Origin of the sequence: Paenarthrobacter sp. CAP02, from assembly GCF_040137855.1 — a bacterium.
Taxonomy (GTDB): Bacteria; Actinomycetota; Actinomycetes; order Actinomycetales; family Micrococcaceae; genus Arthrobacter.
This window is the reverse complement of record NZ_JBEEII010000001.1, coordinates 55,315-280,270: the sequence shown is the minus strand read 5'-3', so window position 1 is coordinate 280,270 and position 224,956 is coordinate 55,315. Positions and strand designations below refer to the sequence as shown.

222 protein-coding genes, 2 pseudogenes and 2 riboswitches (2 of these 226 running past the window's edge) are annotated in these 224,956 nt (G+C 63.2%); of the genes and pseudogenes, 104 read left to right on the top strand and 120 right to left on the bottom strand.

What is annotated here, in order from left to right; genetic code table 11:
- From ABHM97_RS01425 to ABHM97_RS01410, 4 genes are all read right to left on the bottom strand, one after another.
- Positions 1-858, bottom strand: the beginning of a protein-coding gene (locus tag ABHM97_RS01425) for an alpha/beta fold hydrolase (protein WP_349469310.1). It extends 963 nt beyond the left edge of the window; only the first 858 of its 1,821 coding nucleotides appear in the window; the start codon lies at positions 856-858; the stop codon falls past the left edge of the window.
- Positions 855-1,454, bottom strand: coding sequence for a TetR/AcrR family transcriptional regulator (locus tag ABHM97_RS01420; RefSeq protein WP_349469309.1), 600 nt, complete (start codon positions 1,452-1,454; stop codon positions 855-857). Before ABHM97_RS01420 ends, ABHM97_RS01425 begins: the two co-directional genes overlap by 4 nt.
- A gap of 122 nt (positions 1,455-1,576) precedes the next feature.
- Positions 1,577-2,041 carry a large conductance mechanosensitive channel protein MscL gene (mscL, locus tag ABHM97_RS01415; RefSeq protein ID WP_235518457.1) on the bottom strand — a complete coding sequence of 155 codons (465 nt, stop codon included), beginning with the start codon at positions 2,039-2,041 and terminating at the stop codon, positions 1,577-1,579.
- Between the two features lie 125 nt (positions 2,042-2,166).
- A complete protein-coding gene (locus ABHM97_RS01410; protein ID WP_235518459.1) occupies positions 2,167-2,286 on the bottom strand; it encodes a D-arabinono-1,4-lactone oxidase in 120 nt (39 codons plus the stop codon).
- Positions 2,287-2,289: 3 nt separating this feature from the next.
- On the opposite strand from ABHM97_RS01410, the gene ABHM97_RS01405 reads away from it, so the two are divergent.
- From ABHM97_RS01405 to ABHM97_RS01325, 17 genes are all read left to right on the top strand, one after another.
- Positions 2,290-2,595: a PucR family transcriptional regulator gene (locus tag ABHM97_RS01405; RefSeq protein WP_502921243.1), complete on the top strand. Its 306-nt coding sequence runs from the start codon at positions 2,290-2,292 to the stop codon at positions 2,593-2,595.
- A gap of 74 nt (positions 2,596-2,669) precedes the next feature.
- Positions 2,670-2,768: riboswitch (glycine riboswitch) on the top strand.
- A 148-nt stretch (positions 2,769-2,916) separates the two neighbouring features.
- Complete coding sequence (gcvP, locus tag ABHM97_RS01400) at positions 2,917-5,763, top strand: aminomethyl-transferring glycine dehydrogenase (RefSeq protein ID WP_349469308.1); 2,847 nt, start codon at positions 2,917-2,919, stop codon at positions 5,761-5,763.
- 12 nt (positions 5,764-5,775) lie between these two features.
- The gene (gene gcvT, locus ABHM97_RS01395) at positions 5,776-6,912 is read left to right on the top strand and encodes a glycine cleavage system aminomethyltransferase GcvT (RefSeq protein ID WP_349469307.1); all 1,137 of its coding nucleotides are present in this window, start codon (positions 5,776-5,778) and stop codon (positions 6,910-6,912) included.
- A 207-nt stretch (positions 6,913-7,119) separates the two neighbouring features.
- A complete protein-coding gene (gene gcvH / locus ABHM97_RS01390) occupies positions 7,120-7,503 on the top strand; it encodes a glycine cleavage system protein GcvH (protein ID WP_211711111.1) in 384 nt (127 codons plus the stop codon).
- The gene (gene glyA, locus ABHM97_RS01385; protein WP_349469306.1) at positions 7,500-8,819 is read left to right on the top strand and encodes a serine hydroxymethyltransferase; all 1,320 of its coding nucleotides are present in this window, start codon (positions 7,500-7,502) and stop codon (positions 8,817-8,819) included. The genes gcvH and glyA (ABHM97_RS01385) overlap by 4 nt, the downstream gene beginning before the upstream one ends.
- Positions 8,820-9,162: 343 nt before the next feature.
- On the top strand, positions 9,163-10,563 hold the full coding sequence (locus ABHM97_RS01380; RefSeq protein WP_349469305.1) for an L-serine ammonia-lyase: 1,401 nt from the start codon (positions 9,163-9,165) through the stop codon (positions 10,561-10,563).
- Between the two features lie 113 nt (positions 10,564-10,676).
- Positions 10,677-11,684 (top strand): lipoyl synthase, encoded by a 1,008-nt coding sequence (gene lipA / locus ABHM97_RS01375; protein ID WP_178995563.1) that lies wholly within the window; start codon positions 10,677-10,679, stop codon positions 11,682-11,684.
- A gap of 475 nt (positions 11,685-12,159) precedes the next feature.
- Positions 12,160-12,612: a hypothetical protein gene (locus tag ABHM97_RS01370; RefSeq protein WP_349469304.1), complete on the top strand. Its 453-nt coding sequence runs from the start codon at positions 12,160-12,162 to the stop codon at positions 12,610-12,612.
- Between the two features lie 102 nt (positions 12,613-12,714).
- Positions 12,715-13,578: a hypothetical protein gene (locus tag ABHM97_RS01365; RefSeq protein ID WP_349469303.1), complete on the top strand. Its 864-nt coding sequence runs from the start codon at positions 12,715-12,717 to the stop codon at positions 13,576-13,578.
- Position 13,579: 1 nt separating this feature from the next.
- Complete coding sequence (locus ABHM97_RS01360) at positions 13,580-14,095, top strand: hypothetical protein (RefSeq protein ID WP_349469302.1); 516 nt, start codon at positions 13,580-13,582, stop codon at positions 14,093-14,095.
- On the top strand, positions 14,092-15,345 hold the full coding sequence (locus ABHM97_RS01355; protein ID WP_349469301.1) for a hypothetical protein: 1,254 nt from the start codon (positions 14,092-14,094) through the stop codon (positions 15,343-15,345). Before ABHM97_RS01360 ends, ABHM97_RS01355 begins: the two co-directional genes overlap by 4 nt.
- A gap of 168 nt (positions 15,346-15,513) precedes the next feature.
- Positions 15,514-16,587: an FUSC family protein gene (locus ABHM97_RS01350; RefSeq protein ID WP_349469532.1), complete on the top strand. Its 1,074-nt coding sequence runs from the start codon at positions 15,514-15,516 to the stop codon at positions 16,585-16,587.
- 73 nt (positions 16,588-16,660) lie between these two features.
- The gene (locus ABHM97_RS01345) at positions 16,661-17,158 is read left to right on the top strand and encodes a MarR family winged helix-turn-helix transcriptional regulator (RefSeq protein WP_349469300.1); all 498 of its coding nucleotides are present in this window, start codon (positions 16,661-16,663) and stop codon (positions 17,156-17,158) included.
- Between the two features lie 78 nt (positions 17,159-17,236).
- Entirely contained in the window at positions 17,237-17,638 is a 402-nt protein-coding gene (locus tag ABHM97_RS01340) for a hypothetical protein (protein WP_349469299.1), read from the top strand.
- Positions 17,635-18,489 carry a serine/threonine-protein kinase gene (locus ABHM97_RS01335; RefSeq protein WP_349469298.1) on the top strand — a complete coding sequence of 285 codons (855 nt, stop codon included), beginning with the start codon at positions 17,635-17,637 and terminating at the stop codon, positions 18,487-18,489. The genes ABHM97_RS01340 and ABHM97_RS01335 overlap by 4 nt, the downstream gene beginning before the upstream one ends.
- Positions 18,490-18,561: 72 nt before the next feature.
- Positions 18,562-18,822, top strand: coding sequence for a GlsB/YeaQ/YmgE family stress response membrane protein (locus ABHM97_RS01330; protein WP_235518535.1), 261 nt, complete (start codon positions 18,562-18,564; stop codon positions 18,820-18,822).
- A 254-nt stretch (positions 18,823-19,076) separates the two neighbouring features.
- Entirely contained in the window at positions 19,077-20,288 is a 1,212-nt protein-coding gene (locus tag ABHM97_RS01325) for a hypothetical protein (protein WP_349469297.1), read from the top strand.
- A 31-nt stretch (positions 20,289-20,319) separates the two neighbouring features.
- Here the strand turns inward: ABHM97_RS01325 and ABHM97_RS01320 are convergent, their stop codons facing one another.
- Positions 20,320-21,075, bottom strand: coding sequence for a ZIP family metal transporter (locus ABHM97_RS01320; protein ID WP_235518540.1), 756 nt, complete (start codon positions 21,073-21,075; stop codon positions 20,320-20,322).
- Positions 21,076-21,296: 221 nt separating this feature from the next.
- Between ABHM97_RS01320 and ABHM97_RS01315 the strand changes: the two genes are divergently transcribed.
- Positions 21,297-21,902, top strand: coding sequence for a TasA family protein (locus ABHM97_RS01315; RefSeq protein WP_235518541.1), 606 nt, complete (start codon positions 21,297-21,299; stop codon positions 21,900-21,902).
- A 216-nt stretch (positions 21,903-22,118) separates the two neighbouring features.
- Positions 22,119-22,823: a signal peptidase I gene (locus ABHM97_RS01310; RefSeq protein ID WP_349469296.1), complete on the top strand. Its 705-nt coding sequence runs from the start codon at positions 22,119-22,121 to the stop codon at positions 22,821-22,823.
- A gap of 161 nt (positions 22,824-22,984) precedes the next feature.
- On the opposite strand, the gene ABHM97_RS01305 is transcribed toward ABHM97_RS01310, so the two are convergent.
- Complete coding sequence (locus tag ABHM97_RS01305; protein ID WP_349469295.1) at positions 22,985-24,262, bottom strand: MFS transporter; 1,278 nt, start codon at positions 24,260-24,262, stop codon at positions 22,985-22,987.
- Positions 24,263-24,435: 173 nt separating this feature from the next.
- Here ABHM97_RS01305 and ABHM97_RS01300 point away from each other — a divergent pair, with 173 nt between their 5' ends.
- Positions 24,436-25,173, top strand: coding sequence for an IclR family transcriptional regulator (locus tag ABHM97_RS01300; protein ID WP_349469294.1), 738 nt, complete (start codon positions 24,436-24,438; stop codon positions 25,171-25,173).
- 121 nt (positions 25,174-25,294) lie between these two features.
- Positions 25,295-26,482: a 4-hydroxybenzoate 3-monooxygenase gene (locus ABHM97_RS01295; protein WP_349469293.1), complete on the top strand. Its 1,188-nt coding sequence runs from the start codon at positions 25,295-25,297 to the stop codon at positions 26,480-26,482.
- 147 nt (positions 26,483-26,629) lie between these two features.
- Here the strand turns inward: ABHM97_RS01295 and ABHM97_RS01290 are convergent, their stop codons facing one another.
- The 4 genes from ABHM97_RS01290 to ABHM97_RS01275 all read right to left on the bottom strand — a co-directional run bounded on the left by ABHM97_RS01290 (position 26,630) and on the right by ABHM97_RS01275 (position 31,448).
- Positions 26,630-28,447: an HNH endonuclease signature motif containing protein gene (locus ABHM97_RS01290; RefSeq protein ID WP_349469292.1), complete on the bottom strand. Its 1,818-nt coding sequence runs from the start codon at positions 28,445-28,447 to the stop codon at positions 26,630-26,632.
- A 175-nt stretch (positions 28,448-28,622) separates the two neighbouring features.
- Positions 28,623-29,492: a class II glutamine amidotransferase gene (locus ABHM97_RS01285; RefSeq protein ID WP_235521222.1), complete on the bottom strand. Its 870-nt coding sequence runs from the start codon at positions 29,490-29,492 to the stop codon at positions 28,623-28,625.
- A gap of 21 nt (positions 29,493-29,513) precedes the next feature.
- On the bottom strand, positions 29,514-30,914 hold the full coding sequence (gene gad, locus ABHM97_RS01280) for a glutamate decarboxylase (RefSeq protein ID WP_235521219.1): 1,401 nt from the start codon (positions 30,912-30,914) through the stop codon (positions 29,514-29,516).
- Between the two features lie 204 nt (positions 30,915-31,118).
- Positions 31,119-31,448 (bottom strand): hypothetical protein, encoded by a 330-nt coding sequence (locus tag ABHM97_RS01275; RefSeq protein ID WP_235521218.1) that lies wholly within the window; start codon positions 31,446-31,448, stop codon positions 31,119-31,121.
- A 332-nt stretch (positions 31,449-31,780) separates the two neighbouring features.
- Here ABHM97_RS01275 and ABHM97_RS01270 point away from each other — a divergent pair, with 332 nt between their 5' ends.
- Positions 31,781-31,981 carry a hypothetical protein gene (locus ABHM97_RS01270; protein ID WP_349469291.1) on the top strand — a complete coding sequence of 67 codons (201 nt, stop codon included), beginning with the start codon at positions 31,781-31,783 and terminating at the stop codon, positions 31,979-31,981.
- Here ABHM97_RS01270 and ABHM97_RS01265 read toward each other — a convergent pair.
- Positions 31,950-33,809, bottom strand: a complete 1,860-nt coding sequence (locus ABHM97_RS01265) for a glycoside hydrolase family 15 protein (protein WP_349469290.1) — start codon at positions 33,807-33,809, stop codon at positions 31,950-31,952. The genes ABHM97_RS01270 and ABHM97_RS01265 overlap by 32 nt on opposite strands.
- Before the next feature lie 119 nt (positions 33,810-33,928).
- Here ABHM97_RS01265 and ABHM97_RS01260 point away from each other — a divergent pair, with 119 nt between their 5' ends.
- From ABHM97_RS01260 to ABHM97_RS01250, 3 genes are all read left to right on the top strand, one after another.
- Positions 33,929-34,828 (top strand): SDR family oxidoreductase, encoded by a 900-nt coding sequence (locus ABHM97_RS01260; protein WP_349469289.1) that lies wholly within the window; start codon positions 33,929-33,931, stop codon positions 34,826-34,828.
- A gap of 108 nt (positions 34,829-34,936) precedes the next feature.
- Complete coding sequence (locus tag ABHM97_RS01255; protein ID WP_349469288.1) at positions 34,937-35,167, top strand: DUF6458 family protein; 231 nt, start codon at positions 34,937-34,939, stop codon at positions 35,165-35,167.
- Positions 35,168-35,291: 124 nt separating this feature from the next.
- A complete protein-coding gene (locus ABHM97_RS01250; protein ID WP_235521209.1) occupies positions 35,292-35,576 on the top strand; it encodes a hypothetical protein in 285 nt (94 codons plus the stop codon).
- 23 nt (positions 35,577-35,599) lie between these two features.
- Here the strand turns inward: ABHM97_RS01250 and ABHM97_RS01245 are convergent, their stop codons facing one another.
- Together ABHM97_RS01245 and ABHM97_RS01240 are read right to left on the bottom strand one after the other, a co-directional pair.
- Positions 35,600-36,193, bottom strand: coding sequence for a histidine phosphatase family protein (locus ABHM97_RS01245; RefSeq protein ID WP_349469287.1), 594 nt, complete (start codon positions 36,191-36,193; stop codon positions 35,600-35,602).
- Positions 36,194-36,223: 30 nt separating this feature from the next.
- Complete coding sequence (locus ABHM97_RS01240) at positions 36,224-37,102, bottom strand: helix-turn-helix transcriptional regulator (protein WP_349469286.1); 879 nt, start codon at positions 37,100-37,102, stop codon at positions 36,224-36,226.
- A gap of 158 nt (positions 37,103-37,260) precedes the next feature.
- On the opposite strand from ABHM97_RS01240, the gene ABHM97_RS01235 reads away from it, so the two are divergent.
- Positions 37,261-38,145: an aldo/keto reductase gene (locus ABHM97_RS01235; RefSeq protein ID WP_349469530.1), complete on the top strand. Its 885-nt coding sequence runs from the start codon at positions 37,261-37,263 to the stop codon at positions 38,143-38,145.
- A gap of 251 nt (positions 38,146-38,396) precedes the next feature.
- Entirely contained in the window at positions 38,397-39,764 is a 1,368-nt protein-coding gene (locus tag ABHM97_RS01230; protein WP_349469284.1) for a serine/threonine-protein kinase, read from the top strand.
- A 54-nt stretch (positions 39,765-39,818) separates the two neighbouring features.
- On the opposite strand, the gene ABHM97_RS01225 is transcribed toward ABHM97_RS01230, so the two are convergent.
- A complete protein-coding gene (locus ABHM97_RS01225) occupies positions 39,819-41,048 on the bottom strand; it encodes a GAF domain-containing sensor histidine kinase (RefSeq protein ID WP_349469283.1) in 1,230 nt (409 codons plus the stop codon).
- A 79-nt stretch (positions 41,049-41,127) separates the two neighbouring features.
- Between ABHM97_RS01225 and ABHM97_RS01220 the strand changes: the two genes are divergently transcribed.
- Positions 41,128-42,534 (top strand): MFS transporter, encoded by a 1,407-nt coding sequence (locus tag ABHM97_RS01220; protein ID WP_349469282.1) that lies wholly within the window; start codon positions 41,128-41,130, stop codon positions 42,532-42,534.
- Between the two features lie 108 nt (positions 42,535-42,642).
- Here ABHM97_RS01220 and ABHM97_RS01215 read toward each other — a convergent pair whose 3' ends face one another.
- The 13 genes from ABHM97_RS01215 to ABHM97_RS01155 all read right to left on the bottom strand — a co-directional run bounded on the left by ABHM97_RS01215 (position 42,643) and on the right by ABHM97_RS01155 (position 51,953).
- Positions 42,643-43,647 carry a hydroxyacid dehydrogenase gene (locus ABHM97_RS01215; RefSeq protein ID WP_349469281.1) on the bottom strand — a complete coding sequence of 335 codons (1,005 nt, stop codon included), beginning with the start codon at positions 43,645-43,647 and terminating at the stop codon, positions 42,643-42,645.
- Complete coding sequence (locus ABHM97_RS01210) at positions 43,644-44,555, bottom strand: carbohydrate ABC transporter permease (RefSeq protein WP_349469280.1); 912 nt, start codon at positions 44,553-44,555, stop codon at positions 43,644-43,646. The genes ABHM97_RS01215 and ABHM97_RS01210 overlap by 4 nt, the downstream gene beginning before the upstream one ends.
- Positions 44,552-45,499: a carbohydrate ABC transporter permease gene (locus tag ABHM97_RS01205; protein ID WP_349469279.1), complete on the bottom strand. Its 948-nt coding sequence runs from the start codon at positions 45,497-45,499 to the stop codon at positions 44,552-44,554. Before ABHM97_RS01205 ends, ABHM97_RS01210 begins: the two co-directional genes overlap by 4 nt.
- A 59-nt stretch (positions 45,500-45,558) precedes the next feature.
- Positions 45,559-46,872 carry an extracellular solute-binding protein gene (locus tag ABHM97_RS01200; RefSeq protein WP_349469278.1) on the bottom strand — a complete coding sequence of 438 codons (1,314 nt, stop codon included), beginning with the start codon at positions 46,870-46,872 and terminating at the stop codon, positions 45,559-45,561.
- 134 nt (positions 46,873-47,006) lie between these two features.
- On the bottom strand, positions 47,007-48,104 hold the full coding sequence (locus ABHM97_RS01195; protein ID WP_257370716.1) for a substrate-binding domain-containing protein: 1,098 nt from the start codon (positions 48,102-48,104) through the stop codon (positions 47,007-47,009).
- Positions 48,105-48,187: 83 nt separating this feature from the next.
- Entirely contained in the window at positions 48,188-48,538 is a 351-nt protein-coding gene (locus ABHM97_RS01190; RefSeq protein ID WP_349469276.1) for a hypothetical protein, read from the bottom strand.
- Positions 48,535-49,107: an Asp23/Gls24 family envelope stress response protein gene (locus tag ABHM97_RS01185; RefSeq protein WP_349469275.1), complete on the bottom strand. Its 573-nt coding sequence runs from the start codon at positions 49,105-49,107 to the stop codon at positions 48,535-48,537. The genes ABHM97_RS01190 and ABHM97_RS01185 overlap by 4 nt, the downstream gene beginning before the upstream one ends.
- Positions 49,104-49,688 carry an RNA polymerase sigma factor gene (locus tag ABHM97_RS01180; protein WP_349469274.1) on the bottom strand — a complete coding sequence of 195 codons (585 nt, stop codon included), beginning with the start codon at positions 49,686-49,688 and terminating at the stop codon, positions 49,104-49,106. The genes ABHM97_RS01185 and ABHM97_RS01180 overlap by 4 nt, the downstream gene beginning before the upstream one ends.
- A gap of 46 nt (positions 49,689-49,734) precedes the next feature.
- Positions 49,735-50,340, bottom strand: a complete 606-nt coding sequence (locus ABHM97_RS01175) for a hypothetical protein (protein WP_349469273.1) — start codon at positions 50,338-50,340, stop codon at positions 49,735-49,737.
- Positions 50,337-50,918: a hypothetical protein gene (locus tag ABHM97_RS01170; RefSeq protein ID WP_349469272.1), complete on the bottom strand. Its 582-nt coding sequence runs from the start codon at positions 50,916-50,918 to the stop codon at positions 50,337-50,339. Before ABHM97_RS01170 ends, ABHM97_RS01175 begins: the two co-directional genes overlap by 4 nt.
- Entirely contained in the window at positions 50,915-51,271 is a 357-nt protein-coding gene (locus ABHM97_RS01165; protein WP_235521178.1) for a hypothetical protein, read from the bottom strand. The genes ABHM97_RS01170 and ABHM97_RS01165 overlap by 4 nt, the downstream gene beginning before the upstream one ends.
- A gap of 17 nt (positions 51,272-51,288) precedes the next feature.
- Positions 51,289-51,480: a DUF2273 domain-containing protein gene (locus ABHM97_RS01160; RefSeq protein WP_257370723.1), complete on the bottom strand. Its 192-nt coding sequence runs from the start codon at positions 51,478-51,480 to the stop codon at positions 51,289-51,291.
- Entirely contained in the window at positions 51,477-51,953 is a 477-nt protein-coding gene (locus ABHM97_RS01155; protein WP_349469271.1) for an Asp23/Gls24 family envelope stress response protein, read from the bottom strand. The genes ABHM97_RS01160 and ABHM97_RS01155 overlap by 4 nt, the downstream gene beginning before the upstream one ends.
- Positions 51,954-52,163: 210 nt before the next feature.
- On the opposite strand from ABHM97_RS01155, the gene ABHM97_RS01150 reads away from it, so the two are divergent.
- From ABHM97_RS01150 to ABHM97_RS01140, 3 genes are all read left to right on the top strand, one after another.
- On the top strand, positions 52,164-52,484 hold the full coding sequence (locus ABHM97_RS01150) for a hypothetical protein (RefSeq protein WP_349469270.1): 321 nt from the start codon (positions 52,164-52,166) through the stop codon (positions 52,482-52,484).
- Between the two features lie 100 nt (positions 52,485-52,584).
- Positions 52,585-52,788 (top strand): hypothetical protein, encoded by a 204-nt coding sequence (locus tag ABHM97_RS01145; protein ID WP_349469269.1) that lies wholly within the window; start codon positions 52,585-52,587, stop codon positions 52,786-52,788.
- Between the two features lie 134 nt (positions 52,789-52,922).
- Entirely contained in the window at positions 52,923-53,726 is an 804-nt protein-coding gene (locus tag ABHM97_RS01140; RefSeq protein ID WP_349469268.1) for a DUF1206 domain-containing protein, read from the top strand.
- A 110-nt stretch (positions 53,727-53,836) separates the two neighbouring features.
- Here the strand turns inward: ABHM97_RS01140 and ABHM97_RS01135 are convergent, their stop codons facing one another.
- Both ABHM97_RS01135 and ABHM97_RS01130 read right to left on the bottom strand, forming a co-directional pair.
- Positions 53,837-54,097 carry a hypothetical protein gene (locus tag ABHM97_RS01135; protein ID WP_349469267.1) on the bottom strand — a complete coding sequence of 87 codons (261 nt, stop codon included), beginning with the start codon at positions 54,095-54,097 and terminating at the stop codon, positions 53,837-53,839.
- On the bottom strand, positions 54,090-54,359 hold the full coding sequence (locus ABHM97_RS01130) for a GlsB/YeaQ/YmgE family stress response membrane protein (RefSeq protein WP_235521163.1): 270 nt from the start codon (positions 54,357-54,359) through the stop codon (positions 54,090-54,092). The genes ABHM97_RS01135 and ABHM97_RS01130 overlap by 8 nt, the downstream gene beginning before the upstream one ends.
- Positions 54,360-54,664: 305 nt before the next feature.
- On the opposite strand from ABHM97_RS01130, the gene ABHM97_RS01125 reads away from it, so the two are divergent.
- Together ABHM97_RS01125 and ABHM97_RS01120 are read left to right on the top strand one after the other, a co-directional pair.
- Positions 54,665-54,790, top strand: coding sequence for a hypothetical protein (locus ABHM97_RS01125; protein ID WP_349469266.1), 126 nt, complete (start codon positions 54,665-54,667; stop codon positions 54,788-54,790).
- Between the two features lie 162 nt (positions 54,791-54,952).
- On the top strand, positions 54,953-55,375 hold the full coding sequence (locus ABHM97_RS01120; protein ID WP_349469265.1) for a hypothetical protein: 423 nt from the start codon (positions 54,953-54,955) through the stop codon (positions 55,373-55,375).
- Here the strand turns inward: ABHM97_RS01120 and ABHM97_RS01115 are convergent.
- Complete coding sequence (locus ABHM97_RS01115; RefSeq protein ID WP_235521159.1) at positions 55,372-56,076, bottom strand: alpha/beta fold hydrolase; 705 nt, start codon at positions 56,074-56,076, stop codon at positions 55,372-55,374. The genes ABHM97_RS01120 and ABHM97_RS01115 overlap by 4 nt on opposite strands.
- Before the next feature lie 221 nt (positions 56,077-56,297).
- Between ABHM97_RS01115 and ABHM97_RS01110 the strand changes: the two genes are divergently transcribed.
- Genes ABHM97_RS01110 through ABHM97_RS01085 form a run of 6 tightly spaced genes read left to right on the top strand, consistent with a single transcriptional unit; the run spans position 56,298 to position 62,670 of the window.
- Positions 56,298-57,794, top strand: coding sequence for a fumarylacetoacetate hydrolase family protein (locus ABHM97_RS01110; RefSeq protein WP_502921246.1), 1,497 nt, complete (start codon positions 56,298-56,300; stop codon positions 57,792-57,794).
- Positions 57,787-58,446, top strand: a complete 660-nt coding sequence (locus ABHM97_RS01105; RefSeq protein ID WP_349469263.1) for a GntR family transcriptional regulator — start codon at positions 57,787-57,789, stop codon at positions 58,444-58,446. Before ABHM97_RS01110 ends, ABHM97_RS01105 begins: the two co-directional genes overlap by 8 nt.
- A 12-nt stretch (positions 58,447-58,458) precedes the next feature.
- A complete protein-coding gene (gene hpaE / locus ABHM97_RS01100) occupies positions 58,459-59,970 on the top strand; it encodes a 5-carboxymethyl-2-hydroxymuconate semialdehyde dehydrogenase (protein ID WP_235521155.1) in 1,512 nt (503 codons plus the stop codon).
- A gap of 25 nt (positions 59,971-59,995) precedes the next feature.
- Positions 59,996-61,093 (top strand): 3,4-dihydroxyphenylacetate 2,3-dioxygenase, encoded by a 1,098-nt coding sequence (gene hpaD / locus ABHM97_RS01095; protein WP_349469262.1) that lies wholly within the window; start codon positions 59,996-59,998, stop codon positions 61,091-61,093.
- Positions 61,094-61,096: 3 nt separating this feature from the next.
- On the top strand, positions 61,097-61,882 hold the full coding sequence (gene hpaH, locus ABHM97_RS01090; RefSeq protein WP_235521150.1) for a 2-oxo-hept-4-ene-1,7-dioate hydratase: 786 nt from the start codon (positions 61,097-61,099) through the stop codon (positions 61,880-61,882).
- Positions 61,867-62,670 (top strand): HpcH/HpaI aldolase family protein, encoded by an 804-nt coding sequence (locus tag ABHM97_RS01085; protein WP_235521148.1) that lies wholly within the window; start codon positions 61,867-61,869, stop codon positions 62,668-62,670. Before hpaH ends, ABHM97_RS01085 begins: the two co-directional genes overlap by 16 nt.
- Positions 62,671-62,675: 5 nt before the next feature.
- Here the strand turns inward: ABHM97_RS01085 and ABHM97_RS01080 are convergent, their stop codons facing one another.
- The 5 genes from ABHM97_RS01080 to purB form a co-directional block, all read right to left on the bottom strand.
- Positions 62,676-63,032, bottom strand: a complete 357-nt coding sequence (locus ABHM97_RS01080) for a nuclear transport factor 2 family protein (protein WP_235521146.1) — start codon at positions 63,030-63,032, stop codon at positions 62,676-62,678.
- Between the two features lie 70 nt (positions 63,033-63,102).
- Complete coding sequence (locus ABHM97_RS01075) at positions 63,103-63,537, bottom strand: acyl-CoA thioesterase (protein WP_159706417.1); 435 nt, start codon at positions 63,535-63,537, stop codon at positions 63,103-63,105.
- Between the two features lie 61 nt (positions 63,538-63,598).
- Complete coding sequence (locus ABHM97_RS01070) at positions 63,599-64,102, bottom strand: GNAT family N-acetyltransferase (protein WP_211710764.1); 504 nt, start codon at positions 64,100-64,102, stop codon at positions 63,599-63,601.
- 182 nt (positions 64,103-64,284) lie between these two features.
- A complete protein-coding gene (locus ABHM97_RS01065) occupies positions 64,285-64,947 on the bottom strand; it encodes a histidine phosphatase family protein (protein ID WP_257370737.1) in 663 nt (220 codons plus the stop codon).
- A gap of 274 nt (positions 64,948-65,221) precedes the next feature.
- Entirely contained in the window at positions 65,222-66,628 is a 1,407-nt protein-coding gene (gene purB / locus ABHM97_RS01060; protein ID WP_235521143.1) for an adenylosuccinate lyase, read from the bottom strand.
- Positions 66,629-66,796: 168 nt separating this feature from the next.
- On the opposite strand from purB, the gene ABHM97_RS01055 reads away from it, so the two are divergent.
- Both ABHM97_RS01055 and ABHM97_RS01050 read left to right on the top strand, forming a co-directional pair.
- Positions 66,797-67,108, top strand: a complete 312-nt coding sequence (locus ABHM97_RS01055; protein WP_349469260.1) for a hypothetical protein — start codon at positions 66,797-66,799, stop codon at positions 67,106-67,108.
- Complete coding sequence (locus ABHM97_RS01050; protein ID WP_349469259.1) at positions 67,108-68,457, top strand: hypothetical protein; 1,350 nt, start codon at positions 67,108-67,110, stop codon at positions 68,455-68,457. The genes ABHM97_RS01055 and ABHM97_RS01050 overlap by 1 nt, the downstream gene beginning before the upstream one ends.
- A gap of 12 nt (positions 68,458-68,469) precedes the next feature.
- On the opposite strand, the gene ABHM97_RS01045 is transcribed toward ABHM97_RS01050, so the two are convergent.
- Positions 68,470-68,898 carry a phage holin family protein gene (locus ABHM97_RS01045; protein ID WP_257370741.1) on the bottom strand — a complete coding sequence of 143 codons (429 nt, stop codon included), beginning with the start codon at positions 68,896-68,898 and terminating at the stop codon, positions 68,470-68,472.
- Positions 68,899-68,970: 72 nt separating this feature from the next.
- Here ABHM97_RS01045 and ABHM97_RS01040 point away from each other — a divergent pair, with 72 nt between their 5' ends.
- The 5 genes from ABHM97_RS01040 to ABHM97_RS01020 all read left to right on the top strand — a co-directional run bounded on the left by ABHM97_RS01040 (position 68,971) and on the right by ABHM97_RS01020 (position 74,758).
- The gene (locus ABHM97_RS01040; RefSeq protein ID WP_349469257.1) at positions 68,971-70,089 is read left to right on the top strand and encodes a histidinol-phosphate transaminase; all 1,119 of its coding nucleotides are present in this window, start codon (positions 68,971-68,973) and stop codon (positions 70,087-70,089) included.
- 151 nt (positions 70,090-70,240) lie between these two features.
- Positions 70,241-71,434: a pyruvate dehydrogenase (acetyl-transferring) E1 component subunit alpha gene (gene pdhA / locus ABHM97_RS01035; RefSeq protein ID WP_349469256.1), complete on the top strand. Its 1,194-nt coding sequence runs from the start codon at positions 70,241-70,243 to the stop codon at positions 71,432-71,434.
- Complete coding sequence (locus tag ABHM97_RS01030) at positions 71,434-72,414, top strand: alpha-ketoacid dehydrogenase subunit beta (protein ID WP_349469255.1); 981 nt, start codon at positions 71,434-71,436, stop codon at positions 72,412-72,414. Before pdhA ends, ABHM97_RS01030 begins: the two co-directional genes overlap by 1 nt.
- A 54-nt stretch (positions 72,415-72,468) precedes the next feature.
- Positions 72,469-74,082 (top strand): dihydrolipoamide acetyltransferase family protein, encoded by a 1,614-nt coding sequence (locus tag ABHM97_RS01025; protein ID WP_349469254.1) that lies wholly within the window; start codon positions 72,469-72,471, stop codon positions 74,080-74,082.
- A gap of 79 nt (positions 74,083-74,161) precedes the next feature.
- Positions 74,162-74,758 (top strand): phosphatase PAP2 family protein, encoded by a 597-nt coding sequence (locus ABHM97_RS01020; RefSeq protein ID WP_284986769.1) that lies wholly within the window; start codon positions 74,162-74,164, stop codon positions 74,756-74,758.
- Here ABHM97_RS01020 and ABHM97_RS01015 read toward each other — a convergent pair.
- Positions 74,755-75,855: an amidohydrolase gene (locus ABHM97_RS01015; RefSeq protein ID WP_349469252.1), complete on the bottom strand. Its 1,101-nt coding sequence runs from the start codon at positions 75,853-75,855 to the stop codon at positions 74,755-74,757. The two genes, ABHM97_RS01020 and ABHM97_RS01015, sit on opposite strands and share 4 nt — an antisense overlap.
- 223 nt (positions 75,856-76,078) lie before the next feature.
- Between ABHM97_RS01015 and ABHM97_RS01010 the strand changes: the two genes are divergently transcribed.
- The gene (locus ABHM97_RS01010) at positions 76,079-77,548 is read left to right on the top strand and encodes an APC family permease (RefSeq protein WP_349469251.1); all 1,470 of its coding nucleotides are present in this window, start codon (positions 76,079-76,081) and stop codon (positions 77,546-77,548) included.
- Here ABHM97_RS01010 and ABHM97_RS01005 read toward each other — a convergent pair.
- From ABHM97_RS01005 to ABHM97_RS00995, 3 genes are all read right to left on the bottom strand, one after another.
- On the bottom strand, positions 77,545-77,856 hold the full coding sequence (locus tag ABHM97_RS01005; RefSeq protein ID WP_235521227.1) for a hypothetical protein: 312 nt from the start codon (positions 77,854-77,856) through the stop codon (positions 77,545-77,547). The two genes, ABHM97_RS01010 and ABHM97_RS01005, sit on opposite strands and share 4 nt — an antisense overlap.
- A 171-nt stretch (positions 77,857-78,027) precedes the next feature.
- A complete protein-coding gene (locus ABHM97_RS01000; RefSeq protein WP_235521129.1) occupies positions 78,028-78,456 on the bottom strand; it encodes a universal stress protein in 429 nt (142 codons plus the stop codon).
- On the bottom strand, positions 78,453-79,760 hold the full coding sequence (locus ABHM97_RS00995; RefSeq protein WP_349469250.1) for an aminotransferase-like domain-containing protein: 1,308 nt from the start codon (positions 79,758-79,760) through the stop codon (positions 78,453-78,455). Before ABHM97_RS00995 ends, ABHM97_RS01000 begins: the two co-directional genes overlap by 4 nt.
- A gap of 109 nt (positions 79,761-79,869) precedes the next feature.
- On the opposite strand from ABHM97_RS00995, the gene ABHM97_RS00990 reads away from it, so the two are divergent.
- The 3 genes from ABHM97_RS00990 to ABHM97_RS00980 all read left to right on the top strand — a co-directional run bounded on the left by ABHM97_RS00990 (position 79,870) and on the right by ABHM97_RS00980 (position 82,368).
- Entirely contained in the window at positions 79,870-80,718 is an 849-nt protein-coding gene (locus ABHM97_RS00990) for an isocitrate lyase/PEP mutase family protein (RefSeq protein WP_235521125.1), read from the top strand.
- 95 nt (positions 80,719-80,813) lie between these two features.
- Complete coding sequence (locus ABHM97_RS00985; protein ID WP_349469249.1) at positions 80,814-81,848, top strand: hypothetical protein; 1,035 nt, start codon at positions 80,814-80,816, stop codon at positions 81,846-81,848.
- A 55-nt stretch (positions 81,849-81,903) separates the two neighbouring features.
- Positions 81,904-82,368: a hypothetical protein gene (locus tag ABHM97_RS00980; RefSeq protein ID WP_235521122.1), complete on the top strand. Its 465-nt coding sequence runs from the start codon at positions 81,904-81,906 to the stop codon at positions 82,366-82,368.
- 101 nt (positions 82,369-82,469) lie between these two features.
- Here the strand turns inward: ABHM97_RS00980 and ABHM97_RS00975 are convergent, their stop codons facing one another.
- On the bottom strand, positions 82,470-83,318 hold the full coding sequence (locus tag ABHM97_RS00975; RefSeq protein ID WP_349469248.1) for a GerMN domain-containing protein: 849 nt from the start codon (positions 83,316-83,318) through the stop codon (positions 82,470-82,472).
- Positions 83,319-83,480: 162 nt separating this feature from the next.
- Complete coding sequence (locus tag ABHM97_RS00970) at positions 83,481-84,047, bottom strand: NAD(P)H-dependent oxidoreductase (RefSeq protein WP_235521117.1); 567 nt, start codon at positions 84,045-84,047, stop codon at positions 83,481-83,483.
- A 96-nt stretch (positions 84,048-84,143) separates the two neighbouring features.
- Here ABHM97_RS00970 and ABHM97_RS00965 point away from each other — a divergent pair, with 96 nt between their 5' ends.
- The 6 genes from ABHM97_RS00965 to ABHM97_RS00940 all read left to right on the top strand — a co-directional run bounded on the left by ABHM97_RS00965 (position 84,144) and on the right by ABHM97_RS00940 (position 92,252).
- Positions 84,144-84,749, top strand: a complete 606-nt coding sequence (locus tag ABHM97_RS00965) for a TetR/AcrR family transcriptional regulator (protein WP_235521115.1) — start codon at positions 84,144-84,146, stop codon at positions 84,747-84,749.
- A 332-nt stretch (positions 84,750-85,081) separates the two neighbouring features.
- Entirely contained in the window at positions 85,082-86,065 is a 984-nt protein-coding gene (locus tag ABHM97_RS00960; RefSeq protein WP_349469246.1) for an ABC transporter permease, read from the top strand.
- Positions 86,065-87,036: an ABC transporter permease gene (locus tag ABHM97_RS00955; protein WP_235521112.1), complete on the top strand. Its 972-nt coding sequence runs from the start codon at positions 86,065-86,067 to the stop codon at positions 87,034-87,036. The genes ABHM97_RS00960 and ABHM97_RS00955 overlap by 1 nt, the downstream gene beginning before the upstream one ends.
- Entirely contained in the window at positions 87,033-89,186 is a 2,154-nt protein-coding gene (locus ABHM97_RS00950; protein ID WP_349469245.1) for a dipeptide ABC transporter ATP-binding protein, read from the top strand. Before ABHM97_RS00955 ends, ABHM97_RS00950 begins: the two co-directional genes overlap by 4 nt.
- 78 nt (positions 89,187-89,264) lie before the next feature.
- Positions 89,265-90,992, top strand: a complete 1,728-nt coding sequence (locus tag ABHM97_RS00945) for an ABC transporter family substrate-binding protein (protein WP_349469244.1) — start codon at positions 89,265-89,267, stop codon at positions 90,990-90,992.
- A 213-nt stretch (positions 90,993-91,205) separates the two neighbouring features.
- On the top strand, positions 91,206-92,252 hold the full coding sequence (locus ABHM97_RS00940) for a Gfo/Idh/MocA family protein (protein ID WP_349469243.1): 1,047 nt from the start codon (positions 91,206-91,208) through the stop codon (positions 92,250-92,252).
- On the opposite strand, the gene ABHM97_RS00935 is transcribed toward ABHM97_RS00940, so the two are convergent.
- Together ABHM97_RS00935 and ABHM97_RS00930 are read right to left on the bottom strand one after the other, a co-directional pair.
- Positions 92,218-92,718 (bottom strand): hypothetical protein, encoded by a 501-nt coding sequence (locus ABHM97_RS00935; RefSeq protein WP_349469242.1) that lies wholly within the window; start codon positions 92,716-92,718, stop codon positions 92,218-92,220. The two genes, ABHM97_RS00940 and ABHM97_RS00935, sit on opposite strands and share 35 nt — an antisense overlap.
- 18 nt (positions 92,719-92,736) lie before the next feature.
- Positions 92,737-93,930 (bottom strand): WXG100 family type VII secretion target, encoded by a 1,194-nt coding sequence (locus tag ABHM97_RS00930; RefSeq protein WP_349469241.1) that lies wholly within the window; start codon positions 93,928-93,930, stop codon positions 92,737-92,739.
- Between the two features lie 282 nt (positions 93,931-94,212).
- On the opposite strand from ABHM97_RS00930, the gene ABHM97_RS00925 reads away from it, so the two are divergent.
- The 3 genes from ABHM97_RS00925 (at position 94,213) to ABHM97_RS00915 (ending at position 96,368) form a co-directional block, all read left to right on the top strand.
- Positions 94,213-94,935 (top strand): hypothetical protein, encoded by a 723-nt coding sequence (locus ABHM97_RS00925; protein WP_349469240.1) that lies wholly within the window; start codon positions 94,213-94,215, stop codon positions 94,933-94,935.
- A gap of 87 nt (positions 94,936-95,022) precedes the next feature.
- Entirely contained in the window at positions 95,023-95,574 is a 552-nt protein-coding gene (locus ABHM97_RS00920; RefSeq protein WP_349469239.1) for an RNA polymerase sigma factor, read from the top strand.
- On the top strand, positions 95,571-96,368 hold the full coding sequence (locus ABHM97_RS00915) for a hypothetical protein (protein ID WP_349469237.1): 798 nt from the start codon (positions 95,571-95,573) through the stop codon (positions 96,366-96,368). Before ABHM97_RS00920 ends, ABHM97_RS00915 begins: the two co-directional genes overlap by 4 nt.
- Before the next feature lie 148 nt (positions 96,369-96,516).
- Here the strand turns inward: ABHM97_RS00915 and ald are convergent, their stop codons facing one another.
- Complete coding sequence (gene ald / locus ABHM97_RS00910; protein ID WP_235521093.1) at positions 96,517-97,635, bottom strand: alanine dehydrogenase; 1,119 nt, start codon at positions 97,633-97,635, stop codon at positions 96,517-96,519.
- Between the two features lie 208 nt (positions 97,636-97,843).
- Here ald and ABHM97_RS00905 point away from each other — a divergent pair, with 208 nt between their 5' ends.
- Positions 97,844-99,058 carry a PucR family transcriptional regulator gene (locus ABHM97_RS00905; RefSeq protein WP_235521091.1) on the top strand — a complete coding sequence of 405 codons (1,215 nt, stop codon included), beginning with the start codon at positions 97,844-97,846 and terminating at the stop codon, positions 99,056-99,058.
- A 287-nt stretch (positions 99,059-99,345) separates the two neighbouring features.
- Positions 99,346-100,740 (top strand): S-layer homology domain-containing protein, encoded by a 1,395-nt coding sequence (locus ABHM97_RS00900; RefSeq protein ID WP_308194951.1) that lies wholly within the window; start codon positions 99,346-99,348, stop codon positions 100,738-100,740.
- Positions 100,741-101,000: 260 nt separating this feature from the next.
- Here the strand turns inward: ABHM97_RS00900 and ABHM97_RS00895 are convergent, their stop codons facing one another.
- Complete coding sequence (locus ABHM97_RS00895) at positions 101,001-102,146, bottom strand: hypothetical protein (RefSeq protein WP_349469236.1); 1,146 nt, start codon at positions 102,144-102,146, stop codon at positions 101,001-101,003.
- Between the two features lie 2 nt (positions 102,147-102,148).
- A riboswitch (cyclic di-AMP (ydaO/yuaA leader) is annotated at positions 102,149-102,292 on the bottom strand.
- A 263-nt stretch (positions 102,293-102,555) separates the two neighbouring features.
- Here ABHM97_RS00895 and ABHM97_RS00890 point away from each other — a divergent pair.
- Positions 102,556-103,620 (top strand): ATP-dependent DNA ligase, encoded by a 1,065-nt coding sequence (locus tag ABHM97_RS00890; protein ID WP_235521089.1) that lies wholly within the window; start codon positions 102,556-102,558, stop codon positions 103,618-103,620.
- A 61-nt stretch (positions 103,621-103,681) separates the two neighbouring features.
- Here ABHM97_RS00890 and ABHM97_RS00885 read toward each other — a convergent pair whose 3' ends face one another.
- The 5 genes from ABHM97_RS00885 to ptsP form a co-directional block, all read right to left on the bottom strand.
- Positions 103,682-103,945 carry a DUF6480 family protein gene (locus tag ABHM97_RS00885; protein WP_349469235.1) on the bottom strand — a complete coding sequence of 88 codons (264 nt, stop codon included), beginning with the start codon at positions 103,943-103,945 and terminating at the stop codon, positions 103,682-103,684.
- Between the two features lie 133 nt (positions 103,946-104,078).
- Complete coding sequence (locus tag ABHM97_RS00880; protein ID WP_349469233.1) at positions 104,079-104,882, bottom strand: alpha/beta fold hydrolase; 804 nt, start codon at positions 104,880-104,882, stop codon at positions 104,079-104,081.
- Positions 104,863-105,261, bottom strand: coding sequence for a helix-turn-helix domain-containing protein (locus ABHM97_RS00875; protein WP_235521083.1), 399 nt, complete (start codon positions 105,259-105,261; stop codon positions 104,863-104,865). Before ABHM97_RS00875 ends, ABHM97_RS00880 begins: the two co-directional genes overlap by 20 nt.
- A 24-nt stretch (positions 105,262-105,285) precedes the next feature.
- Positions 105,286-105,564 (bottom strand): HPr family phosphocarrier protein, encoded by a 279-nt coding sequence (locus ABHM97_RS00870; protein WP_235521081.1) that lies wholly within the window; start codon positions 105,562-105,564, stop codon positions 105,286-105,288.
- 32 nt (positions 105,565-105,596) lie between these two features.
- Positions 105,597-107,282: a phosphoenolpyruvate--protein phosphotransferase gene (gene ptsP, locus ABHM97_RS00865; protein WP_235521080.1), complete on the bottom strand. Its 1,686-nt coding sequence runs from the start codon at positions 107,280-107,282 to the stop codon at positions 105,597-105,599.
- A gap of 117 nt (positions 107,283-107,399) precedes the next feature.
- Between ptsP and ABHM97_RS00860 the strand changes: the two genes are divergently transcribed.
- The 3 genes from ABHM97_RS00860 to ABHM97_RS00850 all read left to right on the top strand — a co-directional run bounded on the left by ABHM97_RS00860 (position 107,400) and on the right by ABHM97_RS00850 (position 111,367).
- Positions 107,400-108,122, top strand: coding sequence for a TetR/AcrR family transcriptional regulator (locus tag ABHM97_RS00860; protein WP_235521078.1), 723 nt, complete (start codon positions 107,400-107,402; stop codon positions 108,120-108,122).
- Between the two features lie 66 nt (positions 108,123-108,188).
- A complete protein-coding gene (locus tag ABHM97_RS00855) occupies positions 108,189-110,219 on the top strand; it encodes a PTS mannitol transporter subunit IICBA (RefSeq protein WP_349469232.1) in 2,031 nt (676 codons plus the stop codon).
- Complete coding sequence (locus ABHM97_RS00850; RefSeq protein WP_349469231.1) at positions 110,219-111,367, top strand: mannitol-1-phosphate 5-dehydrogenase; 1,149 nt, start codon at positions 110,219-110,221, stop codon at positions 111,365-111,367. The genes ABHM97_RS00855 and ABHM97_RS00850 overlap by 1 nt, the downstream gene beginning before the upstream one ends.
- Positions 111,368-111,651: 284 nt before the next feature.
- On the opposite strand, the gene cycA is transcribed toward ABHM97_RS00850, so the two are convergent.
- The 5 genes from cycA to ABHM97_RS00825 form a co-directional block, all read right to left on the bottom strand.
- Entirely contained in the window at positions 111,652-113,112 is a 1,461-nt protein-coding gene (gene cycA / locus ABHM97_RS00845; protein ID WP_349469230.1) for a D-serine/D-alanine/glycine transporter, read from the bottom strand.
- A 161-nt stretch (positions 113,113-113,273) separates the two neighbouring features.
- Positions 113,274-114,035, bottom strand: a complete 762-nt coding sequence (locus tag ABHM97_RS00840; protein WP_349469229.1) for an ABC transporter permease — start codon at positions 114,033-114,035, stop codon at positions 113,274-113,276.
- On the bottom strand, positions 114,032-114,805 hold the full coding sequence (locus ABHM97_RS00835) for an ABC transporter ATP-binding protein (RefSeq protein WP_349469228.1): 774 nt from the start codon (positions 114,803-114,805) through the stop codon (positions 114,032-114,034). Before ABHM97_RS00835 ends, ABHM97_RS00840 begins: the two co-directional genes overlap by 4 nt.
- Entirely contained in the window at positions 114,802-115,167 is a 366-nt protein-coding gene (locus ABHM97_RS00830) for a DUF1048 domain-containing protein (protein ID WP_235521065.1), read from the bottom strand. The genes ABHM97_RS00835 and ABHM97_RS00830 overlap by 4 nt, the downstream gene beginning before the upstream one ends.
- 1 nt (position 115,168) lies before the next feature.
- On the bottom strand, positions 115,169-115,498 hold the full coding sequence (locus ABHM97_RS00825; RefSeq protein ID WP_349469227.1) for a PadR family transcriptional regulator: 330 nt from the start codon (positions 115,496-115,498) through the stop codon (positions 115,169-115,171).
- A gap of 140 nt (positions 115,499-115,638) precedes the next feature.
- Here ABHM97_RS00825 and ABHM97_RS00820 point away from each other — a divergent pair, with 140 nt between their 5' ends.
- Genes ABHM97_RS00820 through ABHM97_RS00810 form a run of 3 tightly spaced genes read left to right on the top strand, consistent with a single transcriptional unit; the run spans position 115,639 to position 117,866 of the window.
- Entirely contained in the window at positions 115,639-116,109 is a 471-nt protein-coding gene (locus tag ABHM97_RS00820) for a GNAT family N-acetyltransferase (RefSeq protein WP_235521225.1), read from the top strand.
- Positions 116,110-116,151: 42 nt separating this feature from the next.
- Positions 116,152-116,595: a MarR family winged helix-turn-helix transcriptional regulator gene (locus ABHM97_RS00815; protein ID WP_349469226.1), complete on the top strand. Its 444-nt coding sequence runs from the start codon at positions 116,152-116,154 to the stop codon at positions 116,593-116,595.
- Positions 116,596-116,627: 32 nt separating this feature from the next.
- The gene (locus tag ABHM97_RS00810) at positions 116,628-117,866 is read left to right on the top strand and encodes an MFS transporter (protein ID WP_349469225.1); all 1,239 of its coding nucleotides are present in this window, start codon (positions 116,628-116,630) and stop codon (positions 117,864-117,866) included.
- Positions 117,867-117,918: 52 nt separating this feature from the next.
- Here ABHM97_RS00810 and ABHM97_RS00805 read toward each other — a convergent pair whose 3' ends face one another.
- The 3 genes from ABHM97_RS00805 to rraA all read right to left on the bottom strand — a co-directional run bounded on the left by ABHM97_RS00805 (position 117,919) and on the right by rraA (position 121,971).
- Entirely contained in the window at positions 117,919-119,388 is a 1,470-nt protein-coding gene (locus ABHM97_RS00805) for a sugar porter family MFS transporter (RefSeq protein ID WP_349469223.1), read from the bottom strand.
- A gap of 326 nt (positions 119,389-119,714) precedes the next feature.
- Positions 119,715-121,367 (bottom strand): MDR family MFS transporter, encoded by a 1,653-nt coding sequence (locus tag ABHM97_RS00800; protein ID WP_349469222.1) that lies wholly within the window; start codon positions 121,365-121,367, stop codon positions 119,715-119,717.
- 130 nt (positions 121,368-121,497) lie between these two features.
- A complete protein-coding gene (gene rraA / locus ABHM97_RS00795; RefSeq protein WP_235521053.1) occupies positions 121,498-121,971 on the bottom strand; it encodes a ribonuclease E activity regulator RraA in 474 nt (157 codons plus the stop codon).
- A gap of 157 nt (positions 121,972-122,128) precedes the next feature.
- Here rraA and ABHM97_RS00790 point away from each other — a divergent pair, with 157 nt between their 5' ends.
- Complete coding sequence (locus ABHM97_RS00790) at positions 122,129-123,433, top strand: MFS transporter (protein WP_349469221.1); 1,305 nt, start codon at positions 122,129-122,131, stop codon at positions 123,431-123,433.
- A gap of 57 nt (positions 123,434-123,490) precedes the next feature.
- Here the strand turns inward: ABHM97_RS00790 and ABHM97_RS00785 are convergent, their stop codons facing one another.
- Both ABHM97_RS00785 and ABHM97_RS00780 read right to left on the bottom strand, forming a co-directional pair.
- Positions 123,491-124,636 carry an FG-GAP-like repeat-containing protein gene (locus tag ABHM97_RS00785; RefSeq protein WP_349469220.1) on the bottom strand — a complete coding sequence of 382 codons (1,146 nt, stop codon included), beginning with the start codon at positions 124,634-124,636 and terminating at the stop codon, positions 123,491-123,493.
- A gap of 52 nt (positions 124,637-124,688) precedes the next feature.
- The gene (locus ABHM97_RS00780) at positions 124,689-125,813 is read right to left on the bottom strand and encodes an FG-GAP repeat domain-containing protein (RefSeq protein WP_349469219.1); all 1,125 of its coding nucleotides are present in this window, start codon (positions 125,811-125,813) and stop codon (positions 124,689-124,691) included.
- 201 nt (positions 125,814-126,014) lie between these two features.
- On the opposite strand from ABHM97_RS00780, the gene ABHM97_RS00775 reads away from it, so the two are divergent.
- From ABHM97_RS00775 to ABHM97_RS00765, 3 genes are all read left to right on the top strand, one after another.
- Complete coding sequence (locus ABHM97_RS00775; protein ID WP_257370788.1) at positions 126,015-126,623, top strand: TetR/AcrR family transcriptional regulator; 609 nt, start codon at positions 126,015-126,017, stop codon at positions 126,621-126,623.
- A gap of 282 nt (positions 126,624-126,905) precedes the next feature.
- Positions 126,906-128,096, top strand: a complete 1,191-nt coding sequence (locus tag ABHM97_RS00770) for an NAD(P)-dependent malic enzyme (RefSeq protein ID WP_235521044.1) — start codon at positions 126,906-126,908, stop codon at positions 128,094-128,096.
- 108 nt (positions 128,097-128,204) lie between these two features.
- Positions 128,205-128,714 (top strand): DUF456 domain-containing protein, encoded by a 510-nt coding sequence (locus ABHM97_RS00765; protein WP_349469218.1) that lies wholly within the window; start codon positions 128,205-128,207, stop codon positions 128,712-128,714.
- A 76-nt stretch (positions 128,715-128,790) separates the two neighbouring features.
- Here ABHM97_RS00765 and ABHM97_RS00760 read toward each other — a convergent pair whose 3' ends face one another.
- Positions 128,791-129,750, bottom strand: coding sequence for a polysaccharide deacetylase family protein (locus ABHM97_RS00760; protein WP_349469217.1), 960 nt, complete (start codon positions 129,748-129,750; stop codon positions 128,791-128,793).
- Complete coding sequence (locus tag ABHM97_RS00755) at positions 129,747-131,318, bottom strand: purine-cytosine permease family protein (RefSeq protein ID WP_349469216.1); 1,572 nt, start codon at positions 131,316-131,318, stop codon at positions 129,747-129,749. The genes ABHM97_RS00760 and ABHM97_RS00755 overlap by 4 nt, the downstream gene beginning before the upstream one ends.
- A 108-nt stretch (positions 131,319-131,426) precedes the next feature.
- Between ABHM97_RS00755 and ABHM97_RS00750 the strand changes: the two genes are divergently transcribed.
- Positions 131,427-132,902: a PucR family transcriptional regulator gene (locus ABHM97_RS00750; RefSeq protein ID WP_349469215.1), complete on the top strand. Its 1,476-nt coding sequence runs from the start codon at positions 131,427-131,429 to the stop codon at positions 132,900-132,902.
- 18 nt (positions 132,903-132,920) lie between these two features.
- Here ABHM97_RS00750 and purU read toward each other — a convergent pair whose 3' ends face one another.
- Genes purU through glyA (ABHM97_RS00715) form a run of 7 tightly spaced genes read right to left on the bottom strand, consistent with a single transcriptional unit; the run spans position 132,921 to position 141,798 of the window.
- Positions 132,921-133,820, bottom strand: a complete 900-nt coding sequence (purU, locus tag ABHM97_RS00745) for a formyltetrahydrofolate deformylase (RefSeq protein ID WP_349469214.1) — start codon at positions 133,818-133,820, stop codon at positions 132,921-132,923.
- Positions 133,821-133,822: 2 nt separating this feature from the next.
- Positions 133,823-135,214: an L-serine ammonia-lyase gene (locus ABHM97_RS00740; protein ID WP_349469213.1), complete on the bottom strand. Its 1,392-nt coding sequence runs from the start codon at positions 135,212-135,214 to the stop codon at positions 133,823-133,825.
- Entirely contained in the window at positions 135,214-135,843 is a 630-nt protein-coding gene (locus ABHM97_RS00735; protein ID WP_235521035.1) for a sarcosine oxidase subunit gamma, read from the bottom strand. The genes ABHM97_RS00740 and ABHM97_RS00735 overlap by 1 nt, the downstream gene beginning before the upstream one ends.
- Positions 135,836-138,781: a sarcosine oxidase subunit alpha family protein gene (locus tag ABHM97_RS00730; protein ID WP_349469211.1), complete on the bottom strand. Its 2,946-nt coding sequence runs from the start codon at positions 138,779-138,781 to the stop codon at positions 135,836-135,838. Before ABHM97_RS00730 ends, ABHM97_RS00735 begins: the two co-directional genes overlap by 8 nt.
- A 2-nt stretch (positions 138,782-138,783) precedes the next feature.
- Positions 138,784-139,185 (bottom strand): sarcosine oxidase subunit delta, encoded by a 402-nt coding sequence (locus ABHM97_RS00725; RefSeq protein WP_349469210.1) that lies wholly within the window; start codon positions 139,183-139,185, stop codon positions 138,784-138,786.
- A gap of 16 nt (positions 139,186-139,201) precedes the next feature.
- Complete coding sequence (locus tag ABHM97_RS00720) at positions 139,202-140,422, bottom strand: sarcosine oxidase subunit beta family protein (protein ID WP_235521032.1); 1,221 nt, start codon at positions 140,420-140,422, stop codon at positions 139,202-139,204.
- A complete protein-coding gene (glyA, locus tag ABHM97_RS00715) occupies positions 140,419-141,798 on the bottom strand; it encodes a serine hydroxymethyltransferase (RefSeq protein ID WP_349469209.1) in 1,380 nt (459 codons plus the stop codon). The genes ABHM97_RS00720 and glyA (ABHM97_RS00715) overlap by 4 nt, the downstream gene beginning before the upstream one ends.
- A gap of 151 nt (positions 141,799-141,949) precedes the next feature.
- Here glyA (ABHM97_RS00715) and ABHM97_RS00710 point away from each other — a divergent pair, with 151 nt between their 5' ends.
- From ABHM97_RS00710 to ABHM97_RS00695, 4 genes are all read left to right on the top strand, one after another.
- Positions 141,950-142,621 (top strand): GntR family transcriptional regulator, encoded by a 672-nt coding sequence (locus tag ABHM97_RS00710; protein WP_235521027.1) that lies wholly within the window; start codon positions 141,950-141,952, stop codon positions 142,619-142,621.
- Between the two features lie 571 nt (positions 142,622-143,192).
- Positions 143,193-144,548, top strand: a complete 1,356-nt coding sequence (locus tag ABHM97_RS00705; protein ID WP_235521025.1) for an MFS transporter — start codon at positions 143,193-143,195, stop codon at positions 144,546-144,548.
- A 28-nt stretch (positions 144,549-144,576) separates the two neighbouring features.
- A complete protein-coding gene (locus ABHM97_RS00700) occupies positions 144,577-145,833 on the top strand; it encodes an aminopeptidase P family protein (RefSeq protein ID WP_349469208.1) in 1,257 nt (418 codons plus the stop codon).
- Positions 145,834-145,915: 82 nt separating this feature from the next.
- Positions 145,916-146,731 carry an IclR family transcriptional regulator gene (locus tag ABHM97_RS00695; protein WP_349469207.1) on the top strand — a complete coding sequence of 272 codons (816 nt, stop codon included), beginning with the start codon at positions 145,916-145,918 and terminating at the stop codon, positions 146,729-146,731.
- Between the two features lie 131 nt (positions 146,732-146,862).
- Here the strand turns inward: ABHM97_RS00695 and ABHM97_RS00690 are convergent, their stop codons facing one another.
- On the bottom strand, positions 146,863-147,342 hold the full coding sequence (locus ABHM97_RS00690; protein WP_235521020.1) for a DUF4383 domain-containing protein: 480 nt from the start codon (positions 147,340-147,342) through the stop codon (positions 146,863-146,865).
- Positions 147,343-147,496: 154 nt separating this feature from the next.
- On the opposite strand from ABHM97_RS00690, the gene ABHM97_RS00685 reads away from it, so the two are divergent.
- The 3 genes from ABHM97_RS00685 (at position 147,497) to ABHM97_RS00675 (ending at position 149,400) form a co-directional block, all read left to right on the top strand.
- A complete protein-coding gene (locus ABHM97_RS00685) occupies positions 147,497-148,468 on the top strand; it encodes a hypothetical protein (RefSeq protein ID WP_349469206.1) in 972 nt (323 codons plus the stop codon).
- A gap of 92 nt (positions 148,469-148,560) precedes the next feature.
- Positions 148,561-148,917, top strand: coding sequence for an ArsR/SmtB family transcription factor (locus ABHM97_RS00680; protein ID WP_284986663.1), 357 nt, complete (start codon positions 148,561-148,563; stop codon positions 148,915-148,917).
- A gap of 15 nt (positions 148,918-148,932) precedes the next feature.
- Complete coding sequence (locus tag ABHM97_RS00675; protein WP_284986662.1) at positions 148,933-149,400, top strand: SRPBCC family protein; 468 nt, start codon at positions 148,933-148,935, stop codon at positions 149,398-149,400.
- On the opposite strand, the gene ABHM97_RS00670 is transcribed toward ABHM97_RS00675, so the two are convergent.
- Positions 149,397-150,056: a LysE family translocator gene (locus ABHM97_RS00670; protein WP_349469205.1), complete on the bottom strand. Its 660-nt coding sequence runs from the start codon at positions 150,054-150,056 to the stop codon at positions 149,397-149,399. The genes ABHM97_RS00675 and ABHM97_RS00670 overlap by 4 nt on opposite strands.
- Before the next feature lie 104 nt (positions 150,057-150,160).
- Between ABHM97_RS00670 and ABHM97_RS00665 the strand changes: the two genes are divergently transcribed.
- On the top strand, positions 150,161-150,616 hold the full coding sequence (locus ABHM97_RS00665; protein WP_284986659.1) for an Lrp/AsnC family transcriptional regulator: 456 nt from the start codon (positions 150,161-150,163) through the stop codon (positions 150,614-150,616).
- Between the two features lie 2 nt (positions 150,617-150,618).
- Here the strand turns inward: ABHM97_RS00665 and ABHM97_RS00660 are convergent, their stop codons facing one another.
- Complete coding sequence (locus tag ABHM97_RS00660) at positions 150,619-151,077, bottom strand: Lrp/AsnC family transcriptional regulator (protein ID WP_284986767.1); 459 nt, start codon at positions 151,075-151,077, stop codon at positions 150,619-150,621.
- Positions 151,078-151,416: 339 nt separating this feature from the next.
- On the opposite strand from ABHM97_RS00660, the gene gluQRS reads away from it, so the two are divergent.
- A complete protein-coding gene (gene gluQRS, locus ABHM97_RS00655; RefSeq protein WP_235521011.1) occupies positions 151,417-152,304 on the top strand; it encodes a tRNA glutamyl-Q(34) synthetase GluQRS in 888 nt (295 codons plus the stop codon).
- 25 nt (positions 152,305-152,329) lie between these two features.
- Positions 152,330-153,475 (top strand): serine hydrolase domain-containing protein, encoded by a 1,146-nt coding sequence (locus ABHM97_RS00650; protein ID WP_349469204.1) that lies wholly within the window; start codon positions 152,330-152,332, stop codon positions 153,473-153,475.
- A 2-nt stretch (positions 153,476-153,477) separates the two neighbouring features.
- On the opposite strand, the gene ABHM97_RS00645 is transcribed toward ABHM97_RS00650, so the two are convergent.
- Positions 153,478-154,092, bottom strand: a complete 615-nt coding sequence (locus tag ABHM97_RS00645; protein WP_235521007.1) for a TetR/AcrR family transcriptional regulator — start codon at positions 154,090-154,092, stop codon at positions 153,478-153,480.
- Between the two features lie 13 nt (positions 154,093-154,105).
- Between ABHM97_RS00645 and ABHM97_RS00640 the strand changes: the two genes are divergently transcribed.
- Both ABHM97_RS00640 and ABHM97_RS00635 read left to right on the top strand, forming a co-directional pair.
- Positions 154,106-154,984, top strand: coding sequence for an SDR family NAD(P)-dependent oxidoreductase (locus ABHM97_RS00640; RefSeq protein WP_349469203.1), 879 nt, complete (start codon positions 154,106-154,108; stop codon positions 154,982-154,984).
- A 91-nt stretch (positions 154,985-155,075) separates the two neighbouring features.
- Entirely contained in the window at positions 155,076-155,612 is a 537-nt protein-coding gene (locus tag ABHM97_RS00635; RefSeq protein WP_349469202.1) for a phosphohydrolase, read from the top strand.
- Positions 155,613-155,689: 77 nt separating this feature from the next.
- Here ABHM97_RS00635 and ABHM97_RS00630 read toward each other — a convergent pair whose 3' ends face one another.
- From ABHM97_RS00630 to ABHM97_RS00620, 3 genes are all read right to left on the bottom strand, one after another.
- The gene (locus ABHM97_RS00630; RefSeq protein ID WP_349469201.1) at positions 155,690-156,934 is read right to left on the bottom strand and encodes a low temperature requirement protein A; all 1,245 of its coding nucleotides are present in this window, start codon (positions 156,932-156,934) and stop codon (positions 155,690-155,692) included.
- 44 nt (positions 156,935-156,978) lie between these two features.
- On the bottom strand, positions 156,979-158,277 hold the full coding sequence (locus ABHM97_RS00625; protein ID WP_349469200.1) for an ATP-binding protein: 1,299 nt from the start codon (positions 158,275-158,277) through the stop codon (positions 156,979-156,981).
- Positions 158,278-158,364: 87 nt separating this feature from the next.
- Positions 158,365-159,273, bottom strand: a complete 909-nt coding sequence (locus ABHM97_RS00620) for a fumarylacetoacetate hydrolase family protein (RefSeq protein ID WP_349469199.1) — start codon at positions 159,271-159,273, stop codon at positions 158,365-158,367.
- Positions 159,274-159,465: 192 nt separating this feature from the next.
- On the opposite strand from ABHM97_RS00620, the gene ABHM97_RS00615 reads away from it, so the two are divergent.
- Together ABHM97_RS00615 and ABHM97_RS00610 are read left to right on the top strand one after the other, a co-directional pair.
- Positions 159,466-160,764: an alpha-L-fucosidase gene (locus ABHM97_RS00615; RefSeq protein WP_349469198.1), complete on the top strand. Its 1,299-nt coding sequence runs from the start codon at positions 159,466-159,468 to the stop codon at positions 160,762-160,764.
- A gap of 36 nt (positions 160,765-160,800) precedes the next feature.
- Positions 160,801-161,766: an aldo/keto reductase gene (locus tag ABHM97_RS00610; RefSeq protein ID WP_502921241.1), complete on the top strand. Its 966-nt coding sequence runs from the start codon at positions 160,801-160,803 to the stop codon at positions 161,764-161,766.
- On the opposite strand, the gene ABHM97_RS00605 is transcribed toward ABHM97_RS00610, so the two are convergent.
- From ABHM97_RS00605 to ABHM97_RS00545, 14 genes are all read right to left on the bottom strand, one after another.
- Positions 161,763-162,434 (bottom strand): FadR/GntR family transcriptional regulator, encoded by a 672-nt coding sequence (locus ABHM97_RS00605; protein ID WP_235520993.1) that lies wholly within the window; start codon positions 162,432-162,434, stop codon positions 161,763-161,765. The two genes, ABHM97_RS00610 and ABHM97_RS00605, sit on opposite strands and share 4 nt — an antisense overlap.
- A gap of 123 nt (positions 162,435-162,557) precedes the next feature.
- Positions 162,558-164,066: an amino acid permease gene (locus ABHM97_RS00600; protein ID WP_349469195.1), complete on the bottom strand. Its 1,509-nt coding sequence runs from the start codon at positions 164,064-164,066 to the stop codon at positions 162,558-162,560.
- A 143-nt stretch (positions 164,067-164,209) separates the two neighbouring features.
- Positions 164,210-165,625, bottom strand: coding sequence for an aspartate ammonia-lyase (locus tag ABHM97_RS00595; RefSeq protein ID WP_235520989.1), 1,416 nt, complete (start codon positions 165,623-165,625; stop codon positions 164,210-164,212).
- A 13-nt stretch (positions 165,626-165,638) separates the two neighbouring features.
- Positions 165,639-166,661: an asparaginase gene (locus ABHM97_RS00590; RefSeq protein WP_349469193.1), complete on the bottom strand. Its 1,023-nt coding sequence runs from the start codon at positions 166,659-166,661 to the stop codon at positions 165,639-165,641.
- Complete coding sequence (locus tag ABHM97_RS00585; protein WP_257370818.1) at positions 166,658-167,386, bottom strand: FadR/GntR family transcriptional regulator; 729 nt, start codon at positions 167,384-167,386, stop codon at positions 166,658-166,660. The genes ABHM97_RS00590 and ABHM97_RS00585 overlap by 4 nt, the downstream gene beginning before the upstream one ends.
- 92 nt (positions 167,387-167,478) lie before the next feature.
- Complete coding sequence (locus ABHM97_RS00580; RefSeq protein ID WP_349469192.1) at positions 167,479-170,877, bottom strand: DEAD/DEAH box helicase family protein; 3,399 nt, start codon at positions 170,875-170,877, stop codon at positions 167,479-167,481.
- A gap of 103 nt (positions 170,878-170,980) precedes the next feature.
- Positions 170,981-171,205 (bottom strand): helix-turn-helix domain-containing protein, encoded by a 225-nt coding sequence (locus ABHM97_RS00575; protein ID WP_349469191.1) that lies wholly within the window; start codon positions 171,203-171,205, stop codon positions 170,981-170,983.
- Between the two features lie 104 nt (positions 171,206-171,309).
- A complete protein-coding gene (locus ABHM97_RS00570; protein WP_349469190.1) occupies positions 171,310-171,450 on the bottom strand; it encodes a hypothetical protein in 141 nt (46 codons plus the stop codon).
- A complete protein-coding gene (locus ABHM97_RS21460) occupies positions 171,398-171,868 on the bottom strand; it encodes an HIRAN domain-containing protein (RefSeq protein ID WP_502921240.1) in 471 nt (156 codons plus the stop codon). Before ABHM97_RS21460 ends, ABHM97_RS00570 begins: the two co-directional genes overlap by 53 nt.
- A gap of 239 nt (positions 171,869-172,107) precedes the next feature.
- On the bottom strand, positions 172,108-172,995 hold the full coding sequence (locus ABHM97_RS00565; RefSeq protein ID WP_349469189.1) for a HipA domain-containing protein: 888 nt from the start codon (positions 172,993-172,995) through the stop codon (positions 172,108-172,110).
- Between the two features lie 2 nt (positions 172,996-172,997).
- Positions 172,998-173,939, bottom strand: coding sequence for a restriction endonuclease (locus ABHM97_RS00560; RefSeq protein ID WP_349469188.1), 942 nt, complete (start codon positions 173,937-173,939; stop codon positions 172,998-173,000).
- Entirely contained in the window at positions 173,939-175,117 is a 1,179-nt protein-coding gene (locus ABHM97_RS00555) for a restriction endonuclease subunit S (protein WP_349469187.1), read from the bottom strand. The genes ABHM97_RS00560 and ABHM97_RS00555 overlap by 1 nt, the downstream gene beginning before the upstream one ends.
- Positions 175,114-176,610, bottom strand: a complete 1,497-nt coding sequence (locus tag ABHM97_RS00550; RefSeq protein ID WP_349469185.1) for a type I restriction-modification system subunit M — start codon at positions 176,608-176,610, stop codon at positions 175,114-175,116. The genes ABHM97_RS00555 and ABHM97_RS00550 overlap by 4 nt, the downstream gene beginning before the upstream one ends.
- 99 nt (positions 176,611-176,709) lie before the next feature.
- Positions 176,710-177,819, bottom strand: a complete 1,110-nt coding sequence (locus tag ABHM97_RS00545; RefSeq protein WP_349469184.1) for a thermonuclease family protein — start codon at positions 177,817-177,819, stop codon at positions 176,710-176,712.
- 203 nt (positions 177,820-178,022) lie between these two features.
- On the opposite strand from ABHM97_RS00545, the gene ABHM97_RS00540 reads away from it, so the two are divergent.
- From ABHM97_RS00540 to ABHM97_RS00530, 3 genes are all read left to right on the top strand, one after another.
- Positions 178,023-178,529 carry a hypothetical protein gene (locus tag ABHM97_RS00540; RefSeq protein ID WP_349469182.1) on the top strand — a complete coding sequence of 169 codons (507 nt, stop codon included), beginning with the start codon at positions 178,023-178,025 and terminating at the stop codon, positions 178,527-178,529.
- Between the two features lie 79 nt (positions 178,530-178,608).
- Positions 178,609-179,217, top strand: a complete 609-nt coding sequence (locus ABHM97_RS00535) for a hypothetical protein (RefSeq protein WP_349469180.1) — start codon at positions 178,609-178,611, stop codon at positions 179,215-179,217.
- Positions 179,218-179,299: 82 nt separating this feature from the next.
- Positions 179,300-179,761 carry a DUF3817 domain-containing protein gene (locus ABHM97_RS00530; protein WP_349469178.1) on the top strand — a complete coding sequence of 154 codons (462 nt, stop codon included), beginning with the start codon at positions 179,300-179,302 and terminating at the stop codon, positions 179,759-179,761.
- 319 nt (positions 179,762-180,080) lie between these two features.
- Here ABHM97_RS00530 and ABHM97_RS00525 read toward each other — a convergent pair whose 3' ends face one another.
- The 3 genes from ABHM97_RS00525 to ABHM97_RS00515 form a co-directional block, all read right to left on the bottom strand.
- Positions 180,081-181,028: a hypothetical protein gene (locus ABHM97_RS00525; RefSeq protein WP_349469176.1), complete on the bottom strand. Its 948-nt coding sequence runs from the start codon at positions 181,026-181,028 to the stop codon at positions 180,081-180,083.
- Complete coding sequence (locus ABHM97_RS00520; RefSeq protein WP_349469175.1) at positions 181,025-181,702, bottom strand: DUF6318 family protein; 678 nt, start codon at positions 181,700-181,702, stop codon at positions 181,025-181,027. Before ABHM97_RS00520 ends, ABHM97_RS00525 begins: the two co-directional genes overlap by 4 nt.
- Positions 181,703-181,807: 105 nt before the next feature.
- Positions 181,808-182,185 (bottom strand): RNA-binding S4 domain-containing protein, encoded by a 378-nt coding sequence (locus tag ABHM97_RS00515; protein ID WP_253464841.1) that lies wholly within the window; start codon positions 182,183-182,185, stop codon positions 181,808-181,810.
- A 369-nt stretch (positions 182,186-182,554) separates the two neighbouring features.
- Here ABHM97_RS00515 and ABHM97_RS00510 point away from each other — a divergent pair, with 369 nt between their 5' ends.
- Positions 182,555-183,946, top strand: coding sequence for an MATE family efflux transporter (locus ABHM97_RS00510; RefSeq protein ID WP_349469174.1), 1,392 nt, complete (start codon positions 182,555-182,557; stop codon positions 183,944-183,946).
- Position 183,947: 1 nt separating this feature from the next.
- On the opposite strand, the gene ABHM97_RS00505 is transcribed toward ABHM97_RS00510, so the two are convergent.
- Both ABHM97_RS00505 and ABHM97_RS00500 read right to left on the bottom strand, forming a co-directional pair.
- Positions 183,948-185,057, bottom strand: coding sequence for a sulfite oxidase (locus ABHM97_RS00505; protein ID WP_349469173.1), 1,110 nt, complete (start codon positions 185,055-185,057; stop codon positions 183,948-183,950).
- A gap of 164 nt (positions 185,058-185,221) precedes the next feature.
- The gene (locus tag ABHM97_RS00500) at positions 185,222-186,256 is read right to left on the bottom strand and encodes an aldo/keto reductase (protein ID WP_235520962.1); all 1,035 of its coding nucleotides are present in this window, start codon (positions 186,254-186,256) and stop codon (positions 185,222-185,224) included.
- A 248-nt stretch (positions 186,257-186,504) separates the two neighbouring features.
- Here ABHM97_RS00500 and ABHM97_RS00495 point away from each other — a divergent pair, with 248 nt between their 5' ends.
- Complete coding sequence (locus ABHM97_RS00495) at positions 186,505-186,996, top strand: flavin reductase family protein (protein ID WP_235520960.1); 492 nt, start codon at positions 186,505-186,507, stop codon at positions 186,994-186,996.
- Positions 186,997-187,002: 6 nt separating this feature from the next.
- Here the strand turns inward: ABHM97_RS00495 and ABHM97_RS00490 are convergent, their stop codons facing one another.
- Entirely contained in the window at positions 187,003-187,860 is an 858-nt protein-coding gene (locus tag ABHM97_RS00490) for a hypothetical protein (protein ID WP_349469172.1), read from the bottom strand.
- A gap of 98 nt (positions 187,861-187,958) precedes the next feature.
- On the opposite strand from ABHM97_RS00490, the gene ABHM97_RS00485 reads away from it, so the two are divergent.
- Positions 187,959-188,414, top strand: coding sequence for a YchJ family protein (locus ABHM97_RS00485; protein WP_349469171.1), 456 nt, complete (start codon positions 187,959-187,961; stop codon positions 188,412-188,414).
- A gap of 119 nt (positions 188,415-188,533) precedes the next feature.
- On the opposite strand, the gene ABHM97_RS00480 is transcribed toward ABHM97_RS00485, so the two are convergent.
- Positions 188,534-190,498: an acyl-CoA dehydrogenase family protein gene (locus tag ABHM97_RS00480; RefSeq protein ID WP_349469170.1), complete on the bottom strand. Its 1,965-nt coding sequence runs from the start codon at positions 190,496-190,498 to the stop codon at positions 188,534-188,536.
- Positions 190,499-190,560: 62 nt separating this feature from the next.
- The gene (locus tag ABHM97_RS00475; RefSeq protein WP_235520955.1) at positions 190,561-190,863 is read right to left on the bottom strand and encodes a hypothetical protein; all 303 of its coding nucleotides are present in this window, start codon (positions 190,861-190,863) and stop codon (positions 190,561-190,563) included.
- A gap of 311 nt (positions 190,864-191,174) precedes the next feature.
- On the opposite strand from ABHM97_RS00475, the gene ABHM97_RS00470 reads away from it, so the two are divergent.
- The 3 genes and pseudogenes from ABHM97_RS00470 to ABHM97_RS00460 all read left to right on the top strand — a co-directional run bounded on the left by ABHM97_RS00470 (position 191,175) and on the right by ABHM97_RS00460 (position 197,093).
- Positions 191,175-192,632, top strand: coding sequence for a DUF3375 family protein (locus ABHM97_RS00470; protein WP_235520954.1), 1,458 nt, complete (start codon positions 191,175-191,177; stop codon positions 192,630-192,632).
- A pseudogene (locus ABHM97_RS00465) lies at positions 192,625-193,443 on the top strand (DUF4194 domain-containing protein); the annotation flags it as partial. The gene ABHM97_RS00470 and the pseudogene ABHM97_RS00465, both read left to right, overlap by 8 nt.
- A gap of 191 nt (positions 193,444-193,634) precedes the next feature.
- Positions 193,635-197,093 carry an ATP-binding protein gene (locus tag ABHM97_RS00460; protein WP_349469169.1) on the top strand — a complete coding sequence of 1,153 codons (3,459 nt, stop codon included), beginning with the start codon at positions 193,635-193,637 and terminating at the stop codon, positions 197,091-197,093.
- A 91-nt stretch (positions 197,094-197,184) separates the two neighbouring features.
- Here the strand turns inward: ABHM97_RS00460 and ABHM97_RS00455 are convergent, their stop codons facing one another.
- Together ABHM97_RS00455 and ABHM97_RS00450 are read right to left on the bottom strand one after the other, a co-directional pair.
- Positions 197,185-197,556 carry a PH domain-containing protein gene (locus tag ABHM97_RS00455; RefSeq protein WP_235520952.1) on the bottom strand — a complete coding sequence of 124 codons (372 nt, stop codon included), beginning with the start codon at positions 197,554-197,556 and terminating at the stop codon, positions 197,185-197,187.
- A 14-nt stretch (positions 197,557-197,570) separates the two neighbouring features.
- Positions 197,571-198,053 (bottom strand): TM2 domain-containing protein, encoded by a 483-nt coding sequence (locus ABHM97_RS00450; protein ID WP_235520951.1) that lies wholly within the window; start codon positions 198,051-198,053, stop codon positions 197,571-197,573.
- 143 nt (positions 198,054-198,196) lie between these two features.
- Here ABHM97_RS00450 and ABHM97_RS00445 point away from each other — a divergent pair, with 143 nt between their 5' ends.
- Positions 198,197-198,340 carry a hypothetical protein gene (locus tag ABHM97_RS00445; protein WP_257370831.1) on the top strand — a complete coding sequence of 48 codons (144 nt, stop codon included), beginning with the start codon at positions 198,197-198,199 and terminating at the stop codon, positions 198,338-198,340.
- Positions 198,341-198,412: 72 nt separating this feature from the next.
- On the opposite strand, the gene ABHM97_RS00440 is transcribed toward ABHM97_RS00445, so the two are convergent.
- Positions 198,413-198,916: an FBP domain-containing protein gene (locus ABHM97_RS00440; protein WP_235520949.1), complete on the bottom strand. Its 504-nt coding sequence runs from the start codon at positions 198,914-198,916 to the stop codon at positions 198,413-198,415.
- A 562-nt stretch (positions 198,917-199,478) separates the two neighbouring features.
- Between ABHM97_RS00440 and ABHM97_RS00435 the strand changes: the two genes are divergently transcribed.
- The 6 genes and pseudogenes from ABHM97_RS00435 to ABHM97_RS00410 form a co-directional block, all read left to right on the top strand.
- Entirely contained in the window at positions 199,479-200,549 is a 1,071-nt protein-coding gene (locus ABHM97_RS00435) for an iron-siderophore ABC transporter substrate-binding protein (protein ID WP_349469168.1), read from the top strand.
- Positions 200,550-200,554: 5 nt separating this feature from the next.
- Entirely contained in the window at positions 200,555-201,670 is a 1,116-nt protein-coding gene (locus tag ABHM97_RS00430; protein WP_349469167.1) for a FecCD family ABC transporter permease, read from the top strand.
- The gene (locus ABHM97_RS00425; RefSeq protein ID WP_349469166.1) at positions 201,667-202,779 is read left to right on the top strand and encodes a FecCD family ABC transporter permease; all 1,113 of its coding nucleotides are present in this window, start codon (positions 201,667-201,669) and stop codon (positions 202,777-202,779) included. Before ABHM97_RS00430 ends, ABHM97_RS00425 begins: the two co-directional genes overlap by 4 nt.
- A gap of 1 nt (position 202,780) precedes the next feature.
- Positions 202,781-203,605 carry an ABC transporter ATP-binding protein gene (locus ABHM97_RS00420; RefSeq protein WP_349469165.1) on the top strand — a complete coding sequence of 275 codons (825 nt, stop codon included), beginning with the start codon at positions 202,781-202,783 and terminating at the stop codon, positions 203,603-203,605.
- Positions 203,602-204,657 carry a siderophore-interacting protein gene (locus ABHM97_RS00415; RefSeq protein WP_349469164.1) on the top strand — a complete coding sequence of 352 codons (1,056 nt, stop codon included), beginning with the start codon at positions 203,602-203,604 and terminating at the stop codon, positions 204,655-204,657. Before ABHM97_RS00420 ends, ABHM97_RS00415 begins: the two co-directional genes overlap by 4 nt.
- A 271-nt stretch (positions 204,658-204,928) precedes the next feature.
- Positions 204,929-205,459 (top strand): annotated as a pseudogene (locus tag ABHM97_RS00410) (SGNH/GDSL hydrolase family protein); the annotation flags it as partial.
- Positions 205,460-205,635: 176 nt separating this feature from the next.
- Here ABHM97_RS00410 and ABHM97_RS00405 read toward each other — a convergent pair.
- The 18 genes from ABHM97_RS00405 to ABHM97_RS00320 all read right to left on the bottom strand — a co-directional run bounded on the left by ABHM97_RS00405 (position 205,636) and on the right by ABHM97_RS00320 (position 224,605).
- Positions 205,636-206,028: a hypothetical protein gene (locus ABHM97_RS00405; RefSeq protein ID WP_253031002.1), complete on the bottom strand. Its 393-nt coding sequence runs from the start codon at positions 206,026-206,028 to the stop codon at positions 205,636-205,638.
- 207 nt (positions 206,029-206,235) lie between these two features.
- A complete protein-coding gene (locus ABHM97_RS00400) occupies positions 206,236-206,451 on the bottom strand; it encodes a hypothetical protein (protein ID WP_253031001.1) in 216 nt (71 codons plus the stop codon).
- A gap of 70 nt (positions 206,452-206,521) precedes the next feature.
- A complete protein-coding gene (locus ABHM97_RS00395) occupies positions 206,522-206,785 on the bottom strand; it encodes a hypothetical protein (RefSeq protein ID WP_253031000.1) in 264 nt (87 codons plus the stop codon).
- Positions 206,786-206,867: 82 nt separating this feature from the next.
- A complete protein-coding gene (locus ABHM97_RS00390; protein ID WP_253030999.1) occupies positions 206,868-207,761 on the bottom strand; it encodes an isocitrate lyase/PEP mutase family protein in 894 nt (297 codons plus the stop codon).
- A 45-nt stretch (positions 207,762-207,806) separates the two neighbouring features.
- Positions 207,807-208,454, bottom strand: coding sequence for an isochorismatase family protein (locus ABHM97_RS00385; protein WP_253030998.1), 648 nt, complete (start codon positions 208,452-208,454; stop codon positions 207,807-207,809).
- A gap of 113 nt (positions 208,455-208,567) precedes the next feature.
- A complete protein-coding gene (locus tag ABHM97_RS00380; protein ID WP_253030997.1) occupies positions 208,568-209,512 on the bottom strand; it encodes a LysR family transcriptional regulator in 945 nt (314 codons plus the stop codon).
- Positions 209,513-209,699: 187 nt separating this feature from the next.
- Complete coding sequence (locus tag ABHM97_RS00375; protein WP_253030996.1) at positions 209,700-211,739, bottom strand: oxidoreductase; 2,040 nt, start codon at positions 211,737-211,739, stop codon at positions 209,700-209,702.
- A gap of 44 nt (positions 211,740-211,783) precedes the next feature.
- Positions 211,784-212,527, bottom strand: coding sequence for a maleate cis-trans isomerase family protein (locus tag ABHM97_RS00370; RefSeq protein ID WP_349469163.1), 744 nt, complete (start codon positions 212,525-212,527; stop codon positions 211,784-211,786).
- Positions 212,527-213,264, bottom strand: a complete 738-nt coding sequence (leuD, locus tag ABHM97_RS00365) for a 3-isopropylmalate dehydratase small subunit (RefSeq protein ID WP_253030994.1) — start codon at positions 213,262-213,264, stop codon at positions 212,527-212,529. The genes ABHM97_RS00370 and leuD overlap by 1 nt, the downstream gene beginning before the upstream one ends.
- Complete coding sequence (gene leuC, locus ABHM97_RS00360) at positions 213,261-214,643, bottom strand: 3-isopropylmalate dehydratase large subunit (RefSeq protein WP_253030993.1); 1,383 nt, start codon at positions 214,641-214,643, stop codon at positions 213,261-213,263. The genes leuD and leuC overlap by 4 nt, the downstream gene beginning before the upstream one ends.
- Positions 214,644-215,071: 428 nt before the next feature.
- Positions 215,072-216,166 (bottom strand): 3-isopropylmalate dehydrogenase, encoded by a 1,095-nt coding sequence (gene leuB / locus ABHM97_RS00355; RefSeq protein ID WP_253030992.1) that lies wholly within the window; start codon positions 216,164-216,166, stop codon positions 215,072-215,074.
- A 153-nt stretch (positions 216,167-216,319) separates the two neighbouring features.
- Positions 216,320-216,943 carry an isochorismatase family protein gene (locus ABHM97_RS00350; protein WP_349469162.1) on the bottom strand — a complete coding sequence of 208 codons (624 nt, stop codon included), beginning with the start codon at positions 216,941-216,943 and terminating at the stop codon, positions 216,320-216,322.
- 148 nt (positions 216,944-217,091) lie between these two features.
- Positions 217,092-218,054 carry an ABC transporter permease gene (locus ABHM97_RS00345; protein WP_253030990.1) on the bottom strand — a complete coding sequence of 321 codons (963 nt, stop codon included), beginning with the start codon at positions 218,052-218,054 and terminating at the stop codon, positions 217,092-217,094.
- 68 nt (positions 218,055-218,122) lie between these two features.
- Positions 218,123-219,103 carry an ABC transporter permease gene (locus tag ABHM97_RS00340; protein WP_253030989.1) on the bottom strand — a complete coding sequence of 327 codons (981 nt, stop codon included), beginning with the start codon at positions 219,101-219,103 and terminating at the stop codon, positions 218,123-218,125.
- Positions 219,100-220,626, bottom strand: a complete 1,527-nt coding sequence (locus ABHM97_RS00335; protein WP_253030988.1) for a sugar ABC transporter ATP-binding protein — start codon at positions 220,624-220,626, stop codon at positions 219,100-219,102. Before ABHM97_RS00335 ends, ABHM97_RS00340 begins: the two co-directional genes overlap by 4 nt.
- The gene (locus ABHM97_RS00330) at positions 220,623-221,651 is read right to left on the bottom strand and encodes a sugar ABC transporter substrate-binding protein (RefSeq protein WP_349469161.1); all 1,029 of its coding nucleotides are present in this window, start codon (positions 221,649-221,651) and stop codon (positions 220,623-220,625) included. The genes ABHM97_RS00335 and ABHM97_RS00330 overlap by 4 nt, the downstream gene beginning before the upstream one ends.
- Positions 221,652-222,383: 732 nt before the next feature.
- Positions 222,384-222,824: a DUF4913 domain-containing protein gene (locus ABHM97_RS00325; protein WP_253030986.1), complete on the bottom strand. Its 441-nt coding sequence runs from the start codon at positions 222,822-222,824 to the stop codon at positions 222,384-222,386.
- Positions 222,825-222,835: 11 nt separating this feature from the next.
- Complete coding sequence (locus ABHM97_RS00320; protein WP_349469160.1) at positions 222,836-224,605, bottom strand: type IV secretory system conjugative DNA transfer family protein; 1,770 nt, start codon at positions 224,603-224,605, stop codon at positions 222,836-222,838.
- Positions 224,606-224,832: 227 nt separating this feature from the next.
- Between ABHM97_RS00320 and ABHM97_RS00315 the strand changes: the two genes are divergently transcribed.
- Positions 224,833-224,956: the 5' end (the start) of a tyrosine-type recombinase/integrase gene (locus ABHM97_RS00315; protein WP_307311629.1), read on the top strand. The gene runs 968 nt beyond the window's last position; only the first 124 of its 1,092 coding nucleotides appear in the window; it begins with the start codon at positions 224,833-224,835; its stop codon lies beyond the right edge, outside the window.

Below are 224,956 nucleotides of genomic sequence, written 5' to 3'. Positions count from 1 at the left end.
CCCAACCGGCAGCCTTAGCCGTGGGACCTTCGCGCCAAGATGCCGGCCGACATGCGTGAGCAGGTCCGCCAGTGGCGGGGTGGCGTCGTCGAGAATCCAATAGGCGTTGCCCGCAGCAGCCGGGTCGACCGCGGCAGCCGTCATGAAAGCCGCAAGATAGTCGACCGTAACGACCGGGAGGAACGTCGTTTCGCCTCCTGGCAACGCCGCAACGCTGCCTTCCCAGATCTGTTCGATGGTGGTGGGCAGCCCGATGAGTTGGTCGGATTCCCCGGTCACGCTGTCGCCGATCAGGCTGGACGGGTTGACGACTGTCCAGGGGATTCCGCGTTCCATGGCCAGGGCCTGGAAGATCGCGTCGGATTCCACCTTTGAGGCTTCGTAGGCTCCAAGTTCCTTGTAGGCCGCAGCGCGGTAATCCTCTGACCATGGAATGGTGGTTGGGTCCTGTCCGCCGACGCGGTAGCCCGACACATGGACGACGCGCTGCACTTTGGGGAGATCCGCGGCGAAGTCCATCAGCTTCTCGACGATGCCGACGTTCGCGCTGCGTGCCTCGTGGGCGGTCATTCCGAACCGGTAGGTCCCGGCGCAGTTGTGGATCTCGGTGACGTCCGGGAATGCCGAGGGGCCTCCAGTGACGATCCCGGGGGACTCGAAATCGACGATCGTCGTGTTGATGCTCCGTGTCAGGCCGTGCTCCCGCACCCATCGCTCGACACGGGCGCCGGACTCGGCGGTCCGTACAGCCGCCGTGACGTTCGCGCCAGCCAGGGCCAGGGCCAGGACGAGATGCCTGCCAACCAATCCGGAGGCCCCGAAGACCAGGGCGTGGCGGGGGTCTTCAAGTGTTGTCATCGGGTCCTCCCAGTGGTCCCGAGGCGGTGGTTGATGAGCTCTGCTACGACATCAGCGGCCGAAGCCAGGGGTTGGGTGTCCTGCATGGCGCGGGAGACGATCACCGCACCTTCGATCGTCGACACAATGACCGTCGCCAAGGACCGCGCCTCCTTTGCGTCAATGCCGCTTGCTTCGAGCAGCGCGGACGTCGGTACGATCCACGACTCGAAGGCAGTGGCACATGCCTGCCGCAGCCGCTCGCTCTCAGCGCCCATCTCCAAGGTGACGACGGAGACAGGGCAGCCCAGTTGGAAGTTGCTCCCGCTGACGATCGTCGCCAAAGCCTCAATGGCGGCGCGGGCAGCTTCAGCCGGGCCGCCCGCGGAAGATGCCGCCTCCGCGATCAGGGCTTGGAATTGCGTCGCGGCGAGGTCGACCGCTGCGACTCCCAGGTCCTCCTTCCCGCCGGGGAAGTGGAAGTAGACAGACCCCTTGGGTGCGGCGGCGTGTTCGATCACAGCGTTCAGGCCGGTGCCGCTGTAGCCGCTGGTCTGGATGAGCTGCAGCATGGACTCTGTAAGCCGTGCCTTCGTCAGGTTTCCTTTGATAGCCATAGGGAAATAATAGACCGGTCTATATATTTTTGTAAATCCGCGAAGCCCCACGCAAAAACCCGGCCCCCTCGTGTGAGGGAGCCGGGTTTTGGGTGGAGCTACTTTTAAAGGCTGTGCTGGCCCTAACGGACGGGGTCGGAGCCGAGCCCGGGGTCGAGCGCGGAAGCGGTACCTGCGTTGCGGGCAGCGGCTGCGTCCTTGAGGAGGTCGCGGATTTCGGCGAGGAGTGCCGTATCTGCGGGGAGCGGCTCTTCCTCGGGTTCCTCGGTGGAGAGGCGGTCCTTGACCAGGGAGTTGATCTTGTTCATGGGCGCCACGAAGATGAAGTAGACCACGGCAGCCGTGATGACGAACGTGACCAGGGCGGTCAGGACGGCCCCGAAATCGACGAACGTGGCGGGGTTGTTTTCCCAGATCTTGAAGCCCAGGCCTTCGGCGTTCATGCCACCGGCCGCGGCGATGACCGGGTTGATGATGTGGGTGGTGAAGGCCCCGACGAGTGCGGTGAAAGCACTGCCGATCACCACGGCGATGGCCAGTTCGATCACGTTGCCGCGAAGGATGAAGTCTTTGAAACCCTTAAACATGGAGTGTCCTCAGCTCGGGTGCGGATGTCTGCCTCAGCAGTGAACAAACTACCATCCCCATGTTTCAACCCGGTGTAACGGGGTAGGGGAGTGCATCACGCGCGCTCCCCTGCCCCGTCACGACCTCAGCCAAACAGCGACCGGGTGTGGTCGTTCAGGAACATTCCGCGGGGATCGAATTCGCGGCGGACCTGGAGGAAAGTGTCGAGCTCCGGGTAGAGGCGCTCCAGCCGGCTGCGGGTCATGAAGTGGATCTTCCCCCAGTGTGCCCGGGGCTCGAATTCCTGGAGCACGCGGCGTTGGTGCGCCGCTTGCTGGGCCCGGTTTTTGATTATGAGCAGAGCCAGGACGGCGATCTGATCCTGACCCTGCGGACATATTTGGACTCCCAGCGTTCCTGGCAAAAGACGGCTGCGACGTTGTTCGCGCACCGGCAGACCATCATCTACCGGATCCGGAAAATCGGTGAGTTGACGGGGCTGGACATGGGCGAAACGTCCACGGTTGCGCAGTTGTGGTTCGCGCTCCAAATCCATGAGGCCATGCATCAGTAGTCACAGCTTGCTTGCGCTTTTTCAAAATAACCCGCTATGGTGTGAAGCGTGTCACTCACGTGATGCAACGCTTTTGATCTGCGGCGGGAGAGTCCTGCCGGTACATCCAGTCAGGCGCCGTAGGAGCAAATCCTCCCCAGGAATCTCTCAGGCCCATGTACCGCCGCGGTTAGGCAACTCTGGAAAGCAGTCCGGGAAACCGGGCTCACCGACGGTGCAAGCAGGCAACCATTCCTGCGGAATCTCTCAGGTCCAATACAGAGCGGGGAGGAACCCACATCATCGTGGCGCTCAACGGGCGCCTGAATCATGGAGTTCCTCTTGACTGTACAATCAACCCCCACCGCGTTCGCGGACCGGCATATCGGCGCCCGCCGCCAGGTCGATGTTGACACCATGCTCAAGGCCATCGGCTATGACTCTGTCGATGGCCTGGTGGACGTTGCTGTCCCAGATTCCATCCGCCAGGACACTGCGCTGAAGTTGCAGGACGCCCTCACCGAGGTGCAGGTCCTCACTGAGCTGCGCAAGCTGGCTTCCAAGAACAAAACTGCCGTGCAGATGATCGGCCAGGGCTACTACGACACCGTGACCCCGCCCGTCATCCGCCGCAACATCCTCGAATCCCCGGCTTGGTACACGGCCTACACCCCGTACCAGCCGGAAATTTCCCAGGGCCGCCTCGAAGCGCTGCTCAACTTCCAGACCATGGTCCAAGACCTCACGGGACTTCCCGTGGCCAACGCCTCGCTGCTGGACGAAGCTACCGCCGTTGCCGAGGCAGTGCTGCTCATGCGCAGGGCGAACAAGGCTGTGAAGGACGGCAAGACAGTCCTGGACGCCGACCTCCTCCCGCAGACCATCGCAATCGTGAAGGGCCGCGCCGAGGCGCTGGGTTTTGAGGTCGAGATCGCGGACCTCTCGGCTGGCCTGCCCGACGGCGACATCAACGGTATCGTCCTGCAGCAGCCGGGCGTTTCGGGCCGCGTTTTCAACCACGCCCCGGTGATCGCCGAAGCCAAGGAACGTGGCGCCTTGGTCACTGTCGCGGCAGATCTGCTGGCGCTCACCCTCATCACGCCCCCGGGCGAACAAGGTGCCGATGTCGCCGTCGGAACTGCGCAGCGCTTCGGCGTCCCGCTGTTCTTCGGCGGCCCGCACGCCGCGTACATGGCCGTCCGCGAAGGCATGGAGCGCACGCTTCCAGGCCGCATCGTCGGCGTCTCCAAAGACAACGCGGGCGTTCCGGCCTACCGCTTGGCCCTCCAGACCCGCGAGCAGCACATCCGGCGCGAAAAGGCCACGTCCAACATCTGTACAGCCCAGGCATTGCTGGCCATCGTGGCCTCGATGTACGCCGTCTACCACGGCCCGGAAGGCCTGAAGTCGATCGCCGAAACCGTTCACGGTCACGCACGCACGCTGGCGACGGCTCTGCAGGCGGCCGGCCGCGAGCTCGTGACCGAGGCGTTCTTCGACACACTCACCGTCCGCGTCCCCGGCAAGGCTGACAAAGTCATCGCCGCCGCCGAAGCCCGCGGCATCAACCTGCGGTTCATCGACGCCGACACCGTGGGCGTCTCCATTGATGAAACCACGACGCCGGAGGTCCTCTCCGCCGTTGCCGTCGCCTTTGGTGCCGGTCCGGTGAAGGACGCGGCCGGATTCGAGCTGCCTTCTGACGTGGTCCGGACAAGCGACTTCCTGCAGCACCCGGTGTTCAACACGCACCGTTCCGAGACGCAGCTGTTGCGCTATATCCGCAAGCTGTCCGACCGGGACCTCGCGCTGGACCGCACCATGATCCCGCTGGGTTCGTGCACCATGAAGCTGAACGCGACCGCTGAGATGGAAGCCATCTCCTGGCCGGAGTTCGCCTCCATCCACCCCTTCGCGCCGGACCACCAGACGGCCGGCTGGCGCGAACTGATCGAGGACCTGGAAGCGGACCTGACCGAGATCACCGGCTACGACCAGGTCTCCATCCAGCCGAACGCCGGTTCCCAGGGAGAGCTCGCCGGGCTCCTGGCAATCCGCGGCTACCACCTCTCCCGGGGTGACGAGCAGCGCACTGTCTGCCTGATTCCCGCTTCCGCGCACGGCACCAACGCTGCCTCCGCAGTGCTGGCCGGCATGAAAGTGGTTGTGGTGGCGACGGCTGCTGACGGGACCATCGACCACGCGGACCTGACCGCCAAGATCGAAGCCAACAAGGACGTGCTGTCCTGCATCATGATCACCTACCCGTCCACGCACGGTGTGTACGACGCCGACGTCGTTGAGGTGTGCGACGCCGTCCACCATGCTGGCGGCCAGGTGTACGTCGATGGCGCGAACTTGAACGCGCTGGTTGGTTTGGCGCAGCCGGGCAAGTTCGGTGGCGACGTGTCCCACCTGAACCTGCACAAGACGTTCTGCATCCCGCACGGCGGCGGCGGTCCCGGTGTTGGACCCGTTGCAGCAAAAGCCCACTTGGCTCCGTTCATGCCGGGCGATGCCAACAAGGCAGCCCACGAACCGGGTCATGGCGTGGCGATTTCCGCTTCGCGCTACGGATCCGCTGGTGTGCTGCCGATCTCCTGGGCTTACGTGAAGCTCATGGGTGGGCAGGGCCTCACTGAAGCCACCAAGTCGGCGCTGCTGGCCGCGAACTACGTTGCTTCCCGGCTGGATGAGCACTTCCCGGTCCTCTACACCGGAGAGGGCGGGCTGGTGGCGCACGAGTGCATCCTGGACCTGCGCGAGCTGACGGCCCGCACCGGAGTCACGGCTGAAGATGTGGCCAAGCGCCTCATCGACTTCGGCTTCCACGCCCCCACCCTCGCCTTCCCGGTTGCTGGGACGCTGATGGTGGAGCCCACCGAATCCGAAGACCTTGCCGAAATCGATCGTTTCATCGAAGCCATGATCACCATCCGTGCCGAGATCGAGCAGGTGGCCAGCGGTGATTTCACTGTCGAGGAGTCGCCGCTGCGCAACGCGCCGCACACCGCTGCCGCCGTCGTAAATTCCGACTGGGACCGCCAGTATCCGCGCGAGCAGGCCGCCTTCCCCGTCCACCACCTCAAGCAGGACAAGTACTTCCCGCCAGTGGGCCGCATCGACGGCGCAGCCGGCGACCGCAATCTGGTGTGCTCCTGCCCTCCGATCGAATCATTCGAGAACTAAAGGATCCCGATCATGACTGAGAACTACACGGCTCTGTACGAGCAACACAAAAAGGCGGGTGCCTCCTTCACGGACTTCGGTGGCTGGCAGATGCCGCTGAAATACGAGTCCGAGCTCGCCGAGCACCACGCAGTCCGCAACGCCGCTGGCCTGTTCGACCTCTCTCACATGGGCGAAGTCTGGGTCACCGGGCCGGAGGCTGCAGCGTTCCTGGACTACGCGCTGGTGGGCAAGCTGTCCGCGATCGCAGTGGGAAAGGCCAAGTATTCGCTCATCTGCGACACCGACGGCGGCATCATCGACGACCTCATCACGTACCGGCGCCCCTCGCCCGAAGAAGGCGTGGACCGGTACCTGGTGGTTCCCAATGCGGGCAACGCCAAGATCGTCGCGCAGGCACTTCGCGAACGTGCAGCCGGATTTGACGTTTCCGTGGAGGATGCGTCTGCCGAAACCTCACTGATCGCCGTGCAGGGACCCAACTCCGAGGGCATTCTGCTGGAGCTGGTCCCCGCCGAACAGCACGCGCTGGTCACCGAGCTGAAGTACTACGCAGCCGTTGACGTGAGCATCAACGGGCAGGACCTGCTGCTGGCACGCACCGGGTACACCGGCGAAGACGGCTTCGAGATCTATGTCCCGAACGTCGACGCTTCCGTACTGTGGGAAGCCCTTCTTGAAGCCGGTGAAGGCCAGGGACTCATCCCGGCAGGGCTCGCCGCCCGCGACTCCCTGCGCCTCGAAGCCGGAATGCCCCTCTACGGGAACGAGCTCTCCCGTCACATGAATCCCTACGCCGCCGGACTGGGACCCGTGGTTTCCCTGGCCAAGGAGGGTGATTTCGTGGGCAAGGAAGCGCTCGCCGCGATCAAGGCTGCGGGTGTCGGAGCCACTCTCGGCCAGAAGCTCGTGGGGCTCAAGGGAGCCGGCCGTCGTGCCGCCCGTGGGCACTACTCGGTGCTCAAGGACGGTTCCCTGATCGGTGAGGTGACCTCCGGGCAGCCCAGCCCGACGCTCGGTTACCCGGTCGCGTTGGCGTATGTCGACGTCGAACATTCCGTCGTTGGCACTGTGGTGGACGTCGACCTGCGCGGTAAGGCCGAGCCGTTTGAAGTCGTGCAGCTGCCGTTCTACAAGCGCACCAAGTAGCCCGGATCTTCGGGACCGCCGACCTCTGCATGCTCGGTCGCACGGGCGCCCGCTGGGCGGACGCGACGCTCCCTTGGACGCATGCTGCCGGTCGCCGGACCCGAACCGTTGTGGATGGTGGCACTGTTTGAACCCCTAAGCGCTGGTTGATGTGTCAACCTGCCGCGAGTGATCTTGAAAGTTTCAGTTAGTGAGAGAAGGAATCTTATGAGCAAGGTAGTTGCTGAATTGAAATACTCGGCTGAGCACGAGTGGGTTGCCGCCGATGGTGGCGGGCCGGTAGGCATTGGGATCTCCGCCGTTGCTGCGGACGCCCTGGGCGACATTGTCTACGTTGACCTGCCCGAGGTCGGTTCCACCGTGACCGCGGGGGAGACCTGCGGCGAGGTGGAGTCCACCAAGTCGGTGTCCGATCTGTACTCGCCCGTCACCGGCGAGGTCACCGAAATCAACGACGCCGTTGTTTCCGACCCCGCACTGATCAACAACGATCCCTACGGTGCAGGTTGGCTGTTCAAGGTGGCCGCCACCGAGGAAGGGCCGCTTATGTCGGCCGAGGAATACGCTGCAACGAACGGTGGAGAACTGTGAACCTTGTAACTGTCACTGAATACCAGCAGGTTGTATCGGCGTCGTTGGATGCCCAGCTGTCCGAGCTGGACCCTGAGGTCGCGGCAAAGATCGACGACGAACTGGGTCGCCAGCGCGACGGCCTGGAAATGATCGCCTCCGAGAACCACACGGCTGTGGCCGTGATGCAGGCGCAAGGCTCGGTGCTGACCAACAAATACGCCGAGGGCTACCCGGGCAAGCGCTACTACGGTGGCTGCGAGCACGTCGACGTGATCGAGCAGCTCGCGATCGACCGCATCAAGTCCCTGTTCGGCGCCGAGTACGCGAACGTTCAGCCCCACTCCGGCGCGCAGGCCAACGCTTCGGTGATGCACGCGCTCATCAAGCCGGGCGACACGATCATGGGCCTGAACCTCGCTCACGGTGGCCACCTGACGCACGGCATGCGCATCAACTTCTCCGGCAAGCTCTACAACGTGGTCCCCTACGGCGTCCGCGAGGACACCCACACGGTGGACATGGCCGAGGTGGAACGCCTGGCCCAGGAGCACAAGCCGGCACTGATCGTAGCTGGCTGGTCCGCATATGCGCGGCAGCTGGACTTCGCTGAATTCCGCCGGATCGCTGATTCCGTCGGGGCGTACCTGATGGTGGACATGGCCCACTTCGCTGGCCTGGTAGCCGCGGGGCTGCACCCCTCGCCCGTTCCGCACGCCCACGTCACCACCTCCACCACGCACAAGACCCTCGCCGGTCCGCGCGGCGGAATCATCCTGTCCAACGACGCCGACATCGCCAAGAAGATCAACTCTGCCGTGTTCCCGGGCCAGCAGGGCGGGCCGCTGGAGCACGTCATCGCGGGCAAGGCTGTTGCGTTCAAGATCGCTGCCTCGGAGGAATTCCGTGAGCGCCAGGAACGCGTTCTGGCTGGTTCCCGGATCCTCGCCGAGCGCCTGGTCCAGGACGACGTTGCCGCCAAGGGCATCTCCGTGGTGTCCAGCGGAACCGATGTGCACCTGGTGTTGGTGGACCTGCGCAACTGCGAGCTCGATGGCCAGCAGGCCGAAGACCGCCTCGCCGCGATCGACATCACCGTCAACCGCAACGCAGTTCCCTTCGACCCGCGCCCGCCCATGGTCACCTCCGGACTGCGGATCGGCACCCCTGCGCTGGCAACGCGCGGATTCGGGGAAGCAGCGTTCCGGGAAGTTGCGGACATCATCGCCGAAGCCCTTATGGCCGACGCCGACACCGACCTTTCGGGGTTGCGTCACCGCGTCGATGTCCTCGCGAAGGCGCACCCGCTGTACCCGGGCACGGCGAACCTGGGCTAGCGCCCATTTCGTGGTCTCGCTGCGTTGGCCATTGGGGCGCCAGCATCCTCCGCGTGCTCGGTCGCGAAAACGCCCGCTGGGCGGACGTGACGCTCCCTTAGACGCACGCTTCCGGACGCCGGCGCCCCAAAGGGCCAGGTTCAGGGCGCGAGTGTTGGGCAGGGCTAACGCACATTGATCTCCCGGGTGTGGCATTTGCTGGGAACGAATGCCACACATCACTACCGGGTTTGGGGGTTCGCACTGGGACCTCCACGGGGGCCGGGCCGGCCTTGGCTCGGGATTTGGTCCGGCCCCCACCTTGTTGTTTGTTTTCTTCTCCTCCCTGAAAGGGATCACGGCTATGGCTGTTGGTGTTTTCGATTTGTTCTCCGTGGGCATTGGTCCGTCGAGTTCGCATACGGTGGGCCCGATGCGTGCCGGGGCGGTGTTTGCCCGGGAACTTCGTGAGTCCGGCGTGCTGTCTTCTGTTGCAGGGTTGCGCGTTGATCTCTACGGTTCGTTGGCGGCGACGGGTCGTGGGCATGGGACGTTCACTGCGACCCTGCTTGGCTTGGAGGGCTACGAGCCGGAGTTGATCCTTCCCGATGAGGTGGAGGAGCGGTTGGCGTCGATTGCGGAGACGGGGAAGCTGAACCTGGCCGGCGAAGTGCTGCTGGATTATGCGGTGGAGGACATGGTTTTGCATCCGTTGACGGTGTTGCCGCGGCATACGAACGGGATGAAGTTCGCTGTCTCCGATGCCGAGGGGAATGTTCTCAAAGAGGCGACGTTCTTCTCGGTCGGTGGCGGGTTCATTGTCCGGGAGGGTGAGGAGTCCGCGGCGCAGGCGGAGTTGGAGGAGTCGAAGAAGGAGTTGCCGTTGCCGTTCCGGACGGCGGCGGAGTTGTTGGGCCGGTGCGCGTCCAAGGGTTTGGGGATCAGCGACATCATGTTCATCAATGAGCGGGCGTCCCGGTCCGAGGAGGAGATCCGGGAGGGTCTGCTGCATATTTGGGCTGTGATGGAGGCTTGTGTTGAAACCAGTTTGCAGCGTGAGGGTGTGTTGCCGGGTGGGTTGAAGGTCCGTCGTCGTGCGCCGGATTGGTTGGAGCGGCTCCTGAAGGAGGACAAGGACCGGAACGATCCGAAGTACTGGCAGGAGTGGGTGAACCTGATCGCGTTGGCGGTGAATGAGGAGAACGCCTCTGGTGGGCGGGTGGTGACGGCTCCGACCAATGGTGCTGCGGGGATCATTCCGGCGGTGTTGTATTACGCGTTGAATTACGCCCCGGGCATGGATAAAGCGACCCAGGCTGATAAGGACGATGTGGTGGTGAAGTTCCTGCTCGCTGCCGGTGCGGTGGGTGTGTTGTACAAGGAGCAGGCGTCCATTTCGGGTGCTGAGGTGGGTTGTCAGGGTGAGGTCGGGTCGGCGTCGTCGATGGCGGCTGCGGGGTTGGCTGAGGTGATGGGTGGTTCCCCGGGTCAGGTGGAGAATGCTGCGGAGATCGCGATGGAACATAACCTGGGGTTGACGTGTGATCCGATTGGCGGGTTGGTGCAGATTCCGTGTATCGAGCGGAATGCGATTGCTGCGGCGAAGGCGATCAACGCGGCGAAGATGGCGTTGTGGGGTGACGGGACGCACCGGGTCTCGTTGGACGAGGTGATCGTGACCATGCGTGAAACGGGTAAGGACATGTCCCACAAATACAAAGAAACAGCGATGGGCGGCCTCGCCGTCAACGTCGTCGAATGCTGAAAAACGCCCGTTGTGAGGCCCGCTTTGCCGCCTAAAACCCAGGCAAAGCACGCAGAGCAGACCCCGCAACGCACTGCCGCAAGAAGATTGAAACCCAAGAACGAAGGAACGTCATGACACTCGCACCTGAAGGCCGTAAGTTGCTGCGCGTTGAGCAGCGTAACTCGGCGGTACCGGTTGAACGTAAGCCTGAGTGGATCAAGGCCAAGGTCCAGATGGGTCCTGAGTTCGTCCAGCTCAAGAACCTGGTGAAGAAGGAAGGGTTGCACACGGTCTGTGAAGAGGCCGGTTGCCCGAACATTTTCGAGTGCTGGGAAGATAAGGAAGCGACGTTCCTGATCGGCGGGTCCGAGTGCACCCGGCGCTGTGATTTCTGCCAGATCGATACCGGCAAACCCTCCCCGGTGGACATGTTCGAACCCACGAAGGTGGCCCGCTCGGTGCAGGCCATGCAGTTGCGGTACGCGACGGTGACCGGGGTGGCCCGGGATGACCTGGCCGATGAGGGTGTGTGGTTGTACGCCGAAACGGTGCGGAAGATCCACGAACTGAACCCGGGAACCGGGGTGGAGTTGCTGATCCCGGACTTCTCCGGCAAGCCCGAGCACATCGCGGCGATCTGCGATTCCAAGCCCGAGGTGTTCGCGCACAACGTCGAGACCGTGCCGAGGATTTTCAAGCGGATCCGGCCGGCGTTCCGGTATGAGCGGTCCCTGGATGTCATCACCCAGGGCCGGGACCTGGGCATGGTGACCAAGTCCAACCTGATCCTGGGCATGGGCGAGACCCGTGAGGAGATTTCCGAGGCCCTGCGTGACCTGCACGCGGCCGGGTGTGACCTGATCACGATCACCCAGTACCTGCGCCCCTCCGAACGGCACCTTCCGGTGGACCGGTGGGTCAAGCCGCAGGAGTTCGTGGACCTGCAGCACGAGGCCGAGGAGATCGGATTCCTCGGCGTCATGTCCGGCCCGCTGGTCCGCTCCTCCTACCGTGCCGGACGTCTGTGGGCCACCGCGATGCGCAAGAAAGGCTGGGAAATCCCCGCCGCCCTGGCCCACATCGAGTCCTCCGGCACCACCCGCCAGGAAGCCTCCACCATCCTCGCAGCCCACAGCTAACCCCCCGGACGCGCTCCCTTGCCGGCACCCGTCGTGGCTATTTAAGGCCGATGTGTTCCGGGACATAGGGGAGTAGTGCCGCGCCAGCGCAGAAAAAAGGTTCGAACGCCAGCGCAGTTTTTGCTCAAGGCAGACACAAAGTTTGCGCACCCACGCTTAGGCGGCTTCCCAAAGAGGGGTCAGGGCACCTGTCCGCACTGTGGACAGCGGCCCCCGGAAGCAGGTACCTGCCCCGCGCCCTGCCAGCGATCGGGCGAGGGGCAGCAAGTAGCCCACCACTGAAAACTGAGTACCTGCATGGTGCGTGTGGGTATTCCGGGGCCGATGTTCGGATGAAAAAGAGGCGTACACCGGATCGTAGCCGCGGGGCGTGTGCGGCATGAAGCATGGGTGACATCGCTTCATCCGCCACCCTCGGCCGGATGGTGGGGGTTGCCCAGCGGCTCCCGAAACCGATCAACCAAGGAGCTACATCATGCGCAAACTTTCCAAGAAGAGCCGGGTCACCGCCGCAGTCGCAGGCGTCGCGTTGGTGGCGGTGGGTGGCGGAGCTGCCTACGCCTACTGGACCACCACAGGTTCGGGCAGCGGCGCGGCAACCAACTCGGCCGGTGGCGGTACCGTCACACTTCACGCGACCTTTGCAGGCGGACTCGCTCCGGGCAACTCCGTCCCGGTTTCCTACACCGCGGACAACTCGACGACGTCCAGCACCGTGGTGGGTGCCCTCAGCGCGAATGTGACCACCAACGTGGCGGGCTGCCTTCCCGCATGGTTCGAGGTCACCGCTGTAACGAGCAACAGCCCCGTCGCAGCAGGCGCCACCGGAACTTCCGTAGGCAGCGGCGTCCTGAAGTTCAATGACAATGCCGTCAACCAGGACGCCTGCAAGTCCGCGATCGTCACGGTCAACGTCGGCAGCCTCTAGGCCGTCACGCGCCGGGGGCCACGTTTCACACGTCGGCCCCCGGCTCACCCTTGCACCTCACTGCCTTTTAACGTCCCAAGCTATCGTCCGAAAAGAGCCTCCATGGACCACCGGCCAGAGCGCACCGCACCGATCCAGCGAGCAGGAATCCCACTCCGTGCCCTGCTGCTTGCACTGGTGGTGGCCGTGGTACCCGTTGCGGCCCTGGCAGCGGGCAACGGGCAGGGCAATAACCAAGGCAACGGGCAGGGCAACGCAGCAGCCAGCGTCAAGGGGATCACCGTCACGCTGTCCCCCTCAAGCCGCACCGTGGACCAAGGGCAGTCCGCAACCTTTACGGTGTCCGCTACCTCAACAGGAGGCTTCACTGGTCCGGTGGCGTTCACCGTGACCGGGCTGCCGGCTGGAGCGGCAGCCAGCGCCGCGCCATCGTCGGTTAACCTCACGTCAGGAAGCACCGCCCAGACGACCCTGACCGTATCCACGTCCACCACCACTCCGGCGAACAAGACGGATTTCACTGTCAAGGGCAGCAGCGGAGCAACGGTGTCGAACGCGGCGCCGGGCCAGTTGCAGGTACTGGAAGTCAAGCGCACTTTCGGGGTGACGGGGACGGTGAACGGGCTTCTGGCCCCGGGCGTTTCCCGCGCCGTGGACCTCCAGATCTCCAACCCGCAGAACAAGAGCATCGCGGTGACGAACCTGTCGATGGAAATCAGCCAGGTAGTCCGGACATCTGCAGCGGTGGCGGCGAACTTGCCGTGCACAGCGGCGGACTACCAAGTCACCCAGTACTCGGGGGCGTACTCATTGACCGTGGAACCGGGCACCCGCTCCCTGTCAGGCCTTGGCGTGGCCCAAGCGAAGTGGCCCCAGATCAAGATGCTCGATACCAACAAACTGCAGGACGGTTGCAAAGGCGCGACCCTCCAGCTCACCTACACAGGCACGGGACAGGCGAACTGACATGAAGACGACAGTCCGAATCCCCCGCACCCCCAGCACGGGGCGCCTTGCACGAACGGCAGCGGCCACCGTAGCGCTTTGCCTCCTGGGCGGTGCCGGCTCCGCCTACGCCTACTGGGCGACTACCGGGGCCGGATCCGGCGCCGCAACCAACGGCACCATGCAGACCGTCACGGTAAGCGCACTCGTCCCGGGCGATACCCTGCAAACCAGCTTGGTGCCAGGTGGAACCGCCGACGTCATCCTGAGGGCCAGCAACCCCAACCCCCACCCAGTGACCATCTACGGAGTCTCCGGCAACGGTCCCGTGACCGCCGATTCAAATCACTCCGGCTGCACCACCACGGGCGTCACCTTTACGCCACCCGCGGCACCGCTGACGCCAACGGTCACTATTCCCGCGAGCAGCTCAATCCTGCTCACGCTGCAAGGCGCCGCAAAGATGGACGCCACCTCCATGTCGGCCTGCCAAGGAGCCCAATTCGGCGTTCCCGTCACGTTGGAGGTACGGAAGTGAACCCGAAACGCACTATCCCTGCCACTGCATTCGGCAAGTGGAACCGCCTTGCCCTGGTGGTGGCGGGAATCCTCCTCGTCTCGTGGGGCGGCCCGGCAGCCAGTGCATTCTGGGGTTCCGTAGGCACTGGTTCCGGCGCATCAGTAGCCGACGCCGTTGCCCAAGGCGCCAAGCCCACCACCGCCGTTTCAGGCGCCAACGTCACCGTCTCCTGGGCGGCCACTACGACGGCGGCAGGCCGGCCCGTGGGCGGCTACAGCATCGCCCGGTATGGAACAGCAACCGGGGGAACCAAGGTGCCAGCGACCGGTGGCTGCAGCTCCAGCGTCGCAGGACTAAGTTGCATTGAAAGCAATGTTCCTGCGGGGACCTGGTACTACTCTGTGACGCCAATGCTCTCCCTCTGGCAGGGCACTGAAAGCACACGAAGCGTTGGTACCACCCCGGTCACCGACACCACACCGCCCCTTGCTCCCGTGGTGACGGCTCCGACCTACGTTCATCAGGGCAACGTCACCAACGTTCCTGTCGGTGGCACCGCGGAAGCCAATTCAACAGTGGTCCTCACCGTCACTGGCGGCGGGGCCGCAGCAATCACCCAAAACATCACCACCTCCGGGGCCGGTAACTGGAACGCTGCGCCGTTGAACCTCAGTGCTTACAACCCGGGCACCATCACCTTCTCCGCGAAGGCAACTGACGCGGCGGGCAATACGGGACCGGCGGGCACGGCGACATCAACCAAGGACGTTTCGTCTCCCACGGTCACGGGAGTGCAGCTGATCAACGGCGGCGGTACCTCCGGCAGTGGCATCGTGGGCTCCGGCGACAAAGTCATCCTGACGTTCTCCGAACCTCTCGCCGCCAGTTCCATCTGCACGGCGTGGACCACCAACACGTCTCAGACGCTCAGTGGCAATGGAGTGGTGTCGGTGGCAGTCTCCACGGCCAGCGAACTTACAGTCACCAGCAACGGATGCACTGTGGGAAAGGTGGCGCTTGGGGCGGTCTACACTTCGACGCCATTGACATTCGCCGGAAACGGAAGCAACGCCTCCAGCCTGGCGTGGACTCCCACCCAGACATCCGGGACACTGACCATCACCCTCGGAGGTGTGAACATCGCCGGAGACAAGACAGTTACTTCAACCTCGGTGTTCCCCACTTACACCCCGGCAACGGGCATCACAGACATCGCAACCAACCCGATTGTCCCCGGTGGGGTGAACGGCGCACCCTCCCGTTTCTGATCCCTCCATCGTTCCAACGCAGTACGTCACAGATAGTGCCCCTCAGCGTGATGAGGGGCACTATCTGTGCCTGATCCCCGAGTAGGCCAGCGCTCGGAGCGTAACCTTGAAGCGGACGCCAGCGCCGCCGTCGTACGTTTGATCCTGCGACGAAAGGCGAGCCGCCCTTTGAAGGCTGTAGCGGAAATGTTCACGATGGGTCCGGGGAACAAGGACCACCATCCCGCCCTACGCTGCGCCGTAGGGGTGTTCGTGCCGCTGATCGTTTTGACGCTGCTGGGGCGGCTGGATCTGGCGGTGTTTGCGTCGTTTGGGGCTTTCACCGGAATCTATGGGCGCAATGAACCGCACAGCGTCCGTTTCCGCAGCCAGCTTCGGGCTGGCGGCTTCATGCTTTTCATCATCCTCTGCGCCACATTGCTGGCCCGTGGGGAGCATGCGTGGGGCCTGGACGCTACCTCTTACTCCTGGATCCTGATCGTTGCGACGACCATCGTGGCCGGTGCCTGCTCCGTGGTGGTGGCTGCCTGGCGACTCCGCCCCGGCGGCTCCCTCTTTCACATTTTTGCTTTTGCCGCGATCGCTTCGATACCCACGCAGCCGCCCCTGTGGGAGGCAATGCTTGTGGCAGTCCTGACTAGCGGTTTCTGCCTGTTGGTCGGCATGTCGTCACGTGTGGTCAAAAGTCATCGAACGCCATGGAAAAAGCCGCCGCCCATCCGGCACACGCCGGCCAAACTCCGGGCGATCTGGCTTGAAGGGGGTGGCTACCTGATAGCGGCCGGGCTCGCCGGGACGTTGGCGACGCTGGTGGGCCAACAGCTTGGCTTTGGCCACACGTACTGGGCCATGGTGGCAGCGGTGGTGCCCCTGGTGGGCCATTCCACCCGGCACCGGGTGAGCCGGGGTATCCAAAGGATCGCGGGAACGGTGCTTGGCCTGGTGCTCCTGGCAGGCATCCTGTGGCTCAATCCAGCGCCGTGGGCCATGGTCCTGGTCATAGCGGCGTGCCAGTTCGGGGCCGAGATGTTCATTGCCCGGCAGTATTTCATCGCACAGCTCTTCGTCACCCCGCTTGCCCTGATTGCCACGCTCCTCGCCGCGCCGGTGGACCCGAGTCTGCTCCTCCGGGACCGGATCATCGAGACCGTCATAGGTGCCGCCGTCGGTGTTGCAGTCGTGGTGGCCCCGGCAGTGTGGCGACGTGTCCGGCTGCGCCAAGTCTCGTTCAGCGAACGGTAGTCCGGGATCTTCGCTTCATGGACTAGTATCAATTGGTTAGACAATCAAGATACATGTCTACCAAAGGACTGGTGTGAGCGACAGGGATGAACGCAAGGGATATTGGTACGGGCTGGAGAGCCGTAAGCAGATGGGCGCCGTGGACGTCCTGAACGCACTCAGGGACTACCGGACGGCCGAAGCTGACATGCGGCGGCGAACGCGCGCCTCGATGGGCATGGGGGAGACCGACCTGATGGCGTTGCGGTACCTGCTTGAAGCCGAGCGTGCCGGCCGGGAGGTGGGCCCCAAGGAGTTGGCGGTACGGCTTGGGGTGACCTCGGCCTCCATGACGTCCTTGGTGGACCGCCTGGTGAGGTCCGGCTACGTTACCCGAGAGCCCCACCCGACTGATCGTCGAGCCCTCATTCTCCGCCCGACGCCGGGGTCGGAACAGGAGGTCCGCAGCACCTTGGGCGACATGCATTCGCGCATGATGGAGGCCGCCGAAACGCTGAGCAGCAAAGACTCCGCGGTGGTGGTTGAGTTCCTTCGGCGTATGCGCAAGGCGATCGACAGCGTCTCCTCCTGAAGCTGAGTTGGACATTATTGATAAGTACACATATAACTAGATAGCCAAGCTACTTACTAGGGAATGTGTGGGCAAGCGATGACAATCGTGCTGCGTGAACCGAGTTCCACCCCCGTCGTCCACGAAGACGTTGACGTCATCACTGACCAGGTCATCCCGGCAGGCCCCGTACATTGCGGTTCACGCATGGCGATTTCCGCTGGCCCGGCCCACGATGCCATGCAGTGGGTTTCCGTCGAACCGATCTGCCCCGAGTGGGCCTGCGGTTGCGGCTTCCGGATGGACATCGACGCCATAGATCCGGTGAGCGGCGTCTGGATCGCCGCCCTTCGGCGCCAGAGCCTGCAACATGAGCTGGCAATCTCCCAGAACACCCTGGCGCTCGCCTTCAAGAGGGCAGTCGATGCAGGAGTGGACCCCGTCGCCCTCGCCGAGGTGGCAGGTGTGCCTGCTGCCGAGATTGAATCACTGCTCCAATGACGCTCATGGAGACGGCGGCCGACCGCGCTGATCGCGGGGCCGCCCCTTCCGACGTGGTCCTTGGAGGACGATATCGGCTGGGCAAGCAGCTGGGCGGGGGATCCGAAGCCTACGTCAAGGAAGCCCGGGACCTGGAGTCAGGCACCACTGTGGCCGTCAAGATCTTCAGGACCACAGCCAAGGACGCTCCTTTTCGACGCGAACTGGACATCCATGGCCCTTTGCGCCACAAGAACATCGCCAGGGTGGTGTCCTCCGGAAGCACCGAGGGCGACGACGTTCAAGGCGCCCACAACTACCTGGTGATGGAACTGGTCCAGGGCCAGGACTTGCGGACCCTTCTTGAGGAAGGGCCAGCCTCACCGCATCAGACCGTTGAGTGGATGACCGGGATTGCCAGGGCCTTGACGTTCCTGCACAGGCGCGGGATTGTCCACAACGACATCAAGCCCGGCAATATCCTGGTGGATTTCGCCGGCGACCCAGGCGGCGTAGGAGTGGCCAAGCTGACCGATTTTGGCATCGCACTCAACGGACGGCACCCTGCGCCGAGCTCCTCCTCCGGGACGCCGCACTATCTGAGTCCGGAAGAAGTCTGTGGGGGCACCTCAACTGCTGCCAGTGACATTTATTCGTTGGGCCTGGTTGCCCTCGAATGCCTCACCGGAACAAAAGCCTTTCCCGGTCCTCCCCTTGAGTCCATGGTTGCGAGGACCCTGGGCGAACCACGAATTCCCGGAACGGTCCGGCGGCGCTGGTCCATGGTGCTTCATGCCATGACAGACCCCGACCCGGCGGGTAGACCGTCTGCCAGCCACGTTGTCGGTATGCTCCGACGGCTCGGCTGGTAGCCAACAATCAGGTCGATAGCGGCGTGCGCTCTCATGCCGAACTGGGACCTCATCACGAAAGAGAGATAAATAATGGGAATCATTGGTTGGATTATTCTGGGTCTGATCGCCGGCGCCATCGCCAAGGCCATCATGCCGGGCCGTCAGGGTGGCGGCTGGATCGCTACGCTGCTCCTGGGCATCGTTGGCGCCATCCTGGGTGGATGGATCGGCAGCGCGCTCTTCAACGTTGGCATCAACGAGTTCTGGTCGCTGTCCACCTGGTTGCTGGCCATCGTGGGCGCACTGATCGTCCTGGCTATCTGGGGCCTGCTCACGCGCAAGAAGGCGTAACTGGCTGACAGCAAGGGAGGCCCCGACGCCGCGTTTCACGACGCAGGCGCCGGGGCTCTCTGGTTTTAAGGGGCCCTTTGAGGGGGCCCTTTTTCTTAACGCCCCCTTTTTGGCGTCACTCTTGAGGGGCCGTGCACGGCGTTTTCTGACCGCGGCCGGTCATATATTCCCCAGTCGGGCCCCGGCTGGGTGTGGCCCCGGACCCTCCGCTACGCTGCTCGACGTCACCACCCACCGCACGCTAAGGGCCAACGATGTACTCTTCAGCCGCCGCCGCCATCAAAGGTCCGCCGGGACAGAGCCTCAAACCAGGCACCCTCGGGACAGCCTTGGGCGCCTTCGGAGTCGCCGGCATCATGGGCATCGTCGCTGTGGTCCTGCATGGCTTGGGGCAGCAATCCCCGTATGTTGGCCCCGGTTACTCCGGCTGGGCCCAAGCGGCCGCGGATTCCCCGGCGGCTGCTGCAAGGTGGTTCCTGGGGGACATGACGGAGCCGCTCTTCTACAAGTCCGACCTCGCAGCCCTGGGGCTGTTGGCGGGAGCAGGGTTGGCCCGGTGGGTCGGCCGCCGACAGGGCCGCGTCGGGCGGCGGGAGAGCCTGGGTCCCTGGATTCTTGCGTCGGCTTCGCTGAGTTTGCTGCTGTCCAACGTGGCGTTCGGATGGTTGCTCGACGACGGGTGGCAGCCAACGTTCGTGCCTTTCGTTTGCGTGGCTCCGGCCGTGGTGATCCTCTACGGGGCCGGGTGGCAAACGTGCCTCACGGGCGCCGTGCTCGGTGCGGCCACCGTCACGCCCTTGGCGTTGATATTCATCCCCATCCTCGCCAACCCCCTTGGCCTGCCGCCCGTGGTGGCAAACGTCCTGGCGATGTCCGGGGGGTCCATTCTCTCTTTCCTGGTCGCACGACGGTTGCCCTGGCTTGTCCTGCGCGAGCGCGAGCCGGACCTCGGCGCGGAACGGAACCTGCCGGCGTCGGGCTTTAACCAGTCGCTCCTCGGGGAAGCCCTGTGGGCTGCGCGACGGGTCATCAGGGACTTCACGGAGACGCACTTCATCGCCAAGGGGTTCGCCAGCGTCGGCATGCTTTCCGGGGCTGTGGTGGCGTATGTCCTTAATCCTGGGTTGCCGTCCTACGGGTCCGGACTGCTTCCGCACATCCTCTTTGCGCAAGCACTTACCTCCGCGATCGGTGTGGTCCTTTGGCGGGCCTGGTACCTGGATGGCGGTTGGGCTGCGACGTATGCGTCCGTGGTGTCCGTCGCCCCGGCGGCCGTCCTCGCCACCGGTGGTTCCTTTTTCGGCGTCGTGGGCGGGGCGATCCTGGGCGCTGTACTGGCCCCGCCGCTGGCCCGGGTTTTCTCCGCAAAGCTGCCCGCGGACTTCCACCCTGTCATAGGCAACACTGCAGCCATGGCGGTATCGACGGCGGTCGCCGTACCGTTGCTTGGACTGCTGCCTGCCTGAGGCCGGGAGGCGGACGGGTTGCGTCCGGAGGTCAGCCTCCGATGTGGTGGATCGTGAAGGCGCTAAGGAACCCGACGGCGGCCGTCAGTCCGGTCATGTTGTGGTGCTCCTCGAACGCTTCGGGAATCATCGTGTCTGCCAGCATCGCCAGGATTCCGCCGGCCGCAATGGCTGTAATGAAGGCGATCACCGACTCAGGCGCGTCCTCCAGGGCGGCGTACCCCACCAGGGCGGCAAGTCCGCTGAAGACTGCGATGCCAACCCAGGTTCCAAACACGTAAGCGGGGCTGCGGCCGGACTTCTTCATGCCGGCTGTGCTGGACAGGCCTTCGGGGACATTGGAGATGAAGACGGCGGCAAGCATCGCCGGACTGACGGCTCCACCGGCCAACAGCCCCACGCCAAGGACCACGGACTCGGGGATGCCGTCGATGAGCGCGCCCACGGCAATGGCGGTACCGCTGCCCGGGGAATCCTTCTCGGTGGGTTGGGGCTCACTGGAGCGCTTCCTGTGCTTCGCCCCCGCCCGGGCCAGGAGAACGTTGGACCCAACAAAGATCAGTGCCCCCAGAAGGAAGCCGAGGACCGTGGGGAGCAACCCTCCGCCGTTCACGGCCTCGTCCACCAGTTCGAAGGCGAGTGCGGAAATCAGGACGCCGGCGCCGAAGGCCATGACAGTGGAAACCACCTTGGCGGGCACTTTCCACATCCACGCCACACCAGCGCCAAGAACCAACGCCCCGCCTGCCAGCGTCCCCCACAGCAGGGCCTGTAACCACATCGGCATTGACTTGCCCTTTCATCGCCGGTCCATATGCATCAAGCAGTTTTTCATAAGGAACCTTAGAAACTGTAAAAAGTCTTGAGGTTTTCCTGAGGGACTGTTGCGGGTTTGCAGGATTGGTTCTTGAGGGTGGCCCTGCAGAGTAGTTCTTGTCAGCCAGAGAGGCTGGAACGAAGAACGGCCGGCCGGTCTCACGGTGGCCTACCGAAAGGACATTGATTCCCATGGCCATCAGCCTCAAGACCACCTCCGGCAAGATCCTCGCTTCCGTCGCACTGGTCGGCACCGCGGCCGCCGTCGCCGGCATGGGAACCTACGGCGCGTTCACCTCCTCGACCTCCGCCTCACAGGCCGTCACCGCAGGAACCGTCACCATCGCCCTGGGCACCGGCGCCAACAACACCCTCAACGTCCCCGTCGCGGGCCTGCTGCCCGGCGACAAAGTCGAAAAGCTCGTCACCCTGGCCAACACCGGCAACTCCGACCTGAACAACGTCACCCTCACCACCTCCGCCGGCGCCACCGGATCCCTGCTCACCACCGACACCACCAACGGCCTGCAGCTGACCATCGAAAACTGCTCCGTTGCCTGGACCGGCACCGCCGCTCCCTACACCTGCGCCGGCACCAAAACCACCGTCCTGGCCTCAGGCCCGGTCATCGCCGCGAACAGTGTCCTGAACAACCTGACGTCCCTGACGAGCACCAAGACCGACAACCTCAAAGTCACCACCGCTTTGCCCGCCACCGCGGACAACACCTTCCAAGGCGCCACCTCCACCGTCGGGTTCTCCTTCACCGGCACCCAGCGCACGCAAACCACCAAGTAGTCACCACGGTCCCGCGGAGGCCCTCCGACGGCCCCGAGAGGGGGCCGGAAGGGGGCCGCACCAGACTCCGCCGGGCCTGATCGGCCACCCCCCTGCCTGATCAGGCCCGCCGGGTTTTCCTGAGCCAGACTTGAGGAATTTCCGCAGTAAGCCTGAGCCACGCCCTGCAGACTAAGAAGCAGAACAACAACCCCTCCCGGAAGGAACGCCAGGACAATGAGCGCACTGAGCACCATCACTACCCCCGCCCTTCGCGGCCGGCGTTCCGCCGCTTCAAAGCCTGCACCATCCCCAAAGACCGCCGCTGTGAAGCAGCCCGCAGCGGCCACAACCGTCCCCGCCGGTGAACGGAGCACGTTCCGTCGGATCACAAGCCTGGCTGTTAAGTCCGTCGGCGTTGGCACGCTGGTCCTGGCGGCGCTGGTTTTCCTGTTCCTGGCCATCGGCCCGCGGGTCCTGGGGTACCAGACCTCCACCATGCTGACCGGGTCCATGGCCCCGCTGATCAACCCGGGCGACGTCGTCGTGACCGTTCCGACCCCCATCTCGGACGTCAAGGTAGGCGACATCATCACGTACCACATCCCAGTCGAAGACCAGCGGGTGGAAACCCACCGCATCACCGAAATCACCCCCACAGCCGATGGCGGCGTAGCTGTGCAGACCAAGGGCGACGCCAACAACGGCATCGATCCGTGGATCGCCACCTTGCAGGGCAAGACCGTGGACAAGCAGGTCGCAACCATCCCGTACGTCGGCAACGCAATCCGTGCACTCCGCGAACCGATGGTCCGGAACATCCTGATGTACGGCGCACCGGCGATCCTGGTCATCGGTATGCTCGCCTCCATCTGGACCAAGGACGGCAACAAGACGACGCCGAAGGGCGCCGCGGTGCCGCAGGCGGCCAGCGGTAAGTGAGGGACGGGGTGCTCCTGCCCTGGAACGGTGCAAGACGCAGGCGCCGGCCGAGGAGTTGGGCGACTCCCGGCCGGCGCTCCGTTTTCTCTCGACCTATCTCTCCATGCTGCTGGGAAGGATCCTGAGGAACTCCACCGCGCTCCCCGAACGCCGTCGCGGGGTTAGCGTCCGGCGAGCACGTTTGCGACGGCGGTTTTGACTTCGCGGGGCACCAGGACCAAGGCGGCAACGGCCAGCAGGCCGGCGATCGCGAAGACATAGAAGCCGGCAGGGTAGGCGATGTTGGCGGCAACCAATGTTCCCGTCACTGCCGGGCCGACGATTGCGCCGAGCCTGCCGACGCCGGCGGCGAAGCCCAGCGCAGTTCCCCTGAGCCGTGGCGGGAACAACTGGCTGACCCACGCATAAACCAGGACCTGGGAGCTGAAAACGAAAATGCCGGTTACGAAGACGGCGGCATTGAGCAGGAATTCGTTCGGGATCTTGACGCTGAGGATCGCAAGGAGCACCGCGGACAGTCCAAACCACAGCAAAACAATCTTCTTGGTACCGTGCTTGTCGGCGAGGAATCCGGCCAGGAACAGGCCTGCGACGGCGCCCAAGTTAAGGACCAGCAGCAGCGTCAAGCCGGTGCTGACCGGGTACCCGGCGGCAGCCATCAGCTGCGGAAGCCAGGTGTTCAGCCCGTAAACCAACAACAAGCCCATGAACGACGCGATGCCGATGCCAACCGCAACCAAGGGGTACGGCTTCTGCAACAGGTCGCGGAAACCGGTCTTGGGTGCAGCTTGGCTGCTTTCAGCGGAAGGCACGACGGCGGCAGGCGCCTTGGTGGGCTGGCTGGACGCACCGGGGGCGGCTTCGGGCAGTGACTCGGGCAGCTTGGCCCAAAGGAACGGCAGGAGAACCAGCCCGGCAGCGCCGCCGATGATGAACATGAGCCGCCAGTTCGGAACGATCAGGATTGCCAGCAAAGCGGTGGCGACGGCACCAACGTGGTAGCCAGTCATGGTCCGGGTGGTGGACTTTCCTGCTGAACCCGCTGGCGCGTAGTCGTTCATGTAGGCCAAGGCTGCGGGAAGGCATGCGCCCAGTCCCAGCCCGGCAAGAAGGCGCAACACCGAGAACACTGCAACGTTCGGTGCGAACGCGACCCCAATGGTGAAGATTGAGAAACCGGCAACGCACGCGATCAGCAGCTTGCGGCGGCCGAACGTGTCGGAGAGGGGTGCAATGAACAGTGCGCCAAGTCCTACGCCCACCAAGGAGATGGTGGCGGCGAAGGTGGCTCCTACTGCATCGAATCCCAACTCCCCGGTCTTGATGAGTGTGGGTATGACGGTTCCCAGGACCACCAGGTCGAAGCCGTCCAGCACCATGGCTAGCCAGCACAGCCACACGGGCCATTGAGATCGGTGGGCAGATGGCATCGTTGGCATAGCGTCCTCGGTACGTCTTGGCAGTGCGTCTTGGTGCTGGTCCCGGGCCAGCGGCGCGGCCTTTCGGGTATGAGAGTTGTATCACCGTCGCATGTTGCCTGGCACACGTTCTACCATTGAATGGAAGGCACCTCCGTGCTTTTCTCAAGGACGCTCCAAATGAGGATGGCATCGTGGCTAACTCCGCATCCGGCGATTCCGTGGTGGACCGGGTCGTGCGGGTCATCGAGGCATTCCCTGAGGGTGTCACCACGCTTCAGCTGACGGAGTTGGCCGACCGGGCTGAGCTCCCTTTGTCATCTGCCCACCGGCTGATCCGTCAGCTTTCCCACCACGGGCTCCTCGACCTGGGGCCGGGCGGAACCGTCCGCCTGGGCTTGCGGCTCTGGGAACTCGTCAATCGAAATTCACCCACGCTGGCCCTCCGCCAGGCGGCAATGCCGTTCATGGAGGATATTCAGCAGGTCCTCAATCAGAACGTGAACCTTGCTGTGCTCGATGGCTGGGACGCGCTTTTTGTTGAACGGCTCTCCCGTCGCGGATCGGTGGCCAACCGCGCACAAATCGCAGGTCGCATGCCCGTACACATTTCCTCAGCTGGCCTGGCCCTGATGTCCCACCAGTCGCGGGAGCTGCACGCCGAGTACCTCCGGCAGTTCCACGACCCGGCCGGGAAGGTGAGTGCCGACGTCGTACGCCACCTGCTGGCCGAGGCCGCCCAGCAGGGGTATGCGCAGCTGGCTGGCGTCGTGGATCCGGATACTTGGGGGATCGCCGTTCCGGTGATGAACGGTAAGCGGAAGACGGTTGCCGCGTTGGGGGTCGTAGTGCCCCTTGCCGAGATGCGGCTCCAAGCGCTGGTTCCGGCCCTTCAGACTGCGGCCCGCGGAATCGGACGCCAGCTCGCCTAGCTGTCGGCTTCCGTTGAACGGAATTGCTGTAACGGTCATCACGCCGATGGGGACAGACTGAGGCCAGACCAATACAGCCCTGGCCGAAGCGCCGGGATCCGCAACGAAGCGAGGAACAACCATGGCACGCACGCCCATCAAGACCCAAGTGGCCATTATGGGGGCCGGCCCCGCGGGCCTCATGCTCTCCCACCTTCTGGCCAAGCAGGGCATCGAGTCCGTGGTGGTGGAAATCCGCAGCCGCAAGGACATCCAGGAAACCGTACGGGCCGGCATCCTGGAGCACGGCACGGTGAACCTGCTGGTCGACTCGGGGGTGTCGGACCGAGTGCTCCGCGAAGGCGACCGGCACGACGGCATCGAACTGCGCTTCAACGGTGAAAGCCACCGCATCAACTTCAAGGAACTGGTCGGCGAATCCGTGTGGCTCTACCCGCAGACGGACGTTTTCATGGACCTGGCCGCCCGACGCGAAGCCGACGGCGGCGCCGTCCACTACAGCGTCACGGACACTACTGTGCACGACCTCGAAGGCAAGCCGAAGGTCTGGTTCACCAATGCCGACGGGCAGGAATTCGAGATTCAGGCAGACTTCCTCGTCGGCGCCGACGGATCCCGCAGCCACTGCCGCTTCCAGATTCCTGAAGCGAACCGCAAGTGGTACTTTCACGAATATCCATTCGCGTGGTTCGGCATCCTCGCCGAAGCCCCGCGCAGCTCAGACGAGCTGATCTACGCGAACTCGAACAACGGTTTCGCCCTGATCAGCCAGCGCACCGAGACTGTTCAGCGCATGTACTTCCAGTGCGACCCCAAAGAGAACGTTGCCGACTGGGATGACGAACGCATCTGGTCCGAGTTCCGCAAACGAGTCAATGGCAACGGATTCGAGCTCAAGGAAGGACCGGTCCTCGAAAAGATGGTCCTGCCCTTCCGCAGTTTCGTCCATACGCCCATGCGTCACGGAAACCTGTTCCTTGCCGGCGATGCGGCCCACACCGTGCCGCCGACGGGTGCCAAGGGCCTCAACCTGGCTATCCACGACGTCAAGGTGCTCTTTGAAGGTCTCGACTCGTTCTACTCCAACGGCTCAACCACGCTGCTGGACTCCTACAGCGACCGGGCGTTGGAGCGGGTATGGAAGGCGCAGCACTTCTCCTACTGGATGACATCCATGCTGCACACCGTGCCCGGCGCCGGCGAGTTCGACCGCGCCCGCCAGCTTGGCGAACTCCACTCCGTGGTGACCTCGGAGCACGCCAAGGCGTACCTCGCGGAGTCGTACACAGGATGGCCGACCTCACGCTGACGCTGCACCTGGCAAACTACCTCCAGCGCCCGACGGCGGGAAGTCCTCTTTGGGGCTCCCCGACAGTCGGGCGCTTGTTGCGTTAACTGCGCTCGACCTGAAGGTGGCCCAAAGGGTTTGCCTGGCTGGTCGCCGACCCCACCGACCTCATGTTCTGAGTGGTGTGTGGTGGTGGTTGCGTCGGGGTGTTTGGTGGGGGTCGATGTGGGGTGGGGGGATGAACCAGGGGGTGCCGTTGGTGTTGGTGATGGTCCATTGTTCTTTGTGGATGAGGTGGTGGTGGTGGGAGCAGAGGAGGGTTCCGTTTTCTGTTCCTGTGGTTCCGCCGTGGGACCAGTAGGTGATGTGGTGGGCTTCGCACCAGGGTGCGGGCATGGTGCAGTCGGGGAAGGCGCAGCCGCCGTCGCGGGCGGTGATGGCTTTGCGGATGTGGGGTGGGAAGATCCGGGTGGTGCGGCCGATGTCCAGGACGCGGGAGTCGGTGCCGAGCAGGACGGGGATGATGTCGGCGTCGCAGGCGATTTTGCGGATGGTGTTGGGGTGGAGGGGGCCGGTGAACGTCGCGGTGCCCGTGCCAGTGCCGGCGCCAGTGCCGGCGCCAGTGCCGGCGCCAGTACCGGTGCCGGTGCCGGTGCTGGGGTTTGTGCAGGTGCTGGTGGTGGTCTTGGTGTCTGGGTTGGTGGGTGTGTTGGTGTGGGTGAGTTGGTTCAGGAGGTCTTGGTGGCTGATGGTGACGGTGAGTTGGGGTCGGTGTCCGCCGTTGGTGGGGAGTTTGCCGGTCGTCATCGCGAGGTTGCAGGCGCCGACGAGGCCGTCGAGGAGTTTTTGTGGCCGGGAGCGCCGGTCCAGGTCCGGGCTGGTGGGTTGGGTGGTGTGTCGGGGGTTGGTGGCGGTGTTCATGACGGTGGTAAGGGTTTCGTATTGTTCGGTGGTGGCGAAGATTTCGAGGTGGTGCAGTCCGTAGCGGCGTCGGCGGCGGAGGAAGGTGCCTTGGTGTTGGCGGAGGGTTTCTTCGGAGGGTTCGGTTCCGTCTTGGTCGATCCTGTCGGTCCAGCGTTGGGCCATTTTGGTCAGGAAGTCCGGGTCGCTTTCGGTTGCGGTTCTGGTCAGGGCGTGTTCCATGCGGGTGAGGGTTTCGGCGTCGGTGAGGTGCCGGACTTTATCCAGGGCGGTGCTGATGATCGTGGCTGTCCGGGAGGGTATTTGGGCTGATCCGATCGCGTCGGCGAGCGTTTCCCGTCGGGCGGGGAGGGATTGTCCGGCTATTCCGGGCCGGGGGAGGACCTCGGCGGCGAGGGCGAGTCTGCGGCGGGCTTCGCTGATACTGATCCGCAATCGGGCGCGGAGGAACTGTGCCGTGTTCGGGTACCCGTCATCGAGCAGGGCCGCGTCCCCGGTCCGGGCGACCGCAGGAGCGTCGCTGCCCTGAGCGGCCTGAGCGGCCTGAGCGGCCTGACCGGCCTTACTGGTGACAGCGTGCTCCTGAATGCCCGGGGCGTCAGTCCATCCCGTGCGCCAGCCGGGTTCGGCTGAGGACTGGGCGCCTCGAGCTTCATTCCGGGTCCGTTCCACCGCATGGGCCGCTACGACCTGCAAATACTCCAACGACCGCGACAGCTCCTCCACCCGACCAGCAAAATCCGCAGCCGCCTGGAAACCCAGCAGCCCGGCCTCGGCCATGGCTGTGGTGCGCAGCTCTTCCACCGCCGAGGCACTGTCCTCCAACGCATGTGAAAGGTCGCCCGGCCGGGCGGTGGTGTCTGGTCCATCAGGCGTCCATGGGAGAGGGGAGGCCGTCGCTGGGGAGGCCGTCGCTGGTAAGGCCGGACCGTCGAAACTCGTCGTTGCGGGACCCTGACTCGTTGCAGGACCCTGACCGGAGGCAACAAGCAGCGTCCCGGCGCCCGACGAATCGTCCGCCGCTCCATCACCTGCCCGTCGCTGTCCATAGGAAAACCCTGTCACCCCGAACCCCCTACAGATCAGCCCCCAACCGGCCTATGTGGAAAAACTCCCTGCAACGAGCCCGAGCCGCCACCCGCGGAGGCGGCAGGTCGCCGTCGAGCGTTACGGCCGTCGAGCGTTACGGCAGTCGAGCGTTACGGCAGTCGAGCGTTAGAGGGATCCAACCCGCACCGGATTACGGCGTTTGCGAAGCCGCTGCCGACGGTTCAAGATCCGCGAGCGTGAGAAGACGGACCGGGTCGACGCCAAATGGCACCGTGGAGGTCGGTGTAAGGTCCGCCCCAACATGGACCAGTTCGCCGGACGCCAGGGGGTGCCACCCGGGATTGTTGTCCATGGGCTCGGTGGCGAAGAGGACGTGGGGTGCCCGGGCAAGATCTGTGCTGCGGGAACTGATCCGCTTGCTCCTGGCATCGAGCGGGGCTCCGCGGTCCGGCGCTGTCGCGGGATTCCGTTTCAACATATAGAGAGGGTGGGTTGCTGGATACCGGAGGGCCCACATGTCGGTCGCCGTGGACAGGATGAAGTTGAGGCTGAAGACGGGCAGTTCGTGCGCAATCCAGTGGACAGCCTGCACAATGCCCGCACTAACATCGCCGCCGGCCAGACGGGTTTCTGCAGTGATCAGCGCGAAGAACCGCTCACTGTCGGATTGCCCCTGCACCAGTCCCATGACGCCGAGCGAGGTCAGCCGCCGGTCGAGTTCGTCCAGACCGTGAAGCACTCCGTTGTGGGCAAACAGCCGGTTGTCCTGCTCGAAGGGGTGGGTGTTGACCATAGTGAGCGCACCAGTGCTTGCATACCGGACGTGTGCCAGGAAGGTGGTGCTCTTCAGGTCGCGCGCCTCGCGGGCGAAAGCATGATCCTCCCAGGCCGCCAATGGTTGCTTGGCCACGCGGGCCTCGCCCTCGGCGTCGTACGTGCCTATCCCGGCCCCGTCCGGCTCTCGGTGGCTTTGCACCGAGAGGCTGTCCGGGGCGTCCAGCAACCAGAAGGTGGCTCTTACCGGTCGGGCTCCGGCATGGAGTCCAAAGAGACGGCACATGTGTGCCTCCTGTTCACGGGGTCAGTGATGGAATCCTTCTGCTTGTTTGTCGCCGGGCATTGGCGCGGTGAGGCTGTCCAGGTAGTCGACCTCTTTCTTCAGGTCGGCGAGGAAACTTGAGGCGAGGTCGCGCGTGAAACCGTTCCGAACCACGATCCTTTGAACCGTGATGTCACTGAGGCCGTCGGGCAGGGGATAGGCCGGCACAAGCCATCCATTCATCCGCAATCGCTCCGACAAGTGGTGCAGGTTCCAGTGCTCGGTGTGGCCGTCCTTGAGCTGCCAGGCGAAGACGGGAATGTCTGAACCATCGCTCCACAGGGTGAAGGCGTCCATGGCGCCGATTTCGTTGGACAGGTAGAGCGCGACGTCCCGGGAGGTCGCCTGAACCGACCGGTACCCTGCAAAGCCGAGCCGCAGAAAGAGGTAGTACTGCAACAGGACCTGGGCGCCGGGCCTTGAGAAGTTCAGCGCAAAGGTGGGCATATCACCACCGAGATAGCTGACGTGGAAGATCAGGTCTTCGGGCAGTGCCGCTGCGTCCCGCCAGACAACCCAGCCGAGGCCGGGGTAGACCAACCCGTATTTGTGGCCTGAGGTGTTGATGGAAGCAACCCGCGGGAGCCGGAAGTCCCAGACCGTTTGTGGCTGCAGGAAAGGTGCCACCATGGCTCCGGAGGCGCCGTCGACGTGAATGGGAATGTCCAGGCCGCGGCGTTCTTGAATGTCGTCGAGGGCCTCGGAAATCAGGCGGACGGGTTCGTAGACGCCGGTGTATGTGACACCCATGATGGCTACGACGCCGATGGTGTTTTCGTCGACGTACTGGTCCAGGTCATGCCCGTCGAGCATCGGGTGTTCAGCGGAGACAGGAACGAACCTGGGCTCCACCTCCCAATAGTTGCAGAACTTTTCCCAGCACACCTGGACGGCGGAGCTGAGGACGAGATTGGGCTTGTCGGTTGGCTTCCCTGCCTCGCGCCGGGCGTGCTGCCAACGGCGTTTCAACGCCAGGCCGCCCAGCATGCAGGCTTCGGAGGAGCCGATGGTGGATGTTCCGATGCTCTTTTCCGGGTCCGGCGCATTCCACAGGTCCGCGAGCATCCGCCAGCATCGAGTTTCGATGAGTGCCGTTTGAGGGTACTCGTCCTTGTCGATCATGTTCTTGTCGAACGTTTCGGCATACAGCTGGGACGCTTCGGGTTCCATCCATGTCCCCACGAACGTCGCGAGGTTCAGTCGCGAGTTTCCATCGAGCATCGCTTCGTCGTGGACAACCTGGTAAGCCGTGGAGGGCAGGGCCTCGCCCTCGGGCATGGTGAAGCGCGGAAAGATGGTTGATTCTCCGGGCCTGCTGAACAGGGGATTGAGTTCGACGGCGTTGTTCGGCTCGCGCTGTGACGTTCGATGGGATCTGCTCATGGGCTGGCTCCTAGGGGCTCGTCCTCGGGAATGGTCCGCGCGCTGCGGAGCAATACCTGTCTGTGGCTCACGCTACCTGCGGAAGCTGGCAAGCCCAAACACTGGCGGACGACTGAAGCGTCCGACGGCGGTGCTCACCGGCGGACGCTTCATGGCGCGGTAATGCGCGGTCATCCGCGATGTTTAGTGGTGCTGCGCGACTGGCTAGTCCGGAATTTCCATCTGGAAGCCACACCCGTCGCAGTGCAGGACCCGGGTGTTGAGGTAGACCTCAAGCTCCGGATCGACGATGCGCCCTGTGGTGGCGGACAGCCGGGTCAGCTTCCCCGGGCCGGTGTGCATGGGGAGCCCGCAATGCAGGAAGTGCTTACCAAACTGCAGCAGCCCGGCGGATGGCTTTGCGGTGTTGAGGACCTCGGCCACGTCCGCGACGGTTGCTGCGTGGGCGCGGAAGGAACCGCAGTTTCTGCAGTTGTAACCGACGCGAACAAGGCCCATCGAGAGTTCGGAATGGGCATCGATGGTGTCGACCATGAGGTGTTGGTTGGTGCGGCACTTTTCGCAACTGGGTTGGCGTGCCTGGTGGGAGGAAGAAACAGGTTGCTGTGCTGACTGAGCAGTCATTGTGGACCCTGACGGGTTAAAGAGAGGTGGATACCTTTGGCACAAGTACGGTGTCTCCTCCCTGAGCGTAAGCTCCTCCCGCCCTGAATGGCAAGCGCCGGAATTCCAGTGAGACATCATGCTCGTGAGGGAAAACATTGACCGCCTGATTGGCCTGGACGGAAACGTCCGCACTGGTTGACGGCGATGTATCACCGCAAGTGCCGCTACCGCAAAGGCGCTGGCGATGGGACGATCTTCGTATGGGTGAACAGGAGCGAGACCAGCCCGACGCGTCGTCGGGTGCAGCGTCAGAGGACCGGGGAGACCCGACAACCCAGCAGATGAGGACCGTAGGGCAGCGCCGTCGGGAAGCCGAACGCAAGCTGGACCTGCACCTCGAAGAAGCCAGCCACAAGGGTGAACCGTCCGCTAGCGAAGGCGAGGATCATTCCGAAGCATAGATCCGCTGGCCGAGGCCGGATGCTTGGGATGGCCCATCGGCTGGTCGCTGCTGTGGGCCTCTCCGTGGTGCAGCTGCATGGCACTATGGATGAGCGGGAAGTGGCTGAAAGCCTGCGGCGTATTGCCCAACTGCCGTTGGGTGCGCGGGTCCCATTCTTCGCTGAGCAAGCCAACATCGTTGCGCAATGTCAGGAGCCGTTCAAAGAGTTCCGTAGCCTCATCCTTGCGGCCTATGCCCAACAAGGCGTCGACCAGCCAGAATGAGCAAGCCAGGAAAACGCCTTCATCGCCGGGCAGTCCGTCGTGGCCGGAATCGGTGCGGTAGCGCAGCACGAAGCCGTCCTCGGTGAGCTCCTTTTGGATGGCATCCACCATCCCGACCACTCCGGGGTGCCTGTGCGGCAGGAAGCCAACACGGGGTATCAGGAGCAGGCTCGCGTCGAGTTCCTTGCTGCCGTAGGCCTGGACGAAGGTGTTGCGGGTTGTGTCGAAGCCTTTGGCCATGACGTCGGCGTGTATTTCGCTCCGCAGGGCGGCCCAGCGGTCGTGGGGTCCCGGCAACCCGGACGTGCGCACGGCCTTGACCATGCGGTCGGCGGCAACCCATGCCATCACCTTTGAGTGGGTGAAGTGCTGCCGCGGGCCACGCATTTCCCACAGGCCGTTATCTGGCTTGTCCCAGGCTCCTTCGAGGTACTCCATCAGTGCCACCTGGATGTCCCAGGAATTGTCCACGGTGCCCGCGGGAGAAGCGGCACGCGTGAGGGAGAGGCCGTCCAGCACCTCACCCCAGACGTCCAGCTGCAGTTGCGGCGCGGCGGCGTTGCCGGTGCGGACCGGCTGTGAACCTTCGTAACCGGAAAGCCACGGTACGTCTGCCTCGGGGAGTCTCCTGGCGCCGTCGAGCCCGTAAACAATCTGAAGTTCGGAAGGGTCTCCGGCGATGGCGCGGAGCAGCCAATCACGCCAGGCGGCGGCCTCTTCCGTGTACCCGGCCGCGAGGAGGGATTGCAGGGTCAAGGTGGCGTCACGCAGCCAGCAATAACGGTAATCCCAATTGCGGGGACCGCCGATCTGCTCCGGCAACGACGTGGTCGCTGCTGCGACGATCCCGCCGGTGGGCGCGTAGGTCAGGGCCTTGAGCGTGATCAGGGACCTCTCGACGGGTTCCTTGTATTTGCCCGCCATTTCACTGCGGCCGATCCACTCAAGCCAGAAAGACCCGGTGGCCCCAAGGGCGCGGTAGGGGTCGATCCGCCGTGGTTCTTTCTCGTGGCTCGGGGCCCAGCGGAGCACGAAAGGGACCTTGTCGCCGGCGCGGACGGTGAAGTCGCTGTAGGTCCGGCGATCCCGGCCTTCGAGCGGGGCGTGTGTTGTGAGGTAGGCGGAATCAGGGCCGGCCACCGCGCTGATGCCGTGCTTTCCGTGCCGTACCCACGGCACTACCCGGCCATAATCGAAGCGCAGGACCAGCTCCATGTGCATGTCCACCTCGCCGGAGAGCCCTTCGACGATCCGCACCACGTCCACTGCGTCATCGCGGACCGGCATGAAGTCGATGACCCGCACGGAGCCGCCGTCGACGTCCCATTCGGTTTCCAGGATCAGTGTGTCTTCGCGGTACTGGCGGCGGGTGCAGACTCCCTCGCTTGGTGTCCCGGCGGGTGCGATCAACCAGCGGCCCGCTTCGGGGGAGTCCAACAATGCCGCGAAGCACGCGGGCGAATCAAACCGGGGAAGGCACATCCAATCAATGGACCCGCTCCGCCCCACGAGGGCGGCAGTGTTCAGGTCCCCGATCATCGCATAGTCCTCAATCCTGGCCATGGAAACGATCCTAGTCCGCGCCACCCCGGCAATGACCACCACGGTGATGCGCGGGAGGGTCTGGCCTCGCGTGGGTGGTCGTGCTACCAATGACCCAGGAACTACTTCCGGGAGAATCCATGGCTGACGATCTGCCTGTCCTTGTAGTTGGCGCCACCGGTTTCCTGGGTGGCCAGGTTGTTGATGAGCTGCTCAAGCGCGGCAAGAAGGTCCGGGCCCTGGTCCGGCCGCAGTCCAGCGCGGCGAAGCTCGAGGCGAAGGGCGTGGAAGTAGTCCGGGGCGATATGCTCGACGCCGGTTCCCTGATCACCGCGATGACGGGCGTGTCCGCGGTCGTCTCGACGGCTGCCGGATATACGCGGAACGACAAGAACGCCAAAGCCATCGATACCTATGGCAACAGCAACCTCGCGGTTGCGGCCAAATACGCCGGCGTGCCGCGGTTCGTTCTCATCAGCATCGTCACCAGCGACCAAACACCACAAATCCCGCACTTCTGGAACAAGAAGCTGGCAGAGGACAAGCTGGAGGAACTCGGAGTGCCTTTCGTTGCCCTCCGTCCCGGGGCTTTCTTCGACCAGGTGGCCACCATGGGTGGCGGGAACCCCTTCGATAGGGGGCGGCTCACGTGGCTGGGTTCCAAGGATGTGCCGCTCACGTTCGTGCTCGCCAGCGACCTTGCCGGGTATTTGGCGGAGGCGGTGGACGCCGACGTGGGTGACGGGGAGAGGATCGATATCGGCTGGACCCGCCCGGTCAGCATCCTCGAGGTGGCATCCCTGGTTGAGAAGCACTCCGATAAGCCGGTCAAGGTCATGGCCATGCCCGAGCCCTTGCTCATTGGCCTCGGCAGGGTCACCTCAAAGGTCGTCCCGCTGGTCAGTGACATGGCCAGCATGGTGGCATGGTGGGATACCGGGAAATACGTGGCCGACACCCGCCGCCAGGAGCAGGTCTTCGGCCCGGTTCCCACCCCGGAGGAAGCAATCGCGAGGCTGGCGGCCCGCTTCGGGCGCTGAACACAGCGTTGCGCAAATGCTGGTGGCAGAGGCGAAAGATAAGTATCCTGATGACACGAATCCGGCGGAGGTCGCTACCTCGCGCTGGACAAACATGAGGAGCACTTTATGAGAATCGGTTCTTCCATTGCCCTGATCGCCATCGGTGCCATCCTGGCCTTCGCGCTCGCCCCCGGACTCATCCCCTTCCTGGACCAGGTCCTGGTTGGGTACATCCTGATCGTGGTAGGCATCATCGGCCTGATCATCTCCATTGCCATGTCCAACAGGACCCGCCGCACAGTCGTCGAGCGGCGCACGGCGCCGACGACAGTCGTTGAGCATCGTCCCGAGGTCTGAGCGGCTACAGGTTCAGCAGCCGACCTTAAGGCAAGAAAGGCACGACGGCGACCTTCCGCCGTCGTGCCTTTCCTCATGTCCCGCGGTGGACAGCAGGACACTGCGCACAGCGTAGGCTGCTTCCATGGAGAAGACATTCGACATCGAGCCCGTGAACCAGAACGAATACCTGGTGCGCTGGCGATCTGAAGGGCAAACCGGGGAATCCCTGGTCCACACCAACCCGGAATTCCTCGCCGAAGCCGGCCTGGACGGCTTCGACGAGCAGCTGGTGGTTGAGGAAACCACCACCTATCTGGCGGAGCACCAGCCCGTGATCGACTTTCCCCAAACTGTGGACCTGGAAGAGATCGCGGCAGCCTACGGGGACTATGCGGAGCAGCTCAAAGCGCGGCTCGGGGCCAGGTAGTTGGCGGGGCCAAGGCGGTCATCTCAGGCGTCGACGTCGGCCGTCACCCGTTCGCCGTTGAAGTACTCCAACTCCCAACCGTCCGTGACGTGGTGGTGGGCAAGGTTCAGGACGGCGTTATGGACGCTGTCCAGCGTTCGGCCGATGGCGCGATTGAGCGTCAAACGGATCAGGGTGCCGTGCGCAACCACCAGGACGCGCTTGCCGGCGAACTCACTGGCCAGTGACTCAAGTGCCGCCAGTCCGCGCGTGGCAGCGTCGTCGTCGCTCTCGCCTCCGCGGAAGCCGCCGGGGATACGCAGTGCCTCCAGCTCGGGGCCCGCCTGCAAGCCTTCCGCAGGCCCAAAGCTGCGTTCGATGAGGTCGGGAACGTGCCGCGAAACAGTGAGTCCCAGGCCCTCGGCGATGATCTCCGCGGTCTCGGCAGCACGGCCCAACGGCGAAGACACCACCACATCCCACTGCCGGTCCGACAATGCGGCCACCGCGTCGCGCGCCTGGCCACGACCGACGTCGTTGAGCGGGATATCGGTGGAACCCTGCAACCGGCGCTCTGCGTTCCAGTCGGTCTGGCCGTGGCGGACGAGGGCGAAAGTTGTTCGGGTCATGCTTTCCATTGTGCCTTGCGCCCAGGCGGGTGGTCGAAGTCAGCTCTCCTGGACGGCGGTCTCTGTCGTCTCGCGCTGGGTGGCTGCCCAGCTGGCGAGCATTTTCAGTGCGTCATCTGAAGGTGTGCCCGGATCGGCGGTGTACACGTTGATTCGCAGTCCGGGGTCGGCGGGGAGCTCCATCGCTTCGTAGCTCAGGTCCAGGTCACCCACGATGGGGTGGTGCAGCCGCTTGCGGCCAGTGCGGTGGTACTTCACGTCGTGCCGGGCCCACCGTGTGCGGAACTCTTCGCTGCGGGTTGAGAGTTCACCCACCAAGTCCGTGAGGTCCCTGTCGTAAGGGTTTTTCCCTGCCGCTGAGCGAAGAACCGCAACGACGTCGTCCGCGCTGCGTTCCCAATCGGCGAAGAAGTCCTGCGCTTTCGGGTTCAGGAAGGTGAACCGTGCGCTGTTCGGCGGGGTGACCTTTTCGGCCATCATGTCCAAGTACAGGGCCCGGCCGAGTTCGTTGGCAGCAAGCACATCGCCACGGTCATTGCGCACCCAGGCGGGCGCGGTGGTGATCGCATCGATGACGCGCTGCACGCTGGGACGCACCGTCTGGGGGCTGCGCTTGCGGCGCACCCGCGGGGAAGCGGTGGCAGCGCGGGCGAGATCAAAAAGGTGGGCCGTTTCGGCGTCGTCGAGTTTGAGTGCACGGGCGAGGGCTTCGAGGACGCTGTCGGAGGCACCGGAGAGGTTTCCGCGCTCAAGCCGGATGTAGTAGTCGATGCTCATCCCGGCGAGCATCGCGACTTCCTCGCGGCGCAGCCCGGTAACGCGCCGGTTACCGCCATAGGCAGGCAGGCCGGCTTCCTCCGGCGTGATCCTGGCACGGCGGGAACTCAGGAACTTCCGCACGTCATCACTCTGTGTCATGGCATCCACGCTACGCGCTGCAATGGGGTCGAAGGAGGGACTGGCGGTACCCGGATCGACAGTGACTCCCGGAGCCTAAGGAATCACTGTTGCATTGAAAGCACGAAACCTGCCACGGCCTTAACCCGGCCCACCTGCATACCGTGAAAGGCATGATCATGGAACTTACCCTCAACAACGGCGTAACGATGCCGGCCCTTGGTCTTGGCGTCTTCCAAAGCGCCCCCGAGCAGACAACGGCGGCCGTTGAGGCTGCGCTCGCTGCCGGGTACCGGCACATCGACACCGCCGCAGCGTACGGCAACGAACGCGAGGTAGGCGAAGGCGTCAGGAACTCAGGTCTTGACCGTTCCGAGGTGTTCATCGAGACCAAGGTCTGGGTCAGCGACTACGGCTACGACCAGACGCTGCACGCCTACGAGAAGGCTGCCGGCAAGCTCGCCACGGATTACCTTGACCTGCTCATCCTGCATCAGCCGGCCCCCGACCGCTTTGACAAGACCGTCGCGGCCTATAAGGCACTTGAATCCCTTTTGGCCGACGGCCGGGTGCGGGCTATCGGCGTCAGCAACTTCATGCCACACCACATGGAGCAGCTGCTCGACTCCACGACCATCGTCCCTGCAGTGAACCAGATTGAGCTGCACCCGTACTTTGCCCAACTGTCCGTCCAGGCAAAGGATGCCGAACACGGCATTCTCACCCAGGCGTGGTCACCGATCGGCGGCATCACTTTCTACCCCGGCTGGGGCGGTGAGGACCGCCGCAACGTCATGCAGGACCCGGAGATTGCCGTCATCGCTCAGGCCCACGGGAAAACCCCGGCGCAGGTCATGCTTCGCTGGCACCTGCAGCAGGGCCGTTCGGCTATCCCCAAGTCAACCAATCCGGCGCGCATCGCCGGGAACTTCGACGTGTTCGGCTTCGAACTCTCTACCGCGGAGCTCGCGGCCATCGACGCCCTCGACACCGGCGTCCGCAGTGGACCGGACCCCGACGTGGCGCGCGAAGAACGTTTCGCCATGGTCATCCCCGAAGCCTGAGAGCCACCACCCACAACGAGTATCTCGGACGATGACGCCGCATTGCCCTTCCCCCCTCTTAATAAGTATCCTGATTACTAATCTGGTGAACCGGATGATGCTGTTTGGGCTGGGGGTCGCTCAAGCCGTGGTTGTTGAAGCAGTCGGCGACGCGCGGCTACCGTGAAAGTTTGATTGACGGCATTGCTTGGTAACGGCGGACCCCACGGGGTTACGTGGAGCCGGGTGGGGCCTGAAGGGCGTGACAATTCGTGGGCAACAATGAAGAGGCCGTGGACTCCCGCGTCCCCGATTCCATCGACGACACACTGGATGGCCGATACCAGCTGGGTCCGGTTTTGGGCCGTGGGGCCATGTCGACCGTGTACCGGGCCACTGACCTGCTTCTTGGCCGTGACGTGGCCATCAAGATCTTCCTCCCGGGCTCCGGCGACGATTCGTTCCGTGCCCGGCAGGAAACTGAGATGCGTCTCCTGGCCAGTTTTGACCACCCCGGGCTGGTGGCTGCCTTCGACGTGGGCGTCGATACCCGCAACGACGAAGAGCGGGCGTACCTGGTCATGGAACTCGCTGAGGGCCGTGACCTCCGGGCCCTCCTGGCCGACGGTCCGCTCACCGTCCCCGAGGTAGCCCGCATCGGGGTACAGATCGCGGGCGCACTCTCCCAGGTGCATGGCCACGGCGTCATCCACCGGGACATCAAGCCGGCCAATATCCTGGTATCCGACGACGCCGGGCTCGCCCAAAAGGTTAAGCTGGCGGACTTTGGCGTCGCCCTGGTGGTGAACGACAGCCGCCTGACGGCAACGGGCTTTACCGTGGGCACCGCCCAGTACCTCAGCCCCGAGCAGGCGCAGGGCCTGGGCCTCACTCCCGCGAGCGACATCTACTCATTGGGGCTGGTGCTCCTGGAGTGCCTCACCGGCAGGGCTGAATACCCCGGCACCCCTATCGAGACCGCTTCGGCGCGCCTGCACCGCGCGCCCGAAATTCCGGCCGGGTTGCCTGCCCCGCTGCGTTCGCTGCTGGAGTCCATGACCGACATGGATCCCGGAAAACGTCCCGCCGCAGCCGGCGTAGAGCAGGCCCTTGCTGATGACGGAATCCAGGCCGGGCGCAGGACGGCGGTGCTGCCGCCTTTGCCCTCCCGGCCGCCGGTGCGCGCTGCCGAAACCAAGGTTTCGATGGCCACGGTCATGACCCTTCACAAGCGGCGGCCCAAGACTGTCTGGGGTGTCGGAGCAGCTGCGGTGACCGTGCCTTTGGCGCTGGTGCTGTTCACTCAAGGCCTGGCTCCCTCAGGTTCCACGGCAGACAACTCCCTGCCCGCAGAATCGGAAGTGTCGCAAGCGGATCCTCAGCCTGCCGCGCCGGTTGTTCCGGTTGTGCCGACGCCCGCCGGTGTCACGCCCGTCGAGGCCGACCCCGCGGCCGCCGTTCCTGCTGAAGTGGTCAACCTGCCGGAACCTGCGCCGGTCCCTGCCGTCCAGGCGCCTGCTCCCGTCCCGGCCGCAGTGCCAGGGGCAGCGACGGCGGATGAGAAGGGCAAGGATCGTGGCGGCAACAAGCCGGACAAACAAAAAGGAAACGGCCCCGCCAAGCAGCCCAAGGACCGGTAAGAAAGGCACGACGGCGGGTGTCCGCCGTCGTGCCTTTCATCGCCAGGTGCGTGGCTAGGGTTCGGCGGGAAAGCTGACCGCCACCGTGGTGCCGCCGCCCGGTGTTTCTGCGAGGTTGAGATCCCCACCGTGTGCTTTGGCGATGTTGCTGCACGTAGCCAGGCCGAGGCCGGAGCCTGGTCCATCACCATTGCGTCGCAGGCGCACCAGGGGTTCCAGGACTTTGGCGCGGTCCTCCGGCGCGATGCCCTTGCCGTTATCGGCCACGAACACGGTGGTGCCGTGGTAGTTGGACACGCCGCTGATGCGGATCCTGAGTTCCCGCTCGGGGCTGCTGTAGTTCATGGCGTTGGACACCAGGTTCTGGAGCAGGATGCGGAGCTGGCCCCGGTCCGCACGCAAGCTGATGTCTTCAACTTCCACGATTCCGGCGTGCTCCACCCCGAGGTCGCCGATGACCTCCTCCGTGACTTCCCGCAAGGAGATCTGTTCCGGCTGGATTCCGCCACCCACGCGGGAGTAGCTGAGGACGTCTTCGAGCATGCCCAGCATTCGCCGCCCGCTGGCACCGATCCGGTCCAGGTATCGTGCGGCAGTGCTGTTTGGTTCGACGTCGGGGTCGTCCTCCACCAGCTCCACATAGCCAAGGATGGTGGTCAGCGGGATGCGGAGGTCGTGGCTGACCCTGCCAGCGAAACCGGCAAGCTTGGCGTTGCTGTCCTTGAGTTCGCTGTAGGTCCTGTCCAGCTGGACGGTGCGGTGCTGCAGCTCAAGCAGCTCCACCACCTGCTTGGCGAGGACCTCCAGCATGCCCACCTGTTCAGGCCGCAGTTCCTTGGTCTTGTCGGAGAAAACGCAGAGTGTGCCCGGGACAAAACCCGACTCGGTCTGCAGGGGCACGGAGGCATAGAAGCGTACTTTGCCGATTTCCCCGGTGACGAACGGGTTGTCGGCGAAACGCGGATCCTTGGAAGCGTCGGCCACGACGGTCCGTTCACGCGACAGGAAGACTTTTGCGCACATCGAATCTTCGCGGGAGCACACGCCCGGGTCAACGCCCCAGGCGCCGATCTGGTGCTGGTACTCGGCACTGATGATGTTCACCACTCCGAAGGGAGCGCCGCACAACTCGGTGGCGAGACGCACGAGGTTCTGCAGGGCGCTCATCACCGCTGCGTTGGGAAGCAAGGTGGAGCCTGCCTCGGGGTCCAATCCGTACTCCTGAAGTTGCAGGTCACGGCCGAGGTCGTCGGTGAAGGACAGCTGCCCCCGAACTTCCGTCATTAGAACATTTCCCCCAAGCTTCTTCAGGATTCCCTGCCGATACTACCGGGGAAATAGCCCGGATGGTTTACTAAGGGGCATGAGCGAGCAGGTCCCGGCCCAGTCCGGCGATTCCGACGCCATCGACCTCTCCCTACGGACGCCGGCAGAGCGGTCCCGTACCTTTACCGGGATCCTGGTGAACACTGCCCTGGCGAATATCACCACCAGCTATCTGTGGTTTGCGTTGACCTTCTGGGTGTACCTGGAAACCCGCAACGTCATTGCCACAGGGGTGATCGGCGGCGCTTACATGCTGTTGATCGCCCTTTCCAGCATCAGTTTCGGCACGTTCGTGGACCGTTACCGGAAGCTTGCCGTGATGCGGTTCGCCGGAGCCTTCACCATGGTGATGTTTGTGCTCTCGGGCCTCATGTTCCTGGTGACGCCGGAACCGGCGCTCCTGGACCTTGCCCAGCCGTGGTTCTGGATCTTCACGGTTATCATCCTCGTCGGTGCGGTGGTGGAGAACCTGCGCAACATTGCCCTCTCCACCACGGTGACCATCCTGATCGAACCCGATCGGCGGGCCAACGCCAACGGCCTGGTCGGGATGGTGCAGGGGCTGATGTTCATTGTCACTTCCGTGCTCTCGGGCCTGTCCGTGGGCCTGTTGGGGATGGGCTGGACGGTGGTGGTGGCCATCGTCATGACCGTTCTCGCCTTCGCTCATCTGCTGAGTCTCCGGCTGCCCGAAGAAGTGCGTGCTGCTGCGTCCGATGCCCAAGGCGGCTTTGACCTGCGCGGATCATGGGCGGCCGTCATGGCGATCTCCGGGCTGTTCGCGCTGATCCTGTTCTCAACGTTCAACAACTTCATCGGCGGCGTCTACATGGCGCTGATGGACCCCTACGGCCTGGAGATGTTCTCCGTGGAAATGTGGGGAACTGTCTTCGCCATCGGAGCCACGGGCTTTATCCTGGGCGGCGCGCTGATCGGCAAATTCGGTCTTGGGCAGAACCCGTTGCGGACCTTGCTCCTTGCCGTGGCAGTCATGGGCTTAGTGGGTGCCGTGTTCACGTTGCGCGAATGGGCCTGGCTCTACATTGTGGGGATCTGGCTCTACATGGCCTTGGTTCCCGTGGTGGAAGCGGCTGAACAGACCGTCATTCAGAAGGTGGTGCCGCTCCACCGCCAAGGCAGGGTCTTTGGCTTTGCCATGGCTTTCGAATCCGCAGCGGCACCTGTTACTGCTTTCCTCATTGCCCCGATCGCCCAGTTCTGGCTCATCCCCTATGCCCGCTCTGCGGAAGGTGCAGCCCGGTTGGAGCCGTTGTTGGGTGAGGGGACGTCCCGCGGCATCGCGCTGGTGTTCCTTGCGGCCGGCACCATCATGATCGTGGTGGCCGGGATCGCGTTCCTTACGCCGGTCTACCGGAGGGTCTCCGCTTCATACGCCGGGTCCGGGGCGAAGGAGACGGAGAGTGAGAACGCGGCGACCAATTGAAAGCCCACGCCGTAGGCGACAGCCCGCTGGGCCGGACACCAAAGGCAAGAGACGCACGACGGCGGGAGGTCGCCGTCGTGCGTTTGCGTCGGTCCGCGCTCGGGTCACCTACGCCATGAAGGCGAGGTCCTCACGCCTGACCCTGAACCGCAGGGGTTCGCCGCGTGCCAGCCGCAGTGCCTCGTCGACGGCACTCGCCGCCATACGCTCAAGCTCACTGCCCAGGGAACCCGCCACATGCGGGGTCAGGAGCACATTGGGATGGGTGTAAAAAGGGGAGTCGGAAGGCAGCACCCAGGGCGTCGTGACGTCCAGGATGGCGTACAGGTCACCCTGTTGGACCCTGGCGAGCAGCGCATCCTGGTCCACCAGCTCGCCTCGGGAGGTGTTGATGAACGTTGCGCCCGGCCGCATCCGCTGCACCATCGCCGCGTCCATGAGGTTCCTGGTGGAGGGCAACGACGGCGCGTGGAGGCTCACGACGTCCGAGGTCGCCACCAGTTCGTCCAGGCTGACGCTGACGACACCGAGGGCCGCCGCCGCTGCATCGTCCAGGTAGGGATCCGAAACCACGACCTCAAGATCGTAGGGGGCGAGCAGCCGGATGACGTGCCGGCCGATCTTTGAAGCCCCAATGATCCCTACTCTTTTGCGGTAATTTCCCATGTCCGGAAAGAGCTGCTCGGGCAGCACCTCGGTCCGGGTGGAGTGCAGGGCCCGGGCAATCTGGAGGACCCGCTTGTTGGCGAGGATGATCATGGCCACGGTGTATTCGGCCACGGGGATGGCGTTGGCGTCGGCCGCGGAGCTGACCTGGATGCCACGTTCCCAGCAGGCTTCACCAACGTGGTGTTTCACGCTTCCGGCGGCATGCAGGACGTAACGCAAACGCGGCGCGGCATCCAGGACAGTTTCGTCGATCAGGGGGCAACCCCAGCCGGTGATGAGGACATCGGCGTCAGCCAGCAAGGAACGGCCGGCCGATGAATGGAAGTCCTGGATGGGCGCGCGGCCCAGCAGGTTGACGGAAGGTTCCAGTGGGTCCAGGCTTCGCGGCGGAAACACGGCCCGGGCTGTGTGGGCCGGCATGGCCAAGGCAACGTTCAAGTTCACTTGACGCTCCCTGCAGTGAGGCCGGATTTCCAGAAGCGCTGGAGCAGGATGAACGCCACCAGCAGCGGAATGATGGACAGCAATGAGCCGGTGATGACCATCGGTGTGAACTCGGGTTGGGGCAGCGCGTAGCCCTGCCAGATGGAGATGCCGACGCTGACGGGGAGCAGTTGCTGGTCCTGGAGCATCACCAGGGGCAGCATGAAGTTGTTCCACACGCCCACGAACTGGAACAAGGCGATGGTGACATAGCCGGGCATCATCATGGGCAGGCCCAGGGAGAAGAAGCTGCGGATCGGTCCCGCGCCGTCAACGCGGGCTGCTTCCAGGGTCTCAGCAGGGACATACGCCGCCGAGTAGACCCTGGCCAGGTACACGCCGAACGGATTGCACAGCACCGGGATGAGAATGGCCCAGACGGTGTTGGTGATACCAAAGACCGAGGCCAGCAGGTACATGGGCAGGACGGTCGCGGTGTTGGGAATCAGCACGCCCACCAGGACGATGCCAAAGAATGAGTCCTTGCCACGGAACTGGAATTTGTCGAAAGCGTAGCCGGCCAGGACAGAGATCAGCCCACCGAAGACCGCGCCGAAGGCGGCATAGAACATCGAGTTCGCCATCCAGCGAAGGAAGACTCCGCCGTCCTGGTTCAGCACGGCGGCGACGTTGTCGAAGAATGCCGGCTGGCCGAATGCGTAAGCGGCGGTGCCGTAGAGGTCTGCCGTGTTCTTGGTGGATGCAAAGAGCAACCACACCACGGGAAGGACCATGTAGGCGCAGCCCAGGATCAGGAGCGCATTAACGGTGAACGAACTGGCAAAACCGCCGCTGCGGGCTGAACGCCGCCGTTTCAGTGGCGAAGCCGGGGCGGAAATCCCCGGGTGCGACATCGTTGAGGTGCTCATGCTTTGTTCGTCCTTGAGCTGAAGCGGGTGACGGCCCAGGACAGCACGGCGGCCATGAGCGCGATGATGATGGAAGCGGCGGCGGCCTGGTTCAGGTTGTGCCGGTTGAACGCGGCGTCGTAGGCCCACATGTTGGGAACCCAGGTGCTGGTGACGGACGCCGTGGCCTTGGAGATAATCGACGGTTCCGTGAACAACTGAAGCGTTCCGATCACCGTGAACAGCATGATCACGCTCAGGGCCGGGAGGACCAACGGCAACTTGATGCTCAGGGCACTCCTGATTTCACCGGCCCCGTCAACGCGGGCTGCTTCCAGGATTTCCCGCGGAACAGCCTGCAACGCGGTGAAGAGGATGATCACGTTGTACCCGGTCCATTCCCACACCGCGATATTCACGATGGAGGGCAGGATCATTTGGTGGTCCAGGAAGTTCACCGCAACCCCACCCGATTCCAGGGCGGAGACGATCGGGCTGACACCGGGTGTGTACAGGTACGCCCAGATCAGTGCGGCGATGACGCCTGGGACCGCATGCGGGAGGAAGACCAGCAACTGAAAGAGCTTCCTGGCCCGTGCCACGGCAGCATCCAGCAGGAGCGCGAAAGCGAGCGCCCCGCCCACCATGCACGGGATGTAGATGGCACAGTACAGGGCGAGCCTGCCGATTCCTCCCACAAAGCTTTCCGACTGGAGGACCTGCAGGTAGTTTTCCAGGCCCACGAACGATGTTTTGGCCTCGCTGAAGCCAAGACCGGATTTCTGCTGGGCAAAGAAGCTCAGCACCACCGCGTAGATAACAGGTGCCACCATCGCGACGGCGAATACTGCGAAGAAGGGGGTGAGGAACAGTGCCGCCGTCCGTCCTCCCGTTCCGGACATGGGGCGTTGTTTGCGGGATCCCGGGCGTTTGGTGCCTCGGACGGAAGGTACTTGGGTGACCATGGTTAATCTCCTCGCCGGCTGGTCGGCCCGGTACTCCCGGGCCGACCAGCCTCGCGGGCCTACTCCTTGACGGAGAGGCCGTTCTGCTTGAGTCCGTCAACGGTGGCCTTCTGGGCCGCGTCCACGGCATCCCGGACTTGGCCCCCCGTGCTCAACGTGCCGTAGGCGTCCTTGAGGGCAGTGTTGGTGATGTCCCAGTTGGGACCCCACTGCCAGCCCGGTGTGATGGTGGAGTAGGCCTTGTTGAAGACTTCGTAGATGTCGTTACCGAAGTAGCTGGCATCGAAAGCGCTTTGCGCAACGGGGGTCAGCCCAGGCGAAGCGAGGAAAGCGGAGCCGGTGTTGCCGCGGGCCTTGATGGCGGCCGGGCTGGTGGTCAGGTATTCGATGAACTTCGCCGCCGCAGCAGGGTTCTTGCTGCTCTTGGTGACGTTGAAGCTGGAGCCACCGTAAAAGGCGTCCGACGGCGACCCCCAGTTGGGTACCTCCGCTGCGATCCACTGGCCCTTCTGTCCGCTGGCTTCGGTGCGCTTCTGGATGCCGGTTGCGCTCCAGTTGGCCCCGAGGACACCCACGACGGCGCCGCTGGCCAGGTCCGCGGACCATTCGTCGCTGAAGGACTGCTGGACTTTGACGATTTTCTGGTCGATCAGCTTCTGCCAGTAGTCCGCTACCTTCTGCGTGGACTGGTCATTGATCCCGACCTTCCAGCTGTCCGCGTCGGTACCGAACCATTTGGCCCCGGCCTGCCAGGAGAGGGCTGCGGTCAGGGCAGCTTCGTTGGGGTTGAAGCTGGCCAGGTGGGCTTCGGGCGCCACGGCCTTGATCTTTTGGCCTGCGGCCTCGAACTCTTCCCAGGTCTTGGGCACCCCGACGCCGGCCTTCTCCAGCATGTCTTTGCGGTACCACATGATCATCGGGGCTGCGTCGTAGGGGAGCGCGTAGGTCTTTTCGTCGAACTGCACCAGGGCTTTGGTCTCATCAGTCAGTTTGTCGAGGGTTGCGGCCTTATCGATCAAGCCGTCCAGGGGCTGGAGTTGGCCGTTGCTGACGAACTGCGGCAGCTGGGGGTATTCGATGGTGGCAACATCGGGGCCGTTGCCGGCCGTGATGGCGGTGGACAGCTTTGCGTACCCTCCGCTCGCGCCGTTGGGTACTGTCTCGAAGGTGACCTTGATCTTGTCCTGGCTGGCGTTGAACGCGGCAGCCACTTTGTCCATTCCGGCCAGCGATGACCAGAAAGTGACGGTGCCGGTGGGGTCCCCGGTAGGGGCGGGCGCGGATGTTGCGGCCGGGGAACTGCCGCAGCCGGTGATGAGGGCGGCGCTGGCCATGAGGCTGACCGTTCCGAGCAGAAGCTGGCGACGCTTCATTCTGTTCTCCTTTGAAGTTCACGATGCGAAGTTGCGGAGTGCTCAGGGGCACTATCGAACTAACCACCATTGAATCCACAAAAGTGAACATTGACCACGAAGTGAACAGAAATAAACAGAGCGGGGTGCCGAAGCTACCTTCGCGTCGAGTCCCGGACCACCAACGCGGGCGAAAGGTTGACCCGCTGGAGCGCCGACGTGCCTCCACGTCCGGCTCCGATGCGGTCCAGGCACATCCGCAAGGCCTGGTGGCCGACGTCGTACTTGGGTGGTGCCACAGCAGTCAGAGGGACTGCCCCCAAAGCCGCAATCTCGTCGTCGTACGCGATAATCGCGAAGTCCTTCGGAATCCGGATTCCCTTTTCCTGGCAGACGCTGGCGAACTGGAGGGCGTCCTCGTCGGTGTGGACTATGGCCGCCGTGACCTGCGACCCGGCACACCAGGACAGGATTCCGTCCACCATGACCCGGTGCGCCTGGGGATCGTTTTGCGCGCGTGGCATGGTGCGCACCAGGGAATCGTCCCGGGCATGGCCTGCCCGTTGCAGGGCCACGTGGAAGCCACTGATGAGCTGTGGGGCGGTGGGGCTGTCCTCGCGCAGGCAGATGGCGATGCGTTGGTGGCCCAGCTCGAGGAGGTGGTTCACGGCGATTTCCGCGCCGCGGACGTGGTCGCTGCGGACCGATTCGAGGCGGCCGTGGTCCAGGGCGTCATCGATGGATCGCTCCACCACCACCACGGGAACCTCCGCTTCCGCGAGCAGCCCCAGTGTTTCCGTGCCCGCGAGCGACTGCCCTCCGGGCGTGACAAGGATCCCGTCCACGCCGTGCTCGTAAAGCCGCTTCAGCTGGCGCCGTTCCTCCGGCCCCGAGTAGTTCGAGACCCCCAGCACCAGCCGGACGCCCGCTTCCTGCGCCGCCGCTTCCGCACCCCGGATCACGCCCGGAAAGTAGTACGACGCCGACGGCACGATCATGCCGACCGTCGCCAGCGGCCGCCTGCCGCCGGGACGCCAGGTGGTGGATCCGGCGGTACCAGGGCCAGGCTTTCCGCCGCTTGAGATGGCACCCCCGTGGACCCGCTCCAGGAGGCCCCGCTCGGCGAGGACCGCCAGGTCCCGCCTGATGGTCATCCCGGAAGTGCCGATCTTGGCGGCGAATTCCCCGGCGTTGAGGGATCCGTGAAGGGCGAGTTCCTTCAGGATGAGCTGTTGGCGATCCTCGGACAGCATACGGGACTCCGTCCATCAAGTTCACTTGTGTTCAGTTTGTTCATTATGAACCAGAAAACCTCATCGGCGGGAGCGCGAATGCCCTAACTGCCAACTTTCACAACGGAAACCTCGACGGCGGCGGCGCGGGGGAGGAGGTGCCTACGGATCGCGTCGGCTACGTCACGGGCTACGGCCGGGGCCGGACGGGGAGTGCTGACACCGATCCGCGCTTTGACCGCCAGAGTGCCGGCCGTGTCCGTCAGGCCAATCACGGGGAGTGGCTCGCCTGTCACCGCGGACAGCGCTGAGCCGGCTATGGACTGCCACAGCGGCTGCGCGGGGTAGACCGCGCTGACACCAGGAACGGATTGGACCACGTCCAGCAGTTCCTCGGCCAGGCCGGTGGGAGGGGTGGACGCGGATGAGCCCGCGGCGTCCAGGGGCTCGGTCATGGCTGCTCCTCCAGGACATCGGTGACGGTGATGTTGATGGCTTCGATGGCGAGTTCGGTGTGGGTGGCCAAGGTCCTGGCCAGTTCCTCCCGCAACTGGTCGGCCCGCTCCTCCATGGAGTGCCCGTAGACAACCGCTATCTCTACCTCCACGGTGATCAGCGCCCCGGGGATGGTGACGTCGCCATGTAGTCGGCATTTGCCGGCGGCCGTGCCTGGATGTGCATCAACAACGGACCGGATCAGTGCCGAGATGGATCCTTCGGTTTCCCAGAGGGTGTCATCAGGATGGTCCGACTGCAGGGGGATGCTCCGACCCGGCCGCAGTTCCAGCCGAAGGTTGTCGAGAATGGACTGCATCCAGTCATCACTGCCTGAACCGGCGTCGGCCACGTCCGAGCTGAGGAGCTCGCTGCCCAAAGCAGAGAGGTTTCGCAGGGATGCGAGGCCCGCTTGGCATTCGGGGCATGAGTCCAGGTGGGCAGGGTCAGCGATCTTCCCCGTGTCCAGGTAGGCACTCAATTCCGCCAGGCTATGCCCGCATTCGAGGGTGTCGCGGGGGTTGCTCATCGCCATTCCTCCATCATGCGCGCCAGGGTAATCCGGGCCCGGGCCAGACGGCCCCGGACACTGTCGGGGCTGATGTTCAACGTCAGCGCAATCTCCTCGTAGCTCTGGTCATTGAATTCCTTGAGCACCCAGCAGCGCCGCTGTTCCTCGGGAAGGGCTGCCAGAGCGGCCTTCAGCGCCTCCACCCGCGAGCTGCTGAGGGCATTCCCCTCGGGGTCTTCGGGCCGTGGCCGCGTGTGTTGGTCCACGTGGTTCTCCGCATCGACAAGGTCCGCGTGGTTACGGCGTTTGCGCAGGTAATCGATACTCCGGCTGCCAACGATCCTCAACAGCCAGCCCTTGACCGCAGCGGGGTCGCGAAGGCTGTCCAGCTGCTTCCATGCCTGCACCAGGGTTTCCTGGACGACGTCGTCGGCGTCTGCCAGCGAGCCGGTCAGTCGTCGCGCAGTCGCCCGCATCAACGGACCGTGCCGGCGGGCAAGCGCTTCGAAGGCAGCGGTGTCGCCGTCGGCCGCGCGGCCCGCCAGCAGGGCGTCGGGTACGAGGTCCAGTTGATGCTGAGCTGCGGGTGAACCAGTCACGTTCCCGCCTTCCTGTCCTCGTTGGTCTTCCCGGATTCCCGTTGGCTCATTTCGCGCGCTGGGCCCCGGAAGTCCGGGTGCGGGCGCCGCTGGTGATTCGCACCAGTACGGGCACCGGATGGCCCAGCCACGAATCGATCTGCCTGACCAGCTGTTCGGCGGTATCCGCCAACTCCCGCGGCGAGCTTCCGTGACGGGCTTCCATGCGGAGCCGCAGCGCTGTTCCCTGCCGGGATTGCCACGCGGAGACCGATGTGGCCAGGACGTTCCGGTTCCCGCTGAGGGCATCCTGCACCGCCGCGGAAATGAGTCCGACGTCCACCACGGTCCGCCCGTCGGCTCCCTCGGATCGTTCGGCCAGGCGAGGCGTCCGGCCCCCGCCTTGGGAAGCCAGCCATGCGGCGCTGAGTCCAGCACCGAGCAGGAGGACGCCGATTCCGGCTACCAGCCACCAGCTCCGTGCCGGTCCCGGGATGGGTGCGGTGCTTGCCAGCTGCCGGGCATGGTCCGTGAGGTTCGAGCCGATGGTCGTCCACGTCCCGGCAACTCCCGGCAGGGTACCGGCCGCGATGACTGCGGCTCCGGCGCCCAGCAGGATGATCCCCAGGATCGCCAGCAGGATGCGGTTAAGCGGCCGATTGGTTCGTCTCATTGTCCTACCGCTCCTTCGTTCGCGACCCGGACTTTGCCCGTGACCTGCCGGTCGAGCGCGTAGGCGGCCAGTTCGCCGTCGAGCGCTGTTTTGATGGACGCAAGGTCCAATGGAACGCCCGACGTCGGACGCACCTGGACGCGCACGGAGCGTCCGCCGACGGTTGTGGTCACTTGGCCCGGTGCCAGGCCCGCAGCGAGGCGCGACGTGCTGGACACTGCGGCGGCGATGACGTTGTCGTCCACGACTGTGGCGATGCGGTCGCTGGCCAGCGCGCGCCGGGCGCGGCGGCCTTTGCCTACGGCCACGCCAAGCAGCAGGAGCCCCAGGATTCCCAAGCCGACACCGGCCGCGGTCAGCCCTGCCGGCACGGTGGAGCCGGGGAGCCCGACGAGCCACTGACGGATGTGGGCCGGGCTGGCCAGCAGCGGCCGGTCATTGAGCAGCCACAGGACGCTTTCTGCAGCCAGCCAAAGGAAAACGAGGAGCAGGATACTTGCCACAATGATCGACGGGAGGGCCCGCGAGGAATGGGTTTCGCGTCGGACCAAGCGCCGAAGGGTTCGATCCTGGGTCATTCCACTCTCCTTTCCTTGGATTGCTGGGGCTTGGCTCCCATGAGCCTGATGTCCACGCGGCCAAGTTCCAACCCGGTCAGCTCCAGCCCCCGGGCCACCAGTTCGGTGCGCACTGCGTGGGCTTGGTCGAAAACGGTGCCGCCCCCGTCCCTACGTGGTGCCAGAAGCGGGGGAAGAGCCATCTTCACCGTGAGGTTGACGCCCAGCTTTCCGGCGTCGTCCTCCAATTCAGCCCGCACTTGGTGCGGGTCCACCCGGAATGCGCGGGCGGTGATTGCTTCCACAGTCTTTTGCAGTGCCGAACGGGCGATTCGGGTGTGTCCTGCCCTGGCCGGCGTGGTCGTGGCAGGCATGGTCCCGGCTTCCCCGCTCATGTGGAGGAGCGCTTGCCCGACAAGGCATCCAGCACCCCGCGGAGGTCAAGCTTTCCTTCGGCGGAGCGGCCCAGCACCGCCCCGATCGCCATGAACAGGGCTGTCAGCAGCAGGCCCCAGAACCCGAAAGCCAACGAAACGACAGCCAGGACCGCGCCCACGGCCAGGCCGGTGATGGTGGGGCTCATGCGACCCTCGGCTCACGCCCGGCATCATCGGCGTCTGCATCTTCAGAAGGGACATGGATGTCCGTGATCGTGATGTTGACTTCCGTTACTTCCATGCCCACCAGGTCCTCGATTGCCGTATAAACGGCGTCGCGGGCGTTATCAGCCACTTCCTGGAGCGGGTGCGGGTACTCGACGACCAGGGTGACGTCGACTGCCACTTGGGTCTGGCCAACTTCAACGCTGACACCTTGCGTGAGGTCTTTCTGGCCGACCTTTTCACGGAGTGTTCCGATAGCCCTGGCTGCGCCGCCGCCGAGGGCGTGGACACCGGGGATTTCCTGGATGGCGATACCGGCGATCTTGGCAACGACGCCGTCGGCGACGGTCGTGGCTCCGCGCCCGTCCTTACCCTTATCCAGTGCCCCTGCCGGGGTGGTGGCGGCGGTGTTCTTGGCCGGTACGTCTGCCGGGGTGTGCGTCTGAACGGTCATGGCATTGACTCCTATGCGTTGGGTTTGCGGTGGGTTTGCGTTGGGTGCGGCGCCTGGTGCGCCGTCATGAACTAGACGTTCCGGCGCAGCGATTCCTCACGCCCCGTTTTGTGTGACGTGCATCACTGGTGTTTCCTTGCAGTGGAATCATGTAGTTAGATTGCCATATAACTAGCCAATCAAGTTACATCTGTCCTTGGAGGAAGCGCTATGACTGTTGCATTGACGACGGGAACGACGGCCCAAGCTCTTCCCGGGCCTGTGCAGGAGGGTGCCCCCTCCCTGTCTGCACCATCGCGGCGAACCATGTTGCTGGACGACGTCTGGGCGGCCTCGGCGCGGATCGAGAGCCTGCAGTGGGAAATGGACGGAGCAGAGGATTCTTTGTTGCGGGCCATGAGAAGCGCGGCCGCGGCAGGAGCGCAGCTCCCCGATCTTGCGATCGCTTCAGGGCTGGGCTTCGCCGACATTGAGCGCCTGCTAAACAGCGGCCCCGCTCAGGCGGGTCCGGCGGAGATCGGAAATTCTTGAGCCAATCTTGAGATGACCCGGCGGGGTTCTTGAGGGCCCGGTCCGATGGTTGAAACATCAGCCAACAGAGTTGATGGAACTTCCAGGAAGGACCACCGAGATGCCTGACCAGATCACCGCCCTGTCCGTCAGTGCCGGCCCGGCGCCTGTCACGTCCAGCCCGCTCGCCGGAACGGCCGAGACTTCCCGGCACGCAGCCGAGGTCCCGGGCCAGACCCGGGCCGTGGTGAGCGTACGCGAGCAGTTCAACCCGCTCGGCGTGGGCCTGAGGAGTATCTGGCCTCAGTCGGTGGTCGGGTTCTAAAGCCCGCAAACGAGTTGTGGCGGGCAGGCACCCAAGGTGCCTGCCCGCCGTCGTTAATGCGGTGGCTTGGACAACGATCGAATGGCACCATGGAGTGCAGGCGATAGCTAAGGAGGCTTGTCATCAAAGAGGAGATGAAGAAGGCGGCTGATGTGGCCGAGGACGCCTCGAACTCCCGTGCCTTCGAAATCGTTGCCAGAACCGGCTTTGCCGTGAGTGGGTTGTTGCATCTGCTCATCGGTGTCATCGCCTTGCAACTGGCGTTCGGGCGTACGGGTGAAGCCGATGTGTCCGGGGCTGTGGCATCCCTGGCTAACCAACCTGCCGGTCCGTTCCTGCTCTGGGCCTGCTTCGCTGCTTGTACAGCGTTGGCGCTGTGGCAGTTGGGCAACGCCGTCCTGGGTTACCGCAGGAAGTCGGACAATAAGCCTGGCAAGCGGTTCTCCGCAGCTGGCCAGGCCCTGGTATTCGCCGCGCTCGCCGCCACGATCATTTCCTTCATCATGGGCAAAGGCCGGAACAGCCGGGAATCCACCAGCGACTGGACCCTAACGCTCCTGAAAGCTCCTTTCGGGGTTTTCCTGCTGGTCGCAGTGGGCGCGGGCATTGCCATCACGGGCATAGTTTTCGCAGTGCGTGGCTTCAAGCAAACGTTCACCCGGGACTTGTCCCTGTCGTCCAACCAGAGTGTGCGGAAGTTCCAAACCGGTGTTGGCGTGGTGGGCTACATTGCCAAAGGAATAGCCCTCTTCCTTGTGGGGCTCTTGGTGGTCATTGCAGCTTTGCGGGCCCAGCCCGAGCAATCCACGGGCCTGGACGGCGGCCTCAAGGCCCTCAAGGAGCAGCCGTACGGGCCATACCTTCTGGCGGCGGTTGCCGTTGGCCTTATTGCGTATGGGTTGTTCATGATGGTCAAGGCCAGGACTTTGCGGACGTAGATCCTGACAGAACGCGGCCCTGCCGCATCGGGGGCCTACGGAAGAACGACCAACGTAAAGAACCCGGAGGCTGCAGTGCAGTCCTCCGGGTTCTTTGCTGTATTCAGGTGTTACGGACGGCTGGAGCCCGAGGCTTCGTCGTCCGGCTCGGATGAGAACGGACGATCCTTCGGGGTGTCCTCCGTGTTGCGCTCATCAAGCTCGGCGTCAGCTGAAGGGACCGTCTTCTCGGCGTAGTCACCTTCGGTGTAGTCTCCGCCGGCGTCGTCCTTCAGCGTTTCCGGTGAAGCGCCTGCGTCACCGTAGTCGCCCTCAACATACTGGCCGTCCAGTTCCTCGCCGTTGGCGTCCCGATTCTGGTTGTTAGCCATGGTGTGCCCTGCGGTTGGTGAGGAGTCCCCAGATCAGCAGGACGATGATGGAGCCGCCGATGGCCAGCAGCCATGTGGTCAGCGAGAAGAATTCCTGCAGGCCCGTGCCAAAGATGAGGCCGCCGATCCAGCCACCCAGGAGGGCGCCTACGACGCCCAGCAGGAGGGTTACCAGCCAGCCGCCACCCTGGCGGCCGGGAAGAATAAGCTTTGCGATAGCGCCGGCCAAAAGACCGAGCAGTAGAAAACCAAAGAAACCCATTTTTGTTCCTTCTTTCTTGTTGATGGAAATTCCATGAACATTATGAAGAGGTTCAGTTCATCGGGCGCCTGTTCCAGTGTTCAGGCACCTTAATGGGGCCCTTGAAGGCCCTTTTCAATGCGGGGATTGGAACGGTTACAAAACCCCGATGAATTTGTTAACGACGGCCAATAAAGCACTCCTGCCGATTGGGTCGGTCTTGCTGCTACACCAGTAACGCTAGCCGCTCCGCGGACTAGTAGCAAGTAACCTGTCTAATTGTCGGCCTGCGGCCCCGCCACTGGGATCCAAGGATTTGCGGGCGGGTGGCTATGAACGGAGCCTTCAACACCCTCGGCTACCCCTTGGGGTTTCCCGCCGAACCGCTTCAGCTTGGCTTGGCCGAGGTTGCCTTGGTCTCCACCTGGAGCACCCTGTTGGTGGTCGATTAATAGGTCTTCTGATCCATCTTGTCCGGCCTTGGCATAACGGCTGGATGGTTGCTTCAAATTCAGCAAATGTTCACGGATCGGCACATTAGTAATGTGCGCGTGACAGCAGGTGCGCTACCCGGCTAGTGTCGAAGGATAAACACCTCGGAAGGAGTGATTGCTGTGAAAGGGAAGGCATTGTTCGCCGTTGGCGTGGCCGTCGGCTACGTGTGGGGATCAAAATCCTGGCCGGAGGTGTATCGCCGGCTTCGCGGGGGCACCGAGAAGGTCCTGAACAACCCCGACGTCCAGCAGAACGTCCACCAGGCTACTGAGGCTGTCCAGGAGTCTGTACCGGACATCCTGGACAACCTCTATGACGCGGGAAAGAAGCTGCTCGAGAAGGTCGAAACCCTGTTCCCGGGTATCAGCGCCCCAAAGTCAGGCCAGGATTCCAACTCCAAGCCCACTGTCACGACGGTGCCCACGGTCACGTCGGACGTCATCTCGGATCCCGCGTTGGATGACAGCACGGGCGCCGACTGGACGGACGAGGGCGGCGCCGCGCCGGAGGGACCTGCAACGAATACACGACCCCGCTCCTAGTTGGAGCGGTCAATGGACCGCAGGATCGCCTCGCCCAACTCCTTGGGCTTGGTGAACTGCGGCCAGTGGCCTGTTGGCAGGTCGATGTAGTCCACGTCCCGGATCCTCGCGAGCTCAGCCGTGAACGGATGCCCGGCGTCCATCCACTCCTTGAGGAGCGAGGACGGGAATTCGCAGGCGATGATCGTGGCGGGGACCTCGTAGCGCCGCACATCCTGTAGGTGTTGTTGGTCGAACGCGACACCCTTGGGCTGGGGAATCGCGCGGGCGCGGAAAGATTCGCGCAGTTCGTCGGTGAGGTCAACGAGGTCTTCCTCTTCGAAGGCTTCCCACGGCGGCAGCGGAATCTCGTCGCCGTCGTCGGGCAGTTCGTCATTGATGACACCGCCCTCGCCCAAGGGGCCGCTGTCCACGTAGATGGCGCGGGCTACGCGGTCCGGGCGGGCATCCGCCACGCCATGAATGATGGCCCCGCCGCCTGAGTGCCCTACCAGGATGACCTTGCCTTCGAGGGAGTCCACGGTGGAGGCAACGGCGTCGATGTGTGTCTGCAGGCCGATTCCCGCACGGCTTGCACCGGCCGACTCCAGTCCGGGCAGTGTGAGCGGATGAACTGTGTGCCCTGCTGCCACCAGTGGAGGCGTTACCTCCGCCCAGGATGAGGCGTCCAACCAGAAACCGGGTACAAGGATGATGTCCATGCCGGTACCCTACGGGAGCCCACCGACAGTATGTAAGGCCTCCCCGCCCTGCAGCCCCTCGGCCTGCATCGGATGCTAGTTGGATAGGGGTTGACGTGCCGTGGATCACGAGCCATAGTTATCGTATACGATTTCGTACCTGATAACGCTTGATGAAGCGTGCTCGCCGAAGAGGAGGACCCGTGACGCTGGAGTTCCGGACCCAGGAAGTCAACCAGGACATGCTGGCGCGGACGCGCAAAGTCATTGCCGTCCACATCAACTACCCCAGCCGCGCAGCCCAGCGGGGCCGCACGCCGCTGCAGCCCTCCTACTTCCTGAAGCCAGCAACGTCCCTGGCGCTTGGTACGGCCGACGCTCCGGGAACTGTTGAACGGCCCGCCGGTTGCGAGCTGCTCGGCTACGAAGGGGAGATCGCCTTGGTCATGGGCAAGGCCGCCCGCCGGGTAGGGCTGGAGGACGCGTGGAGCCATGTCCAGTGGGTTACAGCGTCCAACGACCTCGGCGTCTACGACCTCCGTTACGCGGACAAGGGCTCCAATGTCCGGTCCAAGGGCGGCGACGGCTTCACGCCTGTCGGTCCTGCACTGATCCCGGCAGACGCTGTGGATCCCGCTGCGCTGCGGATCCGGACCTGGCACAACAACGATCTCGTCCAGGACGACACCACGGAGGACCTGCTCTTCCCGTTCGCGCAGCTCGTCGCGGACCTCTCCCAGCTGCTCACCCTGGAAGAAGGCGACATCATCCTCACCGGCACCCCGGCCGGCGCGTCGGTCGCCCAGCCGGGAGACGTCGTCGAAATTGAGGTCACCGGCGGTGATTTCAGCAGCGGACGCCTGGTTACCAAGGTGACGGAAGGTACGACGCCGTTCGCGGACTTTGGTGCCCAGCCCAAGAGCGATGACACCCAGCGGGAAGAGGCATACGGTTCGCGGGAAGCTGCGGGTCTTGAGGCTTCGGAACCGGCGGCTGCCGCAAGTGTGCTGACGCCGGAGTTGAAAGCCAAGCTCGAATCCGTCGCGACGGCCACGTTGTCTTCGCAGCTGCGCAAGCGCGGCCTCAACAACGTCAGTATCGATGGGCTGCAGGCCACCCGCCCGGACCGCAAAGTTGTGGGCCTCGCTCGGACGCTGCGCTACGTTCCCAATCGGGAGGATCTCTTCAAGACCCACGGTGGCGGGTTCAATGCCCAGAAGCGCGCCATCGATTCCGTCAACGAAGGCGAAATCCTGGTCATGGAAGCCAGGGGAGAAAAGGGTACCGGCACGGTGGGGGACATCCTCGCGCTGCGGGCCCAGGTTCGCGGGGCAGCTGCGATCATCACCGACGGCGGCGTCCGCGACTACTCCGCCGTGGCCGATCTGGAGATGCCCACCTACTTCGCCAACCCGCACCCGGCCGTGCTGGGACGCAGGCATATCCCGTGGGATACGGACATCACCATCGCCTGCGGCGGGGCCACCGTGCAGCCCGGCGACATCATCGTGGCCGACTCCGACGGCATTCTGGTGATCCCGCCGGCCATCGCCGATGAACTCGTGGATGACTGCATTCAGCAGGAAAAGGAAGAGACGTTCATTTTCCAGATGGTCCAGGAAGGCAACAGCGTGGACGGGCTCTACCCGATGAACAAAGAATGGCAGGCGCGGTACGCGAAGTGGGTCACAGCCGAGTGGAACGCCACGCAAAGCCCGGAAGGAGCATCCGGTGACTGAAACCGCCGTCGGAAGTAAGTCCCAGCAGGCCTATGACGCCGTCAAGGCCAGGATCGTCGAGGGTACCTACACCCCGGGCTACCGGCTGGTGCTGGCGAAGATCGCCGAGGATCTGGGCTTCAGCGTGGTTCCCGTGCGCGAAGCAATCCGCCGTCTGGAGGCCGAAGGGCTGGTGAAGTTCGAACGCAACGTCGGTGCGACGGTGTCCGGAATCGACCCCACCGAGTACCTGTACACGATGCAGACCCTCAGCATCGTCGAGGGTGCGGCTACTGCGCTGTCCGCACCTCTGATCGATGCCGTTGCCATAGAACGCGCACGGGCGGTAAACGCAGAAATGCGTGAATGCCTGGACCACTTTGATCCCGTCCGCTTCACAACACTGAACCAGGATTTCCACAGTGTCCTCTTTGAACACTGCCCCAATCCACACATCCTTGACCTCGTCCATCGGGGCTGGAACAGGCTGGCGTCCCTGCGCTCGTCCACGTTCCGCTTCGTGCCCGGCCGGGCCCAGGAATCCGTGCGCGAACACGAGGCACTGCTGCAGCTCATCGAGGGCGGAGCAGATGCCGACACCATCGAAAAAGCAGCCCGACAACACCGCGCCGCCACCCTGGACGCTTACCTCTCCACAGCAAAGAACCAGTAAAGGACTTCAACGATGACGACCTCAGTAGAAACCAGCAAGCATTACATCCCCGAGAACCTCCCCACGCACATCCAGCACTTCATCAACGGCGAGTTCGTTGACTCTCTTTCAGGCAAGACCTTCGACGTCCTGGACCCCGTATCCAACGGCAATTACGCCACGGCCGCCGCCGGCCAGAAGGAAGACATCGACCTCGCCGTCGCCGCAGCCCGCGAAGCATTTGTGAACGGTCCCTGGCCGAAGATGAAGCCCCGCGAACGTGCCCGTGTGCTGAACAAGATCGCCGATGCTGTCGAGGCCCAGGAAGCCCGCCTCGCCGAACTCGAAACCTTTGATACCGGCCTGCCGATCACCCAGGCCAAGGGCCAGGCCCTCCGCGCCGCCGAGAACTTCCGCTTCTTCGCGGACCTGATCGTTGCCCAGTTCGACGACGCCATGAAGGTCCCGGGCTCACAGATCAACTACGTCAACCGCAAGCCGATCGGCGTCGCTGGCTTGATTACGCCGTGGAATACCCCGTTCATGCTCGAGTCCTGGAAGCTCGCACCGGCCCTGGCAACCGGCAACACCGTGGTCCTCAAGCCGGCCGAGTTCACGCCGCTATCTGCCTCCCTGTGGGCGCAGATCTTCAAGGATGCAGGCCTGCCCGACGGCGTGTTCAACCTGGTCAACGGCCTGGGCGAGGAAGCCGGGGACGCCTTGGTCAAGCACCCTGACGTACCGCTGATTTCCTTCACGGGCGAGACCACCACCGGACAGACGATCTTCCGGAACGCCGCCGAAAACCTCAAAGGCCTGTCCATGGAGCTCGGCGGCAAGTCGCCCTGTGTGGTGTTCGCCGACGCTGATCTGGACGCAGCCATTGATTCGGCCCTTTTCGGGGTGTTCTCCCTCAACGGCGAACGTTGCACCGCCGGTTCCCGCATCCTGGTTGAGCGGGCCATCTACGACGAGTTCTGTGAAAAGTACGCCGCCCGCGCCAAGAACATCGTGGTGGGCGATCCCCACGATCCCAAGACCCAAGTGGGTGCGCTCGTCCACCCTGAGCACTACGAGAAGGTCGCATCGTACGTGGAGATCGGCAAGTCCGAAGGCCGCCTCCTGGCCGGTGGCGGCAGGCCCGACCACCTGCCCGAAGGCAACTACATCGCACCCACGGTGTTTGCCGACGTTGCGCCTGACGCCCGGATCTTCCAGGAAGAAATCTTCGGTCCGGTCGTGGCCATCACGCCGTTCGAGAACGACGACGAAGCCCTCGCCTTGGCGAACAATACCAAGTACGGCCTGGCGGCCTACATCTGGACCCAGAACCTGACCCGTGCGCACAACTTCTCCCAGAACGTCGAAGCCGGCATGGTGTGGCTCAACAGCCACAACGTCCGTGACCTCCGCACCCCGTTCGGCGGTGTGAAAGCCTCCGGCCTGGGCCACGAGGGCGGTTACCGTTCCATCGACTTCTACACCGACCAGCAGGCCGTGCACATCACCCTCGGCTCAGTCCACACCCCCAAATTCGGCGCCTAAGACCTTTCAACGAAGAGAGACCATCATGAGCAACCCCTTCACCGGCCCCATCCCCGCTCCCACGGTTCCTGCTCCGGACATTGTCCGCTGCGCGTACCTGGAACTCGTGGTCACGGACCTCGCCAAGTCCCGTGCTTTCTACGTGGACCTCCTGGGCCTGCACGTGACCGAGGAAGACGAGAACACCATCTACCTGCGCTCCTTCGAGGAGTTCATCCACCACAACCTGGTCCTCCGCAAGGGCCCGGTCGCCGCAGCCGCTGCCTTCGCCTACCGCGTGAAGTCCCCGGCCGAGGTCGACGCCGCCGAGGCCTACTACCGCGAACTCGGCTGCCGGGTGGAGCGCCGCAAGGAAGGCTTCACCAAGGGTGTGGGCGACTCCGTCCGCGTGGAAGATCCCCTGGGCTTCCCGTACGAGTTCTTCTACGACGTTGAGCACGTCGAGCGCCTCACCCAGCGCTATGACCTCTACTCCGCCGGAGAACTGGTCCGCCTGGACCATTTCAACCAGGTCACCCCCGACGTTCCCCGCGGCCGGAAGTACCTGGAGGACCTCGGCTTCCGCGTCTCTGAGGACATCAAGGACTCCGACGGCGTCACGTACGCTGCGTGGATGCACCGCAAGCAGACCGTGCACGACACCGCCCTGACCGGCGGCAACGGGCCGCGCCTGCACCACATCGCGTTCTCCACCCACGAGAAGCACAACATCATCCAGATCTGCGACAAGATGGGCGCCCTGCGCATCTCCGACAGGATCGAACGCGGCCCCGGACGCCACGGTGTGTCCAACGCGTTCTACCTCTACATTTTGGACCCGGACGGGCACCGCGTGGAGATCTACACCCAGGATTACTACACCGGCGACCCGGACAACCCCACCGTCACCTGGGACGTCCACGACAACCAGCGCCGCGACTGGTGGGGCAACCCCGTGGTCCCGTCCTGGTACACCGAGGCCTCCCTGGTCCTGGACCTCGATGGCAACCCGCAACCGGTCATCGAGCGGACTGATGCTTCTGAGATGGCTGTCACCGTGGGCGCCGACGGCTTCTCCTACACCCGCCCCGACGCGGCCTCCGGCGAGGCTGCAGAGGGCTTCAAGCTCGGGGCGCAGGTCTAAACCATGATGGACGCGAAGACGATCGAAGCCATTGCCGACGAACTCCTTGAGGCGAACCGCAACCGCAAGCCGGTGCCGCGCCTGACCGCACGCTACCCGGAGATGACGGTGGAGGATTCCTACGCCGTACAGCAGTTGTGGCGGCAACGGAACGAGGAAGCCGGGCGGACGCTGGTAGGGCGCAAGATCGGCCTCACGTCCAAAGCCATGCAGGCCGCCACGGGCATCACCGAACCGGACTACGGCGCGATTTTCGATGACATGGTCCTCGAAACCGGGTGCTCCGTGGAATGGGACCGGTACACGCATCCGCGGGTGGAGGTGGAGCTGGCCTTCGTCCTCAAGTCCGCCTTGAAGGGGCCGGGCTGCACCATCTTCGACGTCCTCAACGCCACCGACTACGTGGTTCCGGCCCTCGAAATCCTGGACTCCAGGATCGAAATGGAGGGCCGGACCATAGTGGACACCATCTCTGACAACGCCGCCATGGGTGCGATGGTGATCGGTGGGCGGCCGGTGCGTCCCGACGCCGTCGACCTCCGCTGGGTGTCGGCGATCCTCTACAAAAACCAGACCGTGGAAGAGACCGGGGTCGCTGCCGGAGTGCTCGATCACCCGGCCAACGGGGTGCACTGGTTGGCCAACAAGATCGCCGCGCACGGTGATTCGATGAAGGCCGGAGATATCATCCTGGCGGGCTCGTTTACCAGGCCGTTGTGGGTGTACAAAGGGGATACCGTTCACGCGGACTATGGACCGTTGGGAGTTGTGACATGTCACTTCAGCTGAGCCCTACCTTTTATTCGGCCCTTGCTTCCGCTGGCCGTCCACTCGCCGGCATGTGGGTGTGCTCCGGCAGTCCATTGGTAGCGGAAATCTGCGCCGGGTCCGGACTGGATTGGGTGCTGATCGACGCCGAGCACAGCCCCAACGGCCTCGAATCGATCCTCGCCCAGCTGCATGCCGTCAGCGGATACCCCGTCCAGGCCATGGTCCGGCCGCCGGTGAACGACACCGTGGTCATCAAGCAATACCTGGACCTCGGCGTGCAGAACCTCATGGTGCCCATGGTGAACTCGGCGTTCGAGGCGTCTGCCGCCGTTGCTGCGGTGAGGTATCCGCCGCATGGGGTCCGCGGCGTGGGATCCGCCTTGGCCCGTTCCTCGCGCTGGAACCGTGTTCCCGACTACCTTGGCTCCGCGTCGAATTCCATCAGCCTCACGGTCCAGATCGAATCCGAGGCTGCGGCATCGGCTGTGGAGGAGATCCTGGCCGTCGACGGCGTCGACGGCATCTTCCTGGGGCCCTCGGATCTCGCCGCCTCCATGGGGTTGCTGGGACAGCAGGAAAACCCGTTGGTGAGGGCCGTCGTCGAGCATTGCCTTGAAGCCGCCAAAGCGGCCGGTAAGCCTGCCGGCGTGAACGCCTTCAACCCCGATACCGCCCACGCCTACCTCGACGCCGGTGCCTCCTTTGTGCTGGTCGGCGCCGACGTTGCGGTGCTGGCGAGGGCGTCCGAAGGGTTCGCTTCAACGTTCATCCCGGTTCCCGAAACGGCCGAGCGCGAGAGCTACTGACGGGACTACTTCCGGGCCATGTACCACTCGGTGAATTCGCGGGCACGGCCGTCGTCGGCGAAGCGGATGACCCAGAGGTTGTCGTACGTGGGGTCGCCGTTGAGGTACGTGGTGAGGCCCTGGACGAACGCTGTGTCTCCGTCCTGGCCCAGGAGAGTCCATTCAAACGTCCAGTCCTCCGGCTGATCGGCCGAATCGCCGGACCAGTGCTGAACGATCTCATCATGCCCGTGCCACGGTTTCTCGGTGTTTGGCCGGTCGTAGTAGACGGCGTCCTCGGTGAACATGGCCCGGATATCGTCGGGCTCATTCGAGGTCCACGCTTGCAGGTACAGATCCATCCATGCGTTTACGTCGCTCATCCCACCGTTCTACCGTCTGCGGCCGTCGGGTTCAACGGGTTCTCCCCCCGCAGTGGACGACGCCGGCCCGTCAGTCTTCGTCGAGCGTCTCCGTCAGGTGGTGGGTTGGGATGCGGTCCCGGTCGTAGGTGATTTCGGTGTAACCGTGCGGCTGGGGACGGCCATCGGCGCCAAGGTTCACGAAGACAATTTCCTCGATGGTCAAGATGGCCTGACGGGTGATCATGTTGCGGACTTCCGCGCGCATGGTCAGCGAGGTACGGCCGAAACGCTTCGCCGTCAGACCCATCTCGATGAGGTCACCCTGGACCGCGGAGCTCACAAAGTTGATCTCCGAAATGTACTTCGTGACCGCCCGGCCGTTGCCCAGCTGGAGGATGGCATAGATCGCTGCCTCTTCATCGATCCACTTCAGCAGGCTGCCACCGAAGAGAGTGCCGTTGGCGTTGAGGTCCTCGGGCCGCACCCATTTGCGGGTGCGAAAGGTGATGTCTGCTTTTTCCATATCCCGAGATTATCGAACTGCCGCCGACTCCGCTTGATGTTGCTTGGCTACGCGGCTCCGCTCAGGCCATCGCCGTGTGCGAGGCACTGTGCGAATCAAGCCGCTTGGAGTAGCAGTAGGACTCGTCGACGCCCACATACGGACCAAAATTGGGCACGGCCGCGAACCCGGCGCTTTCATAGAAGCTCCGACCATCCGATTGGGCCGAGCCCGCCTCCGCCGCGATCACGGTGAATCCGTGGGAGTGCGCCTGGGCTTCGAGAGCTGCCAGGATGGAGCTCGCCACTCCCGAACCCCGGGCGTAGGGGACCACGTACAACCTCTTGATTTCGGCCGTGTTCTCGTCCAGCATCCTGAGCCCACCGCAGCCCAAGGGCTGGCCTGAGCATTTCTCATAAGCCACGACGAACACCGCAGTGTCCGCTTCCGACGGCGGTGGTCCTGGCTCATGGTCGGTGCTACCGAAACGGGAGTCCAATTCGGCTTGCTGTGCGGCCCGGAGGTCGGCGCCCACGGGGTTGGCCCACGTGACCTGCCGGATGTTGAGCCGTGGGTTGGTCTGCATTTCTGCCTCAATTCGCCGGGTTTCGTCGGAGGTGTCTATGCGTCTCAAGCCTAAGGAGCGGTGGTTACCACGGTGTTTCCTGCGCGTAAGCGTCGGGAGAAATGCTGGCTGCCGCGTTGCGGGGCCCGGTCTGCACCTTTCGGAGTGGTTTTAGGGTGAAGAGCAGGCCTCGCAGTTTCAGATCAGGGTTGGAGGGCCTCGCCCGTGGGGTCCTCGGCGGTTTGGTCCGAGAGGGCCATACCGCCCACCGGCATCTGGTCCCAGTGAAGGACTTTCCAGCCGTTCTCCGGGTCGCCTTCAAGCGCGACGATTCCCGTGTTTGGGAGCTGGTGCGTTTCGGCGAACACGGTGTCGATGTCCGTTGCCCGTCGTCCCGCCCAGCAGCGGATCGCGGCACCGTGGCTGACGATCACAGCTGTCGAATGCCCTGCGGCGGCAACTTTTTCAACCGAAGCATCGAAGCGGGCGAAGAAGTCATGGCCGTTGAAAGCTCCCGGCATGCGCACGTCCAGGTCGCCGTCCGTCCAGGCAAAGACTGTGCCCATGTAGCGCATGTGCGATTCATGGTCGCTCTTCTTCTCGAGGGCGCCGGCTTCGATTTCGTGGACGCCCTCCAGGATCTCCGGTTCCAAGCCTGTAGCCTTCGCCAAGGGTGCCACGGTCCGCTGGGTCCGCAGCAGGGTGGAGGTGTAAAGGGCCTCAATGCCTTCGCCCGCCAACGCAGCCGGCAACGCAGCCGCCTGTCGCTCCCCAAGTTCGGTCAGGCCAGGTCCAGGAAAAGCCGTGTCCAACTGGCCAGCAACATTTCCGGGGGTCTGTCCGTGCCTGATCAACAGGAGCTTCATGGCCGCTCCGCTCCTCTACGTCTAGCTGTTCGGGTGTGGACTGGCTGCGCTCCTGCCCGGTTGCTTCAAGCCAATCAGCTGCATGAGCCCGGCCAAAGCCCGACACGCCGTGTCTCGAACCCTGGGACGGGATGCTGAGGAAAACAACTGGGAAGGAGCGCTCTTCCGCCTGCCCACTGATACGCCCACGACGCGTTAAACGCCGACGGCGGGACGAGGCACCCAGCCCCGGCCCGCCGTCGTCGTGCGTTCCGCTTTACCGCAAGTGATCCACTTACTGCAGGTGGTCCACGAGTTTGTCGGCGATGCCGGTGTACTTACCCGGGGTCAGTGCCAGCAGGCGTGCTTCGGCGTCGGCTGAGAGGCCCAGGCCTTGCACGAATTCCTGCATGCGGGCACCGTCCACGCGCTGGCCGCGGGTGAGGTCCTTGAGGCGTTCATACGGGTTTTCCATGCCTTCAACACCGGCAATGGCCTCTGCGCGCATGACCATCTGGATGGCTTCGCCGAGCACTTCCCAGTTGGTGTCGAGGTCGCCTGCGAGGACTTCCTCGGCCACGTCGAGTGCCTTGAGGCCCTTGGCCACGTTGGAGATCGCAAGCAGCGAGTGCCCGAAGGCCACCCCGATGTTGCGCTGGGAGGAGGAATCCGTGAGGTCGCGCTGCCAGCGGGAAGTAACCAGCGTTGCTGCCAGGGTGTCCAAAAGGCCGTTGGAGATCTCAAGGTTGGCTTCGGCGTTCTCGAAGCGGATCGGGTTGACCTTGTGCGGCATGGTCGAGGAACCTGTGGCGCCCGCAACTGGGATCTGGCGGAAGTAGCCGATGGAGATGTAGCTCCAGATATCCGTGCAGACGTTGTGCAGGATGCGGTTGAACCGTGCCATGTCTGCGTAGAGCTCAGCCTGCCAGTCGTGGCTTTCGATCTGGGTGGTCAGCGGGTTCCAGGTGAGCCCGAGGCCTTCCACGAACGACTTGGCGACGCCTTCCCAGTCCGCACCCGGGACGGAGGCGACGTGGGCGGCGTAGGTGCCGGTAGCGCCGTTGATCTTGCCCAGGTATTCGGTCTTGGAGATACGTGCCAGCTGGCGGTTCAGGCGGTGCGCAATGACGGCCAGTTCCTTGCCGAGCGTGGTGGGCGTAGCTGGCTGGCCGTGGGTGCGCGACAGCATGGGAACAGAGCGGTTCGCTTCCGCCATGGCTTCGATCTGCTGGACGAGCGCCGTGGCATTGGGCAGCCACACGTTCTCCACTGCACCCTTGATGCCGACGGCGTAGGAGAGATTGTTGACGTCCTCGGACGTGCAGCCGAAGTGCACCATGGCCGTCAGGTGCTCAATGCCGATGGCGGGCAGGCGGCGGGCGATGTAGTACTCGACAGCCTTGACGTCGTGGACAGTGACGGCCTCGATTTCGGCAAGCTCGTTGACCGAGGCGGCGTCGAATTCGCTAACGATGGCGCGCAGCTTGGCGTTCTGCTCGTCCGACAGGGGACCGGCGCCCGGCAATACCGACTGGCTGGTCAGGTGGATCAGCCACTCGACTTCGACGTGAACGCGATCGCGGTTCAGGGCCGCCTCGGACAGGTAGTCGACGAGGGGCGCGACGGCGGCACGGTAGCGGCCGTCAAGGGGGCCAAGGGCGAGGGGTTCGGAAGCGAGGGACACGCGAGGGGATTCAGCCATGATGCCTATTCTTTCATGCCCGGCACGGAGGCCGGGAGTTGGTGACGGGGCTATGTGGACAGCCCTTCGGGTTATCCACATACACGACGGCGGCGCTTCCGCCAGGTGGTGCCGCTCCGTAGCGTCGTACCAACCGATCAGCCCAACCAATCAAGGGAGAACAAGGACATGAGCGTCGGCTTGATGCCTGCAGCCAACCCGCCGGTTTTCGATTCCCTGGAATGCGCGTCCCGTAGCCATGAAGTCCAGAGGCTCGCATGGCGAATCAAGGCTTGCGTTGACCAAGCAGATGCTGTCCTGGCAACACTGCGACGCGCGCAGCTGGACCACTGGCTGTCCCCGGCCGGACGCGCCTACCGGACCACTATTGCGGTGCACGCGTCTGCGCTCATGCGCGCCCGGGAGTCGTTGGATTCCGCGGCGGCCCTGGTTCTCCGGCACTCGCAGAACGTGTCCGTCTCGGGCGAAAGGGGTCCTTGATGTCCGACGCAGCTCCGGTGGGTGCCGATGAAGCTCCGAGGCCCGTGCCGCCTGCTCCCGACGGACCCCTCGCCATCAGGGGCGGTGTAGGTGGGGTGTCGTTCCAACTGGAGGAACTGCTGAGGGGCGCCAGCCAGCTTGATGATTTGGTACAACAACTTCTTCGGATCGAGGAGGAGACGCGTCGTGTCCAGGATGATTTGGAGCCCTTCCTCTACGACTCCTATGGTTCCGGCTGCGAGGCCATCAATGCGGTGGCCGATAGCCGAAAGGACGTGGGGCGAGTGCGCCAGGAACTGGTGGACGTCAGTTCCGATGTGCGGGCGAGCCACCGGGACTATGTCGAGGCGGAAGCCAAGGCCGCGCTTCCGCGGATCCTCAGCATTGAGGAGATGCGTTTGTCCAGCCCGCCCTGGCCCCCGGGCCGGGAAATGACGAGCGATCTCGCATCAGCCATTGTGCCGTTTTGGCTTGGAACGCGTGGGGCTGTGCGGAATGTCCTTGAGTCGCCGTTCGGTCCTGACATGCGCCCGAGGCCTGTGAGCGTGGAAAGAACCACCGAAACTGTGGAGAACGTGGAGCCGACCATGGGGGCGAGCCTCCGCCGGCTGGAGCAGCTCCATGCCCGGGGAGACGGCGAGATCGAGATCATCCGCCTTGGGAACAATGGCCAGACAACATGGATGGTCCTGATTCCCGGCACCCAACCCGATTCCGCGGCCACCAACCCTTTCGATATGCAGGGAATCGGGGAAGGGCTGGGTTACGACTCTGAAGCGATCATCCCGGCCGTAAGCCAAGCACTCCACGAAGCTGGTGCCGGGACTGGAGACCAGGTCGTCGCCGTGGGGCATAGCCAAGGAGGGATCCATGCCATGAACCTCGGCCAGAACAAGGCGTTCCTCAGTGAATTCGACCTCAAGTACGTGCTGACGGCCGGAGCACCCGTCGGGGGGATCACAACTGAACCTGGAATCAGTTCTCTGCATTTGGAACATGCCCAGGACTGGGTTCCCGGCACTGACGGCCGGATGAATCCGGACACGAAGGACAGGGTCACTGTAACGCTCAACAACGAGGTCAGGACGCCCGAGGGGGAAGGGCTAGGACTCGGGCCAGGGCACAACCAGGAGTACTACGCGGAAGGTGCGGACTTGGTGGGTGCAAGCCATGACGCATCCCTGATGGCGTCCACCGCGGTATTCGCCAGCGTCGTAGGGGCCGGCGGAGCAGCCAAGGTCACCCGCTACAAACTGACAAGGGCGCCCCTGCCGTTACCGTCATCGGACACAAACCCGGACGCGCCACCAACGGTCCGGGAGGCGAAAACGGCGGCCGGGGCACGGTAGGTCGGCCTGTATTTAGCGTTTCCGGGCTCCAGGGATGAGCCCGGCCACCATGGAAATGATGCTGATGATGATTGAGGCCAGAATGGCGGTCCAGAAGAAGGAGTCAAGGGTGAGGTGTACTGGGGTGAAGCTGCTAAGCCAAGCCGTCAGGTACAGCATCGCGGCATTGATGACGATGGTGAACAGGCCAAGTGTCAGGATGGTCACCGGGAGGGACAGCAGCCTCACCAGGGGCCGGACAAAGGCGTTCACCACACCGAAAATCAGTCCGATGAACAAATACGCCAGGACGATGCCTGCTGTGTCTGCCCCTTGGGTCAGTCCCGCGTTCGTGGCAGCCTTCTCGGTGGCGTTGGTGGTGATGTCCATGCCATCCAACAACCACGTGGCTACCCAGAGGGCGAGCCCGTTGATCAGGACGCGAATAATGAATGAACCCATGGCCCCATGCTTTCACACGGACCTGTTAAAGGGCTCGGCATCTCCCGCGGTTGGGCAAGTAGGCTTGAGGCCATGACTACTACTGACAACGCACCGGAGGGCGTAATCCCTCGTCCGGTCGTAGACAGGCTCCCTAAATACGCGGCAGGTAAACCACCAGCCCCGATTGAGGGCCTCACCAGCTACAAATTGTCGTCCAACGAAAACCCGCTGCCGCCGATTCCTGCAGTGTTGCAGGCCATCGCCGACCAGTCCGATATTAACCGCTACCCGGATCCGCTGGCCACAAAGCTCCGTAACGCCCTGGCCGGATTCCTTGACGTCCCCGCTGACGATGTTGTTACGGGTGCGGGCAGCCTTGGCGCGCTGAACCAGATCCTCGCCACCTTTGCCGGACAAAACGACGACGGGAAGCCGGATGAAGTCATCTACGCGTGGCGTTCCTTTGAGGCCTACCCCATTTGCGTAGGTCTCGCCGGCGCCGCCAGTGTCCAGATACCGTTGCTGGCAGATGGTCGGCACGATCTCGACACCATGGCTTCGGCGGTTACAGTGCGCACAAAAGTCATCCTGCTTTGCACTCCGAACAACCCCACTGGGCCGATCCTCACCGCAGCGGAAACGGAGCGCTTCATCCAATCCGTTCCCTCAAACGTGGTGGTGGTGATCGATGAGGCCTACCAGGAGTTCGTCCGCAACGGTGATGCGGTGGACGGAATCAAGCTGTACCGGAAATACCCGAACGTCGTAGTGCTGAGGACCTTCTCCAAAGCGCACGGTTTAGCTGGATTGCGTGTGGGATACAGCGTTTCAGGTCCGTCGCTGACCCAGCACCTCAGGGTTACCGCGACTCCCTTCGCTGTTTCGCAAATTGCGGAGCGCGCAGCCGTGACGTCGATCGAGCATTTCGACCAGGTTGTGGAAAGGGTACAAAGCCTTGTGGAGGAGCGCGACCGCGTTTCTGCCGGGCTGAAGGAATTGGGCTGGTTCGTCCCTGAAGCCCAAGGCAACTTCGTTTGGTTGAATCTCGGCGAAAATAGTGCTGATTTTGCGGCGTTGGCGGCGGAACAGGCACTGTCGGTCCGAGCCTTCGCCAATGAAGGAGTCCGGGTAAGCATTGGCGAGGTTGAGGCCAATACCCGATTCCTGAATCTCTGTGCGAGTTATACAAAGGCGCCGCACGGTTCCTAGCGGTTAACAAATGCGCCTCCGTTACTTACTGCGGATAAAGTAAGGGACGAAAGCCAAAAGTATGCCCGTTCCGGAATGCATTCCGGAACGGGCATATATCCCAGCGACAGACATTGCCTGGCGCCCCGCCAACGGCAAGCAAGGAGACGGAATGGGCTCGACACAACTGCCCCCCGGGACGGAAGAAACTCTCGCGGCAACCACCGCGGCAGCGGCCGCGCCAGGCGAACCAGTCGAAATGGTTCAGTTGCTCGGGCCCGACGGAAAGCTCGGCACTGATCCGGTTTTCTCCGACTACGCCAAGCGAATTGATCCTGAGAAACTTCGCGTTTTCTACACGGACATGGCCAGAATCCGGCGTTTCGACCAGGAAGCCACCGCACTTCAGCGCCAGGGCGAACTTGCCCTGTGGGTTCCACTGACGGGGCAGGAAGCCGCGCAGATTGGGTCCGGCCACGCAAGCCAGTCGCAGGATTACATCTTCCCGACCTACCGCGAGCACGGCGTTGCGCTGGTCCGAAACGTGGATCTTGCCGAACTGCTTAAGCAATTCCGGGGTGTTTCGAACGGTGGCTGGGATCCGCGAGAGAACAACTTCCACCTCTATACCCTGGTCTTGGCCGCGCAAACCCTCCATGCAGTGGGGTACGCCATGGGTATCCAGCGGGACCAGAAGCTTGCAGCTAAGCAGGACTCCACCGATTCCAAGGCTGCCGTGATTGCCTACTTTGGAGACGGTGCCAGTTCCGAGGGCGATGTCCACGAGTCCATGGTCTTTGCTGCGTCCTACAACGCTCCCGTGGTCTTCTTCTGTCAGAACAACCACTGGGCCATCTCCGTGCCCACTGAGGTCCAGACCAAGGTGCCCCTGGCCAACCGCGCCAAGGGATACGGCTTCCCTGGCATCCGTGTGGACGGCAACGACGTCATCGCAGTCCATGCCGTCACCGAATGGGCGCTCGAGCACGCCCGCGAAGGACGCGGCCCCGTGCTGATCGAGGCCTACACCTACCGGGTGGGAGCGCACACCACCGCCGACGACCCCACCAAGTACCGGGAATCCGCGGAAGAAGCGGCCTGGCGCGAGAAGGATCCGCTGGAGCGCCTGGAGAAGTACCTGCGTGCCGAGGGCCTCGCGGACGAAGCATTCTTTGACCAAGTGGACGCCGACGGCGACGAGCTGGCCAAGTACGTCCGCAGCACCACCCACGGCCTGGAAGTACCGGACATCCGTGAAGCCTTTGCCAACGTCTATGCGGAGCAGCACCCGCTGATTGCGGAAGAACTTGCCTGGTTCGAGGAATACTCGGCAGGCTTCGAAAGCGATGAGGAGACAGCTAACTGATGGCTACCATGACCATTGCGAAGGCCATCAACGAGGGCCTCCGTGCGTCGCTGACGAAGAATCCGAAATCGCTTCTGATGGGCGAGGACATCGGGCACTTGGGCGGCGTCTACCGAGTGACCGACGGTCTCATCAAGGAATTCGGCGATGATCGTGTCCTGGATACCCCCCTGGCCGAGTCCGGCATCGTCGGCACCGCCATCGGCTTGGCGCTCCGCGGCTACTCCCCGGTCTGCGAGATCCAGTTTGACGGGTTCGTTTATCCGGCCTTCAACCAGATCACCACCCAGCTGGCCAAGATCCATTCCCGCAGCTTGGGCAAGCTCACCGTTCCCGTCGTTATCCGCATTCCGTACGGCGGCGGCATCGGCTCGATTGAACACCACTCCGAGTCTCCGGAGGCACTGTTCGCCCACACCGCCGGTCTGCGGATCATTTCGCCTTCCAACGCCCACGACGCTTACTGGATGATCCAAAAAGCCATCGAATGCCAGGACCCGGTGATCTTCTTCGAACCCAAGCGCCGCTACTGGCTCAAGGGCGAGGTGGACGTGGAGAACGCCGGCCTGTCCGAGGATCCCTTCAAAGCGCACGTGGTTCGCGAGGGAACCGACGCCACGATCGTGGCCTACGGACCGTTGGTTCCCGTTGCCCTCGCAGCTGCCAACGCTGCCTTGGAGGACAGTCGAAGCGTGGAAGTTATCGATCTGCGTTCCATTTCGCCCCTGGACTTTGACACTGTGGAAGCTTCGGTCAAGAAGACCGGGCGCCTGATTGTTGCCCACGAAGCGCCCACCTTCGGAGGCATCGGCGGGGAGATCGCTGCGCGGATCGGCGAACGGGCCTTCCTGCACCTCGAAGCGCCGGTGATCCGGGTCGGCGGATTCCACATGCCGTATCCCGTTGCCAAGGTGGAAGAGGATTACTTGCCGGACATCGACAAGATCCTCGAAGCGCTCGACCGCTCCCTGGCTTACTAAACCGCCCTGATCCAGCCCGGCTCGCCGCTGGGTAACCGGAAATCGAGGACCACTGTGACTGTAAAGAAATTCAACCTGCCGGACGTCGGTGAAGGCCTGACCGAGGCCGAGGTCGTGGCTTGGAAGGTCAAGCCCGGCGACACCGTTGCGATCAACGATGTCCTGTGCGAGATCGAAACCGCCAAGTCCTTGGTGGAACTCCCTTCGCCCTTCGCCGGTACCGTCACTGAGTTGCTGGTGGAGGAAGGCGTCACGGTGGAGGTCGGGACTGCGATCATCGCTGTCTCGGAAGGCGGTGCAACGGATGACGCCACCCCTGACGGAGCTGCGCCCCAGGGGCAGCCGACCGATGCGGTAGCAGTTGCCCAGGCCCCGGCCGCCGAGGAAGTTTTCACGCCCACGTACGGAAAGCTTGTTGCGGACGACAGTTCTGACTCAGGGCTGGCGAGCGGTCCGTTGGTAGGGTCCGGGCCCAAGGCCGACGCCGTCAAACGTCGTGCGCGCAAACGCCCGGCAGGGTCCGTGGTTCCGACCGTAACGGTTGCCGAGAACGCGGAAGGCACCGTCCAGGACAACCAGGCGCTGCTGGCCGCCAAAGCAGCCGAAGCACCGGTCGCGCACCGCACGACGCCGGTACGCGCCGTCGTCGAACCTGTCACCCAGGTGCCGGCAGCTTCGGCGCCGCAGACGCCTGCCTCCCAACCGGCCGTTTCCCAGCCCGCCGCCTCACGGGGTGCGGCCATCGGCGGAACCATCAGCGGCTTGGTCAGCAGGGTTCTGGCGAAGCCGCCTGTCCGTAAGTTCGCCCGTGACCTGGGCATTGACCTCGCTGATGTCGTCGCAACCGGACAACGTGGAGAAGTGACCCGCGAGGACCTGGTGAGCTACCAGGCGCAACGCGATGCCGAGCACGATCAGGCCGATTCCTTCTGGGGCGCATCGAAGAAACCGCAGGACCAGCGCATAGAACGTGTGGCGGTCAAGGGCGTGCGCAAGGCCACCGCCAAAGCCATGGTGGATTCAGCGTTCTCGGCACCCCACGTGAGCATTTTCGTGGATGTGGATGCCAGCCGCACCATGGAGTTCGTCAAGAGGCTCAAGGTTTCGCGCGACTTTGAAGGCATCAAGGTGTCTCCGCTGCTCATCCTGGCCAAGGCTGTCATCTGGGCCGCCGCGCGCAATCCCAGCGTGAATGCCACGTGGGTGGAGAACGCTGACGGCAAGGGCGGTGCTGAGATCCATGTCAAGCACTTCATGAACCTCGGCATCGCTGCTGCGACGCCGCGTGGGCTCATGGTTCCCAACATCAAGGATGCACAGGACCTCTCCCTCAAGGAGCTGGCGCTGGCGCTGAACGAGTTGGCCACCAAGGCGCGTGCGGGAAAGACGCAACCGGCGGAGATGCAGGGCGGAAGCCTGACGGTCACCAACATCGGCGCCCTGGGCATTGATACCGGCACTCCGATCATCAATCCGGGCGAAGTGGCAATCATCGCGTTCGGAACCATCAAGCAGAAGCCATGGGTCCTGGACGGCGAAGTGATTCCGCGCTGGATCACGACGCTTGGCGGTTCCTTCGACCACCGGGTGGTGGACGGCGATCTGTCGGCCCGTTTCATGGCAGATGTCGCCGCCATCCTGGAAGAACCGGCGCTGCTGCTTGACTGATCGGAACAGTGTGCCTGAAACGGCTACCCGCACGGCCACGACCACTGGCGGCGAGCCCGACCACGTTCATCCCCAGCTGGTGGCGGGACCGTGGCGGACCGTGGCACGGGTGCTGACGGAGGTCTTCCAGCCCCCGGTCGTTGTCCTGGTACTTCTGCTGATCAGTCCAGCGGTGGAGCCCGGCTTCCCCGGGACCATATGGTTTGGCCTGCTCGGGGCTTTCTTCGTGTGTGTCCTGCCGCTGGCCTATGTTCTGGTGATGGTCAAGCTGGGCCGGATTACTGATCACCACGTCAGCGACCGGCGACAACGGCCTGCCCTGCTGCTGATGGCCCTGGTATCGGTCGTTGCGGGACTGGTAGTGCTCCAGCTCCTGAACGGTCCGGCCAGTGTTTCCGTGATGATCATTTCACTGATCGGCGGCATCGCAGTTTTGGCGGTGGTCAGCGCTTTTTGGAAGATGAGCGGGCACGCCTCAGCCTTGTCGGCCGCGGTCGTTATCGCCATCCTGATGTTCGGACCAGCGTGGCTGCCGCTTCTCCTGCTGGTACCGGCAGTGGGATGGTCCCGTTTGGTATTGCGTGCGCACACGTTGGCGCAGGTCGTTGTGGGTTCTCTGTTTGGTGCCGTTGTTATTGCCGGCCTGTGGTGGCTGTTGCGTGGGTTGATGCTCTAGTCGACCGACTCCCGGGTCACCGCCTTGCCGTTCCTGATGACGGCCAGCGGAGAAGGCCGGTCAACAACCAATTCGGGGATGGATTCTGCAGGGAACTCGAGTCGGTCTGCGGATCCGGTTCCGGCAAATTCCTTGATGGCAGGCGTATCCAACAGCTCCGCCCCGGACGTGGTGGCAATCCGGAAGCACCGCTCCAAATCGGAGTCGGTCAAGGCTCCTGTCCGGTAGCCCAGCAGATGCATCCGGTCCACCATGCTGCCCGTGCCAAACGGTGACCACGCATCCCGTACTCCGTCCGACCCGAGCGCAACCCTGACGCCATGGTGCTCCAGCACATCAAGGACAGGCACGGGGTCGGCCCCGAGGGCGCACGTCGCCATCCACATCCCGGCCTCAGCCATCACATCCAAGGTAGCCCCGAGCTCCGGCTGGTTGCTGTCGCAGAGGGCAAAGGCGTGCCCCACCGTTACTCGACCCTGCATGCCCTCCGTCATGGTCCGCTGTGCAATGAGCCGCAGCTGGGCCAAACCTTCAGCTCCTGTGTCGTGCAGGTGGATGTCCACGTCCCTGCTGTGCCTTCCCGCCAGGCCGAAGACAGCATCCAGATGACCGTGGACGTCGCCGTCCAGTGATTCCGGGTCGATGCCGCCTACTACGTCGGCCCCTTCTCCCAGCGAAGCCTCCATGAGTTCCACAGTGCCGGGATTGCTCAGCAAACCGAACTGAGGGAACGCGACGATCTGTACATCCAGGACTGACGACAGCCGGTCCGCTGCTGCCCTGACGCCATGGATGTTCTTCAGGCCAATCTGCGAACCGACGTCAACGTGAGCCCGCATGGCCATTGTCCCGTTGAGGACAGCTTGCCGCATCAAGGCGAAGGCGCGTTCCTCCACGCTGTCCCCGGCAGCAAGCTGTGCTTGCAGGTCATTGCGGATCAGGGTTGCCAGATCGTTCGCCGGTTGACGGGATAACCAGCCCGAGCCCCAGGTCGTTTTGTCGGGGTGAATGTGTGCGTCGACAAAGCCCGGCGTGGTCAGGAGGGCGCCGCCGGCGGGATGGGTATGGAACTCCGGCTCGGGGGAAGGTGTGCGCATGGGTCTCCTATCGTTGAATCCATTATGGTATACCGAAAGTTTGCCAATGGAACATGTTGGCAATCAACAATAGCGACGTTCCGCGCCGGATAGCTTCGGCTGCTCGTATCTTCGCTCTCTCTGCAATATTTGGCATACCAAAATCTGTACAAGTTGAGACTGGGCGCCTACTCTAATGAACAACATTCATTTATGTGACGCGGATCGCATCGAGGAGAGCGCCATGAACACCAAACCTAAGCCTGCAGCGGGAGGGTCCTCCGGGGGACCGACGCTCAAGCGTGTCCTTGGGCTGCCATCGTTGGTGGCCTTTGGCCTGACGTCCATGGGGATACTGTCGGTCGTGGCGGTTTACGGGGCCGGAACCGAGATCAGCGACGGGCACTTGCCCGCAGCGTACCTCGCGGCGTTGGTTGCCATGTTGTTCACTGCCCATAGTTACGGCCAGATGGCCCGTCACGTCCCCGTCACCGGAGGGGCGTACGCGTACGCTTCGCGGGCGTTTGGCCACCCTGTGGGGTTCTTGGTGGGTTGGGCGATGATGCTGGATTACCTGTTCCTGCCCATGGTGAATTTCCTGCTCTTCGGCCTCTACCTCAACAGCCTTTTGCCCGGCATCCCCCCTCAGCTCGCCGTTCTGCTCTGCCTTCTGGCGGTGGGCGTCTTCAGCGTGATCGGAGTCGGCTGGATCAAGAGGATGAACTTCGTGGTGGTGTCCGCGTCCGTTGCGGTGATCCTGGTCTTCGTTGTCCTGGCGATCCTGAACGCGCCGAAGCTATCGCTGGAAAGCGTGGTTCGCCCCCTTAGCCTTGGCGACGGCGGGATAGCGCCGGTTATGGCGGCAGCCGCAATTGTGGCTTTTGCCTTCCTCGGCTTCGATGGCGTGTCCACTTTGTCTGAGGAAGCCCGGAACCCCAAAAGGGATATTCCTCGGGGCATCATCCTCTCCACGCTCTTCGCTGGCCTGGGCTACACCCTGTTTTCCGTGGCCGGCAGCCTTATCGCACCGGAGTGGCGGACGATTCAGAACCTGGATGCCGCGGGGACGGAACTCATGCAGGCTGCCGGCGGAGATGTGCTGATGGTGGTGTTCGTGGTGGTGAATCTCGGCGGCCTGGTCCTGTGTGGAACTGCGGCCCAGATGAGCGTCAGCAGGGTCATCTATGCCATGGGAAGGGACGGGATCCTGCCCTCCGTCCTTGCCCGGCTCCAGCCGCGTTTCCGCACTCCGTATGTTGCTGCTTTGGCGGTTTCGGCCGTCTCGCTGGTTGCCCTCTTCATCACGTTGGAGCAGGCCGTGTTCATGATCAACTTCGGGGCACTGATTGCTTTCGCAGTGGTGAACCTGGCAACCATCAAGGTGCTGTTCTTTGACCTGCGGAAGCGGGGAGGCGTGGGGATCCTGCGGAATTTGGTGCTGCCGCTGCTGGGGTTCGCCTCCATTGCCTGGCTGTGGACATCGCTTGCCTGGTTCACTTATCTGCTGGGCGCGGCCTGGCTTGCCGTGGGAGTGGTTGTGCTGGTGCTTCGCCGCAGCAAGGCCGGGAATCAGCTGGCGCTGGACTTCGACGACGCCGTCACCAGTCACGCCGTCACGAGCCACGCCGCCACCGGCGGCGACGCGACTCCCGGCAGCGACGAAACAAGCGGCAGCACGCCGTCGCAGTCGGCCGAGGGCGCGGGAATCCGCTAGAACGCCGGGTAGTTGACCAGCAGGGCCTGGAGTTCCGTAGTGGACATGTGGTTCGCCATTTCCACGCTGATGCCCATGGCGACGGCGGCGACGGTGAGCATAGCCACGCATGCCACAGACAGGAAGCGCCAGTCCTTGCGGAAAACGCTGCGAATGGTCTCCGGCATTTCCAGGCTCGGGGAGATCATGTTGGGCGCGCTGTCCCAGGAGCCGTCGTCCAGCATCGCGATGATGCGGTCGTTGGCGCGGTCGAAGCGCATTGTGCTGATGTTGTTGCCGTGGCGGGCAAGCAGGATGTCATGTCCCACGCGTTGGCGCGGCTGCAAGGTAAGCAAGAAAAATCCCCTGAAAATCGAGAAGTGAAGGTGGCACGCGCCATTGGGGGCATCTCGATTTTATAACGGTTCAGTCAGCAGCCAGGCCGAAAAGACGCCAAACGCCGGGTGAGGCTCCCCACCCGGCGGCGTGATCCAGCTCGCTTACGGCTGGTCAGTCTTGGCGATGTAGACATCGCAGGGCGCCGTGTGGGCGACAGTGTTGGCGACGCTGCCCAGCACCCGGCCCAAGCCCTGCATGCGACGGTTTCCGACGACGATCAGCCGGGCGTCCTGCATCTCGGCTTCCTTGACGAGTGCCTCGCCCGGCTTGCCGCGCGCGGCTGAATAGGTCACTTCAAGGCGTTCGTCCTTGAGCCGCTCTGCTACGTCGCGGGCTACAGCCTCAGCTTCGGCGGCGTCGGAAACGATCCACCTGTCGGTGCCGATCTCCACAACTTCTGTCCGGTTGCTGTCGAAGGCGCTCACGACGCGCAGGCTCGCCCCCAAGCCGATGGCCAATTGCTGGGCTGCCTGGGCCGCCCTCATTGCCGTTTCGCTGCCGTCTACTCCTACAATCACAACTCCGGTCATTGTGCTGCTCCTTCAGTGGTGGCTTCGATGGCTTCCGCCAGGACGGGGGCCAGGCGGCGGACGCCTTCGGCTATCGTATCCGGGGGCACGGCACTAAAGGCGAGCCGAAGCTTGTTGGAGGGTCCGTCGGCGGGTGAGAAGGCTGCGCCGGGGATGAAGACAACGCCGGCGTCGATCGCTTTGCCCAGCAGTGGGTAGGTGTCCACGCCTTCGGGCAGGGTGACCCAAACGAAGAACCCGCCGTCGGGCCGCGTCCATGAGAGTCCGGACGGCATGTAGGTGTCCAGCGCCGACAGCAGGGCCTCGCAGCGTTCTGCGTACAACGACCGGTACGTGTCGATTTGGCCTTTCCAGTCGTAGTCCCGGAGGTAGGCCGAGACGAGCATCTGGTTCAACGGCGGTGGGCAGAGTGTTACAGCCTCGGAGGCAAGGTAGAAGCGGCGTTGGAGGTGCGCGGGTACCAGCGCCCAACCGATACGCAGGCCCGGGGCGAAGATCTTGGAGAATGAGCCCAAATAGATGACGTCGTCGGGGTTGGATGCACGCATCGGCGCAATCGGATGGCCGTCGAACCGCAGCAGTCCATAGGGGTTGTCCTCAAGAACGATAATATTCGAACTGCGGCATATATCGACGATGCGCTGCCTGCGTGCTTCTGCCAGCGTGATCCCGGAGGGGTTGTTGAAGTTGGGGATCGTGTAGAGGAACTTGATGTTCTTGCCCTCTGCCTGGAGCGCCGCGATCCTGGCCTCCAGAAGCTCCGGCACCAGGCCGTCGTCGTCCATTTCGATCGGTTCCACCTGCACCTGGTACGCCTCGAACGTGTTCAGCGCGCCAACGTAGGTGGGGTTCTCAACCAGGACGACATCGCCGGGGTTGCAGAAGACCTTGGTGGCGACGTCCTGTGCGGACTGGGAGCCCGCGGTGATTACCACATTCTCGGGTAGTGCATCAGTGATGCCTTCAGCTGCCATGATCTCGCAGATTTGCGCGCGCAGTTCCTCGGTACCCTGGCCGCCACCGTACTGCAGGGCGGTCATGCCTTCTTCTGCGATGATGCGGGCTGCGGTCTGTCCAAGCTGCTCCAAGGGCAGCGACTGCAGGTACGGGTTGCCGCCTGCTAGGGACACAAGCCCGGGCCTCATCGATATGTCGAAGACATCGCGGACTGCGGACTGCTTAATGTTGGCGGCCCGCGCGGAGAACAGTTCCTCGTGCGGGTGGGCGGCCGTGGCGGCCCGCTCAATGGCGTCGATGGCTTCAGCGGGCAGTGTTGCGCCGGCATCCAATGTTTCGTGGGTCACAGTGAAAGGATACTCCTCGAGGTTGCTAATTAGGCAACATTTGTTTCGCTTACCATCCATTTTGACGGTCGCGCTTTACGCCGCGGACGCGAGGGGCTGGAATGTAGTTATGACAGCACATCGGGCATCCGTGACTAAGGCCGAACACTTCCACAAGCTCCACGACGCAGGCCGTGCGCCCTTGGTGTTGGTGAATGTGTGGGACGCGGCTTCCGCCCGCGTGGTCCAGGAAGCCGGTGCCGCGGCCATTGCTACCTCAAGCTCGGCAGTCTCCTGGAGTTTGGGATATCGGGACGGCGACCATGTGCCGTGGGGGCTGGCGATGGCAGCCCTCGGCCGCGTGGTTGCAGCCACCACGCTGCCCGTGACGGCGGATATAGAGACAGGCTATGGACGTACCGATGACGAGCTCCGGGCAACGGTCCACGCTGTTTTGGATGCCGGTGCCGTGGGCATCAATATCGAAGACTCCGGTGACGAGCCCCTGACCGATATCAACGAGCAGTCCCGCCGCATCGCCTTGATCCGCGCAACGGCGGACGACCGCGCCATCCCTTTGTTCATCAATGCCCGCACTGACACGTACCTTTCGGGGCGTTTCAACGAGGCCGCCTACGAGGAAACCCTGCGCCGCGCCGAGACCTACCTGACCGCCGGGGCGGACGGAATTTTCGTCCCCGGCGTCGTGGATCTGCACGTCCTCCACCAGCTGTCCAGCCGGATTCCGGCGCCACTCAACGCGCTGGCAGGGGTTGGGGCGCCGTCGCCTTTGGAATTGCACGACGCCGGCGTCCGCCGCGTCAGTATTGGCGGTAACACCGCCAAGGCTGCGTACGCCAAGGTGGCCAGGGTCGCCACGGAAATTCTGGGCGACGGAAACTGGGCCGGCCTGGCAGGGACGCGCAGCCACGAGCAAATGGACGCGTTGTTCGCGGAGGGCCCCAAGTACAGCCTGTAATTCCGGTATGGCAGTTGGGGCACGACGGCGGCCCCTGGCTTTAATGTCGGTCCTCGCCGGTAGCTTTGGTTCCGTAGAGGACGAGGGGAGGGTCCATGGCGCGACGCAGCGTGCAGTTCTGGCGGATCGAGCAACTTAATGGTGACGAGCTCAACCGGCCGTTTCCCGCCCGGCGGGTTGCCGAGGTCTTGAAGAATGCCCAGGATGCCGGGACGGACAGGCACTTCACCAGCGTGGATGGCACGGTGTTGCTTGCCCAGACGGCGTCGATGGCACCCCATCCCGTCATGCTCCTGGACCGGGTCCGCGACACCAACCTGCCAAGCGTGGGTGACTTCCTGGGGCGCCGCAAACCGCTTCCCCTGGCACCTGGCGACCACCTTTTGGAGACCACATATTTCGCATTCCTCAAACGGAATGTCATCGCGGTCCTGACCAGTGGCAACGGTCCAAGGGCGTCCCGGATGGCCGAGTACCTGGAGGGCATGCTGGGGCTGGAACCCGGCCTTGTTCCGGTGGTCAGGGAGGATATCGAGGAAATCCTTGCCCGGCTGGAGGTGAGCCGGTTCGAGTTCGCGCTTCCCGCTGAGCGGTTGTCCGGAAGGCTCATGGAAGGTGAATGGGCTGACGTGCTGGACAGTGCCTCGCGCCTCATGAATGAGGGCACGTTCCGGATTTCCCTGAGCGTTGGCAGGTCAGGCAAGGCCGAGGACAAGCAGAGGATCCGCGACCGCATTCAGCAACTAATTGACCTCTTCCGCAGGGCTGGATCAGTGGAGCACTTCGATTATGTGGTGGCTGAGGGCAAGGATTCGCTGACAGGAGACCGGGAAGTGGTGGACCTCTTGAAGGAAAGGTTCATCTCGCATGTCGAGGTGGACCCGGATGTCTTCAACGATCCCCAAAAGTCGGTGGCGGAAGCCATTGCCATCCTCAACAAGCAGGCACGGGACAACGAAGCGTTTTTCGCAAGGACGTTGCCTGACCTCAAAGGGCCGCCAGATGCGGGCATCGTGCCTGACCTTGTCAGTGGGGGCATGTCCGCGATGCGCGCTGCCCTCGCCGACGCCGAAAGCCCGGACGTCGAGGAAGAGGCGGGCGGTGCCGGCCATGAGCTTGTTCGGGGTTGAGGTGGAGTCATCCGGCCCTCGACGAACCGCTTGGCGATGGTTTCTCTTGCATCCCATGGCCGACTATCTCTGGGCGGCCGTGGCGGTGTCACTGTGGTTGGGCGTAGCCCTGATCGCGGCTCACCCGCTGATGCTGGAAGATGTCGACGCCGGTGCGCGCCGGGCGCTGTTCCAAACCCTGGCCACCTTGGCGGGTGCGACGGCGGGCCTGACGCTCACCAGTGTTTCCATGCTGATCAACGTACTCGGCAAGAAGTCCGCCCCGGGGCAACGGGAGCTGCCCCTCGAGAGGCTCTCACCCCTTCATCGTCGCCAGATTGGCGAAGTGTTCCTTTTTGCCATTCCCGGACTGGGCCTGTTGGTGGTTGGTGCGCTGGTCACCGTCGTCCTTGAGGGTGATGGGCCCACCGGGCTGTGGATTCCGGAAGCGGTGGTGTTCGTCCTGGCGTTTGCCTCGGTCCTGGCCCTTCTGCGGGTGGCATGGGCACTCCGCCGGGTGTTGGCAATCGCCACTGCTTAGCGGGCCCACCTAGTCGGCCCGCGAATCCGTCGCCAGTCCGCGAATCCGTCGCCGGGCAGCGACGTGATAGCGGTCCAGGAACGGCTCAGCGCAGATTCTGGCTAGCGCACGCTCAGCGCCTCCGTGAGTGTCCTGCCGTTCACATAGATCTCAGCCCGCGAAGCCCCGCTGGCCGCGACGGCGGTGTGTGTCAGCTGCGCCTGGATGCGGGGCACGTCGCAGACACCTCCGGGCCGCAGAGATCCGCTGAGGTTCACCACGACGGTTGAGCCGCTCATATAGCCGGACAGGAAATGCAGCGATGAGCCAGCGAGTGCGTCGTACAAGGCTGCGTCACCGTCCACAGGCAGGCCCCCTTCAAGCAGCCGTCCCAGCGTCACGGACAGCGGGTCGCCGGGGGTGGTTGCTCCACGCACCGGAACCAGGCTGTCGTTGCAGCCGAACCGCACGCCGCGGGCGCCGCCGTCGTTTATTGCAACGTAGTAGACCGCGGGACCCGCAGCGTCGACGTCGTCCGGCACCCGGGCGGCGCGGTTCGAGGGGAGGGGGACCGGCATCGGTGTGGCTGGGTCGGTCGAAGGCGCGACGGCGGAGCCCGGTCCGGACGCGGCCGCCGCGGGAGTGCTGACGGCGGGAGTGGGTGATGGGGGAGTGGCGGTGACCGGGCGGGCCGGAGCTAGCGAGGCTGATGGGATGGCAACTGACGGCATGGCGGGCACCGACGAAAATGACGGGCCCGGCGAGGCAGGGGCCACAGGACTGGCTGGCCGGGGAGGCGGCGTCACGGAAACTGTGGGCAGCGGCTCGGCGCTTTGCCGAGGGAGGGTGCCAGGACCCGTCGTGCAGCCAGCCACCCACAGGGCCAACGCCACGCAGGCAGCGGCGATCGTCGTCGTACCTTTGAGTCCCCGTCCGGCATGCATGACAGCCCCGCGCTCCTGTCCGTCCACCTGTACATCCAACGTTAGGGCCGTAGGCCGCACCGCAACATGCCGTAACGGTGACGGTTCGGACAAGAGTTGATCACGCCTGCCGGGTCGTGGGCAGGTGGCCAGGTACGCAAATGCCCCCACGCCACAGGCTGCGGCACGGGGGCATTGAAAGCGGAAAGACTAGGCGGCTGCTTCTTCGTCCTGGGCAGCTGTCAGGGGCTCGAAGATGCCCTTGATCTGCTCAACGATCTCGGCGTCGTCCTTGGGGTGGAGTTCGGCGAAGCGGATCATGGAACCCGGCACGGCGAGCTTGACGTCTTCGAGGACCTTGGCGCCGGCGATGCCGACAGCCTTGCGGGCCTCGTCCTGCGCCCACACGCCACCGTACTGGCCAAAAGCGGTTCCGACGACGGCGGTCGGCTTGCCGGAGAGGGCACCGGCGCCGAACGGGCGGGACAGCCAGTCAATGGCGTTCTTCAGGGAAGCGGGAACGGTGCCGTTGTGCTCGGGGGTGACCAGCAGGATGGTGTCGGCGTCGGCTGCTGCTGCGCGCAGGGCGGCGGCCTCGGCCGGGACCTGGCCTTCGACGTCGATGTCTTCGTTGTAGAAGGGGATGTTGCCCAGGGAGTCGTGGATCTGGACGTCCACGTTCTCCGGTGCGTTCAGCTGGATGGCCTCCGCGAGCTTCTTGTTGTGGGAATCGGCGCGGAGGCTGCCGACGAGGGTAAGAACGGTGCTCTTGGACATGGTGTCTCCTTTGGGAAGCGATGTAAGCGTTGGTGCCTTCATCGATACTAAACGGACCGCAGTCCGCTTTCTATTCCCGGGTCTAGAATATTTCTTGTGAGCTTCGTCCCCCTGCAGCCGGACCTGCCTCTCGGTTCACCGCATGAGCGCAGCGATGCCGCGCGGAACCGTGAGCGGCTTCTCTGTGCTGCACGCGAGTTGGTGGACGAGTTCGGAGCTGAGGCATTAACCATGGATGCCCTGGCGTGCAAGGCGAAGGTGGGCAAGGGGACGGTCTTCCGCCGCTTCGGCAGTCGTGCGGGCCTCATGATGACCCTGCTGAGCGATGCGGAGTCCGACTTCCAGCGCGCTTTCATGTTCGGGCCGCCCCCTTTGGGCCCCGGTGCCTCGCCAGCGGAGCGACTGACGGCATTCGGTGAGGGCCGCATCTACTTCGTTCTCGAAAACGGCGAACTTCTGAAGGCGGCTGGTGCTGCCACCCGGAACAGGTTCGACGTCCCCGCGACGAAGCTCTCGCATCGGCATATGGAGGTCCTGCTGCGCGAGGCCGGTATCGCCGACCCCTGGGTCATGGCCATGTCCCTGACCTACGCCTTGGATCCTGAGCGGATTGTCGACGACGTACGGGTGCGTGGCATTTCCCCCAAGCGGCTCACCGATTCGTGGCGCGATGTCGTGGCCCGCTTGATGCGACCTGCCTAAGCGCCCTGCCTAAGCGCCCCGCCTAAAGCGCCCTGCCTTGTAGCCGGCATCGCGGCGCCGCAAAGAAACACTAACGGTCCAATTCGTGACGCAGCCTGTACATAACAATCTGGCAGCAGGCGGGAAACTGGCCCCGCCGAAGCAAAACGTGAAGCAGTTATTGTGGTAGTTTCCTCTTGAATGTGACGCATGCCATACATGGCTGGTGATCACTGAAGGGGTGTGGGGGCTCAACAAACCACTACGCCAATTCGTAGCTGACGCCGGCCACAGCCGGGAACCGCGGAAGGACGAGCTTTGAGTTTTGCCACGATTCGGGGCAGCAACCCGACATGCTGAAATATCTGATGAAGCGGTCGGGAATCTACCTGATCATGATCTTCCTGACCACAAGCGCCGGCTACTTCCTGGCCGTCTCGTCGCTCAAACCGGCGGTCCTTGAGCAGGAAAAGATTCCGCGGCCCACCCCCGAACAGGTGGCAGCATCCTTCAGGGGCCTCGGCCTTGACCCCGACAAGAATGCGTGGGAACGCTACGTCGAATGGCTTGGCGGCATCGTCACCAAGTGGGACTGGGGACGCAGCCCGAACGGCGCATATGTCAACGCCGAATTCGCGGATCGCGTGCTGGTTTCCACCCGGCTCTTCATTGCCTCGATCATCCTGACGCTGATCATCGGCGTCGCACTTGGCGTCTACTCCGCAGCACGCCAGTACAAGTTCCAGGACCGCGTCATCACGTCCTACAGCTACCTGGTCCACATTCTTCCGGCGCCCATCGCCTACTTCCTGGTCCAGCTCGGCGCCATCAGCATCAATGAGTCCGTCGGGCAGCGCATCTTCTTCGTGACGGGAATTTCGACGCCGGGAATCGACCCCGGTTGGCCCGCTTTCGTTGACCTTGTGGCCCACTACGCCGTGCCCACCTTCGCGATGACCATCTTCGGTTGGGCCGGCTACCAGATCGCCCAGCGGCAATACCTGCTGGACAACGTCAACGCCGACTTCGTCCGCACCGCCCGCGCCAAAGGCCTCACCCGTAACCAGGCCATCACCCGCCACGCCCTGCGTGTCTCCTTCATTCCCGTGGCGCAGAGCATCGCGTTCACCATCCCGGCGATCTTCACCGGAGGCTTCTTCGCCGAAGCCATCTTCGCCTGGCCCGGCATTGGTTTATGGAGCATCCAGTCGATCGGTCTGCAGGACGTGAACGTAGCCACAGCCACGTTGGCTTACGGCTCGGTGATCTTCGCGATCGGGGCTATCCTGGCCGACTTCGCCACAACGCTGGTTGATCCACGAGTGAGGGTCCAGTAATGACGAACATCATCGATCCCATCGCGGAAATCGACGAGTCCCGGGTTGCCGACCAGGACGTCGTCATTGGGAAATCCCGCATCATCTTCCGCCGGTTCATGCGGAACCGGACCGCCGTCGCAGGTTTGTTCATCTTCCTGGCACTGTTCCTGTTTTCCATTTTTGGCGGGTTCCTGACCCCGTGGGACAAGGAAACCCTGGATCCGTTCAACATCGGGATGCCGCCGTCCCCGGACCACCTGCTCGGCACGACGCAGGCCGGCATCGACCTCATGGCGCTGATCGTTGATGGCACCAGGACCTCCATCCTCATTGGCCTGATTGTTGGCGGCCTTTCCGTCCTGATCTCCGCCGTGTACGGATGCACCATGGCGTTCTTCGGCGGCAAGGTCGATGCCACCATGCTGTTCATCCTGGAAGCGCTCATCATGATGCCCGCCATCCTGGTGGTTGCCGTGGCGACCAGTGGCAGCGGAGGACTCAAGAACCTCCCCAGCTGGCTCCTGCTGGTCATCGTCCTGCTCTTCTTCAGCTGGATGGGCACAGCCCGCCTGGTGCGCTCGCTGTCCATGTCGCTCATGCAACGCGACTACGTCAAGGCCGCCAAGTACATGGGCGTCCCCTCCCGCCGCATCGTGTGGCGCCACCTGGTTCCGAACATCGGCTCGCTGCTGGTGCTCGACTTCACCCGCGGCATCACGGGTGCGATCCTGGCCGAAGTGGCGTTTTCGTTCATCGGTATCGGCATCAAGCTTCCTGACGTCAGCCTCGGTGTCCTGATCGGCCAGGCCACGGGCCAGGTCTCGTCGTTCCCCTGGATGTTCTGGGTTCCGTTGACCGTCATGTTCCTGCTGACAGGCTCGCTGGCCATGATGAACGACGGACTCCGTGACGCTTTCGATCCCAGCTCCAGTTCCGTCGGCCGGGCGAAGCGGACCAAGCCCCAGACTGCGAAGAAGATCACCAAATGAGCACCAACACCACTCCCGCCGAACGCCTCCGCGATGCCGGACTGTACGCTCCGGGTGACGCCGTCCTCAGCGTCCGCGACCTCAACGTCCGCTTCAACTCGGAGAACGGGGTGGTCCACGCGGTACGCGGCGTGGACTTCGACCTCATGCCCGGCAAAACCCTTGGCATCGTGGGTGAGTCCGGCTCCGGCAAGTCCGTCACGTCCATGGCCATCATGGGGCTCCTCCCCGAAACCGCGGACATCACCGGTTCCGTCCGTTACAAGGGCAAGGAACTGCTGGGCCTGAGCGATAAGGCCATGTGCAAGCACCGCGGCAGCGACATCGCCATGGTCTTCCAGGACCCGCTGTCCTCGCTGACCCCCGTCTACACGGTGGGCCACCAGATCATCGAGGCGCTCACGGTCCACAACCCCACCATGAGCAAGCAGGCAAAAGAAGCCCGCGCCGTCGACCTCTTGCGGATGGTGGGCATCCCCAGCCCGAAGGACCGGCTAAAGGCGTTCCCGCACGAGTTTTCCGGCGGCATGCGCCAGCGCGTCATGATTGCCATCGCGATTGCCAACGACCCCCGCGTCCTCATCGCCGATGAACCCACGACGGCGTTGGACGTCACCATCCAGGCGCAGGTGCTCGAAGTCCTGCACACCGCGCAAGAGGAGACCGGCGCCGCCGTCGTCATGATCACGCACGACCTCGGCGTCGTAGCGGGCATGGCCGACGACATCATGGTGATGTACGCGGGCAAGCCCGTGGAAACCGGCACCGTGGAGGACATCTACTACAACCCGCGAATGCCCTACACCTTGGGCCTGCTGGGAGCCGTTCCACGCGTGGACTCCTCGGACAAGCAATCGCTGGTACCCATCGAAGGGACGCCGCCCAACCTGGCGCAGCCCGTCATCGGATGCTCTTTCGCGGCCCGCTGCCCGATGGTCAGCGACGCCTGCCTGCACGGCGAACCGGAGCTGCTCGCGGTACCGGGTGTGCAGGGGCAGACACTTGGACACAAGGCAGCCTGCATTAAGGCCGATGAACTTTCCGGCGACGCCGATGCGCACAAGATCTTCCAGGCACCGCCCAAGCCCGTTTCAAAGTTCGACGGCGTCGCGCGCCTTGAGCGCGCAAAGGTCCTGGAACTCAAGGACGTGAAGAAGCACTTCCCGCTGCTCAAGGGTGCACTCATCAAGAAGCGCATTGGCACGGTCAAGGCCGTGGACGGGCTGAGCTTTGACATCCGCGAGGGCGAGTGCGTCTCGATCGTGGGCGAGTCCGGCTGCGGTAAGACCACCACTTTGCTTGAAATCATGGAGTTCCACCCGGACCAGGTGGGCGAGGTGGTCATTGGAGGCGTCAGCAACAAGGTAGCCACCGACCACAAAACCAAGATGGCCATGCGCAAGGAAATGCAGATGGTGTTCCAGGACCCCACGGGCGCCCTGGATCCGCGCTTCACTGTTTACGAAGTCCTGGCCGAGCCCCTGGAAAACCTGGGGATGCCCAAGGCCGCCATCAGGAAACGCATCATGGAGCTCATGAAGCTGGTGGGCCTGCAGCCGGATCACGTGAACCGCTTCCCCAACCAGTTCTCCGGCGGCCAGCGCCAACGCATCGGCATTGCCCGGGCGCTCGCCGTCAATCCCAAGTTGGTGGTCCTGGACGAGCCGGTCTCTGCTTTGGACGTTTCAGTTCAGGCTGGCGTGATCAACCTGCTGGACAAGCTCCGTGCCGAACTGGGCCTGAGCTACCTCATGGTGGCACACGACCTCTCTGTGGTCCGGCACATCTCGGACCGTGTGGCCGTGATGTACCTGGGCAAGATCGTGGAGACCGGGGACGTGGACGACGTCTTCGACAACCCTCGCCACCCGTACACACGGGCGCTCCTGTCCGCTATCCCTGTTCCGGACCCGAACCTGGAACGTACCCGCGAGCGCATCATCCTGCAAGGCGACCTGCCCAGTCCGCTTGACGCACCCAAGGGATGTAACTTCGCTACACGTTGCCCGGTGTTCGCCGCGCTTCCCGCAGGGAAGCAGGAGAAGTGCCTTACTCTGGAGCCGCCACTGGCTTCAGAAGGTGCACAGGACTTCGCATGCTTCTACCCGGACGGAGAAATAGATGCCGACATGCTGGTGGTGCATGCCTGACAACACATGACGCATTGACATATATCCCTGGTCTCAACTCGCAAAAATATTCCAAGTCGTAAACATGAAGGGCAAACCATGAAGAAGTACACGACGATCGGTGGCGTAGCACTCGCAGCAGCGCTCATGCTCACCGCTTGCGGCGGGGGAACGCCGTCGGGTCCTGCCTCCCAGAAGGCAGAAGAAAGTGGCGGTGACATCAGTAAGCTGATCAGCGTCAACGCCAAGGAAACGAAGGACCTGGACCAGGGCGGCACGGTCACCCTGGCGACAGGCAGCATCGGCCCAGACTTCAATAACAACTCCAATGTGGGCAACAGCGCAGACACGTCGGCCCTGCTGACTCCGGTCAATCCGGTAGGCATGAGCAGCGGCGGAATCGGTGGTTGCTGGAAGCTGGACTTTGACGGCAAGGCTTCGCCCAACAAGGACTTCTGCGAGGACGTCAAGAGCGAAGTCAAGGACGGCAAGCAGACCATCACCATCAAGGTCAATGACAAGGCAACCTGGAACGACGGTACGCCGATCGACGTCAAGACCTTCCAGAACACCTGGAACATGCTCAAAGGCGAGGACAAGTCCATCGACATCGTCACCGCCGGCGCTTACGCCTTCGTTGATTCCGTCAAGGCTGGTGCCAACGACAAGGAAGTCATCGTCACCACCACTCAGCCCGTCTACCCCCTGGAAAGCCTGTTCTTCGGCCTGATCCACCCCGCGATCAACACCGCCGACATCTTCAACAAGGGCTTCGCCGGCGAGATGCACCCGGAGTGGATGGCCGGTCCGTTCAAGGTGGAGAAGTACGACTCGACGGCGAAGACCGTCACCATGGTTCCCAATGACAAGTGGTGGGGCCAGAAGCCGGTCCTGGACAAGATCATCTGGCGCCAGATGGAACCGAGTGCAACCATCGCGGCGTTCAAGAACGGCGAAATCGACGCAACCAGCGGCCGTACCCTGGGCCGCTACAAGCAGCTCGAAGGCACCAAGGACTCCGACGTCCGCCGCGGCCAGCGCCTCTTCGCCGGCGGCTTGAACCTCAACGCCAAGAAGCCCGCGCTGACTGACGTGGCCGTGCGCAAGGCGATCTTCACCGCCGTCGACCGCAAAGCCATCCGCGACGTCCGTTTCAACGGCTTGAACTGGTCGGAAGAGAGCTCGGGCTCCATGATGCTCATGCCGTTCTCCCAGTACTACCAGGACAACTACCCGGTGAAGGACACCGGCGCCGACGCCGCCAAGAAGGTCCTGACCGATGCTGGCTACACGGCCAACGACAAGGGCATCATGGCGAAGGATGGTGTTCCTGTTGCTTTCAAGATCACCAACTTCGGCGATGACCCCACTACCGCTGCAACTTCACAAACCCTGCAGAAGCAGCTCCAGGCTGCCGGCATGGACGTGACCATTGACCAGCGCGGCGACGCCGACTTCGGCAAGGTCATTGGTACCCGCGACTTCGATGTCACCATTTCCGGGTACACCGTTGGTTCGGATGCCACTGATGGTGTGAAGCAGTTCTACGATTCCTCCACGAACGAGAACGGTCTGGGCGACGCCGAGCTGGATGCTGAAATCAAGCGCCTGGCCTCCATTGCCGACGATAAAGAGCGCAACAAGGCAGCCATGGACGTGGAAAAGAAGCACATGGAGAAGTACTTCTCCATGGGTACGGTGCTGAATGGCCCGGAGATCCAGTTCGTGCACAAGGGCCTGGCCAACTACGGCCCGGCCCTGTTCAAGAGCAACTCCAACGTTCCGGACTGGACCACCATCGGTTGGGAAAAGGGCACCAAGAAGTAGCCCGCCCGCTGTAGTTTCCTGAAGGCCGGGAACCACCCCCAACCTGTTGATCGGTTTATCCGGTTCGATCGGTTCGGGGTTGGTTCCCGGCCTTCGCCATACCTCCAACCCTCTTTCACTTCCCTCCCCCTTGGGCCGATCCCTCTCTCACCCGGTGAGAGAGGGATCGCGGGAAGGGGCTGTTACGTGAGCGAGGATCGGTAGCCTAGGGGCATGACTTCCACGCCTATCCGCACAGCCGTTGCCGGTTTCGGGCTCTCCGGCAGTGTTTTCCATGCTCCGTTCATCGCCGCCAACCCCGCGTATGAGCTCACCGTCATTGCAACATCGGACGCGGCACGCCAAGCCAAAGCGAAGGACCGGTACCCGCAGGCAAAGATCGTCGACACTCCCGATGACATTCTGGCCCTCGCGGACCACTTGGACCTCCTTGTCATTGGCACACCGCCCGCAACCCACTACCCGCTCGCGAAAGCGGCGCTGGAAGCCGGCCTGGACGTCGTCGTGGATAAACCGTTCGTGGTCCACAGCAACCAAGGCGAGGAACTGATCCGGCTCGCGGCGAAGCTGGGTCGGGTGCTCACTGTCTACCAAAACCGGCGCTGGGACGCCGACGCCCTTACCGTGCAGAAACTGCTCGACGCCGGCATGCTGGGGACGGTGACCCGTTTCGAAGCGGGGATGGAGCGGTGGGCGCCGGCGATCGCGAAGGAATGGAAAGCCAGTGCCACGGCGGAGGACGGGGGCGGGGTGCTGTTCGACCTCGGCACCCATGTGCTGGACCTGGCTTTACGGTTCTTCGGGCCGGCGGAAGTGACTCACGCGGAGATCCGGGCCCGCCGCCCCCAGGAGAGCGCCGATGACGACGTATTCCTGGTCCTCGACCACAGATCGGGAGTGGTCAGCCACGTGACCCTCAACCTCAACAGCCAGCTTCCCGGTCCACGCTTCCGGATTCTGGGTACCCGCGGCGGTTTCGTGAAGTTCGGGGCGGACCCGCAGGAACCCTACTTGTCCGAAGGCGGGCTGCCCACCGACCCGGAGTACGGCGTCGAGCCCGCGCAAAACCATGGCACGTTGGCGGTAGACGGCGAGCGCACCACGGTCCCCACCGAACGTGGAGCGTATCCGGAGTTCTACCGGTTGCTGGCGGACAAGATCGACGACGGCGGTACGGCGTCGTCGCGTTCGTTGCCTGTTGATCCGGCTGATTCGGTGGCCGTGCTCAAGCTGATTGAGCAGGCCCGGGGGCTGGTGTGATGTCGGCGCTCGCAACCACCGAGTAGATCGCTTTCAGGTCCGCATCGCCCTGGCGCGGCTGGCAGCTTCCCGTCAGCTGGATGACATCCGCGGCAGCGTTTTGCTCAACCACGGTGACCGCGGTGAACTGCGCCAGGGATCCAGCCTGGGGGTGGGTGTAACGGGCTTCCCGCACGTGCCAATCCCGGCCGTTGATGGTCACCGGCTCTGTACCCAGAAGGACAGCTTCGGGCAAGGAACCCAGGAACTGGTCTACCGATGCGGCAATGTCCTGCAGCCCGTACCCGGGGCGGCGGCGCGAGACGGAGATGACGACGTTCGCGGTGTAATTTCCTTCCACGGCCGGTGCCATCAGCGCTCCGACTGCTTCGGGCACAACGTGCTGGGTCCAACCGGCCGGTGGGTTGAGTTTGATGGTGGGGTACGCGGGGAATGCTTCGGACGGGAAAACCTGCTGCGATGTCACGGAGAGCCCTTTCGGAGGCTAGTTGTTGACGAAGTCGATGAAACCGGTGACAGAGTCCATGAACCCTTTGGGGCTGAGCGTGATCTGGCCGCCTGCGCCCAGGCCCAGCTCTGCGGTGATCTTGGCACCTGCGCCGAGCGTAAGCCCGTCCTCGTCCAAGGAGACGGTGTAGTAGTGACTCTCACCTGCGCCCGCAGCAACTGTGCCGTTGAGCGTTATTTTCTGCCCCAGCACTTCCACGTATTGGCTCCCGGTCAGCTCAGCACCCGCTCCGGCGCTGAACGCGCTGCCTGTGACGTCCTTGTTCTTGACGCTGACTTCTCCTTCACCTGCGCTGGCCCAGGCGCCTGCCCGCAGCTCCCCGCCCTGGCCCACACTGAACAGGCCCCCGGCAAACTCGGTCTCATTGTCCGTGGTGATCTTTTGACCGGCGAACCCCTCACCGCCGCCGGAGAAGAGGAAGGGGCTGCTTGCGTTGGCATGGGCGCTGGCCTCTACCCCGGTCATGGCCCGGGTTGTGGAGGTGTTGGTGATCCAGCCGTCAAAGAACTCGGAACGAACCGTGGTGGTGTTCTCGGCCCCCGCAAACGCTTCACCGTTGGCGCTGGCGTGGGGGAGTCCCAGCCCGAACGGCACGCTGGCCTCAAACTCGCCGTTGGCGCGGGCTCCCACGAACGTTTCGTTGGTGACAGTGGTGTCCATGGGCCCGTATCCGCCCTTGGCCGTCCACGTCATCTGCCCGCCGGTGGATGCTTCGCCGGAGCCGCCCACTGCGATCCCGCCCGGTCCCATGGAGCCATGCGTTTCACCCGTTGCCTGGCTGTCGAAAGAACCCTCACCTTCAACTGTGACGGGGCCGTAGGTTGTGGGATCAAACGTGAAACCCAGTGTCCCTGAGCCGCTCCTGCCCTTTCCATCACCCAGCCCACGCCCCGGCCCGCCCAGGGAGGCTTGCTCCTGCTGTTCGGCATTGAGTTTCAAGGCCCGGGAGTTCTCCTTGAGGCATGCTGCTGCGGCGCCCAGCCGGCCCTGGAGATCACTGTGCCAGGCACTGCGGAAGCGGTCGGCGTCGTTGCCCCGCCAGTAGTTGCCTTGCTGGATCAATGCGTTGAGCTGCTGCCGCAGGTCACTGATCTTTTGGGCCTCAGAGTCCATTACTGCCGAAAGCCGCCGGAGATCTCCGACGTCGGCGCCCACCAATCCCTGTGCCATTACCAAACCAGTCCCATAACGTATCCCCTGAACGTAGCGACATTTGAAAACCTGCAGGCCAGTTTGGCGCCAGGCGTCTCCCGAGCATAACCAGTGCCAGGCAGGGCTGCCATGGGGAGAACTGCCGGTGTGAATAAAGCACGCCAAAAAAACTTTCAGCAGGTGCGTAACCTCGTCGCGGTCTCCAGCGATGTAGGGGGTGTACGGGTCATGCCCGTGCATTGATCATCCGGCAGCGACCCAACAGCTGCCGGGGCAATCCCAAGTTTTTCGGAGGGTTTTATGTCCTTGTTCACTGTCCTTGCCACCAGCAAAGTCGCCGCGGGCGTCCTGGCCGCCGGAGCCGTGGCCGCCGGCGGAACAGGCGTAGCTGCCTTCAACGGCGCGCTTCCCCACGGTTTCCAGCAAACGGCGCATGATTTTGTTGGCGCTCCGGCCCCGGTCGACGGGAACACCGCCAAAGCAGTCACGTCTGAAGCAGCCGCCGCGACCGAAACGGCCAAGTCCAAGGTGACTGACGCCGTCGGGACCGCGCAGTCCAAGGCCGCTGACGCTGCCGATGCGGGTCAGGCAAAGGCCGCCGACGCTGTATCCGACGCGAAGGCCACAGCCCAGCGCGCCCTCGCCACCTCACCGGAGGCCTTCGGCCTCTGCACGTCATTCCTCAATGGCGGACTCAAGTCCGACACCACGGTCCAAGGCTTCAAGTCCCTGGCGATTGCCGCCGGCGGCGATGCAAAGGTTGAGGCGCACTGCCAGGCCGTCGTCGACGCCGGTAAGGCTGCCGGTCTGAAGGTGGACGGCTCCGCGAAGGCAAACGCCGACGTCGATGCTGCCGCCACGTCCGGACTGCCGGCAACGCCTGCGGTCCCTGCCGTCCCCGCGGTTCCGGCTGCACCCGCGGTCCCCGCGGTTCCCGCCACCCCGGCTGCACCCGCAGTCCCGGTGCAGGTTCCCAGCCACGTTCCGGCCGTTCCAGGAGCTTCCCTCGATTCTGTCCGCTAAGCGGGCAGGGGCTACGGTTTAAAGGCGGGGCTCCTTGGCTTAGGACAAGGAGCCCCGCTACGTAACGTGGGATGGAGGCGTCCACGGGTGCTTAACCCTTTGGCTGATGAATATGTGCAGGCGGATCAGGACGACCCCGCGCTGCTCTTCACGGCTGCCTACAACAGCTTCGCGGGGCCGGTCTTCGGCTACCTCCGTGCCCGGGGTGTGGACGACCCCGAAGCCGTCACGCAGGACGTCTTCCTGGCCCTCCATCCGCAGCTCGAAACACTGCAAGGCGGGCTGCAAGGGGCAAAATCCCTGCTGTTCTCCATTGCCCACGCCCGCATGGTGGACCACTACCGCAAACGTGCACGAACACCCGCTTCCACGCCTTACGAGCAGGACCTGGATGGCCGGCGCGCCCCGTCGGCTGAGGACCAGGCGTTCGGGAGGGACGCTGGCCTGGGGGTCTCGGACCTCCTGGAGGGCCTCGCGGACGACTATCGGGAAGTGCTGGCGCTGAGGGTCATTGCCGATCTTTCCGTTGAGGAGACAGCGGCCATCATGGGCAAGTCGCAAGGAGCGGTGAAGCAGTTGCAGCGCAGGGCATTGGGCGCACTGAAGAAACGGGCACAACAAACGAACGGCACATCATGAGCGAACATTTTCCGCCCCGCGGGCGGCACGACGCGGAAGCGATCGACCACTTGTTGGCCGGTTCCGGGTTGGAGGGCGACGCCGGGGTCCGCGCCGAACTGCTCGAACTCCGCTCACTGGCGGCCACGGCGCCTTTGCCGTCTGAAGCCGTGCGGGCGCTGATGGTCCCGGCCCCCGCCGCACGCGCCGAACCTGCCGCACGCGCCGAACCTGCCGCCCACGACGAACCTGCCGCCCACGACGAACTTTCCGCACACGACGAACTTGCCGCGCGGAGACGGAAGAAGCGCCGCGCCGCCATTGCCGGCCTGGCCGTTGTTGTCTCCCTGGCAGGCGGTGCCACGGCTGCGGCCGCGTCCGAGGGTGGCATCCCGGGTGCTTTCCAGCATCTTGGGGCAGCCATCGGTTCGGTGGTTTCACAGCTGGCGCCCGGCGCGGGATCCGCTCCGAAACAGGGTGGCCCGGCGGGTTCGACCACTGAGTCGCCTTCCGGGGACGGCAGGCCCACTCCTGTGCAGAGCCAACCCGGCCAGTCGCCCGCTTTGCCGGAGCCAAGCGCCCATGAACGCGGTTCCCAGGCGCAACCCGGCGGGAGCGCAGCAACAAAAGCACCCAAGGTTCCCTCGCGGGGCGAGCCCGGCAATGGGGTCATTCCCACACCCCCGGCAGTACCCGTGACGCCTCCGGCCGTGGTTCCTCCCACAATCGACCCGGGAAAGCTTCGCCCATCGGACCTCCCGGTACCCGTTCCCATCCGCCTGGAACCCTCACCGCCCGTCATCCCCTCGAAGTGACAGAAAATGCCAATGTTCGTCAGGAACATTGGCATTTTCTGCCATGTCGGCACGCTTAAGCCACGACGGCACGCCTTAAACCACGACGGCGGGGTGCGGCTTCGTGTGGAAGCCGCACCCCGCCGTCGTGCGGTTGTGGTTTTGTCCGTTAGGCGGAAACCAGGCTGTGCCAGTCGTTGACGAGGGGCAGGTTGTGCGCCTCGGAAACGGAGTGGTGTGCCACATGGCCGGCGGCGATGTTGAGGCCGGCAGCCAGGGCGGGGTCGCGGTCGAAGGCGGCCTTGACGCCCAGGTTGGCCAGTGCCACAGCGTAGCGCAGGGTGACGTTGGTCAGTGCGTACGTGGAGGTGTTCGGAACGGCGCCAGGCATGTTGGCAACGCAGTAGAAGATCGAGTTGTGGACCTTGTACGTCGGTTCCTGGTGGGTGGTGGGGTGCGAGTCCTCGAAGCAGCCGCCCTGGTCCACGGCGATGTCCACCAGCACCGAGCCCGGCTTCATGCGGGAGACGAGCTCGTTGGTGACCAGCTTGGGAGCCTTCGCGCCCGGGATCAGGACGGAGCCGATCACGAGATCTGCGTCGATAACTGACTTCTCGATCTCGTAGGCGTTGGAGGCAACGGTCTTCAGGCGGCCCTGGTAGAGGGCGTCGAGTTCGCGCAGCCGGTTGATGTTGATGTCCATGATGGTGACATCGGCACCGAGGCCCAGCGCCATGGCCGCGGCGTTGGTTCCCGCAACACCGGCACCCAGGACAACAACCTTGGCCGGGCGCACACCCGGTACGCCGCCCAGCAGGACGCCCTTGCCGCCGGCCGGAGCCATCAGCGAGGAAGCGCCGACCACGACGGACAGGCGGCCTGCTACCTCGGACATCGGGGCCAGCAGCGGAAGGGTGCGGCCTTCCTGCACGGTTTCGTAGGCGATGGCCGTGACGCCGGAGTTGATGAGCTCTGCAGTGAGTTCGGGCTCTGCGGCGAGGTGCAGGTAGGTGAAGAGGATGAGGCCCTTGCGGAAGCGGTGGTACTCGGCCGCGATGGGTTCCTTGACCTTCATGACCATGTCCGCACGGCCCCAGACGTCATCGGCTTCGTTGACGATTTCGGCGCCGGCGATCGAGTATTCCTCATCGGTGATGCCCGAGCCGAGGCCTGCGCCGCGTTCAACCAGAACGGTGTGTCCGTGCGTGCGGAATTCGTGGACACCTGCGGCCGTGATGGCTACGCGGAATTCGTTGTTCTTGATTTCTTTGGGGACGCCGATGATCATTTGTGGGCTCCATCGTTAGCGGCCTCTTCGGCCGAAAATGTGTTGCGGGCTGTGATTCCAGAATAAATCCGCCTGTGAGGCAGGCGACATGAAAGCCCGGGCGACCAGTGAGGAAAAGCCCGGAAATTCAACGATCTTCTTCCCATGGGCTCGACATTTGTCGAGCACTCAAGCGTCAGGTGTCGCCTCCTGTTGGTACGCTTTCCAAATGCAGCAGGACGTGGAACAGATCGTAGAACGCGTCGCGTTGAAGCTCGGCCGCGGCTTGTCACTGGAGGACCTCGACGGCGTCCTCCTCGCCTACAGCTCCAACCAGTCGCACGCCGACCGCGTCCGTGTGAACTTCCTGCTCAGCAAGCGCGTCCCCACTGACGTCAGCGCCTGGCAACTGTCCCACGGCATCTCCACGGCAGTACGCCCGGTGGTGGTTCCCGCCAACGACGAACTCGGGATGTTAGGCCGGGTCTGCGTCCCGCTCCTGGTCCGCGGATTCCGGGTCGGTTATCTGTGGGTGCAGCTGGACGTTGAAGAGCAAAGCGCGACGGCGATACTCGCCGAACTGCCCGGCGTACGGGACGAGCTGGACCTGCTGGCGGGACTGCTCCTCGACTCAAACACGGCCGAATCAGAGTTTCGGCGCCGCCGCGAGCAGGAGTTCCTTTCGGCCTGCAACGGCGAATCCAACGCGGTGGCTGCCGTAGCCGGGTGGAAGGAAATCCAGGGGCGGGGTCCGTGGCAGCTGGTGACCATCCTCGACCCGGACGGTGCCGGGTCCGCCGTCGACCCCATCGCAGCAACCCTGACCCACCGCTCGGCGGCGCTGCAGTCCACGATCGGTGTCAACGCCGTCTTGTTCAGTGCCGGAACCGAGACGCATTCGGTGGTCCTGTTCCGGGAATCAGGCGGGAGGGCAGACCACGCACAGGTACTGGTGCACTACCAACTGGAACTCGCCAAGCGCGCCGGAAGGACGGTGGACCGCGTCATCCTTGGCATCAGTGAACCATTCCAGGTGATCCGGCAGATCTCCAGCGCCTACCGCCAGTCAAAAGTAGCTGCCCAGGCTGCCGCGGTTGACCTGCCACTGGGCGAGCTCGTGGAAAGCCGGGCCGTAGGGGTTTACCAGCTCTTTGATCGCCTTTTGGCGCCCGGTGGCTGGGATGACACCGGATCGGTCCACTACAGGACGCTGGAGGACCAGGACAGGAACGGCGAGCTCCTCCCGGTCCTGGAGTTGCTCTACGACAATGACAGTTCCGTCCAGGACGTCGCAGCGAAGCTCCATCTCCACAGGAGCAGCATCTACAACCGGCTGGGCCGGATCCGCCAGCTCATCGGGGCTGACCCGTTGAGCGGCGCGATCCGGCTTGAACTGCATGCGGCCCTGAAAGCACACCGCTGGGCACGGCGCCCCAGGATCTAGGTGGCCTGTGCCAGGCGGTGGAGAAGCGGTTCATGACGAATGGTTGGCCCACATCAGACGAGCGAGGGGGCCAAACAGGGAAAAGCCCCTTCATATTGGCCCGAGACCGGCTGGACCATTTCCGGAAGCTGGGCGAAGTGGTACGTTGCGGTTTGTCTGCTGTCCGCGGACGTCGTGTGGGGGACGGACTGCTCCGTCACTGGTAGACGGAAGGTCTGACATTGCTGAGAAAATTTCGAGGGTTGGCGGCAGGAGCGGTTCTGGCTTTGGCGATGGGTGCAACAGGCTTGGCAGCACCCGCAATCGCAGCGGACACGACCGTCACGATAGACCCAACGATTGCCGGGGAAAGCGTTTCTGCGAACGGTGCCCCCGTTACCCTGCCAGGGGGCGCAACGTCGCTCGTCATCAAACTGCCCGCGGATTCGGCCGATATCGTAGCCAAGGGCATCACAAGCCTCAACTACTACTTGTACAACGGCCCAAATAGCCACTTCGCAGATGGGTCGGTGAACATTGACCCTGTGCACCTCACGGTCACGGTACCCATTCCGGCGAACTTCGCTGGACACGCCCCGGCCGACATGACCTACTGCAAGAACTCGTTCAACGTCTGCGGCAACGATCCGACCGCAACCCACTACACGGGGTACGAGGTGATAGTGGAAAGCTACGCGGATAGCGGGACGACATATCTGCCGATCTTCGCCTCAAGCGGCCTGATACAAGGCACGGGGCCTGGTGCAGCCACAGTGCCGATCGATCTGAGCGCACCCTCGGCTGTCACGAACACGTACTACGCCATGAACGCCAAGACAGCCACGTTGGCTGAGGCATCCGACAAGCTCATTATCAAAGCCCCGGCGGGGTACTTCACCACCGGCCCTGCGGGAACCTGGTCCGGGGTATCGACCCGGGCCTTCTTGATCGGAGGTTTCGGTGTCGACGGAGACGTCGCACTTTCGGCCAACGGCGCCACGGCTGTCGTCACCGTCAAATCCTCGCACATGTGGTACTTCTGCCAATCCGGGGATTCGGACCTTGAGCTGACACTCGACGGTAACAAAGGCGGCAAGACGGCGGTCACGAACATTAGCGTGGGGGCGCCGGCCTGCACCCAATCCTTTAGCGATGTCCCGGTGAGCAACCAGTTCTACAAGGAAATCCAGTGGCTCGCGAACAAGAAGATCACAACTGGCTACAGTGGCGGTCTTTTTCTGCCTTTGAACTCTGTAAACCGTGACGCGATGGCGGCGTTCATGTATCGGATGGCAGGCGAGCCTTCCTTCACCGCCCCTGATATCTCACCGTTCGCTGACCTCAAACCCAGCGACCAGTTCTATAAGGAAATAACCTGGCTCGCTCACCAGGGCATCAGCACAGGCTGGGATGAAGGCAGCGGAATCCACACTTACCGACCAGTACAAGCCGTCAACCGTGACGCCATGGCAGCGTTCCTCTACCGCTTCAGCGGCAAACCCGCGTTTGCCCCTCCTGTGTCGTCTCCTTTCCACGATGTCGCCACCGACAACCCCTTCTACAAAGAGATCACCTGGCTCGCGGCGCAGGGAATCTCCACAGGCTATGCCGACGCCACATTCCGGCCTGTCCAGCCCGTCAATCGCGACGCCATGGCAGCGTTCCTCTACCGCGAAGACACCTGGAACCTAACTCGCCGCTAGACGGGGGTTCAGCGTGATGATGGGCTCGCTACGCAACAAACGGCGGTAGAACCTCCCTGGCATGGTGGGCCTGCTGGTGGTGCTTTCCTTGTCCGTCAGGCTGATCCTGAACTTTCCTCGCCGGAAGAAGCGCGCCTAGGAACGCCTCAACCGCTGGCAGCTCCACCGGCCCATCCTTCGCCTGAAGGTGGCGGTCCGGCTGCTGGTGCAGTACCGGCCATGCCATCCGATCGGCGTTGCCGTACGGGGCAGCCGGGTGCTCACTTCACGGCCTTCTTGGCGGCGTCCAGGATTGCGTCGAGGGCGGTCCCACTGGATTGCGGATTCGTTCCGGCGGAGGGGTTCCCGGTGGGGCGCGGCTTGGGAGTGGCCGTCGACGTCGGGGTGGGTGTTGGCGTGGGCGTCGGGGTGGTGGTCGGCGCCGGCGTGGTTGTCGGGGCAGGAGATGGCGCCGTGGTGACTGTATCGGCGGGCACATCGGTGGGGGCCGGGGCAGGCTGCGTCGGGACTGCCGCGGAGGCGCCCGGCGCCGGGTTAGCCGCCGACGGCGCCGCCGAAGGAACCCAAACCGGGGCCGCAAGCGAGACGTGCGGGGCCGGAACCGACGACGGCGACACTTCAGATGGTGCCTCCGGGACGGTCGCCGGCTGACCGGCTGCCGATGAGGATGACGCTGTTGGTGCTGCCGACGAGGCCGACGGGGAGGACGCGGTGGAGTAGGAAGCCCGAGGCCCGGGCGCAGCCGAGCCCGAATCCCTGTCCCCACTGGCGCTCGCATCCTGGGCGGGGGTTTCATGGCCGAAGAACGGCAGCTCAAGGGCCTGGCCGAGGCCTCCGGCCGTGAGAACCAGTCCTACAGCGCCGGCAACAACGGCCATACGCTGGCTCATGTGCTTGACCGATGCGGCCTTTCGAAGCACGGCTTGGGGTTCGCGGTTGAACGACGACGAAGAGCCAAAGCCGGTCCTGGCTGGGACGGGAGTAGGTGCCGGCCCGGCAATGTCCAGGATGGGGATGGCTGCCGTGGCGGGCTCCGAGGGTGCGGCCAGCTGCGTGTCCGGCTTGGGTGCTGCCGACGGAACGATGGGAGTGGCGGCAGTGGGAGGGCCCGGTGTGGTCGACCGCGGTGCCGCGGCCTGGGCGGCCTGCACTGCGGGGATCGCGGCGGTGGCCGGTTCTGCGGGTTCGGCTTCAGCCCGGGCTGCCCTTTCCCGCTCCGCTGCCCGGGCGGCCGCGCGCGTGGTGGGCTGGGCAGCAGCGGCGGGTTCCGGCGTCGTACTTGGTGCCTGAGGCGCTGTTGTTGCTTCGGTGGCGGATCCGCTGGGTTCGGCCCGACGGCGTCCGGTTGGCTTGGTGCGCTCGCGTTCGATGAGGGCGCGGCGCGGCTGATCCATGGTTGGGGACATGGTGGTTGCCTCTCAACGCCTTCGAGGTTAGCTGTCGGGTTCGGACGAGGCCGTCCGGCCGCCAAAGCGGCTTCACCCCGAGGACTTGGAAAGTCCGGGAACTTGTGGGTCCCCCGCCTCTGCCGCGGGTCTGGCGGATCCCGGATTGCGGCAGAGCTCGGCGTCAATCCGGAAGCGGCCCAGCGGAGATACGGGTCGCCCTACGACGGTACATGAGCCGGAAAGTAAAGTCACATTAATGTAACGGACGGTAGGTCGGGCTAAACCGGAGGCTCCGGGCGCCTAGGCTTCGGGGCCGGTGCGGGAGCCGACAGCTCGTACTGGATCTTCGAGCACTGCCGCCAACACGGCCAAGATATCCACCGCCTGAGACTAGCTTCGGCGTCCGACGGCAGGGTAGACATTTCCTATGGACCTGCCAGTGATGCCGCCCGTCTCGCCCATGCTTGCCAAGTCAGTTCCGGACATCCCCGATGTGGGCCACTACGAGCCCAAGTGGGATGGCTTCCGGACCATCGTTTTCAAGGATGGGGACGAGGTCATCCTGGGCAGCCGCAACGAGAAGCCCATGACGCGCTACTTTCCCGAGCTGGTTGAGGCGCTGAGGAAGAACCTCCCGGAGAAGTGTGTGATCGACGGTGAGATCGTCCTGATCGAGGGCAACAGGTTGGAGTTCGAAGTCCTCCAGCAGCGGATCCACCCCGCGGACAGCCGGGTCAGGATGCTCGCCGAGAAAACGCCGGCTTCCATGGTCGCGTTCGACATTCTTGCCTTGGGCGAGGAAGACCTGATGGGCAAGCCGTTCTCTGAGCGCCGGGCCATCCTTGAGTCCGCCTTGGCCAAGGCCGAACCGCCCGTCTATGTGACTCCGGCGGTAACAGACCTTGAGCGGGCCAAGGAATGGTTCGTGCAGTTGGAGGGCGCCGGCTTGGACGGGGTCCTCTCCAAGCCGCTGGATGGAACCTACCAACCCAATAAGCGCGTGATGTTCAAGACCAAGCATGTTCGGACCGCGGACTGTGTGGTGGCCGGGTTCCGTTGGCACAAAACTGCGAAGGTGGTGGGTTCCATGTTGTTGGGGCTCTACGACGACGCCGGTCGGCTGCACCACGTGGGGGTGGTGGCATCGTTCCCCATGGCCAAGCGGGAAGCACTGGTTGCCGAGCTTGAGCCCTACCAGGTGGACCTCGCTGATCACCCGTGGGGCGAGTGGGCCAAGCAGGACGAGGCGGCCGGTGGTTCACGGATGCCTGGTGCCCAAAGCAGGTGGAGCGGGGGCAAGGACTTTTCGTTTGTGCCACTGCGCCCCGAGCTCGTGATCGAAGTGGCGTACGACTACATGGAGGGCGACAGGTTCCGCCACACCACGCAGTTCCGCCGCTGGAGGCCGGACCGGACTCCGGAGAGCTGCACGTACGCGCAACTGGAGGAGCCTGCCGATTACGACCTCGGGGAGATCCTGAGCCTGCCGTAGCGCGTTGCCACCCCGCTGTTACGTTGTTGGCCCGCAACGTAACAGCGGGGTAGCGGCGAAATTACTCTTCGTGTCCTTGGTCGCTGCTCATGCTGCCTTCGGCCGGCGGCGTTTCGCCCGGGGGTACCCCTCCGCCCGGCTCCAATCCCGTGACGTTGCCGTCCAGGGGATCAGGGTTGGCCGAGGCGGCGGGATCGTCGTCCTCGTCCTGGCGCATGTCCGGGTCTTCGTGGATGCTGTCCGCATCGGCGGTGGTGTCGAAGGGGTCGGTCGCGCCGCTCACGCCGAAGGTCTGGGGATCGTCTTCCGGGTCATAGCTGGTCATGGTCAAACCCTTTCGTAAGCAGACTTACTATTCGCTTGCCTGGCCAGCCTAGCGCGATCCCGCCGGAGCCAACAAGGGGCACCCAACCCCGGGCTCCGGCGTCGTGCTCCGGCGCCTAACTGTGCTGTGCGGCCTAACTCCGCTGTGTGGTCGCGGCGACGAAGCTGCGGATGGCGTCCGCCACCGCTTGCGGCCGCATATGCTGCGCTACGTGCCCCACTCCGGGAATCTCCACCAGGCGTCCTCGGTCCACGGTTCGGGAGAGCCGGAGCGACCAGTCGGGGCCTGCCACCTGGTCCCGGCTTCCGCGCAGGACCAGCACGGGCACCTTGATGCCGGCCAGCCGCTTTTCGGTGGGATAGGCCATCATCACCGGGAGTTCGGTGAGGTACCAGCGGAGCCCGCAGCGGAAGTAGTCGGAGACGACGATCCAATTGGACGAGGGACTCTCTCGCAGGACGCCGTCCAAGGTAAGCGCCAGCGATTGCCGGAGGATACTCTTGTGCCTCGAGTCCACCACCGGCCCCATCAACACCAGGCGCTGGACCCGCTCGGGCGCATGCAATGCCGCTTCGATGGCAAACTGCACACCCATGGAATGACCCACCAGGACGTACCGATCGATGCCCCGGGACGCCAAGGCTTCTGCGATGAAGGCGCCGTAATCCTCCACCTGAAGCTGCCTGTCCGGCTTGGCCGTGCCCGCGAAACCGGGCAGGTCGAAAGAGTAGGTTGGCGCGTGGGCAGCGAGGACAGCGTGGAGCCGCGACAAATACCGGTGCGACACCCCGATGCCGTGGATCAGGACGTACGCCGGTTCGTCCCCGGAGCCAGTCGCGGGTGTCCCAGCGGTCCAATGGATCCGACCGGCCAGTCCCGAAACCTCGACCTCGGCAACCTCAAACGTCGGCCGCTGCCTATTCGCTGGTTTCGTCATGGTCCTCGGACTGCTTCTTTCGCTGCGTTTCAAGCCACTCCATGATGGCTGCCTGCCGGATGCGACGATGCGTGCCCCGGTACTCCACGGGAATCTCGCCACGATCGGTCATGTTGCGCAGATACGTGTGCGAGATGCCCGCGAGCTCCGCTGCCTGGGATGTGGTGAGCATTTCCTCCACGCTGCTGACCGTCACCGTATCGCCCCGGCCCAGCCGGGCAAGGAGGTCGACGACGGCGTCCCTCGCCTGATCGGGCAGGCGGTGAACTGTGCCGTCAACGAACACAGTGATGTCGTTGCTGTCCTGGAGGGAACGCGCGAGATTCCGGGCGTCGTCGGCGGGGAGGCCGGCCGTGACGCGGGGAGCTATCAGTGCCATGCCAGAAGCCTAGCCCGGAAGGACCTATTCCGCGTCCAGGTCCGTCTCCAGCAGCTTCACCAGTGCGTCCAGCGCGGCATCGGCGCCATCGCCCTCGGCCCGCAACACCACAACGTCCCCCTTCGCTGCGCCGAGCGTCATGAGCGAAAGGATGCTGGCGGCGTCGAGCGCGTCATCGGCAGGGGCGCCCTGCATGGCAATGGTGACCTCCACGGGCTGTTCGCCGGCTGCCTCTGCGAAGAGTGCGGCCGGGCGGGCGTGCAGGCCGGAGCGGCTGGCGATGGTGGCTGTGCGTTCAGGCATGGTTTTCTCCTGGTATTCCGGACGGATAGGGGCTAGAGCCCGAGCTCTTCAAGCACGGGAAGCTTGGCACGGACCCAGTCGCGCGCTTCGGTGGCGCTGGGAGCTGACAGGGCAAGGCGGGCCAGCTCCTGCGCCTGTTCCAGCGTGACGGTCTTCAACACGGTGCCGACTGCAGCGAGGGAGCGCGCGGTCATGGACAGCGTGGTGACGCCCAGCCCGGTCAGTACGACGGCGAGGGCCGGGTCCGCGGCTGCCTCACCGCAGACACCCACCGGCTTGTTGTTGCCTTCCTGGGCTGAACCTTCCACGGTGAGCTGCACTAGCCGGAGGACTGCGGGCTGCCACGGGGTGTTCAGTTCCGCGAGGGGCCCCAGTTGGCGGTCGGCCGCCATGGCGTACTGCGTGAGGTCGTTGGTGCCGAGGGAGGCGAACCCGACTTCGCGAAGGACGGTGGCGGATGTGAGGGCGGCTGAGGGAACCTCCACCATCACGCCCGGTGTCTTGATCCCGGCCGCGGCGCAGAGCGAAGCGAAGCGTCCGGCTTCGGCGGCCGTGGAGATCATGGGAGCCATGACCCAGACGTCGGCCTCGGATTCGGAAGCTGCCCGGGCGATGGCTTCGAGCTGGCGCTCAAGGACACCTGGAGTGGTGAAGTCCGTGCGGTAACCACGCACACCCAGCGCGGGGTTGGGCTCGGTGGCATCCGTGAGGAACGGGAGGGGCTTGTCGGCGCCGGCGTCCAAGGTTCGCAGGACCACTTTCTTGCCCGGGAACGCATCAAACACGGCCTTGTACGCTGCGGCCTGCTCGTCCACGGAGGGTTCGGTGTCGCGTTCAAGGAAGCAGAATTCGGTGCGGAAAAGACCTACGCCCTGGGCTCCGAGGCCGGCGGCTGCCACGGCATCCTTGGCTCCACCAACGTTGGCGAGGAGCGGTACCAGGTGGCCATCCGCCGTCGTGCCGTTTCCGTCGAATTCGGCGAGGGTGGCGGACGTTTCCGCCCAGGCGGTCGCAGCTGCGCGCTGTTCCTCACCGGGATCCAAGGTGACGGATCCCGCCGCGCCGTCCACGTACACTTCGGAGCCGTCGGCGATCGAGTCGACGCCGTGGGCGGCAACCACTGCCGGCAGGCCGAGTGAGCGCGCGATGATCGCGGTGTGTGACTGCGGTCCGCCTCCGGACGTTACCAAGGCGAGCACCACGGCCGGATTCAGCGTCGCGGTGTCCGCGGGAGCGAGGTCCTCGGCCACAAGGATGAAGGGGGTTTCGGAGGACGGGATGCCGGGAGCGGGCACGCCACGAAGTTCGGCCACAATGCGGGCCCGCACGTCCAGGACGTCTGTGGCGCGTTCTGCCATGTAGCCGCCGAGGTTGTGCAGCATTTCGGAGACGGATGCACCGGCTTCCCAGATGGCGCGTTCAGGGGAGGAGCCTGCATTGATCAGCTTGGCTGCCGATTTCAGGAGCATGGTGTCCTTGGCCATCAGGGCCGTGGCCTCCAGGACAGCTTTGCCATCGCCTGAGGCAGTGTCGGCGCGGCCCTTGAGTTCGTCGTGGACGGATTGGGCGGCCGCCTTCAAGCCGGCGACGGCGTCTTCCGGACTCAATCCCGCGGCCAACCGTTCGCCCGACGGCGGTTCGCTCACCGGCTTGGGCATCTGGCGGACGGAACCAATGATGCGGCCAGGGCTTACCCCTACGCCTTGGAAATTCTGCACTGAATCCTCTGTTCCTGCTTGTTGGTTCAGACCCGCCGGCGACGGCACCGGGAGCCCCATAAATAACTCTTGTGAGCCACTTCATATAGCAACGCTATAGGTGCTAGGGTAGCGGTTATGAGTTTCGATGACCAGCTTCCGCCCAAAATTCGGTTGCTTCGCGCAGCTGCCGAATTGCTGGCGAATTCGGAAGGGTCAGCGGTCTCAACGCGCCAGATCACCAAGCTTGCCGGGGTCACGGCGCCCACGCTCTACCACCACTTTGGCGACAAAGAAGGGCTTTTCGACGCCGTCGTTTCCGCCGGTTTCGAAGAGTATGTGGCGGGGGAGCGGGATTTTGCACCGTCCGGGGAGCCTTTGGAAGATGTTCGGCGGATGTGGGATAACCACGTCCAGTTCGGGCTGACCCAACCCCATCTGTATCTGGTGATGTTCGGCAACATCAGGCCGGAAAGCCGCCCAGCAATCGTGGCCGATGCTGAAGCGCTTCTGGAAGAGATGCTGAACAAGGCCGCTATCTCCGGTCAGATCAACGTGCCGCCCCGCGAAGCGGCACGAAGCATCCTTGCGGCCAACGTGGGCGTCACGCTCATGCTGATCGCAGAACCGGTGGAAGAACGGAACCTCGAGCTCTCAACGATGACCCGGGATTCCATGATTTTCGCCGTCTCCACGGACACCGCCCGTGGCGCCGCAGCGGACGACTCCGGCAAGTCCTCGGTTGTTGTTGCGGCAATCGCCCTGAATGCGGCACTGCAGGCCTCGCATTCGGACCAACTATCCAGCTCTGAACTGAAGCTTTTCCTTGAGTGGCTTCACCGTATTTCCAGCAGCTCCTAAGGCTGTTCTCGCTCGATCTGTATCGACTGACCCCGCGCCGCCGCGGGATACACGTTAGGAATTCACATGGCAACAGAGACAGTTGCGAAGCCCCGCACCAGCGCCCGCGTTGGTGTCCAAAAGTTCGGAACATTCCTGTCCGGCATGATCATGCCCAACATTGGCGCTTTCATCGCCTGGGGCCTCATCACGGCTTTGTTCATCAAAGTAGGCTGGATTCCGGTCCCGGAACTGGGTGGTTTCGGCACCAATGACAAGGGTGCCCCCAACGTCGGCATCGTTGGCCCCATGGTCACGTACCTCCTTCCGCTCCTGATCGCCTACACCGGCGGCCGGATGGTCTACGACGTCCGTGGTGGCGTCGTTGGCGCCATTGCCACCATGGGAGTCATTGCCGGTACGGACTCGCCCATGTTCATCGGTGCCATGATCATGGGCCCGCTGGGCGGCTGGACCATGAAGCAGATCGACCGCCTGTGGGACGGCAAGATCCGTCCGGGCTTCGAGATGCTGGTGAACAACTTCTCCGCCGGCATCTGGGGTGCAGCATTGGCGTTGGGTGGCTTCTACGGCCTCTCCTGGGTCGTCAAGCGTTTCACGGAAGGCGCGGGCAGCGTGGTCGAATTCCTGGTCAACAACGGCCTGCTGCCGTTGACCAGCATCTTCATCGAGCCCGCCAAGGTACTCTTCCTCAACAACGCCATCAACCACGGCGTGCTGACCCCCTTGGGTATCCAGCAGTCGCTTGAACACGGCAAGTCCATCCTGTTCCTGCTCGAAGCCAACCCCGGCCCGGGCCTGGGCATCCTGCTGGCGTACATGTTCTTCGGCCGCGGCGCCGCACGGGCATCTGCTCCTGGCGCTGCCATCATCCAGTTCTTCGGTGGCATCCACGAGATCTACTTCCCGTACGTCCTGATGAAGCCGATCCTCATCCTCGCTGCCATCGGTGGCGGCATGACTGGCATCGCAACCCTGGCCATCACCAACTCCGGCCTCGTTGCTCCGGCAGCACCGGGTTCCATCATTGCTGTCATTGCCCAGACTTCACGCGATAGCTACATTGGCGTCGTCCTCGCAGTTGTCCTTGCAGCGACGGTGTCCTTCCTCATTGCCTCGCTGATCCTGCGTACTTCCAAGAACAAGGGCGAGGACGATCTTTCCGCGGCCACGTCCCGCATGGAGGCCATGAAGGGCAAGAAGAGCTCGGTCTCCTCGGCACTGGTGGGGGACGGCGGCGGCCGCAGCGATGTGGCAGTACTGACCCGTCCCGTACGGAACATCGTCTTCGCGTGCGACGCAGGCATGGGCTCCAGTGCCATGGGCGCTTCGGTCCTGCGCAACAAGATCAAGGCCGCCGGCTTCCCGGACGTGAAGGTCACCAACTCGGCCATCGCCAACCTGAGTGACACTTACGACGTCGTCGTCACCCACCAGGACCTGACCGAACGCGCCCAGCCGAAGACCTCCAGTGCAGTGCACTACTCGGTGGACAACTTCATGAACAGCCCCAAGTATGACGACATCGTCGAACTCGTGAAGACCAGCAACGCCGAAGACGTGGCTTCGGGTACGGGCACGATCACGGAACCAGCCGCTGCCACAACTGAAGCAGCCGCCGCCCATGGTGCGCATGCTGCCGAGCCGGCCGCCGACGTCGAAGGTAAATCAGTGCTGCTGCGCGAAAGCGTGATCCTCAACGGCAAGGCGGGAGACCGCGACTCGGCGATCGACGAAGCCGGACAGCTCCTGCTGGACCGTGGCGCAGTGGACATGAGCTACGTCCACGCCATGCACGAACGCGAAGAATCAGTGTCCACCTACATGGGCAGCTTCCTGGCCATTCCGCACGGCACCAACGATGCCAAAGAGCACATCATGCACTCCGCGGTGTCCATCATCCGCTACCCCGAAGGCATCGATTGGGGCGGCAAGCAGGTGAAGTTCGTGGTCGGCGTGGCCGGCATCAACAATGAACACCTCCACATCCTGTCCTCCATCGCGAAGATCTTCACCAACAAGGCCCAGGTGGCCCAGCTGGAGGAAGCAACAACCGTTGAGGAAGTCCTGGAGCTGTTCGGAAAGGTCAACGCATAGTGAAGGCAGTCCATTTCGGGGCAGGTAATATCGGGCGCGGCTTCGTGGGTTTGCTGCTCCACGAAGCGGGCTATGAGGTGGTGTTCGCCGACGTCGCGGACGCCCTGATCAGCCAGCTCGCCGAGGCCACCAGCTATGACGTCCACGAGGTTGGCGACAACCCTGCGGTGAAGACCGTGGAAGGCTTCCGGGCCTTGAACTCTGCGACGCAGGAAGCCACCGTTGTGGAGGAAATCTCGACGGCGGATGTGGTCACCACCGCGGTGGGGCCCCACATCCTGAAGTTCGTCGCTCCGGTGATCGCCCGCGGGTTGGCCGCCAGCCCCGTGGACCTGCAGCCGCTGCAGGTGATGGCATGCGAGAACGCCATCAATGCCACTGATGTGCTGCAGTCCGAGATCCGGGCCGCTTGGGACGACTCCGCCGGGGACCTGGACGCCGTCGCTGTTTTCGCGAACACGGCGGTGGACCGTATTGTCCCCAACCAGGCACCAGGCCAAGGCCTGGATGTCACGGTGGAGACGTTCTACGAATGGGTCATCGACCGGACGCCCTTCAAGGGCAACGCGCCGGTGATCCCGGGCGCCACGTTCGTGGACGAGTTGGGACCGTACATCGAGCGCAAGCTCTTCACCGTGAACACGGGCCACGCTTCCGCGGCCTACTTTGGCTACGCGGCCGGCATCGAGAAGATCTCGGACGCCATGGCTGATCCTTCGGTGGCCGCCAAAGTACGGGCCGTGCTGGAGGAGACCAAGGAACTCCTGGTGGCCAAGCACGGTTTCGATGAGGCTGCGCAGGAGGCGTACGTGCAGAAGATCCTGCAACGCTTCACCAACCCGCACCTTCCCGACACCGTGAACCGCGTGGGCCGCGCGCCCCTGCGGAAACTCAGCCGGCACGAGCGGTTCGTTGGGCCGGCAGCTGAGCTGGCCGAGCGCGGCGTCACCCCCGTGGCGCTGCTCGAGGCGATGTCCGCAGCCCTTCGGTTCGACGATGCTTCGGATGTCGAAGCCGTGGAGCTCGGAAAGCTGCTGTCCGAGCTGGACGCGGCCGCCGCCGTCGAACGGATCACGGAACTCACGCCTGCGCACCCGCTGTTCCCCGCGCTCCAGAAACTCGTGGAGGACCGCCAAGCGGAGCTCTGACGCTCTCTCACGTTCCACCCGGTTGGGCGTGACGCTCTCTCACGTTCCGCCGTGTTGGGCGTGATGCTCTCTCACGTTCCGCCGTGTTGGGCGTGACGCTCTCTCATGTTCCGCCTAAAGGCCCGGCGTCGAGCACTCACCTGAGTGTCCGACGCCGGGCCTTTCCGCGCCGGTGAGTGAGGGTTGGGGGGAAGCGGTTGGGATGTGAGTGAGGGTTGGAAGCAGAAAAGCACGACGGCGGGCACCCAACCGGGTGGCCGCCGTCGTGCTTTCAGTGTGCGGGTTTAGCGCGCTGCCGCGGTTTCGGCGTCTGCCATCGCCTTCCACTCGGCCACGCGGGCCTGATGCAGGGGCGATTTCCGGACCACCGCGTAAGCGACACCCAGGATTGCGAACCAGATGGGCGTCACCAGCAGGGCGGTGAGTGTGTCCGGCTGCGTGGTCAGGGCCCACACCAGGAATGCGAAGAACGCGAACACCACCCACACCATCACAATGCCGCCGGGCATCTTGAACGGTGAAGCGGCGTGCTGCTCGGGGCGGCGTTTGCGGTACACCAGGTAGCTGGCCAGGATGATGGACCAAACGAACATGAAGCAGACGGCGGACACGGTGGTGACCATGTCGAACGCCACGCCAACGTCCTTGCCCGCGTAGAGAAGCGCGACGCCGGCCAGCAGCAGGACGCATGAGAGGAACAGTGCGTTCTGGGGTACTTTGCGGCTGGAGAGCCGGCCGAAGAGCTTGGGTGCGTCGCCGTCGTTGGCCAAGCCGTAGACCATGCGTGACGTCGAGTAGATGCCGGAGTTGGCCGAGGACATGGCAGAGGTAAGGACCACGAGGTTGACCACTGTGGCGGCCATGCCGAGCCCGGCAAGGGAGAACATGGCGATGAACGGGCTTTGGCCTGCCTTGAACTCGGTCCATGGGGTGACGGACATCAGGATGATGAGGGCGCCTACGTAGAAGAGCATGACGCGCAGGGGGATGGCGTTGATGGCGCGGGGGAGGTTGTGTTCCGGGTTCTTGGTTTCGGCGGCGGCTGTGCCCACCAGTTCGATGCCCACGAACGCGAAGACGGCGATCTGGAAGCCGGCCACGAAGCCCATGAATTCCTTGGGGAAGAACCCGCCGTGGCTCCAGAGGTTGGTGAAGCTGGCCGTTCCCGCATTGGACTGGAAGCCGGTGAAGATCATGACCAGGCCCACTACGATCAGCGCAACGATGGCCACGATCTTGATGAGCGCGAACCAGAATTCGGTCTCGCCGAAGGCTTTGACGGTGGGCAGGTTCAGGAGCAGAAGGATGATGATGGTGGCCAGGCCCGGGATCCAGAGCTGGATTCCCGGCCACAGCTCGTTGGCGTAGCCTGCGATCGCGATGACGTCCGCAACGCCAGTGACTACCCAGCAGAACCAGTAGGTCCAACCTGTAAAGAAGCCTGCCCACGGGCCCAGGAGATCGCCCGCGAAGTCGCTGAAGGACTTGTAGTTCAGGTTGGACAGCAGGAGCTGGCCCATGGCCCGCATCACGAAGAAGAGCATGAAGCCGATGATCATGTACACGAAGATCACGGAGGGGCCGGCAACCGAGATGGTCTTGCCGGAGCCCATGAAGAGGCCCGTTCCGATGGCGCCGCCGATGGCCAGGAGCTGGATGTGGCGGTTGCTGAGCGAGCGTGACAGGTGGGGCTCGCTGTCCCTGCTTGAGGAGCGGAGCCGCCCCTGTGTTGTCTGGTCGGACATTAGTTCAAGAACCCTTCGAAGGACCCGCCATAATAGTGACGGCCGTTACAAATGTGTTCGATAAAGCTATAGCTAATGTCTGACCAATTGCGAATCGGTCTGCATGGCGAAAGCTCCCCTGGTGAGAAAGGGAGCTTAGGCCGTTGTTTTGGTTGCTCGGATCAGGCGATTTGGCGCTTGTAGGCCGCGGTGGCAAATACGTAGGCGAGGACCAGGATTCCCAAGCACCAGGCCAAGGCTACCCAGATGTCGCTGCCCACCGGGCGCTGCGCGAACAGATCCTGGATGGTGTTCACAATCGAGGTGACCGGTTGGTTCTCCGCGAACCAGCGAACCGGTCCCGGCATGGTCTCCGTGGGGACGAAGGCCGAGCTGATGAAGGGCAGGAAGATCAGCGGGTAGGAGAAGCCGCCGGCGCCATCCACCGACTTGGCGGACAGGCCTGCGATGATGGCGATCCAGGTGAGCGCCAGGGTGAACAATGCCAGGATTCCTGCCACGGCGAGCCACTCCAGCACGCTGGCTGAGGTGCGGAACCCCATGAGGAGCGCCACCAGCACGATGATCACCAACGAGAGTCCGTTGGCAACGAGTGAGGTCAGGACGTGCGCCCACAACACCGACGAGCGTGCGATCGGCATGGACTGGAATCGCTCGAAGATTCCGCTCTGCATGTCGGTGAACAAGCGCACCGCGGTGTAGGCGATGCCTGAAGCGATGGCGATGAGCATGATTCCGGGGAGCAGGTAGTTGACATAGTTCCCCGTGTCCGTCCTGATGGCGCCGCCGAAGACGTAGACGAACAGCAGCATCAGAGCGACGGGTGTGATCGCGGTGGTGATGATGGTGTCCACGCTGCGGAAAATGTGCCGCATGGACCGCCCCAGCAGGACAGAGGTGTCTGAGAAGAAGTGGGTGTTCATGACCTGTCCTTTACTGAATCGTTGCTGCCTGTGCCCACGAGAGCCAGGAAGATGTCCTCCAGGCTGGGCTGCTTCTCGACGTATTCGATCTTGGCCGGTGGAAGGAGCTGCTTGAGTTCGGCGAGCGTTCCGTTGGCAATGATGCGGCCCTCATGAAGAATGGCAATGCGGTCCGCGAGTTGCTCGGCCTCGTCGAGGTACTGCGTGGTGAGCAGGACGGTGGTTCCCTGGTTGGCTAGCTTCTTCACGATATGCCAGACCTCCAGCCGGGCTTCGGGATCGAGGCCCGTGGTTGGCTCGTCGAGGAAGATCACTTTGGGGTCGCCGATCAAGCTCATGGCGATGTCCAGCCGGCGGCGCATGCCGCCGGAGTAGGCCGCCACTTTCCGGTTTCCGGCGTCGCTGAGGTTGAACTGGGCCAGCAACCCGTCCGCGATCCGGCCCGGGTTCTTCAGGTGGCGTAGCTTCGCCACCAGGACCAGGTTCTCCTTGCCCGTGAGGATCCCGTCCACCGCGGCGAACTGTCCGGTGAGGCTGATGGACTCCCGCACCCGCAGCGGCTCTGCCGCGACGTCAAAACCTTCGACGGCGGCCGTTCCACCATCCGCTGTGAGCAGCGTGGACAGGATCTTCACCATGGTGGTCTTGCCCGCACCATTGGAGCCGAGCAGGGCGAAGATGCTGCCTGACGCTACCTCGAAGTCCACCCCGCGGAGCACGTGGAGGTCCTTGTAGGACTTCTCGATGCCTTGGACGCTGATGGCCGTCATGATTCCGCTTCCTTTGCTTTGTCGATGGCCTTGATGAGGCGATCGCGTTCCTTGTCGATCCAGCGCTTTCCGCCATAGGCCTGTGCGAACGCTTCGGCGAATTCGATGGGGTCCTCGCCGACGATTTCGCTCACGGGCGTGCTGTCAATCGCGGCCCGTTCCCAGAGGTCTGCGAGGTCGGTGAACATCTGCACCATGGTGTCGCCCTCGGTAACACCGCCGTAGTACATGAGGTACCGGTTGAAAGCCGTCGCTGCGGTGAGGTACGGCTCCGGCAGGGCCTCCAGCCGGGCCCTTGCCTGCTTGAACTGCTTCTTCTGCTCGAGTGATCCGGTGACCAGTTCGATCCATTTCGCTGCCATGTTATTTCCCTTCCTTGCGGAGCTGTTCAAGCCGTGCGGACAAGAAGCTCCAGGTGTTCCAAAATTCGTTGAGTTCTTTTTCGCCTTGGGTGTTGAGCGTGTACACCTTGCGGGGTGGGCCTTTTTCGGACGGCCGTTTCTCCACGTCCACCAGCCCCTTCTGTTCGATCCTGACCAGCAGTGCGTACACGGTGCCTTCGGCGATCTCGGTGAATCCCTGCTCCCGGAGGAGCGTGGTGATTTCGTATCCGTAGGCTGCCTTTCCGGTCAGGAGGGCCAGGACGATTCCCTCCAATGTGCCTTTGAGCATCTCGGTCATTTGCTTGCCCATCAGACACCTCCATTCGCTACTCAGTATTACTAGCTACCACTACATAGTAGAACTAGGTACCGGTACTTAGCAATACTGAGTTCTAATGAAGATGGCATGCTGGGCTGGTGACTACAGAATCCGGTTCCGCAACCACTTTGATGACCGCCGCCGTCGAGCCTGGAGTCTTCACCCTCCGCCGCGCCCAAAAGGGCGACCTGCCGCGGATCCTCGCGTTGCTCGTTGACGACCAGCTCGGCGCCGCGCGCGAAAGCCTCGAGGATTTGGGCCCTTATGAGCTGGCTTTTGACGCGATCGACGGCGACCCTTCCCACCTTCTGGTAGTGGGCGAACTCCAAGGCGATGTCGTGGCCACTTTCCAGCTCAGCTTCCTCCCGGGGCTTTCGCGGAAGGGGGCGTGGCGGGCGCAGATCGAAGCGGTCCGGGTGTCTGATGTCCTGCGTGGCCAGGGTGTTGGTGCGTTGATGATCGAGTGGGCCATTGACCAGGCGCGGGAGCGTGGATGCTCGCTGGTCCAGCTCACCACGGACAAGTCACGGGTCGATGCGCACCGTTTCTACGAGCGCCTGGGCTTCGTTGCGAGCCACGAAGGCATGAAGCTCGCGCTCTAGCCACTTGACTATTAGGTACCCTAACTATTAGGCTACCTAAATATGACGAGCACTTCGGATAAAGCCCTTACCAACCTCGCGAAGGAATACCGCGAGGCCCTCCGTTTGGGCGTCTACATGTTCCGCCGTCTGGACCCGGAAGGCGAACTCACTGCCGCGCAGCTGAGCCTGCTCTCCATGATCCAGGACGCCGGCCTCAGGGTGGGCGACATCGCCAAGAACCTGGGGATCAAAGTCCCGAGCGCCACGGAGCAGATCATCAAGCTCGAGCGGGCAGGCCTGGTCACCCGCCAGCCCGATCCCGACGATTCCCGCGCCGTCCAGGTGGCCATTACCCGGGCCGGGACAGCCGCCGTCGAATCCGCCGACCAGCGGCGCAACGCCCTGGTGGCCGAACTGCTCCAGGGCCTCAGCAGCCAAGAGATTGAGCAGCTCGCGGTTGCACTCCCAGTGATGGCCAAGCTCAACAGTTCATTCCAGAACTAACCAGAATCAACGCACCGACAAGGAGCCATTGAATGTCACGCCCGTTGGCTGACGCTTCAGCAAGCGCCGAAACAACCATCGAAAACACCCTCGAGGCTGAGAAAGCATCCCTCCTCAAACAGCCGAAAGCTGTATGGGCCACCGCCCTCGCGGCAGTTTTCGCGTTCATGGGCATCGGGCTCGTGGACCCCATCCTCCCTGCGATCGCCAAGAACCTCGAGGCGTCCACCAGCGAAGTGTCGTTGTTGTTCACCAGCTACTTCCTGGTGACCGCCGTCGCGATGTTGATCAGTGGTTTCGTGTCCTCCCGCATTGGCGGCAAGAAGACCCTGCTCATCGGTTTGGCGATCATCGTGGTGTTCGCGTCGCTCTCCGGCTTGTCCGGCAGCGTTGAACAGCTGGTGGGCTTCCGCGCCGGTTGGGGCCTCGGCAACGCGTTGTTCGTTGCCACGGCGCTGGCTGTCATTGTCGGCGTGGCCAGCGGTGGAACCGGCACGGCCATCATCCTGTACGAAGCCGCCCTTGGCCTGGGTATCTCGCTTGGCCCGCTGCTGGGCGCACTCCTTGGTGGATGGCAGTGGCGTGCACCGTTCTTCGGCACGGCAGTCCTCATGGCCGCCGCCTTCATTGCCCTGCTGGCGCTGCTGCCTAAAACACCAGCCCCGGCCAAAAAATCGCGGCTCCGCGACCCGCTGCTGGCGCTTGGGCACAAGGGCCTCCGCACCACGGCCGCCAGCGCACTGTTCTACAACTACGGCTTCTTCACCATCCTCGCTTTCACGCCGTTCATCCTGGGCATGGACGCTTACGGGATCGGCGGCGTGTTCTTCGGTTGGGGCGTCGCCGTGGCCGTCTTCTCGGTGTTCGTGGCTCCCGTCCTGCAAAGGCGCTTCGGTGCCGTCAAGGTCCTGACCGGCACGCTGGCCGCACTGATGCTCGACCTGCTCGGGCTGGGACTGGCTGCGGGGCACTCGGTGACTGCCGTCGTCGTGCTTGTTATCGTGGCCGGTGCCCTGCTGGGCATCAACAACACGGTTTACACCGAGCTGGCCATGGGCGTCTCGGATTCGCCGCGTCCTGTCGCGTCCGCCGGCTACAACTTTGTCCGCTGGATGGGTGGAGCGCTGGCTCCGTTCGCGGCGGCCCAGTTGGGCGAGCACTTCGGCCCGCAGGTTCCGTTCTTTGCAGGCGCCGTGGCCATGGTGATCGCGATCCTCGTAGCCTTTGGAGGCCGTAGTTACCTGTCGTCCCACGAACCGCACCTGGTCTAACTCCTTACATAAAAAACGAGCCCCGCGGTGATCCGCGGGGCTCGTTGTGCATCTACTTGGTTTCGTCCGAGGTGACCGGCAACGGCGACACCGGCGCTCCCTTGGGAACGAACAGTGTCTCGGCCTGCTCAAGGGACATGCCGTTCGTCTCGGGAACCTTGAACATCACAAAGAAGAACGACGCCGCCGCGAACGCCGCGTACATGGCGTACGTCAGGGGCAGCGAACCCGCCGCCATGATGGGGAAACTGAGCGTGATGGCAAAGTTCGCGATCCATTGCGCGGCCGCAGCCAGGCCCAGGGCGCGGGCCCGGATGCGGGACGGGAAGATCTCGCCCAGCAGGACCCAGACCAGCGGACCCCAGGAAGCCCCAAAGCTGACGACGAAGACGTTGGCAGCGACCAAGGCCACGGGTCCCCAAGCGCCGGGCAGCGAGATCTCGGAACCCGTTCCAGTCGCCGAGGAGAACGCCAACGCCATGACAGCCAGGGAGACGGCCATGCCGATCGAACCGGTCAGCAGGATGGGCCGGCGGCCGATGCGGTCCACCAGCGCGATGGCTACCAGTGTCACCAGGATGTTGGTGACCGAGGTGGCAACGGAGATGGTCAGGGAGTCCTTTTCCTGGAACCCGACTGCCTTCCAGAGCGTCGTTGAGTAGTAGAAGATCACGTTGATGCCCACGAACTGCTGCAGGACCGACAGGATGATGCCGATCCACACCACGGGGAGCAGGCCGAACCGGTTGCCGCGGAGGGAGCCCTTCTTGGTGGAAAGCTTTTCCTGCTGGATGGACTCGCGGATCTCGCGGATGTGCCGTTCGATGTCGTCGCCCGGGATGAGCCTCTGGAAGATGCCGCGGGCCTGGTCTTCCTTGCCGTTAAGCACCAGGAAGTGCGGGGACTCGGGCAGGCGGAACGCGATCAAACCGTACACGGCAGCTGGGATGGCGCACGCGATGAACATCCAGCGCCACGCCTCGATGCCCAGCCACAGCATTCCACCGGCACCGCCGGCTGTGTTGGCAAGGACAGCGTCGGAAAGGAGCGCCGCAAAGATACCGGTGGTGATGGCCAACTGCTGAAGTGAAGCGAGGCGCCCGCGCACGTGGCGCGGGGAGATCTCGGAAATGTATGCGGGAGCAATAACGGAGGCCAGTCCGATGCCCAACCCGCCAACCAGCCGCCAGAAGACGAGGTCCCACACGCTGAACGCCAGGCCGGTTCCCACAGCACTCACCAGGAAGAGGAGCGCACCGATTTTCATGGCGGGGATGCGGCCGTAGCGGTCGGCTACTTTGCCGGCCAGGTATGCACCCGCGGCACAGCCCAACAAGGCAACCGCGACGGCGAAGCCCGTTACTGCCTCGCTCATGACGAACTCGTCCGCCATTGCGTCCACGGCGCCGTTAACAACGGACGAATCGAAGCCGAAGAGGAAGCCGCCCACCGCGCCGGCAACGGCCAGGCCGATCACCTTCCGCGAAACTGGGGGTGCGCCTTCGGTGCTGGAACTGGACATGGGACTCCCTTGGGGAATGGTGGTGTGGGATCGCGGTGCGGGACGTCGTCGGCTGTTCCGACGGGGACGCCGGTGCACTCGCGCTACACAGTGTGGCACGGCCCGTCACGCAAGTTCCAGTCAAGGCCTGCCAGATGACCCGTGTTCACTTTCTTAACCCAGTAGGGGCTGGCTGTGAGCTGAGTGTTCCCTGAATGCTTCACAGGGTGTGTTTTCGGGGCTAAGTAGTCCTTGTTGGGTCAACTAATTGAACACAAAGCGCGACGTCGGCCCTTGGGTCTGGTGCCAAACCCAAGGCCCGCCGCCGTGGAGAGCTGAATCCGGTGCTAGTGCGCCGGAACGGAATCCTTGGCCGCGGCCTTGGGATCCGTGAGCTTCTTGTTGGGCAATGCGAAGCTGATCAGGAACGCGATGATCATGAGCCCGGCCGCAGTCAGCATGACCACATCGATGGCTTGGGCAAAACCTTCGGTGATGGGCCGGGTGAGCGTGCTGTTGGCCGAATGCAACCAGCTGGTGTCGTTCAGCGAGTCGTTATTGGCGCCGTTCTTGAAGAAATCAAAAAGCTTGGCATTCGCAGGGTCTGAGGCCACGGCTGGATCCCGCAGGACGGCTTGGTAGTCAGGGCTGGCCGCGGCCGCCTTCATGCCATCGGCGATCTTGTCAGCTGCCGTGCTGAACAGCATGGAGATGAACACTGCCGTGCCCACTGCGCCACCCATGGAGCGGAAGAACGCAGCCGTGGAAGTACCCACGCCCATATCCTTCGGCGGAACCGAGACCTGCATGGCCAGCGTGAGTGGCTGCATGCAGAAGCCCAAGCCGACACCGAAGAACACCGCAATCAATCCGGGAACCCACAGGCCTGTGTCGACTCCCAGTACGAAGCCCATGACGGTAGCCGCGGCTGCCAGGATCGCGGTTCCCAGGATGGGGAAGATCCGGTAAACGCCGGATGAGGAGATGGTCCGGCCGGCCGAAATGGAACCGAAGAGGATGCCCACGGTGAAAGTGATCATCATCAGGCCGGCCTCAGTGGGGGTGAGGCCCTTCACCAGCTGCAAGTACATGGGCAGCATGGCAATCGCACCGAACATGCCGATGCCGATGATGAAGTTCAACAGCGAGGACAAGCCGAAGGTGGTGTTGCTGAAGAGGCGCAACGGGATCAGCGCGTAGTCGCCGGCACGCTTCTCAACCAGCAGGAATGCCACGATGCCTATGACGCCGAGCCCGTAGCAGAGCCACGACCCGCCCGAAGACCATCCCCACGTGCGCCCTTGTTCAGCAACCAGCAGCAACGGAACGATGGCCAAAGTGATGGCCGCCGCGCCCCAATAGTCGATCTTCTGCTTCACATGACGGGCAGGCAGGTGCAGGTACAGGAAGACCACCACAAGCGCAGCAAGGCCGATAGGCAGGTTGATGAAGAACACCCAGCGCCAGCCATCGAAGCCGAGGATGTTGGCTGAGCCGGCGAAAGCGCCACCAATTACTGGGCCAAGAACGGAGGAAATACCGAAGACGGACATGAAATAGCCCTGGTACTTTGCCCTGTCCTTCAGTGCAACGATGTCGCCGATGATGGTCAGCGCCAATGCCAGCAAGCCGCCGGCACCAAGCCCCTGGATGCCACGGGCAATGGCGAGCTCAGTCATGGAGTGGACCGAGCCCGCGTACAGGGAGCCGGCCAGGAACACCAGGATGGCAGTGAGGTACAGCGGCCGACGGCCAAAGATGTCGCTGAGCTTGCCATAGAGCGGCGTGCTGACGGTCGACGTGATGAGGTAGGCAGTGGTGGCCCATGCCTGGAGGGACAAACCATCCAGGTCGTTGGCGATGGTGTAGATGGACGTGGACACGATGGTTTGGTCCAACGACGACAGGAACATGCCGAGCATGAGTCCCACCATGACGGTGAGCGTCTGACGATGCGTCAGCACCTCACCGGCGGCCCGCACGGGCGTGGATTTGGACATATCTTCTCCAGAGATGGCAGAAAAGGGATTAAGCAGGATAGTTGCTTTCAGTAACTATCCTAATGCCTGTTTGATTCCCGGAGTGAGAATATTTCCTGGGCAGGGTCCGTTGTTGACGGGGCCGGCGGTATCAGCGCTCCACCAGGATGCCGTCCGGGTCGCAGTAGATCATCACGCCGGGCCGAACACGAACGCCATCGATGACAAGCTCGACATCTGCCTCGCCTGCACCGGTTTTGCTGCTCTTTCTGGGGTTGCTGCCGAGGGCCTTGACACCCAGGGGCAAACCGGAGATGGCCACGCGGTCCCGGACAGCGCCGTTGATGACCACACCGGCCCATCCGTTGGCCACGGCGCTCTCAGCGATCATGTCGCCCATGAGCGCCGTCCGCAAGGATCCCTGGCCATCGATCACCAGGACGGCTCCCTCTCCTGGTGACCCGAGCACAGTCTTGACCAAGGCATTGTCCTCGAGGCACCGAATGGTCCGCACGGGCCCACTGAAGTGCGAGTGTCCGCCGAGGTCCTGGAACTGCAGGGATATGGACTCAAGTTCTTCGCCGCGTTCGTCGTAGAGGTCGGCGGTATTGGGGTGCTCGTTCACAATGCTGCTCCTTCGTCGGTTGATGCCACAGTAACCTCCCGAGTTCCCTCCCACCGTGCACTTTTCGGGCATATGTGGATAAAGGTCAGGATGGCGGTCCGGTGTCGTCCCGCCACGCTAGGCTGAATCCAAAGATTGATACGAGGGGGAATCTTCCATGAGCCTGTCCGACCTTCCGGGCCCGGTGCCGGACCCAACCGCCATCCACGGCGGCACCGCCACGGCACTCGCCGAGCCGGTTGATCGGGTCAGGCCGCTTTGGGTCACTGGCGTGGTGCTGGTCAACCTGGGCATCAACGCCGCGTTTTTTGGTCCCCTCCAGGTGCTACTGGGTCAGCAGGCCGCGCACTTTGACGAGGGCCAGAAGGAAGCGATCCTTGCGCTGGTGACGGGGTGCGGCGCCGCCGTTTCGATGGTGGCCAACCCCTTGTTCGGCGCCTTCAGCGACCGGACTACCTCCCGCTTTGGTCGCCGTGTCCCATGGGTCCTCATGGGTGCCATTCTCGGCGCAGTCGCCCTTGTGGCCTTGGCAGGTGCTCCGAACGTTGCCGTGATGGCGTTCCTGTGGTGCCTGGTGCAGGCCGGCGCCAACGCCATGTACGCCGCAATAACGGCCGCTGTCCCTGACCGCGTTCCTGTACCCCAGCGTGGAACGGTGGGCGGCCTGGCTGCCATGGGACAAACGGTGGGCATCCTCGTTGGTGCGGTAATCGCGGCCGTCGTGGCCGGAAACTTTGCCGCCGGTTACTGGGTGTGCGCAGCGGCGCTGTTGGCCGGCGTCGTGCTTTACCTTTTCAAGAGCGACGACCAGCCCTTGCCGCAGCAGGAGCGGCCGCCGTTCAGCCTGTGGCAGTTCATCAAGGGGTTCTGGGTTTCGCCCAAACGCTATCCCGACTTTGCGTGGGCCTGGCTTACACGGCTGCTGGTCAGCACGGGCAACCATATGATCACCCTGTATCTTCTCTTCTTCCTCAGCGACATTGTGCGCCTGAAGGAGACCCAAGGGATTGAGCCTGAGTTCGGTGTGCTGGTCCTGACCGGTCTTTACGCGGTGACCGTCATCATCACCAGTGTTCTGGGCGGACGCTTAAGTGACCGGATGGGAAAGCGGAAGCCCCTGGTCATAGCGTCGTCGGTCATCATTGCCGCGGCATCTCTGATTCTTGCTTTTGCTCCGACGTGGATCGGCGGACTTGCCGGCGCGGCCGTGCTCGGAATAGGTTTTGGGGCCTACCTTGCGGTGGACTTCGCGCTCATTACCCAGGTACTGCCCACTGCTCTGGACCGCGGCCGGGACCTTGGCGTCATCAACATCGCGAATTCGCTGCCCCAAGTCCTCGCCCCGGCGATCGCCTTCGTGTTCGTTCAGTTCTGGGGCGGCTACGTCTCGCTGTACGTAGCCGCCGCAGTCATCGGGCTCCTGGGCGCCGTGTTCGTGGTGAAGATCAAGAGCGTTGACTAGGCCTGGAAGACAGCCGTTGCGCGGCGGCTCTCGGTGCGGGGTCCCACGAAGCGAAAACTAGAAGAGGTCCGTGAACCCGCCCCAGCCCCAACCAACCACTCCGGAGCCGTTCCAGCCGCCCTTGCCGTTTCCGTAATAGGCCTTCAGCTGGCCTGATCCGTCGACGGCGAAGACGTCGAAGTTTCCGTCACCGTTGATGTCTCCGGCACTGCCAATTTTGCTCAAGCCGCTCCAACCCTGACCCACAACACTCATGCCGTTCCAGCCGCCGGCGCCGTTGCCGCGGTATAGCTTCAAGGATCCTGCGGAGTCGCGTGCCAGGACGTCGACGTTGGTGTCGCCGTCGAAATCGCCGGGAGTGATGATGGTATTCAGGGCGTTCCAGCCCTGCCCGGCTACGGAACGCGGCAACCACCCTCCATGCCCGTCGCCGGGGTAGAGATAGAGGACGCCGTTGGCATCGCGTGCGAGGACGTCGTTGGTGCCGTCGCTGTTGAAGTCCCCGGGGGAGACCAGCGCCGTGAAGATGTTCCAGCCGGTGCCCACTTTGCGCGGGCCCGTCCAGCCCCCGGCGCCGTCGCCGCTGTACAAGTAGAGGCCCCCGGCGGAGTCCCGGCCGAGCACGTCGTTGTTGCCGTCGCCGTCGAAGTCACCCGGGGACAGGACCGTGGGGAAGATGTTCCAGCCGACGCCTACCGTTCGTGCGGGCTCCCAGGTGTTGTTGATGCGCGGGTACATCATCAGTGCGCCATCCGAGCGGCGGGCCAGCAGCTCGAAGGCGCTCCGGCTGGTGAAGCCGCTGGGCCGGTGGGACGCGGAGATGGGGGCAGTCTCTTCGCTGGCCACCTCCATGTTTTCGCAGGGGTAGTTTGCGACCAGGTGGGCGGCTATGGTCTTGCCGCGGTCCTCTTCGCCAAGGACGTAGTTGGGCCACGTGGGGTGGTCTGTGGCTACCTCGCCGTCGCGGGTCCAGTAGATGCGTGTGTCGGGACCGGCTCCGGCGCCACAGCCCTTATAGGCGTACGGGTCCCATGAAACTGTGAGTGTCGATCCGACGTAAGGGGCTCCGGTGATAACCGGCGGCTCCGGATCCATGGTTGCCATGGCGGGAGCCGGCGCAAACGTTGCCATGGCAACGACGGCCGCCGCGATCCCAGCCAGTGCCCGGCGCACGCCGAACGCAGGGCGTGATAAAGCACTCATTGTGTCCTCCCCAGACTTTTATGGGGTTAATGGTACCGCGGCTGGGATGTTGCTAGAAGATCGCTGTAAACCATCCGAAGCCTGCGCCGACGGCCTCCGAACCCTTCCAGCCGCTGCGTCCATCGCTGTAGTAGGCAACCAGCCGCCCCTGCTGGTCCACTGCATAAACATCGGGGAAACCGTCGCCGTTGAAGTCCCCCGCAGCTCCGATCGACTTCAACGCATTCCAGCCGACGCCGATCATCCAGGATCGGGTCCATCCTCCGGAGCCGTTTCCTCCATAGAAGTACAGGTACCCGTTGCGGTCCCGCGCCAGGACGTCCACGGTGCCGTCACCGTTGAAATCTCCCGGGGTCACCAGTGCATCCATCACGTTCCAGCCGGTCCCGACGGCGGTACGCGCCAACCAGCCGCCGGCACCGTTGCCGGGGTAGAGGTAGAGGGCTCCGCCGGGCTCGCGGGCGAGGATGTCGTTGTTCCCGTCGCCGTTGAAGTCGCCCGGGCTGACGATGGAATCGAAGACGTTCCACCCGTTGCCGATGCTTCGGGCGGGCTTCCAGCCACCGGCGCCGTCCCCGCTGAACAGGTAAAGCCCTCCAGCTGTGTCGCGGACGATCACATCGCTTTTGCCGTCCCCGTCGAAGTCGCCGGGGGAGAGGGCCAGGTTAAAGATGTTGAACCCCCAACCCACCGTTTTAGCGGGGTCCCAGGCGCCGCCTTTCCGCCCGTACAGCAGCAGTGAGCCATCGTTTGCCCGGGTCAAAAGCTCGAAGCTCCGGCCAGTAAAGCCGGCTGCCCGGTTGACGTCCCCCACTGGCCTTGTCTCCGTGCTGTGCAGGGACTCGCCACCGCACGCGGTTTTGCTGGCAGTGACATGCACCGCCATGCGCGCCCCGGTGTCGTCGGGCCCCAGGTCGTAGCTTCGCGCCGTTTCGCCTGCCACCAGGAAACCGTCCCGGGTCCAATAAACAGTGAAGTCCGGCCCCTTGCCGCCTCCGCACCCGTAAAACGTGTACGGGCCAATATCTGCGGTCAGCTTCTGCCCGACGAACGCTGCACCGTTGAGGATGGGATCGGGACCGCTGGGAGCTGCCGACGCCGGTATTGCGCCAAGTGCCATGGCCGCCACAGTGGCGGCCAGCAGAGCTGCTGCCACCCGACGTCGAAATCCCTGCATGTGTTTCCTCCCGTGTACCAGACCTGTTGAGAAGTGTATGTGGGGGCGGCCACAATACGGGGGATCGGCGTGCATGCCGCGGCCTCGGGCCAACTCTCAGGAAACGGTCATTTAGCTCCCGTATCATTGATGCGATCGGCCAGCCGTGGGTCTCAACCCAGCCGGCCGTTTCCTTGTCAGCCTGCCAAGAGATCGCCGGAAATGCCCGTATCAAATTCACTGGAACCGTACTCCCTTGACCTGACCACGGGGTTGCCCCGTATGGCTGCCGCGCCCACCACACCGCGGCAGCAGCTCCGCTATGCCCGGATCCTCAGGACAGCAGCCGGCTTTGCCCAGCGGCAGTTCGATACCTTGAGCCTTTCTGACGTCGCTGCGCGCGCGGACGTGCCACTGGGCACGCTGTACCGGTACTTTCCCTCGACGGCCCACCTCATGCTTGCTGTCTACCGGCAACAGCTGCGTGAGCTCCGGGAGGGCGTCCGGCGTCGGGAAGGCAAGGGGCACGCGCTCGCTGGTTTGATGATGGAGATTTTCCACTTAAGGGTCATGCAGCCCGGCGTGGAGCACTGCCTGATCCGTCCCGCAGGCAAGGATGAGGATACGGCGCAGCTCTTGCGTGAAATCGACGCCCTGTCCGAGGAAGTCGTTGGTTCGCTCAGCAAGGACACCGGTAAGGACACTGTGCGTGCCCGCATTCTGCTGCACCTGGTGAGTGGCCTCGTCCAGGCTGTCCGGTGCCGCCGGTTGTCCCTTTTTGAGGCAGAAAAGGACCTGAAGAAGGCCTGCACGCTGTTGACCGGCGATTAGCAAAGTCACCCGGTGGTCTAGACCGATCCCCTCCGAGAAGCCGCTTTATGGCATGACGTGGCTCACACTTTCGCCTGGTTGAACGTTTTACTCCTGAATCGTCTCTCTTGGTATTGAATCTTGTACCCTTCGCCGTTCCCTAGGCTGGAAGCACCGAAGCGGCTAGCAGCCCCCTTACCTGCAGAAGCAACGCCGGGCCAGCCACCCTTGGCCCGCACAGCAGTTCTGTTCCTGCCCTGACATCGTGCCGTGGGACCACGGCTAGCCTGAGGAGACAACGACGTGTCCATCGAGACAATTGCTACTGACAACGACGCCCTGGTACTGAGCGAAGAAGAGATCTTTGCAGCCCACGAGGGCGGCAAGCTGACCATCTCCAGCACCGTACCCCTGGACAACAAGCGCGATCTTTCCATCGCCTACACCCCCGGAGTTGCGCAGGTCAGCCGCGCAATCCACGCCAACCCGGAACTCGCCCGCACCCACACCTGGGCAGAGCGCCTTGTTGTGGTTGTCAGCGATGGCACCGCAGTCCTCGGCCTCGGCAACATCGGGCCCAGCGCTTCCCTGCCCGTCATGGAGGGCAAGTCTGCCCTGTTCAAGTCCTTTGGCGATCTCGACTCCATTCCGTTGGTATTGAACACCACCAACGTCGATGAGATCATCGAGACCCTGGTCCGCCTCCGTCCGAGCTTCGGCGCAGTCAACCTCGAGGACATCTCGGCTCCCCGCTGCTTCGAGCTGGAAGAGCGCCTCATCGAAGCTCTGGATTGCCCCGTCATGCACGATGACCAGCACGGCACCGCCGTCGTGGTCCTCGCAGCGTTGACCAACGCCGCCAAGGTGACCCAGCGCGAACTCGCCGGCCTCAAGGTCGTTGTCTCGGGTGCTGGTGCCGCAGGAATCGCCATCGCCGAAATCCTGCTGGCGGTTGGCATCAAGGACGTCATCCTGCTCGACTCCAAGGGTGTGGTGAACGCCGAGCGTGCCGACCTCGTGGCTGATCCCGGCAGTGTCAAAGCCCGCATGGCCGCACGCACCAACCCCCGTGGCGTTACGGGTGGCCCGGGCGAAGGCTTGACCGGCGCCGACGTTTTCGTGGGCGTCTCCTCCTCCAAGCTGGACGAAGAGCACTTGAAGCTCATGAACGATCAGTCGATCGTGTTCGCGCTGTCCAACCCGGATCCGGAAGTTCTGCCCGAGGTCGCCCAGCAGTACGCAGCCGTTGTTGCCACCGGCCGCAGCGACTTCCCCAACCAGATCAACAACGTCCTGGCCTTCCCCGGCATCTTCCGCGGCGCGTTGGATGCCGGCGCCCGCCGGATCACCCCGGCCATGAAGATCGCCGCTGCGAACGCCATCGCCGAACTGGCCGCCGAGGACCTTTCCGCCGACTACATCGTGCCGAGCCCGCTGGATGCACGCGTGGCACCGGCCGTCACCGCGGCAGTTGCTGCCGCTGTAGCTGAGTAGCGTTCACCAACACAAGACCGACGACGGCGACGCCTCCCGTGCTGGGGAGCGTCGCCGTCGTTTCTTTAGGTGGCAGGCGGGGCGGCTGGCCGCACCTAGACTGGGGCCATGAACGCCGAACTCATCGTGACCATCCTGTGCGGCCTGGCCATAGCAGTGGGTGTCGTTGGAACCATCATCCCCGTATTGCCGGGCAGCATCCTGATCGGTGCAAGCCTTTTGGCATGGGCCATCTGGGGCGGCGCCGGTGGCATGGGATGGGTGATCTTTGCTGTGGGCATGCTGTTTGTGGTGTCCGGAATGGCGGCCAGTGCCGTGCTGACCGCCCGCAAAATGAAGCAGCACGGGATCCCCAACAGATCGGTGCTGATTGGCGTGCTGCTGGGTGTGGTGGGCATGTTCGTTATCCCCGTGGTGGGGCTGTTCGTTGGTTTCGCCCTGGGCCTTCTCCTCAGCGAGGTCCAACGCACGCGGAACTTCAAGACCGCGCTGCGTTCCAGTGGTGCTGCGCTGAAAGCCACCGGCATAGGGATGCTGGTGGAATTCGGACTCGCTTGCGCGGCGGCGACCACATGGATCATCGGAGTGTGGGCAGAGGCGGTCTACGGAGGCCCTTAAACACCCCCGCCGAGATGGCAGTTGATGACAATCCCGCGGCGCAGGACTGTCATCAAATGCCATCCCGGCGGAAGAGTCACCGGAAGGCGGGTGCCCCGGCAGGTGAGGTGACCTGCGCCGGGCGGAATGAGGCCCCGGCCCCGGGGAACATGGGAACATCTATCCGGGCGTGCGTATGGATCTGGTGCACCATGGACTTTGTATGTTCCGCTATTTCCGCAAGTGTGGTCACCCACATGCCTTCGAGGTCCTTGACCCGTTCAATCAACTGTTCCAGGGCCGCGGCCCGGGAGGGCCGGCCCGAAATGAACGGGTGGTTCGTCAGCACAAAGCAGCTGCCCTGCGAGTGGTGCGCCTGCGCTTCCAGGGTCCACATTTCCAACGCCTTCGCGGGGCTCTCAATGACCCCGCTGCCAGTGACTCCCGGGTAGAAGCCGTACTGCTCCCAGTCATCCAGCGCCCAGTCCACCGGGATCTCCACGATGTCCCGGGGGTCATCCTGGGCGACGGCCATGCGGTAGGGGGCATCGCCGTCGAGCAGGCTTGAATCGTAAAGGAACCCACGGTCCGCCAGCAGGGCGGGGGACTGCCAGTTCAGCTCCCACCAGGGAGCCCGGTAGCCCACCGGGCGGACGCCGGCCACCGTGGCGAGGGCCTCCAGCCCCCGGTCCAGGTATTGGGCTTCAGTAGCGGCATCGATGCCCTGCATGGGTTCGTGCATGTAGCCGTGGTGGGCGATTTCGTGGCCCCCGTCGACAATCCTGCGGACCACATCCGGGTAGCTTTCGGCCGTGAACCCTGGAATGAAGAACGTGCCCTTGATGTCCTGGCGGTCCAGGATCTGCAGCAAGCGTGGGACAGCGATCTTGGGCCCGTAGGACTGGTGGCTCATCAGGGACATCCGCTTGGTGCTGGTGGGGTCGTGAGCGATGGTGCAGGACTCGGCGTCGACGTCGAAGGTAAAAGACGCTGCTGCCTGGAAGCCCTCAGGCCAGGTGATCGGGTGGACGGAGTCGGCGAACGCGGGCTGGCTCATGCTGTGGTCCTTTCAACAGCCGGGGCGGGTTCAGGGGAAGGCGCCGGTTGGGTGGCGGAGACGTGGTTGGAGTCCGCCAGGAGGTATTTCTTATGCGCACGGGGTCCCAGGACGGCGTACGCTGCGGCGCTGGTGAGTCCGCCGGCCAGCCAAGAGAGATCCCAACCACCCAGGGCCACGGCGATGGGGCCCTGGGTCGCAGGAACAAGCCCGTACATGAACAACCAGGTGCAGAAGATACCGGCCAGGAGGGACACGATGCCTGCCCAGTTGACCACCGGGAGCCGGCGCGTTCCGATGGGGTCGAACAGCCGATCAACTTTTGCCGGCCAGCGCCTTTCCAGCCAGAAATAGTGCACCAGCATCACGCCACCCCAAGCGGCAACCCAGGCGACCAGGCCGATCAGCCAGGCGTCCAGGACCGCGGCGAAGTCTTCCTGGAAGATGAAGAAGACAACAGCGGCCAGTGAGAAGACGCCCACGAAGAGGTTGAGCTTGCGGCGGTTGATGTTGATGTCCAGGGCCTGCGTGGCGACAGAGAACGTGTAGATGTTGAGGATGTTGGTGGCGATGGGGCCGTGCAGCACCATGAGCAGGACGGGCAGGGCCATGACGCCGAAGTTCTGGACGATCAGTTTGCCGGGGTCGATCTCGCCGCTGTTGGTGGCGAGGCTTGCGCCCAGGATTCCCAGCCAGACCACAGGGATGAATTGCCCCAGGACGGAGGCCAGATACACCTTGCGCTTGGGAACGGACGTGCTCACAAACCGGGAGTAGTCCGCAGCGTAGGTGAACCAGGTGATACCCCAGCCGATGCCGATGGCGGTCATCACGGCACTCATGGCTGCGATACGCTCCGAGCCTTCAAGGATATTGCCGGCCGGACCTGCGTAGCCCCAGTCGATCTTCATGCCGAACCATGCCACGGCGGACATGACGGCCAGGATGATGATGGTGGGCGGAACCGTCCACTTCTCGAATGCTGCGATTGCCTTGTAGCCGAACCAGGCGATGGCCACCTGGGCCGCCATGATGGCCGTGGCGACGCCGATCTTCCAGGCGTAGTTCGGAGCTTCGGGGTCCACCCAGCCAAGGGTTCCGAACAATGCCATGACCAGGTCCAGGATGATCCAGGTGTTCACCGCGCACCAGCCGATCACCAGGATTGCCTGGATGGCCGCCGGAAAGTAGTTGCCGCGCCGGCCGAACGCCGCGCGTGCCAGGACCATGCCGGTGGCGCCGGTCTTTTGGCCCAGGAGGACGAAGCAGCCGAACAGGAGCATGCCGATCAGGTTGCCCAGGACCAGGACGGTTACGGTGTCCGCGAAGCCGAGGCCCAGGTGGATGCCCAACGCTCCGAGCACCCAGTTGATCGGGGCAAGATTGGCGCCGGCCCAGATCCAGAACTGTCCGGATACTTTGCGGGTGCGGTCTGATTCGGGGATGGGTTGCAGCCAGGCTTCGCTGTCATGGCCCGGCGCCGTTGCCGGTCCTGACAGCGTTGAGCCCGGCTTGGAAGAGCCTGTTTGCGCTGAACTCGAACGCGAAGAAGAGAGGTTGTCTTGCATGGGGAGAGCCTCCGTGTGTGAAAGGGACCCCTTAAGGCTATGTGCGTCAGATCACAGCAACAAGATACGATGTGTCTGAAGAAGTGCGTCCAGATCTTACGGAGTGTCATGTCCATCCTGCTTGATCAGGCTCTCAAGAGCGAAGTACTCATGAAGGCCGACCCCATCATCCTGACGCGCATGGCCGACGCACCGCAGCGGCCGGTCCGCTGGGTCCACTCCAGCGAGGTCCTGGACATTGCCCCACTGCTTCGGGGCGGGGAGCTGCTCCTCAGCGGTGGCCAGGCTCTGGGAGCCGAGTCAGCGGAACGCCGCGCGGATTACATCCGGGAACTGGCCGCCCGCGGGATCGCGGCGCTCGCGTTGGAAACCGGACCGGCCCTCCCCGCCATCCCCGCGGACATGCTGGAAGCGGCCGAAACAGCGGGCCTTCCCGTCATAGAGCTGCGCCGGGTTGTTCCGTTTGTCGCCGTCATGCAGGAAATCAACTCGCTCCTGGTCAGCGAATCCGTGAAACACCTGCAACGCGGCGACCAGGCCAGCCACGCCATGGCCGCCGAGCTGGCCCACGGCGGCGGACTCGATCAACTCCTGACTGTGTTGGCGGACAGGACCGGGACAGGTGCCAGGCTGGTCTCGCCGTCGGGCGTCACGCTGGGCGCGTCCGCCGGACCCGCCCCGGGCGGTGTGGTCACCACCGTTGACGTTCCGGTTCGGGGCGTGCTGGCGGCCCGCCTTGAGCTGGTTGTGCCCGACGACGGCGACTCCGGACTCGCGCGGGTGGCGGGGGAGAGGTCGGTGGACATCCTGGGCCTTGCCTTGCTGCAGCGGATGCCGCCAGGGCTGAAGGAGTTGGCAGGCATAGAGCTGATGCGCGCCATCAATTCCGGCAGCCAGGCGTGGCAACTGCGGCAACTGGGCCCGGCATCGGGATTTCCAACGGATGGCAGGGTGGCCGCGGTGGTGATCCGATCCACTGGAGCAGGGCATCTGCGGCCGGCCGTGGATACGGTGCTCCGGGAACAGGTGCCGCACAGCGCCAGCTACGCCAACAACGCTGAGTTGATCGCCCTGGCGGCACTCCCGGATGGCCATTCCAGCCGTACCGCCTTGGCTGATGCCTTGGCCGCCGTGGACATGCCGCCCGGATCCGTGGTGTCCGTGGGCCCCTTGGGGAGGGGGATTGACGATGCTCCGTGGTCCTTGGCCGAAGCTCGCCGTGCCCTGGATCTGGTTGCCCAGGAAAGCGGATCAGGGAACGGCGGAGTCGTGGACGCCGAGGCCTTCGCTGTCGAGTTGCTGGCCCAGGAGTCCCTGGACGCCGCAACCCGGGAAGTGTTCGTACAGCGGCAGTTGGGTGCCGTCGTCGGGCATGACCGTTTGAAAAGGTCGGAGCTGCTGCGGACGCTGACCGTGTGGCTGGATACCGGGTGCAACACCGCCCAAGCTGCCCGCGAGCTGCACTTGGAGCGGCAATCCATGCATCACCGGTTGCAGCGGATTTTTGAGCTCTGCGGCGGAGATCCGCGGGGAACGGGCCGGCTGGCCGCCCTGCATCTGGCAACCCGGCTGGCGCGGTTGTAGATCGCGGCGCAACAAGCGCTACTTCAGCACGATTGTCCTGTTCCCATGCAGGATGATCCGGCCCTCGCAGTGCCAGCGAACGGCGTTGCTGAGTGCCTTGCATTCGGTATCCCGGCCGGCGGCCACCAGATCCTCCGGTCCAAACGTGTGGTCCACTTCCACCACCTGCTGGGCGATGATGGGCCCTTCATCCAGCTCCCCGTTCACGTAGTGGGCCGTGGCACCGACGGTTTTCACACCGCGGGCGTAGGCCTGGTGGTACGGCTTGGCACCTTTGAAGCTGGGCAGGAACGAGTGGTGGATGTTGATCGCACGTCCGTCGAGCTTGCGTGCCAGGTCATCGCTGAGCACCTGCATGTAACGGGCCAGGACAATGAGCTCAACGTCCAGCTCATCAATGATCTCCAACAGGCGACCCTCGGCCGCCGGTTTGGTGGCAGCCGTGACAGGGACGTGGAAGAACGGAATTCCGTGCCATTCAGCAAGTCCCTGATGATCGGTGTGGTTGGACACCACGCCCACCACGTCGATGGGCAGCTCACCGATCCTTGCCCGGAACAGGAGGTCGTTCAGGCAGTGCCCGAACTTGGAAACCATGATCAGCACGCGGCGTTTGTAACCCTGGCGTTCCAGCTGCCAGTTCATGGCGTACTTGTCGCCCACCGGCGCAAAAGCTTCCCGCAGGGCATCAACAGTGGAGGCATCGCCGTCGGACGCGAAGTGCACGCGCATGAAGAAGTGACCCTCGGCGCGATCGCCGAACTGTTTGTTGTCGATGATGTCGCAACCGTGTTCCAGTAGGAACCCGGACACGGCGTGCACGATTCCCGGCCCCTCGGGACAATCCAGGGTGAGGACGTGTTCCACGGTGGTCTCCGGGCCGGAAGGAACGGCGGTTTCAGCTTGAATGGCAGTCATGGCTAGCACTCCACTACGTTGACGGCGAGGCCCCCACGGGAGGTCTCTTTGTACTTGGATTTCATATCTGCGCCCGTTTCGCGCATGGTCTTGATGGCTTTGTCCAGCGATACCTTGTGGCTGCCATCGCCATGCAGTGCAAGGCGGGCTGCGTTGATCGCCTTGACGCTGGCAATGGCGTTGCGCTCGATGCAGGGGATCTGCACCAGCCCGCCGACGGGATCGCAGGTCAGGCCCAGATTGTGTTCAATGCCCACCTCAGCGGCATTTTCCACTTGCTCCGGCGTTCCGCCCAGCACTTCGCAGAGCCCGGCAGCGGCCATGGAGCAGGCCGAACCTACCTCGCCCTGGCAGCCAACCTCGGCGCCGGAGATGGAGGCGTTGATCTTGAACAGGATTCCGACGGCGGCCGCCGCCAGCAGGAACCGCACGACGCCGTCGTCGTTGGCTCCCGGAATAAACTTGGTGTAATAGTGCAGCACGGCCGGGACAATTCCGGCGGCACCGTTGGTGGGTGCAGTGACAATCCTGCCGCCCGCCGCGTTTTCCTCGTTCACGGCCAGGGCGAACAGGTTCACCCATTCCATGGCCAGGAGGGGGTCGGCTGAATTCGCGCCGTTCAGGTCGGCGTCGGTCTCGGAGAGCTTCTTGAACAACGACGGCGCCCGTCGCCTGACCTTCAGGCCTCCCGGCAGGATTCCCTCGGCAGAGCAGCCGTTGTCCACGCATTCCTGCATGACGGCCCAAATGCCCAGCAGCCGTTCACGAAGTTCTTCCTCGGAACGCCACACCAGTTCGTTGGCCAGCATGACGTCGGAGATGGACATGCCTTCGCGCTCGCAGATCTCCAGGAGTTGGTCTGCCGTGGTGAACGGGTATGGGAGCACCGTGTTATCTGCCACCACTTTGTCGGCTCCGGAGACGTCGCCGTCCACCACGAAGCCGCCCCCGATGGAGTAGTAGCTGCGCTCCCGAAGGACCGTGCCGGTGTGGTCCAGGGCCCGGAACGTCATGCCGTTGGGGTGGGCGGGGAGGGACTTGCGGCGGTGCAGGACCACGTCCTCGTCCCAATTGAAGTCAACGCGGTGATTCCCGCCCAGACGTAGCTCGGCGTCCAAGGCAGCGGCGGCCACCTGGTCATCCGCTGTGTGGGTATCCACAGTTTCGGGAGAGTGGCCCTGCAGTCCCAGCACCACGGCTTTGTCTGAGCCGTGGCCCCGGCCGGTGGCGCCCAGGGAGCCGAAAAGCTCAGCCTGGACGCGCACCGTGGCCGGGAGCTGGCCGGACGATTCAAGACCGTCCGTGAACTGCTTTGCCGCGCGCATCGGGCCGACCGTGTGTGAGGAGGACGGCCCGATGCCAACAGAAAACAGGTCAAGCACACTCAGTGCCATCAGGGGACCTCGGGGGAGGCGTATTCCCTCATGGCATCCAGGAGCCAACGGCCCAGGAAGTCGGCAAACGAGGCCCGGGGAAAGATCCGGTAGGAGTCCTCGGAGGTCTTCCACAGCATCACCGGGATGTGTGCAAGTTCCGTGGAAACAGCCGTGCCCGGCTTGAAGACCCTGGGGTGCAGGTCCAGGGAGCAAGTCTTCTCCAGGACTGCCCGGGCGTGGCTGCCGGAGAGCTCGAACGTGGTGCGGTTGGCGGACAGGTCCACCACCTGGCCGGCGTCGTTGCCCAAGGCAGTGGTCAGATCGCTGCCCAGGGAGCCGCCCAGGGAATCGTGGGCTTCCTCGGGAGCCACCACCAGGAACTCGGTGGGGCCGAGCCACAGGGTGTTGACGGAATCGTTGCCCGTCACCTCGCCACAAGCGGCAGGCAAGCCGCCGACGACGGACGCAACGCGGGCGCCGGCGTCGGACGTCCGGTCAACCCGGATGCCCACCATGGCCTGGTACGGGATCTCGGTGAGCGTCACTGTGCCCGGAACTGAGCCGGACGTGAACGCCTCAGCCAGGTGCTGGGCCGGGCTGCGGCGTGCACGGCTCACGGTTTCTGCGGGGGTTGCTGTTTCAGCCATCTTTGCGGGTCCCTTCAGCATCGAAAAGTACGGTTTCGCCAACAACCACGTCCACCAATTGGTCTCCCAGGGAGGCCTGGAGGGTTTCACCGATGCGGTTGCGGCCGTTTTGGATCAGTGCCAGGCCGAAGGAACGGCCAAGTGCGGCGCTGTGGTAGCTGGAGGTCACGAAGCCTTCCATGGGGACGGGTCCGTTGGCCGGGTTGACCGGGATGCCCTTCTCCACCAGCTGGGTGCCCTCCGGCAACCGCAGCGAGTGGTCCACAGGAAGGACGCTCACCAGGTGTTTACGGTCTTCGCGGCTGGCGTCCTGGCGGAGGTAGGAGCGCTTGCCGATGAAGTCCTTGGCCTTGGAGACGATCCAGTCCATGCCGGCGTCCTGCGGGGTTACCGTTCCATCGGTGTCCTGCCCAACAATTGGGTAGCCCTTTTCGGCGCGGAGCACGTGCATGGTTTCGGTGCCGTACGGGGTGATGTTGAACTCCGCACCCGCGGCAGCAACAGCTTCCCAGGTGTTGAGTCCGTACCAGGCCGGAACGTTGATTTCGTAGGCGAGTTCACCGGAGAAGGAGATACGGCAAACACGTGCCTGTACTCCGGAGGCCAGTGTGGTTTCGCGGAACGTCATGAACGGAAAGGCTTCAGCGTCCAGGCCGCCGTTTTCGGCGAGCTGCGGGGCAACCTTCGCCAGGACTGCGCGGGACTTCGGGCCCACGACGGCGATGGTGGTCCACTGCTCGGTGACAGAGGTGCACACCACGTCCAGCTCCGGCCACTCCGTTTGGTGCCACTCTTCCAGCCAGTCCAGCACCTTCGCGGCGCCGCCTGTCGTGGTGGTCATGAAGTAGCGGTCCTCGTCCAGGCGAAGGGTCACGCCGTCGTCGAAGATCATGCCATCCAGGGTGCACATGACACCGTAGCGGGCGGATCCCGGGGCCAGCTTCTTGAACGCGTTGGTGTACACGCGGTTCAGGAATTCACCGGCGTCCTTTCCGCGGATTTCGATCTTGCCCAGCGTGGTGGCGTCCATGAACCCCACGGAATCGCGGACGGCAGCGCACTCACGCAGGACCGCGGTGTCCATGTCCTCGCTGCCCTGCGGGTAGTACCAGGGGCGCTTCCACTGTCCAACATCTTCAAACAGTGCGCCCTGGGCAACGTGCCACGGGTGGATTGAGGTGACGCGGGCGGGGTCGAACAGCTCGCCGCGCTGGCGGCCTGCCAACGCTGCGAAGGCCACGGGTGTGAACGGTGCACGGTACGCGGTGGTGCCGATCTCGCCCACTCCGGGGATGCTCTCGGCGCCGCCGAACTTCAGCGCAGCGGCGATGACGCCGATCGCGTTGACGCCGGACGTCTTGCCCTGGTCGTTCGCGGTGCTGATGGAGGTGTACCGCTTGACGTGTTCCACCGACCGCATGCCGGCACCGGTGGAGCGAAGCACATCGGCTACTGACTGGTCGCGCTGGAAGTCGACGAAGTGGTGGTGCCATTCGCCCGGCTCACCGGTCTGGCCGGGAACCAGCCAGAGCTGGCGGCTCGGTGCGCTGGCCACGGGTTCCTGCAGTTCCACCGGGGTGGTTGCCGACTCAAAGCCGGCAGCAATGGACGCTGCTGCTCCCGCGGAAATGCCCTCGGCCAGGCAGTCCTCGAGTTCAAAGGTGCCACGGCCTGCACCCACCACTTGCTGGTCGCGGACCGGCTTGGCGGGAATGAAAGCTGCGAGCTCGTCGTCCCAACGCAGCTTGCCTTGGCGCTGGCTGTGGAGGTGGACCACCGGGCTCCAACCACCGGAGACGGCGAGCAGATCGGCAGCCAGCTGTTCGACGCCCGAGGTGAGTTCGCCGTCGTCGTTGATGCTGCGGACGGTGACGCCATTCAGGCGGCCGTTCTCATCCGCGGAGGTGTCCGCCACGGCGCTGCCGATCAGGACCCGGATACCGGACTCGACGGCGGCAGCGGCCTTTGCGCTGATCTGCGGACGGGCGTCCACGACGGCGGCAATCGCCACGCCTGCTGCCTTCAGGTCCGCGGCAAGCGCGTAGGCGGAGTCGTTGGTGGTGCTGATGACCACCCGCGAACCGGCGGCGACGGCGTACCGGTTGAGGTACGTGCGTGCAGCGGAGGCGAGCATGATGCCCGGACGATCGTTGTTCTCGAACACCAGGGGACGTTCGTGGGCGCCGGGGGCCAGGACAACCTGCTTAGCACGGATGTGCCAAATACGCTGGCGGGAGACTCCCGGGGCTGCCGGAACGCTCAGGTGGTCCGTGCGGTTCTGGGCTGCGATGAAGTAGTTGGAATCGTAGGAACCGAAAGCGGTGGTGCGGTTCAGCACCGTGCATTCCGCGGCCGAGACCAGCTCCGCTTCAACGTCCGCAACCCATTCCAGGGCCGGTTTGCCCTCAACGGTGTCGGCCAGGCCTTCAGCGGTGGAACCCGAAAGCAAGGCGCCGCCGAGCTCGGGCTGGTCGTCGATGAGGATGACGCGGGCGCCGGTGCGGACGGCCTCGCGGGCAGCTGCCAGGCCGGCAATGCCGCCGCCAACTACCAAGACATCTGTGTGGACGTACTTCTTGTCGTACTCGGCCTTGTCCTCGTTGGGGTCCAGCTTGCCCAGACCGGACAGGAGCTCAATGTTCATGCCGTCCACCAACGAAACTGCCGTGGCGGGGAGCATGGACTCGGCAACGTGGCCCGGGAAGCGAGGGGCGATCTTGACCAAGGCGTTGGACTCTTCCACGCCGGCGGCCATGATGCCGCGGGGGCGGTCCTCGTAAAGGGAGTTGCCGGCGTTGATGTGGCCGTTGGCCAGCAGCGCCGATGCGATGGTGTCACCCGGGTGGCCAGTGAATTCCTGGCCGTCCACGGTGAAGCGCCAGGAGATGCTGCGATCGATGCGTCCGCCGGTGGCGAGGCGTGCGTTCTTGCTGGTCACTTCTAGACTCCTTCCGAGGAGGTGGGCGCGGTGGTAGCGGCGCCGGTGCTTGTGGTGGCGGCGCCGGGGGCCAAGCCGGGTTCCTGGCCGAACTCGCCGGTCTGGCTGAACTCGCCCGGTTTGTCTGCCTGGAGATCGGGACGTTGCTGGCCCATCGCGTAGATCGAGTGGATGTCGTAGCTCACGGTGTCCCGCAGCATGTTGAACCACTGGCGGCACCCGGTGCTGTGGACCCAGCGCTCGGCGAAAGTGCCCTTGGTGTTCTCGCGGTAGAAGAGGTACTCGGCCCACTCGCGGTCCGTGAGCTCGTTCGGGTTTTCCGGGTAGGCGATGTGCGCCTGTCCGCCGTAGTGGAATTCGGTTTCGTCTCGTGGCCCGCAGTTGGGGCAAGAAATGAGGAGCATGTCTGTCCTGTCCTGGCTAGTGGGCCACGGCTGCGGCGCCGTGTTCGTCGATCAAGGCGCCGGTCTCGAAGCGTTCCAGCGCGAACGGCTTGTTCAGCTTGTGCGGTGCGCCGGTGGCGATGGTGTGCGCGAAGGTCAGGCCGGCTGCAGGGGTCCCCTTGAAGCCGCCGGTTCCCCAACCACAGTTGACGAACATGTTCTCCACGGGGGAGAGGCCCACAATCGGTGAGGCGTCCAGGGTGGTGTCCACAATGCCGCCCCAGGTCCGGAGCACGTGGGCCCGGGCGAAGATCGGGAAGAGCTCCACGGCTGCTGCCATCTGCTCCTCGATCACGTGGAACGAGCCGCGCTGGCCGTAGCCGTTGTAGGAGTCAACGCCGGCGCCCATCACCAGTTCGCCCTTGTGGGCCTGGGACACGTAGACGTGAACGTGGTTGGACATGACCACCGTGGGGTGGACGGGTTCGTGCAGTTCGGACACCAGTGCCTGGAGCGGGTGCGACTGGATCGGCAGGCGGAAACCGGCCATTTCAGCCAGGACCGAGCTGTGGCCGGCGGCGCAGAGGCCCACCTTTTCGGTGTTGATGGTGCCGCGGGTGGTCTTGACGCCGGTGACGCGGTTGCCGTCCTTGATGAAGCCGGTGACTTCACAGTTCTGGATGATGTCCACTCCGAGTTCATCGCACTTGCGGGCAAAGGCCCAGGCCACGTGGTCGTGCTTGGCGATGCCTGCACGCGGCTGGTACGTGGCACCCATGACGGGGTAGCGGATGTTGTCGCTGATGTTCAGGATGGGGCAGAGTTCCTTGACCTGCTGCGGGTCGAGCCACTCGGCATCCACACCGTTTAGCCTGTTGGCACCCACGCGGCGGACACTTTCGCGGACATCGCCCAGAGTGTGGGCCAGGTTCATCACGCCGCGCTGGCTGAACAGGAAGTCGTACTCCAGCTCTTCCGGAAGGATTTCCCACAGCTTGAGCGCGTGCTCATAAATGGCGGCGCTCTCGTCCCAGAGGTAGTTGGAACGGATGATCGTGGTGTTGCGGGCCATGTTGCCACCGGCCAGCCAGCCCTTTTCCAGGATGGCGATGTTGGTCATGCCGTGATTCTTGGCCAGGTAATACGCCGTGGCCAGGCCGTGGCCGCCGCCGCCGACAATGACGGCGTCGTAGCTCTTCTTAGGGTCCGGGTTGCGCCAGAGGAAGTCCGGGTGTTCGGGGAGGTGGTCTGCACTCACTGGGCTGCTCCAATCAGTTCTGCTTCGAGGTTGGCCTTGGCGCCATTGCCGAGGTGTGGGTATAGGGGGAACTTGTCGGCCAGCGCGGTGACGCGGTTGCGGAGTTCGACGGCGGTGGCATCGTCCAGGGCGACGTCACCTTCGGTGCCTGCTTCGGTTCCTGCGGAGGTGCCGCTCTGTGCCGCGGCGATCAACGCCGTCGCAATGATGTCCGAGACTTCAGTGAAGTCTTCGGCGCCGAAGCCGCGAGCGGCGAGGGCCGGGGTACCAATGCGCAGGCCGGAGGAAACCATGGGCGGGCGGGGGTCGAACGGGACGGCGTTGCGGTTGACCGTGATGCCGATCCGGTGCAGGGTGTCTTCGGCCTGCTGGCCGTTCAGTACCGAGTGGCGGAGGTCTGCGAGCACCAGGTGGACGTCAGTTCCGCCGCTGACAACGGAGATGCCGGCGGCCGCAACGTCGTCCTGGAGGAGGCGCTGGGCAAGGATCTTGGAGCCTTCCAATACGCGGACCTGTCGCTCCTGGAACTCGGGCTCGGCGGCCATCTTGAAAGCGACGGCCTTGGCGGCGATGACGTGCTCCAGCGGGCCGCCCTGCTGACCGGGGAACACTGCCGAGTTAACCTTCTTGGCGATGTCGGCGTCGTTGGTCAGAATCACGCCACCGCGGGGTCCGCCCAGGGTCTTGTGGGTGGTGCTGGTGACAATGTGGGCGTGCGGAACGGGGCTGGGGTGCAGTCCCGCTGCCACCAGCCCGGCGAAGTGGGCCATATCAACCATGAGGTAAGCGCCCACCAGATCGGCAATGCGGCGGAATGCAGCGAAATCCAGCTGCCGGGCGTAGGCGGACCAGCCGGCGACGATCAGCTGCGGCTTGTTTTCAAGAGCCAGGCGTTCAACTTCGGCCATGTCCACGGTGTGGGTGTCCTCGCGGACGCCGTAGGGAACAACGTTGTACAACTTGCCGGAGAAGTTGATGCGCATGCCGTGCGTCAGGTGGCCACCGTGGGCCAGGTTCAGGCCCATGATGGTGTCGCCCGGGGTAATGAGTGCGTGCATGGCGGAGGCATTGGCCTGGGCACCGGAGTGCGGCTGGACGTTCGCGTACTCGGCGCCGAACAAGGACTTCAAGCGGTCAATGGCCAGCTGCTCGATCACATCAACGTGCTCGCAGCCGCCGTAGTAGCGCTTGCCCGGGTAGCCCTCGGCGTACTTGTTGGTCAGCACCGATCCCTGCGCCTGCATGACGGCGGTGGGAGCGAAGTTCTCGGAAGCAATCATTTCCAGCGTGGACTGCTGGCGGATGAGTTCCTGGGCGATCGCCTGATCGACCTCCGGGTCCGCCTGGGACAGCGGGCGGATCAAGGGTTCAACCATGGTGTTCTCCTTCAAAGCTTGTCTGGGTGTCGACTGTTAGGCAACTGATATATTAGAACTGGTGCCATAGTATGTTGGAGATCACATAGTCGTCAACAGGTCAGTGGTAATCCATCCGGCAGACTGGGAAAGCGACTAACGGGAGAGAGCAATGAGCGCAGCACTGGAAGCACTGGAATCCGTTCCGCAGGGCACATCCCTCGCGGAGAACGCCTACCTGCTGCTGCGTGATCGACTCATCATGCTGGACATCAAGCCCGGCGACCCCATCAACGACGGGCAAGTCGCCGCCGAGCTCGGCATCGGGCGCACCCCCGTCCGCGAAGCCATCAAGCGCTTGGAAAGCGATCATCTGGTGGTGTCCTACCCCCGGCGCGGCACATTTGCCACCGGCGTGGACATCACCCAGCTCGCCGAGGTTTCCGAGATCCGCGAGCTCTTGGAGCCCCTGGCCTCCCGGAAAGCCGCACGCATGGCTGGTCCCGCGATGCGGGAAGAGCTGCGCGCCGTCGCCGCTGCAATAAGCGCGCTGGACGGCCAGGACAATTCCTCGCAGGAACTCATGCGCTACGACATCCAAGTGCACCGGCTGATCTATAAAGCCTCGGCCAACGCGCACCTGGAAGACGTCCTGATCCGCTACGACAACCTCGCCACCCGCATCTGGTGCCACATGCTGGAAAAGATGCCGTCCGTTTCGGGGCACATCTCCGAGCACGCCGAGCTCCTCACGGCCATTGCCGACGGCGACGAAGAACGCGCCGCCGAGCTCGCCCTGCATCACGTCGTCAGCTTCGAAGAGACCATCCGCAAGGTCCTCTAAGGCTTCTCGCCCTGCCGCCCTCCCGCCTTCCGGCGGCGCCCTCCCGCCTTCCGGCGGCGCCCTCCCGCCTTCCGGCGGTGGGCTCATCCTCTGCGCGCTCGGTCGTTCCTCCCTTAGACGCGCGCTGCCGGATAATCCCACCCCCTCCCGACGCTCTCTCACGTCCCTCCCGTTTGGCCCGGATGCTCTCTCACGTCCCTCCCGTTTGGCCCGGACGCTCTCTCACGTTCCGCCGTTCTCCCCTGCTGCACGGCGTCCCCTGAAGAGCAGGCGCCGACGGCGGGTGGACGGTAGCCGCCGTCGTCGCGCCTTTGGGGCGTCAGCGGTGAGTGAGGGTTGGGCTGAAGGGGGTGGGTTGTGAGTGAGGGTTGGGCTTAGAATTCCGCTGAATGCAACGTGAACTCGCTGAACGCAACTGAAAGAGGAACTCCACCGCGAACTTTCAAAAGCCCACCCAGCGCCCAAGGCACCAGGAATCTCTTCAACAACCACCCTTGACCGTGACCGTCAACACACTTAGTCTGATGCAACAGTGTTGCGTTGAATGCAACCCCAAAGATTTTGGTGGACCATGAGCAATGAATCCTCAGTGGCAGCCGACCAAGGCAGCCCTTCCCCCAGCCTCAACCGGACAACCAATTCCAACCATGGAGTCAGCAAAGACACTCGACGGCGAGTAGTCACCGCAAGCTTCATCGGCAACTTCGTCGAATGGTTCGACTACGCGGTCTACGGTTACCTGGCTGGCATTATTTCTACAGTTTTCTTCCCCGAGTCGGACCGTCAGACGGCCCTGCTCGCAACCTTCGGCGTATTTGCCGTCAGCTTCTTCGTAAGGCCCCTCGGCGGTTTCATCTGGGGCCACATCGGGGACAAGCTGGGCCGCAAGCAAGCGCTGAGCCTGTCAATCGTCCTGATGTCCGTGGCGACGTTCTGCATCGCACTGATCCCCGGCTACGCCACCATCGGCGTGATGGCGCCGATCCTGCTTCTTCTGGTGCGCGTCGTCCAAGGCTTCTCCGCAGCGGGGGAGTACGCCGGGGCGTCAGCTTTCCTGGTGGAGTACGCGCCGGCGAATCGACGCGGACTCTATGCCGCCGTCGTGCCTGCCAGTACCGCAGCGGGCCTGCTGCTGGGATCCTTGCTGGCCGCCCTGCTCAGTTCAGCGATGACCCCGGAGCAGCTCAGCGAGTGGGGTTGGCGGCTGCCGTTCCTGTTGGCTGCGCCGATGGGGTTGATCGGCCGGTATATCCGGACCAAGCTCGAGGACACACCGGCATTTCGGGAGCTCGCGGCCAAGGACAACGCAGTCAAGGCCCCCGCATTCGCCATGTTCAGGACCTACCGGAAGCAACTCATCATTGCCACCGGCGCGGTGTTGCTGAACGCGGTGGGCTTCTACGTGATCCTCAGCTATATGCCCACGTACCTGTCGGAGGAACTGGGCTTTGGCGCAACGGAGTCGTTCCTGGCCACGACCATCGCCCTGGCCAGCTACATCGGCTTCATCTTCCTGACCGGAATGGCGTCGGACAAGTTCGGCCGCAAGCGGATGCTCATCACGGCGTCGGTCCTGTTCGTGCTGCTGACGGTGCCGGCGTTCATGCTCCTGGATACGGGCAATTTCCTGGTGATCGTCCTGGTGCAGATACTGCTGGGCGGCATGCTCACCCTGAACGATGGAACGCTGCCGAGCTTCCTCGCCGAGCTCTTCCCCACGAAGGTCCGCTACACCGGATTCGCCGTCAGCTTCAACCTCTCCAACGCCTTGTTCGGCGGCACCGCGCCGTTCATGGCCACCCTTCTTATCGGCATGACCCACAACCAACTGGCTCCCGGTTGGTACCTCGTGGCTGCCGCCCTGGTTTCCCTCATCGCGGTCCTGTTTGCCGCGGAGTCTTCCAAGAAGCCTCTGCTGCAGGACTAGAACAACCAACCCATTGAAAGGAAAGATCATGACCATCACGCAGAACGAGGCCGTCAACGATGTCGCCAAGCTCGAGCGCACCAAAGTCCTCAACAACGGCGAAAAGGTCTCGCTGACCTTCTCCGACGCGGAATTCGAACGCCGCCTAGCCGGACTCCGGAGCATCATGGCGGAGAAGGAACTCGACGCCGTCATCCTCACCAGCTACCACTCCATCAAGTACTACTCCGATTTCCTCTTCACGTACTTCGGCCGGTCTTACGGGATGGTGGTCACCAAGGATGACACGGTCACCGTTACGGCAAATATCGACGCCGGTATGCCTTGGCGCCGCAGCTACGGCGAGAACCTCGTATACACGGACTGGCGCCGTGACAACTACATCCATGCCATCCAGGAAATCCTCCGGACCCGGGGCATCAACCCGCGGCGCATCGGCGTCGAAGACGATTCCCTGCCGCTGGACAACCGCAACAAGATCCAGGCCGCTTTCTCCGGCGCAACCCTGGTGGACGTGGCACAGGCTGCGATGCGTCAGCGCATGATCAAGTCCGCCGAGGAGATCGCCGTCATCAAACACGGCGCCCGCATTGGTGACCTTGGCGGCGAGGCCATCCGCAACGCCATCACGGCCGGGATCACCGAGTACGAGGTTGCACTGATCGGTACCGAGGCCATGGTCCACGAAATCGCCCGGACGTTCCCGGATTCTGAAATCCGCGACACCTGGGTGTGGTTCCAGTCCGGCATCAACACCGATGGTGCGCATAACTGGGCGACCACCCGCAAGATCCAGGAACACGACATCCTGTCCTTGAACTGCTTCCCCATGACCAGCGGCTACTACACCGCCCTGGAGCGCACCCTGTTCTATGGTGAACCGGACGCCCGCTCGCTGGAACTGTGGAACATCAACGTGGAGGTCCACAAGCGCGGACTGGAACTCATCAAGCCGGGTGCCGTGTGCAAGGACATCGCGGCAGAGCTCAACGAGATCTACATCAGCCACGGACTGTTGGCCAACCGGACGTTCGGCTACGGCCACTCCTTCGGTGTGCTGAGCCACTACTACGGACGCGAGGCCGGTCTTGAACTCCGCGAGGACATTGACACCGTCCTGGAGCCCGGCATGGTGGTGTCCATGGAGCCGATGATCACGGTGATGGACGGCCAGCCAGGTGCGGGCGGCTACCGTGAGCACGACATCCTGGTGGTCGGCGAAGACGGCGCCGAGAACATCACCAAGTTCCCGTTCGGCCCCGAGTACAACATCATCGGAGCCTAGTGACCAACCGGTGGGCGCAGTGCACGGCGCCCACCGGCTTCCCAGTGGAAGACCGGACCAAGACCCGAAATATAGTGAACCCATGACTCCCACGGAATCCACCGAGACTCTTGACACCGGCAACAGCAACGGCGACGGCAAGGGAACCTCTGTCATTGTCAACGCAATCGCTGTGCTGAAAAGCTTCAGCGCGGATGAACCCATGCTTGGAGTCACCGAAATCGCGGGCCGTGTGGGCCTGCACAAGAGCACCGTCTCCCGCATCCTTGCGACGCTTGAACAGGAGAACCTGGTGGAGCGCGACGTCGATTCGCGCAGGTTCCGCTTGGGGCTGGGAATGATCGCCATGGCGGGCCCGCTCCTGGCCGAACTCGAAGAGCGCCGGGTTGCCTACCCCGTACTGCGCGAACTGACCGAGCGCACGGGGGAGACCAGCGCGCTCATGGTGTGGAACGGCGTCGAATCCATGTGTGTGGAGCAGATTCCCAGCAGGCATCAGGTGAAGCACCTTGCCCCTTTGGGTGCACGTTACAACGAGGCCCTGAGCTCTTCCGTGCAGGTGTTCCTGGCGGCCGAAAACAGCGACAGGGTGCGGAACCTGCTGCACAGCAACGCGATCACCTTGCCCGGCCTGGACGACGACTCGGTGGAGGCCTACATGGCCCGGCTGGCGGAAGCGGCGGAACGTGGCTGGTCCGTGAACTTCGGGGAGACGTCCATCGAGGAAGTCGGCGTGGCCTCGCCGGTCTACGACCACCGCGGCGACATCGTGGCAGCCGTTCTGATCCCTGCGCCAAAGTTCCGGGTCTCGCAGGACACTTTGACGAGCCTGGGCGAAGCCTGTGCTGCAGCGGCGGCCAAAGTGACCACCCGGCTGGGTGGGCGCGCCCCGCGCTAGGTGGGTGTGAGTGAGCGTTGGGCGGAAGCCGGTGGGATGTGAGTGAGCGTTGGGGGGGTAGCACAACGGTACGGCGACCGCCCCCTCAAAGGAAGCGGTCGCCGTCGTGGTTCAGGACGTGTGCGGAGGGCTTACATGCTCCTTCGCGCTGTGGTCCTTTCGTCCATGACATCCCGGCCGAGCCAAACGCCCAAACCGATCATGGCAACGCCAAGGATCAGGTGCAGCCAGTTGTCAGCCGTGTTGAACGGGATGAAGTTGGCGCCCGTTTCCTGGTTGATGACCAGGCCGTAGATCCAAAGAACGATGTATACGGCGCCGCCGCCCAGGAGGAACAGGCGGGCCATACGATCGTTCCTTGCCATGGCCAAGCCGGCCGCGCCAAACAGCAGATGGACGATGTTGTGGAGTATGGACACTTGGAAGACTCCAAGCAGCATGGCGCCGGAATCATGTCCCGCAAAGGTCATGGCGCCGTAATTGGTGGTGATTCCCGGGATGAAGCCCAGGACGCCAACCAGCAGAAATACAATGCCAACGCCCATGGCGGTGTTGCGAAGTGTCAACCCCATCATGTGGTGGTGTTCGGCGGGGTGCGAAGCGGTGGTCATCAGTCCTCCCTTTCACGCGGTTACCCGGCTCTTCTCATGGAGAGCCGACCTGCGGCAAGGGTGTGGCAAAACCTTGCCGACGCCGCCATAATACTCCTGAAATGCCTCCGATAGCAGGGGATGTGCCCAGTTCAGCGACGATTAGCATGGTCTTATGAGCCAAGCTCCCCACGGACGCGTGCACACGATCTTCCATGACACGCGGGATTTCACGCCTTTCCGCGATGGCCATGTCCGCACCCCGGTCCGGGGGCTCACGGACGGTGTGGGCGGAGTGCTGTCCGGCGTGCTCACTGGCCGGGACCAGTCGAGGATTTCCGTCGTCGGCAGTGTGCCGCGGCTGAGGATGTTGTCGTCCAAGCTCGCCAAGGCCATGCACGACGCTGTTTTCACCTCCACCGAGCCGGAGCGGCTCCTCGCGCTTGGCCGAATGTACCCGGGGTGGGCCGGGTTGTGCCTTGTGGTGTCGGGTCTGCTGACCTACAAGCATGGGGGCTACCTGCGGGCTTCGGAACTGCTGCAGCGCGGCTTAACAACAAGGATCGACGACGACGCCAGCCAGTTCTCGTCCATCTACCTTGGGCAGGTGGTCACCCGGGTGGAGGTTGCCGAGCGCATTGAAGTTCCGGTTCTGTTCAGCGAGGAGTCGGTGTTCCTGGCGTTGTCCCATTGCCTCCGGGAGATGGGGATGATGGAAGCCGCGCTGGAAGCGGTGGTGGGCCTGCCGCCGTCGTTGCCTTCTGCCTTGGCGCGTTGCACGGCTGCCTATTCGCTGGGCCGCCACCGGGATGTGGTGTTGTGGACCGAAGGCTTGCTCAACACAGACGACCTCTCTGCAGCGTTGCTCCTGATCCGGGCCCGGTCGCAGCGGGCGCGGGGTGACGTGGACTCCGCGCAGGCTGCCCTGAAGGAAGTGCTTCGCCGCCGTAAGACCAGCCTGGTGTTGCGGAACGATGCCATGACCGACAGGGCTTTGTTGGCCTTGGACCAGGGGCGTCGGACGTTGACGCCGTGGGCCAGGAAACCAGCCCCGGCCGAAGAACTGGAAACCCTGGAAGTCATCCGTAAGGATGCCGAGATGCGCCGGCTGTGGGAAAACGACTTCAGGCAGCTGGGCGGCGAGTAAAACCCATTGTGCACCTTCGGGTAGAGGCGTAATGTTGTAATCAACCTTGAGGTTGATAAAGCCATAGGTTGATTACGAAAGGTTGAGTGGGTATGGACCCGGCAGAACTGGGGCCCGACGCGTTGGACAGGGCCTTCATGGCCTTGGCTGACCCCGTGCGGCGGGCAATCGTGGCCCGCCTTTCCCGCAGTGACGCCACCGTCAATGAACTCGCAGAACCTTTCGCCATTACTAAACAAGCGGTTTCCAAGCACATCCAGGTCCTCGAGCATGCGGGGTTGGTGACGCGTTCACGCGACGCTCAGCGCCGCCCCGTTCACCTCGATGCCGCAGCCCTTGAGCGGTTGACGGCCTGGCTGGACCAGTACCGGCTGATCGCCGAGCGTCGGTTCCGGCTGCTCGACGAACTCCTGGCCAGCGATGGTCCCACGGGAGCTGCGGAGAAATAGGGAAGAGGAACTGACATGAGCAATCCAACCACCATCACCGCTGACGACGGTGTCCCGTTCGTTGACACAGTCCGCGAATTCGATGCCCCGGTCAGCGCGGTCTTCAAGGCCCACGTGGACCCCGACCTCCTGGTCAAATGGCTGGGACCGCGCAGCACCACCATGAACGTCACGGAATACAATGCGGTGACAGGCGGCAGTTGGCGGTACGAGAGCGGCGATGGCAACAACCCGTTTTCCTTCCGGGGTGTCTTCCACAAGGTAGACCCTGACGCGCTGATCATCATGACCTTCGAATTCGACGGCGCCCCGGACCAGGTGGGCATCAGCACCACCACGTTCGAGGAAGTGGATGGGCGGACCCGGATAGTCGCCCACGAGGTCTACCCCTCAGTGGAAGCACGGGATATGGCGCTGGCGACCGGCATGAATTACGGCGTGATCGAGGGCTATGAGCGGCTCGACGAGTTGCTTTCTGCCTAGGCTGAAGCGCTGGCCCACGCCTGGACCAGCAGGGGAATGAGCTGTTCGGACAATAGCACTGCCCCCAGCCCGATCATGATGATCCCGCTGACCAGGGTGACCACCTTGGCTGCGCCAGGCCGTGACGCCAGCAGCTTCCGGGAGGTCAAGGCAACCGCTGTGTAGACCACTGCAGCAAGGAACACGAAGGTCAGGCCGAGCAGGCCGGACTGGACGGGGACGGGAAGTGCTGCTTCGGGGCTCACGAACTGCGGCACCAGCGCCACGAAGAACAGCAGGCCTTTGGGGTTGATGCCGCTGGTGCCCATTCCCTGCAGGAACGTCCGGAGCGGGTTGGCGGAATGCACGACGCCGGCTTCCGCACTGAAGCTGGCACCTCGCCACGACCGGATGGTTGCGACGCCAAGCCACAGCAGGTAGGCGGCTCCGGCGACGGTGAGCCAGCCCAGCAGCCCCGGTACACCCGCCAGGAGTGCGGCCAACCCTGCCGCCATCAGCACGGTATGGATGACGTACCCGCTGCACAATCCGGCCACTGCCGGGACAAAGCTGCGCTGGCGCAGGCCGGCGGAAATGGAGTAAGCCCAGTCGACGCCCGGGGTGCAGGCCAGGGTGACCGCAACGAGGATGAAGGCGAGGAACAGCTGCGGATTCACGGTTTTCTCCAAGGGTTGTTGAGCTAGGAAAACTCTAGGCAAATTCAGGCCATAAGTGTTCGCTTATTTAGCTCAGTCGCTCCTGTTCTGAGTAAGATATTTGCGTGATTGACGGAATCGATAGAAGTATTTTGCGCCAGCTTCGTGAAGACGGAAGAATGACTGCGACGGCTCTCGCCTCGAAGGTGGGTTTGACCGTGGCGCCATGCCACCGACGTCTCCGGGACCTGGAGTCCTCGGGGGTGATTCGTGGGTATCGTGCGGACATCGATCCCGCGGCGCTGGGGCTGGGGTTTGAGGCTATTGTCTTCGTCACCCTGCGCCAGGTTGAGCGCACCATCATGGCGGAGTTCGAAGAGCGCGTTGCGGCGAGCCCCAACATCGTTGAGGCCCAGCGCCTGTTCGGCTCCCCGGACTATCTGCTGAAAGTCATTGCAGCCGACCTGCCCGCCTACCAGCGCTTTTACGACGACGAACTTGCGGCACTGCCGGCGGTGGAACGGCTGACGTCAACGCTGGTCATGAAGAACCTGAAGACCAACGTCGGGCCTCCCGTTTAGGACTAGTCCGACAACAAGCCGGTTGTCCTGTACGGAATCACTTCCCTGAGGAACATGCTGGTGGAGGTGCGCACAATCCCCGGACACAGCCGGATTTCCTCGGAAACGCGGTACAGATCGTCGGGGCTTTTGGCGACAACCCGGATGATGAGGTCGGTGTCGCCTGCGGGCGCATGGCATTCCAGGACTTCGGGGATCTTCCGGAGCGCGGCGATGGCTTCGTTCAGGTGGCTTTGGTCGAGTTCGGCACTGACCGCGGCTGCAACTCCGCGACCCAGCGCCGATGGAAGGACGCGGCTGCTGTTGGCTCGCAGGGCTCCGGACGCGCTCATTCGTTCAAGTCGGGACTGAACGGTCCCGCGGGCAAGGTGCAACTTTTGGGCAAGCACCATGATGGGGACCCTCGGGTCTTCGTCCAGTGCGGCGAGGATTCGGCGGTCCGTCGCATCCAGTTCCTGCAAAGTGACCACTTCCTGCCGTCTTATCCTTGGCCCGACTGGTCAAATCGACCAATCAAGTCACTGTCCGTTGCTCCAACTGTATGCCTTCTGCTGAAATGGTGGCAACGAAGCAGGGAGAAGCTACCGCTGATCCCGGCACGGCGCCAAGGCACCCGGAACACCACCCGGAGCCCTGTACAGGTTTCCCGCAAGGAAGCAGCCGCTGATTGACTCTTGTTCACAGCATTGTCATTCACCACTCGCCCGTTCGTTTGGGCAGCAAGTAAGAGCCCCTGAGCCACCGGATCGTTGCGGTAGCTGAGGGGCTCTTGCGTTTCCGGCGCCGCATAGGCTTGGGGTATGACTTCCGCCGGACGCTTCGCCCCGAGCCCTTCGGGCGAACTGCACGTCGGCAACCTTCGTACTGCGGTCCTTGCCTGGCTCTTCGCGAAATCCACTGCCCGGAAGTTCCTGCTGCGCGTCGAGGACCTTGACCGCGCGCGGTCCGGTGCGGAGGCTGAGCAGCTCCGCGATCTGGAGGCTATCGGCGTAAGGTGGGACGCCGCCGTCGTACGCCAGACCGAGCGTACGGCTCTCTACGATGACGCGATCGCCCGGCTGACTGCCGAAGGTCGCACCTATGAGTGCTTCTGCACCCGCCGCGAAATTCAGGAAGCTCCCTCGGCCCCGCATGCTCCGCAGGGTGCTTATCCGGGGACGTGCCGGGAGCTGTCGCACGCTGAACGGGAGATCCGCAGGGCCTCGCGTCCGGCGTCCATACGCCTGCGGTCGGACGTTGCGGAGTGGGCTGTTGAGGACCAGTTGAGCGGGAGATTCGTGGGCATGGTGGACGACTTCGTCCTCCGCCGGAACGATGGCGTCACCGCCTATAACCTGGCCGTTGTGGTGGACGACGCCGAGCAGGGAATCGACCAAGTGGTCCGCGGCGACGACCTCCTCCCGTCCACCCCGCGCCAGGCGTACCTGGCCACGCTGCTTGGCGCACCGGTACCCGAATATGCCCACGTTCCGTTGGTGGTAAACCACGACGGCGTGAGGCTGGCCAAGCGCGACGGCGCGGTGACGCTGGGAGACCTCGCCGCCGTCGGAATTCCTGCCAAACGTGTCCGGAACCTGATCCTCGAATCACTCGGTCTCCCGGCGGGGCCGTTGGAGGACGCGCTCCCGTTTTTCGACCCGGAGCGGCTGCCCCGGGAGCCGTGGGTGTGGAAAACTCCCACAGGCTGAAACGACGTCCCAGTAGGCTGTCTGGATGCACTCACAAGTGATCGCCCCCGGTTTCGAACCAGTTGCCGAGCTCTTCGCTCGTTTCCTCGACCAGGATCCCGAGTATTCCGCGCAGGTGGCGGCCTACCATCGGGGCGTTAAGGTGCTGGACCTCAGCGGCGGTCCGCGCATCCGTCCTGATTCTGTCACCGGAGTCTTCTCCTGTTCAAAAGGCATGGCAGGATTGGTGATCGCGTTGCTGGTGCAGGATGGCGTGCTTGATCTCGACGCGGAGGTGGTCAAGTACTGGCCCGAGTTTGGTGCGCAAGGCAAGGGGTCCATCACCGTCGCGCAGCTGCTGTCCCACCAGGCCGGGCTCCTGGGGGTGGAAGGCGGACTGACTCTGGAGGAGGTTAACAACTCTGAACTCGCCGCGGCCAAGCTGGCAGCGCTTGCTCCGTTATGGAAGCCAGGGGCGGCCTTCGGCTACCACGCTCTCACCATCGGAATCTTCATGGAAGAGCTGTGCCGTCGCATCACCGGTTCCACGCTGCAGCAGGTCTTCGAGCAGCGAATCCGGTCTCTTGCGGGTGCGGACTTCTACTTGGGTCTGCCGGAAGCCGACGACGCCAGGTTTGCGCGTTTCCGATGGGCCGCGGATCCGTCGTGGCCCTGGGTGGATCCCGCCAGCCACTTCGGCCTGGCGGCGAATTCTGCCGTGGGCGACATTCTGGACCTGCCGAACATACCGGAAGTGCGGGCCGCGGGGCTGAGCTCCGCGGCGGGTGTCGCGAGCGCCGATGGTATGGCCAGAATTTATGCTGCCGCGCTGACCGGTTTGGCTGTGGACGGTGACGCCGCAGCGGGTGGCGGCCAGCCCGCCGTCGGACCCTTCCTGACAGAGGAAACCATCCGTACGGTGACAGCTGAGCAGGTGTTCGGCATCGACCGCGTGTTTGGGGAGACTGGTTGCTTTGCCACTGTTTTCATGAAGTCGCACACCCGGATGCCGTTCGGCAGTTACCGCGCTTTCGGGCACGACGGCGCCAGCGCATCTCTGGGGTTCGCGGACCCTGTGTATGAACTCGGCTTTGGATACGTGCCGCAGCAGGCCGAGCCTGGGGGAGTGGGCTGCCGCAACTTCCTGTTGAGTTCAGCCGTGCGCCAGGCGATCGAGGGACGCGCCGCGTAAAGCTACGGAGTGAGCTTCGCTGCGTGCACGCCGGCTGCCATTCCGGCCCACAGTGTGTCCGTGGTGGCATTGACGATGTCATCCACGGTAGTGCCGTCCAGGTGATTCCCCGCGGCAAGAACGGCCGCTCCGTGCAGGCTGACGAAGCACACCATTGCTAACGTCCCGGGGTCGCCTTCGGCCAACTCTCCGGCGTTCTGCCCTTCGACGATCATGGCTTGGGCGACATGGATTCCCTGTTCGGCCGTGCTCCTCAGTTCGGCGCTGGAATCCGGATGGTGCTTGCTGGAGTACATGACGGTCAGGAGGGCGGGGTGGGCAACAGCGAACTCCACGTACGCCTTCCCGACGCCGACGAAACGGCTCCGAAGCCCGGCGCCCGACTCAGAGGCGTTACGGATGAGGCTGTTCATCAATTCAAAGCCGGCCAGGGCCAGGGCATCGATCAGGGCCTGTTTATCGCGGAAATGCTTGGCCGGCGCGCCGTGGCTGACGTTCATCTCCCGCGCCAACTGGCGCAGGGATAGGCCATCCACACCAACGTCCTCGATGGATTCCATGGCGCGCTCCAGCAGGGCCTCGCGGAGCTTTCCGTGATGATAGGGCTGCTGGGTCATGCTTCAAGTCTAAATGAAAGTAGTCATTGACAACAAAGTAGGCACTGCCTACCATGTAGACGCCGACTACTTCAGTTGCCCATCCAATCGATCGGAACCCACCATGACCATGACCTACTCCGGCACCACGGCGCTCATCACGGGCGCAAGCTCAGGACTCGGCGCCGAGTTCGCCCGACAGTTTGCTGCCCGGGGTGCTGGCCTCGTCCTGGTCGCGCGACGTGCGGACCGGATGGAGGAGCTGGCAAAGGAGCTCCGCTCCAAGCACGGCGTCACCGTCACGGTGCTGCCCATGGACCTGGGCCGCCCCGGCGTTGGCAAAGAACTTTTCGAGGAAGTCAGCAGCCGTGGGATCACCGTGGACACGCTCATCAACAACGCAGGCTTCGGAACCCACTCGCCATTCGTCGAGGAAGAGCCGGATGTCATTGCCTCCGAAATAGCCCTCAACGTGGCTGCGCTTGTTGATATCACCCGGTCCTTCCTTCCCGGCTTGCTCACCTCCGGAACCGGGGCCTTGGTCAACGTGGCCAGCACGGCCGCGTTCCAGCCCATCCCCGGCATGGCAGTGTACGGAGCCACCAAAGCGTTCGTGCTCAGTTTCACGGAAGCCGTTGCCCATGAAACCAAGGATTCCGGGCTCAACGTGCTTGCCCTGTGCCCCGGGGCGACCAGCACGGAGTTCTTCGACGTCGTGGGAAGCCAGTCCGCAGCAGCAGGCCGCATGCAGTCCTCCGAACAGGTCGTTGGAACCGCCCTCAAGGCACTTGACCGCAAGGGCACACCCGGAAGCGTGGTTTCCGGCTGGGCCAACCGCATCGCGGCCGGTTTCGCGCAGCGCTTGCCCAGGGCCGTCACCGTTGCCATCGCGGCGCGGGCCGTGCAGGACTGACGCGGGCCCTCCGGTGTTGTCACTGCGGGGAAGCAGATAGCCTGAAGACAGGGCCGAGCCTCATCGGCGCCGCACCCATCCGAAGGCCAACATGACCGAATCACGCTTCACTGTAGAGACCGCCCAAGTCCTGGCAGAGGTGGCCCACAACCGGCAGAAGGACAAGCTCAAGCGCCCGTATCGCGAGCATGTCCTGGCCGTTGGCGACGCGCTCGCGGATTTTGACGAGGACATCCAGATCGCCGGCTACCTTCACGACATCGCCGAGGACACCCCCATCACCAGGCAAGCCCTGCTGGACATGGGGGTGTCCGAGCGTGCCGTGGACATCATCGAACGCGTCACCCGCCGCTTCCACGACAATCCGGACGATTACGACGCCGGCATACGCTTCGTAGCGGAGGACCACGACGCCACGTTGGTGAAAATCGCCGACAACGCCCACAACTCGTTGCCTGAACGGGTCAGGGCGCTCGCGGAAAAGTGGCCCGACAAACCGCCTGCAACCCGGTACGCCGATGCCCGTCCGGTCCTGTACACGGCCGTTCCCCGGGAAGAAGTGGAGTTGATCCTGCAGCGGATCAACCCGCACTTGCTTCAGGAACTGGACGACATCGTTCCGGAATAGGCTTACTTGACGCGTTGCGGGGCCCGCTCTGCACCCTATGAAGGCGATTTTGGGTGCAGAGCAGGCCCCGCAACACGTCAGCCCGCGGCCGCTTCAAGCCGCCGAAGTGCAGCGGCCCGGCCCTTGTGCCCGCGTCGTTCGTCGAACGCGATGGACAGGCCCAGCACCGCCATCATTTCCAGCATGCACAGAGGCACGGAAGCCCCAGCTGCGGCCATGGCAATGCTTCCCGCCAAGGCAAGGACTACTACGGCCGTGCTCACCAGTAGGTCGCGGTCACGGCCGAGCATGATGCTGTAGAGCGTGGTGAGTGAAACCTTGAAAAGGATGATCGGGATGGCAATCGATGCCACGGCTCCGGCCGCCGGGACCTGGGCTTCGTGGTCGATGAAGTAGGCCGCAATATGGAGCCCTGCGCCGGTGGCCGCGATGGCCGCGAAAATGATCATGTGCCCGTAGCCGAAGACCCAGGAGCGGTGCCGCTGCAGATGAAGGGCAGGGCCTGCAGGGAGGATGAAGTAGATCCACCACATGGCGAACGCCAACCCGGTACCGCTGAAACCAACCAGCGCAGCATCCACCGACCAGCCGTGGGTGGCGACGATGGCGCGCAGGGTTTCGATGGCCCCGATCAAGCACTCTCCCAAGGCAATGATGGCCAGGAGCCCGTACCTTTCCGCGATGTGGTGGGCGTGCCAGGGTGTACGGATCTTGCGTTCGGCGAAGTAGGGCGTCGCCATCTCCAGAACAAAGAGGGGGGCAGCCATCAGGAACGTGGTGAGGACATCGGTCTCGATCACCAGGGCAAGGACCCAGCCGACCTGGACAACCGCCAAGTACTTCGCGTAACGGAGGCATGTCTCGCGGCGTTCCGGGTCTTGGCGGGCAGCGCGCAGCCATTGGAAGATCAAGGCCACGCGCATGATGATGTAGCCGATAAGGATGGCCACGTTGTCGACGTGATCCCGGTCGACAATCGAGTGGAACATCGGTTCGATACCCATGGCCAGGATCAAGACGCCCACCATTTGCACCATGGTGACCACGCGGAACACCCAGTCATCCGTGTCGTAGGCGCTGGCGAACCAGGTGAAGTTGATCCAGGCCCAAATCACGGCGAACATCGCGAAGCTGAAACCCAGCAGGCCGGCGCCGAAATGCGCCTCGGCGACGGCATGTGCGAACTGGTTGCCGGCAACACCGAAGGCGATCACAAATGTCAGGTCGAAAAACAGCTCAAGCGGTGTGGCTGTGCGGTGTTTCTCGTGGGGATCGCGGCCGCCCATGGTGGACAGGGCATGGCGAAGTGGGTTTGTGGACATGGCTCAAAGATTACCGTTCCCACGAACTCAGCGGGTGGCTCGGCCTAGACGCGGCCCAGGGCGTCGATGTCTTCGAGGAAGTCCTGGTGGACCTCGGCGCTGACGGTAGTGCGGGTGTCGGCGATTGCGTCGAGGTAGTCCTGCGTGACAGGTCCTTTCCGTCCGTTCGCCCCACCCGAAGCTGTGCCGTCGTCGTACACGGCTTTTTCCAGGGCGCGCTGGGAGGCGCTGCGGGCAGCGAACTCGATGTCCGCGGGCGAGAACCCCTCCGTCCTCGACACCAACAAAGAAATGTCCACCGAATCCACCACCGTGGCTGGGATGAAGCGTTGCCACATGGCTTCGCGGGCGTGGACGTCCGGCAGGCCGATGGGGATGACGTAGTCGAACCGGCCGTGGCGCAGGAACGCGGTGTCCAGGGCGCGGATGAAGTTGGTGGCGCACACCAGGAGGCGGCCGGGTTGTTCGCGGAAGGCCGGGATGATTTTGAGGAGCTCGTTGGTAACGCCCTGCAACGGCGAAGGCGGATCGCCTGCGCGCTGGGAGGCGATCTCTTCGACCTCGTCGATGAACACGACCGCGTGCTCGAGCTCGGCGATTTCCAGGAACGTTTCGCGCAGTGCCCCGGCCAGGCCTTTGGGGTCGGAGGCCAAACGGGAGGGGAAGACTTCCACGAACGGCCACTCCAGCCGGGAGGCGATGGCCTTGGCGAAGGTAGTCTTGCCGGTGCCCGGCGGACCGAACAGCACCACTGCGCGCGGCGGAACGACGCCGTATTCGTCGGCGAGGTCTGCTTCGGCCAACGGCAGCACCAGCCGGCGCTCCAGGAGTTCCTTCTCCCGCCGCATGCCTGCGACGTTCTCCCAGAGATCACGGGCCAAGATGCGCCCGCCAAGCAGCCCGAGCGCGCCGAGTTCCTGGCGTTGCACCGGGATGGTCCGTTCGAAGTAGCGCAGGTTCTTCTTGACGACGAAGCCGCGGCCCAGGAACGCCTCGACGCGCGTTTCCGTTTCCGGCATCAGTGCGGAGAGCTTGTTGAGCCCGTGCGGGGCCATGCGGTTTTCGACGGCGGACAGCAGCGAGGTGCCGATGCCACGGCCGCGGAACTCGGTCAGGGTGGCGAGGAAAACGATCCAGCCTTGGTCGTGGGCGGCGCGTCCGACGGCGGCACCCACCACCTGCTCGCCCTGCACCGCAACCACTGCGTGGTCCTTTTCGCAGGAGGCGAGGACCTCGGACAGTGCGTACACAGGTTCAACACCGTCAGCTTTGAGCGACTCCCAGAGGTGCAGGATGCCGTCCAGATCGGACGAGTGGAAGTCCCTGATGCGCCAGTTCGTCATGCTCATAACTCCTCGGTGGATCGCCGTTGATGCCTTGGAGTTGAGCATAGGCGAATCACTGCTGCCGAAGGTTGCGCCCCCGTTGCGTTACGAAACGGGATGCAACCGCACTCCTGGGGTGCTGCGTGCCGTGGCCCGGAAGTACTCCTGGCGCTGGCGTCCCAGGCCCTCAATTTCCACCTCCACCACGTCACCGGGCTGGATGAACGGGAACCGGCCGGACATGGCCACCCCTTCCGGCGTTCCCGTGATGATGACATCACCGGGTTCAAGGACCATGTACTGGCTGAGGTGGTGGACAATCGTGGCGGGGTCGAAGATCATGTCCGAGGTGCTGGAGTCCTGGCGGGATTCGCCGTTGACCAGGGTCTGGAGGCGAAGGTTGTCCGGGTCGATGTCGGAGGCGGGTACCAGCCACGGGCCCAGGGGAGTGGAAGCAGGCAAGGATTTGCCCTTGGTCCATTGTCCGGCCGCGCCCGGGATTTGGTATTCGCGCTCGGAGAGATCATTGGCTACGGCGTAGCCTGCGATGCAGTCTTCCGCCTCTTCGAGGGAGGAAAGGTATGACGCTTCTTGGCCGATCACGACTGCCAGTTCCACTTCGTAGTCGTACTTTTCCGACGACGGCGGGATGGGGGCAGCGTCGAAAGGGCCGACTATGGTGTTGCTCGGCTTGAGGAACACCACGGGTACCTCGGGCGGAGTTGCACCGGATTCGGCTGCGTGGGCGGTGTAGTTCAGGCCGATGGCCACCACGGCACCGGGCCGGGCCACGGGTGCGCCGATGCGAAGGCCCACCGCGGAGATTTCGGGGAGTTCGCCTTTGTCCAGGGCCTCACGGGTGCGTGCGATGCCGTCCGAGGCGAGGAAACCGCCGTCGATGTCGTTGGTCAGAGCCGTGAGGCTGAAGTATTTCTCGGTTCCGTCGGCGTCCTGGGCGATGACTGCCGGTTGTTCGTTTCCGGCCGTACCCAGCCTGGCGAATTTCAAGGTCATGGCTTCCTCCGTGCGTTCGGGACTAACATCCGAACTCTAGTGTGAAGTCGTCGCCCTTGCTTCGGAAATGTGACCCGTTGACAAGTAATACATCAGATGTTTAGTGTCGGTGGGAATCCGGACGCACCTCAGGAGCCGCATGAGCACCGTGATACTCAGCGTTCCGAACAGCCCTGCATGGAAGGAAACCCGTTGATCCAGCACGCACCATGGTTTGAAGAGGCCCGTTTGGGGATGTTCGTGCACTGGGGACTCTATGCGCTCCCTGCCCGGCATGAGTGGGTGATGAACCGGGAGGAAATCAGTGTTGAAGCCTATGAACAGTACTTCCGGCGCTTTGATCCGGATCTTTACGATCCCCGTGAGTGGGCCCGTGCCGCCCGTTCCGCGGGTATGAAGTACGTGGTCCTCACCACCAAGCACCATGACGGCTTTTGCTTATGGGACTCGGCGCTGACCGAGTACAAGGCCACCAACACGCCCGCCGGTCGGGACCTGATCACCCCGTACGTCGAAGCGCTCAGGGCCGAGGGACTGAAGGTCGGTTTCTACCACTCGCTCATCGATTGGCACCACCCGGACTTCACCATCGACGGGGTGCACCCGCAACGCAACGCACCCGACGTCGAGAGTTTGAACAGCGGACGGGACATGGCCCGCTACCGGGAGTACCTGCATGGCCAAGTGAGGGAGCTCCTGAGCAACTACGGCACTATCGACTACCTGTTTTTCGACTTTTCCTACGCAGGGCTCGGGCAGGAGGAGTTCTGGGGCGGCAAAGGCCGGAAGGACTGGGATTCCGAGGCCCTGCTGGCCATGGTGCGGGAGTTGCAGCCCGGAATCATCGTCAATGACCGGCTGGATATCCCGGGAGACTTCATCACGCCGGAACAGTACCAGCCCGCCGGCCCCATGATGCTCGACGGCGTCCCTGTCACCTGGGAGGCGTGCCAGACCCTCAACGGCAGCTGGGGCTACGACCGCGACAACCTCGACTACAAGTCCGTGGACATGCTCATCCGGATGCTCGTTGACGGTGTGTCCAAGGGCGGCAACCTGCTCCTGAACGTCGGCCCGACAGGCAGGGGCACCATCGATCCCCGGGCATTGGCCTCGCTGGAAGGAATTGGCCAGTGGATGACGTTGCACTCGCGTTCCATCTACGGCGCCGGGGCCTCGGCATTCACACCCCCGCCGGATGCCCGCTACACGCAGCGCGGTGACCGGCTCTACGTGCACCTGTTCGCGTGGCCGTTCGAGTACGTCCATCTCCCGGGCCTGGCCGGCAAGGTCGAGTATGCGCAGTTGCTGAACGACGCCTCCGAGGTGTTCCTCCGCGAAGTCGATCCCCAGCAGCAGGCAATGAATTTGACCCCTGGCGGCCAGCCTCCCGGAACGTTGACCGTCAAACTCCCGGTCCAGCGGCCCGACGTCGCGGTTCCGGTGCTCGAGCTGTTCCTGAAGCCCGGTGAGCGGGTGGATCGCGCTTAGCGGTTTGCCCGGGGGAGGATTGGGTATCCACAAAGTATGGGAGTTGCCTTGACACCACTGAACCTCGGCAAGCTTGGCTTCGGCGGGGCGGGCATCGGTAACCTGTACCGGGCCATCCCGGACGGGGAAGCCCTTGCAACCGTTCTCGCCGCTTGGGACGCGGGCATCCGCTACTTCGATACGGCTCCGCACTACGGCTTGGGCCTCTCGGAGCAACGGTTGGGCGCGGTCCTCCGGGACAAGCCGAGGGACGACTTCGTGATTTCCACCAAGGTGGGCCGGCTGCTCGAGCCGAACGCAGCCGGTGGACAGGATCCGGAGGGCTTCGACGTTCCAGCTACCGCCAAGCGCGTGTGGGACTTCTCCGAGGCGGGGATTCGCCGCAGCATCGAGGATTCGCTGGACCGGCTTGGCCTCACCCACGTGGATATCGCCTACCTCCACGATGCCGACGTCCACGATCTCCAGGCCGGGATAACTCAGGGGCTGCCGGCTTTGGAAAAGCTAAGGTCCGAAGGCGTCGTCAAAGCCATCGGCGTTGGCCTTAACTCGGCCGAGGCGGCATTGGAATGCGTCGAGGCCGGCGACCTGGACCTCGTCATGCTCGCTGGCCGATACACGCTGCTGGAGCAGCCCACGGTTCCGCTCCTTGAGCGCTGTGTGGAGCGCCGCACCCGCGTCGTCAATGTCGGCGTCTACAACTCCGGCCTCCTGGCCCGTCCCGACGTCCCGGACGATGCGCACTACAACTACGATCAGGCACCAACGCACCTGTTGGAGCGGGCGCGACGCCTGGCGGAAGTCTGTCGCGACTTCGGGGTGGAACTTCCGACGGCGGCGCTCCAGTTCCCGCTGCGCCATCCGGCCGTGGTGAACGTGACGGCCGGGGCGACCTCTCCCGAACAGGTTGCCTCGAACGCCGCGCGGATGGAGGAGTCTGTTCCCGAAGAGCTGTGGGACGCCCTGGCGGCCGTTGGCGGTGACACCCAGTCCGGCGGTTAGAGCGCCTGGCGCAACCAGTTCTCCACGCCGCTGATGTGCACGGTGGCCAATGCCCGCACCAATTCCGCATCACCGCGCTCCAAAGCGTCCGTGATGGCCCGATGCTCGGACAGGGTGTGGGCGACAGCCTTCTCCTGGGTCAGCCCCCGCCAGATCCTGGCCCGCACCGTGCTGCTCGACAGGGCTTCGAGGAGGCTGCCGAGGTAGTCGTTTCCCGCGGCTTCAGTGATGATGCCGTGGAATTCGAGGTCGTGGGCCACGAGCTCCTCGACGTCCGTGTTCTCGTCGATGCCATCCATGGTGCCGCGAAGCCTCTTGAGATCTTCGGCGGTGATTTTCCCGGCTGCCAAGTGTGCGGTGGCCGGTTCAAGGATTCGTCGGACCTCGAAGAGCTCAAGGATGGACCGGTCCTGGTGCAGGTCCACCACGAACGCCACGGCCTCGTTGAGGAGTTTGGCGTCGAGGCTGGTCACGTAGGTTCCATCGCCGCGGCGGACGTCCAGCACGCGGATCAGTTCGAGGGCCTTCACCGCTTCGCGCAGCGAACTCCTTGAAAGACCAAGCCTTTCGCTCAGTTCCTTTTCCGGCGGAAGTCGATCGCCGGCTTTGAGTTCCCCACGGATCAGCATGTCCTTGATCTTGCCGATCGCCTCATCTGTGACAGCCATGGACCAATAGTAGCCACCAATGATCGGATGTCTGCTTACGCCGCGAAGGGCGTTAACCTACGACGGCGGCACCTGGGTTCCGCAGGTACGGAACCGGGTGCCGCCGTCGTGAGTTGGCGTTTGTTACCTGTCGCCGCCCGGAAGGGGGCGGTTGGCGATAACCGGGGCGCTGCCGGTGTAACCATCGCGGGTGGCGGCAAGCTCATGGATCTGCTTGCGGCACAGGAACCAGCCCCAGACCATGAGGCCACAGGCGATTGCGGTGACCAGCATGGTGAGCGGCGACTCGATGAACACCATGACCAGCACGCCGGCCAGGAAGACCAAGGACAGCCAACCCGTGTACGGAGCTCCGAAAAGCCGGAAGGACGGGCGCTTCACCCAGCCCTTGTCGGACCAGCGTTTCAGTTGCATCTGGCACAGGACGATGGTGGCCCAGGTGACGATGATGCCCACGGAGGCAACGTTAAGGACGATTTCGAAGGCGTCGGACGGGACGAGGTAGTTCAGCGGAACACCGAGGAGCGAGACACCGGCGGTGATGGCGATGCCGCCGTAAGGAACGCCTGCCTTGTTCATGCGCTGTGCGAACTTAGGGGCCGAACCGGCCACCGACATGGAGCGAAGGATGCGGCCCGTGGAGTAGAGCCCGGCGTTCAGTGACGACAGGGCAGCGGTGAGGACCACGAGGTTCATGATGACATCCACGCCCTGGACACCGATGGAACCGAAGAACGTCACGAACGGGCTGACGCCCTTCTGGTACGAGGTGTACGGGAGAAGCAGGGCGAGCAGGATGACCGAGCCAACGTAGAACACTGCGATACGGAAGACCACGGAGTTGATGGCCTTGGGCATGATCTTCTCAGGGTTGGGCGTTTCACCGGCAGCGGTACCCACGAGCTCGATGGAAGCGTAAGCGAACAGCACACCCTGCATGAGGATGATCATTGGCAGGATGCCGTTCGGGAAGATGCCGCCGTTATCGGAAATGAGGCTGAAACCGACCGTCTGGCCATCAACAGGGGTACCGAAGATGACGAAGTAGGTGCCAACCAGGAGGAAGGCCACCAGGGCGGCCACCTTGATCAGCGCGAACCAGAACTCCATTTCGCCGAAGACCTTCACCGACACAAGGTTGAGGCTCAGAACAACGACCAACGCGATCAGGGCCCAGGCCCACTGCGGAACGGCGCCCATCCACGGGACGTACTTTCCGAAGAAGTTCATGTACAGCGCGGCCGCCGTGATGTCCACAATCGTGGTGGTGGCCCAGTTGATCCAGTAGAACCAGCCTGAGACGAAGGCTGCCTTCTCACCATAGAACTCACGGGCGTAGGAGACGAAGGATCCCGACGACGGGCGGTGCAGAACGAGTTCACCGAGTGCGCGAAGGATCAGGAAGGCGAAAAAGCCGCAGACTGCGTAGGCGATGACGAGGGACGGGCCAGCTGCGTTGAGCCGGCCGCCGGCGCCCAGGAACAGGCCGGTGCCGATGGCGCCACCGATCGCGATCATTTGGATCTGGCGCGGCTTCAGGTCCTTGTGGTAGCCGGAGTCCTCCTTGTGGAGGGATTTCTCCGTGGCATGCGCTTGGGCCGGGACCGTGTGGTCCGTGATGGGGTTGGTCATTGGAATCCTTAGGGGTGTCCTGTTGGGGTGTCCATGGGAGTGCCCGGTTCGGGATCCGGGCTCGCTGGACAGTGCCGCGTGGGGGTATGCCTCATGGGGCGTAACGGCTGGCGGAAGCCGCTGGGTTATTGGCCAGTTTGAGCCTATTTGCTCAGATTCGCCAGACGTTCAGGGCTGAGCAGTTCTTCGAGCTGGGACGCGGTCAGCAGACCATGTTCCAGAACGAGCTCTGCAACGCCCTTGCCCGTTGCCAGTGCCTCCTGCGCAATAGCAGTGGCGGAGGCGTAACCGATATGGGGGTTCAATGCCGTGACAAGGCCGATCGACTGCTCCACGGTAAGCCGTAGCCGTTCGGTGTTTGCGGTGATGCCCCGGACACAGCGGGCCGTAAGGGTGCGGCACGCTGCTTCCAGGTGGGAAATGCTCTTGTGCAGGCTGTGCACAATGATCGGCTCGAAGGCGTTCAGCTGAAGCTGGCCCGCCTCCGCGGCCATGGTGACGGTTACATCGTTGCCGATGACCTCGTATGCCACTTGGCTGACCACTTCCGGGATCACCGGATTGATCTTGCCGGGCATGATCGACGAACCCGACTGCACAGCCGGAAGGTTGATCTCGCCCAAACCCGCACGCGGTCCCGAGGACAGCAAGCGGAGGTCGTTGCAAATCTTGGAAAGCTTCACAGCCACACGCTTGAGCACACCTGAGAGGTGCACGAAAGCGCCGACATCCTGGGTGGCCTCGATCAGGTCCGCGGCCGTGAGCAAAGGAAGGCCGGTGATCTCTGCCAGGTGGCGACATGCAGCGTCCGCGTAGCCGGCCGGGGCGTTCAAGCCCGTTCCGATGGCGGTTGCCCCCAGGTTGATCTCGTGGATGAGCATGTGCGACTCGTCCAGGCGGGCCCGGTCCTCGCCGATGGTGACGGCGTAGCCGCCGAACTCCTGGCCCAACGTCATGGGGACTGCATCCTGAAGCTGGGTGCGGCCCATCTTCACCACGGTCCGGAACTCACGGCCCTTTTCGGCGAAGGCCACCTCGAGTTCCTCCAGGGCCTCCAGCAGTTCCTTGACCGAGAAGATCGTGGCCAGGTTCACCGCCGTTGGGTAGACGTCGTTGGTGGACTGGCTCAGGTTGACGTGGTCATTCGGGTGCAGCTTGGAGTAGTCACCCTTGGGGTGGCCCAGAATTTCCAGCGCACGGTTGGCGATGACCTCGTTGGCATTCATGTTGGAGCTGGTGCCGGCGCCGCCCTGGATCACGTCCACCATGAACTGGTCCTGCAGCATGCCGTCCATGATGTCCTGGCAGGCTTGATCAATGGCCCCTGCGCGCTCGGCGTCCAGGAGTCCGAGCTCGTGGTTGGTGCGGGCTGCGGCTTGCTTCACAGCGGCCAGGCCCCTGACAAGGTGCTTGTTGGTGGAGAGCGGCTGCCCCGTGATGGGGAAGTTCTCGATGGCGCGGAGGGTATGGACGCCCCAGTAGGCGTCCGCGGGTACATTGCGGTCACCCAGAAGGTCGTGTTCGGAGCGGAGGGGGATCGCCTGATCGACGGTGGTCATAGCTGTCCTTGGTTTAGTTGCTGAAAATTTGGGCCGCACGGAGTTCGCCGACCGGAAGGCCGCCGCCCAGTACAGGTGGGCTTTGAAGCGTGTCCAAGCTGCCGCCGTCGACACCCAAGTGGCGGAGGACCTCAACGGTGACGGGCATGCGGGCGCGGTCACCGCCGTCGGAAATCTTCACGGCGACGCCCGTACCGTCGGGGAGTCCCACCAGCTGGAGGCCTTCAAAGCCGTCCTTCGCAAGCAGCCCCGGGACGGCGCGCATCAAAGCCGTGACATCGCGGCCTTCACCGGCGACCATCTCCGGGAAACGGCGCATGGCGTGCGCCACCTTGCCCTCGTTGGTGTCCGCGTCCGCGGCGGCCAGACGACCGTACGCCCGGGCCATTCCGTGCAGCGAGTGGGCAAAAAGCGGTGTTCCGCAGCCGTCAGTGCTGACCGCCGCGGCTTCCTCGCCGGTGAGTTCGGTAATGGTGTCGCGGACCAGGACCTGCAGGGGGTGCTCCGGGTGCAAGTACCCCTCCACAGGCCAGCCATTGATGACGCAAACGGCGGTCATGGACGCGTGCTTACCTGAACAGTTCTGCGCGATCTGGGTGGGACCGTTGCCGGCGCGAAGCCATTCCTCGCGCTCCTTCACCCCGTACGGAAGGTCGGTGCTGTTGGCCAGGTCCTTTTCGGTAAGGCCATGCAGCTTCAGGATTTCCTGGGCGCCGCTGCGGTGCATTTCTGCCCCCGAGTGGCTTGCTGCCGTGAGTGCCAGAAGGTTCTCCGAAATGTCCAAGCCGGCTTTAAGGAGTGCAACCGCCTGGAGCGGCTTCAGGCTTGAACGCGGGTACATCGGCGCATCCGGCTCACCTGCTGATGCTGCTGTGCTGCCGTCTTCGTTCAAGGCGACCAGCGAGCCGTAATGGATGCTCTCCACCAACCCGTCGCGGGTTACCTCGACGAGCGGAACGTGGTTGGGCGCATTCCGCGCCTCGGCCTGATGGGCCGGTGCTGCTGGGACGGTCATGGTGTCCTTTGGGTGGGTCATTTGCTGAGGATCGTGTCCAGGGCGACGCTGACGGCCTGAAGGTGGTCGGCCATTGCCTTGCTGGCGGCTTCGGAGTCGCCGGCTTCGATAGCGTTGAGCACTGCGAGGTGTTCCTCGTCGGAGCGGTGCTGCCGGTCCGCCACAAGGTTGAGGGTTTCGGACTGGTGGGCCAAAGCCTCGCGGATGTCTGAGACAACGCTGGCGAACACCCGGTTTCCGCTGGCGCGGGCGACGGCGGAGTGGAACGTGGCGTCCAGGTTCACCCAGGCTTCGGGGTCGGTCTCGTTGAGCATTTCCTGGACGATGTCCTTAAGGTGCTCGAGTTCCTCGTCGGTCCTCCGTTGAGCCGCGAGCCCGGCGGCCGGGATCTCGATGTGGGGACGTGCTTCGTTAAGATCGCGTGCGCTGTACTGTCCCAAGGTAAGGTCGTTAGCGACCTTGTTGGCCACAATGAACGTGCCCTTGCCGGTTTTGGTCATGGTCAGGCCCAAGGTGTTGCAGGACCTCAAGGCCTCCCGGATGACTGAGCGGCTCACACCGTACTGGGCGGCGAGCGTCGCCTCGGAGCTCAACTTGGTGCCGACGTCGAACTGGCCGCCCTCGATGGCACGCCTTAGGGCCGCGAAGACCGCTTCAGCTGCGGAAATGCGGGAGATCGGGGTGTGCGCAGCGGCATTGCCCGGAAACTCGGGTTGTCCAGCTGTCCGGCTGTCTGACAGGTTCACGCTTTGAATATGGCACGGGTCACAAGGCACTGTCAACGCTGAAAGAACCGCTTCACGGTTTGGTGAACGACGGCGGCAATCGCCACTGCCGTTCAGCTCACCTTCGCATGGTTCTCGATGGAGCGAAGAATGCTGATCAGCTGCCCAATTTTCTCATCGCCGAACAGCACATCCGGGCCGGACGGGGCCAGCTCGTTGTATGGAGAGTTGAACAAGGCTTTTGGGCTGACTTTTCCGTTTTCCATCAGATGAGTGGTCAGTACGTTGAGGAAGTTCAGCTGCTGGGCCGTGAGCGTCGTACCGGCCACAAACTCTGACAACGCTTCCTCGACGGCTTCGCGGTCCAAACCAACCAGGGAACGGACAAAAAGGCCGAGCCCATCGTTGGCGGCGCGATTCAAGTCTTCGAGCGAACCCAAGCCGCTTTCCAGGAGTATGCGTTCTAGCTCTTCGAGGTCCAACTCGGTCAGTTGCTTGTTGCGTCGCAGCCGTTGGATGGTTGCGTGCTCCTCGTATTGTGCCAAGTACGAACGCATTTTCTCTTTATAACGGGGGAGGTCCACGAAGCCGTTCGTTGCACCCACCAGTTCAACTTCCTCAAGCACGCCGAGCTCGTCCTGGAAGTTTGTGTAGACCACCTTGCGTTTCCGCTTTTCGATGAGATGGACCAATCCCCGGAGCCGCCGACGGATTTCCTCCAGCCACTCCAAGGAAACAGATTGCCATTCCTCGTCGTGGAGGATTGTTTCCAGCAATGGCAGTTGAGCGGCGATGGCCGGGATGCTCTGCTGGTCTTGCAGGGCGGAGGCTATTGCTTGGATCTTTATCCGGAACGGCCCAACCGCCGATTGCTGCAGGGACGCCAATTCTGTCTGGAGCATCAGATAGTCAAAGCGCTTGGCCTCTTCCGTGTCCGCGGGCGCGCCAATGGAAGCGAGCTTGGCGATCTCGGTTTGCAAAGCCTGGAAGTCCTCGGCCGCCAAGGAAGTCCACGCTGTTTCCTCGGTGAACCTGTCCACCCATTTGCGCGCTGGCTTGACGAGGAAGTTGTCCAGCGGAAGCCGGTCAACTGTGTGTTTCAGGGTTTGTCGAAGGTCGGTAACGACTGGCGCTTGAGGATCCCATTGAAGGTCAGCAAATGTTTGGAGGAGCCGGACGCGTGCAGCAAACGTTGTCTCCGCAAGTGATTTGCCCAGCGATCCTTCGTTGCTGGGCATGCCTGCATTGAAAAATTCGGCATTGCGGCAGAGGTCGAAGATGAAGAAGTCCTTCTTGTCCTCGCCCGGCCCGTACAGTTCCGGGCGCAGGCGCGTACCGCGGCCCACCATTTGCCAGAACTTGGTCTTGGACCTGACCATCTTGAAAAAGACAAGGTTGACGACGTCCGGCACGTCTACGCCTGTGTCCAGCATGTCTACTGAAATGGCGATGTGGGGGTTGCTCTCGGTGGTCGAGAATTCGTCGATGAGATTCTGGGCGTAGTTCACCTGATAGGTGATGACGCGAGCAAACTGGCCCTTGTAAGCCGGGTAGTTCTTGTCAAAGCGTTCAGCAATGTACTCCGCGTGCCTGTTGTTCTTTGCGAAGATCATGGTTTTGCCCAAGCGATCCCCGCCGGCAACTTTGTGGCCGCGGGTCATAAGGACTTCCAACGCCTTGTCCACTGTGTCGGCGTTGAAGAGCCAAGTGTTGATCGCGGTGGCGTCCACGGAATCCGGGATTTCGCCGTCTTCATCCCACTCGAGCTCGTCCCACTCTTCTTTGGCAGCTTCAGAAAGGTCCTCGTAAGAGATACCTTGATCGGGAAACTTCAGCGGAACCGGAACAACACGCGGCGGCACGAGATATCCGGCCTCGATGGCTTCGCTGAGTTCATAAGCAAACGTCGGAACGTTGTCCTCGATGCCGAAGAGGCTGTAAGTGTTGCGGTCCACCTCCGACTGTGGCGTGGCCGTCAGCCCGATGAGGAGCGAATCGAAGTACTGGAAAATTGCCCTGTACTTTTGGTAGACGGACCGGTGGGCTTCATCGACGATGATGAGGTCGTAGTGGCCAATGCCAAAGGTTCGCTGTCCGAGCTTTCCCTCGGTCCTGTTGATGAGGTTCATCATGGTCGGATATGTCGCCACGTGGATGCGGCTGTCTGCTTCTTCGCCCGAGCCGAGAATGACGGGACTGGAACCGGGCAGGTGGGCCTTGAACGCATTGGCCGCTTGCTTGACCAAGGCAACCCGGTCGGCGAGGAATAGAACGCGTTTGGCCCAGTTGGCTTCCTGCAGGAGCTTGGCGAGTGCGACGACGGTGCGCGTCTTGCCCGTGCCTGTCGCCATGACTACAAGCGCCTTGCGCTCGAAGTCCTTCTCGTAAGCTTCCGTGACGGCCCGGATGGCGTTGTGCTGGTAGGGGCGTTCGACGATCGAGTTGTCAATTGCCTGTTCAGCCAGGGGCTTTCGGCTCTGTCTGCGGTTGACCAGTAGTTGCAGTTGATCTCTCGTGTGGAATCCCTGCACCGCGCGTTCCGGGTACATGGTGTCGTCCCACATCCAAGTCTCGTAACCGGAGGTGTAGTAGATGATGGGGCGCCGGCCGTATCGACGCTCCAGGCAGTCGGCGTACAGCTTGGCCTGTTGCTTTCCAACATGGGGATCTTTGGTGGTCCGCTTCGCTTCGACCACCGCCAGAGGCAGTCCGTCAGCGCCCCACAGCACGTAATCCACGTAGCCGACGCCACTGAGCGTGCCGCTTGCCGTGGGCATGGTGTCGACCTTGAATTCGCGGTCTTCTGTGTTGCTGAGCGGCCAGCCCGCCTCGTGGAGTTCCAGATCGATGAGGTGCCTGCGGGTCAGGGCCTCGTCATAGTCATGGTGGTCGGGGACCGTCTGGTTCTGCTTCTTGGCCTCGGCAACTTCGGCCTGCAGAATCTCCAGCTGGGCCTTGAGGTCAGCGGAGTCGGCAGCTGCCTGTGCAAGCGCCTCGTCCTTTGCTTTGAGCTGACTTTCGAGTGCTTGGAGTTCTTCGGGCGACTGCTGTTGGACCGGAGTCTTAGGTTTTGGGGTCAGGGCCGAGGCGTCGAAAATTAACGACGGCGGCAGCTGGCTACCGGTTTTGGCGTAATTCCTGGCGAGCCAATAGCAAACGTGGTGCAGTTCGCGAAGCACGAGCTCAGCGCCTTGGATGGTGGGGCCAACGGAGTTGTGAACCGCATTGTTGCCGGCTTTGCGGATGATCGTGAGCTTGTTGGCAATTGGAGCGCCCACAAGATTCTTGAACGTGGGCTCGTTCAGTAAGGCATTGAGGTCATCTTTGTAGGGGGTAACCAAACCTGGCTCTACTTGGTAAAGCCACTCAACAATGCGTTCGATGGTGTAGCGGGCGTAGAACACGGATGCGCGAGGATCGACCCGGGCGAATTGTTCGGCCCGGCGTGCTTGTTTCGCCAACTCGGGCCACTCGCCCAGCATGAACCCAAAGTTGCTGGTAACTGCCCCCATGCAGCCGTCTCCGATCCGTTGCTCCGTTGTCCTGGAAGTAGTCAATCACGGGGTTGTGACTATTTGCTCTTTATTTCCGGTGAGCGGGCCGACGCGCGAGAATTCACCACCGCACTGCTCCCGTTTCGCTGTCGCGTATGGCGATTTCGAAACCGAGGGCCTGGAAGGCATCCATGAATTTCGACGTCTCAACAGTAGCCTTGCCGGATTCGAGGTCGATGATGAAGCTGCGTGAGACGCTGGCTCGCCGGGCCAACTCTGCCTGGGACCATGCTCGCTCTTCCCTGAGTTCCCGGATCAGGGGTCCGGCCTCACGGACTGTACGCATCAGCAGCTCCTGTCGCCGTACGGCAACTCTTGCAAATGACGCCGTACGCCGACTTTAGCATTTGTTGCCGTACGGCGACAGGTTACTGTGGGCTGCGCCCCTTTTTAGAGCTCGCCCTTGAACGCGCCGCTTTGGAGCGAAGCGAAGAGCGCATCCAGCTCGGACAGGTACTTGCCGCGAGTCAGTTTGGACCTACCGCGCTTGTGTCCACCGAAGCTCGACAATGACGCGCAGGTGCGCTCCATCAGACTTTGGATTTTTTCGGATCACCCGCGCCGAGAAATGTCCTGGGGCGCGCATCATGTCGACGTAGTCCAAGACAGGTGCCGGAACGAACCCGATTTTATGTCCGTTGGACCAAAGGCCCACAGCCCGAGGATCGTTGTGATTCTCGGGCTCCCGTACGGTGTCTAACTCTTGCCCTTTTGAAACCGCAATATCCACATGCCGCAGAGCGTCCTCCGACATGTATCGAAGGCCGTGTACGGGAACAGTAAAGGTCAGAGTGCCCCGAACGAGGTCAACTGACGGTTCTTCGAAGAACTCATAGGTGTCCGAAGTGCGTTTTCCAAAAGAGTGGGCCAGAACTTCAAAAGGCGCTGCGTCCACGGGCAGATCAAGCTTGTCCAGCCATTCTTTACGGTCTGGCCGTGAGTAGCTCATGATGCGCCCTGAAAGCAGAGGGAAAAGCACCGCCGACGAGTACGTCCGGTTTGTATCCGAGAATCCTGGTATGGGTTGGAAGTCCTCAGCCATCAAAGCGGAGGGGAAGTAGGAGAATTCGTACCCGCGGGAGGTCGCGATGGCGCGACCAAGAAGTCGGTAACGTCGTGTCTCAGGGTGCTGCCAAGCGATGAGCAGTGCTGGGGCTCCGTGTTGGACAGCCGCAGGCCGTAGATCCATCACGGAAGTAGACATCTCATCAGCCTTTCCTTATTCAGTCGAACAACTTCAATTGCCAACCTATCGTTGGGCGCCGACATTTTTGAGGACGCGACGATTTCTTCGACTTTGAGCAGATCGATCTTCTCAACCTTTCGGCCCCAGTTTATCCCTAGGTGGAGGCCGGTGGTATCACAGAAGCCTGCAGCGACATCCACCAAGCTCGTCCTGGTCTGCCCCTCAAAGCGTGTTCCCCGCGCTCGCATGACAAATGATTGCAGGCCGTCTGAGTCGTCGAGCAGGCGCCCAAGCTTTTCGACGTTACGTTGCACGATGCCCAAGCTGGTCGCATGATCATAAGAGGGTGCCAGGTGGTAGGTCCCTTTGAGATCCAGCTCCAGACTCCAATTTTCGCTGTGCCTGTCCTGGTTGCCGATCAGGGCGTCGAAAACCAAGTACCCGGCGAACCAATCGGTAGCCGTGAGTCCATCATTCTCGTGACCGATGGGTGGTGAGACGCCGCCCAAGACCCGCTGGATAGTGTCCAAGGAATGCCCCACACCGCCCCGTGCTCGAGGGTCGAAGTCGTTTGCATACTCCGCGATGAATAACGACGCCGAGTTCAGTTGATGTCGAGGGTGCGACCTTACGTCCCTGGATATGCAGCCCAGCTCACCCGAGATCGTAGCCAGGCGAATCTCCGCGGCGGGAATCCCAAGGAGCGCCGCCACTTTACTCGCAACAAACTCAGAAGAGTGCTCATTGGGGCTTCTCTGCGGACGGTTGCGCTTGAAAATCCATCTGGTTCCGTCGGGCGCTATGAACCACGTCTTTTCGTTCTCACCTGCGGGTTCGTCTTCCGCAGGGGTCCACGAAGTGAGGTCAACGTATTCCTCGGCCGCCTCCATTGCTACTCGAAGAAGTCCTCGTCCAGTTCCACGACATCGTAGCTCTGCTTCACTTGTACTCCGACCCGGTATTTGATCATGAGACTGACTAGGCGGGCGCCGTCAATCAGGATTGTGCGGGTGCCGACGCTCCCTGCATAGTCCTTCGCACCTTGAGAAAACCTACTCGTGGTGATGAAGACGCCCTTGGAAGCAGAGAAGCCATGGAGCGCACCTACGAATGCTTGGATCGCTTCGCGTCCAACGGCGTTGTCCGGACTATATCGCTTGGCTTGAATGTAGACGCGATCCAAGCCGAGCGCATCTTGGTCGATAACCCCGTCAACGCCACCGTCACCGGTGCCACCGATACGTCGACCCCGTTGCTCAGCACCCCCGTATCCCATCTTTAGCAGCAGCTTCACTACAGCGTCTTCGAAGAAGTCCGGATGTCCTTCGTGAAGCCGTCGAAGGAGCGATGCTCCCACTTCGTCTTGGATGCGATTTATCGCGTCCTCGATCTGCTCCACTGGTTCCAGTTCTTCCGTTGCCGCGAGGCCGGTCTCTTGCGCAACCTGCGTGGGTGCGGCTGGACCGTCGGCTTTCGGCCAATACTGTGCAAAGATCGTGTGTGCTTGGCTGTAATTGATCCCCTGAGGATTATCAAGAAGCCACTGCCTGCCGGTATCGGTGATGCAGTAGTATCCCTTCACGGGACGGTCGATCCAGCTTGCCCGTGTCAGGTGGCTTAGGACCCAGCCCATACGTTGCTCGTAACGTAGTCCGCCCGAGTTCAGGGTCTCCTCGCGAGCACCCTCCGACAGGCCGGCTTGATCCGCCGCTTGATGGAAGAGCTCCTTCCGGTGGAGCGTCTGTCCACCAGACAAAGCTTGGAGAACCGGCACGATGAGCGCTGGCCAAATCGGTACCTCGGTCGAAGGCGCCTGAGCCGCTGATTCGGTCACTAAAGTTCTCCTTTGAACGCGCGGCTTTGGAGCGAAGCGAAGAGCGCGTCCAATTCCGCAAGGTGCTTGCGGTGGGTTTCCTTCAAACGCTCGACGGCGGCAATTCGGTTTGCGAAGGTCTGCTGCAGTTCTAGCGGGGGAACTGGAATGTGCATTCGCTTGAGCTTCTCACCGGTTAGGTGTGCGATCGTAGCAACCGTCACATGGTCTTTGAGGCCGCCGCCATGAGCCAGAGCCCAGAGCAGGTGAACTATGTATTGAGGATCTAAATCATCAGGATTCGGTCGCACACGGTGAAGTGCTTTCTGGAAGTAACAGTCGGTTGCCTGGTCTTTCCAAATGGCTGCTCGGCCCGGTTCCCCACCTTCACACACCAGGATGTCTCCTCTGCGAAGTGCGAACTCGATTTGGTCTGAGGGGCTAAAGTCCATCTCGAGCAGATCATCCGTATTGATCTGAAACCATTGCACGTTGGCATTGCGCAGATACTTAAAGCCATGCTTTCCAGTCTGGGCCTTCTTGTCCAGCATCTTGCCCAGGCGGCTCGTAGTGACCCGGCCGAAGGCTTTGACTGGCCAGTTGAGGCTATTAGAGACCGTATCGCCGAACATGGAGTGGAAGATCGATTGAGTGAGTGCGTCTAGGCGGGCGATGGCTTGGCGGCGCTTGGCGCGGAGCTCGTCGGCCTTGTCCAAAATCGCCGCGATTCGCCGCTGCTCTTCCAGAGGCGGAAGGGGGATCGAGATAGCGCGGATTCCCCTTACTGACAGATGCTTGACGGTTGCAAAGGGTGTTTGTTGCCAGATGTCGAGCAAAGCCCCAGGGAGAAAGTGGTAAAGGTAGCCCTGATCCAAGGATTTGGCGTTGGCCGTGACCTTACAGACTCGCTGGTTAAGGAGCGCGGGTTCACTGGACCACAATGCGCGGTTGAAATCGCCGTCCATGCCGATGAGTAAGTCGCCTGTTTGCGCGACGAACCGGCTGTCGTAGTTACCTGTGTATCGGGTCTCAGTTCGTCCCCGGACGACATCCCGGATGCGGATAAGGGGCACGCCCTTCGAGTCGGAGAAGAGCTTTGAATCGAAGGCGAATCCGGACAGGATATCCACGTGTTCACCAAGGCTGGCATGTCTCCAGAACTCGCGAGTTTTTCTTGCTGTCACCAAAGTAGAGGTCACTTCAGCAGCTCCCGCAGCTCGTGCATGCCCTGCGTGATCTCGGCCTCGAGCTCATCAAGCGCAGCCAAGATCTCCTCGGGCGCAGCATGCTCGACCTCTTGGTACTCGATCTCCTTGTACCTGTTGAGGGACAGGTCGTAGTCGTTCGCCTCGATCTCCGAAACTGGAACACAGAAAGACTGGTCCGTGCGCGCCCGCTCAAGTTCCGCCGTCGTGCGCTGATTCCAACGCGAGAGGACGTCCTCAAGGTCGGAAGAGCCGAGCGGGGTGCGCTTATCGTCGAGGCTGAAGCCGTCGGACTTTACGTCGTAGAACCAGACGTTGTCCGTGCCGCCGGAGTTTGTCTTGGTGAAGAAGAGGATGGCGGTGGACACGCCGGCGTAGGGCTTGAAGACCCCGGACGGGAGTTTGACCACGGCGTCGAGCTTGTGCCCCTCGACCAGCGTCCTGCGGAGGGACTTGTGCGCGCCGGTGGAGCCGAACAGGACGCCGTCAGGGACGATAACGGCAGCTCGTCCGCCCGGCTTGAGCAGCTTGATGAACAGTGCCAGGAAGAGGAGTTCCGTCTTCTTCGTCTTGACGACGCTCAGCAACTCCTTGGACACATTCTCGTAGTCCAAGCTGCCGGCGAACGGCGGGTTGGCGAGGATAACGTTGTACTTTTCTTCCTCGACAGAGTGCAGGTCGGCAAGTGAATCGCGGTAGGAGACGTCCGGGTTCTCGACACCGTGGAGGAGCATGTTCATTGAACCGATGCGGAGCATGGTGGAGTCGAAGTCGAAGCCATGGAACTGCTCGTGGTGGAAGAACTTGCTCGTCTCATCGTTGGTGAGGAGGTTGGCGTTGTTCCTACGGAGATACTCGCCCGCCTGTACCAGGAAGCCGCAGGTACCGGCGGCTGGGTCGCAGATGGCTTCGAGTGGCTGGGGCGCTGTCATCGCGACCATGAGGTCGATGATGTGCCTGGGGGTTCGGAACTGACCGTTGGTACCCGCCGAAGCCAGCTTCGAGAGCATGTACTCGTAGAGATCGCCCTTGGTGTCGCGACCCTCCATGTTGATGGAGTCGATAACGTCTACCACCTGCTTCAAGACACCCGCGTTCGGAATCTTGAACTGTGCATCCTTCATGTGGTGGCTGTACGTGGAGTCTTCGCCGTTTGACTGCTTGGTCAGCTCAGTACGAAGGAACGGGAAGACGCTCTGCTGGAAGACCGTGAACATTTCGTCCTGCCCAAAGTCCTTGAACTTGGACCAGCGGAGGTCCGAGTAGGAGCGGCCCTGAGGGTCGACACCTTCGGGGAAGACCGCGTTCTCGATAGGCTCGCCCAAGATGTTGGCCTGTTTCTCTGCCCGCGTGTGGTTCTCGTCCAGGCGCTTAAGGAACAGAAGGTACGTGATCTGTTCGATGACTTCCAGCGGGTTGGAGATACCGCCGCTCCAGAACGTATTCCAGACTTTGTCTACTTGGGACTTGATTTCACCTGTGATCACCCATGCGAGTTTAGTGCGTTTTCTGAGGCGCTGAGCCCGATGACAGCGAAGGCCTGGCACCGCCGGATCGTGCGGTGCCAGGCCTGGCTTACGGGTTTGTCAGCAGGGACGCCAGGACTTGCCGCCGGGAGCGTAGCAGCGTGGTCCCGTGTACCCCGGGTAGGGATTCGATTGGGCCGGTGGAGCCGGCGGCACGTAGTTTTGGGCCGGCGGTACGTACTGCTGGGCAGGAGGCACATAGGGTGCCGGGAGGTTGCGTATCCGCTCTGCCTCGGCAGCTGCTGCGGCTGCACGCGCCTGTTCTGCTGCGGCGGCCTCATCGGCAGCCTTCTTTGCTGCTGCCTCTGCTTCCGCGGCGGCCTTTCGTTCTGCCTCCGCTCGCGCGGCAGCGGCCACCCGTTCCTCTTCGGCCTTCTTCTCGGCCGCTGCGAGTGTCTTTTCCTGATCCTTGAGCTGGTTGTGCGCAGACTCAGCCTTGGTTATTACAGCCGTCAGGGCGGTCAACTTTGTGGCTGATTCGCTCGCAGAGTAGGCCGCCCAAAGGATCGAGTTTTCTGTGTCCCTCGCCGCGGACAGCAAGTCCTTGGCTGACTTGGCAGCAAAAATCGCAGTTGCCAGTCCGGTAGCGGATGCTCCCGCTCCGGCCGACGTCGTTGCTGGCGCAGCACTTTGGGCCGCTGTCAGTGCTTCGTTGGCAGCTGCCAGTTGCGCAGGGAGGGTGCACTCGATGTCCTCTGCGAAGAGCCCGGACTTGGCAGTACGCGCTTCCTCAAAGGCAGCTTCGACCGGCGGCAGGAACTTGCGGTTTTCGCCTACGACCATAGGAACTCCCAGTCCGCGACGGGCGATCTCGGCGTTGACCAGCTGATTCTTGGCATTGAAGACACCGGCCAAGGTGCGTCCGTATTTGTCATGGCGTTCGACGTCGAACTCCAACCGGACTTTGCTGCCCACCGGAAGTACCTCCTCCAAATGCTTCGAGGCTTCTGGGCCCAGGCATTCGGTGGGTTTGTTCGGGTCCTTGGTCTCCGGCGTGTTGATATTCAGCAGCCGGATCGTCTGATCGTTGTTGTTGATGGAAACCACTACCGTGTCTCCGTCAACTACCCTGACGACAGTGCCAGAGTCGGCGTTCGCAGCGGCCGCAGCAATCAGCGAGCCCGTAACGACGGCTACAGCGGCTGTTGCTCCAATAATTAGTTTCCGCATGATGTCGGGCCTCCCAAGGGGAGGTGCAATGGATGATGGCTGTGGGGCAGCCTGGGTTGGGCGCGCAAATAGTCCCCCTATTATGCGGATGAAGTGATGAGTTGGCTGCTCAGCAGCCGAGATCACTTTAAGCTACAACTCGCCATCCGCCGGTTTAGCATGGCCTGCGGAGATATTGTGACCCCTGCTTGTCACAATGGACCATGCTCTTCACCAAAAAGTCCCTCACCGCCGATGGCTTCACCGGGTTCAGGCCGCTCGACGAACTCGATCCCATGCGGATTCCCCAGGGACCCGGCATCTTTGTGGTGCTCCGCCCAGCGGATTTTGAGCCCGCATTCCTTAGCAAGAGCACTGCAGGGACATTCAAGAAGAAGGACCCCTCCCTCAAACGGGAAGCACTGGAAGCCGAGTGGCTCCCGGAAGCTTCCGTGCTCTACGTGGGCAAAGCCAGCGCCGGCAGCCAGGGCAACCGAGGGCTTCGCAAACAGATCCAGGAGTTCATGGACTACGGCCGTGGGCGTCCGACCGTCGTGTGGGATGCGCGGCTCATCTGGCAGCTGCGGGACGCCCTCGACCTGGTGATCGCCTGGAGGGAACTCCCCGCGTCCGAGGTCAACCCGGCCGAAGCCGCATATCACGCTGACTTTGTGGCCACTTTTGGCCGGCTTCCGTTTGCCAACCTTGTCCAGGCGCGAGCCCGGAAATAGGGGTTAGCGTTCGACGGCGAACGGTCGGCTGACGCTGTCGACCTCCCGCCCGCTTCGGATCCGGCGCATAATGTGATCCATGACGGCCAGTGACCCCGCTCGTGGCAAACCGGAAGGGCTTCGCATCACCGTCGAGGTGCCGGTTCTCAGCGTCGGCGCCGGCCTTTCCGACTATGGGGGACTCGGACGTTACGTCGATTCGCTCCGCAAGCCGTTGGGACTCCACATGACACTCCTGCACGTCGGGATCCTGGACCACTTGGTGGCGGACATTGAGGCTTGGACCAGAGGACTCTCGACGGCGGATAAGGTGCTTCCGGAAATCGTGAGCTGGCTGACCGAACTGCCGGTTCTGGGAGGTTTCCTTGGAAAGTCGGGCCGACTGATCCCCTTGGGCGGCGGGCGGCTGATGGGCCTGGAAGTGGACGTACCCCAAGAAGTCCACGATTATCAGGCCCTTTTGGTTCAGGGGCTCCACGTGCTTCTGGACGATCTTGGCCTCGACAACATCGACGACTTTATTCTCAGCTCACCTGCCTTGGGCTACAGATCACCGCGGTGGCTGCCCCATATTGCCGTCGGCAAGGCAAGATCCCGACACGAAGAGCCTATCGAAATAGCTCCTGTGGCAATTGAGTTTGGTGATTCCCGGATCCGGAACAGGCAGGCGCTGCCCTCGGCACAATGAATTGTTGTTGGGAGTTGACGCACGGGAAGTTCTACAGCCCGTAGAATATGATGCGTCTCCCGTTTTCTACCTGAGGACTCCCATGCAGCCGCGCACCCTGTTCCGTACCGTCGCTTTTGCCGAGGCCGTGACTTGGACGCTGTTGCTGATTGGGCTCTTCCTTAAGTACGTCACTCGCACCACCGATGTGGGGGTGAGTATCGCCGGAGGCATCCATGGATTCGTGTTCCTTTGCTATGCCGCCACGGCTGCCTTCACCTGGATAAACCAGAAATGGTCCACACGCACTGGCCTGCTCGCGATAATCTCGGCAGTCATTCCCTATGCAACTGTCCCCATGGAGAAGTCGCTTGACCGTCGCGGTCTCCTTGTCGGAGGCTGGCGCTTGGCCGCTGGGGGAGAGAATCCGCGCGGTGGTTTGGAAAAGACCCAGGCTTGGGTATTGAGGAATCCGATCCTCGCTGTGCTGGTGACGCTCGTGGCCGTGGGAGTGGTCTTTAGCTTCCTGCTCTTCATGGGCCCTCCAGGTACCTGGTTCTCCTGACCTTTTATCGGCCAAAACGATGAAATCCCGTGTCTTCCCTGGAGGGCCGGACGCAAACGTTGGTCGAGGCCCCATCGGCAGGCTCCGACACAGACGGCGGGACACAGTCCCGGCATGCGCTCAAAAGAAGCACACTTGCCAATGCCACAATGGCCGACTTCACGCGGGTAGAGGCTGAAAAGCGGGCATTGAAATGTCGTTTCATCGCGGGTTCTTCTCCCTAGGGGCTATTGGGCATGGGCGGTCCAAGGGCTGGTCGAAGCTGCCGATTTTGGGCATGACGGCATCAGGTGACCGCCCAGTCGGTAGTGCTGTCCTGCTACTTGGTCGTTTGTGGGCAGCCCCATGATGTGGGGTTTTGGTCGCAGGTGTCGGCGACGAGGGCTTTTTCTGTTTTCCAGACGTGGATGGTTGTGGGTGGTGTGGTGAGGGTGAGGGTTCCGTTGATGGGTAGGGGTGGGCCGTTGTTGACGGAGTAGGTTCCGGTGAAGCTGGTGGTGAGGGTGGTTGGGTAGTTGCCGGTTTGGGTGTAGGTGTGGCTGTTGCGGGTCTGGGTGGTGAGCCATTGGGTTTGGGGGATGGGGTAGCCGGCGGTTGGTGTGGGTCCGAGTTTGGTGCCGTCGCCGTAGGTGTAGGTGTAGTTTGCGGGGGTGGCGGTGAGGTGGACTTGTTGGCCGAGGATGGTGAGGTCGAAGGTTTGTTGTTTGGGTGTGGCGTAGAAGTTGGTGGGTCCGCCTTTGAGGGTGTTGGGGAAGGGTTGGGCTTGGAGGGTTCCTGGGTTGATGGGTAGTTGGCGGAAGTCGTTGAGGATCCGGGCCGCGATGTTGGCCAGGACGTCCTCGGGCTTGGTGTCGTAGAGGCAGGTTGGTCCGCTGACGGTGGGGTAGTCGGTCCAGACAGGGTTGGTGATTGATTTCGGGGCTTGTCGCCAGATCACTGGTGTGCCTGGTTCGCTGTCGGGTGTTTTCGGTGGGCAGTCCAGGGTGAGGCAGCCTTTGTCCGGGGTGTCCGAACCACCGGAGCGGCAGTGGACATCGGCCATGTACTGGTTCGGGTCCTCGGAGGCAGGCGTAGTTCCTGCTTTAGGTTCCGATTTGCCTGTTTCTGGGTTGAATACGAATGTGGCTCCGACAGCAATGGCTGTTTCGCCACGGCCAACGGTGATTTGCCCACCGTCATCAACCGCTGCCACTGCGTGGGCCGTAGTTCCCGTGGAGCAAGCAAGGGCAAATGCCAAGCCGCACAGCGTGGCGTGGATTGACCTCATTTCTGGCCAACAATCATTCCGTTGTCGACCACTCGCCAGTTGTGTCCTTGAAATTCGAGGAAGACAGCTTCTGCGATGTTGGAGGCGGGAGTCGACTTCAAACCTGCTGACCCATCCGCGTTGAAGTAGTGCGCTTCAGTTTGGACAACTTGGACTCTTGCTTGTTGCCTAACTGCAGCATCAATCCATTGAACCTCTATGGTTGGGGCGGTTACCGTTCCTCCGACTATCCATCTGCCCTGGCTGTAGTTACGTTCGATGGCCTTCACATATGAGGCTGCTAAGGGATTTGTCGTGTCGGTTACCTCGGACCAGCTCGATAGGTCCCCTGTCTCGATCGCATATGAGTAGGTCGCGTACCAGTACCCAATAAACGCCTCCAACCCAGCCTTCGAGTTCTCCTTCGCCAGTTCCGGCATCACGGGGACAGGCACATTCTGGGCCTTGCCATTCGCATCAGCCGGCTTGTAGGCAGCGGAAGAACTCGAAGTAGCCGAAGCAGCCGGCATGGTCGCGCTCGAGGCGGGTGGCGCCGTCGTCGTGCTTGTGGCGGTGGGTGGTTCGCTGGGAGCCGCGCCACCCTGGCAGCCGCCGAGCAGCAACACAAGGACGCTGCCCACGACGAAAGTCCGGGCATCCGAAGACGAAAAAGTAGCACGTGAAACGCGAGACATGACAGGCTCCCCAGCAGCTGTTAGGCGGTGTGCCGGTCAGTCTAGGCCGGGGCAGGTGAAGGTTTCATGTCAGAAAACGCGGCCTGTGGAAAACCGCCTCAAGAGCTATCCCCGCAGCTTCTCCATGTCCCGGCGGTCTTTCTTGGTGGGTCGGCCAGCGCCGCGGTCGCGCTGGGGCAGTCCGAGCTTGGGGGCCACCGGCCGAGGGGGAGTGTGGTCTGTGAAGCAGTGCGAGGCAGCTTCGGCTCCGACACGCTTGGCGATGAGCCGCCGCACCTCAAAGATCCGTTCCCATCCGGATTCACGCACGCGGATAGTGTCGCCGATGATCACGCTTTGCGAAGCTTTTACCGGGTTTCCGTTGATCCGGATGTGCCCGGCGCGGCAGGCGGCAGTAGCGGCAGACCGGGTCTTATAGGCGCGGATCGCCCATAGCCAGGCGTCGACGCGGACGTTCGCTGGGGATGACGACGGGATGCTCATCCATGAATTGTCCCCGATGACAGGGATCTGTGCACGGCGGACACGAGCCTCCTGGGCGCCCCGCAAGGGTCCACGGTCAATATGACTTGCAGCAATTCAATAATTCATATAGCTGGACAATAAATCCTGGATGGAAGGGCTCGGCGTCCAATTCCAATGCAAGGAGCTATTGCCGCGACGCCCAATAATGCAATCCAGGGGACCTCCGGTTTCGGGCTCAACCCATGTGTTAGCGTGTTTCCCGTACTGACCAGTACATATAGCTGGAGTTCAATTAGTCTTTGATCGAATGGAATAAGTAATTGACAAGAGCTATGAGAATTTCCTTACTTCCGTCAGTGCGGCAGCAGCTGGCAGCAAGCTGAGCTGATGTCGAAACAGGTCAGTTCAACGGAGGATACGGCGGCGCCGGGGGCTGCCTCCCATACCGTCCTTTCGCCGCGGACGTTCACTTCCTTGGCTGGGACCATGTTCGCAGTCGATCTCCTGAGCGCGGGAAACGGGGCCATTGACCTCGCCTTCGTGGCACCGTTTGGGGTGCTCATGGTGGCCGGCATAGGTCTGGGCGATCTGGTGACCGCACTGTTTATGGCCTTCTTTGCGGGCATCGTCGACGTTTTTGCTGTGAAATTGGCCCGTGCCGAGGGACGCGACGACGCCGGCAAGCTATTGCCCACATTGTTTGCTGGCCTGCTTTTGGTCGCCGCCGTTTGGACTGCTGCCGGTCTGCTGGTCAGCCGGATTGTTCCGCTGATATTCGATGTTGTGGGCTCTGAGCCGACTGTGGCTGCTATCGCGACCGACTACTTGACGGTTCGAATGATTGGCATTCCGTTTACGTTGGCCTTGGCCGCTGTTTCGATCACCCTGCGCATTGTGGGACGACAACGCGCTTCGATAGTCCTCATCGCCACAGTGTTTGTGCTGAACGCGGCCCTCAATGCGGCTCTGGTTTACGGCCCGCTGAAAGTACTGGCAGCCAATCCGGTGATGGCAGTGGCCATAGCGACAGTTCTCGCCCAGGTTCTGACTGCTGCCTGCGGGTTTGTCGTCCTCGCCCGGCATTTCTCCCGATCCCGAGGTGAGCGCGCCGCGGGTGCTGAGCAACAGCGGATCCTTCCATTGACCCGGGAGATGTTCACGACGAGCCTTGGCGTCGGACTAAGGCAGATGAATAACTACGCCGCAGCCGTGGTGCCCTTCATGCTGATCAGCCGTTTGGACGTAGGCACTGTCGCCGCTGCAGCGGTGGCGACGAGAATCTGGACCCTCTACTGCCGGGTACCGCAAGCGACCCTTGGCGCCGTCGGCGTCTTTGTCGGATACTCCCGGGGCCGCAGCCAGCAGGATGCCCACGCCGTAGTGCAACGTTCGCGCAAGTACGTTGTCTGGCCGAGTTTCATCGCCGCTGCAGTCGTGGCAGTGGCCGTCCCGGTGCTTGCCAAGTTTCTGGGCGGTGGCCAGGTTGACGTCGGTCTCGTCTGGACATTGACTGCCGCGTATCTCATCGCGGTTCCCGCCTACGTCGTGGAAAATCTGTGCGGCGAGATCCTGACGGTGGAACAACGGGCTGCATGGCTGTCCTTGCCATCAACGGTCGTCACGTATCTGGTAACCATTCCGATCGCCGTCGTCGGGATCCTGGTCTGGGAATCGGCGCTGGTGGCCGTTGCGTCCGCAGCTGCCGCATCGCTTCTGCTGGCCCTGAGGTACAGCATGCGGACCCGGCAGCTCGGGTACCGGCTCATCGGAGGGTCCTGAACTACCGCACCGTCACCTCTACGCGCTGCGCCATATTGTTCCCGATGCCCTGGTAATTCCACACCTGTTCCGTGGGTTGCAGCGCACCCGACGTATCCATCGCCCGGCACCGCAGTACGTGCTCTCCCGGGCTCGCGACCCACACCATGGACCACGAACGCCACGCAAAATCACCCAGCGCCGGTTCCAAGTGCGCGGGCATCCATTCGCCGTCGATCCCCACTTCGACCCGCTCCACTTCGCCGTGACCGGACCATGCTCGCCCATGCAGCATCACTGGACCGGCGTCCACTACGCGGCGACGCGTGAAGAAATCGGGAATGCCGGGAGGAATCATCAGGGAGCGCACACGGACATGCGTCACAGGCAGGCCCGGCCCGTCGGGTCCCTGCAGGTAGTGATACGCGACCGCCTGCTGGAATCCCATGAACCGCGATGTCACAGCTTCGATCGACGTCAACCACTTCACGCTCGCCATGCCGTACCAGCCGGGCACCAGCAACCTCAACGGATACCCGTGCTGTAGCGGCAAGGGATTTCCGTTCATGGCATACACCAGCATGACTTCGGGATGCATCGCCTCAGCGATCGAAAGGCTGCGCGCGTATGGCTCTTCGACCCCGTTTTGGATGCCGCTGTCGGCACCGGTAAAGACAAGTTCGACGGCGTCACTCGCCAAACCCGCTTCCTCCAATAGGGGAGTCAAGGGAGTTCCCGTCCACTCCGCGGTGCCCACTGCTCCCAGGCCCCAAGGCTGGCTTAGCGGACGCGGCTGCAGGAGCGAGCGCCCATTTCCGGCGCACTCCAAGGTGACAGGCATGGTGACGGAGGGCCTGGCTTTGATGTCATCCAGGCTCAACTCAAGGCCGCGTTGGAAAGAACCGCCCAACCGCAAGCGCCAGTTCTCCGCGGACACGTGGGGGATGTCGAAGTGGATGAGCAAGTAATGAAGGCCGGCGGGTGTGATGTCGTCGTGCAGGGCCTCCAACGGCATGGAGTGGTTCCGTCCGGAAAGCTGCAGTTCTTCATGGGTCAGCGGACCGTCGGTGGGCTGCCCGGAAGTGGGCTGCCCGGAAGTGGGGGCTTTTTGCTTGACGTGGTGATCGGACATGGGACGGCGGCGTTCTACTGGAAGCTAAACGCTGCGGAGTGCCGCAGCACCTAGGACAAGGATCACGCCGGGGGCAGAACTCCGTCAATAGCTCGTTGCGGGGCCCGCTGATCAGGGAAAATCACCCCAACACCCTGCAGAGCGGGCCCCACAACGGAAAGTGACTACCGGCGTCGTAGTTCCGGGTATTCAAGGTGCGGCGCGACGGTGCCGGCATCGCGTTCCAGGAAATTGACGGCGGGCGCCACGATGTCGTCGATTTCATCCAAAACGGACTCGCTCAGGACCACGTCCGCTGCCTTGAGGTAGTCGGTCAGGTGGTCCTCGGTACGTGGCCCGATGATCACACTGGTCACGGCAGGGTGGTTCAGTGCAAAGGCAACAGCGAGTTGGATCAGGGTCAATCCATGCCTAGCCGCCAGTTGGGCCAAGGCATCGGCGGCGTGCAGCTTGCCCTGGTTGAACGGAGCGTTCACGTCGAAACGGCCGGGAAGAGCGGAGAAGCGAGAACTCTCCGGCTGTCCGGAGCCGACGCGGTAACCGCCGGCCAGCCACCCGCCGTCGAGCGGGCCGTAACTCAAAACCCCGACGCCGTATTGCTGGGTGATGGGGAAGACGTCGCGTTCGTTGGCGCGGACCAACAGAGAGTACGGAACCTGGTCGACCACCGGCGGCGTCAGGTGGTTGGTGTTGGCGATCCACTGGGCCTCAACAAGCTGCGCCGGGCTGAACACGGAGGTGCCGTAGTACAGGATCTTGCCCTGCCGGATGAGGTCGTTGAGCGCGGTGATTGTCTCAAGGAGGTCGGTGTTGTAATCCGGCCGATGCGCCTGGTAAAGGTCGATGCGGTCCGTATTCAGGCGCCGCAGGCTGTCCTCCACAGCCCGGACTATCCACCGCCGGGAATTGCCGGCGTGCGCAGGGTTGGATCCCATTTGGCCGTGGAACTTCGTGGCAAGGAAAACGTCGTCGCGCCGGCTGTGGATAGCTTGGCCCACAACTGTCTCGGCTTCTCCCTGCGAGTAGATGTCGGCTGTGTCGACGCTGGTGATGCCGGCGTCAAGGGCGGCCTTGATGATGCGGATGCTCTCGGCCGGACCCGTAGGTGCGGCGCCGGTGCCGAAGTTCAGGGTGCCCAAGGTGAGGGGGCTGATCAGGGCGCCAGTGCGCCCAAGCGTACGTAGCTCGTTGAGGCTCATGGTGGCTTCCTGTGGAGGGGTAGTGCTGGGATGTTCAATCGAGGCTACACACGGCCGTCGATGGCATAAACGCAAGCGGTAGAACTTCTTCGCTTTTCGTCTTGCGGAGTAATGGAAGGGGCCATATTCCGCGACATTTCTTGACACACGGCAACACAAATGTCTTTCGGATCAACAAATATTGCCGTTCTCCTGCACAGGTGAATTATGGGAAGGGAACTCAAGCAACGCACGAAGGGGACAGCGGAATGACACAGACCACAGTGGAAGAAACGGCGGCCATCAAGGCTGCCTTTGCGCAGTTCCCGTCAGGAGTCGCAGCGTTCAGTGCGATGGTGGACTTCACGCCGGAAGCCCTGGTGGCATCGTCCTTTACGGTGGGTGTTTCGCTCGAACCACCGTTGGTGATGTTCGCGGTGCAGAACTCCTCCACAACCTGGCCGAAGCTCAGGCAGGCCCAGCGTCTGGGTGTCTCGGTCCTCGCCGAAGGGCAGGAAGGGGCCGCACTCCAACTGGCCTCGAAGACCCGTGATCGCTTCGCCGGACTCGACACGAGCGTCAGTGACTCAGGCGCAGTCCTGATCGACGGTGCGGTGCTGGGATTCGAATGCGAAGTTGTGTCTGAGACGCCGGCCGGGGACCACGCAATCGTGGTCTTGGAGGTCAAAGCAACCACCATCAACCATGAAACAAAGCCGCTGATCTACCACGGCGCAGCGTTCCGGCAGCTGGCCGCCTAGGCGCCGCTAGGAGTTGCGGCTGGCGCTGCTCAGCGAACCCTTACGGATCGGGCTCGAAGACTTTCCATTCTTGGAAGTGTTCGGGCCTGATTTTTTGGTCCCGTTTCCCGAGCCCGGTTTGCTGGGGGCATCAGGCTTGGATGTACTGCCTGGTGTCTCCGGGGTCTTCGGGGCAGGCTTCTTTCCATTGGGCGAGGGGGCTGGGTCATCCAGATCGCGGACCGTGACCTTAATGGCCGGAGGTTGAGTGGCTTTAGCGCGTTCAGCGGCCCGTCGGTCAGCTTCGGCCACGGCGTCTGCCCAGTCCTTGGCGAGAACAGGTGGTTCCTTCGCGGCAGCCACAACGATCGGATGGTGCGCGGCCTGGTGTTCCACTACGGACTTCACTTCCGCGGGTTTGGGCAGCTTGCGGGGGTCCACTTTAGCCTTCCACGCGCCGTCCTTGACGGCTGCGGACGCACCTGAGAGCCGCCGTCGGACGCTTCCAAAGAGGTCCCGCGGGGGCGCCGCGGGAGCGCCAGGTGCAGTGGCAGGCGCGGGAGCCGGGGCCTCGTAAGACGAAACATTGGCAAGGGCCGATTCCAGGACGTCGGCCTCTTCAGGAGCCGGTACGCGCGCGGGGTGCGGGGGCAAATGAACGATGGGGGTAGTGGCCTTCTTCGGGAAAATTCCCACCAGCGCCAGAAGAATGATCGACAGTAGCCGCCCGACTCCGGCAACAACCAGAGTGATGATAACGATCAACCCGAGACCAAAGAACATCAGGACAGCGAGTCCCAGCGTTCCCAAGTACGTCAGGTTGATGGCGAGTGTTGTCGGATCCTCCACGTAGCCCCCCTGGCTGTCGTTTTGTGATGCGCGCATTGCCCACCTCGCTTGCTTACCTAGCCTAAGGTCCAGCACCGACGGAATCACGCCCCGCCTCACACTCTGGCCGGGTTGTTTCAAAGCTGTTATCTCGTATGGGAAAATATGTTGCCCAGCTCTCATTTAAAGCCTCAGATTGGGACTCCGTGACCCCTGACTTGACCCGCCTCCGCAGCGGAATGTGCCCATGTCTCTCCGGGGACCAGTACGACGATTGCTGCGGCCGTTTTCATCGCGGCGAATCCGACGCGCCGACAGCCGTTCAACTCATGCGCTCCCGGTACTCGGCTTCCGTTGTCCTTGATCCGGAATACCTGCTCAGGACCTGGCACGCATCCACCCGTCCGGGTTCCATGGACCTGGACCCGGACATCCAATGGCGGCGCCTGGACATCCTGGACACATCAAGCGGCGGGCCCCTGGACTCGAAGGGCACCGTGGAGTTCGCTGCCCATTACAGGCTCGACGGCGAACGTGGGCTCCAGCGGGAACTCAGCCGTTTTGTGCGGGAGGGCAAGCGCTGGTTCTACGTGGACGGCGACGTGCGCTGAGCGCGCTCCTTCCCAGTTGCCTCCACATTGCCGGCGGCTATTGAGGAAACTCCGCGGCCTCGCGTGTGGTGCTCACGTAGTTCTGCGCACTAACTGGGAGGGAACGCAGCGGGAAGCCCTCAGCGATACTTTCGGTGCAGGTTCTCCTTGGTGGAAGCGCCCGGCGCGGCATCACCAATCCATGGCCCGGTGCCCTCCGACTGGTCCAGCACGCCTTCCTCCAGCCAGACGTAGTCACCGGCAAGGACTTTGCGGGAAAGATCGCGGTCCCCGTCGTCGGTGTTCCGCCACAACTGATCGAAGTACTCGTCCACGCGGACCCGGGCCTGTTCGCAGAAAGCATCGGCGAGTTCGAACGCGCCGGCACCCTGCGCCGGGTTGGTTCGGAGGATCATCTCAGCCCGTGAACAGCACGCAGCCATTGCAAACAGCTCCGCACCAATATCAACGATCCTGCCCAGGAACGCCTGCTTGAACTCGAGTTTTGCCTGCCATCTGCCCATCCCGTAGAACGTCTGCCGGGCAAGCCGCCTGGAGGACCGCTCCACGAACCGCAAGTGCTTGCCGAGCCGCCCGAACTCCGCGAAGGATCGCGGGTCCATGCCGGCGCCGGCAACCAGCTTGGGCAACCAACGCGCATAGAAACCGGAGGCTCCGACGGCGGCCCTCGCCTTGTCCTGCAGGCTTGCGTCCGCTGCGGCAAGGTCGCCCGCTGCGGCAAGGTGGGCATCCACGGCTTCGCGTGCGATCAGGAGTTTCATGATCTCGCTGGAACCTTCAAAGATGCGGTTGATGCGGAGGTCTCGGAGCAGTTGCTCGGCGGGTACCGCACGTTCTCCGCGGGCCTCCAGGGACTCAGCGGTTTCGAAGCCCCTGCCGCCCCGGATCTGTACCAGTTCGTCGGCGATCCTGCAGCTCAGTTCGGTGGACCACAGCTTGGCCAGCGCCGCTTCGATGCGGATGTCCTTCAACCCGGCGTCGGCCATCTCTGCGGACAGTTCAAAGACGGCTTCCAACGCAAAGGTGGTGGCCGCGATGAACGCGATCTTCTTGCCTACGGCTTCGTGCTGACCTATCGGGCGGCCCCACTGGGTCCGGGCGTTGGACCATTCACGCGAGATCTTCAGGCTCCACTTCCCTGCGGCGACACAGAGCCCCGGAATGGAAAGGCGGCCCGTGTTCAGGGTTGTCAGGGCGATCTTCAGTCCTTGGCCCTCCCTGCCCAGGCGGTTCGCCGCGGGCACGCGGACCTGATGGAACCTGGTTACACCGTTTTCAATACCGCGCAGGCCCATGAAGGCGTTCCTGTTTTCCACCGTGATGCCGGGGGAGTCCATCTCAACAACGAAAGCGGAAATACCGCCCTTTTGCTCCGTCCCATCGGCATCCGTGTGCGCAGGGACCCTGGCCATCACCACCACCAGTTCGGCGATCACGCCGTTGGTGGTCCACAGTTTGACGCCGTCCAAAAGGTAAGAGTCGCCGTCGTCGGCCAGTACGGCAGTGGCGCCCATGCGCGCGGGGTCGCTGCCGACGTCGGGCTCTGTCAGGAGGAACGCCGTGATGGCGCCGGCGGCGCAGCGCGGCAAGTACTCCTTCTTCTGTTCGGGTGTGCCGAATTCCTTGACGGGTTCCGGAACGCCGATGGATTGGTGTGCCGAAATCAGCGCGCCGAGGCTCGGGTGCACGGAACCCAGCAAAGCCAGGGCGCGGCCGTAGTAGACCAGGGACAGTCCCAGGCCGCCGTATTCACGGGGAATCTTCATGCCAAACACGCCCAAACCGGCGAGCCCGGCCAGGTATTCATCCGGGATCCGGGCGTCCCGCTCGATGACCCGGCCGGACATGGTTTTGGCGAACGCCACCAGACGTTCCATGAACTCCTCGCCCCGTTCCACATCTTCCGCCTTGGACTGCGGCCAGGGGTGGATGAGGCTGAGGTCGAAGCTGCCCAAGTAGAGACCCTTTGCGAAGCTGGGCCTCTTCCACTCGGTATCGCGCGCGGCTTCTGCAACGGCGCGCGCTTCTTCAGCGGTGGCGTTGACGCTTGCGGCAGTGAGGCTGTTGTCGGTGGCGGACGTCATGGTTTAACTCCTCTAGCCGGTTGTGCCGGATGGAGCCAGGGTCCGCCTCGGGTGGGAACCCTTCAGCTGTCCCTCAATGCTACCCGCGGGTAGCTCCCCGTGCCAGAGGAAATCTGCGGCTGGAATTCGGCCGGGATTTCCACCTGGCCGGCGTGGTGGACCAGGCTGTCCCACGCAAAGTTGATGCCATGGACAAGGCCTCCCAGCACGCCTTTAACGGTGTACCAGACCATGCCCATTGACCCAATGAGAACGATGGTCGCCATTGCTGCTGCCGCAATGAATGCAGCCAGAAGCACGGCGATCAATAGCGTTCCAAGAACTACGTACGTGCCAGTTTCAAGCGCAGTGACATCGAAATCCATGGTTCCCCCCGGGGCGACGGTGCGTGGGTCGGCGCGGCGTGGCTGCGTCGATGCTCTGACATTAGGGGCGGGCGCGCATTCCGGCCAGTGCAGACGCGCGCCGCGGACGCGTTGATACGGGATCGAAACCATACCAGACGGTAGGTTACGGAATGGTTGCGGCGGCGGTCCCCGCGGGTGCTCGGCGGTACGTGCTGGCGTCCGACGGCGGTTCTTCAGTGCCGTCCGACGCCCCTGCGACGCTCTGCCGTAACCTTGTACGGGGCAGTTTCCGCTGCCAGCCAGGTTTCGCAGCAGCTGAAGGAGAGTAATTGTCCCGTTCAGCCATGTCCTCAGCGGACGCCATCAGTGCAAGGCTCCGCGACCTCGAACTGTTAACCAAGGGCCCGGCATGGGCTCTGACGCGGTCCGCGCCTTGGGTGATCGCAGTGCTTCAGGCGTCCTTCACCCGCACCCGGCCGCAGCTTCCGCTCGAAGAGTTCCATGCCGACGTCGATGCTTTCCTTGAGCAGCTCCGCCGCCAGGACCCGGCACTGGGTGGCCAACAAAACGGCAAACTTTTCGGTGACGAATGGACGCGCAAGCAGTTCCTGACCCGTCGTAACCAATCGGGCCAGATCGTCTACGAAGTCACGGAACCGGCTGCCCGCGTGCTGGCATTCCTCGATAGCCTGTCCAGCGAACGGTCCACGCTGAATGGTTCCCGGCTAGGCACCCTGCTGGGGGATGTGGAGAAGCTCGCCAACGAGACCAACCCGGACCAGAGTGCCCGTTTGGAAGCCCTGGAGGAAGAGATCCAGGAACGCCAGCAACTGGTGGAGGACATCAGCTCCGGCGAATTCGATGGCCTCCTTGACGACGAGGAAGCGGTGGAAGCGGCCGGCAACATCTTGGACCTCGCCGCGAGCCTGCCCGCCGACTATAAGAAGATGCGTGACCGCATCGAGGAACTGGTGGGTGAACTTCGCAACCAGATCATCGAAGAGTCCTTGAGCAAGGGTGCCACCATGGCCCAGGTCCTGGAGGCCGACAAACGGCTGCGCCAAAGTCCCGAGGGACGCACCTTCCGCTCCTTCACGGCGTTCCTGGAAGACCCGCAGCAGCAGTCGCGCTTCCGGTCCGCGATCGGCGAAGTGCTGAGCCGGCAGTTTGCGGACGACCTCTCCCCCGAGGATCGCGAAACCCTTAAAAACCTCGTGGCGGAGTTGCGGTATCAACACAGCCAGATCCAGCGGATCTACGGCAAGCTCTCGGAGAGCCTCAACACCTACATCCAAAGCGACGACGTGCGGCAGTCCGTCAGCCTGCGCAAGGTCCTCGCCGAGGCCGAGCAAGCGATCCGCTCGATGCCGTATGAGCGGGACCGGCCCGGCCTGGTTCGCGGGCCCGTCCTGTTCAACGCCGGGTTTGAGTCGCTGTCCATGGTCAAGCTCTTCGATCCCGACGAGTTTGCCACCCCTCCGCGCCTGGCCGATCCCATCGCTTTCAGCGACTCGGACCGGGTTCGCTCGGCCCGCACCGGCAAGGCCAAACCCGCCGTTGTCCGGGCCGCGATGGCAGGATCCGCCACCCTGGCCGAGGCCTGGGAAAACCTTCCCGCCGAGGAACGGCACATCAACACGGTCCGCACCCTGCTCTCCATGGCGCTCCAGGGCGGCGCGGGCTTCGACCGCACCGCCTATGAACACATTGACTTCGAACAAATCGACGGCAGCATCCGCACTGCGTACCTGCCTGTCGTCACGCTGAATGAGGATTCTGATGACTGAGGAAATCACGACGACGGACGTCACCGACGCCGCCGAGGTCACCGTGCCGGACGGGGTCACCGAGGAAGCCAGCCATCCCGATCCCTTCCGGGTCACTCCACGCGACTCCTTCGTTGACGGCGCTGCCCTGTTCCCGGGCGACACCGGGGTGCTCCCGATGAAGGTCCGCCAAGCACTGGTAAAGCTCCTCAAGGGCCCGTACATTGACGGCGGTCGGGAAGAGAAGCTGTGGACCACCCTGCTGGACAACCAGCTGATCCTCCGCAGCCGGCTCTCGGAGCTCTTCCTCACCTTGCAGTTGGACCACGACCGCAAAATCGCCGTCCTCCGCCCCGTCGATCCGGAGCTCATCGGAGCCAGCTCACGCTCCAGCATCCTCCGTCAACAGCGTGCCCTGAGCCGCGTCGAAACCATCGTGCTGTTGAGGCTCCGCCTCCTGCTGGACCGCCATGTCACTGCCCAGACGGACCCGACGATCACCCGCGAGGAGATCTCGGACCTCGTCGCCAATTACACCCCGGCCGGCCAACAGGATGCCCTGCGCGACTCCGACGTGGTCACCCGCACCATCACCAAACTCCTGGCCCGCCAACTGCTCCTCCCCACGCCCCTGGACGACAGTTACACGATCAGCAATGCACTCCCGTTGGCCCTGCCCTTCGAAAACATCGGCGACATCCCGGCCCAAATCGAAGCCCTCGTGGCCGTAGCATCCGACGAATCAGGAACAGAACCCCTCCTGGACCTGGACTCCGATTCGAATCAACCCGCGCCCGCAGAGGAAGATCTGGACGACGAAGCGGAAGATGACGGGCCCACGAAGGCGAGCACCGCCGTCGAGCGTTCTTCGGCAGAAACCGGCGGTGACACAGAACTGAGCGGCGATGCCGGAGACATGCGGCAGCATGCGTCTAAGCGAGGCACGAGCGAGCATGCAGAGCATGTGTCCGGTACCGCCGCGGACGGTACCCGCACGGACGCAACTACTGAAGGGCAAGCCAAGTGACTATCGCAAGCATGCTCCCCCTCGGCGAACTCACCAATCCCGGCCAAATGCGCCTGGCCCTGGTCCAGGTGGTCAACTGGGGCACCTTCCATGGCGCCCACACCATGCACGTTGACCGCAAGGGCACCCTCCTGACCGGTAACTCCGGCGTTGGCAAGTCCACGCTGTTCGATGCCATGCTTCGCGTGTTCGATGCCCGCCCGCGCTCCAACGAGGCCGCCGCCCAGCGGTCCGGCGGCGCTTTGGAGGACAAGAGGACCACGTTCACCTACATGCGCGGCAAGGTTGGTGATAAGGCCGTGGGCGATAGCTCGGCCAGTGCCTTCCAGCGGCCGGGTGCCACCTGGTCCGCCGTCGCACTGACGTTCGATAATGCGGCCGGCACGAAGGTGACGGTGTCGGCGCTGTTTGACCTGCCGAAGAACGGCACGGAATCCAGCGTGGGGCGCTTCTACGTCATCGACAGCAAGCCCCTGGACCTTGAAGCGATCGAGGGGATCGCCCAGAAGCGCTTCACGAAGGGTGCGCTGGAGGGGATTTTCCCGGACGGCCAGGTGTTCGACGTCCATAAGGCGTTTGCGGAGCGTTTCCGTAGGCTCCTGGGCATCAATTCTGACCAGGCGTTGCCGCTGCTTCGGGTGATCCAGGCCGGAAAGGGCCTGGGCGGCAGCGTGAACACGTTCTTCCGCGAGCAGGTTCTTGACGCGCCGGCCACCTTGGCGGCTGCGGACGATGTGGTGGAAGAATTCAGCAACCTGATGTCCATTCGGCAGCGTCTGGAGGACGTCCGGCAGCAGCGCGACCAGCTTGCTCCTGTTCCCGGGTTGAATAAGGAGTACGCGCAGGCGTTGCTGGACGCGAACCGCCTCCGGGAGCTGGCCGGCGAGGAGTTCGAGGCCTACAAGCAGCAGCTCGCCGTCACGGTGCACGCCAAGACGCTGGCCCGGTTCAAGGAGCTCGCGCAGTCCAAAGCCCAGGAGCTGGCTGCCGAGCGCACTGTCCGGGATGCCCTTTCCAAGGAACTCCGCGACCTTGAGCTGGACTACAACAACCGCGGCGGCAACGCCATTTCGGCCATAGAGCAGTCGCTGGAGAACGCCAGGGTTGGCCTGAAGCTGCGTGAACAGGTGGAGGATTCGGCCAGGAAGGCGTTGGCTGATGCCGGCCTGAACCTTGAATGGTCGGCCGAAGGCTGGGATCAGGCGCATGAGCAGGCAGCTGCCCGGTCCGCTGAGTTGAAGGACGATTCGGAGGCCCTGAAGGAGCTCCGTTTCGAGGCTTTTGACGGCCATGCCACGAAGAAACGTGAGCTGGCGGCCGCCCAGCAGGAATTGTTGTCGTTGCGGTCGCGCAAGTCGTTGCTGCCGCCGTCGAGCATTGAAAACCGGGCCGCCATCGCAGCTGCCACCGGTGTCCCGGAAGAGCGCATGCCGTTCGGCGGCGAGCTGATCGACCTCGCCGAAGGGCAGGAGCAGTGGCGCCCCGCCGCCGAGCGCGCCCTGCGGAACCTGGCCACCACGTTGCTGGTTCCGGGCGAACACTTCGCGGCGGTCACCCGGTACTTGAACGACAACACCGTCCGCGGGGCCCTGCGCGCGGTGGACGTGTCCAAACCCCTGGCCGGCGGCGCCCTGGCTGTGGAGGACGTGTCCGACGGCGACCTGTTGACTAAGTTGAGCATCCTCACCTCTGGTGCCAATGCCGACGCCGGGGATTGGATCCGCGAGCGGATCGCCTTGGACTTCGCGTACCCGTGCGTGGAGGACCCGGACGAATTGGCCTCAATGGACAAAGGCCTGAGCCTGGGCGGCGTAGTCAAACGCAACAGGCACACCGTGGAGAAGGACGACCGGTTCACCAGCCGGCAGGATTACGTCCTCGGATTCGACAACGCTTCGAAGCTCGAACTTGTCGCAGCCCGCGTTGGCGAACTCGAAAACGAGTTGGCCAAGGCAGCCGAGTTGGCCCAAAGCCGCGAAGATTCCCACCAGGGCATGACCCGGCAGCTCGAAGCGCTGCGCCGGGTTGCTGAAGACGAGCGGCCGTGGGAACAGGTTTCCGCGGCAGTGGCAGCCGATGAGCTGGCTCGGATCGAACAGCGCCTGGCGGATGCGCTCGCAGCCCAGGCGGACCTTGAACCGCTGCGGGCCACCATCGAAGTCGTGCGCGAAAAGCACCAGTCATCGACGGGTGCGGCCGCTGTGTTGCAGAGCGAATACAAGGCGCTCGACCATCAGATGACCACCGCTGACGGCCTGCTCGATGCGGCGAGGCTGAAGCTTGAGCAGGCACCGCCGTCGGGGTCCACCGTGGCTGCCCTTGAGCCGTACTTCGCGGGTGCCGCGGAGGTGTCGGAGCTGCACGAGCTGGACAACCTGGCTAACGCAGTCCGGAACACCTTGCTCGATGAGCTGCGCGGCGCGGAGTCGCGCGCCCAGGCGACGGCCGAGCGGCTGACCCGCATGTTCGAGGCGTTCGTCCGCGACTGGGGGAGTGCCATCAGCGCGGACCACGGCACGTCAATCGGGGCCGCCGGCGACTTCGAATCCCGGTACCACGCGATTGTGAGCGATGGTTTGCCCGCCCAGGAGGCCGAGTTCCGGCGGTTCTTCAACCAGCGCACGCACGAGTCGTTCAGCACGCTCCTGCATTTGCTGGATGAGGAACGCCGCAGCATCACCAGCCGCATCCTCCCGCTCAACGGGATCCTCTCCCAGGTGAACTTCCATGAGGGAAGCTACCTGGAACTGGATATCAAGCAGACCCTGCCTCCGACGGCCAAGGTCTTCAAGGACGCCATTCAAAACGCTTTGAAGGCCAAGCACACCCGCCCATCCCGCGGCGCCTCCGCTTCAGCTGCGGAGGTGGACGACGACGCCGAGCTCACCGCCCGCTACAAGTCGCTCGAAACCCTGGTTAAGCGGCTCGGTTCGCAGACGCCGGAGGATCGTCGGTGGCGTGCCGAGGTTTTGGATGTCCGCGGGCACTTGTTCATCCAGTGCAAGGAACACCGGGTGGTGCCTGCAAAATCGGGCAACGCCGGGAAAAAGAAAACCGAAGTTTTCATGCATGCGGATACCGGCTCCATGTCCGGCGGTGAGCGCCAGCGCTTTACGGCGTTCATTATGGCTGCCGCGCTGAGCTACCAGTTGGGCATTGCAGAGCAGGGTTTCACGACCTACGGCACAGTGATGATGGACGAGGCTTTCGTGCTGGCCTCGGAGGAGTTCGCGGGTGCCGGCATCAAGGCCCTTCACGAGTTCGGCTTCCAATTGCTGTTGGCTGCCCCCGAAAACGTGATCGACCTGTCCCGGCACCTTGGCTCCGTCACGGAAATCCTCAGGGACAAGCGGACCAACCGTTCGGGTGTCCTCACGGCGCCCGTCATCGCCGGACCCGGTGAGCCCGGGGCGTGGCGGTCTGAGGCAAACCCTGTGGACATCGTCCTGCGCTGAACCGGCTGATGTCGGCCTTCGGAGAACGAGACAACGACATCGACGTGGAGGCGGATGGAATATGCATTTCCGCCTCCACACCGAATGAAGGCTATTTAGTGGTTAGGACGTTCCACAGGATCAGGTCGTGCGCGTGTCTTGCTTTGTCATCGCCGCGGAAGTCCGCCTCCTTGATGGTGCCACCTGTGTCGATACCGATGCTGGAGGTCGACGCGAATCGTCCCATCATCGATTTGTTGGAGAGCATCGAGACCGAGCGGATGTTCTTATAGGGAATGGACACAACGGCGAGCTTGTTCCCGACAAAGCTCTTGTCCTGCAGAATGACGCGCATATTGGTAATGCCGACAAAACCGGTTCCGACACCGATGCAGTCGTACACGGCGTAGACGATTTCTCCCTGGAGCAGTCCTGCTCGGATTTGTTCAAGCTGCTCGGGCCTGTCGTGAATGATGTCAGTCAAGGTGCGCTCCCTTATTAGTCGCGAAGGGGAACGCCGTGGGCGTCCCGCTGAAAGTAGGAGGCGCCGGCGAGGATCATGATGCCCTCCACCAAGCCCCAAAGACCAACCAACCCGAACGTAAAGATGCCTACGACCACGGTGAGGACGAGCTGGATGATGCCTATAGTCGTGTAGCCCAGATAAAAGCGGTGAATGCCGAGGCCGCCAAGGAAAATTCCGAACAATCCTGCCGCGATCTTCGATTTCGGCTGCGGATAACCGTAGGCAGGATTCGGGAGCGGAGGCTGCGCCGAGTACTGCGGTTGCGAGGGTGTCGCTGGTTGCGCTGCGAACTGGGGCGGTTGAGGAGCTGGCGGCTGGGCGGAATAATGCGGTGGCTGGAGTGTCTGCTCTTGTGGTCGGAACTGCAGAGGGCTCTGGGTTGTCGGGTACGGATCCGGCGGGGTGCTTTGGCCGCCTTGCGAAGTTGGGTTTTGGTCGGGGTAAGAGGAAGTCATGCTGATGCCTTTCGGAGAATGATCGATCAGTCCACGGGTGACTGGCGGCATTCCTCGACGGCATCCCCCAGAATCCATGTGCCGTCATCATTTTCACTGAAATGACATCGATTGTTTTGATATGGCCAATTATTTCGGCCTGCGTGTGTCGGGATGATCAATTCGAAGACGAACTGGAACTCCTCGCAGAAACCGACACCTACATTGCGGACCAGTCCCGGCTTTCCTGCCAATTGACCTACGAGAGTTCCTGCGGAGGCGCTACGGTGACCATCGCCCCGGAATAGTGTCCGGACCAGAAATCAGGCAGCAGCACAGCGCGTCCTCGTGACGCGCTGTGCTGCTGCTTGTTTTGTCGGCTAGCGCTTTGAGTCGCCGCGGACGCGGTCAAGGAAGAGCGCCGTGCGGGATTCCAGCCCGGCGATCTGTCGGAGAACGACGGCGGCCGGGTCCGGGTTGATTTCGTTGGCGGGCGGTTCTTTGCGCACATTGGTGCTGCAACCGAACTCAGCGCAAATCAGGGTTCCCACGGTGTTCCCGTCTTTGCCGGATTGCCCGGCTTTCTTGGCGACCCACAGGTAAACGTCGTCTTTGGAGAACACGTCGCGGCACAGTTCGCAGAGGACTACCCGCCTCTTCCCGGAGCCGCCCTCGGGTGCCCGGAGCAGGACGCCTGTGAGCTTCCCCTGGTGCGGCACCACGAGGTAGCCGCGCTGGGGCATCTTCTCGTCACGCCAACCCAGGAACTCGAGGTTATCCCAGTCGAGGCTGTCAAAGTCGGCGGGAAGGTTGAGTTTTGCAGCCTCGGATCGGCTGGCGTTAATAAAGGACGAACGGACCTGTTGGGCGGTGATTTTATGCATGACAGTGCTTCCTTGGAAATGGTCGACGTCCGCGCACCGTGAATCGGCCGCGGGGTGGCAAGGGACGTCGGTCATCAGCGCGAAGGGCACAGCAAGGGGCGCCCGCTAGAATCCGGGGCGGTCCGTGATGCCTGAATTGCCTAAAAGGATGCCGACGTGTGGGGGAGTGCCAAGCAGGCCAAAATGGCCACCTCGCTGACTGTGGCAGCAGCAACTGATGCAGTGCGCATGCTCAACCCCTCGTCGTTCTTTGGAAGCGGTAGTCCGCTGCCGCTATCCTCCCAAATTCCCGGCGGCGCTGTCCACCCGATGTGAGTGAGGGTTGGTGGGAAGGGGTGGGGATGTGAGTGAGGGGTGGGGTGAAGGGGGTGGGGATGTGAGTGAGGGTTGGTGGGAAGGGGTGGGGATGTGAGTGAGGGTTGGTGGGAAGGGGTGGGGATGTGATTGAGCGTCGGGGCTGTGATCTGCGCCTCAATCGGGAATAGGTGACGTAAATGTTTCTTAATTATCGTCAGGCTAGGCTAGCCTTACTTAGGTTCGCATCACTTACCTAAGGAGTCCCGTGGCTTCCCTTCTCCCACGCCGCGCCCTGCTGAAAACCGCAGGTACCGCGACGGCCGCTTTGGCCGCCGTCGCCCTCACCCTCACCGGCTGCTCCACTGGCCCCGCAACGTCCACACCGGCGAGTGAGCAGGCTCAATCCGCAGCATTCCCCGTGACCATCAAGAACGTCTTCGGCGAGACCACCATCAAGGAACAGCCCAAGCGCGTTGTTACCGTCTCGTGGGTCAACGACGACGTCGCCATCGCACTGGGCGTTGTGCCGGTGGGCGTTCCCAAGAACGAGTGGGGCAACAACGACAAGGGCTCCACCCCTTGGAAGGACGCGGCACTCGAGAAGCTCGGCGCCGGTTTCGGCACCGACAAGGCCCCGGCGCAGTTCTCCGAAGCTGACGGCATCAACTTCACCGAGATCGCCAAGCTCAACCCGGACGTTATCCTGGCTGCCTACTCCGGCTTGGAAGAGGCTGACTACAAGAAGCTCAGCGAAATCGCCCCGGTTGTGGCGCAGCCTGAGCTCGCGTACGGCACGCCGTGGCAGGAAAGCACCACCCTGATCGGTAAGGCGCTGGGCAAGGAAGCCGAAGCCAAGAAGCTGATCGAGGACACCCAGGCCACCGTTACGGACAAGGTTTCCAAGTTCCCGCAGATCAAGGACAAGACCTTCATCTACGGCAACCTCGAACCGGCCAAGGGTGACGGAGCCAACGTTTACACGGCCATCGACAACCGTCCCCGGTTCCTCTCGGAAATCGGCATGAAGCTCGCCCCCGTGGTGGAGCAGAACACCAAGAGCAAGACCGAATTCTTCATCCCGTGGTCCGCTGAAAAGGCGAATGAGCTGGCATCCGATGTCTTCGTCACCTGGGTCCCGGACTCCAGCACGGCAGACGCCATCAAGGCCGACCCGCTGCTCGGCCAGATTCCGGCCGTCAAGAAGGGCGCACTGGTTGCCGACTCGGACCAGACCCTGACGCTCGCCATCTCCGCTTCCTCGCCGCTGAGCCTGCCGTGGGCGCTGGACACGTTCCTGCCGCAGCTCGGTAAAGCAGCAGACGCAGCAGGCAAGTAACAGCGATGAAATCGAGTACGACGACGGCACTCCAGGTGCGTGGCAACGGCACTTTGGTGTCGGCTGGCCTGGGAGACACTACCCCTGAGGCCGTGGGATCCGGTGCTTCCACCGGTTCCCGGGGCACTACAGCGAAGCGCTCTGCGTGGCTGCTGGTGGCCGTCGTCGTACTTGCCGCAGTATGTGCCGCATCCCTGGCGATCGGTGCCCGCGGACTTTCTCTCACCACTGTGTGGGAAGCCCTCACCCACTTCAATCCGGCGGACGGCAACCACGCGGTTGTTATTGCCCGCATTCCCCGGACAGTCCTTGGACTCCTGGCCGGTGCAGCACTCGGCCTGGCCGGTGCAGCGATGCAGGGTGTGGCCCGCAACCCGTTGGCCGATCCCGGCATCCTGGGCCTGAACGCCGGCGCTGCCCTGGCAGTCGTCCTCGGCATCTATGTGTTCGGCATTGGCTCACTCTCCGGCTACATCTGGTTCGCCTTCATCGGCGCCGCAGCGGCCGCCGTCGTGGTTTATGCCATTTCGTCCCGTGGCCGCGACGGCGCGACGCCGGTTAAGCTCGCCTTGGCGGGCGCGGCTTTGAGCGCCGGGCTCTTTTCCCTCATGAACGTGATCCTGGTTTCAAGCCAGGACACCTTCGACCGCTTCCGTTTCTGGCAAGTAGGCAGTATTGGTGGCCGTGACTGGTCCGTGCTCCTGCCCGCGCTGCCATTCCTGGCGATCGGTGCCGTCATAATCCTCGCCGGTGGCAGGGTCTTGAACAGCCTGGCGCTCGGGGACGACATCGCCCGGGGCTTGGGGCAAAATGTCGCACTTTCCCGTGGAATCACCGGACTGGGCATTGTCCTGCTGTGTGGATCCGCTACCGCGTTGGCCGGTCCCATTGGATTCCTGGGACTTGTCATTCCCCACGCTGTCCGCTCCCTGACCGGCCCGGACTACCGCTGGATCCTTCCTTTCTCCGTGGTGACCGCCCCTATCCTGCTGATCACGGCCGACATCATTGGCCGCGTCATCCTGCTTCCGGGCGAAGTACCCGCCGGGATCATGACGGCCCTCATCGGAGCCCCCGTCTTCATCTGGCTCATCCGCCGCGGCAAGGGGGCAGGCCTGTGAGCACCCTCCATAAAGCCCCCGCCGAGGTGGCACCTAATGCCAATGTTGCCCCCAAACACCCTCATCTTTTGCCACTTCGGCGCGCGTTGAGCCCTACGTTCTTCCTTGGCGTGGCCCTCGTGGTTATGTTTGCCGTGTACGTGCTCCTGGGCAGCTACACCGTCACCATCCCGGACTTCTTCACGATCGTCATCAACCACCTGACGGGCGGGGAAAAGATCCCGGGCGCCAGCTTCATCGTCATGGAGCACAAACTGCCCCGCGCGGTGGTCGGAACCATGATCGGGATTGCCTTCGGCCTGGCCGGCGCACTCTTCCAGACCATGCTGCGGAATCCGCTGGCAAGCCCGGACATCATCGGCATCAGCTACGGGGCCAGCGCGGCAGCCGTGACGGCGATCGTGATCTTCGGCGCGTCCGGCGCTGTTGTTTCCTGGGCTGCGCTGGGCGGAGCGCTCGGTGTCGCAGCCATCATCTACGCAATCTCCCGAGGCACTGGCTCAGGCGCGGGCGGTGGCAGCCGGGGCAACGCGGCAGGCAACCGCCTCATCCTCGCCGGAGTGGGCATCGCCGCAGCCCTCCACGCGGTGGTCAACTTCCTCATGACCCGCGCAGATATCCGCACGGCCGCCGACGCCCTCATCTGGCTCAACGGCTCCCTGAACTCAGCCACCTGGGACCGGGCAGGGATCCTTGCGGTTTCCATGCTGGTGCTGGTCCCCGCAGTCATCGCCCTGGCTGGCCCGTTGCGCATCCTCGAACTCGGTGACGACACTGCGGCCGGCCTTGGCATCAAGGTGAACGCAACCCGGCTGGGACTGGTGCTGACCGCCGTCGGATTTGCCGCCGTCGCAACTGCCGCGGCTGGCCCGGTAGCGTTCGTCGCGTTCCTCGCCGGACCGATCTCGCGCCGCGTCGTCCGCAAACCCAGCCTTCCGGCGTCGGCCCTTACCGGTGCGCTGATCGTACTGCTGGCAGACTTCTTCGCTTCCAACATTGCCCCCGTCATCCTCGACGGAACCGTCCTCCCGGTCGGCGTCATCACCGGCGCCCTCGGTGCACCCTTCCTGCTGTGGCTGCTGGTCACGTCGAACCGAAAGGAAGCCTGATATGGCCGTCCTCAATGCCCAGGACCTGACGCTCCAGTACGAGCAACGAAAGGTAGTGGAGGGGCTCTGCACCGAAATCCCCGAAGGAAAGGTGACCATGATCGTGGGCGCCAACGCCTGCGGCAAATCCACGCTCCTTCGCGGACTCTCACGGCTCCTGAAGCCAGCCTGCGGCACCGTGACGCTCGACGGTAAGGACATCCACACCCGTCCCGCCCGCGAACTCGCCCGCACGCTCGGCCTGCTTCCGCAGCACCCCACCGCCCCTGACGGCATCACCGTGCGCGACCTCGTGGGCCGCGGGCGGTATCCGCACCAAGGCTTCTTCCGCAGCTGGAGCGCGAGGGACGACGCCGCAGTGCAGCGCGCACTCGACGCCACCGACACGCTTGGACTCGCTGAGCGAAGCATCGACGAACTGTCCGGCGGGCAGCGCCAGCGTGTGTGGATCGCCATGGCCCTGGCCCAGGAAACCGACGTATTGCTCCTGGACGAACCCACTACCTATCTGGACCTTGCGCACCAGGTTGAGGTCCTGGACCTGATTACCGACCTCAACCGCAGCCGAGGCACCACGGTGGCCATTGTGCTTCACGACCTCAACCTCGCCGCCCGGTACGCAGACCACGTCATCGCCATGAAGGGCGGGTGCATCGTGGCCGAAGGCCCAGCCCCTGTTGTGGTGACCGAGGAACTCGTGTTTAACGTCTTCGGCCTGGAATCCCGAGTGGTTCCGGACCCCATTTCAGGCACACCGCTGATCGTCCCCATCGGACGCCACCACGCACGCCCCGCAGCAACCAAGGAACTGGAGATCGCCTCATGAGTGCACAACCGACACAGGCCGCGGCAAGTGCCGCCGTGGAGCCCATGACCCTCGCCTTCGACGTCACCGTGACGGCAGTGCAGGAATTGAGCCCCAACTTCCGACGCATCACGTTCGGTGGTTACTCCCTGCGTGACTTCGGCGTTGCCGGGGACACCCTGGATCTGCGCGTGAAGCTGATGATTCCATCCTTCGATGCCACCGGGCAGCAAATTCCGCTGCCTCCCTTCAAGATGGAAGAAGCCGGCTGGTACCGGGAATGGCTGGCCATGGATCCCGCCGTCCGCGGTGACATGCGCACCTACACTGTCCGCTCCGAACGGCTCGACGCCGTGTACCCCGAAATCGACATCGACTTCGTTATGCATTTCGACGACGACGGCCACGGCGGCCCCGCGGCCAACTGGGCCGTTGCCGCGAAGCCCGGCGACGCGATCACCATCATCGGGCCCAACAACCGGGCAGCCCAGTGCACCACAGCTGGTGCCTACGGTGGGATCGAATGGCGTCCCGGCCTCGCCCAACGTGTCCTGCTGGCGGGCGACGAAACCGCGGTGCCGGCCATCAGCGCCATCCTCGAAAGCCTCCCCGCCGACATGACCGGCCATGCGTTCCTCGAAGTGCCCTCGGCAGCGGATTTCCAGGACATCTCCACCCCGGCCGACATCGAAATCACGTGGCTGGCCCGGGGTGCTGCCATTGGGCGATCCCGTCCGCACGGCGAGCTCCTCAAGGAAGCCGTGGCCAAAGCAGTTCCTGTGCCCGGCTGGGTAGGCCTCAAGGGCGCCGCTACGGCCGCGGGCCCCGAGCCCGAAGACGTCAATGTGGATCAGGACATCCTCTGGGAAACCCCGCAACGCATGGACGCCGCAGCCATCGAGGCCACCAAGAACCCCACGCTGCCCGCCGGCGCGCTGCCGTTCTACGCCTGGATCGCCGGCGAGGCATTCGTCATCAAGGAGATGCGGCGGTACCTGGTGCGGGATGTGGGTATCGACCGCAAGCAGGTTGCGTTCATGGGGTACTGGCGTCGGGGCAAAGCGGAAGGCTGATGCTCCCGGCTGGATGGCCGCTTGGCGGCCATCCTCTGCGCGCTCGGTCGTTCCTCCCTAAGACGCGCGCTGCCGGATGCCCGCCAACCGCCTTCCCGACGCTCTCTCACATCCCTCCCGCTTCCGGCGGACGCTCTCTCACATCCCTCCCGCTTCCGGCCGATGCTCAATCACATCCCTCCTGCTTCCGGCCGACGCTCTCTCACATCCCTTTTCCCGAGTTCACTTGGGGTTGGCTCGCACTTAACCGCGCGGCGGTAGCGTCGGGCAGGTGGTGGCTGGGGAGAACGTACGACGGCGGTTTGTCGCCTTGGGGGATTCCTTCACCGAAGGCGTGGGGGACCCAAGCAAGGTCCTGCCCAACGGGGTCCGTGGCTGGGCCGACCGGGTGGCCGAAAAGTTGGCCAAGGCCGAGCCCGGCTGGGAGTACGCCAACCTGGCTGTGCGCAGCAAGAGGCTCCGGCACGTCATCGACGAACAGCTTGAGCCGGCGCTTTCCATGGAACCGACGCTGATCACTCTGTATGCCGGCGGTAACGACATCCTGGATTTTGGAACCGACATGGATGCGCTCCTGAATGACTACGAATTGCTCGTCGCGCGGTTGAGCGGAACCGGCGCTACGTTGGTGCTGTTCACTGGCTTCGATGTGAAGGTGTCCGCCGTCCTGGAGCCCTTCAAGAAGCGCAACACCCTCTATAACCAGCGCGTCCGCGACATAGCAGCCAGATACGGAGCCGTCCTGGTGGACTATTGGTGCTTCGACGCCTACAAGGATTCACGGATGTGGGCCCCGGATAGGAGGGAGGAGCCGGCGTAGATGGTGCGGAAGTTGCCGTGGAGGTCGTCCCACCGGCCCGGGAACCGTCCGTCGGTGGCCCATTCCCAGCCGCTCCATGCCCACGGTTCCGGGCGGAAGCCGACACGCCAGACCTTACCGGCGGCCTCGGCCGCGGTCAGTTGTGCAAAAACCACCGATCAGCCTGCGGCCGCGAACGCGCGTGCCGCGGCCAGCACCTGCGAGCCGGCGTCGTCCAGCTGGCCGTCGCGGAGCAGGCGCGCCGGCGGGACATCGTCCAGCTGCGGGTTCATGCCCTGGAACCAGGCCTGCACCACGGCCCGGGAATCACGCTCCGCCAGCAGGGCGGCCACGTGGTAGGCGGTCCTTAACCGGTGCATCACGTCGGCGGAGGGTTTCCGCTCCCCGTCGGCCCACTGCCGGACGGCCCGGGTTTCCTTCACTGACCCGATGTACGCGACCAGTTTCGCACCCAGCAGGTCCCTCAGATCCCGGACCAGCACGTCGTCGGCCAGCCGGATGGAATCCTGGTGCGCCTTCAGCCCGCCGCGGGCGCCTGTCACTGCAGTCATAGTTCATGATCCCACGAAAAGGCCCATTGAATCAAGGGCTAAAACACACCTCGGAACACACTCTGAAACACCAATAATGGAGAATATGGCAAGCTGCTGCCCGGAAGGGTTTGATGTCAGTTTGCGGGGGGTTACGGAAAGGGTCACCAATAGCCGTAAGACAACCTAGGTTGTTGGCGTCCGACTATCAGCCCTGCCGTGGTTGGGTCACCAGTCCTGATGTTCGAGGGTCAGCCCGAAGGGCACGGCATCACTCAGGTCGACCGTAAAGGAATCACAGTCATGCCTTGTGACCAGAATTCCCAGACGCCCTTCGTGCATGGCCAGTGTCCTGGCGACGCTCACGGCTTCGTCGAGTTGGCGTTCCATGCCGGTGCGGTCGGTCGCCGTGAATGCGATTGGCAAGTCAATAGTGGGTTTCATGGGTCTAACCTTCTCGTGTCTCGATTTCTGGTGCTCTCTCGATTGGGGAGGCTGGCCCCAACGCCAGTGATCAGCTTCGCCCGTGTAGAGCATCCGGGCACGCCGCTCGGTAGCTGAGCGGCCCTAAGAGTTGTTGAGGTTCAACCCATGCCTGATAGCCAAGGGAGGCCTCGTACAGTTTCCTTGGCTGCACGCCGTGCTGCGCGATCCAAAGGGTTGACGAGTCGGGCATGGCGTCTTCCACAATTCCGGTTCGGAGTGTTCGGCCCTTGTAGCGGATTTCGACGCTGGTCCCGATGAGCAGGCTCCAGCTGGTGTAGTTGTGCAGGGTCATGTGCCCGCCATCCGGTACGCGGCGGAAATCAATTCTGCGGCTCTCCTGATGCCGGAAGGTGGGCAGGACTTGGTCGATGCCTTCAACGCCCGCTGCGCGCACTTCTCGATGCGGCCCCATCGATTTCGAGCCAGCTGTTCAGGCCTACCGACTCGAAGATGTCGCGTGGCTTCATCCCGAACGACTTCAGGGGCGCTGCGCTTCCGGCGTCGACTACGGATCGGTAGGCTCGCCGGATTCCATCGATGGCGGGGTAGAGAGAGACACAGGGTTCTATGACTAAGTTGAATCCCATGTCGTGCAGGTCCCGAAACGGCAGTGACGGTGTGGAACTGCCTGTTGCGATGTTGTACATCTTCATGCCGGGAAGGCCTCCGATCCTTTCGACGTCCGACTGGTCTCTCGGCGCGTCGACGAAGGTGATATGGGCTCCGAGGTCGTGGGCCAATTCGACGCGGGCCGCTGACTCCTCTATGCCCTCTACGGCGAGGGAGTCGGTGCGGGCTATGAGGAGCATCCCGAATTCATCGCAGATGTCTAACGCGACCCTGAGTTTGCGCTCGTACTCATCGCGGGAGACGATGGCTTTTTGCTCGAGGTGGCCGCACCGTTTGGGGAATACCTGGTCTTCGATCATTACTGCGGCGGCACCAAGTCTTCCGATGGCTTCCACGGTCCGTGCAGTGTTGAGTTCGTTGCCAAAGCCGTTGTCGCCGTCAACAATGATGGGCACGGCGGAGCGGGCAATGATGTTGCCCGCCGAGGTGAGAAGTTCGGTGAGTGATGTAAGACCGAGGTCGGGAAGCCCGGCTGAGCTGGCGGCAATTCCGGCTCCGGATACGAAAATGGCGGGGGCTCCTTCACCTTCGAGAACGGCCGCTGAGAGGCAGTCATAGCATCCGGGCGCGAAGACGAGGCCGTCATTGAGCTGGTCGGCGAGTGCGTCGCCAGGGCGGACGCGGGTATTCATATGCATGCGGGTCTCCAGTTGTCTTGGCTCAGGTCCGCCGGATCGCTTCGGTCAGTGCCTGGTGAGGTAGTTGGCTGCGACGTCAACACTGATTACGTCTGCGTATTTGAGGTTCATGTCCTGCAGTGATGAGCGGTGTGTTTCGGGATCACGGTCTCCGACTGCCTGGGCGGGGATGAATACGCGTAGCCCGTACTGGAAGAGATCCACGGCGGTGGCCCTGACGCATCCGCTCGTCGAGGTCCCGACGAGGACAACGCTGTCGATTCCTTCCTGGGTGAGCAGGGACACGAGGTTGGTGCCGAAGCAGGCAGAAGCGCCCTTCTTGATCATCAGGGGTTCGTCATCACGGCGGCCCAGTCGTTCGTCGAGTGCGGCGTCTTGGCTGCCGAGGACCAGCGTTGCTATCTTGGGCGCTTTCAAACCCCACAGGCCAACGTCTGACCCGTCTGGCTCGTAGGCGACGGCGGTGAAGATGATGGGTCTGCCGGCCATCCGGGCAACGTTGAGCAGTCGTCGGGTCTCAGCCAACTCGGCTGACAGGTCTGCGCCGAGAGGGCTGGCAGGATCAGTGAATCCGTTTTGGAAGTCCACCACAACTACGGCGTAGTTCCGGCCGGGGCCCAGCTCCCTACCGAAGTGGCCCATGGAGACCGGGTTCTTGGACGCCTCTGACTGGGCAAGCGTGGCTTTTGTCATGTGTTGGCTCACCACCTTATGTTTTGGAACGACAGACCGATCTACGAAAAACGCTATGACCGAAATTCGTCCATGGGAAACATCCGTTTGAGTCTTTTGACCTGCAGAGTTTGTCAATCCCGGGACGGAGGGACGCTCTCGTGATCCAGCCATCCGTTGAGGCGGGACACTTCGCGCGCGATTTCGATGAAAGTGCGCTGTGCAGGGGTCAGCGGGCCCTCGCGGTGGAGCAGTTCAACGGGCACATATAGCTCGGGTTTGAGCGGGCGCCACACAAAACCTTCAGGGAGGGGCTGGTACTGGGTTTCGAACGCCACTTGGAATGCCCTGCCGGACTGCATTTCCTCCAGGGACCTACGGTCATCGAGGAAGCCGCCATGTGTGAAGGTTTCGTAAACACGGACCCGGCCGGCGGTGTCGTGCGCAGGGAATGCCCCCAACACGAGGTCGGCGTATCCGGGTGAATGTCCGCGGGGCCACATCACTATCGTTGTTTCGGCGAGCCGATCGACGTGAATTTCGGTGTCGGCGGCTGCCGGATGCTTGGCGCTGAGAATCACGCCGAGGACTTCTCGTCTGAGCAGAACTGACTCAATGGAGGCCGGAAGGATCGGGCTGCGCACGAGGACGAGGTCGAACTGCCCTCGTGCGAGCCCGGAGATTGCCTGATCCGCTAACGTGACCGCGGCGGTGATGTTGACCTGTGGTGCTTGGACGTGCAATTCGTCGAGAATCTGTGGAAGGCATTCGATGCCGAGTGAGTGCGAGTAGGCGAGGTGTAGGTGCCCGCCGTCCCCCAGTCCGGCATTTCGTGCGACGGCTTTGGCTTCCTCGATGGCTTCGAGAATCCTGGTGGCCCGGGAATAGAAGACTTCGCCCGCGGTGGTAAGTTCGACTTTCCGTGTCGTCCGGTCAAAGAGGCGGGTTCCGACCTCGTCCTCCAGCTGCCGGATCTGGCTGCTGAGGGCTTGCTGGGCGAGAAAGAGGCGGCTGGCTGCCCGGGTGAAATTCAGGTCCTCCGCGACCGCAACGAACGCGCGAAGGTGTCGGATCTCCATAGGCCGCCTCCTTAAGCGTGCGGTCAGCGGATGCATTGGCCGGATAGAGGATGTGCAACGCGGTCGAGGTCGCTGTTATGGATCATCCCGCAGTCTGAAGCGCGGGGCAAAGTTACCTCCAATAACTCAGCATGGGCGCGGGTCGTCTGCGCCCATGCTGACTCTCGAGCTGCGCCTGCGGAATCGCTCAGATGGAGCGTGCCGCTTCTTCGGCTTCATAGATGATGGCCTGCATCTTGCGGGGCGCGAGGCCGTCTCCAATGCGCCTTACCGGGTAGGGCGCGTCGGCGAGCGAACTGAACAGAGCAGTGCTGGACTTCCGGTAGATGGACAGGATGACCGCGGAGACGTTTTCGATGACATGTTCCTGCCGGGTCCACATATCAGATGTCAACAGATTGGTGCCGTCGAAGGATTGCACGACCCGCTGGGCGATCATTTCCACTCCATTGCTGGCCAGGGCAGGCAGACGCCAGGTGAATTCGCCGCGTTTGAGCACGTCGTGACCCACCATGAGCTGCGGAGTGATGATCGTAACCTTGGCTCCGGCGGCGGCAAGTACCTCGGCCAGGGCCAAGGGCATGGTGGTACTGGACTCGTCGACAATCACTACCCGGTCACCGAGCGATTTCGGCCCGTCCGCCTGTACTTTGCGGACGGCGACGTCGATGGCTGAGACCGAGGGGCCTTCCGCTCCGGGAAGCTGTTCCAGTCCGGGGGTCCACAGGCTCATGCCCGAGTCTGCGAAGCTGGCGCCCTCGGCGATGAAGACTTCATCGGGTGCGAAGCCGTTGATGAAGGCCAGGTCGGCGTTCGTGTTGAGCTTGACGTCGACGCCGGCGTTGTTCACTGCCCGGACGAGGTCGTCGGTGGCGATGTTGAAGCCCTCCTGATTGGGCAAGGAGCCCAGCAGGTTCAGGTGACCACCGAGTTTGTTATCCCGCTCCACCAGTGTGACCAGGTGGCCTCGCTGGGCGGCCACGGAGGCGACCTTCATTCCGGCGGGTCCGCCGCCGACGACGAGGACGCGCTTGGCGTCCGCGGGGGCGACGCGGTCAAGTGTGCCCCAGCGTCCTTCCCGGCCGGTGACCGGGTTCATCATGCACATGACTTCCGCGCCGTCCCAAAGTCTGCCGACGCACTCGTTCACGCCTGTGCATTTGATGATCTCGTGCTCGCGTCCCTCGCGGGTCTTCTTTATCAGTTCCGGGTCGGCAAGCTGGCCGCGGCCGATTGCGACGATGTCCGCTGCTCCGGATTTGAGGACCTCTTCGGCAAGGTGCAGGTCGCGGAAACGCCCGACGGTAAACACCGCTGCGCGTTCACCGATGAGCTCCTTTGCGCGCCGGGCAAACGGCACAAGGTGGCCGTCCTCTTGTTCCTGGGGCGCGACCGTCTGGTCGAGGGTGTAGTAGTTGCCTGCGCTGATGCTGAAGTAGTCAAACAGTCCTGTGCCGACGAGCAGTTTGACGTATTCGTCGGCCTCGTCGGGGGTGATTCCGGCCGGTCCGATGAACTCGTCATAGGAGAGTCGGATTCCCATCGCGAGGTCGTTACCTACCCGGCGGCGGATTTCCTGGCCGATCTGGACGATCAGGCGGCACCGGTTTTCGATGGATCCGCCGTATTGGTCGGTGCGGTTGTTGTACACGCGGCTGAGGAACTGGCACAGGAGGTAGCCGTGGGCGGCGTGGATTTCCACGCCGTCAAGACCTGCTTCGCGCACGTTCTCCGCTGACTTGGCGTATCCGTCGATGATGACGTCAATCTCTGCCTGGCCCATGACCAGGGGCGATTCGCTGTGCGCGACCGAGGGCAGTTCCGACACGCCCCACAGAGGCTTCCATTCATCGACGAGCATGGTGCCCTTGTCGTGCACGCCTGTGCCGTAGAGCTGGACGACTCCGCGCACGTCGTGGGCGTGGAGGATTTCCGCCATTTTCCGGAAGCCGGGGATGGCTCGTTCTTCCCAGGCCGTGCACCCGTTGTGGAAGGAACCTTTGGCCGTCGGGTAGGCGGCGTGTTGTTCGGTCACGATCATCGCCGTGCCGCCTTCGGCCAGGTGCTTGTAGTGATTCAGGTGCCGGTCGCTCAGGATGTTGTCCGGCGCCCAGTTGAGGATGCGGGCCGGCACGATGACCCTGTGCTTAAGGCGCATCGGCCCGATTTGGATCGGCTGCCAGACAGCCGAGAGCGAGGACCTGTTTTCTTCCAGGATGTCGGTCATGTCAATAACCTCGTTGTTCTGATAATTCGGTGTGGACGGGAGGATTAGTGGTCGCTAAGCAGTGAGCCGAATCCGCTGTACTGGTCATTGATGCCCAGTTGACGGAGTGTGTGCCATACGCAGGCGGTGTTGATGGCGATGACGGGTTTGCCGAGGAAGCGTTCGGCGGCCGCGGCGAGCCGGACCATCGACAGATTCGTTCCGGCCTGGACGATTACGTCCGGGTTACTTTCGTTCAGTTCCAGCAGCACCTTGGCCAGTGTGTCTTCGGTGACCTCGGCAATGGCAGTTGCGGACTGAATACCGAGTCCGTGATCGGCCGTTACTTCGTAGCCGTGGTCGTTGAAATAGCGGATCACGTGTTCGTTGACTATGGGCGGATACGGGCTGACGAAGGCCAGTTTCTTGGCGCCGTACGCCTCAAGAGCCGCGCGGACGGCGCTGGCGCCTGTGCTGATGGGAAGCCCTGCCGTTGTCGAGATCTGCTTTTCGAACGCCTCATTGCCTTCCGCTCCGCCCCAGAACGTCTCCCCTGACATGCCCATGGTGATGAAGGAGGGCTTGCACGTCAGGACGTTGCGGATGGCGACGTCGTTGGCTTGGCCCAGGGCGTCGATGAAGTCCTGCACGCCCTGGTCGGTGGAGAGGTCCGGTTCTTCGACATAGCAGCGGCTGTAGTGAAAGGTCACGCCCTCGGGCCGCATTATTGAATAGTCGTGTTCGACGACTGTGTTCGTTGAGGGAATAAGTACCCCCACGATTGCCCTGCTGCTCACAACGTTGACCATTACTGCTCCTCTGAGTTTCGTTTCTTGGTGGCGGTTGGCGCCGCATGATTAGTGCCGCTTCGCTCCGGCCGTCCGGCTGGCAGGGGCGTGCCGGGCAGACCCTGCAGAGGCACCCTTGTTTTCATCCCTGGGTTCTCGGGGCCTCGCTCTAGAGCTGAAGTTGTGGGCTCCCAAGGCGGCCGATCTCGCTCGTATGCTTCGATCGAGTCGAGCAGGGTCTCTGTCAGGGCTATTTCGTCCAGGCCTTCAATCAGCATCCTCTGGATAATCGGTGCCAGGGTGAAGGAAGCCGATATGCCGGCGGCCCACAGGCGGCATCCCCACAGGTCGATGGTCACTGGTGCGAGCGGATCTGACTCGGTGAGCTGGCGGAGGTCCCGGCACTCTTCTTCCCGCACCGCGATGGGGGCGATCCCGTTCTTGACGCAATTGCTGGCGAAGATGTCGCCGAATTCGACGGCGACCACCGCTTCGAAGCCCCATTGCGCCAAGCCCCACACCGCATGCTCTCGCGAGGATCCGATTCCGAAATTCCGGCCGGCGACCAGGACGCGGGCACCGGCCCGGACCGGATCGTCCAAAGGGATTTGGCCGGACTGGCGCCAGTGATGAAAGACGGCTTTGCCGAATCCTTCCATGTCGGTTCCCTTGAGGAATTCCTGTGGCATCATCGTGTCCGTGTCCACGCCGTCACGGTCCAGCGGGACCATCCGTCCGGCGATCGTGGTGCGCATCATGCTGCACGCTCAACATCGGCAATGCGCCCTGAAAGAGCCGTCGCAGCCGCGATCCGCGGTGAGACGAGGTGGGTCCGGCCGCCGGGGCCCTGGCGGCCTTCGAAGTTCCGATTACTCGTGGCGGCACACCGTTGACCCGGACCAAGAATGTCATCGTTCATGCCCAGACACATCGAGCATCCGGGTTCACGCCACTCGAATCCCGCCTCCATGAATACACGGTCCAGCCCTTCGGCCTCGGCAGCGAGCTTTACGGCCCGCGACCCCGGCACCACCAGTCCCCGCACTCCTTGGGCGATGTGCCGCCCTTCCAGCACATTGGCGGCGGCACGCAGGTCACCGAGGCGTCCATTAGCGCAGGAGCCAATGAAGACAACATCAATGCCAATGTCGGAGATCTTTTCTCCGCCCGCGAGGCCCATGTACAGCAGGGCCCTGCGGGCGGCTTCGGGATTGTTGGTCTCCTCGGGATGCGGGACGCGTCCGTTGACCCCGACGCTCATCGCAGGCGTGGTACCCCACGTCACGGTAGGCAGGCAGCGACTGACATCGAAATCGACTTCGGTGTCGAAAACAGCATCGATATCGCTGGCCGTCCGCATCCACTCCATGACTGCCTGGTCCCACAGGTCCCCTTTAGGTGCGTGGCGGCGGCCCTTCAGGTAGGCCAGGGTCCTCTCATCCGGGGAAATGAGAGCTGCCCGGGCGCCCATCTCCGCGCTCAGGTTGCAGAGCGTCAGTCTTTCCTCGACGGTCAACTGAGCTACAGCCTCACCCTGGAACTCGATGACATGGCCGCGGGCGTCGCCCGCGTTGAAGTGCGCCACGAGTGCAAGCGCCAGGTCCTTCCCCGTCACGCCATCCGGCAGTGCCCCGGTAAGGTTTACCCGCATCGACTTCAGCTCCGGCATCACCAGGCATTGAGTCGCGAGAACATGCTCAACATCGCTGGTTCCGATACCGAATCCCAATGCCCCCAGGGCGCCGTGCGTGGGCGTGTGGCTGTCCCCGCAGGCAATCACCATTCCGGGTTGGGTCAGGCCCAGTTCCGGTGCGATGACGTGAACGATGCCCTGGCCAGCTGATCCCATGCCATACAGCGGAATTCCGAAGTCCTTGCAGTTCCCTTGGAGGGCCTGCAGCTGGTTCGTAAGGGCAGTTCCCGGACCTCCGAGTCCTCTCGTGCTGACGCCGTGGTCCGCGGTGGCCAAGGTGAGGTCTGTTCGGCGAACGGAGCGGCCCTTGCTGCGCAGGCCGGCGAAAGCCTGCGGGCTCAGATCATGAACGAGATGAAGGTCAACGTACAACCGGTCAGGAACTTCCCCGCTGCCGGCCACGCGGTGCTTGTCGAGAATCTTCTCGAACATCGTCCCGGTCATGACCTGAGCGCCCGGACTGGAGACTCGCCCTGCACATCGGCCTCATGCCTCCGTTGCCGGGCTTGCAACTGACCAAAGTCATCACCGTCCAGGGCGGCGCGGCATTTGCAGGGCCTTGTCGCCATAGCGCTTCTCATCTTAGGTACTCTCCTGGCCTTCATGCCGCCTCGTTGCGGCTGATTCATCACCCGCCACAATGTGACGGGGTTCTCATAACTTCGACACTATTCACAGCCCGGAGCGAAGAGAAACACTCATTGGAGGCAATTCACAACGGGCAGTTGTGAACACCGCCACTTCTCCAGGGCGACCGGAGAAGGCTGCCCAACGAATCGCTGGCCCTGCCCCAAGACCCCTATTACCAAGCTGGAGCGTGTGAGGGGCGAACCGACGCGGAGTACGAGCTGTCTGGCGTGCGGGACGCCCCGCTAGGGCAGGCTGCCTTTGCGGTCGAGGGCCTGACAGACTGCCTTGGCAAATTCGCTGGTCGATACCGGCTCGGTATCCCGGATCGCTAGGTCTGCCGTTCTCACGCCAGAGCTCATGACTTCGATGCAGGCGTTTTCAATGGCCGCGGCTGCTTCCGCAAGACCAAGTGAATGACGCAGGAGCATAGCCGCGGACAAAATGGTCGCCGTTGGATTGGCGATGCCGAGACCCGCAATGCCCGGTGCAGACCCGTGAACCGGTTCGTACAGGCCCCACCTGTCGTGGCGCAGGCTGCCGGATGGCATCAGTCCCAGGGAACCTACGATCCCGGCGATTTCGTCGCTGAGAATGTCACCGAAGAGGTTTTCCGTGACAATGACGTCAAAGGTTGATGGGCGCAGGATGAGCTGCATGGCGCAGTTGTCGACGTACAAGTGCTCTACTTCCACGTCCGGAAACTCCTGGAGAGTCTCGATGGCAACCTCCCGCCACAGACGGGATGACTCCAGCACGTTCGCTTTGTCCACCGAGGTCAGCCGGCCTCCCCGTGACCGGGCCAGTTGTGCTGCTACGCGCACGATGTCTCTGATCTGCGTGGCCGTGTATTCCATGGTGTCGAATGCTGTGAGCTCACCATCGATTTCTTCGCGTCCCTTTCGGGGAGAGAAGTAGGCACCCCCGACTGCCTCCCTGACCAGCATGATGTCGACAGGTTCGCTGCCAACGCGGAGCTGGTCCGGCAGATATGAGATGCCGGGGCGCAGGTTAGCGAAGAGATTGAAGTCCCGGCGGAGTCGGAGCAGCCCGCCTGGGCCCGGATTCTGGTCATCAGGGAGTTGGTCCCATTTTGGTCCACCCACGGCTCCGACAAGGACGGCTTCGCTGTCCTTGCATATCCGGATTGTGTCCTCCGGGAGCGGAGTCCCTTTCTCTTCGATGGCGCAGCCGCCCAGCAGACCCGTTTCGAATTCGAGGCCGAGGTCCTGCTGTTCCGATACGAGTTTCAGCACATCGACAGCTGCCTCTACAATTTCGGGTCCGATGCCGTCCCCCGGCAGCACTCCGATCCGTCGTGATTTGGAATTTGCATTCATAGTTGCCTTCTTTTTCTGCTTCAGCGGGATATTCATTCATCTGGCGCCCTTACCGCCTGGGTTTACGATCGGACGGCGGATCTACGACTCAGAACACGGTGTTGGCTCTATATGGAGACCGTGGAGCGGCGTTCGATCCGGTGCTGCCTCGCCTCAGACGTTTGGGGACCTGACAATGGGATCTGTGGTTTGGACTGTTTCGGCGTTCTTCAGCAATGCCAGGGCTTCGGGGAGATCCACTACTTCGCCATACCGGCTTTGAATATCTAGCAGCGACTGCCGGTGGGCGTCGCCTGAGCGGTCGGCTACCGCGTCCCGGGGGACATAGACCTTGTAGCCGTGCTGGATGGCGTCAACGGCGGTTGCCCGGACGCAGCCGGATGTTGATGCGCCGACAATCATCACGGTCTCAATGTGCGAGGCCGTCAGCAGTGACGCCAAGGGGGTGTTGAAGAATCCGGAAGCAACGAGTTTGGTCAGGACCGGTTCGCCCGGTTCCGGAGCTACCCGGTCATCAATTTCGACATCTGGGCTGCCGGCTTTCAGAACGGCGGCGGAAGGGTTTTTTTCGATAAACCGCCTAGCCGCCAGGGCGCCGGATTCGTCGTAGGCCACTGTCGTATAAACCACCAGTGCTCCCGCTTCGCGGGCGGCGGAGAGAAGCGTGGCCGTTGCGTCCAGGGCGGAGTCGGCCGGACAGTACAGCTCGGAGTCCGGATTCGTGAAAGCCGTGGAGAAGTCGATCACCAGAAGGGCGATCCCTGTTGCCATGGTCATCTGTTGTGCTTCCTGCCATCTCTCATAATTGTGCGCCTTCTGAAGCTGTGCGAACCCCGGCTGGGGCCACCACGCAGGGGACACCTCGAAACAGATCTCCGATTAGGGGCGCGCAGCGCCGGGACGAGGCCCCGCTGATATAGGCAGCTCATGGCGAGATCCCGTTCCCTCCAAGTCGTCCGGGATTCCTGTTTGTCATGTGACTCATTGAGCGTTTCCACGCCATCCAAACCGTTTGGCGGCGCAGACCTGAAAACGCGGCCGCTGCGGCTAGCAGCACGCCAGTGATGATCGAACTGACCCAGCTCGGGCTGGCAAGCATCCCGAACATCGCCTGCAGCAAACTGAGCGACAAGGCGCCCAGCGCGATACCCCAAGCGGTGCCGCGTCCGCCGGCAAGGCCCACTCCCCCGATCAGCGCGGCCGTACCCGCGAAGACGAGCGGCGCGAAGCCCGGGTTGACCAGGGCCGAGGAAAGGGTGAAGGCGTTTAGGGCGCCGGCAAGACCGGCCAGGACCCCGGAGATTACAAAGACTCCCGTCGTGACACGTTCAACGTGGACGCCTGCGATGTGGCTTGCTCGGGCGTCTCCTCCAACGGCGCGGATGTCGCGGCCGAGACGCGTGCGTGCCATCACGGTTGCTATCAGTACGAAACAGCCCAGGACGACGAGCGTGTGCATTGACAGCACCGCGGCCAAGGGCCGGTCAAGGATGATTCCTACTCCGACGTCGTCGTAGGAAACGGTTCGGTCGTCCCCTAGCGTCCGGCTCAGCCCGAGCAGTACGAGGAACCCCCCGAGGGTCACAGCCATCGAGTTGATCCTGAATCGGGAGACGATGCTCCCCTGGATGAGTCCGGCGACCGCTCCCACGAGGACTGCAGCGGCAACCCCCGTCATGGGCGCACCCTGTCCGAGTTTGACGGCCACCATGCCCCCAAGGGAATACATGCCCAGCGTTGAGAGGTCGAACTGGCCAGCGATCATCGTGATTCCCAAGGCAAGCGCAATGAGACCGTAGGTGCCGAAAATCTGTAAGGCGGTGTACACCGAGAAAGTACTAAAGGTGCTGCCCGCAGCAACGGGAACGACTGCAAACATGACAGTCATTAGTAAGAACGTCATCGAGGCCGAAGACCGAGGCAGGGGTGTTCGTTTCAGCTTGGCGATCAAAGCACTCATCGAACCCGTCTCCTCATCTGGAAAATTAGCAACACAATTAGCACCAGCACACCGGTTACCAGCATCTGGGCGCCTCCGCCGAACCCGCGAAGCAGGAGCATGTTTGAGATCAGAGCGATGAAGAGGGCACCATATACGGTGTGCTGGACCTTTCCCCGGCCCCCGCCAGCCGCGGCACCGCCGACGAGAACGGCGGCGATAGCGTCGTACGTGTACCGGTCCCCGCCGCTGAGCAAAGTGGCATTCCCGTCCGTTGCCCCGAGCAGGACACCTCCCAAAGCAGCGCAACCTCCTGCAATTACGAAACCTGCCACCACCGTGCCGGTGACGGGAATTCCTGCGGCACGCGCGGCCCGGGAATTCTCCCCAACCAACCGAATCAGCTGACCCGTCCGGCTCCAGGACAGCCACGCGGCAACAGCGAGAACCAGCGCCACCAGTACATAGACGGACAGCGGCAGCCCCGCATAAACAGCGCTCAACCACTGGTAGGAAGCACCCGCTGGCGGGTAGACAGTCGACTGATTTGTCAGCCAGGACGCCACACCAATCTGGAGCGAGCCGAGGCCGACCGTGACAACGATGGGGTTGGCCGCGAGTCCGCCGATGAGCAAACCCTGAACAGCACAAACCAATGCACCCATGACTATCGTCAGAACCAGCGCCGGCAGCACTCCGATGCTCATCCAACTAAGAAAAGCCATGGACGAGATGGTCAGTGTGCTACCCAGGGTGAGGCAAAAGAGGCTCCCGCTCAGGGTGACACACGTCATCCCCACGGCCACGATCCCGAGAATGCCCACTCCCGACACGGTTGCCTTGAGCCCTTCGAGCGTGAGAAACCCATCCGTGGTTAAAGCCCCATAGACCAGAACGGCAAGTGTCGCCACGGCCAGGAGAGTCTCTGCGCGGCCGATACTCCGTCGATTTTTCCGGCCCGACTCGGTGGGCACGGTCAGCACCATCTCCCCGGTCATGGGTTCACCACTTCTCTCTCAACATGAGTCATGTCCGACAGGAGCTCCTCCGTTGTGACTTCGGCCCGCGGTCTCGCCGAGACGATGCGCCCGGCGCTGAGGGTCACCACTTCATCGGCGAGATCAAGGATTTCGTCCAACTCGGTTGAGGCGAATACGACGGCGTTCCCTGCCGTGGCAGCGTCGCGTATCAGCCGGTGGATTTCGCTTCGGCCCGCAACATCGACTCCCCTGGTGGGTTCGTCCAGGAGCAGGACTCCCTTGTCCCCGCGCATAAGACAGCGACCGAGAAACGCCTTTTGTTGGTTTCCTCCGCTGAACGTCCCCACAGGTGATGCCATTTTCGATTCCAGCCCTACGATTCGCGCTAGCCCTGAGGCAATGGAGCGAAGCGCCCGTGACCTGACGAATCCGGCCCGGGACAGCGAATCTAGTCGGGTCGCGACAAGGTTCGTCTGCGTCGACTGCTCAAGGAACAGCCCCTCTGATTTCCGGTCGTTCGACACGTAGGATAAACCGGCACGCAACGATGCCGAAGGCGACCCAAGGCGTACGCGCTTGTCCTCGGCAAAGACAAGTCCCGATGCCTCGGGGACGAGGCCGGCCAGTGCCCGCAACACGTCGCCTGCGCCCGAACCAATCTGACCTGCAAGGGCCACGATGCGGCCCCGGTCCACCGCCAGGTCAATTCCGTGGAGACGAGGTGTCTGCAGCCCGCGGACCTGCAGCCTCGGAGAAACCTCAGCAGCCAGGACCGGTCGCACCGTGTCATCACCCTTGACCTCACCGACCATGAGTTCGATCAATGACCGCTTAACGAGCTTCCCGACTTCCGAGGTGGTGACTTTGTTGCCGTCCCGGAAAACGCTCACCTTGTCGCAGATTTCGAGAACCTCGCCTAGCCGGTGCGAAACATACAGAACACTCGTTCCCTCCGACGCCGCAGTCTTCACGGCCTTGAAAACCAGGTCGATCTCTACGTCACTGAGAGTTGCCGTGGGTTCGTCCAGTATCAGCAGACGTCCGCCCCTGCCCAGTGCCCGGGCGATCTCGACGAGTTGCCGCTCCCCCAGGGAAAGGCGCTCGACCAGGGTCAACGGGTTGAGGCCCTCCAGCCCGACCCTGGCCAAAAGTCCCTTGACGAAAAGTTCAGATGTGGCGTGTCGGACGAAGAACGGAGCATTCGGGAGACCGAGCAGCAGGTTTTCGCGGACCGACAATGCGGGGATGAGGCTGATCTCCTGATCGACAACGGAGACTCCCGCCCGTTGGGCATCGCCAGGGTGATGGAAGTCCACCGTCCTTCCGTCGATCGCCATGGTTCCGGCGTCCTGCCTAACGATTCCGGACAGGACCTTGACCAAGGTGCTCTTTCCCGCCCCATTATGGCCGCAGAGAGCGTGTATTTCCCCGGCTTCAACAGTGAGATCAATTCCTTTCAGAGCGTGAAGTGCGCCGTAGCTCTTCGTCACGCCGGCCATCTGCAGCCTCGGAGGTTCAGACCGCTGATCCCTATCGGTCACGGGCAAATCTTTCCGTCGAGAGCTGCCTGTACGTTGGCAGCGGTGATGCGGCTTTCGGGCGCGAACAGTTTCTTCGGAAGGTCCTCACCGGCCAGATACTTCAGGGTCATCTCGACCGTGTACTTTGCCTCCTCCTCGGGGCTCTCAGAAGCAGTTCCAAACAGTTCCCCGGCCTTGATGGATTCAAGACCGCTCATGTAGCAGTTACTACCAGAGACAACGAGGCCTTTATCTCCGCCCACCGTCGTGCCGGCCTGCTTGGCACCCTGGATGATCCCCAATGCCTGATTGTCTGCCATGCCATACGCGGCCTGGATGCCGCCCTTGCTCGCATACTTAGCCAAAAGCTGCTGAGCGAGTCGCTGCGACGTGGCCTGGTCCCAGTTGCCGTCCTCTACAGCGACCAAATCCAAACCTTCTACGGTCGCGAGTTCCTTCTTGAAAGCTTCCAGCCTCACTGAGACCTGTTCCGTGCCTGCCGTCCCCGTGATCGCAATGACGTTGCCTTTCGAAACTCCCTGCTTTTTCAAGCCCTCGATGATGTTCTGGGCGGCGAATTTGCCCAGACTCACCTGGTCCGACTCGACTGAAAGCGCAAAAAGATCGTCGGCCGGCTTCGGCGGCGAAGTCATGTTGATGACCGGGATCCCGGCGGTCTGCGCGCGCGTAAGTCCAGGAGTCAGCGCCCGGTAGTCCAGGCCGAGCAACATGATCAGATCCGGTTTGGCTGCAACGGCGCGGTCTAGGTTTTGGACCTGGACCTGCGGGTCGAAGGGATCCTGGAGATACGTGACCTTGGCGCCCTTTGCCTCCATGCCTTCGATGACGACGGCGTTGTAGATCTTCGTCCAGGGGTTAACATCGCCGGCACCCACCAGGTAAACATTCATCCCGGACACGTCTTTGGTAGCCATCGCCGCGGGCTTTTCGGCCGCCGCCGCTCCGCAGGAGACGGTCCCAAACACCAGAGCCCCGGCTGCCAGGGCCGCCCCGATCTTCGAAGTAGAACTGTGAATCTTGATCATGGTCATTCAGCTTTCACTCGTAAGTCTCATGACTGCACGCCGGGCCCCACGCCTTCGTGATGTCCGGATACCCCGGCGCACTGGCGGGGCTCCACTGGTCAGATCGACTCTAGGAGCGGTCAAGGGGTCAAATGAAACACCTATTTGAGCCGGTCAACAACCACAGATTGTGAATCGGTGAATCCAAATAGTGTTGCCCACATCACATTTCACCTAGCGTTGGCGGGGCCCGCCGCGTCATGACCCCGGTGTAGAGCGGGAAACTTCGTGAAAATCCAAAAACTAGGGATGATCCGGGTGGATGTGGATGTGGATGTGGATGTGGATGTGGATGTGGATGTGGACGGCACACAAGCCCAGAGTCACGAGCCCAGGGCTATGAGGGCGTCCGGAGCCTGGCAACCTCACGAAACGCGCCAACTCGCTGATGGTGGAACCGGCTCTGGAACTCCACACGACCCGGGCCCTGATCGACAGCCACTTGAACCGCTTGCGGGACGCCCGGCATCCTGCAGTACCAACGCCCATCGGTTCTTACAGCGGTCTCGCGCAACACTCGGTTGCGAGAAGAGGTGCAATCAATGAGGTTGCTTAAAGAGCATCTGCCCTAATGACGCCGAGGGGAACCGAAATGCATCAAGAGCGGGCCCAGTCCCAGACGCTAGCGGAAGCTTAATTCGAGACAACGCAATAGGGGCGGTTCAATGGACCACCACTACTCGCACTCAACCGTTAGTCTTGCAGTCGTACATCAGGGAACCACCCTGCTGGTGCACGTTTTGGCTCCAGATGTTCGGGGTCCCTGTGCTTTTGATTATCGCATTTGTAGAACGGGCCGCGGGGGTCCAGGAGCACGCTCATGTGGTGGTCCGCGTGGTCCTTCCACCAGACACTGATACCCGTTGCCCCGTCGAGGCGCAGATGTTCCCAGGCCCGCCACAGCGCTTCCACGCGGGAAAGGGCTTCGGGGTGGAAGTACCACTCGATGCACCATTTGGCGGCGCGGCCGTCGACGTCGCGGACGTAGGTCGGCAGCAGCTGCTCGTGCAGGAACTCCTCGGCTGAGCCGTAGACCAGTTCAGGTGGCTTCTGCTCTTCCGCGGGCCTTTCGGCGGGTGCCTCTGTCTCGCCGGTAGCAAGAGCTGTGCTGAATCGTCCGATGTCGCTGTTCATCTCAGCGCCTCCTACGTCGTGACCCAGGGATTGGCCACCGGCTCGGCTGCCGCCGGTGCGGTCGGTTCTTCGGGGCGGGGGCTGTAGGTCTTGATGGATGCCTCGACGGCTTCTTTGTGGGGCCCGGTGTACCAGGGCAGTGTCCGGACGAGGGTGGCGGGTGCGCCGGAGGCGAGGACGACGGCGCGGCCACGGTCGAGTTCGGCGAGGTTGGAGACGTCGAAGATGCGTTCCTTGCCTTCCTGCCGGGAGCGGCTGGAGCCGGATTTTCCGGAGGAAATGGAGACGTTGGTGTAGCTGTAGTCCCCGATCAGGTCTGAGAGGGCGCGGAGGAAGCCTTCTTCGGCGACGCCGCCGCCGTAGACCTTGACGTTGGCGGCGGACCAGATTTTCCGCATGTTTGCCTCGCCCCAGAGTTCGACGCCCTGTGACCAGGACTGCAGGATGCCCATGACGATCAGGCCCTTGGAGCCGTAGTGGCTGAACTGGTCCGGCAGGCCGGCCCAGCGGACGACGTTGGCCAGCTCGTCCAGGGCGAACAGTGCCGGCAGTGGCAGGCGGCCGCCGCTGCGCTCGGCGCGTTCCTCCATGGCCTCGGCGATGGCCACCGTCAGTGCTGTGGTGAGGGGTGCGGCGGAGCCGGCCCCTTCCTTGGAGAGAATGTAGATCGTCTCCTGTGAGGCGGCGAAGTCGTGCGGCTTGAACTGTCGGCGGGGGTCCGTGGCCACGGACTCGCCGCGTGCCGGGGCGACCCAGCGCAGCGTGTTCCTGCTTTTGAGGCATTGGATCATCTTCTCGGCGGTGCCGAAGATACCGTCGCGCTGCTTGTCAGCCAGCTTCAGCGTGGACTCCAGGCCCTTGTACTGGAGCTCGTAGTCGTGTTCTTTCAGGATTTCGATGGGTTCTTGGCTGACCTGCTCCGTCACCCATAGATACACCTGGGTGATGGGCAGCTCCCCGAGCGCGGCCGCGAGGAAGTACGAGGAGAGGATGTCTTCGGCTTTGGGATCGAAGTAGGCATCCGGCTTTGACCCGGGGGTACGCGAACCGACCGAGAAGTGCTGGGTGAGTTTGTGGGCCTTCTCTTCGTCCGTTACGTAGGAGAGGGGGTTCCACCACCAGTCGGGTTCCTCCTGGGCGATCTTCTGCGGATCAAACACCCACACCGGAGCGGTCAGGACCCGGACGCCGCGGGTGCCGTCCACCACGTCGCGCTTGTTCGAGGTCGAGACGACGGCACCAGGTGCGTCCAGGATCGCGGGCATAACCCGGGAGGTCGACTTACCCGTCCGTGGCCCCCAGATGTCGATGCTGAGGTCTTCCCAGGACTGAATGAACTTCTGGCCGGTGGAAACCACCTTTCCCACCACAATGCCCGGAGTGTCCTTCACGCCGAGGCGCTCGGCCGTGGCTTGTGCGCCCTTCTCGGAGAACGCGGCCAGCGACTTCCCACGGCCCAGGTACCGGGCGGCCTTATCGACCCGAGCACGCTTGGACGCGCCCTTCCTCCAGGCCACCAGCACGACGATGGTCAGGACCACGATCACGCCGGCCATGAGGGACGCGGCGACGGTGGACTGGGCTGGCCAGGGCACCCGTCCCTTGATCAGCCCGGCAATCAGATCAATCGGATGGGCGGGCGGTGCCTCGATGCCGGCCATCCAAGAACCCACGTGAGCGGCCGCGTAGGTCCCGCCGCCAAAGACGACGATAAAGCCAATAGCCAGCCAGACCAGCAGGGCATCCCCGAGGCCCATTCCTTTACGGTTCGGTGCGCTCACAGTGCGCCTCCCTCGCCGGGCAGCTCAGGAGCTGCTGGCCCAAGGAGAGAATCAGCCGGTGTCTCTATTCGCTCAGGTTCGTTGGGCTGATTTGGGGCTTGAAGTCGCGTTTGGGCAGGTGGCGTTGGATCGAAGCCGCTGTGGGACCAAACCGATGAACCATCGACGAGAGTGACGGTTTGGGCGTAATGTCGACGCATGCTCGCTCCTTCTGAAGTTGTTGACTGATGGCGCTGGTGGTGTTGCCTGGTGGGGCCGCCATGGATCCGGGGTTCTGGAGTGTGCAGGCGGCCGAGGACTTCGAGCAGGAGATCGTTGACCAGTACGCGCTGGCGATGGCGGCGGCTGGTC

Bases quoted from the DNA above. Each gene is read 5' to 3' on its own strand.
- ABHM97_RS00835 (WP_349469228.1), bottom strand. From the start codon at position 114,805: ATGACGGCCATCAGCGTCCAAGGCATCGAGAAGTCCTACAAGGACCTC.
- leuD (WP_253030994.1), bottom strand. From the start codon at position 213,264: ATGATGCGCACCACGATCGCCGGACGGATGGTCCCGCTGGACCGTGAC.
- ABHM97_RS00830 (WP_235521065.1), bottom strand. From the start codon at position 115,167: ATGGCAGCGAAATGGATCGAACTGGTCACCGGATCACTCGAGCAGAAG.
- cycA (WP_349469230.1), bottom strand. From the start codon at position 113,112: ATGTCCGACCAGACAACACAGGGGCGGCTCCGCTCCTCAAGCAGGGAC.
- ABHM97_RS01085 (WP_235521148.1), top strand. From the start codon at position 61,867: ATGTCACTTCAGCTGAGCCCTACCTTTTATTCGGCCCTTGCTTCCGCT.
- ABHM97_RS00395 (WP_253031000.1), bottom strand. From the start codon at position 206,785: ATGACCCTGCACAACTACACCAGCTGGAGCCTGCTCATCGGGACCAGC.
- ABHM97_RS00475 (WP_235520955.1), bottom strand. From the start codon at position 190,863: ATGGATTTCGATGTCACTGCGCTTGAAACTGGCACGTACGTAGTTCTT.
- ABHM97_RS01255 (WP_349469288.1), top strand. From the start codon at position 34,937: ATGAGAATCGGTTCTTCCATTGCCCTGATCGCCATCGGTGCCATCCTG.
- ABHM97_RS01075 (WP_159706417.1), bottom strand. From the start codon at position 63,537: ATGGAAAAAGCAGACATCACCTTTCGCACCCGCAAATGGGTGCGGCCC.
- ABHM97_RS00980 (WP_235521122.1), top strand. From the start codon at position 81,904: ATGGCCGACTATCTCTGGGCGGCCGTGGCGGTGTCACTGTGGTTGGGC.
- ABHM97_RS00590 (WP_349469193.1), bottom strand. From the start codon at position 166,661: ATGACCCACCCAAAGGACACCATGACCGTCCCAGCAGCACCGGCCCAT.
- ABHM97_RS00790 (WP_349469221.1), top strand. From the start codon at position 122,129: ATGAGCCTGTCCGACCTTCCGGGCCCGGTGCCGGACCCAACCGCCATC.
- ABHM97_RS00740 (WP_349469213.1), bottom strand. From the start codon at position 135,214: ATGGCACTGAGTGTGCTTGACCTGTTTTCTGTTGGCATCGGGCCGTCC.
- ABHM97_RS01315 (WP_235518541.1), top strand. From the start codon at position 21,297: ATGGCCATCAGCCTCAAGACCACCTCCGGCAAGATCCTCGCTTCCGTC.
- ABHM97_RS00330 (WP_349469161.1), bottom strand. From the start codon at position 221,651: ATGATCAAGATTCACAGTTCTACTTCGAAGATCGGGGCGGCCCTGGCA.
- ABHM97_RS00930 (WP_349469241.1), bottom strand. From the start codon at position 93,930: ATGGCACAGGGATTGGTGGGCGCCGACGTCGGAGATCTCCGGCGGCTT.
- ABHM97_RS00710 (WP_235521027.1), top strand. From the start codon at position 141,950: ATGAGCGCAGCACTGGAAGCACTGGAATCCGTTCCGCAGGGCACATCC.
- ABHM97_RS00405 (WP_253031002.1), bottom strand. From the start codon at position 206,028: ATGACTGCAGTGACAGGCGCCCGCGGCGGGCTGAAGGCGCACCAGGAT.
- ABHM97_RS00650 (WP_349469204.1), top strand. From the start codon at position 152,330: ATGCACTCACAAGTGATCGCCCCCGGTTTCGAACCAGTTGCCGAGCTC.
- ABHM97_RS00880 (WP_349469233.1), bottom strand. From the start codon at position 104,882: ATGACGAAACCAGCGAATAGGCAGCGGCCGACGTTTGAGGTTGCCGAG.
- ABHM97_RS00540 (WP_349469182.1), top strand. From the start codon at position 178,023: ATGCTCTTCACCAAAAAGTCCCTCACCGCCGATGGCTTCACCGGGTTC.
- ABHM97_RS01410 (WP_235518459.1), bottom strand. From the start codon at position 2,286: ATGACCCGCAGCCGGCTGGAGCGCCTCTACCCGGAGCTCGACACTTTC.
- ABHM97_RS01325 (WP_349469297.1), top strand. From the start codon at position 19,077: ATGTACTCTTCAGCCGCCGCCGCCATCAAAGGTCCGCCGGGACAGAGC.
- ABHM97_RS01150 (WP_349469270.1), top strand. From the start codon at position 52,164: ATGACTGTTGCATTGACGACGGGAACGACGGCCCAAGCTCTTCCCGGG.
- ABHM97_RS00535 (WP_349469180.1), top strand. From the start codon at position 178,609: ATGACGGCCAGTGACCCCGCTCGTGGCAAACCGGAAGGGCTTCGCATC.
- purU (WP_349469214.1), bottom strand. From the start codon at position 133,820: ATGACTGCCATTCAAGCTGAAACCGCCGTTCCTTCCGGCCCGGAGACC.
- ABHM97_RS00510 (WP_349469174.1), top strand. From the start codon at position 182,555: ATGTCGAAACAGGTCAGTTCAACGGAGGATACGGCGGCGCCGGGGGCT.
- ABHM97_RS00775 (WP_257370788.1), top strand. From the start codon at position 126,015: ATGCCCGTATCAAATTCACTGGAACCGTACTCCCTTGACCTGACCACG.
- ABHM97_RS00450 (WP_235520951.1), bottom strand. From the start codon at position 198,053: ATGACTTCCTCTTACCCCGACCAAAACCCAACTTCGCAAGGCGGCCAA.
- ABHM97_RS01200 (WP_349469278.1), bottom strand. From the start codon at position 46,872: ATGAAGCGTCGCCAGCTTCTGCTCGGAACGGTCAGCCTCATGGCCAGC.
- ABHM97_RS01245 (WP_349469287.1), bottom strand. From the start codon at position 36,193: ATGGAAAGCATGACCCGAACAACTTTCGCCCTCGTCCGCCACGGCCAG.
- ABHM97_RS00575 (WP_349469191.1), bottom strand. From the start codon at position 171,205: ATGCGTACAGTCCGTGAGGCCGGACCCCTGATCCGGGAACTCAGGGAA.
- ABHM97_RS01235 (WP_349469530.1), top strand. From the start codon at position 37,261: ATGGAACTTACCCTCAACAACGGCGTAACGATGCCGGCCCTTGGTCTT.
- ABHM97_RS00675 (WP_284986662.1), top strand. From the start codon at position 148,933: ATGAGCAATCCAACCACCATCACCGCTGACGACGGTGTCCCGTTCGTT.
- ABHM97_RS01420 (WP_349469309.1), bottom strand. From the start codon at position 1,454: ATGGCTATCAAAGGAAACCTGACGAAGGCACGGCTTACAGAGTCCATG.
- ABHM97_RS00515 (WP_253464841.1), bottom strand. From the start codon at position 182,185: ATGAGCATCCCGTCGTCATCCCCAGCGAACGTCCGCGTCGACGCCTGG.
- ABHM97_RS00680 (WP_284986663.1), top strand. From the start codon at position 148,561: ATGGACCCGGCAGAACTGGGGCCCGACGCGTTGGACAGGGCCTTCATG.
- ABHM97_RS01155 (WP_349469271.1), bottom strand. From the start codon at position 51,953: ATGACCGTTCAGACGCACACCCCGGCAGACGTACCGGCCAAGAACACC.
- ABHM97_RS01165 (WP_235521178.1), bottom strand. From the start codon at position 51,271: ATGCCTGCCACGACCACGCCGGCCAGGGCAGGACACACCCGAATCGCC.
- ABHM97_RS01250 (WP_235521209.1), top strand. From the start codon at position 35,292: ATGGAGAAGACATTCGACATCGAGCCCGTGAACCAGAACGAATACCTG.
- ABHM97_RS00570 (WP_349469190.1), bottom strand. From the start codon at position 171,450: ATGGAGCGCACCTGCGCGTCATTGTCGAGCTTCGGTGGACACAAGCGC.
- ABHM97_RS00495 (WP_235520960.1), top strand. From the start codon at position 186,505: ATGACACAGACCACAGTGGAAGAAACGGCGGCCATCAAGGCTGCCTTT.
- ABHM97_RS01145 (WP_349469269.1), top strand. From the start codon at position 52,585: ATGCCTGACCAGATCACCGCCCTGTCCGTCAGTGCCGGCCCGGCGCCT.
- ABHM97_RS01360 (WP_349469302.1), top strand. From the start codon at position 13,580: ATGAAGACGACAGTCCGAATCCCCCGCACCCCCAGCACGGGGCGCCTT.
- ABHM97_RS01045 (WP_257370741.1), bottom strand. From the start codon at position 68,898: ATGGGTTCATTCATTATTCGCGTCCTGATCAACGGGCTCGCCCTCTGG.
- hpaH (WP_235521150.1), top strand. From the start codon at position 61,097: ATGATGGACGCGAAGACGATCGAAGCCATTGCCGACGAACTCCTTGAG.
- ABHM97_RS01205 (WP_349469279.1), bottom strand. From the start codon at position 45,499: ATGGTCACCCAAGTACCTTCCGTCCGAGGCACCAAACGCCCGGGATCC.
- purB (WP_235521143.1), bottom strand. From the start codon at position 66,628: ATGGCTGAATCCCCTCGCGTGTCCCTCGCTTCCGAACCCCTCGCCCTT.
- ABHM97_RS01380 (WP_349469305.1), top strand. From the start codon at position 9,163: ATGGCTGTTGGTGTTTTCGATTTGTTCTCCGTGGGCATTGGTCCGTCG.
- ABHM97_RS01000 (WP_235521129.1), bottom strand. From the start codon at position 78,456: ATGACCGGAGTTGTGATTGTAGGAGTAGACGGCAGCGAAACGGCAATG.
- ABHM97_RS00875 (WP_235521083.1), bottom strand. From the start codon at position 105,261: ATGGCACTGATAGCTCCCCGCGTCACGGCCGGCCTCCCCGCCGACGAC.
- ABHM97_RS01175 (WP_349469273.1), bottom strand. From the start codon at position 50,340: ATGAGACGAACCAATCGGCCGCTTAACCGCATCCTGCTGGCGATCCTG.
- ABHM97_RS00595 (WP_235520989.1), bottom strand. From the start codon at position 165,625: ATGACCACCGTCGATCAGGCGATCCCCCTCCGCTCCGAACACGACCTT.
- ABHM97_RS01030 (WP_349469255.1), top strand. From the start codon at position 71,434: ATGGCTACCATGACCATTGCGAAGGCCATCAACGAGGGCCTCCGTGCG.
- lipA (WP_178995563.1), top strand. From the start codon at position 10,677: ATGACACTCGCACCTGAAGGCCGTAAGTTGCTGCGCGTTGAGCAGCGT.
- ABHM97_RS00820 (WP_235521225.1), top strand. From the start codon at position 115,639: ATGACCGCCGCCGTCGAGCCTGGAGTCTTCACCCTCCGCCGCGCCCAA.
- ABHM97_RS01220 (WP_349469282.1), top strand. From the start codon at position 41,128: ATGAGCGAGCAGGTCCCGGCCCAGTCCGGCGATTCCGACGCCATCGAC.
- ABHM97_RS00915 (WP_349469237.1), top strand. From the start codon at position 95,571: ATGAGCGAACATTTTCCGCCCCGCGGGCGGCACGACGCGGAAGCGATC.
- ABHM97_RS00345 (WP_253030990.1), bottom strand. From the start codon at position 218,054: ATGACTGTCATGTTTGCAGTCGTTCCCGTTGCTGCGGGCAGCACCTTT.
- ABHM97_RS00780 (WP_349469219.1), bottom strand. From the start codon at position 125,813: ATGCAGGGATTTCGACGTCGGGTGGCAGCAGCTCTGCTGGCCGCCACT.
- pdhA (WP_349469256.1), top strand. From the start codon at position 70,241: ATGGGCTCGACACAACTGCCCCCCGGGACGGAAGAAACTCTCGCGGCA.
- ABHM97_RS00545 (WP_349469184.1), bottom strand. From the start codon at position 177,819: ATGCGGAAACTAATTATTGGAGCAACAGCCGCTGTAGCCGTCGTTACG.
- ABHM97_RS00415 (WP_349469164.1), top strand. From the start codon at position 203,602: ATGAGTGCACAACCGACACAGGCCGCGGCAAGTGCCGCCGTGGAGCCC.
- ABHM97_RS00600 (WP_349469195.1), bottom strand. From the start codon at position 164,066: ATGACCAACCCCATCACGGACCACACGGTCCCGGCCCAAGCGCATGCC.
- ABHM97_RS01070 (WP_211710764.1), bottom strand. From the start codon at position 64,102: ATGCAGACCAACCCACGGCTCAACATCCGGCAGGTCACGTGGGCCAAC.
- ABHM97_RS01260 (WP_349469289.1), top strand. From the start codon at position 33,929: ATGGCTGACGATCTGCCTGTCCTTGTAGTTGGCGCCACCGGTTTCCTG.
- ABHM97_RS00945 (WP_349469244.1), top strand. From the start codon at position 89,265: ATGAAGAAGTACACGACGATCGGTGGCGTAGCACTCGCAGCAGCGCTC.
- ABHM97_RS00805 (WP_349469223.1), bottom strand. From the start codon at position 119,388: ATGTCCAGTTCCAGCACCGAAGGCGCACCCCCAGTTTCGCGGAAGGTG.
- ABHM97_RS00695 (WP_349469207.1), top strand. From the start codon at position 145,916: ATGACTCCCACGGAATCCACCGAGACTCTTGACACCGGCAACAGCAAC.
- ABHM97_RS00885 (WP_349469235.1), bottom strand. From the start codon at position 103,945: ATGACCAGCTATGACCCGGAAGACGATCCCCAGACCTTCGGCGTGAGC.
- ABHM97_RS00940 (WP_349469243.1), top strand. From the start codon at position 91,206: ATGACTTCCACGCCTATCCGCACAGCCGTTGCCGGTTTCGGGCTCTCC.
- ABHM97_RS01110 (WP_502921246.1), top strand. From the start codon at position 56,298: ATGCTGGCGCGGACGCGCAAAGTCATTGCCGTCCACATCAACTACCCC.
- ABHM97_RS00525 (WP_349469176.1), bottom strand. From the start codon at position 181,028: ATGAGGTCAATCCACGCCACGCTGTGCGGCTTGGCATTTGCCCTTGCT.
- ABHM97_RS01015 (WP_349469252.1), bottom strand. From the start codon at position 75,855: ATGCGCACACCTTCCCCCGAGCCGGAGTTCCATACCCATCCCGCCGGC.
- ald (WP_235521093.1), bottom strand. From the start codon at position 97,635: ATGATCATCGGCGTCCCCAAAGAAATCAAGAACAACGAATTCCGCGTA.
- ABHM97_RS00760 (WP_349469217.1), bottom strand. From the start codon at position 129,750: ATGAGCCAGCCCGCGTTCGCCGACTCCGTCCACCCGATCACCTGGCCT.
- ABHM97_RS00870 (WP_235521081.1), bottom strand. From the start codon at position 105,564: ATGCCTGAACGCACAGCCACCATCGCCAGCCGCTCCGGCCTGCACGCC.
- ABHM97_RS01135 (WP_349469267.1), bottom strand. From the start codon at position 54,097: ATGGCTAACAACCAGAATCGGGACGCCAACGGCGAGGAACTGGACGGC.
- ABHM97_RS00735 (WP_235521035.1), bottom strand. From the start codon at position 135,843: ATGGCTGAAACAGCAACCCCCGCAGAAACCGTGAGCCGTGCACGCCGC.
- ABHM97_RS00440 (WP_235520949.1), bottom strand. From the start codon at position 198,916: ATGCATAAAATCACCGCCCAACAGGTCCGTTCGTCCTTTATTAACGCC.
- ABHM97_RS01055 (WP_349469260.1), top strand. From the start codon at position 66,797: ATGAGCGTCGGCTTGATGCCTGCAGCCAACCCGCCGGTTTTCGATTCC.
- hpaD (WP_349469262.1), top strand. From the start codon at position 59,996: ATGAGCAACCCCTTCACCGGCCCCATCCCCGCTCCCACGGTTCCTGCT.
- gad (WP_235521219.1), bottom strand. From the start codon at position 30,914: ATGAGCAGATCCCATCGAACGTCACAGCGCGAGCCGAACAACGCCGTC.
- ABHM97_RS01080 (WP_235521146.1), bottom strand. From the start codon at position 63,032: ATGAGCGACGTAAACGCATGGATGGATCTGTACCTGCAAGCGTGGACC.
- ABHM97_RS01335 (WP_349469298.1), top strand. From the start codon at position 17,635: ATGACGCTCATGGAGACGGCGGCCGACCGCGCTGATCGCGGGGCCGCC.
- ABHM97_RS00620 (WP_349469199.1), bottom strand. From the start codon at position 159,273: ATGACCTTGAAATTCGCCAGGCTGGGTACGGCCGGAAACGAACAACCG.
- ABHM97_RS00505 (WP_349469173.1), bottom strand. From the start codon at position 185,057: ATGTCCGATCACCACGTCAAGCAAAAAGCCCCCACTTCCGGGCAGCCC.
- ABHM97_RS00785 (WP_349469220.1), bottom strand. From the start codon at position 124,636: ATGAGTGCTTTATCACGCCCTGCGTTCGGCGTGCGCCGGGCACTGGCT.
- ABHM97_RS01185 (WP_349469275.1), bottom strand. From the start codon at position 49,107: ATGAGCAACCCCCGCGACACCCTCGAATGCGGGCATAGCCTGGCGGAA.
- ABHM97_RS00580 (WP_349469192.1), bottom strand. From the start codon at position 170,877: ATGGGGGCAGTTACCAGCAACTTTGGGTTCATGCTGGGCGAGTGGCCC.
- ABHM97_RS01285 (WP_235521222.1), bottom strand. From the start codon at position 29,492: ATGTGCCGTCTCTTTGGACTCCATGCCGGAGCCCGACCGGTAAGAGCC.
- ABHM97_RS00420 (WP_349469165.1), top strand. From the start codon at position 202,781: ATGGCCGTCCTCAATGCCCAGGACCTGACGCTCCAGTACGAGCAACGA.
- glyA (WP_349469209.1), bottom strand. From the start codon at position 141,798: ATGGTTGAACCCTTGATCCGCCCGCTGTCCCAGGCGGACCCGGAGGTC.
- ABHM97_RS00765 (WP_349469218.1), top strand. From the start codon at position 128,205: ATGAACGCCGAACTCATCGTGACCATCCTGTGCGGCCTGGCCATAGCA.
- gcvT (WP_349469307.1), top strand. From the start codon at position 5,776: ATGACTGAGAACTACACGGCTCTGTACGAGCAACACAAAAAGGCGGGT.
- ABHM97_RS01265 (WP_349469290.1), bottom strand. From the start codon at position 33,809: ATGGCCAGGATTGAGGACTATGCGATGATCGGGGACCTGAACACTGCC.
- leuC (WP_253030993.1), bottom strand. From the start codon at position 214,643: ATGACCGGGACGATGTTCGAGAAGATTCTCGACAAGCACCGCGTGGCC.
- gluQRS (WP_235521011.1), top strand. From the start codon at position 151,417: ATGACTTCCGCCGGACGCTTCGCCCCGAGCCCTTCGGGCGAACTGCAC.
- ABHM97_RS00625 (WP_349469200.1), bottom strand. From the start codon at position 158,277: ATGACGAACTGGCGCATCAGGGACTTCCACTCGTCCGATCTGGACGGC.
- ABHM97_RS00480 (WP_349469170.1), bottom strand. From the start codon at position 190,498: ATGACGTCCGCCACCGACAACAGCCTCACTGCCGCAAGCGTCAACGCC.
- ABHM97_RS00950 (WP_349469245.1), top strand. From the start codon at position 87,033: ATGAGCACCAACACCACTCCCGCCGAACGCCTCCGCGATGCCGGACTG.
- ABHM97_RS00860 (WP_235521078.1), top strand. From the start codon at position 107,400: ATGAGTTTCGATGACCAGCTTCCGCCCAAAATTCGGTTGCTTCGCGCA.
- ABHM97_RS00350 (WP_349469162.1), bottom strand. From the start codon at position 216,943: ATGACCATGGCAACAGGGATCGCCCTTCTGGTGATCGACTTCTCCACG.
- ABHM97_RS00815 (WP_349469226.1), top strand. From the start codon at position 116,152: ATGACGAGCACTTCGGATAAAGCCCTTACCAACCTCGCGAAGGAATAC.
- ABHM97_RS00385 (WP_253030998.1), bottom strand. From the start codon at position 208,454: ATGACAAAAGCCACGCTTGCCCAGTCAGAGGCGTCCAAGAACCCGGTC.
- ABHM97_RS00990 (WP_235521125.1), top strand. From the start codon at position 79,870: ATGACAGCACATCGGGCATCCGTGACTAAGGCCGAACACTTCCACAAG.
- ABHM97_RS00500 (WP_235520962.1), bottom strand. From the start codon at position 186,256: ATGAGCCTCAACGAGCTACGTACGCTTGGGCGCACTGGCGCCCTGATC.
- ABHM97_RS00890 (WP_235521089.1), top strand. From the start codon at position 102,556: ATGGACCTGCCAGTGATGCCGCCCGTCTCGCCCATGCTTGCCAAGTCA.
- ABHM97_RS00390 (WP_253030999.1), bottom strand. From the start codon at position 207,761: ATGCATATGAATACCCGCGTCCGCCCTGGCGACGCACTCGCCGACCAG.
- ABHM97_RS00895 (WP_349469236.1), bottom strand. From the start codon at position 102,146: ATGTCCCCAACCATGGATCAGCCGCGCCGCGCCCTCATCGAACGCGAG.
- ABHM97_RS01305 (WP_349469295.1), bottom strand. From the start codon at position 24,262: ATGCCAACGATGCCATCTGCCCACCGATCTCAATGGCCCGTGTGGCTG.
- ABHM97_RS00565 (WP_349469189.1), bottom strand. From the start codon at position 172,995: ATGGAGGCGGCCGAGGAATACGTTGACCTCACTTCGTGGACCCCTGCG.
- ABHM97_RS00925 (WP_349469240.1), top strand. From the start codon at position 94,213: ATGTCCTTGTTCACTGTCCTTGCCACCAGCAAAGTCGCCGCGGGCGTC.
- ABHM97_RS00705 (WP_235521025.1), top strand. From the start codon at position 143,193: ATGAGCAATGAATCCTCAGTGGCAGCCGACCAAGGCAGCCCTTCCCCC.
- ABHM97_RS00605 (WP_235520993.1), bottom strand. From the start codon at position 162,434: ATGGCTGTCACAGATGAGGCGATCGGCAAGATCAAGGACATGCTGATC.
- ABHM97_RS01295 (WP_349469293.1), top strand. From the start codon at position 25,295: ATGGCACGCACGCCCATCAAGACCCAAGTGGCCATTATGGGGGCCGGC.
- ABHM97_RS00685 (WP_349469206.1), top strand. From the start codon at position 147,497: ATGAGCCAAGCTCCCCACGGACGCGTGCACACGATCTTCCATGACACG.
- ABHM97_RS01330 (WP_235518535.1), top strand. From the start codon at position 18,562: ATGGGAATCATTGGTTGGATTATTCTGGGTCTGATCGCCGGCGCCATC.
- ABHM97_RS00700 (WP_349469208.1), top strand. From the start codon at position 144,577: ATGACCATCACGCAGAACGAGGCCGTCAACGATGTCGCCAAGCTCGAG.
- ABHM97_RS00755 (WP_349469216.1), bottom strand. From the start codon at position 131,318: ATGCAAGACAACCTCTCTTCTTCGCGTTCGAGTTCAGCGCAAACAGGC.
- ABHM97_RS01320 (WP_235518540.1), bottom strand. From the start codon at position 21,075: ATGCCGATGTGGTTACAGGCCCTGCTGTGGGGGACGCTGGCAGGCGGG.
- ABHM97_RS00905 (WP_235521091.1), top strand. From the start codon at position 97,844: ATGCAGCAGGACGTGGAACAGATCGTAGAACGCGTCGCGTTGAAGCTC.
- ABHM97_RS01365 (WP_349469303.1), top strand. From the start codon at position 12,715: ATGGACCACCGGCCAGAGCGCACCGCACCGATCCAGCGAGCAGGAATC.
- ABHM97_RS00340 (WP_253030989.1), bottom strand. From the start codon at position 219,103: ATGACCGGGGAGATGGTGCTGACCGTGCCCACCGAGTCGGGCCGGAAA.
- ABHM97_RS00375 (WP_253030996.1), bottom strand. From the start codon at position 211,739: ATGACCGACATCCTGGAAGAAAACAGGTCCTCGCTCTCGGCTGTCTGG.
- ABHM97_RS01140 (WP_349469268.1), top strand. From the start codon at position 52,923: ATGAAGAAGGCGGCTGATGTGGCCGAGGACGCCTCGAACTCCCGTGCC.
- ABHM97_RS01310 (WP_349469296.1), top strand. From the start codon at position 22,119: ATGAGCGCACTGAGCACCATCACTACCCCCGCCCTTCGCGGCCGGCGT.
- ABHM97_RS00645 (WP_235521007.1), bottom strand. From the start codon at position 154,092: ATGACCCAGCAGCCCTATCATCACGGAAAGCTCCGCGAGGCCCTGCTG.
- ABHM97_RS01225 (WP_349469283.1), bottom strand. From the start codon at position 41,048: ATGACGGAAGTTCGGGGGCAGCTGTCCTTCACCGACGACCTCGGCCGT.
- ABHM97_RS00725 (WP_349469210.1), bottom strand. From the start codon at position 139,185: ATGCTCCTCATTTCTTGCCCCAACTGCGGGCCACGAGACGAAACCGAA.
- mscL (WP_235518457.1), bottom strand. From the start codon at position 2,041: ATGTTTAAGGGTTTCAAAGACTTCATCCTTCGCGGCAACGTGATCGAA.
- ABHM97_RS00840 (WP_349469229.1), bottom strand. From the start codon at position 114,035: ATGAACACCCACTTCTTCTCAGACACCTCTGTCCTGCTGGGGCGGTCC.
- ABHM97_RS00530 (WP_349469178.1), top strand. From the start codon at position 179,300: ATGCAGCCGCGCACCCTGTTCCGTACCGTCGCTTTTGCCGAGGCCGTG.
- ABHM97_RS01170 (WP_349469272.1), bottom strand. From the start codon at position 50,918: ATGACCCAGGATCGAACCCTTCGGCGCTTGGTCCGACGCGAAACCCAT.
- ABHM97_RS01210 (WP_349469280.1), bottom strand. From the start codon at position 44,555: ATGAGCACCTCAACGATGTCGCACCCGGGGATTTCCGCCCCGGCTTCG.
- ABHM97_RS01370 (WP_349469304.1), top strand. From the start codon at position 12,160: ATGCGCAAACTTTCCAAGAAGAGCCGGGTCACCGCCGCAGTCGCAGGC.
- ABHM97_RS00400 (WP_253031001.1), bottom strand. From the start codon at position 206,451: ATGAAACCCACTATTGACTTGCCAATCGCATTCACGGCGACCGACCGC.
- ABHM97_RS00370 (WP_349469163.1), bottom strand. From the start codon at position 212,527: ATGGTCAACGTTGTGAGCAGCAGGGCAATCGTGGGGGTACTTATTCCC.
- ABHM97_RS00520 (WP_349469175.1), bottom strand. From the start codon at position 181,702: ATGTCTCGCGTTTCACGTGCTACTTTTTCGTCTTCGGATGCCCGGACT.
- ABHM97_RS00610 (WP_502921241.1), top strand. From the start codon at position 160,801: ATGGGAGTTGCCTTGACACCACTGAACCTCGGCAAGCTTGGCTTCGGC.
- ABHM97_RS01115 (WP_235521159.1), bottom strand. From the start codon at position 56,076: ATGGACATCATCCTTGTACCCGGTTTCTGGTTGGACGCCTCATCCTGG.
- ABHM97_RS00325 (WP_253030986.1), bottom strand. From the start codon at position 222,824: ATGAACAGCGACATCGGACGATTCAGCACAGCTCTTGCTACCGGCGAG.
- ABHM97_RS01195 (WP_257370716.1), bottom strand. From the start codon at position 48,104: ATGCTGTCCGAGGATCGCCAACAGCTCATCCTGAAGGAACTCGCCCTT.
- ABHM97_RS00825 (WP_349469227.1), bottom strand. From the start codon at position 115,498: ATGGGCAAGCAAATGACCGAGATGCTCAAAGGCACATTGGAGGGAATC.
- ABHM97_RS01130 (WP_235521163.1), bottom strand. From the start codon at position 54,359: ATGGGTTTCTTTGGTTTTCTACTGCTCGGTCTTTTGGCCGGCGCTATC.
- ABHM97_RS00380 (WP_253030997.1), bottom strand. From the start codon at position 209,512: ATGGAGATCCGACACCTTCGCGCGTTCGTTGCGGTCGCGGAGGACCTG.
- ABHM97_RS01340 (WP_349469299.1), top strand. From the start codon at position 17,237: ATGACAATCGTGCTGCGTGAACCGAGTTCCACCCCCGTCGTCCACGAA.
- ABHM97_RS00490 (WP_349469172.1), bottom strand. From the start codon at position 187,860: ATGCGCGCATCACAAAACGACAGCCAGGGGGGCTACGTGGAGGATCCG.
- ABHM97_RS00635 (WP_349469202.1), top strand. From the start codon at position 155,076: ATGACCGAATCACGCTTCACTGTAGAGACCGCCCAAGTCCTGGCAGAG.
- ABHM97_RS00750 (WP_349469215.1), top strand. From the start codon at position 131,427: ATGTCCATCCTGCTTGATCAGGCTCTCAAGAGCGAAGTACTCATGAAG.
- ABHM97_RS01240 (WP_349469286.1), bottom strand. From the start codon at position 37,102: ATGACACAGAGTGATGACGTGCGGAAGTTCCTGAGTTCCCGCCGTGCC.
- ABHM97_RS00640 (WP_349469203.1), top strand. From the start codon at position 154,106: ATGAAAGTAGTCATTGACAACAAAGTAGGCACTGCCTACCATGTAGAC.
- ABHM97_RS01160 (WP_257370723.1), bottom strand. From the start codon at position 51,480: ATGAGCCCCACCATCACCGGCCTGGCCGTGGGCGCGGTCCTGGCTGTC.
- ABHM97_RS01010 (WP_349469251.1), top strand. From the start codon at position 76,079: ATGAACACCAAACCTAAGCCTGCAGCGGGAGGGTCCTCCGGGGGACCG.
- ABHM97_RS01275 (WP_235521218.1), bottom strand. From the start codon at position 31,448: ATGGTCGACACCATCGATGCCCATTCCGAACTCTCGATGGGCCTTGTT.
- ABHM97_RS00970 (WP_235521117.1), bottom strand. From the start codon at position 84,047: ATGTCCAAGAGCACCGTTCTTACCCTCGTCGGCAGCCTCCGCGCCGAT.
- ABHM97_RS00960 (WP_349469246.1), top strand. From the start codon at position 85,082: ATGCTGAAATATCTGATGAAGCGGTCGGGAATCTACCTGATCATGATC.
- ABHM97_RS01270 (WP_349469291.1), top strand. From the start codon at position 31,781: ATGGGTGAACAGGAGCGAGACCAGCCCGACGCGTCGTCGGGTGCAGCG.
- ABHM97_RS00690 (WP_235521020.1), bottom strand. From the start codon at position 147,342: ATGACCACCGCTTCGCACCCCGCCGAACACCACCACATGATGGGGTTG.
- ABHM97_RS00855 (WP_349469232.1), top strand. From the start codon at position 108,189: ATGGCAACAGAGACAGTTGCGAAGCCCCGCACCAGCGCCCGCGTTGGT.
- hpaE (WP_235521155.1), top strand. From the start codon at position 58,459: ATGACGACCTCAGTAGAAACCAGCAAGCATTACATCCCCGAGAACCTC.
- ABHM97_RS00955 (WP_235521112.1), top strand. From the start codon at position 86,065: ATGACGAACATCATCGATCCCATCGCGGAAATCGACGAGTCCCGGGTT.
- ABHM97_RS01050 (WP_349469259.1), top strand. From the start codon at position 67,108: ATGTCCGACGCAGCTCCGGTGGGTGCCGATGAAGCTCCGAGGCCCGTG.
- ABHM97_RS00630 (WP_349469201.1), bottom strand. From the start codon at position 156,934: ATGTCCACAAACCCACTTCGCCATGCCCTGTCCACCATGGGCGGCCGC.
- ABHM97_RS00985 (WP_349469249.1), top strand. From the start codon at position 80,814: ATGGCGCGACGCAGCGTGCAGTTCTGGCGGATCGAGCAACTTAATGGT.
- ABHM97_RS21460 (WP_502921240.1), bottom strand. From the start codon at position 171,868: ATGAGCTACTCACGGCCAGACCGTAAAGAATGGCTGGACAAGCTTGAT.
- ABHM97_RS01065 (WP_257370737.1), bottom strand. From the start codon at position 64,947: ATGAAGCTCCTGTTGATCAGGCACGGACAGACCCCCGGAAATGTTGCT.
- ABHM97_RS00485 (WP_349469171.1), top strand. From the start codon at position 187,959: ATGGGAAAATATGTTGCCCAGCTCTCATTTAAAGCCTCAGATTGGGAC.
- ABHM97_RS00810 (WP_349469225.1), top strand. From the start codon at position 116,628: ATGTCACGCCCGTTGGCTGACGCTTCAGCAAGCGCCGAAACAACCATC.
- gcvH (WP_211711111.1), top strand. From the start codon at position 7,120: ATGAGCAAGGTAGTTGCTGAATTGAAATACTCGGCTGAGCACGAGTGG.
- ABHM97_RS00800 (WP_349469222.1), bottom strand. From the start codon at position 121,367: ATGTCCAAATCCACGCCCGTGCGGGCCGCCGGTGAGGTGCTGACGCAT.
- ABHM97_RS01190 (WP_349469276.1), bottom strand. From the start codon at position 48,538: ATGACCGAGCCCCTGGACGCCGCGGGCTCATCCGCGTCCACCCCTCCC.
- ABHM97_RS00430 (WP_349469167.1), top strand. From the start codon at position 200,555: ATGAAATCGAGTACGACGACGGCACTCCAGGTGCGTGGCAACGGCACT.
- leuB (WP_253030992.1), bottom strand. From the start codon at position 216,166: ATGAATGCAAATTCCAAATCACGACGGATCGGAGTGCTGCCGGGGGAC.
- ABHM97_RS01040 (WP_349469257.1), top strand. From the start codon at position 68,971: ATGACTACTACTGACAACGCACCGGAGGGCGTAATCCCTCGTCCGGTC.